The organism is Ignavibacteriales bacterium, assembly GCA_015709675.1.
Classification (GTDB): Bacteria; Bacteroidota; Ignavibacteria; order Ignavibacteriales; family Ignavibacteriaceae; genus H2-BAC3.
Map to the genome: position 1 here is coordinate 1,730,144 of CP054182.1, position 230,686 is coordinate 1,960,829.

The 230,686-nt window shown below is 45.1% G+C and carries 180 protein-coding genes and 1 other RNA gene (2 of these 181 cut by a window edge); 113 read left to right on the forward strand and 68 right to left on the reverse strand.

Features of this window, described 5'->3' with window-relative positions:
* From dnaE to rplS, 31 genes are all read left to right on the forward strand, one after another.
* On the forward strand, positions 1–1,454 hold the 3' end of the coding sequence (gene dnaE / locus HRU80_06390) for a DNA polymerase III subunit alpha (protein QOJ28522.1). Its footprint begins 2,023 nt before the window's first position; 1,454 of the gene's 3,477 nt are visible here — the last part of the coding sequence; its start codon lies off the left edge, out of view; the stop codon is at positions 1,452–1,454.
* A gap of 86 nt (positions 1,455–1,540) precedes the next feature.
* Positions 1,541–2,368 (forward strand): SDR family oxidoreductase, encoded by an 828-nt coding sequence (locus tag HRU80_06395; GenBank protein QOJ28523.1) that lies wholly within the window; start codon positions 1,541–1,543, stop codon positions 2,366–2,368.
* 24 nt (positions 2,369–2,392) lie between these two features.
* A complete protein-coding gene (gene trxA, locus HRU80_06400) occupies positions 2,393–2,716 on the forward strand; it encodes a thioredoxin (GenBank protein ID QOJ28524.1) in 324 nt (107 codons plus the stop codon).
* Positions 2,717–2,796: 80 nt separating this feature from the next.
* Positions 2,797–4,380: a phosphoglycerate dehydrogenase gene (locus tag HRU80_06405; GenBank protein ID QOJ28525.1), complete on the forward strand. Its 1,584-nt coding sequence runs from the start codon at positions 2,797–2,799 to the stop codon at positions 4,378–4,380.
* Positions 4,381–4,567: 187 nt separating this feature from the next.
* Positions 4,568–6,367 carry a T9SS type A sorting domain-containing protein gene (locus HRU80_06410; protein ID QOJ28526.1) on the forward strand — a complete coding sequence of 600 codons (1,800 nt, stop codon included), beginning with the start codon at positions 4,568–4,570 and terminating at the stop codon, positions 6,365–6,367.
* Positions 6,368–6,515: 148 nt separating this feature from the next.
* Positions 6,516–9,371, forward strand: a complete 2,856-nt coding sequence (locus tag HRU80_06415) for a carboxypeptidase-like regulatory domain-containing protein (GenBank protein ID QOJ28527.1) — start codon at positions 6,516–6,518, stop codon at positions 9,369–9,371.
* A gap of 20 nt (positions 9,372–9,391) precedes the next feature.
* A complete protein-coding gene (locus tag HRU80_06420; GenBank protein QOJ28528.1) occupies positions 9,392–12,901 on the forward strand; it encodes a hypothetical protein in 3,510 nt (1,169 codons plus the stop codon).
* Positions 12,902–12,956: 55 nt separating this feature from the next.
* Positions 12,957–13,967: a PorV/PorQ family protein gene (locus HRU80_06425; GenBank protein QOJ28529.1), complete on the forward strand. Its 1,011-nt coding sequence runs from the start codon at positions 12,957–12,959 to the stop codon at positions 13,965–13,967.
* Positions 13,968–14,212: 245 nt separating this feature from the next.
* A complete protein-coding gene (locus HRU80_06430; GenBank protein QOJ28530.1) occupies positions 14,213–17,716 on the forward strand; it encodes a hypothetical protein in 3,504 nt (1,167 codons plus the stop codon).
* Between the two features lie 278 nt (positions 17,717–17,994).
* A complete protein-coding gene (locus HRU80_06435; protein ID QOJ28531.1) occupies positions 17,995–21,483 on the forward strand; it encodes a hypothetical protein in 3,489 nt (1,162 codons plus the stop codon).
* Positions 21,484–21,645: 162 nt separating this feature from the next.
* Entirely contained in the window at positions 21,646–25,131 is a 3,486-nt protein-coding gene (locus tag HRU80_06440) for a hypothetical protein (protein QOJ28532.1), read from the forward strand.
* Positions 25,132–25,369: 238 nt separating this feature from the next.
* Positions 25,370–26,749, forward strand: coding sequence for a GWxTD domain-containing protein (locus HRU80_06445; GenBank protein ID QOJ28533.1), 1,380 nt, complete (start codon positions 25,370–25,372; stop codon positions 26,747–26,749).
* A gap of 4 nt (positions 26,750–26,753) precedes the next feature.
* Positions 26,754–27,623 carry a lysophospholipid acyltransferase family protein gene (locus HRU80_06450; protein ID QOJ28534.1) on the forward strand — a complete coding sequence of 290 codons (870 nt, stop codon included), beginning with the start codon at positions 26,754–26,756 and terminating at the stop codon, positions 27,621–27,623.
* Entirely contained in the window at positions 27,611–28,642 is a 1,032-nt protein-coding gene (locus tag HRU80_06455) for a glycosyltransferase family 9 protein (GenBank protein ID QOJ28535.1), read from the forward strand. The genes HRU80_06450 and HRU80_06455 overlap by 13 nt, the downstream gene beginning before the upstream one ends.
* Positions 28,639–29,292: a threonylcarbamoyl-AMP synthase gene (locus HRU80_06460; GenBank protein ID QOJ28536.1), complete on the forward strand. Its 654-nt coding sequence runs from the start codon at positions 28,639–28,641 to the stop codon at positions 29,290–29,292. The genes HRU80_06455 and HRU80_06460 overlap by 4 nt, the downstream gene beginning before the upstream one ends.
* Positions 29,289–30,116 carry a M23 family metallopeptidase gene (locus tag HRU80_06465; GenBank protein QOJ28537.1) on the forward strand — a complete coding sequence of 276 codons (828 nt, stop codon included), beginning with the start codon at positions 29,289–29,291 and terminating at the stop codon, positions 30,114–30,116. Before HRU80_06460 ends, HRU80_06465 begins: the two co-directional genes overlap by 4 nt.
* A gap of 10 nt (positions 30,117–30,126) precedes the next feature.
* Positions 30,127–30,504 carry a polymer-forming cytoskeletal protein gene (locus tag HRU80_06470; protein QOJ28538.1) on the forward strand — a complete coding sequence of 126 codons (378 nt, stop codon included), beginning with the start codon at positions 30,127–30,129 and terminating at the stop codon, positions 30,502–30,504.
* Positions 30,485–30,736 carry an AtpZ/AtpI family protein gene (locus HRU80_06475; protein ID QOJ28539.1) on the forward strand — a complete coding sequence of 84 codons (252 nt, stop codon included), beginning with the start codon at positions 30,485–30,487 and terminating at the stop codon, positions 30,734–30,736. The genes HRU80_06470 and HRU80_06475 overlap by 20 nt, the downstream gene beginning before the upstream one ends.
* Complete coding sequence (locus HRU80_06480; GenBank protein QOJ28540.1) at positions 30,711–31,100, forward strand: hypothetical protein; 390 nt, start codon at positions 30,711–30,713, stop codon at positions 31,098–31,100. The genes HRU80_06475 and HRU80_06480 overlap by 26 nt, the downstream gene beginning before the upstream one ends.
* Positions 31,101–31,105: 5 nt before the next feature.
* Positions 31,106–31,957 carry a F0F1 ATP synthase subunit A gene (gene atpB, locus HRU80_06485; GenBank protein QOJ28541.1) on the forward strand — a complete coding sequence of 284 codons (852 nt, stop codon included), beginning with the start codon at positions 31,106–31,108 and terminating at the stop codon, positions 31,955–31,957.
* Positions 31,958–32,001: 44 nt separating this feature from the next.
* On the forward strand, positions 32,002–32,220 hold the full coding sequence (gene atpE / locus HRU80_06490) for an ATP synthase F0 subunit C (protein ID QOJ28542.1): 219 nt from the start codon (positions 32,002–32,004) through the stop codon (positions 32,218–32,220).
* A 69-nt stretch (positions 32,221–32,289) separates the two neighbouring features.
* On the forward strand, positions 32,290–32,832 hold the full coding sequence (gene atpF, locus HRU80_06495; protein QOJ28543.1) for a F0F1 ATP synthase subunit B: 543 nt from the start codon (positions 32,290–32,292) through the stop codon (positions 32,830–32,832).
* 2 nt (positions 32,833–32,834) lie between these two features.
* Complete coding sequence (gene atpH / locus HRU80_06500; protein QOJ28544.1) at positions 32,835–33,389, forward strand: ATP synthase F1 subunit delta; 555 nt, start codon at positions 32,835–32,837, stop codon at positions 33,387–33,389.
* A 24-nt stretch (positions 33,390–33,413) separates the two neighbouring features.
* Positions 33,414–34,964, forward strand: a complete 1,551-nt coding sequence (locus HRU80_06505; GenBank protein QOJ28545.1) for a F0F1 ATP synthase subunit alpha — start codon at positions 33,414–33,416, stop codon at positions 34,962–34,964.
* Between the two features lie 11 nt (positions 34,965–34,975).
* Positions 34,976–35,848 (forward strand): ATP synthase F1 subunit gamma, encoded by an 873-nt coding sequence (atpG, locus tag HRU80_06510; protein QOJ28546.1) that lies wholly within the window; start codon positions 34,976–34,978, stop codon positions 35,846–35,848.
* Between the two features lie 15 nt (positions 35,849–35,863).
* Positions 35,864–37,192, forward strand: a complete 1,329-nt coding sequence (gene ffh, locus HRU80_06515; GenBank protein QOJ28547.1) for a signal recognition particle protein — start codon at positions 35,864–35,866, stop codon at positions 37,190–37,192.
* 26 nt (positions 37,193–37,218) lie between these two features.
* Entirely contained in the window at positions 37,219–37,605 is a 387-nt protein-coding gene (rpsP, locus tag HRU80_06520; GenBank protein QOJ28548.1) for a 30S ribosomal protein S16, read from the forward strand.
* A gap of 110 nt (positions 37,606–37,715) precedes the next feature.
* A complete protein-coding gene (locus tag HRU80_06525) occupies positions 37,716–37,949 on the forward strand; it encodes a KH domain-containing protein (GenBank protein QOJ28549.1) in 234 nt (77 codons plus the stop codon).
* 13 nt (positions 37,950–37,962) lie between these two features.
* Positions 37,963–38,463, forward strand: a complete 501-nt coding sequence (gene rimM, locus HRU80_06530; protein QOJ28550.1) for a 16S rRNA processing protein RimM — start codon at positions 37,963–37,965, stop codon at positions 38,461–38,463.
* On the forward strand, positions 38,453–39,133 hold the full coding sequence (gene trmD, locus HRU80_06535; protein QOJ28551.1) for a tRNA (guanosine(37)-N1)-methyltransferase TrmD: 681 nt from the start codon (positions 38,453–38,455) through the stop codon (positions 39,131–39,133). The genes rimM and trmD overlap by 11 nt, the downstream gene beginning before the upstream one ends.
* A 14-nt stretch (positions 39,134–39,147) precedes the next feature.
* Positions 39,148–39,492: a 50S ribosomal protein L19 gene (gene rplS, locus HRU80_06540; GenBank protein QOJ28552.1), complete on the forward strand. Its 345-nt coding sequence runs from the start codon at positions 39,148–39,150 to the stop codon at positions 39,490–39,492.
* A gap of 211 nt (positions 39,493–39,703) precedes the next feature.
* On the opposite strand, the gene HRU80_06545 is transcribed toward rplS, so the two are convergent.
* Entirely contained in the window at positions 39,704–40,021 is a 318-nt protein-coding gene (locus HRU80_06545; GenBank protein QOJ28553.1) for a hypothetical protein, read from the reverse strand.
* 95 nt (positions 40,022–40,116) lie between these two features.
* A complete protein-coding gene (locus tag HRU80_06550; protein ID QOJ28554.1) occupies positions 40,117–40,704 on the reverse strand; it encodes a YceI family protein in 588 nt (195 codons plus the stop codon).
* A gap of 136 nt (positions 40,705–40,840) precedes the next feature.
* Between HRU80_06550 and HRU80_06555 the strand changes: the two genes are divergently transcribed.
* Positions 40,841–41,602: a hypothetical protein gene (locus HRU80_06555; protein ID QOJ28555.1), complete on the forward strand. Its 762-nt coding sequence runs from the start codon at positions 40,841–40,843 to the stop codon at positions 41,600–41,602.
* 178 nt (positions 41,603–41,780) lie between these two features.
* On the opposite strand, the gene HRU80_06560 is transcribed toward HRU80_06555, so the two are convergent.
* The 4 genes from HRU80_06560 to HRU80_06575 are packed head-to-tail and all read right to left on the reverse strand — an operon-like array spanning position 41,781 to position 46,080.
* Complete coding sequence (locus HRU80_06560; protein ID QOJ28556.1) at positions 41,781–42,971, reverse strand: phosphoglycerate dehydrogenase; 1,191 nt, start codon at positions 42,969–42,971, stop codon at positions 41,781–41,783.
* Between the two features lie 13 nt (positions 42,972–42,984).
* Positions 42,985–44,643 (reverse strand): urocanate hydratase, encoded by a 1,659-nt coding sequence (gene hutU, locus HRU80_06565; protein ID QOJ28557.1) that lies wholly within the window; start codon positions 44,641–44,643, stop codon positions 42,985–42,987.
* Between the two features lie 5 nt (positions 44,644–44,648).
* A complete protein-coding gene (locus HRU80_06570; protein ID QOJ28558.1) occupies positions 44,649–44,987 on the reverse strand; it encodes a hypothetical protein in 339 nt (112 codons plus the stop codon).
* Positions 44,988–44,994: 7 nt separating this feature from the next.
* Complete coding sequence (locus tag HRU80_06575) at positions 44,995–46,080, reverse strand: adenosine deaminase (protein QOJ28559.1); 1,086 nt, start codon at positions 46,078–46,080, stop codon at positions 44,995–44,997.
* A 206-nt stretch (positions 46,081–46,286) separates the two neighbouring features.
* On the opposite strand from HRU80_06575, the gene HRU80_06580 reads away from it, so the two are divergent.
* From HRU80_06580 to HRU80_06595, 4 genes are all read left to right on the forward strand, one after another.
* Positions 46,287–47,453 carry a tetratricopeptide repeat protein gene (locus HRU80_06580; GenBank protein ID QOJ28560.1) on the forward strand — a complete coding sequence of 389 codons (1,167 nt, stop codon included), beginning with the start codon at positions 46,287–46,289 and terminating at the stop codon, positions 47,451–47,453.
* Positions 47,454–47,465: 12 nt separating this feature from the next.
* Positions 47,466–47,792 carry a DUF3467 domain-containing protein gene (locus HRU80_06585; protein ID QOJ28561.1) on the forward strand — a complete coding sequence of 109 codons (327 nt, stop codon included), beginning with the start codon at positions 47,466–47,468 and terminating at the stop codon, positions 47,790–47,792.
* Positions 47,793–47,942: 150 nt separating this feature from the next.
* Positions 47,943–50,024, forward strand: coding sequence for a hypothetical protein (locus HRU80_06590; protein ID QOJ28562.1), 2,082 nt, complete (start codon positions 47,943–47,945; stop codon positions 50,022–50,024).
* Between the two features lie 16 nt (positions 50,025–50,040).
* Positions 50,041–51,480, forward strand: a complete 1,440-nt coding sequence (locus HRU80_06595) for a hypothetical protein (GenBank protein ID QOJ28563.1) — start codon at positions 50,041–50,043, stop codon at positions 51,478–51,480.
* 246 nt (positions 51,481–51,726) lie between these two features.
* Here the strand turns inward: HRU80_06595 and HRU80_06600 are convergent, their stop codons facing one another.
* Complete coding sequence (locus HRU80_06600) at positions 51,727–52,809, reverse strand: YjgP/YjgQ family permease (protein QOJ28564.1); 1,083 nt, start codon at positions 52,807–52,809, stop codon at positions 51,727–51,729.
* Positions 52,796–54,163, reverse strand: coding sequence for a YjgP/YjgQ family permease (locus tag HRU80_06605; GenBank protein QOJ30477.1), 1,368 nt, complete (start codon positions 54,161–54,163; stop codon positions 52,796–52,798). The genes HRU80_06600 and HRU80_06605 overlap by 14 nt, the downstream gene beginning before the upstream one ends.
* A 273-nt stretch (positions 54,164–54,436) precedes the next feature.
* Between HRU80_06605 and HRU80_06610 the strand changes: the two genes are divergently transcribed.
* From HRU80_06610 to ssrA, 5 genes are all read left to right on the forward strand, one after another.
* Positions 54,437–55,798, forward strand: coding sequence for a dipeptidase (locus HRU80_06610; GenBank protein ID QOJ28565.1), 1,362 nt, complete (start codon positions 54,437–54,439; stop codon positions 55,796–55,798).
* Positions 55,799–55,836: 38 nt separating this feature from the next.
* Complete coding sequence (locus HRU80_06615; protein QOJ28566.1) at positions 55,837–56,694, forward strand: hypothetical protein; 858 nt, start codon at positions 55,837–55,839, stop codon at positions 56,692–56,694.
* 13 nt (positions 56,695–56,707) lie between these two features.
* Positions 56,708–57,790: a hypothetical protein gene (locus HRU80_06620; protein QOJ28567.1), complete on the forward strand. Its 1,083-nt coding sequence runs from the start codon at positions 56,708–56,710 to the stop codon at positions 57,788–57,790.
* Entirely contained in the window at positions 57,790–58,338 is a 549-nt protein-coding gene (locus HRU80_06625) for a cob(I)yrinic acid a,c-diamide adenosyltransferase (protein QOJ28568.1), read from the forward strand. The genes HRU80_06620 and HRU80_06625 overlap by 1 nt, the downstream gene beginning before the upstream one ends.
* Before the next feature lie 2 nt (positions 58,339–58,340).
* Positions 58,341–58,693: a transfer-messenger RNA gene (gene ssrA / locus HRU80_06630) on the forward strand.
* A 504-nt stretch (positions 58,694–59,197) separates the two neighbouring features.
* On the opposite strand, the gene HRU80_06635 is transcribed toward ssrA, so the two are convergent.
* Positions 59,198–60,553 carry an MHS family MFS transporter gene (locus tag HRU80_06635; GenBank protein QOJ28569.1) on the reverse strand — a complete coding sequence of 452 codons (1,356 nt, stop codon included), beginning with the start codon at positions 60,551–60,553 and terminating at the stop codon, positions 59,198–59,200.
* 117 nt (positions 60,554–60,670) lie between these two features.
* Positions 60,671–62,962, reverse strand: coding sequence for a tetratricopeptide repeat protein (locus tag HRU80_06640; protein QOJ28570.1), 2,292 nt, complete (start codon positions 62,960–62,962; stop codon positions 60,671–60,673).
* Between the two features lie 317 nt (positions 62,963–63,279).
* Between HRU80_06640 and HRU80_06645 the strand changes: the two genes are divergently transcribed.
* The 11 genes from HRU80_06645 to HRU80_06695 all read left to right on the forward strand — a co-directional run bounded on the left by HRU80_06645 (position 63,280) and on the right by HRU80_06695 (position 77,212).
* The gene (locus HRU80_06645; protein QOJ28571.1) at positions 63,280–64,152 is read left to right on the forward strand and encodes a diaminopimelate epimerase; all 873 of its coding nucleotides are present in this window, start codon (positions 63,280–63,282) and stop codon (positions 64,150–64,152) included.
* 14 nt (positions 64,153–64,166) lie between these two features.
* Complete coding sequence (locus tag HRU80_06650; GenBank protein ID QOJ28572.1) at positions 64,167–64,463, forward strand: hypothetical protein; 297 nt, start codon at positions 64,167–64,169, stop codon at positions 64,461–64,463.
* A 111-nt stretch (positions 64,464–64,574) separates the two neighbouring features.
* Entirely contained in the window at positions 64,575–65,453 is an 879-nt protein-coding gene (locus HRU80_06655; protein ID QOJ28573.1) for a hypothetical protein, read from the forward strand.
* A gap of 13 nt (positions 65,454–65,466) precedes the next feature.
* Positions 65,467–66,060, forward strand: a complete 594-nt coding sequence (locus HRU80_06660; protein QOJ28574.1) for a tetratricopeptide repeat protein — start codon at positions 65,467–65,469, stop codon at positions 66,058–66,060.
* Entirely contained in the window at positions 66,060–67,391 is a 1,332-nt protein-coding gene (locus HRU80_06665; GenBank protein QOJ28575.1) for an NAD(P)-binding domain-containing protein, read from the forward strand. The genes HRU80_06660 and HRU80_06665 overlap by 1 nt, the downstream gene beginning before the upstream one ends.
* A gap of 137 nt (positions 67,392–67,528) precedes the next feature.
* A complete protein-coding gene (locus tag HRU80_06670; protein QOJ30478.1) occupies positions 67,529–69,052 on the forward strand; it encodes a cytochrome C in 1,524 nt (507 codons plus the stop codon).
* A complete protein-coding gene (locus HRU80_06675) occupies positions 69,031–71,850 on the forward strand; it encodes a hypothetical protein (protein ID QOJ28576.1) in 2,820 nt (939 codons plus the stop codon). The genes HRU80_06670 and HRU80_06675 overlap by 22 nt, the downstream gene beginning before the upstream one ends.
* Positions 71,850–73,475, forward strand: a complete 1,626-nt coding sequence (locus tag HRU80_06680) for a hypothetical protein (GenBank protein ID QOJ28577.1) — start codon at positions 71,850–71,852, stop codon at positions 73,473–73,475. Before HRU80_06675 ends, HRU80_06680 begins: the two co-directional genes overlap by 1 nt.
* A gap of 95 nt (positions 73,476–73,570) precedes the next feature.
* Positions 73,571–74,617, forward strand: a complete 1,047-nt coding sequence (locus HRU80_06685; protein ID QOJ28578.1) for a CehA/McbA family metallohydrolase — start codon at positions 73,571–73,573, stop codon at positions 74,615–74,617.
* Positions 74,618–74,642: 25 nt separating this feature from the next.
* Entirely contained in the window at positions 74,643–75,332 is a 690-nt protein-coding gene (locus HRU80_06690) for a tetratricopeptide repeat protein (GenBank protein QOJ28579.1), read from the forward strand.
* Positions 75,333–75,361: 29 nt separating this feature from the next.
* Complete coding sequence (locus HRU80_06695) at positions 75,362–77,212, forward strand: VCBS repeat-containing protein (protein ID QOJ28580.1); 1,851 nt, start codon at positions 75,362–75,364, stop codon at positions 77,210–77,212.
* A 410-nt stretch (positions 77,213–77,622) separates the two neighbouring features.
* On the opposite strand, the gene frr is transcribed toward HRU80_06695, so the two are convergent.
* From frr to rplM, 6 genes are all read right to left on the reverse strand, one after another.
* The gene (gene frr / locus HRU80_06700; protein ID QOJ30479.1) at positions 77,623–78,180 is read right to left on the reverse strand and encodes a ribosome recycling factor; all 558 of its coding nucleotides are present in this window, start codon (positions 78,178–78,180) and stop codon (positions 77,623–77,625) included.
* 36 nt (positions 78,181–78,216) lie between these two features.
* Positions 78,217–78,933 carry a UMP kinase gene (locus HRU80_06705; protein QOJ28581.1) on the reverse strand — a complete coding sequence of 239 codons (717 nt, stop codon included), beginning with the start codon at positions 78,931–78,933 and terminating at the stop codon, positions 78,217–78,219.
* 65 nt (positions 78,934–78,998) lie between these two features.
* A complete protein-coding gene (tsf, locus tag HRU80_06710; GenBank protein QOJ28582.1) occupies positions 78,999–79,859 on the reverse strand; it encodes a translation elongation factor Ts in 861 nt (286 codons plus the stop codon).
* On the reverse strand, positions 79,856–80,638 hold the full coding sequence (rpsB, locus tag HRU80_06715; GenBank protein ID QOJ28583.1) for a 30S ribosomal protein S2: 783 nt from the start codon (positions 80,636–80,638) through the stop codon (positions 79,856–79,858). Before rpsB ends, tsf begins: the two co-directional genes overlap by 4 nt.
* A 159-nt stretch (positions 80,639–80,797) precedes the next feature.
* Complete coding sequence (gene rpsI, locus HRU80_06720; GenBank protein ID QOJ28584.1) at positions 80,798–81,184, reverse strand: 30S ribosomal protein S9; 387 nt, start codon at positions 81,182–81,184, stop codon at positions 80,798–80,800.
* Positions 81,185–81,196: 12 nt separating this feature from the next.
* Positions 81,197–81,622, reverse strand: a complete 426-nt coding sequence (rplM, locus tag HRU80_06725; protein ID QOJ28585.1) for a 50S ribosomal protein L13 — start codon at positions 81,620–81,622, stop codon at positions 81,197–81,199.
* A 320-nt stretch (positions 81,623–81,942) separates the two neighbouring features.
* Here rplM and HRU80_06730 point away from each other — a divergent pair, with 320 nt between their 5' ends.
* Positions 81,943–83,016 (forward strand): DUF1624 domain-containing protein, encoded by a 1,074-nt coding sequence (locus tag HRU80_06730; protein ID QOJ28586.1) that lies wholly within the window; start codon positions 81,943–81,945, stop codon positions 83,014–83,016.
* On the opposite strand, the gene HRU80_06735 is transcribed toward HRU80_06730, so the two are convergent.
* Positions 82,991–83,749 (reverse strand): hypothetical protein, encoded by a 759-nt coding sequence (locus HRU80_06735; protein ID QOJ28587.1) that lies wholly within the window; start codon positions 83,747–83,749, stop codon positions 82,991–82,993. The two genes, HRU80_06730 and HRU80_06735, sit on opposite strands and share 26 nt — an antisense overlap.
* A gap of 166 nt (positions 83,750–83,915) precedes the next feature.
* Here HRU80_06735 and HRU80_06740 point away from each other — a divergent pair, with 166 nt between their 5' ends.
* Both HRU80_06740 and HRU80_06745 read left to right on the forward strand, forming a co-directional pair.
* Entirely contained in the window at positions 83,916–84,959 is a 1,044-nt protein-coding gene (locus tag HRU80_06740) for a deoxyhypusine synthase (GenBank protein ID QOJ28588.1), read from the forward strand.
* Positions 84,960–85,345: 386 nt separating this feature from the next.
* Positions 85,346–86,035, forward strand: coding sequence for a hypothetical protein (locus HRU80_06745; protein ID QOJ28589.1), 690 nt, complete (start codon positions 85,346–85,348; stop codon positions 86,033–86,035).
* Positions 86,036–86,230: 195 nt separating this feature from the next.
* Here HRU80_06745 and HRU80_06750 read toward each other — a convergent pair whose 3' ends face one another.
* The 8 genes from HRU80_06750 to HRU80_06785 form a co-directional block, all read right to left on the reverse strand.
* Entirely contained in the window at positions 86,231–87,295 is a 1,065-nt protein-coding gene (locus HRU80_06750) for a hypothetical protein (GenBank protein ID QOJ28590.1), read from the reverse strand.
* Between the two features lie 74 nt (positions 87,296–87,369).
* Positions 87,370–88,923: an FAD-binding protein gene (locus HRU80_06755; GenBank protein ID QOJ28591.1), complete on the reverse strand. Its 1,554-nt coding sequence runs from the start codon at positions 88,921–88,923 to the stop codon at positions 87,370–87,372.
* 18 nt (positions 88,924–88,941) lie between these two features.
* A complete protein-coding gene (locus HRU80_06760) occupies positions 88,942–89,733 on the reverse strand; it encodes an SDR family oxidoreductase (protein QOJ28592.1) in 792 nt (263 codons plus the stop codon).
* A 1-nt stretch (position 89,734) separates the two neighbouring features.
* Positions 89,735–90,328: a MarC family protein gene (locus tag HRU80_06765; GenBank protein QOJ28593.1), complete on the reverse strand. Its 594-nt coding sequence runs from the start codon at positions 90,326–90,328 to the stop codon at positions 89,735–89,737.
* A 589-nt stretch (positions 90,329–90,917) separates the two neighbouring features.
* Entirely contained in the window at positions 90,918–92,255 is a 1,338-nt protein-coding gene (locus HRU80_06770; protein ID QOJ28594.1) for a sodium:alanine symporter family protein, read from the reverse strand.
* 201 nt (positions 92,256–92,456) lie between these two features.
* Positions 92,457–93,662: an acetate kinase gene (locus HRU80_06775; protein ID QOJ28595.1), complete on the reverse strand. Its 1,206-nt coding sequence runs from the start codon at positions 93,660–93,662 to the stop codon at positions 92,457–92,459.
* A gap of 13 nt (positions 93,663–93,675) precedes the next feature.
* On the reverse strand, positions 93,676–94,611 hold the full coding sequence (locus HRU80_06780; protein QOJ28596.1) for a 3-hydroxybutyryl-CoA dehydrogenase: 936 nt from the start codon (positions 94,609–94,611) through the stop codon (positions 93,676–93,678).
* Between the two features lie 136 nt (positions 94,612–94,747).
* Positions 94,748–96,070, reverse strand: a complete 1,323-nt coding sequence (locus HRU80_06785; GenBank protein ID QOJ28597.1) for an MFS transporter — start codon at positions 96,068–96,070, stop codon at positions 94,748–94,750.
* A gap of 168 nt (positions 96,071–96,238) precedes the next feature.
* Here HRU80_06785 and HRU80_06790 point away from each other — a divergent pair, with 168 nt between their 5' ends.
* The 11 genes from HRU80_06790 to HRU80_06840 all read left to right on the forward strand — a co-directional run bounded on the left by HRU80_06790 (position 96,239) and on the right by HRU80_06840 (position 109,835).
* Positions 96,239–96,937, forward strand: a complete 699-nt coding sequence (locus HRU80_06790) for a hypothetical protein (protein QOJ28598.1) — start codon at positions 96,239–96,241, stop codon at positions 96,935–96,937.
* A gap of 489 nt (positions 96,938–97,426) precedes the next feature.
* Positions 97,427–100,024: a DNA mismatch repair protein MutS gene (gene mutS / locus HRU80_06795; protein QOJ30480.1), complete on the forward strand. Its 2,598-nt coding sequence runs from the start codon at positions 97,427–97,429 to the stop codon at positions 100,022–100,024.
* Positions 100,025–100,032: 8 nt separating this feature from the next.
* Positions 100,033–100,659 carry a DUF1684 domain-containing protein gene (locus HRU80_06800; GenBank protein ID QOJ28599.1) on the forward strand — a complete coding sequence of 209 codons (627 nt, stop codon included), beginning with the start codon at positions 100,033–100,035 and terminating at the stop codon, positions 100,657–100,659.
* Positions 100,660–100,674: 15 nt separating this feature from the next.
* The gene (aroF, locus tag HRU80_06805; GenBank protein QOJ28600.1) at positions 100,675–101,688 is read left to right on the forward strand and encodes a 3-deoxy-7-phosphoheptulonate synthase; all 1,014 of its coding nucleotides are present in this window, start codon (positions 100,675–100,677) and stop codon (positions 101,686–101,688) included.
* Between the two features lie 152 nt (positions 101,689–101,840).
* The gene (locus HRU80_06810; GenBank protein QOJ28601.1) at positions 101,841–103,109 is read left to right on the forward strand and encodes a toxin-antitoxin system YwqK family antitoxin; all 1,269 of its coding nucleotides are present in this window, start codon (positions 101,841–101,843) and stop codon (positions 103,107–103,109) included.
* A gap of 23 nt (positions 103,110–103,132) precedes the next feature.
* Positions 103,133–104,047: a toxin-antitoxin system YwqK family antitoxin gene (locus HRU80_06815; GenBank protein QOJ28602.1), complete on the forward strand. Its 915-nt coding sequence runs from the start codon at positions 103,133–103,135 to the stop codon at positions 104,045–104,047.
* Positions 104,037–104,924 carry a carbon-nitrogen hydrolase gene (locus HRU80_06820; protein QOJ28603.1) on the forward strand — a complete coding sequence of 296 codons (888 nt, stop codon included), beginning with the start codon at positions 104,037–104,039 and terminating at the stop codon, positions 104,922–104,924. Before HRU80_06815 ends, HRU80_06820 begins: the two co-directional genes overlap by 11 nt.
* A 3-nt stretch (positions 104,925–104,927) precedes the next feature.
* Positions 104,928–105,959 (forward strand): agmatine deiminase family protein, encoded by a 1,032-nt coding sequence (locus HRU80_06825; protein ID QOJ28604.1) that lies wholly within the window; start codon positions 104,928–104,930, stop codon positions 105,957–105,959.
* 40 nt (positions 105,960–105,999) lie between these two features.
* Positions 106,000–107,772 carry an ABC transporter ATP-binding protein gene (locus tag HRU80_06830; GenBank protein ID QOJ28605.1) on the forward strand — a complete coding sequence of 591 codons (1,773 nt, stop codon included), beginning with the start codon at positions 106,000–106,002 and terminating at the stop codon, positions 107,770–107,772.
* A gap of 5 nt (positions 107,773–107,777) precedes the next feature.
* On the forward strand, positions 107,778–109,265 hold the full coding sequence (locus HRU80_06835; protein ID QOJ28606.1) for a sel1 repeat family protein: 1,488 nt from the start codon (positions 107,778–107,780) through the stop codon (positions 109,263–109,265).
* Positions 109,266–109,370: 105 nt separating this feature from the next.
* The gene (locus tag HRU80_06840; GenBank protein ID QOJ28607.1) at positions 109,371–109,835 is read left to right on the forward strand and encodes a DUF1801 domain-containing protein; all 465 of its coding nucleotides are present in this window, start codon (positions 109,371–109,373) and stop codon (positions 109,833–109,835) included.
* 337 nt (positions 109,836–110,172) lie between these two features.
* On the opposite strand, the gene HRU80_06845 is transcribed toward HRU80_06840, so the two are convergent.
* The 10 genes from HRU80_06845 to HRU80_06890 form a co-directional block, all read right to left on the reverse strand.
* Entirely contained in the window at positions 110,173–110,655 is a 483-nt protein-coding gene (locus tag HRU80_06845; protein ID QOJ28608.1) for a dCMP deaminase, read from the reverse strand.
* 76 nt (positions 110,656–110,731) lie between these two features.
* Positions 110,732–111,064: a 4Fe-4S dicluster domain-containing protein gene (locus tag HRU80_06850; GenBank protein ID QOJ28609.1), complete on the reverse strand. Its 333-nt coding sequence runs from the start codon at positions 111,062–111,064 to the stop codon at positions 110,732–110,734.
* Between the two features lie 118 nt (positions 111,065–111,182).
* Positions 111,183–111,905 (reverse strand): TPM domain-containing protein, encoded by a 723-nt coding sequence (locus tag HRU80_06855; GenBank protein QOJ28610.1) that lies wholly within the window; start codon positions 111,903–111,905, stop codon positions 111,183–111,185.
* On the reverse strand, positions 111,902–112,498 hold the full coding sequence (locus HRU80_06860; GenBank protein QOJ28611.1) for a LemA family protein: 597 nt from the start codon (positions 112,496–112,498) through the stop codon (positions 111,902–111,904). The genes HRU80_06855 and HRU80_06860 overlap by 4 nt, the downstream gene beginning before the upstream one ends.
* Before the next feature lie 64 nt (positions 112,499–112,562).
* Positions 112,563–113,924, reverse strand: coding sequence for a PFL family protein (locus HRU80_06865; GenBank protein ID QOJ28612.1), 1,362 nt, complete (start codon positions 113,922–113,924; stop codon positions 112,563–112,565).
* A 29-nt stretch (positions 113,925–113,953) separates the two neighbouring features.
* Positions 113,954–114,379, reverse strand: coding sequence for an ACT domain-containing protein (locus HRU80_06870; GenBank protein ID QOJ28613.1), 426 nt, complete (start codon positions 114,377–114,379; stop codon positions 113,954–113,956).
* On the reverse strand, positions 114,373–115,209 hold the full coding sequence (locus HRU80_06875; protein ID QOJ28614.1) for a hypothetical protein: 837 nt from the start codon (positions 115,207–115,209) through the stop codon (positions 114,373–114,375). The genes HRU80_06870 and HRU80_06875 overlap by 7 nt, the downstream gene beginning before the upstream one ends.
* The gene (locus tag HRU80_06880) at positions 115,197–116,003 is read right to left on the reverse strand and encodes a hypothetical protein (protein ID QOJ28615.1); all 807 of its coding nucleotides are present in this window, start codon (positions 116,001–116,003) and stop codon (positions 115,197–115,199) included. The genes HRU80_06875 and HRU80_06880 overlap by 13 nt, the downstream gene beginning before the upstream one ends.
* A gap of 38 nt (positions 116,004–116,041) precedes the next feature.
* Positions 116,042–116,593 (reverse strand): membrane protein insertion efficiency factor YidD, encoded by a 552-nt coding sequence (gene yidD / locus HRU80_06885; protein ID QOJ28616.1) that lies wholly within the window; start codon positions 116,591–116,593, stop codon positions 116,042–116,044.
* A gap of 37 nt (positions 116,594–116,630) precedes the next feature.
* Positions 116,631–117,776 (reverse strand): acyl-CoA dehydrogenase, encoded by a 1,146-nt coding sequence (locus HRU80_06890; protein ID QOJ28617.1) that lies wholly within the window; start codon positions 117,774–117,776, stop codon positions 116,631–116,633.
* Positions 117,777–117,970: 194 nt separating this feature from the next.
* On the opposite strand from HRU80_06890, the gene rlmN reads away from it, so the two are divergent.
* Both rlmN and HRU80_06900 read left to right on the forward strand, forming a co-directional pair.
* A complete protein-coding gene (gene rlmN / locus HRU80_06895; GenBank protein ID QOJ30481.1) occupies positions 117,971–119,005 on the forward strand; it encodes a 23S rRNA (adenine(2503)-C(2))-methyltransferase RlmN in 1,035 nt (344 codons plus the stop codon).
* Complete coding sequence (locus HRU80_06900; protein ID QOJ28618.1) at positions 119,005–119,556, forward strand: RNA methyltransferase; 552 nt, start codon at positions 119,005–119,007, stop codon at positions 119,554–119,556. Before rlmN ends, HRU80_06900 begins: the two co-directional genes overlap by 1 nt.
* A gap of 554 nt (positions 119,557–120,110) precedes the next feature.
* On the opposite strand, the gene HRU80_06905 is transcribed toward HRU80_06900, so the two are convergent.
* The 8 genes from HRU80_06905 to secA form a co-directional block, all read right to left on the reverse strand.
* Positions 120,111–121,169 carry an IS110 family transposase gene (locus HRU80_06905; protein QOJ28619.1) on the reverse strand — a complete coding sequence of 353 codons (1,059 nt, stop codon included), beginning with the start codon at positions 121,167–121,169 and terminating at the stop codon, positions 120,111–120,113.
* A 254-nt stretch (positions 121,170–121,423) separates the two neighbouring features.
* Positions 121,424–122,020, reverse strand: a complete 597-nt coding sequence (locus HRU80_06910) for a mobile mystery protein B (GenBank protein ID QOJ28620.1) — start codon at positions 122,018–122,020, stop codon at positions 121,424–121,426.
* Positions 122,011–122,469, reverse strand: coding sequence for a mobile mystery protein A (locus HRU80_06915; GenBank protein ID QOJ28621.1), 459 nt, complete (start codon positions 122,467–122,469; stop codon positions 122,011–122,013). The genes HRU80_06910 and HRU80_06915 overlap by 10 nt, the downstream gene beginning before the upstream one ends.
* 141 nt (positions 122,470–122,610) lie before the next feature.
* A complete protein-coding gene (locus tag HRU80_06920; GenBank protein QOJ28622.1) occupies positions 122,611–123,288 on the reverse strand; it encodes an ATP-binding protein in 678 nt (225 codons plus the stop codon).
* The gene (mtgA, locus tag HRU80_06925; protein ID QOJ28623.1) at positions 123,285–124,010 is read right to left on the reverse strand and encodes a monofunctional biosynthetic peptidoglycan transglycosylase; all 726 of its coding nucleotides are present in this window, start codon (positions 124,008–124,010) and stop codon (positions 123,285–123,287) included. Before mtgA ends, HRU80_06920 begins: the two co-directional genes overlap by 4 nt.
* Positions 124,011–124,019: 9 nt before the next feature.
* A complete protein-coding gene (locus HRU80_06930; protein ID QOJ28624.1) occupies positions 124,020–126,227 on the reverse strand; it encodes a tetratricopeptide repeat protein in 2,208 nt (735 codons plus the stop codon).
* A 72-nt stretch (positions 126,228–126,299) separates the two neighbouring features.
* Complete coding sequence (locus HRU80_06935) at positions 126,300–126,638, reverse strand: P-II family nitrogen regulator (GenBank protein ID QOJ28625.1); 339 nt, start codon at positions 126,636–126,638, stop codon at positions 126,300–126,302.
* A gap of 35 nt (positions 126,639–126,673) precedes the next feature.
* On the reverse strand, positions 126,674–129,724 hold the full coding sequence (gene secA, locus HRU80_06940; GenBank protein QOJ28626.1) for a preprotein translocase subunit SecA: 3,051 nt from the start codon (positions 129,722–129,724) through the stop codon (positions 126,674–126,676).
* A 225-nt stretch (positions 129,725–129,949) separates the two neighbouring features.
* Between secA and HRU80_06945 the strand changes: the two genes are divergently transcribed.
* From HRU80_06945 to HRU80_06975, 7 genes are all read left to right on the forward strand, one after another.
* A complete protein-coding gene (locus tag HRU80_06945) occupies positions 129,950–131,443 on the forward strand; it encodes a glycine--tRNA ligase (GenBank protein ID QOJ28627.1) in 1,494 nt (497 codons plus the stop codon).
* Positions 131,444–131,497: 54 nt separating this feature from the next.
* Positions 131,498–132,634 (forward strand): hypothetical protein, encoded by a 1,137-nt coding sequence (locus HRU80_06950; protein ID QOJ30482.1) that lies wholly within the window; start codon positions 131,498–131,500, stop codon positions 132,632–132,634.
* Between the two features lie 534 nt (positions 132,635–133,168).
* A complete protein-coding gene (locus HRU80_06955; protein ID QOJ28628.1) occupies positions 133,169–140,461 on the forward strand; it encodes a PAS domain S-box protein in 7,293 nt (2,430 codons plus the stop codon).
* Positions 140,439–141,791, forward strand: coding sequence for a hypothetical protein (locus HRU80_06960; protein ID QOJ28629.1), 1,353 nt, complete (start codon positions 140,439–140,441; stop codon positions 141,789–141,791). Before HRU80_06955 ends, HRU80_06960 begins: the two co-directional genes overlap by 23 nt.
* Positions 141,792–141,794: 3 nt before the next feature.
* The gene (locus HRU80_06965) at positions 141,795–142,223 is read left to right on the forward strand and encodes a response regulator (protein ID QOJ28630.1); all 429 of its coding nucleotides are present in this window, start codon (positions 141,795–141,797) and stop codon (positions 142,221–142,223) included.
* A gap of 4 nt (positions 142,224–142,227) precedes the next feature.
* The gene (locus HRU80_06970) at positions 142,228–143,250 is read left to right on the forward strand and encodes a PAS domain S-box protein (GenBank protein QOJ28631.1); all 1,023 of its coding nucleotides are present in this window, start codon (positions 142,228–142,230) and stop codon (positions 143,248–143,250) included.
* On the forward strand, positions 143,240–143,641 hold the full coding sequence (locus HRU80_06975) for a response regulator (GenBank protein ID QOJ28632.1): 402 nt from the start codon (positions 143,240–143,242) through the stop codon (positions 143,639–143,641). Before HRU80_06970 ends, HRU80_06975 begins: the two co-directional genes overlap by 11 nt.
* A gap of 293 nt (positions 143,642–143,934) precedes the next feature.
* Here HRU80_06975 and HRU80_06980 read toward each other — a convergent pair whose 3' ends face one another.
* Together HRU80_06980 and prmA are read right to left on the reverse strand one after the other, a co-directional pair.
* Positions 143,935–144,294 carry an endonuclease domain-containing protein gene (locus HRU80_06980; protein QOJ28633.1) on the reverse strand — a complete coding sequence of 120 codons (360 nt, stop codon included), beginning with the start codon at positions 144,292–144,294 and terminating at the stop codon, positions 143,935–143,937.
* A 119-nt stretch (positions 144,295–144,413) separates the two neighbouring features.
* Complete coding sequence (prmA, locus tag HRU80_06985) at positions 144,414–145,262, reverse strand: 50S ribosomal protein L11 methyltransferase (GenBank protein ID QOJ28634.1); 849 nt, start codon at positions 145,260–145,262, stop codon at positions 144,414–144,416.
* 267 nt (positions 145,263–145,529) lie between these two features.
* Here prmA and HRU80_06990 point away from each other — a divergent pair, with 267 nt between their 5' ends.
* From HRU80_06990 to HRU80_07025, 8 genes are read left to right on the forward strand one after another with little or no spacing between them, the layout of a single operon-like run.
* The gene (locus tag HRU80_06990) at positions 145,530–148,526 is read left to right on the forward strand and encodes a TonB-dependent receptor (protein ID QOJ28635.1); all 2,997 of its coding nucleotides are present in this window, start codon (positions 145,530–145,532) and stop codon (positions 148,524–148,526) included.
* A 5-nt stretch (positions 148,527–148,531) separates the two neighbouring features.
* The gene (locus HRU80_06995) at positions 148,532–150,616 is read left to right on the forward strand and encodes a hypothetical protein (GenBank protein ID QOJ28636.1); all 2,085 of its coding nucleotides are present in this window, start codon (positions 148,532–148,534) and stop codon (positions 150,614–150,616) included.
* Positions 150,613–151,551, forward strand: a complete 939-nt coding sequence (locus HRU80_07000; GenBank protein ID QOJ28637.1) for a PorV/PorQ family protein — start codon at positions 150,613–150,615, stop codon at positions 151,549–151,551. The genes HRU80_06995 and HRU80_07000 overlap by 4 nt, the downstream gene beginning before the upstream one ends.
* An 8-nt stretch (positions 151,552–151,559) precedes the next feature.
* Positions 151,560–152,282, forward strand: coding sequence for a hypothetical protein (locus HRU80_07005; GenBank protein ID QOJ28638.1), 723 nt, complete (start codon positions 151,560–151,562; stop codon positions 152,280–152,282).
* 18 nt (positions 152,283–152,300) lie between these two features.
* The gene (locus tag HRU80_07010; protein ID QOJ28639.1) at positions 152,301–153,014 is read left to right on the forward strand and encodes a hypothetical protein; all 714 of its coding nucleotides are present in this window, start codon (positions 152,301–152,303) and stop codon (positions 153,012–153,014) included.
* Positions 153,015–153,043: 29 nt separating this feature from the next.
* Positions 153,044–154,165, forward strand: a complete 1,122-nt coding sequence (locus tag HRU80_07015; protein QOJ30483.1) for a family 10 glycosylhydrolase — start codon at positions 153,044–153,046, stop codon at positions 154,163–154,165.
* 6 nt (positions 154,166–154,171) lie between these two features.
* Entirely contained in the window at positions 154,172–156,046 is a 1,875-nt protein-coding gene (locus HRU80_07020; GenBank protein ID QOJ28640.1) for a family 10 glycosylhydrolase, read from the forward strand.
* Positions 156,047–156,097: 51 nt separating this feature from the next.
* Positions 156,098–157,111, forward strand: a complete 1,014-nt coding sequence (locus HRU80_07025) for a potassium channel protein (GenBank protein QOJ28641.1) — start codon at positions 156,098–156,100, stop codon at positions 157,109–157,111.
* Here the strand turns inward: HRU80_07025 and HRU80_07030 are convergent, their stop codons facing one another.
* A complete protein-coding gene (locus HRU80_07030; GenBank protein QOJ28642.1) occupies positions 157,112–157,726 on the reverse strand; it encodes a DedA family protein in 615 nt (204 codons plus the stop codon). It abuts the gene before it with no gap.
* Between the two features lie 427 nt (positions 157,727–158,153).
* On the opposite strand from HRU80_07030, the gene HRU80_07035 reads away from it, so the two are divergent.
* The 4 genes from HRU80_07035 to rsgA all read left to right on the forward strand — a co-directional run bounded on the left by HRU80_07035 (position 158,154) and on the right by rsgA (position 162,334).
* Positions 158,154–159,338: a hypothetical protein gene (locus HRU80_07035; GenBank protein ID QOJ28643.1), complete on the forward strand. Its 1,185-nt coding sequence runs from the start codon at positions 158,154–158,156 to the stop codon at positions 159,336–159,338.
* Between the two features lie 2 nt (positions 159,339–159,340).
* Positions 159,341–159,853: a hypothetical protein gene (locus HRU80_07040; protein ID QOJ28644.1), complete on the forward strand. Its 513-nt coding sequence runs from the start codon at positions 159,341–159,343 to the stop codon at positions 159,851–159,853.
* A 5-nt stretch (positions 159,854–159,858) separates the two neighbouring features.
* Positions 159,859–161,280 carry a hypothetical protein gene (locus HRU80_07045; GenBank protein QOJ28645.1) on the forward strand — a complete coding sequence of 474 codons (1,422 nt, stop codon included), beginning with the start codon at positions 159,859–159,861 and terminating at the stop codon, positions 161,278–161,280.
* Between the two features lie 124 nt (positions 161,281–161,404).
* Entirely contained in the window at positions 161,405–162,334 is a 930-nt protein-coding gene (rsgA, locus tag HRU80_07050) for a ribosome small subunit-dependent GTPase A (protein QOJ30484.1), read from the forward strand.
* Positions 162,335–162,733: 399 nt separating this feature from the next.
* Here rsgA and HRU80_07055 read toward each other — a convergent pair whose 3' ends face one another.
* The 7 genes from HRU80_07055 to HRU80_07085 form a co-directional block, all read right to left on the reverse strand.
* Positions 162,734–163,264 (reverse strand): archemetzincin, encoded by a 531-nt coding sequence (locus HRU80_07055; protein QOJ28646.1) that lies wholly within the window; start codon positions 163,262–163,264, stop codon positions 162,734–162,736.
* A gap of 14 nt (positions 163,265–163,278) precedes the next feature.
* Positions 163,279–164,631 (reverse strand): sigma-54-dependent Fis family transcriptional regulator, encoded by a 1,353-nt coding sequence (locus HRU80_07060; protein QOJ28647.1) that lies wholly within the window; start codon positions 164,629–164,631, stop codon positions 163,279–163,281.
* Positions 164,628–166,232, reverse strand: coding sequence for a HAMP domain-containing protein (locus HRU80_07065; protein QOJ28648.1), 1,605 nt, complete (start codon positions 166,230–166,232; stop codon positions 164,628–164,630). Before HRU80_07065 ends, HRU80_07060 begins: the two co-directional genes overlap by 4 nt.
* 88 nt (positions 166,233–166,320) lie before the next feature.
* On the reverse strand, positions 166,321–167,004 hold the full coding sequence (locus tag HRU80_07070; protein ID QOJ28649.1) for a hypothetical protein: 684 nt from the start codon (positions 167,002–167,004) through the stop codon (positions 166,321–166,323).
* Between the two features lie 31 nt (positions 167,005–167,035).
* Positions 167,036–168,154: a Ni/Fe-hydrogenase cytochrome b subunit gene (hybB, locus tag HRU80_07075; GenBank protein QOJ28650.1), complete on the reverse strand. Its 1,119-nt coding sequence runs from the start codon at positions 168,152–168,154 to the stop codon at positions 167,036–167,038.
* Entirely contained in the window at positions 168,151–168,918 is a 768-nt protein-coding gene (locus HRU80_07080) for a 4Fe-4S dicluster domain-containing protein (protein QOJ28651.1), read from the reverse strand. Before HRU80_07080 ends, hybB begins: the two co-directional genes overlap by 4 nt.
* An 11-nt stretch (positions 168,919–168,929) precedes the next feature.
* Complete coding sequence (locus HRU80_07085) at positions 168,930–169,583, reverse strand: hypothetical protein (protein ID QOJ28652.1); 654 nt, start codon at positions 169,581–169,583, stop codon at positions 168,930–168,932.
* A gap of 351 nt (positions 169,584–169,934) precedes the next feature.
* On the opposite strand from HRU80_07085, the gene HRU80_07090 reads away from it, so the two are divergent.
* Together HRU80_07090 and menD are read left to right on the forward strand one after the other, a co-directional pair.
* Positions 169,935–171,278 (forward strand): chorismate-binding protein, encoded by a 1,344-nt coding sequence (locus tag HRU80_07090; protein ID QOJ28653.1) that lies wholly within the window; start codon positions 169,935–169,937, stop codon positions 171,276–171,278.
* Positions 171,262–173,001: a 2-succinyl-5-enolpyruvyl-6-hydroxy-3-cyclohexene-1-carboxylic-acid synthase gene (gene menD / locus HRU80_07095; protein ID QOJ28654.1), complete on the forward strand. Its 1,740-nt coding sequence runs from the start codon at positions 171,262–171,264 to the stop codon at positions 172,999–173,001. Before HRU80_07090 ends, menD begins: the two co-directional genes overlap by 17 nt.
* 873 nt (positions 173,002–173,874) lie before the next feature.
* Here the strand turns inward: menD and HRU80_07100 are convergent.
* On the reverse strand, positions 173,875–176,301 hold the full coding sequence (locus tag HRU80_07100) for an OmpA family protein (GenBank protein QOJ28655.1): 2,427 nt from the start codon (positions 176,299–176,301) through the stop codon (positions 173,875–173,877).
* A gap of 117 nt (positions 176,302–176,418) precedes the next feature.
* Positions 176,419–177,567 carry a DUF5009 domain-containing protein gene (locus HRU80_07105; GenBank protein ID QOJ28656.1) on the reverse strand — a complete coding sequence of 383 codons (1,149 nt, stop codon included), beginning with the start codon at positions 177,565–177,567 and terminating at the stop codon, positions 176,419–176,421.
* Between the two features lie 183 nt (positions 177,568–177,750).
* Between HRU80_07105 and HRU80_07110 the strand changes: the two genes are divergently transcribed.
* Positions 177,751–179,340 (forward strand): acetaldehyde dehydrogenase (acetylating), encoded by a 1,590-nt coding sequence (locus tag HRU80_07110; protein QOJ28657.1) that lies wholly within the window; start codon positions 177,751–177,753, stop codon positions 179,338–179,340.
* A 1,363-nt stretch (positions 179,341–180,703) separates the two neighbouring features.
* On the opposite strand, the gene HRU80_07115 is transcribed toward HRU80_07110, so the two are convergent.
* The 4 genes from HRU80_07115 to HRU80_07130 form a co-directional block, all read right to left on the reverse strand.
* Positions 180,704–181,255: a transposase gene (locus HRU80_07115; protein QOJ28658.1), complete on the reverse strand. Its 552-nt coding sequence runs from the start codon at positions 181,253–181,255 to the stop codon at positions 180,704–180,706.
* A gap of 470 nt (positions 181,256–181,725) precedes the next feature.
* Complete coding sequence (locus HRU80_07120) at positions 181,726–183,195, reverse strand: aminotransferase class V-fold PLP-dependent enzyme (protein QOJ28659.1); 1,470 nt, start codon at positions 183,193–183,195, stop codon at positions 181,726–181,728.
* Between the two features lie 127 nt (positions 183,196–183,322).
* On the reverse strand, positions 183,323–184,819 hold the full coding sequence (locus HRU80_07125) for a NapC/NirT family cytochrome c (GenBank protein QOJ28660.1): 1,497 nt from the start codon (positions 184,817–184,819) through the stop codon (positions 183,323–183,325).
* 12 nt (positions 184,820–184,831) lie between these two features.
* Positions 184,832–187,036, reverse strand: a complete 2,205-nt coding sequence (locus tag HRU80_07130; protein ID QOJ28661.1) for a cytochrome b/b6 domain-containing protein — start codon at positions 187,034–187,036, stop codon at positions 184,832–184,834.
* Between the two features lie 471 nt (positions 187,037–187,507).
* Here HRU80_07130 and HRU80_07135 point away from each other — a divergent pair, with 471 nt between their 5' ends.
* Genes HRU80_07135 through HRU80_07155 form a run of 5 tightly spaced genes read left to right on the forward strand, consistent with a single transcriptional unit; the run spans position 187,508 to position 198,195 of the window.
* Complete coding sequence (locus tag HRU80_07135) at positions 187,508–188,434, forward strand: hypothetical protein (GenBank protein QOJ28662.1); 927 nt, start codon at positions 187,508–187,510, stop codon at positions 188,432–188,434.
* Between the two features lie 28 nt (positions 188,435–188,462).
* Positions 188,463–190,346: an MFS transporter gene (locus HRU80_07140; protein QOJ28663.1), complete on the forward strand. Its 1,884-nt coding sequence runs from the start codon at positions 188,463–188,465 to the stop codon at positions 190,344–190,346.
* A 23-nt stretch (positions 190,347–190,369) separates the two neighbouring features.
* Positions 190,370–193,240 carry a serine hydrolase gene (locus HRU80_07145; protein ID QOJ28664.1) on the forward strand — a complete coding sequence of 957 codons (2,871 nt, stop codon included), beginning with the start codon at positions 190,370–190,372 and terminating at the stop codon, positions 193,238–193,240.
* 1 nt (position 193,241) lies between these two features.
* Entirely contained in the window at positions 193,242–194,849 is a 1,608-nt protein-coding gene (locus HRU80_07150; protein QOJ28665.1) for a hypothetical protein, read from the forward strand.
* 4 nt (positions 194,850–194,853) lie between these two features.
* Positions 194,854–198,195: a response regulator gene (locus HRU80_07155; GenBank protein ID QOJ28666.1), complete on the forward strand. Its 3,342-nt coding sequence runs from the start codon at positions 194,854–194,856 to the stop codon at positions 198,193–198,195.
* A 12-nt stretch (positions 198,196–198,207) separates the two neighbouring features.
* Here the strand turns inward: HRU80_07155 and HRU80_07160 are convergent, their stop codons facing one another.
* The 4 genes from HRU80_07160 to HRU80_07175 are packed head-to-tail and all read right to left on the reverse strand — an operon-like array spanning position 198,208 to position 201,638.
* Positions 198,208–198,927 (reverse strand): hypothetical protein, encoded by a 720-nt coding sequence (locus tag HRU80_07160; protein ID QOJ28667.1) that lies wholly within the window; start codon positions 198,925–198,927, stop codon positions 198,208–198,210.
* Complete coding sequence (locus HRU80_07165; GenBank protein QOJ28668.1) at positions 198,927–199,763, reverse strand: ABC transporter permease subunit; 837 nt, start codon at positions 199,761–199,763, stop codon at positions 198,927–198,929. The genes HRU80_07160 and HRU80_07165 overlap by 1 nt, the downstream gene beginning before the upstream one ends.
* On the reverse strand, positions 199,760–200,683 hold the full coding sequence (locus HRU80_07170; GenBank protein QOJ28669.1) for an ABC transporter ATP-binding protein: 924 nt from the start codon (positions 200,681–200,683) through the stop codon (positions 199,760–199,762). The genes HRU80_07165 and HRU80_07170 overlap by 4 nt, the downstream gene beginning before the upstream one ends.
* 58 nt (positions 200,684–200,741) lie before the next feature.
* On the reverse strand, positions 200,742–201,638 hold the full coding sequence (locus HRU80_07175; GenBank protein QOJ28670.1) for a DUF1207 domain-containing protein: 897 nt from the start codon (positions 201,636–201,638) through the stop codon (positions 200,742–200,744).
* Between the two features lie 73 nt (positions 201,639–201,711).
* On the opposite strand from HRU80_07175, the gene metG reads away from it, so the two are divergent.
* The 6 genes from metG (at position 201,712) to HRU80_07205 (ending at position 211,241) form a co-directional block, all read left to right on the forward strand.
* A complete protein-coding gene (gene metG / locus HRU80_07180) occupies positions 201,712–203,754 on the forward strand; it encodes a methionine--tRNA ligase (protein ID QOJ28671.1) in 2,043 nt (680 codons plus the stop codon).
* A gap of 11 nt (positions 203,755–203,765) precedes the next feature.
* The gene (locus tag HRU80_07185) at positions 203,766–205,787 is read left to right on the forward strand and encodes a S8 family serine peptidase (protein QOJ28672.1); all 2,022 of its coding nucleotides are present in this window, start codon (positions 203,766–203,768) and stop codon (positions 205,785–205,787) included.
* 395 nt (positions 205,788–206,182) lie between these two features.
* A complete protein-coding gene (locus HRU80_07190) occupies positions 206,183–208,168 on the forward strand; it encodes a peptidylprolyl isomerase (protein ID QOJ28673.1) in 1,986 nt (661 codons plus the stop codon).
* Positions 208,137–208,961, forward strand: coding sequence for a hypothetical protein (locus HRU80_07195; GenBank protein QOJ28674.1), 825 nt, complete (start codon positions 208,137–208,139; stop codon positions 208,959–208,961). Before HRU80_07190 ends, HRU80_07195 begins: the two co-directional genes overlap by 32 nt.
* 7 nt (positions 208,962–208,968) lie before the next feature.
* Positions 208,969–210,240 carry a peptidylprolyl isomerase gene (locus HRU80_07200; GenBank protein ID QOJ28675.1) on the forward strand — a complete coding sequence of 424 codons (1,272 nt, stop codon included), beginning with the start codon at positions 208,969–208,971 and terminating at the stop codon, positions 210,238–210,240.
* Positions 210,240–211,241, forward strand: coding sequence for a MoxR family ATPase (locus HRU80_07205; protein ID QOJ28676.1), 1,002 nt, complete (start codon positions 210,240–210,242; stop codon positions 211,239–211,241). Before HRU80_07200 ends, HRU80_07205 begins: the two co-directional genes overlap by 1 nt.
* A gap of 211 nt (positions 211,242–211,452) precedes the next feature.
* Here the strand turns inward: HRU80_07205 and HRU80_07210 are convergent, their stop codons facing one another.
* The 4 genes from HRU80_07210 to ppk1 form a co-directional block, all read right to left on the reverse strand.
* Positions 211,453–212,505: an AI-2E family transporter gene (locus tag HRU80_07210; protein ID QOJ28677.1), complete on the reverse strand. Its 1,053-nt coding sequence runs from the start codon at positions 212,503–212,505 to the stop codon at positions 211,453–211,455.
* A 26-nt stretch (positions 212,506–212,531) separates the two neighbouring features.
* The gene (locus HRU80_07215) at positions 212,532–212,759 is read right to left on the reverse strand and encodes a NifU family protein (GenBank protein QOJ28678.1); all 228 of its coding nucleotides are present in this window, start codon (positions 212,757–212,759) and stop codon (positions 212,532–212,534) included.
* The gene (gene apbC / locus HRU80_07220; protein ID QOJ28679.1) at positions 212,756–213,850 is read right to left on the reverse strand and encodes an iron-sulfur cluster carrier protein ApbC; all 1,095 of its coding nucleotides are present in this window, start codon (positions 213,848–213,850) and stop codon (positions 212,756–212,758) included. Before apbC ends, HRU80_07215 begins: the two co-directional genes overlap by 4 nt.
* 468 nt (positions 213,851–214,318) lie before the next feature.
* The gene (gene ppk1 / locus HRU80_07225; protein QOJ28680.1) at positions 214,319–216,472 is read right to left on the reverse strand and encodes a polyphosphate kinase 1; all 2,154 of its coding nucleotides are present in this window, start codon (positions 216,470–216,472) and stop codon (positions 214,319–214,321) included.
* Positions 216,473–216,850: 378 nt separating this feature from the next.
* Here ppk1 and HRU80_07230 point away from each other — a divergent pair, with 378 nt between their 5' ends.
* From HRU80_07230 to HRU80_07285, 12 genes are all read left to right on the forward strand, one after another.
* Entirely contained in the window at positions 216,851–218,074 is a 1,224-nt protein-coding gene (locus tag HRU80_07230) for a Re/Si-specific NAD(P)(+) transhydrogenase subunit alpha (protein ID QOJ28681.1), read from the forward strand.
* 3 nt (positions 218,075–218,077) lie between these two features.
* Entirely contained in the window at positions 218,078–218,371 is a 294-nt protein-coding gene (locus HRU80_07235) for an NAD(P) transhydrogenase subunit alpha (protein QOJ28682.1), read from the forward strand.
* Positions 218,368–219,759, forward strand: a complete 1,392-nt coding sequence (locus HRU80_07240) for an NAD(P)(+) transhydrogenase (Re/Si-specific) subunit beta (protein ID QOJ28683.1) — start codon at positions 218,368–218,370, stop codon at positions 219,757–219,759. Before HRU80_07235 ends, HRU80_07240 begins: the two co-directional genes overlap by 4 nt.
* On the forward strand, positions 219,760–220,485 hold the full coding sequence (locus HRU80_07245; GenBank protein QOJ28684.1) for a hypothetical protein: 726 nt from the start codon (positions 219,760–219,762) through the stop codon (positions 220,483–220,485). It begins immediately after the preceding gene.
* A 12-nt stretch (positions 220,486–220,497) separates the two neighbouring features.
* Positions 220,498–220,737 carry a hypothetical protein gene (locus HRU80_07250; GenBank protein ID QOJ28685.1) on the forward strand — a complete coding sequence of 80 codons (240 nt, stop codon included), beginning with the start codon at positions 220,498–220,500 and terminating at the stop codon, positions 220,735–220,737.
* 4 nt (positions 220,738–220,741) lie between these two features.
* Positions 220,742–221,749, forward strand: a complete 1,008-nt coding sequence (locus HRU80_07255; GenBank protein ID QOJ28686.1) for a Gfo/Idh/MocA family oxidoreductase — start codon at positions 220,742–220,744, stop codon at positions 221,747–221,749.
* Entirely contained in the window at positions 221,746–222,375 is a 630-nt protein-coding gene (locus HRU80_07260; GenBank protein QOJ28687.1) for a hypothetical protein, read from the forward strand. The genes HRU80_07255 and HRU80_07260 overlap by 4 nt, the downstream gene beginning before the upstream one ends.
* A 96-nt stretch (positions 222,376–222,471) precedes the next feature.
* Complete coding sequence (locus HRU80_07265) at positions 222,472–223,437, forward strand: ROK family protein (GenBank protein QOJ28688.1); 966 nt, start codon at positions 222,472–222,474, stop codon at positions 223,435–223,437.
* A 663-nt stretch (positions 223,438–224,100) separates the two neighbouring features.
* Complete coding sequence (locus HRU80_07270) at positions 224,101–226,626, forward strand: LPS-assembly protein LptD (protein QOJ30485.1); 2,526 nt, start codon at positions 224,101–224,103, stop codon at positions 226,624–226,626.
* Positions 226,627–226,660: 34 nt separating this feature from the next.
* Positions 226,661–227,098: an NYN domain-containing protein gene (locus HRU80_07275; protein ID QOJ28689.1), complete on the forward strand. Its 438-nt coding sequence runs from the start codon at positions 226,661–226,663 to the stop codon at positions 227,096–227,098.
* Positions 227,099–227,114: 16 nt separating this feature from the next.
* Positions 227,115–228,827, forward strand: coding sequence for a T9SS type A sorting domain-containing protein (locus tag HRU80_07280; GenBank protein ID QOJ28690.1), 1,713 nt, complete (start codon positions 227,115–227,117; stop codon positions 228,825–228,827).
* Positions 228,824–229,246: an acyl-CoA thioesterase gene (locus tag HRU80_07285; GenBank protein ID QOJ28691.1), complete on the forward strand. Its 423-nt coding sequence runs from the start codon at positions 228,824–228,826 to the stop codon at positions 229,244–229,246. The genes HRU80_07280 and HRU80_07285 overlap by 4 nt, the downstream gene beginning before the upstream one ends.
* A gap of 313 nt (positions 229,247–229,559) precedes the next feature.
* Here the strand turns inward: HRU80_07285 and HRU80_07290 are convergent, their stop codons facing one another.
* On the reverse strand, positions 229,560–230,686 hold the 3' portion of the coding sequence (locus tag HRU80_07290) for a long-chain fatty acid--CoA ligase (protein ID QOJ28692.1). The gene runs 259 nt beyond the window's last position; only the last 1,127 of its 1,386 coding nucleotides appear in the window; its start codon lies beyond the right edge, outside the window — the gene reads right to left on this strand; it ends in the stop codon at positions 229,560–229,562.

The window sequence follows — 230,686 nt, forward strand, 5'->3', positions numbered from 1 at the left end:
AAACCTATGGGATTATCGTCTATCAGGAACAGGTAATACAAATTGCAAACGTGATTGCCGGTATGTCTCTTGCTGATGCAGATCTTCTCCGCCGCGCCATGGGTAAAAAAGATCTGGAAACCATGAAAAAGCAGGAGGAGAAATTCATTAAGGGAGCGGTCGAGAATAACGTTCCTGCTCATTCCGCCCGTGAAATTTTTGCCAACATAGACAAGTTCGCAAACTATGGATTTAATAAGAGCCATGCGGTGGCTTATTCCGTTGTGGCGTATCAGACCGCGTATCTGAAAGCGAACTATACAGCGGAATTCCTGGCTTCAAACCTTTCTCACGAAATGAAGAATAAGGATAAAATAGCCATCTTCCTCGAAGAGTGCAGAAAGCTTCATATTGATGTGCTTCCTCCGGATGTAAATAATCCGTCGGTATCATTCACTCTGGAAGAGGGGAGCATCCGTTTTGGTCTTTCAGCGGTGAGAAATGTGGGGGTTAATGTGGTTGAAGAAATTATCCGCACGAGAAAAAAAATCGGAAGAAAATTCACTTCACTGTTCGACTTTACTTCCAGTGTAAATACCCGTACCGTAAATAAACGTGCTATGGAAGGGCTTGTTCTTGCCGGAGCGTTTGACAGTATCCATCCCAACCGGAAAGCGCTTTTTGAAAGTATTGAAACCGCGCTTGATTATGGCGGCAGGGCGCAGGAGTATCTGGAAAAAATCACCGACAGTCTCTTTGGTGCTTCTGAGGATATGATGCAGATCAGCGAACCTGAACTCAGATTTACCGAAGACTGGTCTGAAGCAGAACGCCTCCGTCAGGAGCGAGAAATGCTCGGCTTTTATCTGACAGGTCACCCGCTGCGCAAATATGAGCTTGAGGCAAACTCCTTCTCAACCATCCGCCTAGGTGAAGCCGGAGAAATGGCTGATGAGGATGCCGGCGGCCTTGAACGGGTGGTCGGTGTTGTAACCGAGGTAAATGTAAAACTTGATAAAAAGGGGAACAAGATGGCATTTCTGACAATAAATGACCTCACCGGGGCCTGCGAGTGCATGATGTTTTCTTCAGTATATGAAAAATGCGGTGAAATGCTTGAGCCGGAAAAAGTATTCCTGTTTCAGGGTTACACAGAAAAAGCAGGGGACAATCTGAAACTCCGGCTGGAAAACGTAATCCCGGTTGAGGCTTCCCGTGATATGCTTACGAAGTATATTGAAATAATTATTGACCGGGATAATCATACGCCGGAAATAATTTCAGAACTGGAGCCGGTGCTTAAAAAGCACAAAGGCAATCTGCCCGTGCACATCCGGCTGCTCTCCTCCGGCGAGTATGATGATCAGAAATTCAGGCTCAGGAGCATCACCGTCTCAAATAATCCGGGAACCATAGAAGAAATCACACGGCTGGTCGGTGAAAATTTTGTGAAGCTGGCGGTTTCTAAAATATAGATTCCTTTTAATTCAAATTGTAAGATTACGTACATTTTTGTATAATTTGATGTTGACCGAAAAAAAAATGGAAGGTTACTAATACTATGGCTGACACCAAAAAGTGGGCATTAGTCCTTGGTGCATCCTCTGGATTTGGCGAGGCGACCGCTATTCAGATGGCAAAAGAAGGATTTAACGTTGCCGGCGTTCATCTTGACCGGGCTGCAACAATGCCTAATGTCGAGAGGATAAAATCCGAAATTGAAAAACAGGGTGTTAAAGCTCTGTTCTTTAACGCGAATGCAGCCGATGAGGCAAAACGTAAAGAAATTCTTGACACGCTGGAAAATTTGCCCGAAGGGAAAGCAGAAGTTTTTATGCTGCTTCACTCTCTGGCATTTGGCGCGCTTAAACCATTTGTTGATTTTAACAGTGAAACACCCCTCACTAAAGCACAAATGGAAATGACGCTCGACGTGATGGCACATTCTCTGGTTTACTGGACTCAGGACCTTTTCTACCGCAAGATGCTTGCCCGCAAAGCAAGGATTTTTGCCATGACAAGTTCAGGCAGTCACATTGCTATTCCCTCCTATGGCGCCGTTTCTGCTGCAAAAGCAGCTCTCGAATCTCACTGCCGCCAGCTTGCCATGGAGCTCGGTGATCTGGAAGTTGCAGTCAGCCCCATCATGGCTGGTGTAACCGATACCCCGGCTTTGCGCAAAATTCCGGGAAATACCCCGATGATCAATGTGGCGCAGAGAAAAAATCCGCGCAACCGGCTTACCACCCCTGAGGATATCGCAAAAGTGATAGCCCTTTTATGCAAGGATGGAGGCGAATGGGTTTCCGGAGGTCTTATTCATGCAGACGGCGGCGAGGATGTGGTCAATTTTAACGGTCAGCGTGCTGACGGTTCTAATTTAATTTGATTAATATACAAAACAGGATATATAATGAAAGCTCTCGAAGCTACTGATGCTAATTTTGAAACAGAAGTTCTGAAATCCGATCTCCCCGTGCTGGTTGATTTCTGGGCTGTCTGGTGCGGACCCTGCAAGATGATTGCTCCGGTTGTGGAGGAAATTGCCGGTGAATACTCGGGCAAACTGAAAGTTGCCAAAGTTGATGTTGATGAAAACCCGATGAGCGGCCAGAAATATGGTGTCCGCAGCATTCCCACGCTTCTGCTGTTCAAACAGGGAAAAGTGGTTGAGACCATCATCGGTGCGATGCCAAAACCGAAACTGCTTGACCGCATCAAACCGCATCTGGTCTGAGCAATATATACAATAGTTAATAGAGGAAAGACGGCGCACCCCTCCCGGTGCGCCGTCATAGTTTACACAGGTAGTGAAAAATGAAAAAAATAATCATAACTGACAATGTTGATAAAAAAGCCGTAGCGCTCCTTAAGGATGCCGCCTTTGAAGTGAATTACACCCCCGGCATGAAGCCGGAGGATATATATAAAGTGATAGGGGAGTATCACGGCATGATTGTGCGCAGTGATACAAAGGTAAATGCCGAGATGATTTCACACATGCAGAGTATGGAAGTAATCGGGCGTGCCGGAACCGGCGTTGATAATATAGATTCAGCCGCGGCGACCCGCAAGGGAATCATTGTGATGAATACTCCCGGGGGCAATACCATTTCCACCGCGGAGCATGCATTTTCGATGATGATGTCCCTCTGCCGTAATATCCCGCAGGCGGATGCATCGGTAAAAAGCGGCAAATGGGACAGGAAATCCTATAAAGGCACTGAGGTGCACGGTAAAACGCTCGGTGTGGTGGGGCTTGGTAAAATCGGCCGAGAAGTTGCGCTCCGTGCGCAGGCATTCGGCATGCAGATTATCGGGTATGATCCGCTCCTCAGCAGTGATCTTGCCGTTAAAATGAACGTTGAACTGACCACGCTCGATGATATATATAAACGCTCTGACATCATTACCGTTCATGTTCCTCTTGACGCAACAACCAAAGACCTGCTCAGAAAAGAAACATTTGCAAAGTGCAAGGACGGAGTTAAAATAATCAACTGCGCCCGCGGAGGAATTGTGAATGAGGATGATCTGCTGGAGGCGCTAAATTCCGGAAAAGTATCCGGCGCTGCCATGGATGTATTCGTAAAAGAGCCGCCTGACTTCTCCCATCCGCTGCTGAAGCATCCAAAGTTTGTGAGCACGCCCCATCTCGGAGCATCCACCGATGAAGCGCAGGAAAAAGTAGCGATTCAGATAGCTGAACAAATCATAGACCTTTTCAAGAAAAAAATAGTTTACGGAGCGGTGAATGCAGCCGCGGTTGAGGCTGCCGGCAAGCCGGAGCTCGCGCCGTATATAAAACTGGCGGAAAGCATGGGGGCCCTGCAGTCCCAGCTTCTTACTTCACAGGTGAAATCACTTCGTGTGAATCTTTTTGGCGACCTGCTCAATAATTCTGTTTCCCTCATGACCGCTGCTGTGCTGAAAGGATTTTTAAAGAACAGAATTCCCGAGCCGGTTAATTATATTAACGCAGGCTATTTTGCAAAAGAAATGGGTCTGCAGATCGAGGAAGTGAAATCCTCTGAACATCCTGATTATATTAATCTGATTTCGGTAGAATGCACCACCTCACAGGACAAGAGGAAGCTCGACGGAGTGGTATTTGGCAATAACGAAATACGCATCGTCAACATAGATGAGTTTCATCTTGAGCTGAATCCGGAAGGTGATATGTTGTTTTATACCAACCTGGATAAGCCGGGAATGCTGGCAAAAGTAGGCGCAATTCTCGCTGAAAATGACATCAATATTGCCGGACTTTCACTCGGCCGGTTTGGTATCGGGAAGGAGGCACTGACCGTAATTAACCTGGATTCGGGCATGGAAAAAGTGGTTTTAGACAAAATATCTTCCATAGACGGCGTTTCTAAGGTATTTTCGGTCAAAATCTGAGATATTTGTCAAAAATTGTCTTGACAAAATGTTATTTTTTCGTTAAATCACTAAGCAATTTGTTTGAATTTCGGAAAAAATGAGAGCACGGGTTAAAATCCTGCAATTTTCAGGTAAGATTTTAACAAGTGAAAAAGTTTTTCATTTTCATCAATCAATAATCACTAATCAATAAAGGAGAGCATACATGCTTAAGAGAGCCTTTACAATATTCGCAGCAGTAGCGGTTTTCGCATCTGTCAGCTTCGCCCAGTCAGGCGCGGTTAAAGATGTTAAAAAAGTTCAGCTGCAAAACGAACATTACCAGGCACCTCAGGTTGTTACAGATAATGTACTTCCTTCAGTGTTCCCGGTAAATACACCAGCAGTTGGTGACACCATTGGTACCACTAACTATGACTATTTCACCAATAGCGTTGTTAGAAATCAGGTGTTCTTCAACCCGGCAGACGGCAAAGTTCACTTCGCAGTCATGCTGAGACAGCCAGGATCAAAGAGAGTAATTCATTACATCTATCCTGATGGCGCTGTTTATGCTAAAATGGTTCCTTTCGATTCAGTTGCTGCAGCTTCCGGCTGGCCTGATATCAGCGTTAAAAACGTTGGTTCAGATCTCGGTACAGTAGCAGTTGTAGGTCACACACCTTCAAAGCTTGGTATCTCTGACGGTGCTTCACCGTTTCTGGTAACCCAGTTCAATTCATCAACTGACCCGTCAGTTGCATGGGGCGGAGAAAACATTTTCCTCGCTGCTTCAGGCAACAGAACCCAGTTCCAGTTCTACAAGAGCGAAGACCTCGGTTCAACCTTCACCAACTGGGATTCTATCTCCAGCTACCACCCGACACCAATCTGGTGGGTTGAAAACGGCGGCGTTGAAGTTGGTATTGCTACCAGCCCTGACAACAACTACATTGCTTACTACGGTACTAATGCAGGTCAGGCAGGCGGCGGAGCTCACGTTTATAACCCGGTTTCAGCTGACTCAGCAGACAACTTCTGGGCAATTTACTCAACCAACGGCGGAACAAGCTTCACCGGTATGAGAATTGCAGCAGACGGTGTTATCGGTTTAGTAGCTAACAGACCTGGTTATGCTCCTTTATTTGAAAACTTCGGTCATGTTGATATGGCTGTTGCAAATAACGGTGTATGGCACGCAGTAGCTAACGGTTACGGTCTTACCTTTGACGGAACCGGAACTGCTACCGGCAACATGTTCCCGCTTATTTACTGGAACTCAACAACAAACGCATGGACCGCTATCTCTGATATCGCTATTGACAGCATCCAGGCAATCGGTGATCTTTATCCGACCAACTCAATCGGTCAGGCATATCCTTCAGTATCAGTTTCACCTGACGGTCAGGTTGTTTACGCAATCTGGACAGGTCCTGAATTCACCGGTGTTCCTTCAGCAGCTACTCTTGATACCGCTGAAGCAGTTTACTGGAGAGATCTCTATCATGCATTCTCAACCGACGGCGGTTCTAACTGGACCTACGGTGGTGTTCTGCAGGGTAAAAACAGCAAATCAGAAGCTTTCGGTCATGCTGCTCAGTGGCTTGAAGATGCAGGCGACAAATATGTTGCTCACATCGTTTATCTCGAAGATCAGTCACCGACTGTTTCTCTGTTCGCTGGTGTAGGCACACAGGATCCTCTCGTGTACAAGACCTTCGATCTGCCAAAACCTGTTTCAGTTGAAGACGGAACCACTCCGTTCGGATTCACCCTGAATCAGAACTATCCGAATCCGTTCAACCCTTCAACCCAGATTACATTCAACCTCGCTCAGGCAGGCAATGTATCACTGAAGGTATTTGACGTTCTCGGAAGAGAAGTAGCTACCCTCGTTAACAGCGAATTAGCTTCAGGCGCACATACAGTTACTTTTGATGCATCAGATCTCGCTTCCGGCTTATATGTTTACAGACTCGATGCTGGAAACATGACCGCCACACGCAAAATGATGCTCATGAAGTAATTTTATTCAGAGACTCTGAATTAGTTCATTTTATTTCAAACGGATCTCTGAATAAGGGATCCGTTTTTTTATTTTGAACCAAACTATTTATATATTCCGCAGGAGAAAAAATTTACTCTTGTCTAACAATTAACTGAGTGGAGAAGAAATGAAAGTTTCGTTTTCAAAGATCTTTTCAATCTTCCTGTTCTTAACCTTCTCCGTTGTTTACGCACAGTCAGGTGTGGGTAAACTGGTCGGAAAAGTTATTGACGCAGGAACCAAGGAACCCCTGATCGGGGCCAACGTTCTGATCGTCGGAAGTGCACAGGGTGCTGCTACCGATGTTGAAGGACGTTACTTTATTCTTAACGTAACCCCCGGTACCTATGAAGTTAAGGTGAGTTACGTTGGTTATGGTCCAAAGACCATTCAGGATGTCCGTATTGTTGCGAACATCACTTACGAACTCAATGTTGAGCTGAGCACTGATTTTACTCTGCCCACCATTGAAGTCAGCTCAAAGAAGTTCTTTGAGGAAAAATCAACCAATACAACCAAAGTTCTCGATGCTGATCAGATCAGCAAACTTCCCGTAAAGGGCGTTGAGAAACTGGCTGGTCTCCAGTCCGGTGTTGTTATTCAGGAAGGTTCAGGCGGCGCTGACGGTAATGCTACCATTAACGTACGCGGCGGCCGCGGCGGCGAAGTTTTGTACATCGTTGACGGTGTGCCTCAGAATGACATTCTTTTCGGCGGAAACTCTGCACAGGTTTCCAACAACGCAATTGACCAGCTCTCTTTCCAGATCGGTGGTTACGAGGCAAAATATGGTCAGGCACAGTCAGGTATCGTGAACGTTACTACCAAATCAGGAAGCGCTAAATATTCCTTCTTTGGTGATGTTCTTTCTTCATCGTTCACTGATGATTACGGATACAATCTGTATTCCGCAAATATCGGCGGTCCGATTATTCCGGGTAATGCAAACCACACAATCTTTCTTTCAGGTGAAAGAGGATGGTTTGGCGATGCTAATCCGAGAGCTATTCCTCTTGAGATTCCGACGATGAATATCAACACGAATGTGCTCCCGAATAACTCCTCAAGCGTCTGGAGATTCAGCGGAAGAACGCTGCATAACTTCCAGCCGTTCTCACTGCGTCTTGGTGCAAATATTAACACCAGAACCAGCAGAGGATATACCCATACCTATGCAAAAAACAATGCTGAGCATAATCCTCTGACCGAGAATGAAAACTATTCATTCAGCGGACGCTTCAGCCATAACGTAAGCAACTCCATGTTTTACAATGTAAACATCGGATACAAAATTCAGAATCAGGAATCAGGCGACGGTGTATGGTTCGATAATATCGAAGCTTATGGCGATACCACTGCCAACAAACCATGGGTAAGACCTGGTGTACGTCTTATTCAGGGTACCCGTGTAAGTCTTGATCCGGTTCAGTTATTCTTTGATAAAGGACGTGTTTCTAACTCCTATACCAAACTGAACAATGACAATCTTACCTTAGATGTTGATTTCACCAATCAGGTGAGCAACCACCTCCTCGAAATCGGAGGCGGTGTTCAGCTTCACACCCTCAGATACTGGGCAATTGCTCCTGTTGGTGTTGCTATTGACAATACTACCAAAACCCTTAAGGAAAGAATTGCTCTTCAGAGACCTTTCTATTTTGGTTATGATATTCTTGGTAATGTTTCGGATGCGGATGAAACCACCATTTACGGAACTGATTCATATACTACCAGCTCAGCTCCGAGAAATCCGATGATTGCGTATTTCTATATGCAGGACAGATTTGAATTAAGCGACCTCGTGCTGAATCTTGGTGTCCGCTGGGATTACTTTGATTCACAGGCAGATGTTGTAAAAGACGAACTGCTTCCTTATGCAGGCGGATCAAATCCTGATGCATTTGATGACGGTGACTTTAAAATTAAGGATGCTGAAAGCTATATCTCACCAAGAATTGGTATCGGTTTCCCTGTAACTGCCAGCACGGTTTTCCATGCACAGTTCGGTAAGTTCATCCAGCAGCCAAGACTGATTGACGTATTCACCTCTGTGAACTCACTCGACGGTCTGGTTACCGATGGTAACTTCGGCGTTAATACCGGTAATGTTCAGAGTGAAATTACCACCCAGTATGAAATTGGTTTCAGACAGGTGCTTGGAAATAATGACGGCGCACTTAACCTGACCGCTTTCTACAAGAATACCAAGGGTCTCGTTAATGACGAAACCAGATTCTTCTACCGCTCTATTGGCGGACAGAGAGACCGTTATTACGGCCCTGCAAATTCTGACTTCGGTACCATTAAGGGTCTTGCACTCTCACTGACCGTAAGCAGAATGGATTATTTCTCCTTCAACGTTGAATATACCTATTCACTGGCTGAAGGAACCGGATCATCAACCGGTTCATCAACCACTGCTGCATTCAGAAATAACAACGGTGAAACCCCGAAGGTTATTGCACCGCTCGATTTCGATCAGAGACATACCGGTGTTGTGAATGTTGATTTCTCCGTACCAAAAGGAGAACTTGGATTCTTTGAAAGAACTTCTGCAAACTTCCTGGTTTCCTTCAACAGCGGACGTCCTTATACCCCGCTTGAGAAGCAGAATATTACTCCGGGCGGCGGATCAAACCTTGGTGATACCAAAGGTTATGTTAACTCCGCTTATGGTCCTGGCAGCTTCAGAGTTGACTTCAAACTTGAAAAATCGTTTGAATTCGGCGGAGCAGTTCTTACTCCGTATCTCTGGATTGAAAACCTGTTTGATGCAGACAACGTAGTAAATGTCTATCGTTCAACCGGAAGTCCTACCACGACCGGCTATCTGACCACTGCTGAAGGTAAAGCTGTTGCTGCTTCAAGAGGTCAGGAATATGTTGACGATTACATTGCGCTTGAAAGAGACCCCAATAATTTTGGTATTCCAAGACTTATTAAGCTTGGATTCAGAGTTAATTTTGCAAATATTAACTTCTAAGAAAAAGGAAGCGTTAAACAATGATAAAGATTAATCAATTCAGATCAACGGCGGCAAGAGTACTCCTCTTGCTGGCCGTTATCTTTGCAGTCGGTGCCTATAGCGGTGACGGCGTAAAAAGAACCGGCAACTCGCTCTATAAGAGTTCTGCCGAGTTCTTTGTATTTAATATCAACAACCTCAACATACCCGTTGATAACAAAGGCGTTATCGCTGACGTAGATCCGGGTACCGGTGCAGGCGGTTTCTATGATGGTAAAGTATTCCTCTTCTCAGGCGGATTCTTTATGTCAGGAATAACCAACGGTACCATGTGGGCAAACGGTGTTCTTTCAGCTTCAAGAATTGAAGATTACCAGCCGGGTCCGGTTGGTTCTTCAAGAACTGATCCAAAGAACAAGATGTATGTTGTTACCGCGCAGGACGAAGTATTTGGTCCGGCATGGCAGGAATGGAAAACCGCAGTTTCCATCGGCGCTGACTTCTATGACGGCGATGGTGACGGTGCCTATAATCCGGTTGACCTGAACGGCAACGGTAAATGGGACAGCAACGAAGACCGTCCTGACCTTATCGGTGATGTAACTGCATGGACCGTATATAATGACGGTGTTGCAAAATCCCTTAGAAGATTTACCGACGTTGAACCCCAGGGTATTGAAATCAGACAGACTGTGTTTGCTTTCGCTTCCAAGGGTGTTGTTGGTAACATGCTCTTCATCCGTTACAGAATCGTTAACCGCGGTACTGTAGCAGACAAAATTGACTCTGTTTATTTCTCCGTGGCTGCTGACCCTGATCTCGGTGATTATACCGATGACCTGGTAGGCTGCGATACCACCCTTTCAGCCGGTTATGTATATAACGGCGGTCCTGACGGACAGTTCGGTGCTAACTGCCCGACCTTCCTTATGGACTTCTTCCAGGGTCCGGTTGTATATATCCCGGGCGAAACCTTTGTTGACGCGAATGGTAACGGTGAGTTTGACGCAGGTGAAACCCCTCTTACCGAAGCTCACAACGTCCGCGGCGTGGTAATGGGCATTGACACCATTCCTGGTGCAAAGAATATGCCTCTTACTTCATTTACACAGTATATGCAGAGCCACCCGACCCACGGTGACCCGAACACCCGTTTCGAGCTCCGTAATTATCTTCTGGGCGGTGTGTCAAAAGACGGTGTACCTCTTGATCCATGTACCTGGGCATTCGGTAACGGTCCGGCAAATGCAGGTGTCTGCGCTACCTGGGATCCTCATTTCATGTATTCAGGCAAGCCAGAAGATGGTACCGGCTGGTTAAACACCACCCCGATTGACCAGAGACAGATGTCAAATACCGGCCCGTTTGTTCTGAAAAAAGATCAGCCGATTGACATCGTTGCAGCCTATGTTGTTGGCCGCCATCCTTCACTTTCTGTTCAGTCTGTCAGAACCGCAAAGGAATATGATCAGATTGCTCAGTTAGTATTTGATTCTAACTTCCCTTCACCTCCGGCTCCTCCGCCAGCAGTGTATGATGTTAAAACCGGAAACGGCTTTATTGATCTTACCTGGCAGACCGCTCCTCAGGTGAATTACAGAGCTATTGATACCGTTCTTGATATTGACCGCAGACTGCAGGGTTACTATGTAACCGCTTTCCGCACCAATAGCAAAGCGGATATGATTGGCGGTACGGTTAACTCAACCCGTTTAGTAACATATGAGATGGATAATATTATCCATGGCATTCAGCAGAAAAAATCAAACGGCGCTATTGAGACCTATCTCGAAAGACCATCTGCAGAATATCTGCTTGATTCAGCACTCTATTCAAAACCTGATGAAGGCCGTATTCGTTTACGTGTTACTCAGGATCCTTTTACCGGAGTTCCTCTCGTGAAAGGTAAAGAGTATTATTTTGCTCTCACTACCTTTACTCTTAACCACAAAGTGATTAAGAATAAAGCAACCGGTACCTACGGTCCGGCTGGTGACTATATTGACGAAACCAATGGTGCAGTTGATGAATACGAAACTGCAATTATAAGAGTTGTCTACGGCACTGATTTGTTTGCTCCGGCTTCGGATATCGGACAGAGCAAAAAGGCAGCAGGTTTTGCCGGAACAGGCGGAGTTAAATTCCTCCCTGTTAATAACAGCGAACTGACCGGTGACACTTATACGGTTTCATTCAAGGCTGATACCACCACAATTCCATATTCAGCCTCCTATTCGCTTACTAATAACAGAACAGGTACTGTTCTGATCTCTGATTCAAAGGCATATAACTTTGACTCAACCAACTATGCTGGTAAACTTACTGAAGGATTCGTTCTGAAAGTAAAAGATGTAGCTCCAACGGTTGCTCCTGATACCCGGCAGACTTACACCCCGGCAGCAAACAAGTGGTTTGTTGACCTCAACCTGTTAACTGCAAGTCTCGGTGCTGTATATAGCGGAAGAGATATCGCAGGAGTAGGCGGAAGTGCAACTCTTGGTAACAGACAATCCACCATCACCAAGGCAAACCGCCTGCGTGCAATTGAAGTGCGCTTCGGTCAGCCTGGTAAAGCATACCGCTACATGAACGGATTTGTTGGTACTTCAGCTCTTTCAAGAAGAAACAGCTTCAAGTATGCAGCAGGCCTTAACGGCACAGACGTACTCCCAAGCCGCGGCGGCGCAATGGGCCAGTTCGGTGTGGGCTTTGTAGATGTACCGTTCCAGGTATGGGTAAAGGATTCAGTTTATGGTGAGGAAAGACAGCTTGCAGTAGGCTTTGTTGAGAAATCAGCAAACCTGCCAGGCGGAAATCCTGACGGTAACTGGTTCCCTGGTACCGATGTAACCCAGTCACTGGAAGCGATCATCGTTTTTGATGCAAACTATGATGCATCAGGCAGCCAGATCGAATATACCGGCGGTGTATTCGGAAGCGACAGTGCATGGGCAGATATCCGCGGATATCAGTTCCCTGCAAGTGCAACCACAGTAACTGATGAACAGAAGCGTATTGCAGCCTCACCGCTGTTTAACGCGATGTATGTAATCAGTCTGAGTGCACTGACAGCGACCAGTACGTTTACTGCAGGAGACGTATTCAGAGTACCGGTAGGCACCTATCCGTACACTGATGCAGACAGCTATACATTCTCAACCAAACAGGGCGGAGCACTCACTGATGCTGAACAGAAAGATCTGTTCAACAAGGTTAATGTATATCCGAACCCGCTGTTTGCGTTCAACCCTGAAACCAGTTATAATTCACAGGCTTATTCAGATGATCCGTTTGTGACCTTCACAAACCTTCCTGAAGAAGTTACAGTGAAAATCTTCACGGTATCAGGCGCTCTGGTAAGAACCCTTACGCAGGCAGACAAACTTGACGGTGTTGGTTCACCGTTCCTGCGCTGGGATCTTGAGAACGAAAATGGTCTGAGAGTTGCATCAGGAATGTACCTTGCTATCGTATCTTCACCCGGATTCGGAGAAAAGATACTGAAGTTTGGTGTTATTTTACCACAGAAGCAATTACAGAGATATTAAAAAAACGGGCGGGTTAACCACCCGCCTCTTATTAACCTAATAGGAGTTTGATAAAATGAAAAAAGTTCTCATAATCTTTCTTATGGCATCCTTGGCCTGGGCCGGTGATGTTTCCAGAAAAGGAACTACCGGTGCTGATCAGCTCCTGATACCGGTTGGAGCGAGAAGTATTGCTACTGGCGGTGCATTCTTGTCCAATACGACAGGCGTTGAAGCTATTTATTTCAATCCGGCAGGTCTTGACCTTGCCAACAGCTCTGAGGCAATGTTCTCCTATATGTCTTATCTCGCTGATATGAATATCACCTACTTTGCAGCAGGTGCTAATTTTGGCGAGCTCGGAAGTATAGGAATTTCCTATAAAGGTCTCGATTTTGGTGACATTCCTGTTACCACAATTGATGCACCGGACGGAAACGGAGCTACCTATTCCCCGGCTTTCTTTACCGTAGGTCTTACCTATGCAAAGAAAGTTACAGACCGCGTTGCAATTGGTGTGAATGCAAAAATGATCCACGAAGGAATCATGAACACCTCAGCCAATGGTTTCGCAGTTGATTTCGGTGTTCAGTACCGCTTCCCTCAGAATCTTTCTATGGGCGTTACGGTAAAGAATATCGGAAGCAACATGAAGTATGACGGACAGGATCTTCAGGTAAAAACGGTGATTCCGGGATCAAACCCGAATTCAGCGTTCGGTTCTTATGCTCCTGTTACCGAAGAATTCCAGCTCCCGAGCTACTTCGAAATGAGCTTAGCGTATGATTACAGATTCAACGAAGCCAACAACATTCTGTTCGGATCATCATTCAGAAACAACAATGCCGGTGAAGATAACATCGTCTTCGGTATGGAATATGATTTCAGCAAAATGTTCTTCGTTCGTGCTGGTTATGACATGCTTCTCCAGAACACAGACCAGTCAATCTATGGTCTGGCTATGGGCGCAGGCGTGAACTATAACTTCACAGACGGCATCACCATGAGTCTTGATTACGCTTACCGGGATGTTCAGGATTTCCCGACCCCGAACCATATCTTCACTCTGAAGCTTGGTCTCCAGTAATCGTTCCTAATTGATTGATGAGGCGCCCGGTTTAATCACCGGGCGCCTTTTTTTATGGACTGCACACGAACAAGCAGTCTTTCGGCCACGTCCTGATTCCCGCGCTAAGATTCAATGGTTTCATTTTGCTATCTCCTTTACTGACTTCCGAATATTTGTTTTTCAAACTGCTTCTTCCTATTTTTTAACATACCGACATAAGAATTTCTCCTTTTTATTCCAGTTTTCCAATTTCCGGAGGGAATATGAAAAAAAATATCTGGCTGAAGCCAGTTCTTAGCCGTGTCACTCTGTTTTCACTCGCCCTGCTGCTCACAGGCGCTTATTACGGTGATGGCGGCAAACGGCACAATCTGCAAAAAGCTACCGCTCTGAACTCCTACCTTATTGATATTAATAATCTTGTACTTCCGGTAAATAACCGCGGAATTCTTGCGGACCAGAATATTGGCAATATCTCCGGCGGTATATATGACAGTCTTGTGGTGCTTTTTTCGGGCGGGTTTTTCCTTTCAGGTGAATCGAACGGGGCTGACTGGGCAAACGGTGTGATGTCTGCCTCCAGAATTGAGGACTACCGGGAAGGTCCTGTCGGCTCAAATCAGAATGATCCGCGCAACCGGCTGTATATACTCAGCAGCCAGGACCGTGCATTCAGTGAATCATGGCAGAACTGGAAAGAGGCAGTTGCGCTTGGAGCTGATTATTACGATGGCAACGGTGATAACCGTTATGACCCGGTTGATCTGAACGGAGACGGAAAATGGAATCCGGATGAGGACCGCCCTGATCTGATTGGCGACCTTACCGTCTGGTGCGTGTATAATGATGGGGTGCCAAAAAACCTGCGCCGCTTTAACAATATTAACCCGCAGGGGATTGAAATTCATCAGAGTGTTTTTGGCTTTGCCTCACGCGGAACCATCGGGAATATGCTTTTTGTCCGTTACCGCCTTATTAACAGAGGAACGGTCGCGGAGAGGATTGACTCAGTCTATTTTTCAGCAGTTACCGATCCTGACATAGGTGATTATACTGATGATCTGGTCGGCTGCGATACCTTGCTCTCAGCAGGATTTGCGTATAACCGTACGCCTGACGGTCAGTATGGAGTTAATGCTCCTGCGTTCCTGAATGACTTTTTTCAGGGGCCGGTTGTATATATTCCCGGTGAAACCTTTATTGACGCAGACGGAAACGGTCTTTTTGATTTAGGTGAAACGCCCCTTACTGAGGCATATAATGTGCGCGGATTTTATAAGGGTATAGACACTATTCCGGGGGCAAAAAATCTTCCGCTGACATCCTTTACTCAGTATATTTCAAGCCACCCGACAATAGGTGATCCCAGTTTTTACCATGAGCTGATTAACTATCAGAAAGGAGGACGTTACAGAGACGGAACCCCCATTGACCCCTGCCGTTGGTTTTTTAGTAATGGTCCTTCTGATTCCGCTAACTGCGGAACCTGGGATCCGAAATTCATGTATTCAGGCGACCCATTAACCTATTCAGGATGGCTTAATACTTCTCCGGTTGATCAGCGTATGATGCTTAATACAGGACCGTTTGTCCTGAGAGCAAATGAACCGGTGGATATTGTGGTAGGATATGTTGTCGGCAGATCATCATTGAGTAGTATTGAAAGCCTGAGGGAAGTAAAAAAGAATGACATCGTAGCGCAGTATTTGTTCGACCTGAATTTTCCCACACCGCCTCAGCCGCCCGATGTTGCCGTTGACGTAAGAACCGGTGACGGATTCATTGACCTTACCTGGAATACAGCTGATTTTATAAACTTCCGCGCGGTTGATACCATTCTTGATATAGACAGAAGAGTGCAGGGTTTTTATATTACCGGCTACCGGACAAACAACAGAGCGCAGGAAACAGGGGGAATAGTAAATGCAAAACTCCTTGGCAGTTACGGAGTTAAAAATCAGATACATACAATTTTCCAGAAACAGAGCAATGGCGCAATTACTACCTATTTTGAACGGCCCGCTGAGCAGTTCCTCCTGGATACTCTTATATACGGCAATCCCGCTGAAGGAAGAATCCGCGTAAGGATTACGGAAGATCCTTTTACGGGAATACCTCTGGTAAAGGGAAAGGAATATTATTTCTCTGTTACTTCCTTTACCCTTAATCACCGGGTAATAAAAAACCGGGCAACAAATACCTACGGGCCGGAAGGAGATTATATTGATGACAGGAATATCGCTATAGATGAATTTGATAACGCGATAGTCCGTGTTGTTTACGGAACTGATATGTATTCTCCCGCTGCTGATATCGGGCAGGGAAAGCGTGCCGCGGGTTTTGCAGGCACCGGCGGTGTGAAATTTCTGACGGTTGATAACAGCGGGCTGACCGGAGATTCCTATACGGTTGAATTTAAAGGCGATACAGCCACTCTGCCATACTCTGCCTCTTACTCACTTAAAAATAACAGAACTGGCGCATACCTGATTACCGGTTCAAAATCTTATAACTTTGATACCACTAACTATGCGGGCAAAGTAACCGAAGGATTTATCCTGAAAGTAAAAGATGTAGCTCCAACGGTATCAACTGATGCTCAGCAGACTTACACCCCGGCAGCAAACAAGTGGTTTGTTGACCTCAACCTGTTAACTGCAAGTCTCGGTGCTGTATATAGCGGAAGAGATATCGCAGGGGTAGGCGGAAGTGCAACTCTTGGTAACAGACAATCTACCATCACCAAGGCAAACCACCTGCGTGCAATCGAAGTACGCTTCGGTCAGCCTGGCAAAGCATACCGCTACATGAACGGATTTGTTGGTACCTCAGCTCTTTCAAGAAGAAACAGCTTCAAGTATGCAGCAGGTCTTAACGGCACAGACGTACTCCCAAGCCGCGGCGGCGCAATGGGCCAGTTCGGTGTGGGCTTTGTAGATGTACCGTTCCAGGTATGGGTAAAGGATTCAGTTTATGGTGAGGAAAGACAGCTTGCAGTGGGCTTTGTTGAGAAATCAGCAAACCTGCCTGGCGGAAATCCTGACGGTAACTGGTTCCCTGGTACCGATGTAACCCAGTCACTGGAAGCGATCATCGTTTTTGATGCAAACTATGATGCATCAGGCAGCCAGATCGAATATACCGGCGGTGTATTCGGAAGCGACAGTGCATGGGCAGATATCCGCGGATATCAGTTCCCTGCAAGTGCAACCACAGTAACTGATGAACAGAAGCGTATTGCAGCCTCACCGCTGTTTAACGCGATGTATGTAATAAGTCTGAGTGCACTGACAGCGACCAGTACATTTACTGCAGGAGACGTATTCAGAGTACCGGTAGGCACCTATCCGTACACTGATGCAGACAGCTATACATTCTCAACCAAACAGGGCGGAGCACTCACTGATGCTGAACAGAAAGATCTGTTCAACAAGGTTAATGTATATCCGAACCCGCTGTTTGCGTATAATCCTGCTACGAGTTACGACCGTACACTCTCGCCGGATGATCCGTATGTTACATTCACCAATCTTCCGGCTGATGTAACCATCAGGATATATACAGTATCAGGAGCGCTGATCCGCACACTCACTGAAGCTGACAAGACCGACGGACCATCTTCCCCCTTCCTCCGCTGGGATCTGAAGAATGAAAGCAGGCGCAGAGTTGCTTCTGGAATGTATATGGCAATAGTCTCATCCCCCGGCTTCGGAGAGAAAATACTGAAGTTGGGTATCGTACAGCCGATGAAACAAATAACAAGGTAATTATGATGTATGAATTATGAAGTATGAATTATGAAGTATGAATTATGAAGTATGAATTATGAAGTACGAAGTATGAATTAAAGGGGATTGCTTCTGGTCATCAGTCTCTCATTCCTTGTGCTGCCGGCAGTTCTTGCTGTCGTTGTGGTCCTTGCTGTCCTTTGAGTTGTGCTGCGGTCAGGTCTTTTGACTTAATCTGTAAAAATGCTTATTTTAACCTAACACAAATTTCGGACTTCCCGGTTGGGGGTTGTCCTCACTTTTTTTCCGGAGGGAAAATGAATGGTTTCCATGTTCATCGACCGGTATTTTTGCTCGTTCTGCTCTTTAGTTTTCTGCTGTTTTTAACCGGAGCTTTTTCCGGTGACGGCGGGGGAAAACGAAGTCCTCAGAAATCCTCTGCCCTTAACGGTTTTCTCATTAACATCAATAATATCCGTCTCCCATTAGACAATCAGGGAGTCCTTGGTGACTTTGACCCTGGTACCGGAGCCGGCGGGTTTTACGACGGTAAGATATTCCTCTTTTCCGGCGGACTCATCCTCACCGGATATACAAATAGTACACTTTGGGCTAATGGAGTTTTTAGCGCCTCACGTATGCAGGACTATCAGCCGGGACCGGTCGGCTCTGATCAGAATGATCCGCGCAATAAAGTCTATGTTGTCCGCAGTATGGATATTCCATTTGGTGACTCATGGCAGGAATGGAAAAACGCTGTGGCACTGGGAGCTGATTTTTATGACGGAGACGGGGATGGTATATATAATCCCTCTGATCTGAATTATGACGGCAAATGGAACAGCAACGAAGACCGCCCCGACCTGATCGGCGACCTAACAGCATGGTGCGTGTATAATGACGGTGTACCGAGAGCATTACGGCGTCTGACATCAGTCAGCCCCCAGGGAATCGAGATTCATCAGACCGTCTTCGGATTTGCTTCGCGTGAGAATATCGGCAATATGCTTTTTGTCCGTTACCGCCTTATTAACAAGGGTACTGTGGCCGATCTGCTTGATTCTGTGTATTTTTCTGTCATTACCGACCCGGATCTTGGTGACTACATGGATGATCTGCTGGGCTGCGATACTACCCTGGATGCCGGATATGTTTATAACGCAACCGCTGATGCACTATATGGAGTAAATGCTCCGGTATTTCTTGCAAGCCTGCTTCAGGGGCCGGCTGTATATATTCCGGGAGTTACATTTACTGATTCCAATGGCAACGGAATATTTGACAGTGGAGAATCGCCCCTTACAGAAGCATACAATGTGAAAGGTTTGGTTAAGGGAATCGACACTCTTAGAGGTGCAAAAAATCTCCCGATGACCTCTTTTATGCAAATGATGCAGTTGTGGGGTGGTGATCCCGGAGGAATGTTCGTTTGGGATTACCGGAATTGGCAGAAGGGTTTGCACTATTCCGGAGCACCGTTTGATCCTTGTACATGGTCGTTTGGCACGGGTACGAACGATCCTGACTGCATTAACTGGAATCCGAAGTATCTTTATTCCGGTGATCCTGTAGCAGGAAACGGGTGGAGAAATAAAACGCCAATTGATCAGAGGAAAATGATTACGACCGGTACTTTCCCTCTCCATAAAAATCAGCCAGTTGATATAGTTGCCGCATATATTGTGGGAAGATCGCCGGTGAGCAGTCTTCTGAGCGTGAATACAGCAAAGGAACTTGCAAAGGCAGCCAGGAGTGTGTTTAATAAAAATTTTGAAGGTCCTGCAAAACCTGATGAGCTTTCTGTTGATGTCCGCACAGGTAACGGCTTCATTGACCTGACCTGGAATACTTCCCCTTTAGTTACTTACCGCTCCTTAGATACGATACTTGGCATTGACCGGCGCGTGCAAGGATTTTATGTAACGGCCTACAGGACCAATTCTGAAGCGGCACTGATTCCCGGCGTGGTAAATGCAAAAATTATTTCCTCCTATGCCGTGAATAACTTTATTCATGATATATATCAGACGCAGCAAAATGGCGGGCTGGATATGCGGTTCAAAAGACCTGAAGCCGAATATCTTCTTGACAGTGCACTTCACGCAGATCCCGCTCAGGGGCGCATCCGACTGAGAATATCCGCGGATCCTTTCGACGGAATTCCCCTCATTAAAGGAAAGGAATACTTTTTTGCTCTTACTACCTATACGCTTAATCACAAGAGTATAGTAAACAAACAGACAACTACCTATGGCCCTCCCGGCGATTATCTTGATGCAACCGGCGCGGCAATTGACGAATACAGCACATCAATTATCCGCGTAGTTTATGACACTGATCTTTATGAACCTGCCCCGGATATCGGCAAAGGAAACAAAACTTCCGGCTTTGCAACTCAGGGAAATGTTGCTTATCTGGTGGTTAATGATGAAGAACTGACCGGCGACAGTTACACGGTTGAGTTTAAAAGTGATACAAGCCTGTATCATTACTCGGCTTCTTATTCACTAAAGAACAACAGAACCGGCCAGTACCTGATTACTGATTCAAAGTTCTATAACTATGATACAAACAACTATGCTGGAAAAATAATCGAAGGGTTTGTTCTTAAAGTTAAGCCGGTGGTGCCTGCCCCATCAAACGAAACACAGCAAAAATATATACCTGCATTAAATACATGGTTCACCGACCTGAACGTGACCAACGCGAGCCTGGGCGCAGTCTATGCCGGGGATGATATCCACTGGTGGGGGAGTGCAATTTTCGGAAGCAGGCAATCAACCATTACAAAAGCAAACCGTTTGCGGGCGGTAGAAGTGCGCTTCGGGCTGCCAGGCAAGGCATACCGGTATATGAACGGATTTGTTGGAAATAATGCCCTCGCAAGAAGAAATGTTTACCGGTATGCTGCTGGAATACAGCCCATCGACACCTTATCCTCACGAGGCGGATCAATGGGTAAGTATGGCATTGGTTATGTTGATGTGCCGTTTCAGGTATGGGTTAAGGATTCAGTCTATGGTGAAGAGCGTCAGCTGGCGGTTGGATTCGTTGAAAAGACGGCAAAATTTTTTGGCGGAAATCCGGATGGCAATTGGTACCCGGGTGTTGATGTTTTATTGTCTTTAGAAGCAATCATTGTCTTTGATGCTGATTATGACCCGTCAGGCAGCCAGATAGTATATACCGGCGGAGTGTTCGGAACGGATAGTGCATGGGCAGATCTCATGGGATATCAATTCCCTCCGGGTGCTACAACAGTAACCGATGAGCAGAAGCGCATTGCTGCCTCACCGCTGTTTAATGCGATGTATGTTATAGGACTGAGTGCACTTACTCCGACGAGTACCTTTACTCCCGGAGATATCTTCAGAGTGCCGGTCGCGGTGTATCCTTATACCGATGATGATGTATATACCTTTTCCACAAGAAAAGGAGGAGACCTGACCTTTGAAGAGAAGAAGGAACTGTTTGAAAAGGTTAATGTATTCCCGAATCCGTTTTTCGCCAATAATACCAGATTCAGCTATGAGAATCCTAAAACGGCGGAGGAGTCGTTTGTAACGTTTACCAATCTTCCTGAAACAGTTACCATAAAGATATACACTGTTTCAGGGGCTTTGATAAAAACTCTTACGGAGAGTGATAAAATGGATGGCGCTTCATCACCCTTCCTGCGTTGGGATCTTAAGAACCAGAGCGGCAACCGTGTTGCTTCAGGCATGTATCTGGCGATCGTGACAGCACCCGGCTACGGAGAAAAACTGCTGAAATTGGGAATTATTCAGCAGGCAGGTTCAAAGTGATGATATTCCCGGGATCCGGAGCATGATCTCCTTAAAGGTGCCTGGACATCGTGGTTGTTGTCCTCGCCATTCTTGAACAAAAGGCTTAAATAAATTTTGTAAAATATCCGATTCAGAACCGTCCGTAGCAGGTATGCTCTGAATAAATTCCCTGGAGGAAGAATGAAAAAAATATCATATCACAGGCAGGCAGTTATCAGATTACTGCTGCTCTGCAGTCTGCTCATTTTAACCGGAAGTTATCAGGTAGACAGCGGTAAGAATGGAATTCTCAGGGTAACTTCAGAAGCGTTGAGTTATGTAATAAAAATAAACAACATAACACTTCCGCTGGATAATAACGGGGGGATTGGCGATGTGAGGTCGTTCAGCGGAGCGTACTATGACGGTAAAAGATTTCTTTTCTCAGGCGGATTTTATCTTTCAGGTCTATCAGATGGAGAGATGTGGGGCAATGGTTATTTCACAGCCGCACGTGTTCAGGATTATCTTCCCGGACCTGTTGGTTCAGACCCTAAGGATCCTAAGAACAGATTATATGTTATCACAAGCTTGGATCTCCCATTTGGTGATGCCTGGCAGCTCTGGAGGGATGCAGTATCGCTTGGCGCTGATTTTTACGATGGCAACGGTGACGGGAAATATGAGCCGGTTGATCTGAACGGCAACGGCAGGTGGGACACGGATGAAGACAGGCCCGATATTATCGGTGATATAACCGCCTGGTGCGTAACTAATGACGCAGTAATACCAGGGCTTCGCAGGTTTACTGATGTTTCCCCCCGTGGTATTGAAATTCAGCAGACCGTTTTTGGTTTCGCTGCCCGGAATGAACTGGATGATATTTTATATATACGCTACCGGATTATCAATAAAGGTACCTTTGCTCCCCGTTTTGATTCTGTCTATTTCAGTCTTGGGCTTGAGCCGGAAGTCGGAACGTATTACAATGATCTGACCGGATCAGATACGCTGCTTTCGGGGGCATACGCCTATGACAACGGCCCTGATCCTGATTATGGAAATAATTCTCCGACATTCTTTGCGGGATTTGTTCAGGGTCCGCCGGCATATATTCCAGGGGAAACATTTATTGACGCAAATAATAACGGAGTTTATGATATTGGTGAGAACTCACTTTCCTCGGCAGTGAACTTTAAGGGGGGAATTATGAAAACAGATACATTGCCCGGAGCCAAAAATTTATTAATGACATCATTTACTACAACTAATAATTACCATAACTATGGCATGATGCCCAATACCCGGCATGAACTGAGATATTATCAGACCGGAGGTTTGCGGAAGGATGGCAATCAGGTTATTCCATGCACATGGTGGGAGGGCAATGGCAGCCAAAAACCGGATGAATGCGGTTTGTGGAATCCAAAGTTCTTACACTCGGGTGATCCGGTAGCAGGCACAGGATGGATAAACACCTATCAGATTGATCAGACAATGATGGTTACAACAGGCACGTTTACTCTTCATAAAGACCAGCCGGTGGATATAGTTGCAGCGTATGTGGTAGGAAGATCTCCTGTAAGCAGTCTCCTGAGCGTGAACGCAGCAAAAAAGATTGCGGGATTTGCGAAGAACCTGTGGGAAAATCAGCGTTCAGATAATACCAGGCCTGATGATATTACTGTGGACGTCCGTACCGGAGACGGATTTATTGATCTTACCTGGAATACTGCCGGTCTGGTTAATTATCAGGGAATTGATTCGGTCTTTGACAAAAACAAAAAACTTCATGCATTTTTTGTTACCGGTCTTCGTACTAACAATGTTGCAGCATCAATCAGCGGTGCAGCAAATGCAAAGGAACTGGCACGGTATGCTGTTAAAAACAACATTCATGCATTACTGCAAAAGCAGTCACATGGCGGTTTTATAACATATTTCGAACGCCCCTCAGAAGAATTTCTGCTTGATACTCTTATATATAGTAAACCGGATGAGGGGAGAATTCGGCTGCGCATAACCGAGGACCCGTTTACCTCATCACCCCTTATTAAAGGGAAGGAGTACTATTTTACTATTACTTCCATTCTGCTTGATCATAACCGGATATATAATCAGGCGACAGGAACTTACGGTCCGGCGGGGGATTATATTGACACGATGCGAAATGCGGTTTCAGAGTATCAATCGTCCATCATCAGGGTGGTTTACGGCTCTGATTTGTATGAACCTGCTGCCCTCACCGGTCAAAGCAGCCGTTCATCAGGATTCGCCGGAACCGGAGGAGTAAAATTCCTCACGGTTAATAGCAACGAACTTACTGGTGACACTTATACGGTTGAATTCAAAAGCGATACCACTACCGCTCCTTACTCAGCTTCTTACTCACTCAGGAATAACAGAACCGGTGAGTATCTGATCAGCGACTCTAAATCCTATAACTTTGATACAACAGACTATTCAGGAAAACTAACCGAGGGTTTTCTTCTGAAAGTAAAAAATGTTACGCCGTTGGTTGCAAATGTAACTCAGCAGACATATACCCCAGCGGAGAATAAATGGTTTAAAAATCTTGATCTGACCCATAATAATCATGGCGCCGAATATTGCGGAAAGGATATCACAGGAATAGACGGCAGCGGAATGTTTGGTAACAAGCAATCAACCATCATGAAAGCAAACCTCCTCCGGGCGATTGAAGTCCGGTTTGGTCAGCCGGGTAAGGCATACCGTTATATGAATGGATTTGTGGGCACTTCTGCAAACTCAAGAAGAAATACATACCGGTATGCGGCAGGAATCCGCCCGATAGATACCCTTTCCTCCCGCGGCGGTGCTATGGGTAAGTATGGAATTGGTTATGTTGATGTGCCATTTCAGGTATGGGTAAAGGATTCCGTTTATGGTGAGGAAAGACAGCTTGCAGCCGGCTTTGTTGAAAAATCAACAACCTGGTTTGGCGGTAATCCCGATGGCAGCTGGTTTCCGGGAACAGATGTAACCTCATCATTGGAAGCAATCATTGTCTTTGATGCTGATTATGACCCTGCAGGCAGTCAGATTGAATATACCGGAGGAGTGTTCGGAACGGACAGTGCATGGGCAGACCTCCGGGGATATCAATTCCCTCCAGGTGCTGCAACAGTCACCGATGAGCAGAAGCGCATTGCTGCCTCACCGCTGTTTAATGCGATGTATGTTATAGGACTGAGTGCACTTACTCCAACGAGTACCTTTACTCCCGGAGATATCTTCAGAGTGCCGGTCGCGGTGTATCCCTATACCGATGATGATGTATATACCTTTTCAACAAGAAAAGGAGGAGACCTGACTCTTGAGGAAAAGAAGGAATTATTCGAAAAAGTGAATGTATTCCCGAATCCGTTTTTTGCCAATAATACCAGATTCAGCCATGAGAATCCCAGAACGGCGGAAGAATCGTTTGTAACATTTACCAATCTTCCTGAAACAGTTACCATAAAGATATATACTCTTTCCGGCTCTCTGATAAGAACTCTGACAGAAGGTGATAAACAGGATGGCGCTTCATCCCCCTTCCTGCGCTGGGATCTGAAGAACCAGAGCGGCAGCCGTATTGCTTCAGGCATGTATCTGGCAATCGTGACAGCCCCTGGCTATGGAGAAAAACTGCTGAAATTGGGGATCATCCAGCAGAAAAAATGAAAATTGCAGGAAATTAAACTTCAGTGAGATAATTCAAATGTCAGAAAACTAACGGACCCTAAAGTGTCCTTATTGTCGTGGCTGTCCTTATTGTCCTTGCTTCTCATAATTGCCTGCTCCCTGAAATTGATCCTCCCCGGCGGCTGCCCGGCTGCCGGGGAATTTTCTCCTGCACCCCCCTTTGTGCTCAATCAGCAATATTTTTCTCCGTAAATTTGAAAAAACAGTACAGAGATTTATGAAAAACGTGTTACTTCTGCTGATCTTTCTTTGCACTGTGCCGCTTTCTGCCCAGAACGGTACGTTCAGAATAGATTTTGATTACGCCCGGTTTTATTACAGCGATTCAGCCGGATACCTTGAAATTTACTACTCTTTCATGCAGGCGGGGCTTACCCGTGAAATGCAGGATACCTCCGTGGTCATTCGAGGGTTTCTCGATATTAAAATTACCGGTATTACCGATAAGGAATTTGAATTCTCAAAGGAATACCAGTTCAGGAATGCCTACGCCAAAGCTGATTCCGCCTCCATTTCCGGCTCCCTGATGGGAGTTTTGGGATATGTGCTTCCCTTCGGAGAGTATAAATTATCGCTCGGCGCCCGCGATGCCACTAATGCTGAATTTAAGGCCTCCTATGAGTATGAAGTTCATATTCATCCGCTGCCTGAAAACCTTTTTACCATCAGTGATATCCAGCTCGCCTCTAATATCAAGAAAGGGGAGGATGAAAGTTCCCTCTTTTATAAGAACACCTATGAGGTGACCCCGAATCCGACCCTGCTTTTTGGTGAGTCACTGCCGGTTCTTTATTACTACACGGAGTTTTATAATCTTGATAAAAATGTACAGTCTGATGTTCTGAAAATTGAGCAGAATATCATCAATGCGAAAGACCAGTTCGTGTACCGCAAATCAAAATATACCCGCAGATCGAACCCCTCCATTGTAGAGGCAGGCGCCATTAATATTTATAAATATCCCTCAGGGGCATATACCCTGGTGCTGAGTATCTCTGATACGGTTTCGAACAATAAGGCGCTGGTTCAGAAGCGGTTCTTTATTTATAATCCGTCGGTGATTGATACTTCATCACAATACAGCGCTGATCTGGATTTTTATTCCTCTGAATTCAGCGGGATGAGTGATGAAGAGGTTGAGATGTCATTCAAATATGTAAGATATATTTGCGGCAAGGATGAACTGAGCCGCTGGCAGAGTCTTACAACCGTGGATGCAAAAAAGAATTTCCTCTATAATTTCTGGAAATCACGCGACAATATCCCCGAGACTCCTGAAAATGAGTACAAAAAAGAATATTACCGCCGCATTAATTACGCCAATGATCATTATAAATCATTCCAGAAAAAAGGGTGGGAAACTGACCGGGGAAGAATTCATCTGAGCTATGGCGAACCGAGTGAAATTGAGCGGTTCCCCAATCAGGTGGATACCAAACCCTATGAAGTCTGGACCTATCATAATATTGAAGGAGGCGTGATATTTGTGTTCGGTGATCTTACCGGGTATGCTGATTATACGCTCCTTCACTCAACACATCGCGGAGAACTCCGGGATGAAAACTGGCTCAGAAGAATTCAGTCCCTGAATAAGTAAGCTCATGAAAAACCGGCTGGAATATATACTATTCCGCTCCCTCAGCCGCCTTTTCTGCTTTGCGGGTCTGGGCTTTGCAAGAAAGTTTTCGCATGTGATTGCTTTGCTTTTTTACTATGTGATTCCCATCCGGAAATCCGTGGTGAAAAAGAACCTGGCAATTGCGTTTCCCGATGCATCACCGGAGGAAAGGGAGAGGATTGCGTTCGGCTCGTACAAAAGTTTTGCCCGGTCGCTTGTTGAGATTCTTATGATGCCTGAACTGACAGAGGAATCAGTAAAAAAACTGGTTGCATCCGATTCGGTCGGCATGATCAGACAGAAGTTTGAAGAGGGGAAAGGTGTAATCCTGCTCACGGCACACTACGGCAACTGGGAGTATTCCGCTCTCGCGATTGGCATATATACAGGAATTCCTCTCTATGTGGTTACCAAAAGCCAGCGAAATCCTTTCGTGAATGACTGGATGAACCGCTATCGTGCAAAATTCGGAAATGTTATTGTGCCGCTTGGTGCCTCCATAAAACTTGTCTTCAAACAGTTGTACGATAAAAAAGTAATTGCCATGGTAGCCGATCAGCGCGGTCCCTCTGACGGAATCAAAATGGATTTTATGGGGAGGGAGACCAGAGTCTATGCCGGCCCCGCTTCCCTTTCCATTAAGACAGGAGCGCCAATCCTGATGGGCTTTATCGAAAGGCAGCCCGATGATTCATACCGGATGGAGTTTCAGGAAATTTCAAAAGAAGGTCTGCCTGAAAATTTTGATGCAGCTACTGCCGAACTGACCCGGCGGCATATTTCCATTCTTGAAGATCAGCTCCGTAAAAAACCGGAAGACTGGCTCTGGATGCACAACCGGTGGAAATACTGAAAAAAAGAATTCTTGTAATTCAGACAGCTTTTTTAGGGGATTGTCTTCTTACGGTACCTTTTTTACTCCGTCTCCGGATTCAGAATCCGGAAGCAGAGATATCACTCGTTACTTCAGCCAAAACCGGTCAGGTTTTTTCTTCCTTAAAGTGCATTGACGCGCTTTATATTCTTGATAAAAGAGGAAAACATAAATCCCTGCTGAGAACGATCGAATTCGCTGAAGAGATTTCCCGGATTCCGTTTGACCGGCTTTATTCGCTTCACCGGTCATTCCGGACGACGTTGTTTTCATTTTTTGTGAAAGCCGAGGAAAAACTGGGATTTGAAAATGCTTCGCTTTCGTTTTTGTATAATCTGAGAGTGCCCTATAAAACCCATGTACACGAAATTGACCGCAATCTCGCCTTTTTAGGAGAAGAGGGTTTTGAACTGGACCAGACTCCGGAAGAGTTTTTTTCATTTACCGGGGAGCAGGAAACGAAGGTCCGGGACCAGATTGCCAGTATTGGCGCGGAGGATGGAAAACTGATTGCCATTGCTCCCGGCTCCGTCTGGGAGACAAAACGCTATCCCGCGGAGTATTTCAGGGAAATTGCATCCGTTCTGGTTAACCGGGGCTGCAAAATAGCCATTATCGGGGGAGTGGAGGAGTCTGAACTGGCAGAGCGCATTTTATCGGGGGCTCAGAGTCAAAATATCTTTAATTTGTGCGGCGTTTTTAACATTTTAGAGAGCATTCTTTTTCTAAAGAAAGCAAGAATGCTTCTTTGCAACGACAGCGCGCCGGTTCACCTGGGCTTTCTGGCAGGAACACCGGTGCTTGAGATTTACTGTTCCACTGTGCCTGATTTCGGGTTTTATCCATATGGGAAAAACTCAGGATATATATCGGCGGCACTCACCTGCAAGCCGTGCGGCATTCACGGCCACAGGGCATGCCCGGTCGGCACGTTTGATTGTGCCGTAAGAGTAACACCGCAGATGGTGCTTGACAGGATTGATAAAGAATTTCTATGACTGAAAAATTACAGACAAAATCTATAAATATTGACGAGACTCCCGCGGAGGGAATAGAGCAGGCAGTCCGTGTGTTTTACGAAGGGGGAATTTTTATATATCCCACTGATACGATCTATGGCATCGGAGGAAATCCCTTTAACAATGAAGCCATGGAGAGGATAACCATCCTGAAAAAGCGGGATGAAAAAAAGCATTATATCATGCTTGTCGGGAGTATTGAAACACTGCTCCGGTATGTTGATCTGAAAACCGAACAGCATATGGATTTTCTGAACAGTCTCTGGCCAAATCCCATTTCTGTTATTCTCCGGCTGAATAAAAACACCAGGAATCTCTGGGGGCAGGAAGATGCCGCGTTCAGAATTCCGAATCACAATTTTTGCAGAAAACTTCTTAACACACTGAACACCCCCCTTATCTCCACCAGTGTAAATAAAAGCGGTGAACCCCCGCTGAATGATTATTCACAGATCAGGGGGGGCTTTTCTGAACATACTGATTTGTTTCTTTACAGCACAGGTATTCAGCTTAATCAGAGTTCAACCCTCATCCGGCTTACCGGAACGCATCCGGAACTGCTGCGTGAAGGAAAGGTGCCGTTCAGCGATATCCTCAGCAAATTTGAACTGGCAGGTTATCAGACATGACTAAGCTGTTTAAATTTCTAAAGGAATTCTGGGCACGCAACCGCTTTTCGGTTATGATTGTGCCCCGAGGTTCAGGAGGATTCATCAGGCCGCACAGTTTCAGCATGCTTGCTGTTTCTTCAGTTCTTGTTGTATATACAGCACTTATCCTGCTGGTTACCTATTTTCTTATCGTGAAAACCCCGGTGAAGGATTATGTGTTTGTTGATCCGCTCGGCTTTACCCGGGATGAGATTAAAGAGATAACCACGCTGAACAGCCGGGTGAACTCGCTGGTAAAGGAAGTTGATGAACTGAAACAGATTAACCAGAATCTCCGTAATGCGATTCTGCGGGCTGATTCCAACGCGCTCCGATCCGTTGATTATAATGATCTCAGAAAGAAAACCGGGGGAAATCTTTTATATATCGTAACGCATCTGCTGCGCTCGGCCGGTTTCATCGCAGCGGATGACCCTGCCTTCAGGCGTCCCTCTGACGGAATAACCACGGATGAGTTTAAATCGGAATCGGGACATTTTGGCATGGACTTTTCCGTTAAAGAGGGGACACCGGTTTTTGCCTCGGCAAACGGCTACGTGGTTTTTTCAGGATATACCGTTGATGACGGTTATATGATTATCCTCGCGCACCGGAATAATTTTATCACGGTATATAAACACTGCTCGGTACTGATAAAAAGACCCCGCGATAAAGTCTATCAGGGGGAGGTTATTGCTCTCAGCGGCAACTCAGGCCGGCTGAGTTACGGACCTCATCTGCATTTTGAATTATGGAAAGACGGATCAGCCCAGGATCCCCGTCACTACTTACTTACAAACTAAAAGGAGAAGAGTGAAAAACGATAAAAAAGGTGAGTCAGATTCAGGCGTAAGTATCATCAGCGTCGGGGTTGAAATAACCGGCGATATCACAACCAGGGGAAGCGTCCGTGTTGACGGCAAGGTGCAGGGGAAGATTAAATCTGACGGCAATATTACTATTGGTGAGCGGGGGGAAGTTCATGGCGATATTCACGCGATGAATATCACTATTAACGGCAAGGTAACCGGTTCAATCCATTCTCAGGAGAAACTGCACCTGGAGTCAAACGCTGCCGTTGCAGGAGATGTGTTCACCAGCAAACTGGTAATTGAAGAAGGAGCCCGCTTCCTTGGTAAAAGCTCTATGAACCAGAATAAGGAAAATCCGGATGCCCGTCAAGACTTCTGAGGGATGGCGTGAGGCAGGGCCGTATCTAAGTCTTGGCGTACAGCTTGCGGCAACCGTCCTCCTCCTTCTGTGGGGCGGGAAGTGGCTTGATGAAAAGTATGGCACTGAGCCCTACTGGACCCTGGCAGGGGCATTTCTCGGAATTACTGTTGGGCTTTATAATCTGATTAAAACCGTGAATCACCTGGAAAAAATGCAGAAAAAGAATGATAAGTCGTCAGAAAATCGTTAAAATCTTCCTTTGGATCAGTATTCCCATCCTGCTTGTGGCTATGGCTGCCTACCGGCTCGGATGGATATCTGCAGACCTGCACAGTTCAATTTTAACCGCCCATCTGCTCAATTCTCTCCTCTTTTTTCTGGGGCACTGGCTTAACCGGAAGGGGCTGATGAAGTCAGACAAACTCTTCCTAATCTTTGTTTTCGGGGGGCAGATTGCCCGGATGCTCCTGGCACTGGTGCTCATCATTTTAAGTCTCAATTTGTTGAATATGAGTCAGAAAAACTTTATCTTAGTGTTCTTTTTATTTTATTTTCTGTTTCTGTCTCTGGAAATCTATTACTTAAGCAAAATTAAGAATTTTACAAGACCTTAAACATTATGTCGGAAAACACAGCACTCGCCGTAACTGATACCCTCGCACAGGTGAAAGACACTGTTGCGCAGGCTGGGAAGGAAAGCGACTGGATTATGCATCATATCCTGAACGGAAAGGAACTTGACTTCCTACCGTTTGGTATTATCCATCTTCCTGAACTTAACTTCTTCGGATACGATCTCCTGACCAAGCACTCAGTTTTTATGGTGCTTATTGCCGCGGTACTGATATTCCTTCTGATTAAGACAGCTAAAAGTTATAAAAAGTCCCTCGTTCCCAAAGGAATGACCAATTTCTTTGAAGTACTCATTCTTTTTGTACGTGATGAGATAGCAAAACCGACAATCGGCAAAGGCTATGAAAAGTTTGTCCCGTACCTGTTAACAGCGTTCTTTTTTATTTTGTTTTCGAATTTCTTCGGACTGATTCCGTTTTCGACCACCATCACAAGCAATATCACGGTAACGGCTACCCTGGCAATTATGTCATTTTTCATGATCCAGATCGGCGGTATCCGCAAGAATGGTGCATTTGGATACTTTAAGGGGCTGATACCCCATGGTATCCCCATACCGCTCCTCGTGATCATGATTCCGGTTGAGATTCTTGGTCTTTTTACCAAGCCGTTCGCGCTGGCTCTTCGTCTTTTTGCAAATATGACCGCAGGTCATATCGTTATTTACGCCTTGTTCAGTCTGATCTTTATTTCTAAATCCTGGGGACTGGCAGGTTTTTCATTTGCACTCGCGCTCTTTGTATTCTTCCTAGAAATACTGGTAGCGCTTCTGCAGGCATACATTTTCACAATGCTGTCATCGCTGTTTATCGGCATGGCGGTTCATCAGGATCATTAATCAACAAAGTCAACATAAATAATTAATTTCTCGGAGGAATAGTAATGAATTTAGCAGCATTAGCAGCAGGTATCGGTGCCGGTTTAGTAATCGTAGGCGGCGCTTTCGGTATTGGTAAGCTCGCAGCAGCAGCCATGGAAGCAAGCGGCAGACAGCCAGAAGCAGCCGGTGCAATCCGTACCTCAATGATCATCGCAGCAGCGCTGATCGAAGGTATTGCGCTCTTTGCTCTCGTGATTTGCTTCCAGTTAGCCGGAAAATAAATTAAAGAATTTTTAAGGCAGTCCGGAACGGTTCCGGACTGCCGTTTAATTTTTTAATTCCGGAGATTTATGGTTGCATTCATTTTAACAGCGTTTTACAGAGCCGGCGGCGGTGAAAGCGGCGGACTGCTTGACCTGAATCCAGGTCTTGCTTTCTGGACGGTACTCACCTTCCTCACGGTTCTTTTCATTCTTAAAAAGTTCGCCTGGACCCCGATCCTTACCGCACTGAATGAAAGAGAAAAATCCATTAAAGATTCTCTCGAAGCCGCTGAAAATGCCAAGAAGGACACCCAGAAGCTTACTGAAGAAAACCGTTCCATCATTGCCAAAGCAAATGATGAAGCACAGAAAATTATTAACAGTGCGCGCGAGTTCTCGGAAGAGCTGAAGAAAAGTGAAACTGAAGCATTGAAAGCAGAACTGGAAAAGGAAAAAACTGCGGCTTTCGCTGAAATTGAGCGGAAGAAACAGGAATCAATTGAGGCAATTAAAGATCAGGTTGCCGAGCTTTCCATTCAGATAGCCGAAAAGCTGATTCGCAAAAACCTTGACAAGGATGCCCAGAAAGAACTGATTTCTAAATCACTGAACGAAATTAAAAGTAACTGATTATGGCACTGAACAGAGTCGCGGATAAATACGCTGCAACTTTTCTGAGTTTACTCTCTGAAAAGTCTGCGGATGCTGCCGTCGGCGAGGATATGCAGTATATAGCTGAATCGCTTAAACAGGTTTCTCAGCTCAGAAGAATTATGGATAACCCCACGATTAATCCTGAACTGAAGGGAAAACTGATAATCGCGATTTTTGGCGGAAAAATATCCGAACATACTGTAGCCGCGGTTAACTTTCTTGTTTCCAAAAGAAGAATCGAACTGATAGGAGCGGTTGCGCAATCCTATGTCAGACTCCGCGACGTCAAGCTCGGCAGGATAGCAGTAAAAGTTTCCTCCGTGGTGCCTCTCAGCGATGACCAGAAAGAGGAAGTCAGAAAGTTTCTTGAGCAGAAGTTCAGCAAAACAGTAACCATGACCAATGAATTAGATGAAAATCTTCTCGGCGGGTTTATTGCTGAAATCGGAGATACGGTGATTGACGCCTCTCTGAAAAACAAACTGCGCAATGTGAAAAGTAAATTGTTAAACAGTACAATTCCACTTAACTGAATTTAGAGTACAAAGGATTTTAATATGGTAGAAGTAAGACCGGATGAAATAATTTCAATACTGCGCCAGCAGATTACCGGCTTTAAGGATCAGGCAGATATATACGATGTCGGAACCGTGCTTCAGGTGGGTGACGGTATCGCCCGTGTTTTCGGACTCTCGCAGGTAATGGCAGGCGAGCTGGTTGAGTTCCCGAATGATGTGTTTGGCATGGTGCTTAACCTTGAAGAGGACAGCATCGGATGCGTGCTTTTCGGAGAATCAACACTGGTAAAAGAAGGCGATAAAGTCCGCAGAACCGGAAAAGTTGCATCTATGCCTGTGGGCGATTCAATGCTCGGCCGCGTTATCAATCCGCTTGGTGTTCCTGTTGACGGTAAAGGTCCTATTCATACCGACAAGACTCTCCCCATTGAAAGAAAAGCGCTCGGCGTTCTTCAGAGACAGCCGGTTAAAGAACCGCTGCAGACCGGTATTGCCGCTATTGACGCAATGATCCCTATCGGAAGAGGCCAGAGAGAACTTATTATTGGTGACAGACAGACCGGTAAAACCGCTGTTGCCATTGACACAATTATTAATCAGAAATATACTCACACTGAAGAAGCAAAGAAGAACGGCATCAATCCGGTATTCTGCGTTTATGTAGCTGTGGGTCAGAAAAGATCAACCGTTGCGCAGGTTATTGCAAAACTGCAGGAACATGGAGCAATGGATTATACAACCGTTATTACGGCATCAGCATCTGAACCTGCTCCGCTTCAGTTCATTGCTCCATACTCAGGCGCAACACTTGGCGAGCACTTCAGAGATACAGGCCGCCATTCGCTGGTTATCTATGATGATCTTACCAAACAGGCAGCTGCGTACCGCGAACTTTCGCTTCTCCTGAGAAGACCTCCGGGAAGAGAAGCATATCCGGGTGACGTGTTCTATCTGCACAGCCGTCTGCTTGAAAGAGCTTCAAAACTGAATGATGAACTGGGAGGCGGTAGTCTTACTGCGCTTCCGATTATTGAAACACAGCAGGGTGACGTTTCTGCGTATATTCCGACGAACGTTATCTCGATTACAGACGGACAGATATATCTGGAATCAAACCTGTTTAACGCAGGTATCCGTCCTGCTATCAACGTTGGTATATCAGTTTCCCGTGTGGGCGGTAACGCACAGATTAAAGCAATGAAAAAAGTTGCAGGAAGCCTGAAACTTGACCTTGCACAGTACCGTGAACTTGAAGCATTCGCGAAGTTCGGTTCTGACCTTGACGTATCTACCCAGAAAACACTTGCACGCGGCGCAAGACTGGTTGAACTGCTAAAACAGGGACAGTATGCTCCGATCGCTGTTGAAAAGCAGGTTGTAAGCGTTTATCTCGGAACCAACGGATTCCTTGATACCGTGAATGTAGCTGATGTAAAAAGATTCGAAAAAGAATTTGAAGAATTCGCCGTGCTGAAATATCCTGATATCTATAAGAGCATCCGGGAATCAAAAGCAATGAGTGATGACACCATCGCGATGATTAAAAAAGCTGTAGCTGAATTCAGCCAGACATTTAAGAAGAGCAACTAAGAAGCTGTTTCATGGCAACGTTAAGAGATATACGGAACAGGATTAAAGGCGTTCAGAGCACGCAGAAGATAACCAAGGCAATGAAGATGGTTGCCGCGGCTAAACTTCGCAGGGCTCAGGATGCAATCATTAATGCCCGTCCGTTCACCAGAAAACTCAGCGAGATGCTTAAGCATCTGGTAACTGAACATGACCGTGAAACAAACCCGTTCCTCAATCAGAGGGAGGTTAAAAATGTTCTGGTTGTGGTCGTCAGTGCTGAGAGAGGCCTTTGCGGCGCTTTTAATACAAATATTATCAAAGAAGCATCTTCTTTGTATGCTTCTTTGAAGAAAGACGGCAAAGAACCTTCACTTTACTGTGTAGGTAAAAAAGGTTATGACTTCTTCAGAAAAAGAAATTATACGATGACCGGCTATAAAACCGGAGTTTTTAACGGTCTGAAATATGACTCTGCCCTGCAGTTATCCAAGCTTTTTATTGAAGGATACCTGAACGGCCAGTTTGACCAGATTATCGTCGTATATAATGAATTTAAATCAGTCGTTTCACAGAGAGTGGTTCGCGAAACCTATCTGCCTGTGCCGGTGATTGAGGCATCACAGAAGGGAATTCACGAAGAAGTGGATTTCATCTATGAGCCGGGCCAGAAAGATATTTTTGAAAGGCTGCTTGCAATCAATCTGAAGGCACAGTTCTGGAGAATTCTCCTTGAGTCAAACGCGTCCGAATTCGGATCACGAATGACTGCTATGGAAAACGCTACCAACAATGCGCGCGATCTGATTAAATCTCTGAAATTAACTTATAATAAAGAGAGACAGGCGGCAATCACCAAGGAAATCCTTGAAATTGTCTCCGGCGCGAATGCACTTAAGGGCTGATAATACTCAACCCTGATGTTTGAAGAACTCTCTCAAAAGTTAGATAAAGCCCTAAAGAAAATCACCGGACAGGGCAAGATTACCGAAGCAAATGTTTCGGATACCGTCCGTGAGATAAGGCGTATCCTGCTTGATGCGGACGTTAACTTTAAGGTAACAAAAGAGTTTATTGAGCGGGTAACCGCTAAAGCCATGGGTACTGAAGTGCTTACTTCTATTACCCCGGCTCAGCTTATCACAAAAATTATTTATGATGAGCTGGTTGAACTTCTTGGAAGCGAGAATGCTGATATTAAGCTGAACTCTTCCGGAGTAACCGTCATAATGCTGGTAGGGCTGCAGGGCTCGGGTAAAACCACCTTCGCGGGTAAACTTGCCAGGAAGATGACCAAACTCGGAAGAAAGCCTCTTCTCGCCGCGGCCGATATATACAGGCCTGCGGCAATAGAGCAGCTGAAGATTCTCGGTTACTCTATTTCTGTTCCGGTATTTTCACTTGAGGTGAAGGATGCCCGGAAAATAGCCGAAGATGCACTTGCTTACGCAAAGAGCAACGGTCATGATACTCTTATTATTGATACTGCAGGACGTCTGCACATCGATAATGAGTTGATGGCTGAAGTCGTTGATATCAGGAATCTTGTGGAGCCTCACGAGGTTCTTTTTGTTGTTGATTCCATGACCGGTCAGGATGCCGTGAATTCCGCGAAAGCATTCAATGACCAGGTTGGTTTTGACGGAATGGTTCTTACAAAACTTGATGGTGACTCACGAGGCGGCTGTGCCCTTTCTATAAGGGCTGTTGTCGGTAAACCGATTAAGTTTATCTCCAACGGAGAAAAACTTGATGCGGTTGATAATTTTTATCCCGACCGGCTTGCATCGCGCATTCTTGGAAAAGGAGATGTGATCTCCCTCGTTGAGAAAGCCCAGCAGCATTTTGAAGAAATTGATACTGAAAAACTTGAAGCTAAACTGAGGAAGAATCAGTTTGATTTTGATGACTTCTTAAGCCAGATTAAGCTGCTTAAAAAACTCGGGCCGGTTTCTTCACTGATGTCCATGATACCGGGCATGAGCAATATGAAGAACGCGAAAGTTGACGAGAAGGCGTTTATAAGAATTGAAGCAATTATCAATTCCATGACGCCTCATGAAAGAAGTACGCCAAAAGTACTGAACGGAAGCAGAAGAAAAAGAATTGCCCGCGGAAGCGGAACAACACTGCAGGACGTAAACCGCCTGCTGAAACAGTTTCAGGAAATGCAGACAATGATCAGCAGACTGAACAGATCGGGTTTCAATCCGAAAGGAATGCTCCCGAAGAATTTTAAATTAAACTAAATATATACTAATTGGAGGCATAACACTTGGCAGTAAAGCTAAGATTACGCAGGATGGGTAAAAAGAGACAGCCATATTATAAGCTGGTTGCCGCTGATTCCCGTTCACCCCGCGATGGAAAGTTTCTTGAGGCGGTTGGCATCTATAATCCGATGACACAGCCCCATCAGCTTGAGATCAGCGAGGAAGCAGCAATTAAATGGCTGCAAAACGGAGCACAGCCCACAGACACAGTAAAAAGTTTGCTGAGTCAGAAGGGCATTATGCTTAAATATGATTTATTAAAACGCGGATTAGCTCCTGAAGCTATCGAAGCAGAAGTTGCAAGCTGGCAGAAACTGAAAGAAACTGCTGCAGCTAACAAGACCGCAAAAAAAGCAAAGAAAAAATCCAAAGGTACTGAAGGAGCGTAGGTTGCAGCTCCTGAAATTAAACCGGAAGTAAACAGCTTCTTTTCTTCTTACACTCCGGTGCGGCGTGTACCTTCAACATCGAGCACCTAACCAAATACGGAGGACGGACCATGAAAGAATTCATTGAGTTCATTGCGAAGAACATTGTTGATGATCCCTCACAAGTTCATGTTGAGGAATTACAGAAGGAGGATGGTACGACCATCCTGAGGCTTAAAGTGGCTCAGGGTGAGACCGGAAAAGTCATCGGCAAGGGTGGTAAAACTGCACAGGCAATCAGGCTTCTGCTTGCTGCTGCAGGCCGTAAGGACGGAAAAAAGGTTAATTTCGAGATACTTGACTGACAACCAGCAGAATATGTTCAGGATAGCTAAAGTATCCGCTGCTGATGAAAAACGAGGATACTTTCTTCTTGAACTGTTCACTGATTTCCCTGAAAAACTGCTTTCGGTTAAAGAAATTTCCGTTCAGATTCAGGGAAAGATGAAAATACTGACAATTGAAGATGCTGTCCTGAGAAATCAGCAGTGTCTTATACGATTTAAGGGTATTGACCCGGTTGCTGATAAGCCGCTTTTACTGCATGCAGAGTTGTTTCTGCCTGATGAAATGCTCGAAAAACTTTCCGATCATGAATGGTATATCCATGACCTGATCGGCAGTGAGGTATATAAAAACGGCGAATTATTCGGCAGTATTGAGGATGTCCTCAGTCTGAAATCAAACGACGTCTGGCAGATAAGAAAAACCGACGGGAGTGAATATCTGCTTCCGGCACTGAAGGAATTGATATCTGAATTCAGACCGCATGAAAAAAAACTGATTCTGAAAGACGGAGAGGAGTTTTATGAGGATTGATATACTCTCTGCCGTTCCGGATCTGATGCACAGCCCGCTTAATACGAGCATCATCAAGCGGGGCCGGGACAAAGGACTTGTTACCATTGAGGTGCACAATATCAGGGATTATGCCCATGATAAACACCGGATGATAGATGACAGGCCATTTGGGGGGCAGCCGGGTATGCTGCTTAAGCCCGAACCGCTCTTTGAAGCAATTGAAACTTTGAATCAACGGTATCAGTATGATACCATGATATTCACTTCTCCGCGGGGAAAGATATTTGATCAGAAAGATGCAAACCGCCTCTCTTTGAAACAGAATATACTTTTTGTTGCGGGACACTACAAGGGTATTGATCAGCGTGTTGTTGATACCTTTGCTCAGGAAGAATTCTCTATAGGCAAATTTGTGCTGAGCGGAGGAGAACTCCCCGCTTTACTGCTTGTGGATGCAATTGTTCGTCTTATTCCCGGAGTACTGGGAGACAGCGAGTCAGCATTAAATGATTCGTTTATGGATGGTGAAGCCATTGAAGCACCGGCCTACACGCGTCCCGCTGAATTCAGAGGGATGAAGATTCCCGATGTTTTGCTTACGGGCAATCACGGCAAAATTAAGGAATGGCAAAAAGAACAGTCGGTTATTCAGACCGAGATATGGAAGAAAAACAATAATATTTTTTAGTGGAGTTAAGCACTATGTTCAGCATAAATAATCTGTTAGAAACTGAAAATCGTACTGATTATCCGGATTTTCATCCCGGAGACCATGTTAAGGTTTATGTAAAAATTATCGAAGGCGATAAGGAAAGAGAACAGCCCTTTGAAGGTGATGTAATCAGCATCAGAGGCAGCAAGGAAAACAAAACCTTTATCGTAAGAAAAATTTCCAATGGTGTCGGCGTTGAAAGAATTTTCCCTTTCAACTCACCAAAGATCACCAAGATTGAGCTCCTGAAGCGCGGTGATGTCCGCAGAGCAAAACTGTTCTACCTCAGAAAACTCTCAGGTAAAGCAGCTAGAATTAAAACCAAGAAAAGCTAAAAGCTTTTAAGAGTTTTTCTATTATGAGCCGGCCTGCTCAGAAGTAGTGCCGGCTTTTTTTGTTTTAAAATTTTACTGAAGCAGGCGAGCTTTGTGCAACGTTGCCAGGGCCGAGAGAACCGGGATTTGAGTTATAAGGGGAAAGGACTCTACAGGAAAACACCTGTACTTCATGATGAAGCAGTCAGTTATGGTAAATGTAAGTACTGTTTCAGTTTTGTTCGATTGCGGTCAGTGTTTTGTCAACAAGAACAATAACACGCACTGTTCCTGTAATGGTCACTTTTTCACCCGGAGAGGGGAGAGGTGATTTGGTAATCACCGGAATCTGTCCGGTTTTATCTGAGATCAGATAATATGAGATCACTTCAAGATCAAAAACTTCGGTCACGCTGCCGCTGACAGTAACCCGGTGATTGGTATACTGCCGGATATTTTCGTGGATTTCCCCAATGTCTGTTTCAGAACTGCATCCGGAAAAGATCAGACTGAATATTCCGGCAATGTATATTTTCCTGAAGTATGCCACAGGGTAAAGAGTATATTAATGAAAATTCTTTCCTGAAGATAATAAAAAAGGGATTCCCTTTTTCAAGAGAATCCCTTTTATAAGGAGGGAAAAGTTTACTTCTTCTGTACTAACTGTGCGTTAATTGCGATGTTAACGGTTTTATCTACCACAGATCCGCCAAGCTCAGTGAGAGCATTCCATTTCAGACCGTAATCAAAGCGGTCAACCGCTCCTGAAACTTTGTAGCCTGCTTTGGTATTTCCGTAAGGATCTTTTACTGACCCGAGATAATTTACATCAAGAGTAACTTCTCTAGTTACATCTCTCATGGTCAGATTACCGGTAACCTTAAATTTCTTGTCGCCAGCTTTGGTAATCTTAGTGCTTTTGAAAGCGATTTTCGGGAATTTTTCAGCATTAAAGAAATCATCACTTTTCAGGTGATTATCTCTCATGGTATTGTCAGTGTTGATAGTATTTACATCAATTGAAAACTCAATTGTTGCGCCTTCCAGATCGCCGTCTTTCTTAGTAACTACTTTTCCTTCATAACCTGAGAAAAAGCCGTCAACTTCAGAAATCATCAGGTGGGTCACGGTAAACTTAACATTTGAGTGAGATTTGTCGAATGACCATTCGGTCTGGGCATTCAGTGAAAAAGTGAAAAGAAGAGCAAAAAGTCCTGATAAGAACTGTTTCATGGGAACCTCCTTGTGTTAATGATTATTAATAAAAAACTCTGATACAAATATATGTAGCTACATTTAATATCACAACATATAATTAGGTCAAAAAAATGTCCCTAATTCTTAAATTAGGGTAACAAAAGAAAAATTTATGCGCTTACTACTACCAGATAACATCTACTTCAGGGCTTTAGTTTCAGTTTTACCTCAGGAAAAAGGTATTACTGCCGGATTTCTGCCCTCTGCATCTATCATCTCAGCTATTACTTCCGGGGAAGCGGATGTGGCATTTCTTCCGTCCCTTTACCTGACAAATGATGAGTCCCTGAGAATTTCATCAAAAATAGGTCTTTCTTTTGAGGGACTGGGGAGCACCTCATACCTGGTGCTGCATGAAGTACCTGAGGAGGGAAGACCTGATATCAGCATTACCGGTGATCATTCAGCCCAGGAGGCACTCATGGCTAAAATGCTGATGAATGAGCTTTACACCATCGAGCCGAAGTTCCACATTAAAACTCCGGAAGATGCATTGCATGATAAAAATATCATTTTAGCAGGGGACCTGGCATTTATTTCTGGAAAGTACAGGGAAGCATTATCTTTCGCTGAAGAGGTGGTTGAGATGGGTGATCTTCCTTACCTGAATTTTGTTCTTTGCGCAAAAGACAGCGGAAAGGGGAAGCAGGCGGAGAAAATTATTCTTGAGGCGGTTGACAAATTTTACGATGCACTTGAAGGGGAAGAGCTTTTCGGACTGGATCCTGAAAGCAGACAATTCGTCAGGGAAAATATGCAGAATACCATCCTTGATATTGATGAGGCGGATCTTGAAGGGCTGAATAATCTCCTCAGAATGTTATTCTATGAGGGACTGGCTGACGATATACGGGAACTGAAGTTTTTTGAGTGATAGCACTCAGGTTCAACTCTTACTTGCTCTCAGAAATTGCAGGGAAAGTCCAAGATCTGTGGACTATTACGCAATAATAAAGTGTCGGATGATGACTAATGGTAATTTCTCAGGTTAATAAAAGCTCAAAAAAAAGGAGAGCATTTCTGCTCTCCTTTTCATTTAGAGATGGGGAAAATCAGATCGCAACATGCGAGACACTGAGTACGTTTGGATTTTCTTTAATTCGTTCGAGTGAGTCATGAGGCACGGCTGATTTCAGCTTCATGGTGCAGCAGGCAGCTATTCCTCCGTCAAAGATGATGTTTTCAACTTCTTCAACATTGATTTCGGTTTCGCGGATTACTGCGAGGATTGCTGCAAGTACTCCCGGCCGGTCATAGTGTTTTACTACCAGCTGATAACTTGCATCGGTAATCTTAGCGCGGTTGACCCAGTGAGCAATCATGCCGCTATGGACAAATTCTCTGATGATGCGCACGGTTTCAGCAGCAACGGCATTCTGTGCCTGTTCGGTTGATGCTCCGATATGATGGGTGACATAAACACCGGGGATATTCTGCAGTGGTGATGTAACCGGTCCATCTTTTGCTTCAGGTTCACCTTTAAATACGTCAACTGCAACACGGATACCTTTTTCTTTGATAGCTTCAATCATTGCAGCTTCATCAATAATATCCTGACGGCTGGTGTTAATCAGTAAAGCGCCTTTTTTCATATAGCTGAACATCTCTTTGTTAAAGAGACCTTTTGTCTGTGGTGTTGCGGGAAGATGTATGCTTACCACATCGCAGATGGGGAGTATCTGATCCATTTCAGAAAAATCTTTAATGGCAACACCTTCAATGCGTGATATATCCTTGCCATAGACATTCATGCCGAAAGCAAGTGCACGTTTGGAAAGTTCTTTTCCGATAGCGCCGACACCGATAACGGCGAGATTTTTACCGTAAAGGCCTTCTGCTTTTGAGTATTCACCCTTATTCCACTTACCTGCTCTGAAGTCTATAACATTGTCAGGAATGCGGCGGTCGAGTGAGATGATAAGCCCCATTGCCAGTTCAGCAACAGCAATGGAATTCATACCCGGGCAGTTTGCAACATATACGCCTTTTTTGTTTGCAGCAGCTATGTTGATGTTATTAACACCGGCGCCTGCTCTGATAATCAGGTTAAGCTGCTTGCCGCTCTCAATGGTTTCAGCGCTGACAACCGTTGAGCGGACAACCAGGATGTCAATATCCCCGATAACGCCGGGAAGATCTTTTTCCCCCAGTTTCGGGCTGTAAACAACATCCAGGTCAAGTGATTTCATTTCTTCGATATATATGTCGGGGAACTTATCCGCGACGAGTACTTTAATAGCCATGGTCGTATCCTTTTTATTTGTTAAGCATTGGAACTTGTACGTTGTGCTCAATTGCTGTTTTTACTGCAATATCATAGCCGGCATCAACATGTCTTATGACTCCCATTCCGGGGTCGGAAGTCAGAACCCTTTGCAAACGTTTTGCGGCAGCTTCAGATCCGTCCGCAACGATGACCATACCCGCATGAATGGAATTGCCAATACCCACTCCTCCGCCATGATGCACCGATACCCAGCTTGCCCCGCCAACAGCGTTTATCATAGCATTAAGAATCGGCCAGTCCGCTATTGCATCACTGCCGTCTTTCATCGCTTCGGTTTCGCGGTAAGGGGAGGCCACGGACCCGCAGTCAAGATGATCGCGTCCGATAACAATCGGGGCTTTTACTTTTCCTTTTGCTACCAGATCATTGAACACCTGTCCGATAAGGGCACGTTCACCGTAACCAAGCCAGCAGATGCGGGCGGGGAGCCCCTGGAAGTGAACTTTTTCCCGAGCCATTTTCAGCCAGTTGTGCAGATGAGTGTTTTCAGGGAGTGCCTTCATAACTGCTTCGTCTGTGATATATATATCCTCCGGATCTCCCGAGAGAGCTACCCAGCGGAAGGGACCTTTCCCTTCACAGAAAAGGGGACGTATGTATTCGGGAATAAAGCCGGGTATATCAAATGCATTCAGAACCCCCTCTTTTTTGGCTTCAGTGCGGATGTTATTTCCGTAGTCAAATGCTATTGCCCCTGCCTTTTGGAAATCCAGCATCGCCTGGACATGCACGGCGATGGTTTTGCCCGCAAGTTCTATATATTTCTTCGGATCGGAAGACCGCATCACGGCTGCATCCTCAAGTGACATCCCCATTGGCACGTAACCGTTAAGAGTATCATGAGCGGAAGTCTGGTCGGTAATAATATCGGGCCTGAATCCGCGTTTGAGCAGTTCGGGCAGAAGTTCTCCCGCATTGCCGGTTAAGCCGACAGAGAGTGCTTCCCCTTTATTTTTTGCATCAGTTACCAGATGTACGGCCTGGTCAACAGATTCCGCGATCACATCAAGGTATCCGGTGTCTATTCTCTTCTGCAGACGTGAACGGTCAACATCAATACCCAGGAATGCAGCACCGCACATAGTGGCAGCGAGCGGTTGAGCGCCACCCATGCCGCCGATTCCGGCCGTAAGGAGGATTTTTCCTTTAAGAGATCCGCCAAAATATCTTTTTGCGCATTCAGCAAAGGTTTCATACGTACCCTGAAGGATTCCCTGAGTGCCGATATATATCCAGCTTCCCGCGGTCATCTGGCCATACATGATAAGTCCGTTATCTTCCAGTTCCCTGAATTTTTCCCAGGAAGCCCAGGCTGGCACCAGCATGGAGTTGGAGATCAGCACACGCGGCGCATCCGGATGGCTTCTGAAGATACCAACCGGCTTACCGGACTGCACTAAAAGGGTTTCATCCTCTTCAAGAGACTGAAGGGATTTGATGATTGCGTAATAGCTTTCAGGATTCCTTGCGGCTTTTCCCTTGCCGCCATAAACGATCAGATCAGAGGGACGTTCTGCAACATCCGGGTCAAGATTATTCATCAGCATTCTCATTGCTGCTTCCTGAATCCATCCTTTGCAGCTTAATGAGGTGCCTTTAGCAGCCCTTATTTCGGGCAGTGTTTTCATATTCATTACTGATTCTTAAAATGAGTATCGTATATAAGTGAGTATTGTGTAATCATGGATTTATAAAGCCATTTCTTCCAGAACCATCCTTTAGTGCTCTGCTCTCTAAGAAACTTCAGGTTAAGCTCCATATTATAACGCAGACGGGTGAATTCATCCTTGGTCAGTTTCACGGTTTCTTCACCGGAATTCAGTTTGTCCAGAATAGAGTTAAAAGCTTTCTCCTCAGCGAACAGTTTCTGGTTTCCCGTAACCTGCTTAAGCAGCTGTTTAACGAAGGTAGTCAGAATTTTTCTTTCGTTCTTGGAAAAATCGAAATTATAATTTCTCAGATTAAATTTCATAGATCCTTTAAAATGTTAATGAAGTGAGTTTTTCCCGCATCTTCTGATATCCGGGTTTAATGATATTATATATATAATAAAGCCGCTCTTCATGATGGCAAAAAGCGGATTTCATAGCATTGATGGTAAGTTTTTCGATATCGTCCAGATTAATGCCGAAGGTTTCAACCGCGGTCAGGAATTCCTTTGTCATGGTCGTGTTGCCCATCAGACGGTCATCGGTATTGATGGTCAGGCGGAATTTTGATTTATAAAGCACGCCAAACGGATGGTTTTCAATTTTATCAACAGCACCGGTAAAGACATTTGAGAGTAGACATACTTCAATCGGAATCCGTTTGTCCAGAACATACTGTGCCAGATCACCCATTCCTGTAACTTTACCTTCTGCATCAAAACTGAAATCCTCAATCAGACGGGTTCCGTGCCCTATGCGGTGAGCACCGCACCACTGAATAGCCTGCCAGATGGACTCCTTGCCAAATGCCTCGCCTGCGTGGATGGTAATATTAAAATTCTGCCGCTGAATAAACTGGAATGCTTCAATATGTTTCTTTGGGGGGTATCCGCCTTCTTCACCGGCAAGGTCAAATCCCACGACTCCCTGGTCCCGGTAGTTCACAGCCAGTTCGGCGATTTCGAGGGAATCTTTCATATTTCTCATGCCGCAAAGAATCAGGCCGTAACCAACACCAAAATCCCGTTTTCCCTTTTCCAGCCCCTCAAGCACTGCTTTTACCACATCGTCATGGTAGAGCCCTTTTTCGGTATGGAGAACCGGTGCAAAGCGGGTCTCAACATAGCAGACATTTTCCTGAGCCATATCTTCCATCATCTCATAAGCCACCCGCGTGAGTCCCTCCCTGGTCTGCATCACGCCGCAGGTATGTTCAAATCCTTGCAGAAACTCAACCAAATTCCCCTTATTTGCTCCGCGGTGGAACCACTCAGCCAGTTCACCCGGGTCGCTGGTTGGCAGCTTTTTATATTTGAGGTCGCGGGCTAAATCAATAACTGTCTGAGGTCTGAGCCCCCCGTCAAGGTGGTCGTGGAGAAGCACTTTTGGCACTTCCCTGATAATTTCGGTCTTCAAGAAAAAATCCTTTTTTTCATAGTAAATTTACCGCTGAAAGGATGAATTACAATCAGAATTGCCGGGTAATTGCGAAAAGAAAAGAGTCAGACGGGGAAGTGTTTTCCGGAATTATTTAAGAATAGAACAGAGTCCCAAATAGCACGTAAATTATTCCTATATTTAGGGTAGAAATAAAATCATGTTCAATCTGTAAAGGAATCTTAATGCAAAAATACCGTTATATTCTCCTGGGTCTGCTGGCCGCAGGAATGCTTGTAACAGGCTTTCAGTGTTCGTCCGCTGATATTACCAGCGCAAAACTCTACATCCAGCAGAAAAACACTGAAAAAGCAATTGAATCATTAAACAGGGAAATCTCCAAAAATCCAAAAAGTGATGAGGGGTATTTCCTTCTTGGTGTTCTTTATGCTGAAAAAGAAGAATTTGACAAAATGCTGGAAAATTTTACCAAATCTCTTGATATCAGCAAAAAATTTGAGAAAGATATCAAATCCCAGAAACTTGCTACCTGGGGAAGTCTTTTTAACAAAGGGGTGGCATTTTACCAGAAAGCAGGTAAAACCGAGGATACTGATTCAGGCATGACCTACTATCAGAAATCGGCAGACTCATTTGAAATGGCTACCCGCATTCAGCCTGATTCTCCCAATACCTATAAATATCTTGCTTATGTATATCTGAGCATGGGCAGATATGATGAGGCAATCTCACCGCTGAATACACTGATCAAACTTGACGACTCTCCGGAAGGCTACCGCTTTATTGGTGAGATCTATTATGATCAGGGTCAGAAGATGAAGGATAAATTTGAAACTTCCAAGGATCCGGCAGACCAGGCTGAATCACAGAAGAAATTTGAGCAGGCTGTTGAAATTCTGGAAAAAGGAAAAGCCAAATATCCGAATGATCCTGAAATTCTTCTTTACCTCTCTAATTCATATATAGCCGCAGGAAAAACTGACATTGCGCTCAGCGCATTCAAAGAGGGTGTGGAAAAAGAACCTTCCAACAAACTCTACCGTTACAACTACGGTGTTCTGCTGCTTGGCGTGGATGATTTTGAAGGTGCTGCTGCACAGTTCCAGAAGGCGCTGGAAATTGATCCTGAGTATATAAATGCTGATTATAACCTTGCTATTACCTACGTAAAGTGGGGTACCAAACTGGCAAAAGACGCTGAAACCGCAGGAAAGGAAGATCCTGAAGTAAAGGTTAAATACAGCCTTTCACTTCCTTATTTTGAGAAATATCTTGCCGTTAAACCGGATGATGCCTCAGCGTGGGAACTGCTTGGAAAAGTATATTCAGTGCTTGGAAGACTTGAAGATGCAACCAAAGCATTTGAAAAAGCAGACGCTAACAGAAAGTAAAGAAAGTAATTCATGAGCCAGAATAATGTTCCGCCTCCTCAGCAGATTAACATCCAGCTTGATGAAAAAGAAGCTGAAGGCATTTATTCGAATTTTGCGATTATCACCCATTCACCTGCTGAATTCGTAATAGATTTCACCAGGATTGTACCGGGTGTTCCCAAGGCAAAAGTATTTTCAAGGATTATTACCACACCGCAGCATGCCAAAATGTTCATGCGCGCGCTTAAGGATAATCTTGAAAAATATGAAAGCCGTTTCGGCGAAATAAAAGTCGACGGTCCTCAGGAGCAGGGTTTTGGTTTTATGCCCTATCCCGAAAAAGGAAAAATTAATTAAAGTAATAATGGCAAGGGCATGATGCAGCTCACAAATCTGCATCTGCCCTTGTTATATATCACTTACCGTAAATGAGCTGATGTATCACACACTGTCAGAATTACAAGAGAACTACATTACCATCCAAAGTGAAAAATTTCCGGAGGAAAGATGCGATTAGTCAGAAATTTTAATGAATTTCTGCGGATTATCAAGCCGGGAGCTGCTTTTGCACTCCTGATACTGATACTGCAGGGATGCGAGGTTAAAAACCCGATTATGCCGAGCTGGGACGTTGATTTGACGGTTCCGGTTGTGGACAGGGAGTTTAACCTGCAGTCTGTAATTGATAAAGATTCATCGGTGCTTCGCGCTTATGATGATCCATCACGGCTTGGCCTGCTGTATTATGGTGAAGTAAGTGATATCAGCCCGATAGTGGTCGGGGATAAACTGAGAATGTCTCCCATAGGCCTTTCAACAGGATTTACAATTGGAGCCATCAAAGTTAATCAGCCGGCTCCGGTTTCGGTATCAATTCCTGTAAGTGAATTTGTACCGGGCGCCACGGGAGGTCAGCCATTTCTATTTCCTCCGGTAGCCTCACAGTCGGTGAGCAAAAGTCTCCCCCCGATTGATGCATTTGAAGAGGCGGTTTTTGAATCAGGTAATCTTGAACTCCATTTTGATAACAATAATGGTGTAACCATTACAATCAATAGTGTTACATTTAAGAATACCGCTACCGGCGCTGTTATTCCTCAGCTCACATCAAACACTCCGCTGAATATTCCTCAGGGGCAGCGCGGCACCAAGGTATTCCCCCTTGCAGGCGCGGTTGTTCCTAAGGGGATGACAATTGATATCGTTCTTTCTTCCCCAGGTTCGGGCGGTAATGTTATTACACTGCCTGCTAATGCCGGAACTGCTGTTGAGGCTCAGTTCACTAATTTCTCACTGTCTCAGGTAACTGCACCGCTGCCGGCACAGGATCCTGTTTCTTTTGACAGTACTTTTGTACTTGATGACTCATCATCATTTGCAGAGATCGTCATAGATCAGGGACAGTTGAACCTCACTCTCAGCAATACTCTTGATGTCGGAGTAATTGCAAGTCTTACTATTAACAATTTACGTAAGCCGGATAATACTCCGTTTACCGCAAGTCCAACACTGGGCAGAGTTGGCTCCGGTTCCGAAACACAGACGGTCACCGTATCAGATCTTCACGACTGGAGAATCGTAAGCGGAAGCGGAGGTTCAACCCTTACCAACCGGCTGAGTTTTTCTGTTACGGTTAATACGATACCTTCAGCGGATCCGAGAACGATCAGGACAACGGATAATATTTCTGTTGATGTAACCATGTCAGAGCTTGTTCTCAAATCAATAAACGGAAGATTTAAACCTACTCCGCTTGATTTTGCCGCAACAAGCATCCCGATTAAACTGGGAACCTTCACATCATTTAATGCTTCACAGCTGGTCTTTGAGAAGTTCGGTCTTGTTCTTAATATCAATTCAACCACAACTGAAGAACTCGGTTTTTCCGGTACGATTACCGGTAAAAACAGTTCACGCACACAGGTGGTAAATATTCCGTATACTGTTATTCATCAGAATGCAAATACGATAACACTGAGCGATCAGGAACTGCGTGATTTTATTAATGCTTTTGCAAGCGCGCCTCCTGATTCAATTATACTTAAATATAACGCGATTCTGAATCCGGACTATAAAGTAGGCGCTATTGCCGCTACTGACTCTCTCTATGGTAATTCTGACATTGAAGTGCCTATTAAACTCGGTATAGGCGGAGGTCAGTTTACTGATACCAGCGAAGTAAATATTGACGAAAGCAACAGAGAAAATCTTGATAACCTGCTTTCAGCTTCAATAAGCATGAGTATTGAAAATGGCCTGCCGTTGGGCATCTCCGTTGTGAGTGATTTCTACGATGAAAATGGCAACCTCCTTTTCAGATTCCCGCCAAACAGAGCTCCGAATCCGGCAACGCTGAACGTGCTGGGCGGTCTTGTGGATGTTAATGGAAAAGTTACCACACCCCGTTCGAACACCTTTACTCTGCAGGTTAATCAGGATGAATTTTCCAAACTGACGCTTGCAAAGAAAATTGTTTCTACGGTGAGCATAAATACTACCGGTGTGAATGCACTGCCGGTACAGTTCCGGACCAATGACAAGATCAAGCTCAAAGGGTTCGGTTTAGTTCAATACAGAGTAAAGCCATAAGGAAAGGAGGAAAATCATGAAAACATATATTAAATTTATTACTGCAGTACTTTTCCTCATCCTCGGGGCTGATATATATGCTCAGGGTTCAGGAAGCGTGGGTTTAACCGATGCATGGACAACTTCCACCGCTAAAACCTACACCATCCTTTCACGCGGACTTTACGCAATCGGAAAAAATCCCGCAAACCTGGCTCTCCCCGGTACGGGAACAGTTGAATTCTCAACACACTTTCCGGTGCCTAACATGAGTCTTCGTGTGGGAACTGATTTTGCCAATCTGGATGAGTACAACTATTTCATCGGAGGCATGGATTCAAGCGGCACACAGGTAAGCCGTCTGCTTGATGCTGCTGACAAACAGAGATTCCACGACCTGTTTGTTGACGGCGGCAGAATTCTGATGAGTACTTCATTTAATCATCTCGGCTTTGTGATGAACCTTGGTGAAAAGATCGGTACCTTCGGATTTGCCGTGAATGATTTTGTGGATTTCAAATTCAAGATTCCGGTTGGTCTGGTTGATCTGCTTCTTCTGGGAAACCCGCAGGGAAGCGTGATTGATATTAACGATCTTGAAGCACAGGCATCCTACACAAGAGAGTATTCGTTTAACTATGCCCGAGACCTCGGTAACTTTAAACCAAAGTTTATACAGAAACTTACCGCGGGTGTTGGTGTTAAATTAGTCCACACCTATGCATATATGGGAATCCAGGAAGTTGATACCCGCATTGAAACAACAGGGCCAACCATTGAGGGATACGGCAAGATAAAAACATATCTTGGCTTCTCCCCGGACTTTGGCATGGAGTATGACTTTGATTCTACCAGTACCGGTGCTGAAAACAGTATGGGACCGTTTCCTACTCCGGCAGGATCAGCTCTCGGATTTGATCTTGGCCTGAGCGCTATCGTAAATGACCGCTTGTCTGTTGGTATTGCGATTACCGATATCGGCAGCATGACCTTTGACGAGAAACCGGTTGAATATTCTGGCAACTCGGATATATATATAACCGATATCACCAGCCAGGAGCAGAGAGATTCTCTCACTGAAAAACTGCGCGGTGAAGGTAAATATATCAGTTCGTTTGAAAAGGACCTGCCGACCGCACTCCGTGTCGGTGTTGCATACTATGTTTATAAGTCAGGAGTTGACGACCGTTATTTCCTGCTCGGGCTTGACTATAATCAGGGTTTTAACGATGAACCAAGAAACAGCACCAAACCGAGAATTTCCCTCGGCGGTGAATGGAATGCAACTTCATGGCTGCCATTTCTCCGCGGCGGATTCTCCTTCGGCGGTGATGATGAATTTATCTGGTCAGTAGGCGCCGGATTCTCGATCGGACCGGTTGAAATGAATGCGTCTATTCCTGACCTGCAGTATATATTCACTCCCGGCAAGGTTGAGCGTATTGCATTTGCCGTTGGCGGCCGGTGGAAATTCTAAATCTGAAGTATGAAATGTGAGTTTTCACTTTTCACTCTTAACCTTTAACTAAAAAAGCCCCGGTTAGCAGCCGGGGCTTTTTGTTTTAAGACTTAGTTTCCCCTTCTTTTTAAACGCAAAGTAAACGGAGTTTAATACAAAGTTTAAGACCATTCACCCCCAGCATCGCGCAATGAAGTACTTAAACACAGAGTGTGCAATGATCTTTCAATTCATACTTCATAATTCACAATTCATAATTCTTTATCACTGTTTTAAACGTGTCAGGTTTAACAGTGATGCTGCCAGGAAGATGAAATTAACCATCCATGCGGTCATTATCGGGTCAAGGGAGCCGTTTTTACCAAAGGCCTGTATGATCTTCATCATAACCAGATAGATGAATGTAATAAGAATATTTATTCCGATCTGAAGCGCAACCCCGCCTTTCCGTTTATTCGCGGAAAAGGGAAGCCCGAAGAGTACTATGATGAGGGATGTAAATGCAAATGAATAGCGGGAGTAATATTCAATTTCAATTTTTCTTACATCATTGCCCGCACGAATCTGATCTGCTATAAACTGCTGCAGTTCACCAAGATTCATCTCCTCAGGTTTTAACTGTTTGGAAGCAAGATCTGCCGGCTTAAAGTTAAGATCGCTCAGAGGAAAAGAGTCCAGTCTTGTGGTTGTGTAGACGGAATCAGTAAAGGTTCTTTTGTAGCCGATAGGCATTACCCAGTTTCCGCTCAGAGTGTCATAAAACATTCTGCCGGCATCAAAGCGCTGATTTACTATGGTCAGGTCATTCTCATCAAAATCCTGAATGCTTACTCTCAGTGCGTTATTGTTTGGTTCATCAAAATATGAGATCGAAACAATTCTGGTCGGGCTGTCCTGAAAAAAGATATTACTCCCCGCGAATGAATAACCCTTGTTGAGGTAATTCATCTCGATGTTAATTTTTCTTTTATTGGCAAGGGGTACAATATATCCGCTGAAGTAAACAGCCATCACACTGATAAAAAAGCAGACAATCAGAATAGGGAGCATATATCTGAACATACTTACTCCCCCTGCTTTGATGGCGGTCAGTTCATTCAGGTTTGCCATCTTTCCCGTTGTAAAGAGTGCCGCGAATAAAACCGAAACCGGAAGCATCAGTTTGATGATTTCCGGAATGAACATGATATAATATTCAAAGATGATGCTGCTGATGACGTTATTGTCAATAAAGTCATCCAGATTTTCCATCAGGTCAATCACCACAAACAGCGAGGTGAACGCGAGCAGTCCGAAGAATACCGTCTGACCAAACTGCTTTAATAAATAGCGGTCAAGTATTTTCATCGGTCTCCTCTGAGCGCCATTTTTTCGGAATGAGCTTTTTCAGGAAAGTGAAATCAAGGTTAATGGTTTCTTTTGCAGTCTTATTCGTCAGAATAATGCCGAGCACGCCCATCAGAACATTGGCAGACCACATTCCCCAGAGAGGGGAGACTATTCCCCGGTCAGCGAGTTTTTCACCGCCGATAAGGAATGCCCAATAAATCAGAAAAAAGAAAAGACTGATGCTTGCAGCCATTCCGAAGCCCCCTTTGCGGGTCATGATACCGAGCGGGCTGCCGAGCATGATAAAAATTATGCATGCAACCGGGATAGAATATTTCTTATGAATTTCAACAAGATATTTATCCGCTTCCCCCTGCATCATGTCAACCCTCATCGAAGAAGAGATAATAAGGTTTTTCTGTGCCTGAAGGCGGGTGATCATGTTTCTGAAGTCTGGCGGAGCTGATTCATCGGCTTTGAACGGCTTGCGTTTTTCAAGACTGTCCCCGATAAAATATCTGTTAACATCGGTCATAAATAAAGCAAAGTAGGAATTCCTGAGAGCCATGATGCTGTCCACCCGGAGCCACATATCGGCCGCGCTGAGTTCTCTGTCACCGCGGTGGCTGCCAATTCCCGATGATTGAATTGAAAACTGATCAGCATTCATGGTAATCTTGTGACGGTTAAAAAGCAACTTCCGGTAAAGGCCGTTTTCCTTCTGGTCGGTTTCGTGAATTTCCCCATTATTCAAATCCATGATAAGTTTGCTCATATCGGCAGTAAAATAGAGTTTCCCTGATTCTGCAGTCACAATGTTAATTTTTGAGGGGTCTGAATAATCGTAGAGAGTAATCTGGCTCATTCTGCCTGTAGTGCGGTCAATATCACGCACCAGAATGGCGGTATTATTTACTTCCTGTGAAAAAATGCCCGGTTCTATTGAAAGTGTAGGTTTTTTCTGTGAAATCTCAAACATCAGAATTTTTGCCTGATGGTTGGCGTCGGGCAGTACATCGTTATTAAATGAGATTAAAAGTCCGGCAACCACAATCGAAGCAGCGAAAGGCCCGGCCATCATTGTGTAAAGGCTGACCCCGGAGGATTTCATTACGGTGATTTCATTATTCTGGGACATCGACCCAAAAGCCATCAGAGTTGCCACCAATACTGCCATGGGGATTACCAGAACCACCATCCAGGCGAGGTTATAGGCGATCAGCTCAAAAATTACGATAAAATCCAGTCCTTTGCCGACTAATTTATCCGCGGCTTTCATCAGGAATTGCAGCAGAAAAATTCCCATCAGCGTTGCTGCTGAAAAGATGAACGGGGTCGCGTGATTTTTGAGGATGTAAAGAAAAATTAACATAGAAATCAAATATACAAATCCCGCGCTTCAGGCTGAAAAAGGGAGTCAATTCGGAGGGTAATCTCCCGATTTCAGGCGTCTATTTATACAGATTAGCGTAAATTTGCAGATGACTCCCCAGGAAATTCTGTGTCAGCCAGATGCCCCCGGAGGCATTGAGGTGATACAGAGATCGGAAGTCAGCCGTTTTGTAAAAAGCAGAAAAATTACTCCTCCCGGAAATTTCCGGAAGCATGATGTTACATTAATTAAATGAAGAAGGGTTGAAGACAAATGTCGCAGAAACAATTCATCGCAGAAAATAAGGACAGATTCATCAGTGAACTCTCAGAACTGCTGAGAATTCCAAGCATAAGCACACTTGCTGAAAACAAGGCAGACATGATCCGTACTGCTGAGTTCATCAAACAGCGGCTTCATGATGCAGGTATTAAAGATGTTACCATTTATGAAACCCCCGGCCACCCGATTGTCTATGCTGAATGGCTCGGCGCTCCAGGAAAACCGACCGTGCTGGTTTACGGGCACTATGATGTTCAGCCTGTTGACCCGGTTGATCTCTGGAGCACACCTCCGTTTGAACCGGTTATAAAAGACGGAAAGATTTATGCCCGTGGCGCGACCGATGACAAGGGGCAGATGTATATGCACATTAAAAGCGCTGAAACCTGGCTCAAAACAACTGGTACGCTTCCGGTAAATATTAAATTCCTCATTGAAGGTGAAGAAGAAATCGGCAGCCCGAGCCTTGAACCGTTTATTAATGCTCATAAAGATTTACTGAAATGTGATTCTGTTCTGATTTCAGATACATCACTCTTTGCGCCGGGTGTTCCGACACTGACTTACGGTCTCCGCGGCCTCTGCTATATGGAAGTAGAAGTAACCGGCCCGAATCGTGATCTTCATTCAGGCACCTATGGCGGCGCGGTTCCTAATCCGGTGAATATACTTGCCGGTATGATTGCAAAACTGCATGATAAAAAAGGAAAAGTAACCATCCCCGGGTTTTACGATGAAGTGGTTAAACTGACAAAGAAGGAACGCGATAATTTCGCGAAACTTCCTTTCAGTGAAAAGAAATATGCCGCTGCAATCGGCGTAAAACAACTTCAGGGAGAAGAAGGATTCTCAACATTTGAAAGAACCTGGGCACGTCCTACACTTGACTGCAACGGTATATTCGGCGGATTCACCGGACAGGGTGCCAAGACGATTATCCCCTCAAAGGCAACGGCAAAAATCAGCATGCGTCTGGTTGCAAACCAGTCTCCAAAGAAAATCAGCAAGCTGTTTGAAAAGTATATAAAAGAGATAGCCCCTAAATCAGTATCGGTAAAAGTGACCGATCTTCACGGCGGTGATGCTGCTCTTACCCCTCTGGACAGCAAAGCATCAATTGCGGCTTCAAAAGCGATGGAACGCGCTTTCGGCAAAAAGACCGTATATATGAGAGAAGGCGGGAGCATACCCATTGTGGCAGCGTTCCAGAGAATACTTAAAGCTCCGACCGTTCTGATGGGCATGGGCCTTAATACCGAAAATCTTCATTCCCCGAATGAACATTTTAATCTGAACCACTTCCTGCTTGGTATTGAGAGTTCAGCATATTTCTTTGACGAGTTCTCAAAGTAACTATTTGCAGTGCTGAAAATGAAGGTGATGGTGCGGTGATGAATATCAGACAACAGATAGTATTATGGACGGTTTTCTTTACACTTATCTTCCTGCAGGGCTGTGACTGGTTCCAGGACAAGCCGGAGAAGATAAGTGAAGGTGAAACTGTGGCGGATAATCAAAGCGCCGATATGAGCATTCAGGAGTTCGTAATCCGTGAAAAAATGAAAAATGCACCCAGCAGATTCGCGGGGGACACCCTGGACCTTGCTCTTTATGTAATCAAGAATTATCCCCCGGGCAGCTATCTGGCTGATCTTGATAATATCAGCACCAACTTCGCTAAAAAGGGAGCAGTTATATACTTCACCGAAAAAGGGAAGAAGTATGTTTTTGCGCTTATCGTGAAATCCATGGAAGGCGGCAAACTTATTGAAATTGATAATTTTACCGGATACAATTCCAGTTTTGTTGATTACGATTCAACCAATTTGGGAACCGCCTTCTTTTATCTGACGCTGTTTTCCTATGACAGCAGCGATTTCACGATGATATGGGAGGAAATTATTCCGCAAAGCGGCGGGCTGATGAATTTTACGTACAGTACCTGGGGTCCGTTAAAGATTCCCTTCGTGAATGTTCATTTCTTCAGCGCGCCTCAGCTTTCTAATGATGAGTATAAGTTTTTTCTTGTCAGAGGACTTGAGAATAAACCACACCTGCTGAATGTCTATGAAGGGCATATCAGGCGCAGAAGGGTTGCTGATATCAATCAAGACAGCATTCCTGATTATTATGAGTGGCGGGTGTTTTACACCGATTCTTCCAGAACATTTCTTGATTCCGTGGGTTTTATCTGGAAAGATACAGTCTATGTGAACACAAGAAATCCCCGCATGACCAGAAAATATTAGTATATAAAAAGGTATGAAACAAAAAGAAATCGCAGAGATTATACAGGAAACATTCGGTCTTCAGCCAGTGTTTGACGGAGAGCGGGTCCGCTGGTATGAGGATACCATAAAAGAGTATGAGGCGCTCCACTCGGGAGTGGGCATGCGCTTTATGCCTCAGATATATATACTCAAACTCAGCGGAGCTGATGCTCCTGATTTCCTGCACCGCATAACCACCAATAGCATTAAGGATCTTGCTGTTGGCCAGACCCGCAAGACAATCTTCACCACCGATAAGGGAAGAATACTTGACTCGGTATTGCTGCTCAGACAGGAAAATCATCTGCTGCTGTTCGGCGCGATGGCCAAAAAAGATATCGTTTCAGCATGGATATCAAGATATATCATTATGGATGATGTTCATATTGAAGATATGACGGATAAACTGAGTCTGCTTGAAATAAGCGGAGGACAGCTTTCTTCATTCGCCACACTGTTGCTTGGTGCAGGATTCAGCACGCATCAGCCGGATACGCTGCAAAAATATGATAATGTTTTTGAAGGGCTCTCGGTCATGTTCCGCAAAAGCAGGGATGGCAGGGAATCGGTGCTTCTGTTGTTTGATCACGCGCTTCTGGCAGATATTCTTGCTCATCTTCAGGCAATTAAGGTATTATTTGATTTCTCCTTCATCGGCTATGATGCTGCTGAACTCTACCGGATTGAGCAGGGTATTCCTGAATCAGGCGAACTGTCGGATGATTTTAATCCGCATGAAGTAGGGCTCATTCATGAAGTAAGCTTTACCAAGGGGTGCTACATTGGCCAAGAGGTAATTGCCCGGCTTGACACCTATGACAAGGTTCAGAAATCTCTTACCGGTGTGGTAATGGAAAATTCAGTAGCTTTGACCACCCCCGCCACAGTAATAGATGAAGATAATAAGGAAGTGGGTAAAATAACTTCTGTGGTTAAGGATCTAAAATCAGGTTATAAAGGTTTAGCGGTAATAAGGAAAGCATATCTTTCCGGAGATAAAGATCTCTTTATTCTGACAGACGGCAAGAAACACCCTGTCAGGATTCATGCATTACCATTCAGAAAGCTTGTTTAATGAAAATTTACACAAAAACAGGGGATAATGGCCAGACCGGCCTTTTTGGCGGAGGCAGGGTCAGCAAAAATTCAGAACGTATTGAAGCATACGGGACTGTGGATGAACTTAATTCTGTTCTTGGACTGATTCAGACCGAATCCAGTGACGAAAAATCAGGGGCTATAATCAGTTTTTTGCAGAATCAGCTTTTTAACGTCGGGTCTGATCTGGCAACTCCACTGGATTATCAGTCACCCCACTTTACGATTCCCAGAATCGGTGATAGCCAGATCGAGGAAGCGGAACGGATGATTGATGAACTTGAGCAGGAGCTTGAGCCGCTGAAGAATTTTATCCTTCCCGGGGGAGGTAAGGCTGCCGCATATGCTCACCTTGCGCGGACGGTCTGCCGAAGGGCTGAGAGGCGGATTGTTACCCTTTCTGAGCATGAAGATATCAACCGGAAAATCGTTATTTTTGTAAACAGGGTTTCAGATCTTTTGTTCGTTCTGGCCCGGTATCTCAACAAACTCGAAAAGAGAACTGATATTCCCTGGAAAAAATAAAGGGGGGTGAAATTGGTTTCGACGGGGTTAATGAGGCTTAAAAACGCATACCGTGTTCTCCGTAGACACGTTAAACGACGGGAAAAATGTAATTGACAACAATTACGCTTTAGCTGCCTAATTTAACTTAGGTGCCGTTCCCCCCACTTATGTCCGGCGGGGTGGGATGGAGCGACGATTAGCCGGAATAGCGGATCCGAGCATCCTGGTAGGTGAAGCGAAATAAACACAGGAGATATTTGACGGAATCCTGTCTTTCGGAGCCCGGCAGATGTACTTAAAAGAGAGACTACGTATGTAGTGGGTTTAAGTGTCTTAATTTCGGACGCGGGTTCGACTCCCGCCACCTCCACAAGTGTAAGGCCGGTATATATATGCCGGCCTTTTTTGTTTTGCTATTCAGTTAAAAATATATCCCCATCAAATTTTGTACAGACAGATGACGATCTGTCTTTTCAATGTACAATGTACAATTAACAATGTACGCATCCTCAGGAAGCTATATAATCCGTACAGACAAATGACAATCTGTTAATGAATTATGAAGTATCAATTATGAAGTATGAATGTCATTTCCCAAACTTCGTACAGACAGATGACAATCTGTCTATTTAATGTACAATGTACAATTAACAATGTACGCCTCCACGGGAAGCCATATAATCTGTACAGCCAGATGACAACCTGTCTCTCGCCGAAAAGTTATTTGCCGTACCTCTGGTGCTGGTCAACCAATATTCCATTTTGCACTTCACGGCAAAGCGAAAGGTTTACCGGCCTTTATTCTTCTTTGTAACACTCATGATTCTTCCGATGCGCCAGTCTTGAATTCACAATTCACCATTCACAATTCACCATTCTAAAGATGCGTATCATCCAGTTCAATGTGTCTTGTCTCGGGGATAAAGAAATACCCGACGATAAATGAAATAGCGGCAATCGCAATTGGATACCAGAGTCCGGCAAGATGGTTGCCGGTTGTTTCAATCATCGTAAGCCCGATGATGGGTACCAGTCCGCCGATAACACCGTTGCCAATGTGATAGGGGAGTGACATGGATGTATATCTGATTTTAGTCGGGAAAAGTTCCACCAGGAATGCCGCAATAGGGCCATAGACCATGGTAACATAGATTACCTGAATAAACACCAGAAAGGCCAGCATCCAGGGGTTATAATCCGGTCCCGGCTGGAAGTGCTCCATGATGGTATATATAGGTATATAGGTAAGTGCGGCTGCAAGCATACCTCCAAGGATAATCGGCTTTCTGCCAACCCGGTCTGAAAGCCAGCCGGTAACAATGAACAGAGGCGAGGCCAGCAGAAGCGCTCCCCCGACTATCATGTTGGAATCCACAAGCGGTACGTTAAAGATTTTCTGCAGATAGAAAAGCGCGTAAAACTGTCCGGTATACCAGACAACTCCCTGCCCCATAGTAGCACCGAACAGAGCAAGCATCACCATCCGCAGATTTTCCTTATTTGCGAAACTTTCCTTAAGAGGATTTTTGGAGATCTTTCCCTCTTTCTTCAGTTTGTTAAAAAGGGGAGACTCCTTTAGTGAGACACGTATATACAGCGAAACGGCCACAAGAAGGATGGAAATCAGAAATGGAATTCTCCAGCCGTATTCCGCGAAGGCTTCTTCACCGGTTATCTGCCGTGTAACCAGAATAACGCCGAGTGACATAAATAGCCCTGCTGTGGCGGTTATCTGAATAAAACTTGTGTAATAGCCGCGTTTTCCTGTCGGTGCATGTTCAGCGATATAGGTTGCCGCACCGCCATACTCCCCGCCGAGAGCAAGGCCCTGCAGTATTCTGAGAACGATAAGAATAATGCCTGCTGCCGGCCCTATGGTCTCACTCGTGGGTAAAACTCCCACAGCAAATGTACATAAACCCATGAGACTCATGGTGATAAGAAAGGTATATTTCCTGCCGATGAGGTCTCCGATTCTTCCGAAGAAGAGAGCCCCGAATGGGCGCACGATAAAACCGACAGCAAAAGCAGCCAGCCATGCAATGATATCCCCTAAGGCAGTGCCGGTCTGATAAAACTTGCCTGCTAATACGGTTGCCAGGCTGCCGAATATATAAAAGTCATACCACTCAATCATCGTCCCGACTGATGAGGCGGTTATTACTTTGGTGAGGGATTCAGGTTTTTCGAATTCATAGAATTCATTCTGGCTGGTACCAAGATTCTGATCCATCCGTGTGAGTCTCCTGTATGGTTGAAGCAAAAAAAGAATCTGCGAAAGTTACATACGCGGAGAGTGGAATTACAAAAGGAAAATTTTCCTTACAGAGAGCTGTTTGAGGCGGAGTGCTTAAATGGCCGGTAAAGTAATAGTGAAACTTGAACCCTCACCCTCAACACTCTCACCGGAAATCTCGCCGCCGAGTTTGTGAATCAGTTCTTTGGTAAGCTGAAAACCAAGACCTGTGCCTTTTTCTCTGTTTGTGCCTTCAGTAGAATGTGAATCAAGGGTGTCAAACATCATTTTAAGCCGTTCAGGTTCAATACCAACGCCTGTATCCTTAACCGTTATTAAGGCCTTCTGATTATCTTCAGAGAGAGTTGCAATAATGCTGATGGTTCCCCCTGGTTCGGTGAATTTAATGGCGTTGGTAAGAAGATTCAGGAGAATATTAGAAAGCATCTGTCTGTCCGTGTAGAGACGGATAGTACCGGTTACCGAAGAAGAAATTTTGATATTTTTACTTACGGCCTGAATAGCAGCCAGTTCCTTTACTGATCCTATTACATCGGCTGCAAGGATATTTTCAGGATTGATGGTGATCCGGTTTGTCTGTACGCGTGACCAGGTAAGAAGATTTTTTGTAAGCTCGAGCAGATTTTTTGAAGCTCTGCTGATATCAGAAGCAAAGTTCTTTATCTCCTGTCTGCTGAGTTTGTCTATATCGCTGACCAGGATATCTGAATTACCCAGAAGCGCCTGGAACGGGCTGGTGAGGTCATGCGAAATGATGGAAAAGAGTTTATCTTTTGTTCTGTTTGTCTCTGCAAGAGCGCTGTTCTGATGGGCAAGTTCCTCATTAAGCCGCTTCAGTTCTTCCCGCTGATTGCGGACGGCTTCATCGGCCTTCTGATTCTTCTTGTATAAAATATATATCCAGATAAATGATCCCAGAACCAGCAGAACAATGGTAATCAGAAAATTTCTGATAAGATTGGCATTGCGCAGGTTGGCTTCGGCAACTTCTTTTTCGGTTTTAAGCAGCAGATTTTCCTTTTCAATGGACTGAATTTCATACTGAATCTGCCAGTTAACCATTGAGTAATTAAGCCGTTCCACGGACTGGCTGTCCCTCAGCGCGGTATATGCAGCAAGCGCCCGGTATGCATTGGTATAATCCCCCGTCTTGCTGTAAATTTCAGAATACAGGTAATTCAGGTCGGTTCTGAGCTGCAGTGTATTATTACTGCCGGCGTTTTTTTCAGCCAGCTTCACATAGCGGAGTGCTTCAGTGAAATCAGCCATTTCCATATGCAGCTTTGCCAGGTTGTGATACGATGCTGACATGGAAAATTTATCATCAATGATATCTGCGGTATCAAGCGCGGCATGAAAAAACTTTTCCGCCTGTTGAAGATTGCCAAGTCCCTGATGTGCTCTGCCTACATAATTAAGCGAATTCGCAACCGAATTGTGTTCCTTAAATGAATTATAGAGATACACCGCGTGAGAAGCGTAAACCAGGGCGCTGTCATAATTTCTTATGCTCAGGTAATAATCCGCAAGATTAAAGTTGGAATAGGCTTCGCCAAATATATATGATTCCCTTTTTGAGTCCTCCAGAGCGCGCATGAAGTGTTCCTGCGCTTTTGGGAAATTGCTGAGTTTAAGGAAAATCAGGCCGATATTATTGGTTGTGATGATCATGCCGCGGGTATCATTAACCATTTTACGGAGCTCATAGGATTCTGAGTAAGCTTCAAATGCCTTTTCAAATATTCCCATTCTCCAGTAAACCACGCCTATATTATTCAGCGCCATTGCCATGCTGCGTTTAAGACCGAGTTTCTTACGGATTTCATAAGCATCACGGAAAAGCTGCAGAGCAGGAAGATTATCACCCCTTCTCCAGTAAATAAGCCCTATGCTTGCAAGTTCAATGGATGCTCCTCTTTCCTCGCCAAACCGCATAAGAATGCCGTATGACTCCTGATGCAGGCGGATTGCTTCCTCAATTCTTCCTTCTTTTTCTATCAGGTCAGCCAGACTGCTGATAACATACGCATAGGTCACGGAATCCTTTCCGCTTTTTGCGTCAGCCATGGCAATATTAAGCGTTCTGGTGCTCTCACTGTATTTTTGCTCGTTGAAGTAACACAGAGCCAGTTCAAGCCCGGCTTTTGCCTTTCCGGAGAAATTGCCGGATGAGGTGAAAATTGCCAGCGCCTCACGGGCATACGAATACGATAGTGAGAGATCTTTTGTGCGGATTTCTGAAGAGAGGATGAGGAGGGTATTGGCTTTTTTCTCCCCTGACTGCTTCTCTGCCTCCTGTCGCAGACTGTCAATAGACGGAGAATCCTGCCCCAAAACCAGTGAGGAACAAAGCAGAATAAGAAATAAATATGTTAATCTAATCACAAAGAATCGGGAACCCTGTCAGAATTCGGTAATTATTTACTATAACTTACAATAACAAATTGTAGATTCAAAAGGAAAAACTTTCTGAAACCTGCTGCTAACAGCCTATGGAATAACCTTTATTACACTCTGATAATTCCGGAAAGAAGGTGCAAAATATCTCTCCCCGGGAGAAATTAAACTTTGAGAATTTTTTCGAAAAGGTGCAGATTCTCATGAATTCTTTATGAAAACATCAGGATTTGGGCTCAAAATTACTAAAAAAACCAAATATTTTTATTGAAATCCTACTACTATTGAAGTAAATTACACAGTCTATGAAAAATTATTCTTTTAACAAAATGAACGGAGCCGGGAACGACTTCCTCATTTTTGATAAGAGACTAAATCCAGGACTGGCATTTACGCAGAAGAGTATCGCGTCTCTGTGTGACCGGCGCAAAGGAATCGGGGCAGATGGGCTTATGATCTATGAGCCCTCTGAAGACGGCACATTCGGGCTGGAGTTTTTTAACTCTGACGGCCTGCGCGGAAGCCTCTGCGGCAATGGTGCCCGGTGCGCTTTGGAGTTTCACCGGCAGTATTATTGGAAACAGGATGACCCTGTCCGGTTCCGTTTTAACGGAAAAGAATACAGCGGTAAGATAATTCGGGAGGGGCTTATCCGGTTTCACCTTGCACCACCTGAAAAAGTAAAGCTTGGTTTTAAGGTAAAAGCAGGGGGGCAGATGATTACGGCAAATTATGCTGACACCGGTTCGCCGCATGTTGTTGTTGAAACTGAGCAGATTCTGCGGAATCCGGCGAGACCTTCAGACGGAGCGTTCGCTTATCCTGATGAACTCGATGTGGTTCTACTCGGACGTGAAATACGTCATCTGAAAGAGTTCAGTCCGGGGGGTGTTAATGTGAATTTCATCAGTTACCGTAACGGGCTGATATATATACGTACATTTGAACGGGGAGTGGAAGATGAAACGCTTGCCTGCGGTACCGGTTCAGTGGCATCGGCGCTGGTGGTTCATCTTTTGCACGGGGCCGCTTCACCTCTTACTCTGAGAACCAGGGGCGGTGACAGTCTTGAAGCGGGTTTTGAAAAATCTGAAAACGGCAGTTTTCACGCAGTATATCTGCAGGGCCCGGCTGAGGTAAATTTTACCGGCCTGGTCAGCGAAAAGTTTTTTATATAATATCTGAGGAAACAATGGCAAAGGTGCTTTTTACAGTCGAATATGAAATCAGCGCGGAGAACAGGGAGTCCTACCTCTCCTCGATCAGGGAACTGAAAACTCTGATGAAGGCAGAAGGTCTCGAAAGTTATTCCGTTTACGAAGTTCGCGGAAAAGCAAACAATTTTCAGGAGCAGTTCGTTTTTACCTCGGAAGAGTCATACGACAATTATGATGACGCCGATGATGACCGGATTAATATCCTCCTTTCAAAAATTGAACAGCTCAAAAAACAGGGTACCACCCGTTATAATACAACCGTAGAGATCTGATTTCTCTTCAAATAATTGAGGACCGGTTGTTTTCGCTTAATCGCGGCTGAAAACACCGGTCTTTTTTATTTGCGTGAAATCAGCACCAAGTCCATCCAGTGAATCTGCTGCATGAATAAAACCCTTCATAGAATTTATATAGCATCTTTTTTTGTTGCGGGAATTGCCTCACTCATCCTGCTTATTTGGTATGGTTATGATTATTACCGGCTTCCCCTCACTGAACGCCCGTTTTCTCCTGATCACTCATCGCTTAAGCCGAGCGGCGTAGTGGGGCATGGACTGGGGATAATCGGAACTCTTATGATGGCACTCGGAGTATCAACGTATATGATCAGGAAAAGGGTTCGCTATTTCTATTCCTGGGGTTATCTGAAGCACTGGTTGGAGTTTCATATTTTTCTTTGTACCGTGGGCCCCATTTTTGTACTTTTTCATACCGCATTTAAATTCGGAGGTATCGTTGCCGTCAGTTTCTGGAGCATGACCGCCGTGGTGCTGAGCGGCTTTGCCGGAAGATATATATACGTGCAGATTCCGCGCTCAATCAGAGGAAATGAACTCTCGCTCGGAGAGATTGATGAGTACCGCCGCAAACTTGATGCCGATATTGAATCTACGCTATCAGGAAGCAATAATCTCGCATCCCGGCTGAAACTTCTTTTTGAAGGCGGCAGGGAAGGTTCCGCCGGTATCTGGTCAAGTCTTCTTCAGCCGGTAAAAGATTATTTTTTTATGAAGCGTCAGCTGAAGGAGTTAAAAGCGGAATTGCAGCATGTTACAGGTATCTCTCCTGCGGGAGGAAAAGAGCTCATCAGAACGGTAAAGCAGCGGTTTCAGCTTGAAAGAAGAAATCTTATCCTTAAACAGATGCAGCGGCTTTTCAGATACTGGCATATTTTTCATCTTCCGTTCGCGATTACGATGTTCGTTATTATGGTTATCCATGTGGCTGTTACCATCGCATTCGGATATAAATGGATTTTTTAAGAAAGGAAACACCATGAAGTTCAAAACAGCTTATCTCTATCCGCTGCTGATGCTTGTGCTCGGCGCGGGCGTTGTTCTCTACACTCAGCTTACCGGAGAAGAAAAGAATACTCCGGTAACACAATCCGGTATGCCCCAGGATGATATACACAGCGCGCTTCCTCCCTCGGGAGATGCACCCTCAAAAGCAAATGTTAATGAAAACTACCTCAATATGGTTAAAGAACTGAAGGCGAAGATTGAGGCAAATCCTGCCGATACTCTGAGCATGAGGGAGCTGGCAGAACTTTATTACGCGGGGCACAAGGTTGAAGAAGCATTCGCTCTCTATAATGCGATTCTTGAAAAGAATCCCAAAAGAACGGATATATTATTCGAGCTGACACAGTATTATTATGATAAGCAGAATTACGCAGAGGCCGAAAAGGTAACGCAGCGGATACTCTCTTATGACAAGAATAATTTCAGAGCAATGTATAACCTCGGCGCGCTGATGGTGGCAAAAGGAGATAAAGAAGGGGGCAAGAAACAATGGCAGATGATTATTGAGAAATTTCCCGGTACTGAAGCGGCAAAACTGGCTGCGGAGAATCTCGGTAAAATCTGATGGAAGTTTTCCTTGAGGAGCTTGGGGCCTATCTGTTTGCCCTGCTGCTGATAGGGGGAGTACTCTTTTTCTATATACGCCGGCTCAGAAGCGTAAACAGGGAAACCGCCTCAAAAATCCTCAAGGCAAAAGAAACAGGACTATACGAACCGGTATCTCTTCACCCGTATGTGGATCATGATACCTGCATCGGAACCAGTGCATGCATTGATGCCTGTCCGGAGAAGGATATACTGGGGTTTTCCAGAGGGAAAGCGGTTACCGTTAATGCAAGCAGATGCGTGGGACATGGCGCTTGTTTTCATGCTTGTCCGGTGCAGGCAATCTCACTGCTGATTGGCACCGAAAAAAGGGGAGTTGAACTTCCGCATGTAAGCCAGGAATTCGAGACGAATATACCGATGCTATATATTGCGGGCGAACTCGGAGGCATGGGGCTGATTAAAAATGCCATCGAACAGGGGAAGCAGGCGATAGATTATCTCGCGAAGAAACTAAAAAAAGACCATCACACTGATGCAGATGTTATCATCGTTGGGGCAGGGCCTGCCGGCATTGGTGCTTCCCTTAATGCGGTAAAACACGGGCTCCGGTATCTGACGCTTGAGCAGGATACCATCGGGGGTACGGTATCAAGTTTCCCCCGTGCAAAACTTGTCATGACCTCTCCAATGGAACTTCCGCTTCTCGGTAAAGTAAAGTTCACAGAAACTTCTAAAACCGAACTGATATCTCTCTGGAAAGAACTCATCAGCAAATTCAGCATTAACATTCATGAGCAGGAAAAAGTTGAAGAAATAAAAAAGATTGATGATATTTTTCATGTCCGTACCAATAAACAGCAGTACCGTTCTTCGGCTGTGCTCTTAGCCATCGGCAGAAGGGGAACACCCCGCAAGATGGGTGTTCCGGGTGAGGAGCTCGAAAAGGTCTATTACCGTCTGCTTGAACCGGAACTGATACATGATCAGGATATTCTGGTGGTTGGCGGAGGGGACTCAGCTATTGAATCTGCTCTTCTTCTGGCAGACGAAGGAAACCGCGTTTCGCTTTCCTACCGCTCAGAATCATTCAGCCGGCTGAAACCTCAAAACGCTGAAAAAATTAAAAAAGCTTCTGAGACGGGCGCAGTTAAACTTCTGATGAATTCATCAGTAACAGAAATCACAAAGGATGCAGCCACCCTTAAAGATAACGGAACTGGCACGGCCGAACAGATCAAAAATGACCTGGTCTATGTATTTATCGGCGGTGAACTTCCGACTGCTTTCTTAGAGAAAATTGGTGTGCAGATCACAAAAAAATTCGGTGAGGCAATTTTAAAGCACTAATTGTGTCCCTTTTCTTCCTATTTTAGCACTTCTTTAGAAAACACTCATTAACCATTACGTTTCCGGACAGAAACATTAGCACAGGTTTCGTTACATTTTTTATTTTTCTTCTGTCTGCTTTTTTACTGACGGGCAGAATTGACGCTCAGATTTCACCTGGTGAACTCACAAAGGCTCACGCGGGTCTCGAAGGAATAAGCAACTGCACCAAATGCCACGTTCTTGGTGAACAGGTGTATAATTCCAAATGTCTGGACTGCCATACCGAGGTGAAATCTCTCATTAACGCAGGCAGGGGTTATCATGCCTCCTCTGAAGTAAAAGGTAAAAACTGCTGGAACTGCCACAGTGAGCATCATGGCAGGGAGTTTCAGATAGTGCGCTTTGATGAAAAGAAATTTAACCATGATCTCACCGGGTTCAAACTAACCGGGACACACAGCAAAGCAGAATGCAGTGACTGTCATAAAAGGGAGTATATATCTGATTCCAAACTAAAAAACCGGAAGAAAACCTTTCTGGGGCTCAGTCGGAACTGCGTTTCATGTCATACGGATGCACATCAGGGAACGCTTGGCAAAGAGTGCCAGCAATGTCATACCACCACTGCATTTAAACCTGCTGAACTCTTCGACCACAATGAGTCGTCATTTAAGCTCACCGGAAAGCATCTTTCCGTTGAATGCAGCCACTGTCATAAGACGGAAACCAGAAACGGAAAACCTTTCCAGAAATTCAAGGGGCTTGCGTTTACAAACTGCTCTCCGTGTCATTCAGATCCCCATCAGGGAAGGTTCGGCGCTGACTGCCAGAAATGCCACACTACAGCTGATTTCCGCCAGGTAAAAACGGGCAGCTTTGACCACAATAAAACAAGATTTCCTCTACTTGGCAAACATCAGGCAGTTTCCTGCAACGATTGTCACAGCGGCGGTATATCCTCCAAACCGGAGTTTGCCTACTGCACCAGCTGCCATAAAGATGCTCACAACGGACAGTTTACCATTGACGGCAAGCTAAAGGATTGTGCTGCCTGCCACTCCGTTAACGGATATACACCCTCTCTTTTTACTCTTGAGCAGCATGCAGAAACATTCACGCTTACCGGCGCCCATTTATCGGTTCCCTGTTTCAGCTGTCATAAGAAGGAAGAGCAGTGGGTCTTTAAGCCCCTTGGAAAGGATTGCTGGGGCTGCCATGAGAATGTTCACGGCAATGAAATCAGTCCGCAATACGGAGGATCTGCTTCCTGTCAGAACTGCCATTCAACACATCACTGGCAATTGGTCTCGTTTGATCATTCCTCAACAGGATTTCTGCTTAAAGGAAAACATAGTAAAGCCCGATGCATGGACTGCCACAGCAGTAAAGATACCGTAAACAAGCACAGATTTGCATCACTTAACGGAGACTGCACGCAGTGCCATCAGGATATACATCGCGGTCAGTTTGCCGGCAGGGGTCCTGCTTCATGTGAAAACTGCCATGGGTTTGACTACTGGAAACCGGCTCTGTTCAACCATAACACCACCCGCTTCTCGCTTGAAGGGGCTCATGCAAAGGTGCCATGCAGTGAGTGCCATAAAACGATAACGGACGGGGATGTCTCGTATATACAATATAAACTTCAGGATTTCAAGTGCGCGGCCTGTCACAAATAATTGCTTTACTGCTTCTTTTGATTACGGCAACTGCTGCCCAGTCACCCCACGGTGCGGGGCTGAAGGCAGACTGTGCTGACTGCCACACTTCGGCTTCGTGGAATAAACTTCTTAATCCCATGAAGTTTGATCATGGAAGCACTTCCTTTCCTCTATCAGGACAGCACACTGCCGCTGACTGCAGACAGTGCCACACTACTCTGGTTTTTGAAGCAGCCGCAACGGACTGCTTTACCTGTCATAAAGATGTTCACAGCAATACAGTTGGCAATGACTGCATGCAGTGCCATACACCGCAAACCTGGCTGGTTACCGATGTGAAAAGCCTGCATGAGAAAACCCGTTTTCCACTGCTCGGCGCTCATCAGGATGCTGACTGCGGGCAGTGCCACACCGGCTATGTAAACCTTCATTTTGAAGTGATGCAGGCAGAGTGCTTCACCTGTCATAAGCAGGATTATCTTTCCGCGAATAATCCCAATCACGCATCATCAGGATTTTCAACCGACTGCACCGAATGCCACTCCGTTGCTGACCGTTCATGGAAAGGGGGAAGTTTTACGCATGACTTCTTCCCGCTGCTCGGAGGCCATAATCTGCCAAGCTGTTTTTCCTGCCATAACGGCGGACAATTTACAGGGCTGAGCGCGGACTGCAAATCCTGCCACCTTGATGATTATACAGCTACGGTAAACCCGAATCACACTTCGTCGGGTTTCAGCACAGACTGTAAAAGCTGCCACAATATATACGGCTGGCAGCCCGCCGCGTTTGACCACAATCAGACGGATTTCCCGTTAACGGGCAGGCATATATCCGTAAACTGCAGCAGCTGCCACACTTCCGGCTACGCAAATACGCCGGCTGACTGCAACAGCTGTCATAATGATGATTACCTGAATACATCAAATCCGAATCACGTTGCTGCAGGTTTCCCGATTGACTGCACGCAGTGCCACACCACAAACGGCTGGCAGCCGGCTGAGTTTGATCATGACGGACTCTATTTCCCTATATATAGCGGCAAGCACCGCAACGAATGGGCAAGCTGCTCTGACTGCCATACTCAGCCGTCCAACTATACCGTCTTTAGCTGCACTACCTGTCATGAACATAACCGCTCTGACATGGATCAGGAGCATCAGGGAATTCAGGGATATATCTATTCCAGCGATGCATGCCTGAGCTGCCATCCGGATGGTGAATCTGACGGAGCATTTAATCATGCTATATCACTATTCCCTCTGACAGGCGCTCATTCGACCGCAGACTGCTCAGGGTGCCACACGGCCGGATACACACAGCCGGTGAGCACATCATGCCAGCAGTGCCATCAGACTAAACTTCAGAACGTATTTAACCCTGATCATCAGGCAGCGGGGCTTACTGCTGAGTGCTCTGACTGTCATACAACTTCCCTCTGGAAGCCATCACTCTATGACCATGCGGTAACCGGTTTTACCTTAACAGGCGCTCATACCTCTGAGGATTGCAATTCCTGTCATGCGGCAGGATATACAAACGCGGTATCGGAATGCAACTCCTGTCATCTGGCGGATTTTAACGCGGCTTCAGACCCCAATCATATTGCAGCTAATTTCCCTCAGCAGTGTGAAACCTGCCATAGTACCGTTGCATGGACCCCCGCTTCATTTGACCATGATGCTGAATATTTTCCCATATACTCCGGTGAGCATAACGGGGAGTGGAATAATTGTTCGGACTGCCACACGAATTCATCAAATTACGCAGTATTCAGCTGTATCGGGTGTCATGAACACAACCGGCAGGAGATGGACAGTGAGCATCAGGGAGTGAGCGGTTATGTATATATAAGCAGCGAGTGTTTTGCCTGCCATCCGGACGGGAAATCTGACGGAGCTTTTAATCATGCGGTTTCTAATTTCCCCCTCACGGGCACTCATACGGTTATTACCTGTAATCAGTGTCATGCATCAGGTTACGCGGCAACCCCCACGGACTGCAACTCATGTCATAACACCGACTATACCGGAGCACTGAATCCTGATCATCAGAGCGCGGGTATACCATCTTCATGTGAGACCTGCCATGATGCGAATGCCTGGATTCCATCTTCTTTCAGCCATGCATCAACACAGTTTGCGCTTACCGGCGCACACATCGGAAGGCAGTGTTCAGACTGTCACACTGGTTCTTTAACTGCCGCTTCAGGCCAATGTATATCATGCCATCAGACGGATTTCAGCGCTTCCTCAAATCCTGATCATGAGGTGCTTGCGCTCTCATCAGACTGCCAGACCTGTCATACAACAAACGCCGGCTGGTCACCCGCGCAGTTCCCTGATCATGACAATTATTTTCAGCTTCTGGGCAGGCATGCGCAAATCAGAAATAACTGCTCGGACTGTCACAACGGAAATTATGCTCAGACACCTAACACCTGCTACGGCTGTCATCAGAGTGATTTCACCAGCGCGCAGAATCCGAATCATACCAGCGCCGGTTTCCCTCATGAGTGTGAAACATGCCATTCTCAGACTGCCTGGGAGCCTTCCACGTTTAACCACGATACGCAATATTTCCCGATATATAGCGGCAAGCACCGCAACGAGTGGACACAATGTTCGCAGTGCCATCAGAACGGAAGTAACTTTGCCATCTTCACCTGCATCAGCTGCCATGAGCATAATCAGGCGGATATGGATGATGAACATGAGGGTGTGAACAATTATCAGTATAATAGCGCAGCATGCCTGAGCTGCCATCCTGACGGTGAAGATCTTCTGCGGCTCCCGGAAACGAAAAAGGTGCACTGATGAGGAAAGTTATTCCGCTGAACAAATTCCTTTTTTTATTATGTATTGTCCCGTTTCTGCTGCAAACTTCTTTTGCGCAGACTCCTGAATGGCGCCAGGGCAAGGTTACCTATGTAACTTCACAGAACATTTATACGGAATTCAGCAATACAGAAGGTATTTCGGCGGGAGATACACTCTTCAGCCGCAACGGCAGTATATATACTCCTGCAGTTATCGTACAGTTTATTTCAACCCGCTCCGTGGCGGGGCCTTCCTTATCAGGGAGCCGGATAACAGCGGGGGATCTTCTCTTTGCGAAGGTACTTGTTGATGTTGTTGCTGATACCACAACTGCTGAGCCGGATACGACAGTTAAAACCGAGCAGGAGGCAGGTGTGATTAAAACAAAACCGCCGGTGCAGGATGTAAAAATCACACGCTCCGTTCTTAAGGGGAGAGCAGCCGTTCAGTCATCAACAACGCTTGTAAACACAGGAACCGCTGATGACCAGCAGCGATGGAGATACACACTCTCGCTCACCTCTCAGGATGCGTATATACAAGGTCTTACGCTTGGCACCCATCTTAACTATGCCTACAGTGTAAAAGAATGGCAGCGCATCAGCAATGCTCCGCTGAACCGGCTGATACCCTATGATCTCTATGCATCCTATGAGTCGGAAGAATATGGCAGATTTACCGCCGGAAGAAAAATCAGTAAGTGGTATCCTTCTCTCGGTGCAATAGACGGTGTGCAGTTTGAAAGCGGTAGTGATGCACTGCGTTATGGTGCCTTTGCAGGAGCAAGACCTTCAGCCATGCAGTATGGTTTTGACTTTAAACTGTTTCAGGGAGGCGTATTTGTCAGCCGCAGCGATACCATAGGCAAGGGGACTATGGAGAATACCATTTCTTTCATTCATCAGACGAACAGTTTTAACACCGACAGGCAGTTCGTTTCGCTGCTACATTATAGTCAGTTCTTCCGATGGCTGTCATTCTTTGCCTCTGCAGAAGCAGATTTTTACAGACAAGTTCCAGGGCAGTCAGGCGGTACTCCCGAACTCACAACACTTTATATACAGGCGCGGATGCGGATTACAAAAGAACTTCAGGCAGGAGTTTCTTATGACGCACGGCGAAATCCGGTGTATTACTTTACTTTCAGAAATCTGATTGACAGCAGTTTTTCCAATCCTCTCCGGGAAGGAACACGGATTCAGCTGAATTACCGTCCGCTTCCGTATCTCACTATGAATGCTACAGCCGGCTTCCGTTTCAGGCAGGGGGATGGCAAGACCTCGGTTAACTTTTCCGTTTACGGAGGATTATCAAAACTTCCATTTGTAAGGGGCAGTATGGTTTACTCTTTCGCCCGGAGCGAGGCATCATACTCAGTTTCCGATAATCACTCCCTGCTCTACAGGGATGAGGTTGGTCAGGATATTTCCTGGTCAGCCGGGGTAAGGATGTATTCCTACTCCTATGGCTCAGGCAGGCTGAAATTACGGCAGAATATGATTCATTCTGACCTGAACTGGATGTTTATGGAAAAAACGTTCCTCACCCTGAGCATTGAAGAAACCGTAAGTAAATCCCTTACCTCAGGCAGAATCTATCTGGATCTGACCCGCAGATTTTAGCTCCCACCTGTAATCGGGGGTTGTTCGAGGTCACTTTGCCGGATTATTACATTGGCTCTAAGACGGATTTTGATTAAGTTTGCAACAGCATGAATATGTATGAATACACCGGTTCAATCCATATGCACTCCGTTTACTCAGACGGATCAGGGGAAGTGCCGGAGATTGTCCGTTTTGCTCAAGAACTGAATCTTGACTTCATAATGCTCACCGATCATAACACTCTCAGAGCCAAAGATGAAGGATTTGAGGGGTTTTACGGTGATACTGCCCTTATTGTGGGATATGAAATAAACGATAAGGAAAACCGGAATCACTACCTTGCATTCGGGGTTGATAAGACTATTTCCACACGAGTACCCGCAAAAGATTATGTCAGAATGATCAAAGAATCAGGCGGAATCGGCTTCCTGGCACATCCCCATGAAAAGAGAAACGCCCAGAAGGAATATCCCCCATATCCCTGGACTGAATGGGATACCGAAGATTTCACCGGAATGGAAATCTGGAACCATATGTCTGAATGGATGGAAAATCTGACGGAAGAAAACAAGTATCACTCCTTTGTGCACCCCCTTAAAACCATCAAAATGCCCCCTCAGGAAACGCTTGAAACCTGGGACCGGCTCAGCCAGAAAAGGCGGGTGGTAGGCATAGGCGGCATTGACGCTCACGCCCATAAAGTGAATCTTCTGGGGCTTATGGAGGTGGAAGTTTTTCCCTATAAAGTATTGTTCAAGTCCATCAGAACCCATATTTTACTGGGTGAAAAATTCGATTTTAGCGTAAAAGAGCAGTTTCCTCTTTTCAGAGATGCCCTTCTGAATGCGTTAAAAAACGGCAGAACTTTTTTCGCAAATCACTATTTGGGGGATGCAACAGGGTTCAGATTCGCGATAGTATCGGGCGGCACTGTTTATTATATGGGAGATGAGTTCCGGCTTGTTAAAGAAGCGGAGATTAAAATTTCCGTCCCCGGTTCGCAAAAAAGCAGTGTCAGAATAATCCGGAACGGTGAGCTCTTCTCGAGCAGTGAAGAAGGAGAGCTGAATGAAGTTATTACCCTGCCAGGCGCATACCGTGCTGAAGTTCTACGAGGAAATCGCGGCTGGATTTTTTCAAATCACATAAGAGTTTTATAAAATAATTTAATTTAGACAGGATACAATGCTGAGGAAAAAGAAAGATTTCGCGCAGAAAAAAGAAATCAAACCAAGTTCAATGACCGCCCGTTATTACGAAATGGCCGACTGGTTTGAAAAATCAAGAAAAGAAGTTGTGATGGCATCACTCATCGTGGTGGTTGCCGTGGCAGCGTATTTTCTGGTCGGATACTACAGAGGGCTTGATAACGAAAAAGCGAGCCTTGATCTTGCAAAGGTAATGGCAATTTACGATAGCGGCTCCTATATTGAAGCCATTGACGGCCGCCCTACCGAAAATGTAAAAGGACTCAAATCACTGGTTGATACTTACGCAGGAACTGAGAATGGCGAAACAGCACGGATATATCTGGCAAACAGCTATTATGCACTTGGTAAATATCCCGAAGCTAAAGAGCAGTATGATGCATACTCCGGCTCCAATGAACTTCTCCAGGCAACAGCTCTGGCCGGTCTGGCAGCATGTTATGAAGCTGAGAACAATCCGGCAGAAGCTGCAGGGTATTATATGAAAGCTTCCAATGTTTCCGATGATATGGTGTTTAAGCCAAAATATCTCCTTTATGCCGGTATCAATTATCTTGAAGCAGGCGATACCGAGGAAGCAAAAAAACTCTTTAAACTTGTAAAGAAAGATTATAGCAAATCTGCATTTGTTCGGGATATTGACCGATATCTTGCACAAGTGCAATAAATCTCTAACACTAATCAACGGAGGACCGTGTGAAAAAACTATACTTATCCGTTGCCTTTGTACTGGCATTCTTTTTCACTGCTGAAGCGCAGCTGAATGTTAATGCAACCGGCAACCTTTTCGGCGTCGGCACCGGATTGCCTGACTCCTTAAGGCCATACAGCACTGATAAAGGTGCAAGAACCGTTCACTATGCAGGTGACCTGGATGGTGACTCAAAAATAGAGTTTATTGGTACTGACTATACCAATGGCGGACGCGTCCATGTCTGGGAACTGAGTGCTTCAAACACTCTGGAACTGGTATGGTCATCAGCAAGAAGATCAGGCATCAGCTCAGGATCTACACCCCGCTGGGTGAGAACCGGTGATCTTGACGGCGACGGCAACAAAGAAATTATTTTCCCGCTCACAAGCGGTACAGCTGACTTTGAAATTCATGTTTATGAATATCAGGGTTTAGGCGATAACAATTACGGCACAGAACCTGCATTCATCCTTCCTGCAAATTATTTTGCCGCGCAGGGTGTTGGCAACTTCAGAACAAACCGCGAAGTTGGTACTGTTGCTGATTTTGACGGTGACGGTCTTGATGAACTTATCATGTCCAACCGTGACCATGGTGTATATATCCTCGGTGTATTCGGTTCATTCCCCGGATTCGCAAGCTGGCAGCTTGAAGGCGGAGATCCTGCAGTTGTCACCGCGAATAGCAAAGTATTCAGTGTGTCTCACTGGGAATCACAGCTTGCTGATGTAGCAGGTAATGACAAACCTATTATTGTTAATATGCACTGGAACTTCATGGGCTTCTGGGGCATCAAGCCAAGAGGAACTGATTCTTACAGCTATCCTGATACCGGTGTTGTTGGTTTCTATTCAGAAGTTACACGCGGAACCTTAGGCGACCACGTTGGTTATATGGGCTTTACCGTAGCTGACGTTGATGGTGATGGCAGTGATGAAATTGGCGCTGTTCTTTACGGCGGTGACTCACTTACCTACGGACTTGGTCTTCTTAACTTCTCAGCTCAGGATACCGGTCTCTATATATTCGACCCTTCAAAGTTCGGTGTAATTTCACCTAATGGCTGGACAGCAGGCGGAGCCACAGCAGGTTCCTTCTGGGGTATCGGCTCAGGTGACTTTAACGGAAACGGTAAAACCGAAATTCTGCTCGGCGGTACCAATGAATATAACATTGTTGCAGTTGAATACAACGGTTCAGGCAGCCTTCTTGATCCGGCAAACTATACCAACACTGTTTATTATGACGGACAGAAACCAAGAATCTGGGCATTCGTTGATATCTATGATTCAGTCGGAACCATTGTTGACACCGTATTTACTGAAAGCCCTTTCATTTCAAAATTCACCAAAGCATTTGATTCAGACGGCGACGGTGCTCTTGAAATTGCTGCTGCTTACCAGAGTATCTATGATTCAACAACCATCAGAAACTATGTCTGGAATGCAGGCACTTCAACTTATGACCTGACTACCACAACAAAGGTCAACAATGAAAGAAAAATCAATCTCATTCACTTCGAAGCAACCAGCACCGGTCTCGAACTGAAAGAACTTGATTTCATTTCTCCTGATGACTATGTTCTGGCTCAGAACTTCCCGAATCCGTTCAACCCATCAACCATGCTGAGATTCTCTCTGCCGGTTGACAAACAGATCTCACTGAAGATTTATGATATGCTCGGAAACGAAGTAAAGACCCTCATTAATAATGAATTCCTTGCAAAGGGTTCGTATGAAATGAACTGGGATGGTACTTCAAACGCCGGTGCCAAGGTTGCCAGCGGTAACTATGTTGCTGAACTTCAGTTCGGTAACTTCACAAAGACCATTAAAATGCAGATGCTGAAATAAGCATCAGCACATAACTGATCTTAAAAGACCCTCTCTGGTAGAAATATCAGGGAGGGTTTTTTATTTTAATTAGGAATTAGTAGTGAGCAATTAGTAATATGCGGGAATATATATTAGCTGAAAACTATTGAATGAGGATGATTCTGCTCGCATATTAAACACTTAGACGTAAAGTAGAATCACTCAATAAAGCCGAAGTATCAAATCAATAGCCCGCTGTCCCAAGTGTCCCCATTGTCCCAATCAAAGACCGCAAAGAGGAGATCTAACGCAAAGTGAACAACGTAATCGCAGAGTTTGTATACTGGTTTAAAAACAAAAACCCCGCCATTTACAGCGGGGTTTGATAAAATTTAAAAGCTGAATTACTCTATCAATTAATAATTCATACTTCACAATTCATAATTGAACTAAACTTCCATCACTTCTTTTTCTTTGTGCGCCAGAACTTCATCAACCTGTTTGGTGTGATCATCGGTCATTTTCTGAATGCGCTGTTCGGCATGTTTCAGATCATCTTCAGGAAGTTTTTCATCTTTTTGTTTCTTCTTCAGATGTTCGTTAGCATCGCGTCTGATATTACGGACGGCAATTTTGCTTTCTTCACCAAACTTTTTAACCAGTTTAACCAGTTCTTTTCTTCTTTCCTGGGTGAGCGGGGGAACGGGAATTTTGATATTGGTGCCGTCACTCATGGGGTTAAATCCAAGATTTGCTTCACGGATTGCTTTGTCTATGGCTTGGACCATGGATTTGTCCCACGGGGTTACAGCGAGAGTATGAGCATCCAGAACGGTTACATTCGCCGCCTGTTTAAGGGGTGAAATGGTACCGTAATAGTCCACTTTAATGGTATCCAGCAGGGCAGTGGTTGCTTTGCCGGTTCTGATTTTGGCTAATTCACTGCGAAGAGCTTCAAGGGATTTGTCCATCTTGCTCTTTGCGTCTTTGATAATTTGTTCCATTATTTCCTCAAAATGAATAGTACAAAAATAAGACCCGCATCAGTCCTGAACAACAGTTCCGACTTTTTCGCCGGTAACCAATGCCAGAAGATTGCCTGGTTTATCCATATTAAAGACTACCATGGGGAGCTTATTTTCCTGGCAGAGGGAAACTGCTGTCAGATCCATTACTTTCAGGTTTTTCTGCAGAATATCCAGATAGGTTATTTCGTCATACTTAACTGCAGAGGCATTTTTTTCAGGATCTGAGTCGAAGATGCCGTCAACTCTGGTTCCTTTAATTATAATATCAGCTTCAATTTCAACCGCGCGCAGTGATGCAGCGGTATCGGTACTGAAATACGGGTGCCCGGTTCCGGCTCCGAAGATGACCACTCTGTTTTTCTCAAGGTGGCGGATTGCCCTGCGGCGGATATACGGCTCTGCAATTTCCTGCATATCAATGGCGCTCATCAGGCGGGTATATACACCCTTCCGTTCTATGGCATTCTGGAGCGCGAGTGAGTTAATCATGGTTGCAAGCATACCCATCTGATCACCGGTAACTCTTTCAATGCCCTGATCGGTTGCACTCAGTCCGCGGAAGATATTGCCGCCGCCGATAACAATGCCAAGCTGCACGCCAACGCTGTGTACTTTTTTTACTTCATCAGCAAAAAACTCCAGTACATTCGCGTCAATGCCGAATCCTTTGGAACCCATGAGGGATTCACCGCTGAGTTTGAGTAATATCCGTTTGTATTTTAAAGAGCTCATGTTTTTACCCTGTCTTCTGATAAAAAAAAAGGTCTTAGAGGAATCTAAGACCTTATATAGTGAAATTATTCTTTCGGATCGCTGAGGTTATATCTCACAAAGGAGTTAATCTTAACAGCGGTAACTTCTGCTTTATTGAACTCATCAAGCAGGTCTTTAATCTGCTTCGAATTCTCTGAGAAGTAGGACTGTTCGTAGAGACAAACTTCCTGGAAATATTTATTCAGGCGGCCCTGTGCGATCTTCTCGAGCAGGTTTTCAGGTTTCTTTTCCTGACGGGCCATATCCTTATAAATTTCCATTTCATGAGCGATCACTTTCGGATCAACTTCTTCGCGGTAAACCACGGAAGGAGTCATTGCGGCAACCTGAATAGCAATGTTGCGTCCGAGTGTGGTGAAAGCGGCAACTTTACCGGCGGCTACATTGTCATAGCTGATTAAAACACCGAGGCGTGAGCCATAGTGTATATAATCAATAACGCATCCGGTTTTGTTTTCAACATATTTCAGGCGGGAGATGATGGTTCTCTCTCCAACTTTGCCTGCAACTGCTGAAAGTTCGCCTTCAAGTTCCGGAACTTTAGCCATAAGGTCTTCCGGAGATGCAGCTTTAACTGCGAATGCTTTTTCAACCACATATTCAGCAAACTTTTTGAAGTCTTCAGATTTTGCAACGAAGTCGGTTTCGCAGTTCACTTCAACCATCACGGCTGCTGTGCTGTCAGCGGAAACTTTTGCTATTACAATACCTTCGTTGGCGGTTTTGTCAGCTCTCTTAAGAGCGACTGCAGCGCCTTTTTTACGGAGTATATCAATTGCTTTTTCTTCGTCACCGCCTGATTCCATCAGGGCTTTTTTACAATCCATCATGCCCGCGCCGGTTTTATTGCGCAGGTCATTAACCATGCTTGCAGTTATATTCATGCTTTTTCAGTATCCTTTTTCTGTTCTTTACGGGGAGGTCTGCCTTCTTTAGCAACTCTCTCTGTTTCAGCGGCTGCTTCGGCTTTTACCTCTTTAGATTTCATGTTGCCTTCAATAATAGCGTCGGCAATCACCTTGGTAATCAGTTCGATGGTTTTTACTGCATCATCGTTTGCAGGGATAACGTAGTCAACGGTATCCGGATCACAGTTGGTATCAACAATCGCGAAAACCGGGATGTTGAGTTTCTTAGCTTCCTGAACCGCAATAGCTTCTTTCTTGATATCAACAACAAAGAGAGCATTTGGAAGGCGAGGCATGGTTTCCATACCTTCGAATACGTTTCTGAGCTTAGCTTTTTCACGGGAAAGGAAGAGACGCTCTTTCTTGGTTCTCATTTCAAAGGTGCCGTCTGACTCCTGTTTTTCGATACCCTGAAGGCGTTTAATGCTTTTCTTAATGGTAGCAAAGTTGGTAAGCATACCTCCGAGCCATCTTTCGGTGACCCAGTTCATTTCGCAGCGGCGTGCTTCGGTTTCGAGGATGTTTTTGGCCTGTTTCTTGGTTCCTACGAAAAGAATCCTGTTGCCCTGAGCAACGAAATCGGAAATTGCCTGAGCAACTTCGTCAACGAGTACCTGGGTTTTCTTGAGGTCAATGATGTGAATCCCGTTCTTCTCCATGAAGATATAGGGCTTCATTTTGGGGTTCCAGCGGCGTGTAAGATGACCGAAATGTGCTCCGGCTTCAACCAACTGAAGTAAATCGAGTTTTGGCATAGTATTGTTTCCTGTTATTCTTCTACTTTTCTCAACTTTACCTTGGAGCGGCTTTCCGGAAGATGAGAAACCCCCGTTTTACCGGGGGATTTCCAAATTCACTGCCCGCACAGGCGGTAAATCAAAAAGTATGATTGATGATTTAAGTGAGTTAAAAAACTATCTCTTAGAGAACTGGAATCTCTTTCGAGCTTTCGGACGTCCGTATTTCTTACGCTCAACCATTCTGGGGTCACGGGTAAGCATACCGTGTGGCTTAATCTGAGTGCGTGCTTCAGGCATTTCAGCTACTAAAGCTCTTGCAATAGCAAGACGCATAGCCTGGCTCTGTCCGGTAAGACCGCCGCCGGTTATGTTGGCCTGCAGGTCATATTTCCCTGTCTCACCGGTAAGGGTGAGGGGATTAAGAATATCTGAGCGATGAACTTCCTGTGTGAAGTATTTCTCAAATTCTCTGCCGTTAACGGTGATTTTGCCTGTTCCCGGCTTCATAATGAGGCGGGCAACTGAGGTCTTTCTTCTTCCGATAAATATCTTTTCTACCATAATCTTTTTCCGTTAGAAACTTAAATTCTCAGGTTTCTGAGCTGCATGCGGGTGCTCTGGTCCTTTGTAGACCTTCAGCTTTTTAATAAGTTTGTCGCCCAGGCGGTTCTTTGGGAGCATACCGCGGACTGCCATGTGGATCAGTCTTTCAGGGTTTTTGTCACGAACTTCGGTGACGGTTTTTCTTTTTAATCCGCCCGGATAGCCAGAATAGTGGAAATACTCTTTCTGGGTGGCTCTTTTACCGGTCAGAACGATCTGTTCGGCATTAATGACAACCACAAAATCACCGGTATCCATATTCGGCGTAAAAACAGCTTTTTCCTTACCGCGGATTACACGGGCAACTTTGGTGGCAAGACGGCCTAATACCTTATCTTTTGCATCAACAACAAACCACTGCTGAGCGGCCTCTTCCGGTTTAATAAACCTGGTCATTTTTTCCTGTTTCACAGTTTTCTCCTAATGAGCATAATTATTTTTATCAAAGATTACTAAATTACCGCAAACTTGGGAAAATGTCAAACTTTTTTTCTGGATTTTATTTCCTCGAGGAGAAAACCGATCCCGGATGAGATTTTAGAAAATTCCAGCCAACGGTGAATGATGTAATTAAACCTTTTATCGCCCGGATTGTCTTTACAAGGTATGTACATCCGGTTAAAATGCCCAGGCCAGGCGGGTTTTTCTTCCTTCCTTACCTGGGGCAGTTCCGGTGCAGCGTGTCTTTTCCGGACTTTTCCCCGTAGATTGCAATAATGAAATCTCTTACACTTCTTTTCAAAGCCGACCTTGAAGGCAGAAATCTTACCGCAGATCTGATAAAAGGAATTGCGGTCGTTTTGATGTTTGCTGTCCACCTCTCCGAACTGATTGCCGAGTCATCTTTCTATACAAGCCAGGCAGTCACTCAGACTCTGTTTGTTCTCAGACCCCGCGGAGCCCCGCTTTTTATGGCGGTTATGGGCTACTTTCTTGGGGGAAGAAAAAGACCACTCTCCACTGGCATAAAAAGGGGATTGGCTCTTATTCTTAGCGGCATTTTACTCAACATTTCTTTGAATGCTTCATTGCTTTATAAGATTGTAGCCGGTGAATCGTTTCTTAATCCCTGGCACTTTATCCTTGGTGCGGACATTCTTCCGCTTGCGGGACTCAGTGTCATGGTTATTGCTTTGTTCAGGCATTATGCAAAAGATAATCTCTGGCTCGGCGCGGCAGTACTGATGCTGGTTGTCCTGATAAATGAACTTCTGCCGAGAGGTGTGCAGTATGAATCTGAAGTTTTCCGCTATTTTATGGTCTTTATTTTCAGCAATGATTACTGGTCGTACTTTCCGCTCTTCCCTTGGCTAGTTTATCCTTTTGCCGGATATCTTTTCCGGATTGCGGAACCCCGGCTGCAGATTTCTCCTCTGATGATTAAACTCCTGCCGTTTCTTCTTCTGCTGCTTTTTCTGGCAGGCGCGGGTCTCGTATATAACGACATTGCCCAGCTCAAACTGTGGTACCATCACCGGTGGAATGTTGTCATTTGGAACTTTCTCTTTTTCGCAGGATATATACCGCTTATACACCTTATTGCAGCTTTTTTTAAAGAAAACGGACTTCTGCTGTGGATTAGCTGGTTAGGTAAATATGTGACGGTAGCTTATGTAGTACAGTGGATTATTATCGGGAATGCCGGCACCTATTTTTATAAATCAGTTCCGGCGGAGTGGCTTGTTCTCTGGTTTGCAGGAGTTTCTCTTGCAGTAACCGGTTTCATTTTTGTGTATAAAATCTTTAGGAACAGAAAGGCAGGAACTAAAAAAGACTCCGCCCGAACTTAAAGGACTTCAGCATTGAGAAGAACACTGGTTTGTAATCCAGAAAATTCTTCATGCCGTTAATGCGGAGCGTGAGGGAATAATCCTCATCCGTCTCGGTTCTCATATATACGACGAATGAAACCTGTCCTTCCATTTCTTTCGGATCTCCAAAATACGCAGTGTAATTTCCGTTTGGGACAGCCATGTTGTATTTGTAACGGGAAGGGTAGAAAAGATGTTTTTTCTTTACTTCAAGAATTACGTATGGAGTATAAGCCGGATTGTGCGTTCCTCCGATAAAGGTAACAGCATCAAGTTTGCTTTTTACATTGTTGTCCTGATAGGTCCACCCCATTGGAAAGCGGATCCGCACGTTCAGAGTGGATTCAGTATAAACCTGCTGAAGACTATTGGTATCAGCCCCGGCAATTGAAGAGGCAAAAGAACTCTGTGGGGTGGAGTTGGTCTGGGTATTCTGACCGCTTTCGCCTCCGGTTTCGGCAGGCTCTTCAGACTCGCCTGTTACCGTTTCCTCCTGCTGAATGGTTTCCTGATTTGCGTTTTGTTCCTGAAACGTTTCCTCCTGATATGGGAGGTTTACGGTTACATAAGCGGTGCCAGCCGGGGGATTAGTTGAGATAACGTTCATCATCAGGGCTGAAACCAGTACCAGCAGGCCATGGAACCCTAAGGAAAGCAGGTAGCTTAATCCAATCCGGTTTTTTTCAGCCGGGGGGGCAGTCACCTGATTCATGCTCTGTCACTCTCACGCATTAATACACATACCATCGTCAATTTTACTCTGTCTCTCTTTTTTAATACATTTGGAACCGGAATCCCCCTGATTTCTTATACAATACCCCTGCCGGAAGGTTCCGGAGTCAAAAATTTAGCGTAATTTAATTTAAGGAGATACCTGCATGAAAACAAAAGCAGATTACCTGAAAGAAGTAATTGAACATATTGATATTAAAAAGCATGATGTGACCGGGCTGGTTGATTCGATGGAGAAAATGGCATTCCAGGCAAGGAATCTCTACCGCGGTGCCAAAATCTATGAGATGATGGTTAATGACAAGGAAAGTGCAGTAATCCTTACCCTGGCGGGAAGTCTGTTTTCGGCCGGTCTGAAAAAAGTAGTTTATGACATGATCCAGAATAACATGGTTGACGCTATTGTTTCTACCGGTGCAATCATGGTTGACCAGGACTTTTTCGAGGCACTCGGATTCAAGCACTATATGGGCACACAGTTTGTTGATGACAACGAAATGCGCGATCTGATGATTGACCGTATTTACGATACCTATATTGATGAAGAAGAACTGAGAATCTGCGACGAAACCACAGGAAAGATTTTTGACAGTCTCGAGCCTCGTCCGTACTCCTCACGTGAACTTCTGTGGGAATTCGGAAAATACCTGGATGAAAACGGCGGGCCGAAGGTTGATGATTCCGTTATATATGCCGCGTATAAAAAGAATGTGCCGATTTTTGTTCCTGCATTCTCTGACTGCTCTGCCGGATTCGGATTCGTTCTGCACCAGACAAAAAATCCGGATAAGCATGTATCACTTGATGCAGCAAAGGATTTCCTTGAACTGACAAAAATTAAACTCGCAAGCAAAGAAACCGGCATCTTCATGATCGGCGGCGGAGTTCCGAAGAATTTCACACAGGATATCGTCGTAGCTGCCGACCTTCTCGGTGAAGAAGCTGCCATGCATAAATACGCAGTTCAGATAACCGTAGCGGACGAGCGTGACGGTGCACTCAGCGGCTCCACTCTTAAAGAAGCAAGCTCATGGGGCAAAGTATCAACTACCTACGAGCAGATGGTATTTGCTGAGGCAACCATTGCCATGCCGCTGATTGTGGGCTATGTATATCACAAAGGCGCCTGGAAGAGCCGTGAAGCAAAAGAATTCACCAAACTCTATCAGCAGGAAAAAGCACTAGCTTAATTGTGAATGGTAAATTATGAATTATGAACTTGGGGAGTGGATAGTTCAATAGATGTATTAAGACCGGCCCGAAGTGCCGGTCTTTTTTTTTTTAAGTTACTGATTAGTTTAATTTTTTGTAAAAATGTAAAGTATTCCTTGACAATTTCTATATAAAATAAACTGAAGCCAGCCTAACACAGTCATTTAGGATGGTGCAACATATCCTAGCAATTAACTGATTTTTCCCTATTTTTCTAACGGAAATCGCCATTTTTACATATTTCTGTTTACAAAAATTGATAACTTTTCCGACAATTTTCCTCATGAAACACCCCTTCCCCCGCTTTCTGTTTTTTATTGCATTTGTTCTGTTCGCACCCATTTGTCTGCCTCAGTCCCCGGCGGTGAAGGATCTTCTTCAATCGCTTAAACCTGTTGAAGAAATGTTTGCGGCAACCGGGATGAGAATCATGAAAGTCCAGCCCCGGGAAGCGGATAAACTGTTTGACGAATTCATCAGCTCCGGCAGTCTTGATCTGGGTGGTCTGGATTTTTATGAACTTATCGGTAACGAGGATGAATTAAAGGAATATTTGTTAAAGATTTTTTCGATAAAGTTTGAGGAGGGGATGGGGTTCATTGAACTTAACTATCAGTATCTTCTCAATATTTGGGGTGAGTATTTGTCGGAAGAGTACCGGGAATATTTTATACTGGCAACGGAAGAGTTCATGTACGATGCTGCCTTTATGGTTTCTCATGATGAAGTTGCCGCCAAAATAGTTGGACGGGAAGTATACTGTGTGAAATATCGGGGGACCATCTATGCTCAGCAAATGGAGGAAATATATAAAATACTGCTCTACTTTTATCTGGGAGGGATTGATAACTCTCCTGTTTTTGATTATGACACGGAAATTCTTACTGAAGAAGCAAAACTCAGTTTTGAAAACACCATCCGCAGTTATCCCGGTACCGAAATTGCTACGGTTACAAAGCGGTATTATGAGGCATTGCTTAAAAACAATTTTAAGCGCTCGAAATTGTCAGATCAGATAATAGAACCATATGCGCCAAAATACGGGGAGTGGTGAAAGAGTTCTGAGATTTTTCTGATTATCTCAAATTATTGAGGTAGGTTTACCAATCTGCAACCCCTCCGGGATCGGGTTGGGGTGATTTTGATCTACGTTAGCCCGTTACACACTGTCTACAGACGTGAAATACGTAGAGACGATGCATGCATCGTCTCTTCAAATGTGTGCAAAGGTTTCTTGTATATATAATAATTAACTATACATCAGCCTGTTTATCAGCAGACAGACAATATCAATCTTATCGTTAAACTGCAGGAGATGTTTGGCGCCGCTGCTGATGAGGATTTTTACGCCATTTTCATATACTTCAAATCCGGAGATGTTTTCGTATTCAATGAACATGCCGTTATGCTCTCCCTGAAAGTATATCTTGCTGTTTGAAAAATAGAGTGTGCCTTTTTCTATCAGAATGAAATTGCCGATGCGGACATCGCTCAGTCCGGTTTTCCGTACGGTAGATTCCAGCAGTTTGTTCAGCCGTCTTCTCATGGTGAACCGGTTCAGTGCTTCGCTTTCATCTTTCTTTTCTTCCTCATACCAGAGCACATCAGAAATCATGTAATGGCACTCTTCATCAGGATTGAAGGGTATCTGCCCGAGAACAACAGGTAGCTGTCCGTTTTCAATCAGCCAGTAAATTCGGTAGCGCTCAAGAAGCTCGCGGGTTCTTTTGTCCTGATATATATCAATATTGAGGCTTTCCGCTATACGGGTGAGTTCAGCTTCCTCTTCATCGGTAAGGCGTTCATCTTCGAGTGCTTCTTCAATTTTTTTGTTCAGGAAATCCCGTGTTGCCGTGTCATACAGCTTTTCGGCAGTATCACTGTCCAGCACCAGATCACGCCGCAGTTTCATAAGGAATGATGCCTCATCTGAGGTGATAACGCCATCCTCCAGCACGGTATGCAGTTCGGCCATATATATACTTGAGACCAGTTCGGAGGTAAGTGCTTTTACGGTTTTGTCTGAAAGGAGGAATACTTTTTTAAGCTGCTGCAGATTTTTAATTTCATCATGGCTCAGTTTTTTATCAACGAGGCAGTATTCCAGGTACTGGCGGTAAACGGAAGTCAGTTTTTCAAAAATAGCGCTCTGTGATACATCAGGTTTGCAGCGGTTGGTAATAGCTTCGATATCAATCTGGCTTAGCTGGAAAGGTGAAGGAACAGCGGCTAGCAGGTTATTGATTTCTGTTACTACGCCGGAGGCGGAAAGTCGGCCGCTTTCATTTTGTTCCTGTATTTTGAACGGTTCCATGAGGCAATCTCCTGTTCAATGAAAATCTTTACGTTCATTGAGAAAATACGGAAAAAGATTACGCCAACTTATTCTTATGAAAAATATTTTTGGAAAAGAGCCATGGCTGTGCGTTCGCCGTCAATGGCAGCGGAGATGATGCCCCCGGCGTACCCGCAGCCTTCCCCGGCCGGGTAGAGCCCCTGATGGGAGGTGCTCTCAAGAGTTTCCTTATCCCGGAGAACGGTAACAGGGGATGAGGTACGGGATTCCGGTGCACAGATAACCGCTTCCTCTGAGATAAATCCGCTAAGCTTTTTATCCGCCATCCTGAGAGCAGATTGTAACGCGGAGGTGATTTCCTCCGTGAAAATCTCCGCCAGAGGAACGGATTTGAATCCCGGGATGTAAGAGGCTGGCGGCAGGGAATTTGAAGTAATGCCGTTCAGGAAATCTGTAACTCTTTGAGCCGGGGCCTGCTGTGTCCCCGTTGTTGAAAAAGCCCTCTGCTCTATAAACTGCTGGAAGTCCATTCCGGCAAAAATGCCTCCGAAGCCCTGCTGTTCAAAATCCCGCTGATCCACAGTTACCACAAAACCGGAATTCGCGAATTTCGAGTCCCGGCGGGACATTGACATACCGTTTACCACAATCTCACCCGGACTGGTCGCCGCCGGAACGATGATTCCTCCGGGACACATGCAAAATGAGAACGCGCCTTTCCCCTCAGCCTGGCAGGTTATGGAATATGAAGCCGCAGGCAGCAGCGGTATATATTTGGAATTGTGATACTGTTTCCGGTTTATCATTTCCTGGGGATGCTCAATCCGCACGCCAAGAGCATAGGGTTTGCTTTCAAGGGCGAAATTTCTCCGCTCAAGCATACGGAAAACATCACGCGCGGAGTGTCCCGGCGCAAGGATAATCTGATTAAACACAAAATCCGTACTGCCGTTCACCTGCAGCCCGCTAATCCGGTTATGCTCCGTATATATATCGGTAACACGTGATCCGAAATGAATCTCACCGCCGCACTCAAGGATGGTATTCCGTATTGCTTCGATTACTTTAGGCAGTTTGTTGGAACCGATGTGGGGATGGGCGTCAATCAGAATATCAGGATGAGCCCCATGATGCACCAGCAGTGATAGAATCCGCTTAATATCTCCCCGTTTGGTTGAGCGTGTATAAAGTTTGCCGTCGCTATAGGTGCCCGCCCCTCCTTCACCAAAGCAATAATTGGAGTCCGGGTTAACGGTATCGAACTGCTGAATGGCTCTCAGATCGCGTCTGCGGTCCCGGACATTCTTCCCCCGTTCAAAGATGACGGGTGTGACGCCGAGTTCAATCAGTTTTAGTGCGGCAAACAATCCCGCCGGACCTGAACCAACGATTGCCGCGCGCTTTGATGCATCCGAGGGAGTAAAATTGAACTGATACGGGCTTCCGGAGGGAAGTTCGTTTGTATATACACTGGCCTGTATCCGGTAAACCGGATCGCGGCTGCGTCCGTCAATGGATCTCCGTTCCGGCACCACGGCGGTAATCTCGCCCCTGTTCAGTTTCAGTTTACGGGCTGCCTGTATATATAATTCTTCCTTATCTCCGGCTTTATCGGGAGTGAGGACAATTTCGCAGGAATAGATCACTTGTGCATATTCAGATAATCAGAGAAGGGACTTTGTATAGCCGCCGTCAATCTGTATGGTATTGCCGTTGATATATCCGGCAAGGGGTGAAGCCAGAAAACAGGCAAGCGCTGCAGGCTCTTCCGGCTCTGCCATGCGTCCTGCGGGGATATTGCGCGTCATCTCTCTGATAATGTCATCGGGGGAGTTTCCCGTAAGTGTTGCCTTGCTTTGTGAAAGATCTTTGATTCGTTCGGTCAGTGTATATCCCGGAGCGATATTATTAATAGTCAGACCATCAGCGGCGAACTCATTACTGAGCGATTTTGCCAGTCCAGTCAGTCCTGCTCTTAGAGCGTTTGAGACCACAAGGTTATCAATAGGCTGGCGGACTGTTACCGAGGTGATGTTTATTATCCGTCCCCACTTTCTCTCCCTCATCGGCGGAATAAGCAGACGGCATATGGCAATCACACTGAAGAGAATCTGATTAGCACCTGACTCCCATTGTTTATCCGTTATCTCAAGGAAGTTGCCCGGCTGTGGACCGCCGCAATTGTTCACCAGAATATCTATATGTCCGAATTCTTTAAAAATTTTTTCGGTAACTCCGGCCGCTTGTGAGGGAATATTCAGATCCATCACGGCAGTGTAAGGGGTCTGTCCGGTGCGGGATTTACATTCATCTGAAAATTTCTGCAGATTTTCTTTATTTGAAGATGTAACTGCAATGCGGCATCCTTCAGCAGCGAGCGCAAGAGCAGCTGCTTTCCCGATTCCCTTGGAACCGGCTGTAATTAATGCGGTTTTGTTTTTTAACAGTAAATCCATGTTACGCGCCTCCTCTGGCTATAATATTCGAAACTCCTACCCGTATCATCATAACCGCAATGGCGGCAAGAAATACTGACGCGATTTTTGCGAATGCCTTTGTGCCTTCTTCCCCGGCAATTTTAATGATGAGATTTGAGTAACGGAGCACCAGAAATACTATCAGAAAATTAAGTACCATGGATACGATTGTCGGGACAAAGCCATAATTGTCAATGAGTATCATAATGGTAGTGAGTGCTGCCGGCCCGATTATCAGCGGGATACCAAGCGGAACAATGCCGACTTTGGTACCCGGACGGCGGCGGGATTCATTGGAAAACATAATGTCATTCACCGAGAGTATCAGCAGAATGATTCCGCCGGCTATGCGGAAATCATCTATAGTGATGCCCATAAAGTTCAGGACAATCTTTCCTGCCACCAGGAAGAGTATGCCGATGATAAATGCAGTCATCACTGACTGAAGAATCAGCTTACGTTTATCCTGCTGGCTCAGGTCACTGGTAATGCCAAGAAAAATGGGTACCGTGCCGATAATATCAATGGCAACAAAGAGGGGGATGAATGATAAAAGGAATATTTCTAACGACATAAACTTGCAAAAATGATTGTGCAAATTTAAGAAAGAAAGCGCAGAATCATGAATCGGGGCTGATTCCGGCAGGCTGGAAGTGCCGCCAGGCAGGGTAAAAGGTTCCTGCAGATGCTTGTTAAGGATGTTGAATGATGAGAAGAAACTCTCTGCGTCTCAGCGTCTTTGCGCGAGGAAAGTCTTGAGGCGAATCCCGGAATGTTTCCCGCAGATTTCGCTGATTAACGCAGAGTTAATTGCATGATAACAAGAAACTCTCTGCGTCTTAGCGTCTTTGCGTGAGGGAAGTCTTGAGGCGAATTCGGGAATGTTTCCCGCAGATTTCGCTGATTAACGCAGAGTTTAACGAATGATGACAAGAAACTCTCTGCGTCTTAACGTCTTCGCGCGATGGAAGTCTTGAGGCGAATCCCTGAATGTATCCCGCAGATTTCGCTTATTAACGCAGAGGATATTGGATTATAAGCAGAAACTCATTGCGTCTTAGCGTGAGCTGAGGTCTGAGGCAGCCGGAATTACCTGTGCTCAAAAACAAAAAAAAGGGCTGCATACCAGGAGGTAAACAGCCCAAATATATATAAACTAAATATTACATATCATCAAGTTTCCCCTCCCACAGGTATTTCTTTGTTTCAGCCACAATCACTCCTGAGAGCAGCAGCAATGCTGTCAGATTGGGGATAGCCATCAGTGCATTTGTGATATCCGCGAAGGTCCAGACCACAGGCAGTGAGAGCAGAGAGCCGACCAATACAAAGATTACCCAGAGAATCCGGTAGGGTTTTACGGCTTTAGAACCAGCTAAATACTCAATCGCTTTTTCTCCATAATAAGACCAGCCTATGATGGTAGAGAATACAAAAGTGAGCAAGCCAATAGTAAGGACAATTGAACCGATGACGGGAATTTCTTCAAAAGCAGCATGCGTAAGTTCTGCACCGCGAAGTCCGTTTGCCCACTCTCCTGAATTGACTACAACCACTCCGGTGATTAAACATACAACCACGGTATCCCAGAAAGTGCCGGTTGATGAGACCAGTGCCTGGCGGACTGGATTTTTAGTTTGTGCGGCTGCAGCTACGATTGGGGCGCTGCCAAGTCCTGATTCATTAGAGAAGAGTCCCCTTGCTATTCCCATTCTTATGGCCTCCTTCATAGTAGCTCCAAGGAAACCTCCTGTTACGGCTGTTCCGCTGAATGCTCCTTCAAAGATAAGACTGAGTGCATGAGGAATTTCCTGATAGTTCATTGCAAGAAGAACAAAGCAGCCCAGTACATAAAAGATAGCCATAAAGGGAACCAGTTTTTCACACCATTTCGCGATTGATTTTATACCGCCTATGATTACAACTCCGGTTAATGTTGCAAGAAAAATACCGGTTATATACGGAGGAATATTCATGGAAGTTTTTGCAAGTTCGGAGATGGAATTTGCCTGCACCATGTTCCCAATACCGAATGCGGTAACAGCAGTCAGGGCAGCAAAAATAATGCCCAGCCATTTCATATTTAGACCTCTCTCGAGTACATACATCGGGCCTCCGGCAAAGGATCCATCCTCTTTTGTGGTGCGGTATTTAACTGCAAGAAGCGCTTCGGAATACTTGGTCGCGATACCAAAAACACCGGTCAGCCACATCCAGAATACCGCCCCGGGACCTCCGGCTGCGATGGCAGTTGATACCCCCACAATGTTTCCGGTTCCGATGGTTGCCGCAAGAGCCGTAGTGAGTGCGCCGAATTGTGAAACATCACCGCTCCCTTCCTTCGACCTGCCGAGTGATAACTTAATGCCGGTCCATATATACCGCTGAATCAGTTTGAGCCGGAAGGTGAGAAAAACATGGGTGCCGAAGAGCAGAATAAGCATTGGCACACCCCACACAACGCTGTTGATTTCATTAAGAATGTTTTCAATAAACTCCATGCGGAATCCTTTTTATGTGCTGATGATGTGTTTCACTCTGGCATGGCACAGAAACCGTGACAGAAGTTCGAAAATTAGGATAAATTTATCAGGTAAAAAAGAAGTATCGGAAGAAAAACTGAAGGGCCGGCAGGCGGGTAAGTCGTCAGCCGTATATATTAGTCTGCCGCCGGAGGAGTGCTCCGGCGGCAGGGGAAAATGTTATTCCGCGGATTTCATCCTGGAGACGATATCGGCTGTGTCGAGAGCTATGACCAGTTCCTCATTCGTGGGGATTCTCAGAATCCTTGCCCGTGAGCCGTCAGCAGAAAGATCAATTTCTTTATTGGCGTTTTTAACGGGGTCAAGTTTCAATCCAAGGAACTCAAGATCAGCGCAGACTGCTTCGCGCACTTCTGCTGAATTCTCTCCGATACCACCGGTCAGCACAAATGCATCAAGCCCTCCCATTGCCGCTGCATAGGCTCCGATATATTTTTTAATGCGGTAACAGAAAAGATCAAAGGCAATCTTAGCCCTTTTGGTGCCTTCCTTCATACTGGAAACCACCTCACGCATATCACTTGCCTCACCGCTGATGCCGATCAAGCCGCTGTGTTTATTCAGCAGCGTATTGGCCTCAGAAAGAGAAAGTCCTTCTTTACCCATAATATACAGGATGACTGAAGGATCTACGTCACCGCTTCTGGTACCCATAAGCAGGCCTTCAAGCGGGGTGAAACCCATGGTGGTGTCAATAGACTCCCCATATTTTACTGCTGCCATGGAGCAGCCATTGCCAAGATGCGCGGTTACTATTTTCAGCTCACTCTGCGGTTTGCCGAGCATTTGTGCGGCAATTTCAGCCACATAGCGGTGTGATGTGCCGTGAAAACCGTATTTACGGATTTTATACTTACGGTAAAGTTCATAGGGTATGCCGTAGAGAAATGCTTCCGGCTTCATGTGCGCGTGAAATGAGGTATCAAACACGCCGCACTGAGGTGCTTCGGGAATGATTCGCTTTACCGCCTGAATACCTTTGATATTCGGGGGATTATGCAGCGGTGCAAGATCAATATTATCCTGAAGTACTTTTATCACTTCGTCGGTTATATATACCGACCCGCTGAATGCCTCGCCTCCGTGAACAACGCGGTGCCCCACGGCCTGAATGTCATCCTTATCATCCAGCACACCGTGATTTTTGCTGAGCAGCACTGCCAGCACATATTCAATGGCAACTGCATGATCAAGGATTTCACTGACCAGGCGGATTGAATCTCCGTCAGACCGTGTATGAGAAAGAACTGCATCAGTCATTCCGATGCGTTCAACAGCGCCCTTCGCAAGGGCATGGTGTGTGGCAGTATCAATAAACTGATATTTAATTGACGAACTGCCGCAGTTAAGAACCAGAACTTTCATTACTATTAAACTTTCAATTTGAGTGAACTATTTTGCCGTCATCATCATACTTGTAAAAACCTTCACCGGTTTTTTTGCCGAGTTTCATTTCGCGCACCAGTTTCCTCAGAATGGGGCAGGCGCGGTATCTCGGTTCGCCGAGGGTTTTCCAGAGTGTATCCATCCAGGCAAGCACTTCATCCAGCCCCATCATGTCAGCCATTTCAAGGGGGCCATACTGAAAGTTATAGCCAAGTTTCATTGCGGTATCAATATCTTTTGCCGAGGCAATTCCCTCAAGAAGGATATACATGGCTTCATTGAGGAGGGGAACAATGGCACGGGTGGTTACAAACCCCGGATATTCATAAACCTCTACTGCGGTTTTACCGATTCTCTTTGCAAAGTCACGGATGGTTTTTACGGTATAGTTTGAGGTTTTCAGACCTTTAACCAGTTCTACAAGGGGAACCTTGGGAACAGGATTCAGGAAGTGCATCCCGATGATTTTTTCCGGTCGTGAGGTTTCTTCCGCAAGTTTTGAAAGACTGAGCGTTGAAGTATTAGAAACGAAGATGGTTTCAGCTTTTGCTATTTTGTCAATCTTGCTGAAAATCTCTGCCTTCAGATCATAATCTTCGTCAACCGCTTCAATGATTACATCAGCATCAGCCAGGTCATTATAATCAACTGACCAGCGTATACGGCTCATGATAGCTTTTTTCTCTGACTGGGTCATTGCCCATCGTTTAATTTCCCGGTCAATAGAATCACCCAGCACTTCACTAGCGCGCAGAACGGTTTCTTCTGTTTTTTCAATGATAAGAACATCAAGCCCTGAAGCAGCAATAGTCTGGGCAATACCCTGCCCCATCAGTCCGCCGCCGATAATGGCAGCATGATTGATGATTTCCGTATCGCTTACACGGCTTTTCTTAATTAAATCTTCAAAATTAAATTTTTCTTCCATTCCAAATCCGAATTAAATACATATCATAATGTGCAAAAACCGTACCGCAAAAGAATCTGTTAAAAGGCTTCTAAAGCGGAAAAGTGTGATTGCTGATTCCTAAAACTGAAAAACAGCCGGAAATCCCCCTTTTTGATTACTTCTCTTGGCCGTGTGTTCCGTAACCGTAATATTTACCATAAAGAACCAGAGCCAGAGCAGAAACCAGACCGATTCCGGCGAAGATGACCCAGATCATATAAGCGCTGTCATAAGCAGTCAGTGCCTGTTCAGCAGTAAGCGTTGCGGGATCGGGACAATACATCGTGAGCAGATATCCCGATATACCAAACCCAAGAAGAGAAGCCAGGAATGAATGCAGATGACCGAAGCCAAGGTAAAGTCCTTCTTCTCCTTTTGGTGCCTGCAGAGAAAAGAACTCCAGATAACGGGGGCTGATGAAGCACTCTGCCAGTGCCTGAAATACGATACCGATGATCATCATAACAGTAACCGGATGCGCGGTGAAAAACCCTAGGATATTTATTAGATTTCCGGTAATTCCGGTCAGCCAGGGGCTTGCCGCCATAATCAGGGCAGATACCGGCATGATGAACATTCCCACGGTCATGGTGCTGAGCGCTGTGTATTTCTTCATAATTTTATTTACCACAATCACGAACGTCACAACCACCAGCGGGTTCACGTTTGCTATCCACTCCGGAGAGGCCGACTGTCCAACTAGGCGGATAACGTACTTCGGCATGGTTGCGTAAAGCTGATGGAAGATAATCCAGAAACCGGTTATTATAAGTATCAGCATCACTAGCCGGGTATTCTTAACCACCCTGAGCATTCCGTCCACTATTTCTTTTACGGATTTTTTATCGCTGCCGGAATCAACCCCCTTATAATAAAAGTACACTGCAATAAGCGCAATAAAACAGAGAGCCGCTGAATAATAATTAACCGCTTCAAGACCCAGCTCAAGCCGGATAGGATATGCAAAGGTTTTACCGAGGAAAGAGCCAACATTCACCATTGCATAAAATATTGAATAACCTCGTGCACGGTTTGCTGTATCGGTGGTTACAGCAACCGTTCCGGTTATGACCGATTTAATGAAGGAGCCCCCGAACATAACCAGTACCAATGAAGGAATGACGATTGCCTTATAAGGAAACAGCCCGAGAGAAAAATAACCAACTGCCAGCAGCGCAAAAGCCAGAAGCAGCGCCTTACGAAATCCTATTTTATCTGCATAGGCACCTGCAAAAGGAGGCAGGAAGTAAAGGCCTGCCGAGAACACTCCTCCTATCCAGGCAGCCCAGATGTCATTGAACCCGACGACATCGGTAAGGTAGAGGGTGATTCCGATAAAAATGGCGTAATAGGCAGAGCGTTCGAAGAGTTCAACAATATTTGCCGTCCAGAAGGAGGCGGGGAATTTAGTTTTTTCAGTTGCGGCAGTAGATGACATAACTTTCTAAAAATGGTAAAACATTCGGTTAAAATACCTATTTTACGGTAATATTCGGGAGGTTTAGAGGAAGTCTTTCTCCGGGGTCTGAACAAATTTGAATTTTTAACGGGCAGGGTGATGCCTGTTCGCGAATAATGCTTTATTAATCTTCTTGTGCAGGAAAACATGATTGATTTACGGAAGGATTATAATTCCCTCGGCGGAATGCTCGCCGATCTTGAGTTCGATAAAACGAGCTGGTTTATTGCCATTCATAACCTCATGCCGGTCATCGGAGTGCTCTTCTTTGGGTTTGACGCGATGAACATTGTATTTATATATATAACAGAAACGGTTATCATCGGGCTGCTGAATGTACCGAAGATTCTTCTTGCGCAGAAGAATCCGAATAATACCGCGGAATCGGCGCCTCCCGGCTCAATCGGGGGGAGAATATTTGTCACGGTATTTTTTTTGGTGCATTACAATATGTTTAATTTCGGGCAGATTCAGATTATCCTGCCGGCGCTCAGCTCATCCGCGGAGGGTATAGAAGGATTTATAAGCTACATCATTGAAAATGAGTTCATGCATTATGCTGTGCTGTCCATTGTGGTGACGCATACCGTGAGTCTCTGGTTTGATTATATCCAGCCGGGAGTGTATAAGGAAGCCAGTCCAGTACTGATGATGTTTATTCCATACCCAAGGATATTCATCCAGCAGTTTGTTGCCATATTCGGATCATTTTTGCTGCTGGCATTCGGCGCGCCTGTTCTGATGCTGGCATTGCTGCAGTTCCTGAAAATCGCAGTTGAGATTTTTACCCACCAGGTGCTGAAGAATGCTTCAAACAGGACGATGCTCTTTACACCTGCTGAGTGATCTTTGCATTTTTTTGGGGGGCTTGGCAGAAAAATTTTGCAGTAAATCCACGAGTGTGAGTGGTGGTTAATATGAATTTCGGCCAATGTACCACTCCTCCGTAGTCGGGAAGAGGGGTGAAGGCTTATGCGAATTTCTACCAATGTTCGACTCCTCCGGAGTCGGGAAGGGGGTGAGGGCTTATGCGAAGTTCTATCAATGTACGACTCCTCCGGAGTAGGGAAGGGGTGAAGGCTTATACGGAGTTCTACCAATGTACGACTCCTCCGGAGTTGGGAAGGGGGTGAAGGCTAATGCGAAGTTCTACCAATGTTCGACTCCTCCGGAGTAGGGAGGTTTATGCGAATTTCTGCCAGTATTCGACTCCTCAGGAGCAGGGCGTAAATTCATACTTCATGATTCATACTTCATACTTCAATTGAATTTGACCCATTTTAAAGGTACATTTGAGGTTTGTTTTAATGTAAGTCTATGAGTTCGACCCCTTTAATGCTTCAGTATCATAAGATCAAGGAGTCTCACCCTGACGCAGTTTTACTCTTCAGGATTGGTGACTTCTATGAGACTTTTGACGAGGATGCCAAAACCGCATCCCGTGTGCTGGGTATTACTCTGACCAGGCGGTCGAACGGAGCTGCCGGGGATGTTCCTCTAGCAGGTTTTCCGCATCATGCACTTGATACCTATCTGCCAAAGTTGGTCCGTGCCGGTCTCAGGGTTGCCATCTGCGAGCAGATGGAGGACCCCAAACAGGCTAAAGGTATTGTGAAAAGAGAAGTAACCGAAATGGTAACTCCCGGAGTTGCTTTCTCAGAAAAACTGCTCGATCACAAAAAAAATAATTACCTGCTTGCGGTGATGGTCAGCGGTGATATTGCCGGACTTTCCTTTTGCGATATCTCCACCGGGGAATATTATGCCTATGAAGTTCACAGGCAGGTTTTGCGCGATCAGATTGAACTGATCTCACCGGCTGAAATCCTCGCCCGCAAGGGGGATATTGAGATGATCAAATCACTCTATGCAGAAAGTGAAATCCCGGCCCGTTTTACCAAAATTGATGACTGGGTATACAATCAGGATTATGCATCGGAGCAGCTGCTGCTCCAATTTAAGACCGTGAGTCTTAAGGGCTTCGGCATTGAACACCTTACTGCCGGCCTCTCCGCGTCCGGAGTAATTATCCATTACCTCCGTGAGACGCAGAAGGCCAATCCCTCACATCTGAACAAGGTGCTTCTCTATAATCCATCTGATTATATGCAGCTTGACCGCTCAACCAAGAGAAACCTTGAGATTATCTATTCCATGCAGGATGGCAGCAGGGAAGGTACTCTGATCTCTATACTTGATAAAACGGAAACGCCTATGGGAGCCCGTCTTCTTAAAAGATGGGTAAGCGCCCCTTTGAGAAAACTTGAACCTATTTTGCAACGGCAAAATATTATTGAAGGATTTTACCATCAGAAAGAATTGCGCCTGGCAATCAGGGAAGACCTGAAGGAGATTGGCGATCTTGAACGTCTGACGTCAAAAATCTGCACCGGCAGAGCGACTCCGCGTGATCTTACTGCACTGAAGAACTCACTGGAGAAACTGCCCCATATAGCAGGCCGGCTGCTGCAGTCATCTGACAAGGCGATCTCTGCCATGAGCACGTCAATTCATGATTTAAAAGAACTTGCCAAAAAAATTGAAACCACACTGACCGATAATCCCCCTGCATCCATAGGCGAAGGCGGATATATACGCGCGGGATTCAGCCCGGAACTTGATGAACTGCGCGATCTTTCCTTCCACGGAAAGGACTGGATTGCCCGCCTGCAGAAAGATGAACGGGAACGCACCGGCATCGGCTCGCTTAAAGTAAGCTATAATAAGGTGTTTGGTTATTATATCGAAATCAGCAACGCCAATAAAGATAAGGTTCCCGCAGATTATATACGGAAACAAACATTAGTCAGCTCAGAGAGGTATATAACACCGGAACTGAAGGAATATGAGGATAAAATCCTTACCGCTGACGAAAAAATTGCCGAACTTGAGTATCAGCTGTTTAATGAACTCCGGATTGCCGCCGCATCATACTCAGAGAAAATTCAGTCAAACGCACAGGCAGTTGCCCGGATTGACTGCTATCTCTCCTTTGCTGAATGTGCAGAAGCATATAATTATGTGAAGCCGGAACTTGATGAAAGCGGCGTGCTTGAAATTGTTGAAGGGCGGCATCCGGTGGTTGAACGAATTCTGAAACCGGGAGAAAAATTCACGCCGAACTCCTGCCATCTGAATAATGAAGATGCACAGATAATCCTGCTAACCGGGCCGAACATGGCGGGTAAGTCAGTCTATCTAAGGCAGACCGGGTTAATTGTACTTCTGGCACAAATTGGTTCGTTTGTTCCGGCTAAAAAGGCACGGCTGGGAATAATTGACCGCATCTTTACCAGAGTCGGGGCATCGGATAATATATCAGCCGGTGAGAGTACTTTCCTTGTAGAGATGCAGGAAGCGGCAAATATTCTGAATAACGCAACCGCGCAGAGTCTTATACTTCTTGATGAGATAGGCAGGGGTACAAGCACTTTCGACGGATTGAGTATTGCCTGGGCAATAACTGAATACATTCATGAGAATAGTGAAATTGCGGCTAAGACGCTGTTTGCCACTCACTACCATGAAATAAATGAAATGGCAGAACTCTTTCCTCGTATAAAGAATTATAAGGTTGAAGTAATAGAACACGGAGACCGGGTAATATTCCTGCATAAGGTAAGTCCTGGCCAGGCAGACCATAGTTATGGCATTCAGGTAGCTCAGATGGCAGGCCTGCCGCGCTATGTGACCACCCGCGCCAAAGAAATACTTGCGAATCTTGAATCAAAAGAACTTACCCCGCATCTTGAAAAGAAGGAGCGCATCCGCAAAGCCGCAGAGCATCAGCATGACCTGCAGATGAGTCTTTTTGAGGTGAAGGATGACCGTCTGAGGAAGCGGATTGATGATCTGGAGATAAATTCTCTTACTCCGCTTGATGCACTTAATGAACTCTATGAGCTGAAAAAAAGTTTGAAAGAAAAAGAATGAACCTTTTTATGAAATCAGTAAAACTGATTAAATGGCCGGTTGTTCTGCTCCTGCTTTCTTTTACAGCAGGATGCGGTGACAAATATTCGGAAGAAGATAAAGCATACATTATGGAGATTGAACAGCACCGGACGAATAAGGATGCCGAGATGAAATCATCCCCGGGCTCTCCATTTGTGCAGGATACGGCAGCCCACTGGGCTCCTCTGAAATATTATCCGGTTGACCCGGCTTTTAAGTTTTATTCGGTCCTGAATGTTTATGAACAGCAGGATACGGTTGTTATTTTGGGTACCAAAGGAGAAGAAAGAAAATATCTTCGTTACGGATATTTTACCTGGAACTTCAGGAATAAAGAGTACCGGATGAATGTTTATAAAGGGAGATCACGCACCGGAGTTGAATATGCATCTCTCTGGTTCACTGATGAAACTACGGGGAACGAAACTTACGGCGTAGGGAGATATATAGATCTTGAACTGAATCCTGATGCAAATCATGAGTACACGATAGATTTTAATCTTGCCTATAATCCGTATTGTGCATACAGCAGCAGGTATTCCTGCGCTATTCCTCACAAAGAGGATTATCTTCCTCTTGCCATAGAGGCAGGGGAAAAGAAATTTCATGATTAGACAACGGAGTATGAATTGGTTGTAGTTCTCGAAAAGAACGCTACACAAGAGCAATTAGAAAATGTAATAAAACACCTTGAAGATTACGGCTTCGCGGTGCATAAATCCACCGGTGAAGAACAGATCGTGCTTGGTGCAATAGGTGTCCGTCCGGATTTTGATACCCGCAAAGTAAAACTGCTTGATGGTGTTTCAGAAGTTTACCGGATTACTGAACCCTTTAAACTTGCCAGCCGTGCTTTCCAGAAAGAAAACACGCTGATCAAAGTGAAGAATGTTGTATTAGGCGGCAGGGATGTCGTTGTGATGGCAGGCCCCTGTTCCATCGAAAGTGAAGAACAGATATTCAAACTTGCCGAGATAGTATCAAAAAATGGAGGAAAAATTTTACGCGGCGGAGCTTTTAAGCCGCGCTCATCACCCTATTCATTTCAGGGGCTTGGCGAGACCGGTCTTGAACTGATGCGCAAGGCGGCAGATGCTCATAACTTAGTAATGGTCACTGAAATTCTTGAACCGGCGCAGATTTCACTTATTGGCAAATATACCGATATCTTTCAGGTCGGAGCAAGGAATATGCAGAACTTTTCTCTTCTGAAGGAACTTGGCAAGGTTGGCAAGCCGGTACTGCTTAAACGAGGACTTTCAGGCACCATCGAAGAACTGCTCATGTCTGCCGAGTATATACTCTCAGGAGGCAATAAAGAAGTAATCCTTTGTGAGCGGGGCATACGCACCTTCGAAACCTATACACGCAACACCTTTGATCTCTCGGCCATACCGGTGGTACAGAAGAGAAGCCATCTGCCAATAATAGCTGATCCTTCACATGCTGTAGGGCTGCGTGATAAGGTGATTCCGCTTGCGCGTGCTGCAGTGGCTGCCGGCGCTGATGGTCTTATGGTTGAGGTGCATCATGAACCGGAAAAGGCGCTCTCAGACGGACCGCAGGCGCTCCTTCCTTCACAGTTCGCTGAACTGATGAGTCAGATAAGGAAAATTGCTGAAGTAATTGGCCGTACCATTTAAGAGCGGTACCGTTAACCTGTGCTTTTTGTGCCCTGTTTTCCCGCAGGGCATCTCGTATTTTCAGACGTCCAAAGTAATTGCGGACCATTCCCTCATCAACGGAGATTTTTTCAATATATAAACTGTTTTTTTTCATTTCAGTATTCTGCCTTATGCTCTCAGCTCAGGAGACGGAGATCAGGAAAACGTATCATCCCAACGGCATGATTCAGTCCCAGGGGGAGTATCTTGACGGTAAGCTGCATGGTTCTTATCTTGAGTTTTTCCCAAGCGGCCGTCTCTGGAAAGAGTGGCAGTTCAGTCAGGGGCTCGAGGACGGCCCATCCTACTGGTATTTTGAAAACGGGCTTTTAAGCATTGCCTGGAATTATGTTCAGGGGAGAAAGGAAGGCATCTCAAAATGGTATTATGAGACCGGGGAACTCTGGGCTGAACAGACATATCTTATGGGAGTGCTGGATGGTATCACCAAAACCTACTACAAATCCGGCGAACTGCAGGGGGAGTGGTATTTTGTTAACGGACTTCTTGAAGGTGTTTCTGTTACCTATTTCCAGAAAGGGGGAAAAGAAGTTGAGCGAAATTTTTTCCGCGGAAGAATGAACGGCAGGGCGCTGGTATATCATGAGAACGGAAGAGTTGCCATTGAGGCATATTATCTGAATGACCGTCTTGAGGGGGAAGCGTATTTTTATGATTCCGGCGGTGATATCCGCGTGAAAGATTTATACCGGAGCGGAGAAATATCGGAACGTATCCGTTACGATGCATTCGGAAAAAAACTTGATTTCGAAAAATATGAGAGAGCTTTCAGTTTTGACGGAGTCCTGCAAAGTGAGTTTTTTTACCGAAACGGGAAGAAAGAGAATCTCGGCAAGAACTATAATCAGGCAGGATTTCTTACAGAGGAGTGGTCCTATAAAAATGATACCCTGAGCGGAACTTCAAACTTTTATCAGGAGGGGTATCTGATTCGCAGTACTGATTACCGCGGAGGAATGAAGCAGGGAATGGAAAAAGAATTTTTCCCTGACGGCGGACTCAAAAGTGAAGTCTATTATGAGCAGGGAAAAAAACACGGCATTATGTTCACCTTCTATCCATCAGGCGGGTTCGAGTATGTATATACGTACCGTGATGATGAGATTGAGGGGGAAGTGAAGAAATATTATGAGTCCGGCATGATGGAGTATCAATATTTCGTGAAGGGGGGGCTGATTGAAGGCATCAAAACCGAGTTCCATACTAACGGACGAATTAAAAAAGAAGAAACTTATATAAACGGCCGTCTGAACGGATTCATTAAGGAATATTTCAGAAACGGCGCTCTTAAACGTGAAGATTATTACAGAGACGATCAGCTTGCCACAAGCAAATTTTATGATGAAGACGGCAATCTGATCTCCTCTTACGGCTATTAATAATGTAACGTCGAAAGGAAACTATGAAGAATACACTGCTGATACTGATGATGATGCTTATTGCTCCCGTGCTGCTGCCGCAGAACGGTGAAGTAAAAGAAAAATATGATGACGGCGTATTAAAAAAGGTCAGTAATTTTAAAGACGGAAAACTCCATGGTGAGGTACGCACCTATTATCCGACGGGAGTGCTTATGCAGTCCGAAACCTATGAGAACGGAACTCTAAACGGACCGAAATACGGATTTACGGAATCTGGGATATTACGGGAGTATTATAATTATTCGGAGGGCAGGTTTCATGGTGAATACCGGGGCTATTATGAAGACGGCGCTCTCCGCGAAAAAGGTAGTTACGCATACGGAACGCTGGAAGGGGAATTCAGAAATTATTATGACTCAGGCGAACTGCAGACCATTACCATGATTAAAGCAGGCAAGAAAGAGGGACTTGCCACCGGTTTCTTTAAAAGCGGGGCTGTGCAGGTTGTTGCAAACTACTTCTGGAATCTGCAGGAGGATACAACCATCTGGTACTATGAAAGCGGACAGATTAAAGGTATATATAACTATACCAAAGGCAATATTCACGGAACTGCAATTGAATATTTTGAAAACGGAAAAATCAGTTCGGAGAAAGAGTATAATCAGGGGCGCGCGAACGGAGTTCATAAAGTTTATAATGAGCAGGGACTGCTTCTCTCCGAAATCACCTATCAGCGCGGGCTGAAGGAGGGGCTCTCCGTTACCTATTATGATAACGGAAAGCAATGGACGGTGCAGAATTATAAAAGGGATGCGTTAGACGGAGAATCAAAAATTTTCCGGAAGGACGGTACTCTCTGGTACCTGGAGGTGTTCAGCAAAGGAAAACCTGTCAGCAGTACAGAATATGACGAAAAAGGAAAACAAAAAGAAGTAAAGCAATATGAGCAGTAAAAAATATACTATCGGTCTCATTCAGATGCAGGTTTCACCTCTTCCTGAAGAGAACATGAAAAAGGGGGAACATTTTGTACGGGAAGCAGCAGCTAAAGGCGCACAGGTCATCTGTCTGCCGGAGCTTTACCGTTCGCAGTATTTCTGCCAGAAGGAAGATATTGAACTCTTTGATTTTGCTGAAACCATTCCGGGACCTTCAACGGAACTCTTTGGCAAACTTGCTTCAGAACTTGGTGTGAGCATTGTGGTACCCCTTTTTGAGAAGAGGGGAATCGGGCTCTATCACAATAGTCTGGTGGTTATGGACTCAGACGGCAGCAGCGCGGGTATATACAGAAAGATGCACATCCCCGATGACCCTGCTTATTATGAAAAGTTTTACTTCACGCCCGGAGATCTTGGCTTTAAGTCATTTGATACAAAATTCGGAAAAGTGGGAACCCTTATCTGCTGGGATCAGTGGTATCCTGAAGGTGCACGTCTTACAGCGCTGACAGGTGCTACGGTGCTATTCTATCCGACAGCAATCGGGTGGCATCCTTATGAAAAGGAAGAGCACGGCCAAATACAGCGCGACGCATGGATGACCGTGCAGCGCGGTCATGCGGTTGCAAATGGTATTTATGTGGCTGGTGTGAACCGGGTAGGTTTTGAGCAGCCGGTCAAGGAACAGGCAGGAATTCAGTTCTGGGGTTCAAGTTTTGTCGCTGATCCTCAGGGACATATCATTGCTCAGGCATCAGACGATAAAGAAGAAATTCTCCTCGCGGAAGTTGATCCTGCACATATGGAATATATACGCCGTAACTGGCCTTTCCTGCGTGACAGAAGAATTGATGCCTATGGTGAAATAACAAAACGCTACAGAGATTAACCCATGAAAAAAAGAATTCCCGCCGAGTGGGAGCAGCACGAATCAACCCTCATTGCATGGCCTCATAATAAAGCTGACTGGCCCGGCAAGTTCACACCGATTACCTGGGTATATGCTGATATAACCGCAAAACTTTCTTATTCGGAAAAAGTACGCATTGTGGTTCAGGATCAGAAGCAGAAAGAACAGGTTCAGAAGGCGCTCTCAAAAGTTGAGTATGATTCGGATAATGTGGTCTTTCATGTTATTCCGACAGACAGAAGCTGGATGAGGGACTCGGCACCAATCTGGATTAAAGAAGGTAACACACCAGTGCCTCTGCTCTTCAGATTTAATGCATGGGCAAAGTATGATAACTATAAGCAGGATGAAAAACTTGGTACAAAGCTTCTCAGCCAGATGAAGGTGAAAGGAAGAAAAGCCGAATCACTTAAAAAACATGTCGTACTTGAAGGAGGAGCCATAGATTATAATGGCAGCGGGCTTCTTCTTACCACGGAAGAATGTCTGCTTGATCCGTTGCAGCAGGTTCGCAATCCCGGCTGGGGTAAAAAAGAATATGAACAGATGTTTGCGGAACAGCTTGGCATTAAAAAAGTAATATGGCTGGACAAGGGAATTGCAGGTGATGATACACACGGACATGTGGATGATCTTGCCAGATTTGTTAATGAGAACACTATTCTGCTCTGTTCTGAATCAGACAGCAGTGATGAGAACTATGATCTGCTGCAGGAAAATATGGAGCGGTTAAAAGGTGAAAAGAATCTTAAGGGAGAATCATTCGAAATTATCCCCCTCCCGATGCCTGATCCGGTAGTGTTTGACGGCATGAGACTCCCTGCAAGTTACGCAAATTTCTATATCGGCAATCAAACGGTCATAGTTCCCACGTTTAATGACGCAAAAGATTATATCGCGCTTGGAATTCTGCGTGAATGTTTCCCTGACAGAAAAGTAGTTGGCATCCATTCCCTTGATTTAGTGTGGGGACTGGGAACACTGCATTGCCTGACCCATGAAATACCCGCCTGATGATATCAGGATTTTCAGATCATACTAAAGGAGAAATGCCGTGAGCATCCTCTATTCGTATCTGAAGCAGTACTGGAAGTTAGTGCTGCTTGCCCTTTCGCTTGCTGCCGTAAATCAGGTATTTTCAATGCTTGATCCGCTGATCTTCAGATATGTAATAGATAACTATGCCACCAAATACAGCCAGTACAGCGAATCTGAATTTTTCAGAGGTGTCCTTCTTCTGCTTTCTGCCGCGGTTGGCGTTGCGTTTGTTTCGCGAGTGGCAAAAAATTTTCAGGACTATTACGTCAATACTATCACGCAGCGTCTTGGCGCGCAGATATATTCAGATGGGCTGAAGCACTCCCTTGAACTCCCCTATCAGCGGTTTGAAGATCAGAGAAGCGGTGAAACACTGGGCGTCCTGCAGAAAGTCCGCACTGATGTTGAGCGGCTGATTTCAGCATTCATCAATGTCATCTTCACCACAGTCGTGGGGCTGATTTTTGTTCTGATATACTGCTTTACTATCCATTGGGCTATTGCACCAATCTTTTTTACTGCTGCCCCCATCATTGCCTGGATCAGTTCTGTACTGAGTAAAAAGATTAAGAAACTCCAGAAAACCATTGTCGGTGAGACTACCGCGCTTGCGGGCTCTACTACCGAATCGCTGCGCAATATTGAACTGGTAAAAAGTCTGGGGTTATCAGGGCAGGAGATTAACCGGCTTAACTCTACCACGAAGAAAATTCTGGGGCTTGAGCTTAAAAAGGTTAAATATATCCGAAGTCTGAGCTTTATTCAGGGAACCATGGTCAACTTTCTCAGGACGACCATACTTTTCCTGATGCTCTATCTGATATTTATCCAGCAGATTACCGTAGGAGAATTTTTCTCCCTGTTTATCTACTCATTTTTCATTTTCGGCCCGCTGCAGGAGCTCGGCAATATCATTAATATATACCGTGAAGCAGAGGTTTCCATACAGAATTTTAAGAAGATTATGGAAATACCGGTTGACCGCAAGCCGGAAAAACCGGTTATAATTGAAGAGCTTAAAACCCTGGAGTTTGAAAATGTCAGTTTCCGCCATGCATCAGCACAGCAGCACGCGGTAAAGAATATATCCTTCAGCATGAAGGCAGGGGATACCACCGCTTTTGTAGGTCCTTCAGGCGCCGGAAAGAGCACTCTGGTAAAACTTCTGCTCGGTCTCTATCAGCCCCAGGAGGGAAGAATACTTTATAACGGCAGAGGTCATGATGAAATTGATCTGGATGCCATGAGGGAGCATATAGGATTTGTGGCTCAGGACACCCAACTTTTTTCGGGCACAATAAAGGAAAACCTTCTGTTTGTAAAACCTGATGCAACAGATCAGGAGTGTCTTGATGCACTGTACGGCGCAGCATGTCACGGACTGCTTGCCCGTGCTGAGAAAGGGCTTGATACCACAATAGGTGAGGGGGGCGTGAAAGTCTCAGGAGGTGAAAAACAGAGGCTTTCAATTGCCCGGGCTCTTCTGCGTAAACCGTATCTGATGATCTTTGATGAGGCAACATCATCTCTTGACTCCCTGACAGAGGAAGAAATTACCGCTACGCTGCGGGATATATCAGCACGGAGAGACTGCATCACCATCATGATAGCGCACCGTCTCTCAACGATTATTCATGCTGATAAGATCATCGTCCTCGAAAAAGGAGAGGTTGCGGAATCAGGCAGGCATGAAGATCTGCTCAAAACAACAGGCCTCTATTATGCACTCTGGAGGCAGCAGATTGGCGAAAGAAGCGCCCTCCTGCCGAAAACCATACATTCTTCTTAAGCGTTATGATGCTTCTGAGGGCTGCCGCGCTGTTCATCCTTCTCTTTCCGATGTATATATACGGACAGGGGGGGAGTCTTGCGTTTAAGCGAAATCAGCCCGTTGAGATTTACCGTACCTACTATCCGGTTGATTTTTCACCGCAGATATTTGAGTCATTTATCCTGGTCAGAAAAGCCAATGACGGAGATCCCCTCGCCCAGCATGAACTGGGTCTTCGGTATCTGACCGGAAACGGATTTGAACCTGATACGGCGAAGGCCTTTGTCTGGGTAAAACGATCTGCTGAACAGAAGTACCCCCTTGCGGCATATAATCTTGGCATATTTTATATGAACGGGCTGGGCACTGAATGGAATCCATATCTTGCGTTTGAGAATTTTCTCTATGCCGCAGGCAAAGACATCCCTGAGGCACAGTTCGCCGCGGGGGTAATATATACGGAAGATCTGGTTGTGCGCCGTGACCTCATGAAGGCTAAATTCTGGTTTGAAAAAGCCGTGAAAAACGGAAATCCGAATGCTCCGAAAGCCCTTCTTGCGGTGGAGAAAGATATCGCCGCGGGGAAAACAGACAAAAAACGTGATGAAATTGAACCCTCCAATCCCATCAGTAAAAATGTAACGCTGCAGTATATCAACTTTACCGATACCACGGTTACATTGCCGCCTGACTCTCTGCTCCTTGCTGACTTTTATGAAGAACTCTTCAGGACGGCGTTTTCTTATAAAAACCTTACCGTAAGAGATTCTGTTTTAAGTGATTCCGCGGCGGAAAACATCCTCAGTTTTGAGAAAGAGTTTGACCGTTATGCCTTCCCCGAGGGACTGCTTTTGGCAGGGAGGATATATCAGCTTCGCTCCCGAACAGGGGCTCCCTCACTTGCCGCCCTCTATTATTATATACGGGCTCTTAAAGAGGGTTCTCCCTATGCCGGAATCTTCCTCTGGAAACTTATCAGTGATCACCGCTTCTTTAACAGGTTATATGCGGAGATCAATAAAGGGTCTGCAGAGGCGGAGTATGTCCTTGGCACACTGCGGCTGCTCCGGCTTGAGTTTGGCCTGACTGAAAAGGACGCGGTAACACTGATTGAACGCTCAGCCGGCAAGAACTTCATCCCGTCAATGATTGAAGCCGGTAATATGTATTTTAACGGCTCAAGTGTAAAGAGGGACACTGACAAAGCATTCCAGTACTGGCAGTCGGCTGCTGAACTCGGTGCGTATCAGGCAGTACCGCGGCAGTTTATTGCATCTGTTGCCATGGGGAGAGAGTATAACGGCAGTTATTCAGCGCTTATGGAAAATCTTAACAGCGGGTATGCGCAGGGTTCACTGCTTGCTGAGACGGTTATCGGATATTTCTATGAAAAGGGGATATTGGTGAGAGAGAATAAATCTGAAGCATACCGCTATTACCGGAATGCTGCCTCCCGGGGGAGCAATCTGGCTTATGCATTGCTCAAAAGCCTATACGCAAAACCGGAATAACCAATCATCAATTTTGAAATCTGGAGTATGAATTATAAATTTACTGCTGAGATGTGGTAAAAGGTTTTAATTCAGCAAATTATTCAGAAACAGAAGGCAGGACAGATGAAAGCACCAGGAAATACCGTAAAAGAAATTCTGGCTAACATTCCGGAAGAGAGAGCAGAGGCATTTAACAAACTGCATGAAGTTATTGTTAAAAACCTGCCAAAGGGATTTGAACCGGGGATGAGTTATGGCGGGCTGGGGTATGTTGTCCCTCATTCGTTGTATCCTGTCGGCTACCATTGCAAGCCAAGTGAACCGCTGCCTTTTGCGGGTATTGCCTCACAAAAGAATTCCATCAATTTTTATCACATGGGAATCTACGCAGATCCTGATCTGCTGAAATGGTTTGTTGATGAATATCCTAAACACTGCAAACAGAAATTAGATATGGGTAAAAGCTGCATCCGGTTCAAGAAGATGGATGATATACCTTATAAACTCATTGGAGAATTAATGAAGAAAATGAGTGTGAAGGATTGGGTAACAATGTATGAGAAAAATTATAAGAAAAAGGGGAAATAGAATATTGTTTGTATTGAGTGCTATGCCGGTTTGGTGAGAAGTTCAGCACTGTAAATACACGCCGCGGCGTATATCTACGAAGACCTTGCGACGAAAAACTCTTTTACAAGATACCGGTGGAATTACAAATTGGTAAAAAGCTAACAGGTCATCCGCGCTGCGGGTTTGAATAATTGGGGTTTGATGGTTTCCTATTAATAGGTCACCCGCGCTGCGGGTTCGATGTCTGACATTATATACAAAATGATGATTCCGGAGGAATCACAAAATGGTAGAAAAGCGATAAGGCCCCCAATCTTTCCTGATTCCAGAGGAATCACAAATTGAATGCAGCCCGTTAAAACTTCTTCGCTGAGCTAAAGCTGTCCAGATCATAGGAGATTCTGGTATCAGGCATGGGGAGACGCCTGATCTTCACATTTGCCTTGCTGAAAAACTCCTCTGCCATGGTGTTATGGTAATCAGAAAAAATCACTACTTCAATAATTCCGGCAGTAATTAATGCTTTTGCACAGTTGGTGCAGGGCATATTGGTAACATAGGCAACTGCATTCTTTGTACTTACGCCGTTTGCAGAACATTGCAGAATGGCATTCATTTCAGCATGAATTGTCCTGATGCAGTGCCCTTCGTGAATCATACAGCCCACATCCTCGCAGTGTGCGTCACCGGGAATTGAACCGTTGTAGCCGGTGCTGAGGATTTGTTTGTTTCGTACCAGGACGCAGCCGCAATGCATACGGGGGCAGGTTGCACGTTCGGAAACGAGCATGGCTACTTTGAGAAAATATTCATCCCAACTGGGTCTGTGCTGATTCATAGTGATAGAGTTTCAGATGATGGAAAAACAAAAAAGCCGTTTGTAGCAAACGGCTTTCCTGCAATGAATTATATTCTTATCTGCCGAGAGAATCTAAATGATCTTTACGGGCAAGCAGTGTATCCTTATCCTCAACATGTTTTGGATCAGGTACGCAGCAATCAACCGGGCAGACAGCAGCACACTGTGGTTCGTCGTGGAATCCGACGCACTCGGTGCATTTGTCAGGGACGATATAATAAAAGTCGCTGGAGAAAAATCCTTCAGCGCCGGAAGGAGCTGCATCCCCATCGCCGTAGCTTTTGCCGGCGAGTTCCCATTCGCGTCCGCCTTCGTAGATGGCAGTATTGGGGCATTCAGGTTCGCATGCACCGCAGTTGATGCATTCTTCAGTTATCATGATAGCCATAGTAGTTTCCTTTTTATCAAGTTGTCGTAAAGAGTTTCAATAATCTCATTTCAATATAATTTTAAGCATGATTCAGGTTCAAGAGAATAAAGCGGTTTGTCATCTTTTTTGGGATGAATCACCAGCTTCCGCTGGCTCCGCCTCCTCCGAAACCGCCCCCGCCGCCACTGAATCCGCCAAAACCGCCTCCGCCCCCTCCTCCGCCAAAGGAGCCGCCGCTAAAACCTCCGAAGCCTCCGACGTAAATGCCTCTTCTTCTGCGTCCTCCCCCGGTTAAAAGACTAATTAAAATAAATAGAATAAAGAAGATTATTCTCCCAATCGGGAATTCATCGTCTTCATTTTTAACGGATTTTACGTCATATTCGCCGGCGATAGCACGGATAATAGAATTAATACCAATTTTAATGCCACCGTAATAGTCCCCCTGCTTGAGATAAGGAACCACCTCCCGCCTTATAATGTAACTCGCCGTAGCATCCGGGAGTGCACCCTCAAGACCATAGCCCACTTCAATGCGGAGCAGCCGGTCTTTTTTGACTATAACGAAGAGCACTCCGTTATCATTACCTTTTGTGCCGATTTTATTCTTCTCGGCAGTCTGGAAAGCAAAATCTTCAATCGGGTATCCGTCCAGAGACGTCATCATGAAAACCACCACCTGGTTGGATGTGGAATCAAAATGAGTTTTAACTATTCCGGTCAGTTCATTGATTTCCTGCGGGGAAAGCGTTGATGTGTGGTCGGTAACCCATTTATCAATTAATGGGAATTCAACCTGAGCCCGTAGGAACGGGCTCAGGAGAATGAAAAGAACAATCAGCCGTGTTGGTTGTATCAAAACTCAACTTTCGGAGCGTTTTCGCTTCCGGGGGCTGACTGGAAATACTGCTTGTCACGGAAACCCATCAGTCCTGCAATAAGGACAACAGGGAAACGTTTAACAGCCGTATTATACAGTTTTACTACATCGTTATATTTATTTCTGGCAACGGTAATCCGGTTTTCGGTACCTTCAAGCTGTGCCTGAAGCTGCTGGAAACTTTCATTAGCTTTCAGATCAGGGTAATTTTCAACCGTGACCAAAAGCCGTGAAATAGCACTTCCGAGCTCACTCTGCGCCTGCTGGAAGCGGGCGAAGCTCTGAGGATCATCAAGCACTTCCTTTGTTACGGTCATCTGGCTGACTTTAGCGCGTGCTTCAGTAACTGTTGTCAGAACTTCTTTCTCGAAATCCGCGTATCCTTTTACAGTATTGACCAGATTGGGAATCAGATCAGCACGCCTCTGATACTGATTTTCAACCTGACCCCAGGCATTATTTACCTCTTCATTCAATGCTACGAACGAATTGTATGAGGAGATTCCCCACATGAAGCCCATAACCAACAGTACGACGAAGACGATTCCGCCAATAATGAACCATTTTTTCATCTTCTTAACTCCTTGTGATTAAATGAATAAAATACTTATATATACACACAACAGACCGTGAGGGTCAGTTTGTCAGGCTTCGCGAAGGGGCGGGTATCCGGCCGCCTCTGGTTACAAAGCCTGAAGAATTCAGAGTGCTGACAGGCATTATCGGGGCTCTGCCGAGCAGGCCTCCGTAATCAACGTAATCACCCACGCCTTTTCCTTCGGCAGGGATGATTCTGACAGCGGTTGTTTTGTCATTAATGATGCCTATTGCTGCTTCATCCGCGATGATTCCTGCGATGGTTGTTGCCGGAGTAGAACCGGGAACAGCTACCATATCCAGTCCGACAGAGCAGACAGCAGTCATGGCTTCAAGCTTTTCAATACTGAGATGTCCTTTTTCAACCGCGCGGATCATTCCCTGATCTTCGCTCACAGGAATAAAGGCACCGCTCATACCGCCGACGGATGAACTTGCCATCAGACCTGCTTTTTTAACACAGTCATTCAGCATTGCAAGCGCGGCAGTTGTTCCGGGGGCACCAACATCCTCGACACCCATGGCGATTAATATATCAGCAATGCTGTCTCCCTCTGCAGGGGTAGGAGCAAGTGATATATCCACGATGCCAAAGGGGATGCCGTGTTTTTCAGCCACTTTTCTTCCGAGCAGTTCGCCTGCACGGGTAATCTTGAAAATTGTTTTTTTAATGGTTTCGGCAAGATCCTGGAATCCTGAACCTGCGCATGCTTTCACAGCATCAAGTACCACACCCGGACCGCTAATGCCCACATTAAGTGTTACTTCCGGCTCGGTAACTCCGTGAAACGCGCCCGCAACAAAAGGATTATCTTCAACTGCATTACAAAATACTACCAGTTTAGCGCAGCCAACTGAATCAGCATCTGCGGTTCTAGATGCTGTTTCCTTTATTGCTTCCGCCATCATCATAACAGCATCCATATTTATACCGGCTTTGGTTGAACCGATATTAACACTGGAACAGACTTTTTTAGTTGCGGAGAGGGCAAGCGGAATGGATTTGATAAGAGCAAGATCGCCTTTGGTAAAACCCTTTTGCACGAGTGCTGAGTAACCGGCTATATAGTCAATCCCGATTTCAGCTGCCGCGCGGTCAAGAGCAACGGCAATCTCTACTGCCTCATCGCTACCGAAACCGTCGCAGAGCAATGCAACCGGAGTTACTGAAACACGTTTATTTGCAATTGAGATGCCATAGGTGCGTTCAACATCAGATGCAAGCGCAACATGTCTTGATCCGAGCATTGTTATTTTATCGTAAACTTTTCCGCAGACCACCTTGCTATTGCGGTCGGCGCAATCCCTGAGACTTATTCCCATCGTGACGGTGCGGATATCAAAATGCTCCACCTCAGTCATTTTGATGGTTTCTAATATTTCTTCAAACTCGTAATTCAACCGTTAACCTGTGAGTGCAATTTCTGTAATTAAATACGGTGCATATATCTGAAAACATCCTCATGCTGCAGATATATCTTCACCTTAAGACGGGTGCCAAGTTCAGATAGTTCATCCTGAATTGTTTTAAAATCCTTTGATGAAGCTGAAAAATCAATTACCATAATCATGGTGAAAAATTCCTGCATGATTTTCTGGGAGAGGTCAAGGATATCACAACCGCTGTTTCCCAGCAGAGAGGATACTGCTCCGACAATACCGGGAGAATTGACACCAAAGGAGGTGAGAATTGCTCTCTGGGATGAACCGGCGGAACTTGTATGACCATTCCGGGGCAGCGGTGAATTCTGCAGTTTTTGAGAAATATATTTTTTTACCTCTTCCGGGTTGGCTTTTTCACCGAGAGCAGAGATTGCCTCTACTGCCCACTCCCGTATCTGTTCTTCATTTACCATTCGGGTTTTAATCCGTTATAATTATTCTGATAAAAGGACAAAATGCTGTTTTTTATCCGGGTATTATGATTTTGCCCGAAAATTTCAGCATTTTCCAAATTTCCATTATAAAACCGGAAAAATAGGAAATTTCCGGTCATGATGCCATCAAATATTCGGTCTGCCGTAAAAGCAGTTGCTGCCGTGTAGCCCCATAGCCCGCACCAGAAGAGAGAAAGAAGCCCGGATGAGTATTCACCGAGGTAAATCTGCGGTAATCCCGGCAGAAATGCTGAAATGATTTTCATTACCTCAGGATTGACCAGATCCGCTTCACCGAGCCGGCAAAGTGCAGCAAGGGAGTCACCGGGGGAGAGGGAGTCCAGTATCGCAGCAGCGGATGCAAGGTTTCCCGCAAAAAGCCCGGCAATGCCGTTCCAGTAACGAATTTCATCCCGGCGCTCAGGGGATCGCGCAGACGCCAGGTTCAGGATTTTTTGCGCCGTTGCCGGAGATCCTTTCAGGATTTCATTCTTTGCGTGCTCTATGAGGGCCGCTGCCTCATCACGCGTATTTTGGGCTGAATTCCTTGCGTTGAGAAAATAAGGGGACGCCAGACGATAGAAACCTCCTTTTTTGTATGCAGCCGCAATCATCAGGTTCGCTTCATGATGCAATGCCGAATCTGGCGCAAAAAAGAGATACCGTTTAAGTTCGGTAATAGCATGGAAATACTCTGCTCTGGTATATAGTTCTTTCCCTTTCCGGAAAAGTCCGCTCGCATCCACGCCGGTCTGAGAAAATGTATTCACCTGACAGAGAAGCATCAAAACTGCAATTACGGATCGCATGGCAGCTCCAGACTGAAACCAAGGAACCAGTTATTACGGATGATGAAATCACCGGTTTCAGACTTTAGATCAAAAAGGGTTTTTTCATTCCTGAGTTTTGCTGAAATGAATGAGCCGTATATATTTCCGAAATAAAAACCCGCACCGGCTGCGCCGAGGATATACCCGCGCGTTGTGTGATCATGTTCGAAACTTGTCCATGCCAGATAGCCAAATAGTGAGGTCAGAATAAATGCGGTAACGCCGTCTCCGGTTTCACCGGTGTAGATTTTCCCTGAGCCGGGGACGATCATTGAGAGCAGCCCTGCCAGATAAGGTGATTTCAGAGAAACATTTTCGTGACGCTCTCGTAAACCGGTAAGTTCCTGCTTTGCTTGCTCACCCAGACCTGAAGGAAGTTCCGGCTTTATGCTATTGATAAAGAAATTGCTTTCTTTTATAACTGAGGAGGCCGGATGGGTGCTTAGAGTGCTGAGCAGTTCAATTCTTGCGGCGAGTTCAGGCGGCGGGAGTTTCCGGTCAAACCTTGATATATATAATCCGTAGAGAAAAGCGGAGCCGGCGGATTTTAGTTCTTCGGTGGTGAGTGACTCCACAGAAGCGGTAATCTGATCAATGTTGCCGGAACGCCACTGGGAGAGTATCCATTTAAGAAGCGCGAGTGAGTCGCTGCTGCTTTTGAATGCTTCCTGGTATTCAAGCCCGGCACGGAAGAAGTCCCCCGAACAATAGAGATGATCAGCGAACCGGATACGTGCTTCAGGGGTGTAAAAAGAGGAATCCTGACCTGACATACTGACAGTTAACAGAATCAGGGAGAAAAGCAGCGGTTTTATTTCTTCTTCTCCATCAGGTATATATATTCAGGGAACCAGGGGTTTGCATTGCCGCTGCCGTCAAGCAGATAAACGTAATGCGGATCAAAGTATTTTCCCTTCGTAATAAGGGGATAATGCTCTCTTCTGTTAACCACATTTGCATCCCTGGTAAATCGGTCAAAAAAGAGGATAGTACCTGTAATGAGCCCTGTTTCCTTTATACCGTGCATCAGGAATGAAGAACAGGAGGGGTGGAAAGGGCACTTGTTTCCGTCCGGCTCTGATATGGCAAACCAGTAGGTGTATATCAGAGGTATGGTCAGATAATCAGAAAGCGCATTGAACTGAAGATTATATTCCTTTCCGGTCGGTTTCAGTTCACTTTGGTAAACGGGATCTTTTGCGGACCAGACGGAGGTTTCTTCCTCCTGAAGATTCTGAGGGAAGGTGAGCGGAGCAAGGCCGATACATAAAAGAAAAATCAGAATATAAGATTTCCGTAAATGCCGATAAGGCGGGACCGGGGAAATAATCACTGAAGCCATGATTCGCTGAATGATATTCATTCCGCCTGCCTTATCTGCATTCCGGTATATACGGTAATCAGTTGCCGGAAAGAAGGGTTCGCGCTATGACGATCTTCTGTATTTCTGATGTTCCTTCATAGATTTCGGTAATCTTTGCGTCACGCAGATAGCGCTCAACAAGATATTCACGGACGTAGCCGTAACCGCCGTGAACCTGAATAGCCTCAAGAGCATTTTCCACCGCTATCTTTGAAGCATAGAGTTTCGCCATCGCGGCTTCTTTAGTGTAATTTTTGCCTGCATCCTTTAATGCCGCAGCCTGAAGGGTGAGCATTTTGGCGGCTTCGAACTTTACTGCCATATCAGCTATCTTAAACTGAATTGCCTGATGGTTTGCAATTTCGGTGCCGAATGCTTTACGCTGCTTTGCATAGTTCTTTGCCGCATCAAGCGAAGCGAGAGCTATTCCAAGCGCCTGAGAAGCAATACCGATTCTTCCGCCGTTAAGAGTGTTCATTGCAAAGTTAAATCCTTTGCCCTCTTCCCAGACGATATTTTCTTTTGGTACCCGGCAATTGGTAAAGGTGAGCGAGCAGGTGTCAGAACTGCGGATGCCGAGTTTATCTTCTTTTTTTGCAGATTCAAAACCGGGTGTGCCTCTTTCAACGAGGAAGCAGGTAATGCCTTTGTGGGCTTTTTCACGGTCGGTCTGTGTCATCACGAGGGTATAATCAGCAGTGGTCCCGTTGGTAATCCAGTTTTTAATACCGTTGATGATATAATGGTCGCCGTCTTTTTCCGCAACGGTGTGCTGATTAGTTGCATCACTGCCGGCTTCTGGTTCAGAGAGGGCGAACGCACCCAGCTTTTCACCTGAGGCAAGTTTGGTCAGGTAGTTCGTTTTAAGATATTCACTGCCGTATTTTTCCAGACCCCAGCAGACCAATGAATTATTTACTGACATAATAACACCCACGCTGGCATCTACCTTGCTGATTTCGGTCATAGCAAGAACGTAGCTGATGGTATCCATGCCTGCTCCGCCATAATCAGGGGAGACCATCATACCCATAAAGCCCTGTTCTCCGAGCTTTTTGATGATTTCGTAGGGGAATTCGGCATTAATATCACGCTCAACAGCGGAGGGGGCTATTTCAGCTTCGGCAAACTCTTTTGCGGTCTGCTGAATCATTAACTGATCTTCGGTCAATTCAAAATTCATAGTGTAATCCTTCTTAGAGGTAAAAGTTGACAGTGCAGGAAATAATTACCCTGGCCCTGAAGGGGGAAGTCAGGCATTATTTCCTTAATTTTAGTGCCTGAAAATAAACTTTTATCCTCTTTTAACCAATAAACGAATCAGTAAACTTAACACGAATGACAGAACCGGCAGCAGACTCAGCACAGAAAAAAACGGTGCTTAAAGGACTCAACCATCATGAACTTAAGACCTGGTTCAGGGAGCAGGGGGAGGCCGCCTTCAGAGGCGATCAGGTTTTTAACTGGATGTATAACCACCGTGTTCTGGAATTTGACCATATGGTCAACCTTCCGAAAAGTCTTCGCCACAAACTGGAGGAGACCGCAGAAATGCAGACCCTTACTGAGCATCATTCGGTGATTTCCCCTGAATCCGCAACAAAGAAATTTTTATTCAAGACCAGTGAGGGGAATATTATTGAATCAGTAATCATTCCCGAGGAAAAACGGGTGACCCTTTGTGTCAGCACCCAGGTTGGCTGTCCGCTTGACTGCAAATTCTGCGCAACCGGGCTGATGGGGTATAAAAAAAATCTGACCGCGGGTGAGATATTTGACCAGTATCTGATGGCTCAGCGCGGTTATGACCGGGAGATTACCAACATTGTATATATGGGAATGGGGGAGCCGCTTCTGAATTATAAAAATACGGTGAAGAGTCTGGAGATATTCGGGTCAGAACTTACCACGGGAATCAGTCTGAGGAAAATAACGGTATCAACTTCTGGTATACCTGCAAAGATAAGGGAACTTGCCGATACCGGCATGAAAGTTAAACTTGCATTTTCACTCCACTCCTGCTTTGAAGGAATGCGCAGTAAAATTATGCCTATCAATGATAAATACTCCCTGCATGAAAATCTGGATGCACTGGAATATTACGCTGAAAAAACCAATACCCGCATCACCTACGAATATGTGATGCTCAAAGGAATAAATGACCGGAAGGAAGATCTGCACGCGCTGATTAAACTGGTGAAAAAAATTCCTTCAAAGGTGAATATTATTCCTTTTAATTCCCTTGCGCATATGAATCCGGATGGGCTTTCCGCCGAACTTGAACCGACTTCTGAGAGGGATATTCAGATCTTTGCTGACAAATTGCGGGATAATAATATCACCGTGATGCTAAGAAATACACAGGGTAAAGATATCGCTGCCGCATGCGGACAGCTTGCCGTTAAGTTCTGATGATCAGAAAACTCACTCATGATGAGATTTCTGTAAACCGGCTGAAACCGGATACCCTGGCTGAAGCAAAACGGATGCCTGTTGTGGTTATCGTGGATAGTGTGCGGAGTATGTATAATACCGGCTCGATGTTCAGGACCTCAGACGGAGCAATGATTGAAAAACTGGTCCTGTGCGGATATACCCCGACTCCTGAAAAGAAAGAAGTACTTAAAACCGCCCTGGGCTCAACTGAAAGCGTTGCCTGGGAATATATTAAGGATGCAGCCGAAGCAGTGAGAAAATATAAGGCACTCGGCTACACCGCTGCTGCCCTTGAACTGACAGATACACCGACCAATTATACCTCTCTCACAAAAAACAACTTTCCTTTGGTTTTGGTTGTGGGGAATGAGATTACAGGAGTCTCTCAGCAGGTTCTGGATGAGTGCGACATTGCGCTTGAGATTCCGCAGTATGGGATTAAGCAGTCACTTAATGTGGCTGTTGCGTATGGTGTGGCAGTGTTTGAGCTGCGAAGGGTATTTGATCAATGTACAATGAACAATTAACAATGTACATCCAGGATATATCAATATCTGATACCTGAATCGTACAGACAGATGATAATCTGTCTCATGATCCGGAATTTTTTAACACAAAGGAAAGAAAGTTTACCGCAGAGCTCGCAAAGAAAATACCACCCCGATGGCCCGTCTATAGAAAAGAAAGTCAAGAGAAAACAGTAATCCTGTAAAGAATTTTACAAAATTCAGTCTCTGACTTGGGGTTTCACAAGCCACGTTCTTGAAAATGCCAACCAAAATGTACCAACTCAGAGTTTCCCCCTTGGGTTCATGGGTTCTTCAACTGCTTTCTTTATTCGCTTTTACTTTATAAGTTTTTCTATGCGTCTATTTGAGCCATGCCAATGTTTCAGGCTGCTACGATAAATTCCAGAATTAAACCGGAAGAGGATTAATCGCGGATATGTGCTATAAAGAAATTATTCTTTTGCAACGGGCCATTGTGAATGCTCTCTTCCTTAATACTCTAGTAAGCGTGTTTACTGTCTCCATGAGAATGTTCTTTGCCGGTAAACAGAATGGTATCTAATTGGATATGTTTACTTCTTGGATTTCACCTTTGTTTTTTTACTGATAAATGGTTTTTCTGTTTTGAGAATGCCAAAAGTAACCCTTGCAACATACCGTGCTACAGCATTCCTTGCATTGTGCTGGCTTACACCTCTTTTTAGCAGATCCTTGTAAAGAGCCGATAATTCATTCTCACCGTTAATGCAAGTTGAAGCAGCAACCTTAAATGCCTGTTTGAGGATTCTGCTGTATCGACCTTTCCTGTGCCCGTAAGTCTTTCCTCCGCTCTGTTTAACGTGAGTAACCAATCCGGAGTAGGCAAGAAATTTTCCAACACTGTCGAAGCGTTTAACATCTATAACCGTTCCGAGGATGGTTACTGCACCAATTATACCGATACCAGGTATGCTCATCAGGTTTTTCAGAGTTTTGTTTTTCTTACACAGCCCGGTGAAGAGAACTTCAAAATCCTTCTTCTGCTTCTCATACTGCTGAATATCTTCTTCCAGTTGGTTGAGGATAAACTTTGTACTTTCTTTCTCTGCTTTAGAAAGATTCCGGGTTTTCCGGGAAAGTCCGTCCTGCCCAAGAAATGCTGTTTTCTGATTCTGGAGCCTTACCCCTCGTTTTATCAGATCACTGTAAGCGCTGATATATTTTCGCAACTCAAATTCTTCTTTCTTTGCATGGTAAGTTTCCTTGAGCATGCCGTTATAAAGCAAGGTGCTGAGTTTTTGAGCATCAATAGGATCAGTCTTTGGCCCCTGGGTTAACAGTCGGTTCTGATAAGGATCACAGATAACCACTTTTGCAGCGTAATCGTACAAATTGACAAAGAGCCAGTGAGCCGGAGAGCTTTCCTCTAAGGCAATAATGGTTTTACCGGACAGACTCTTGAGCAGTTGCTGAAGCTGCTTCAGAGAGCTTGGGTGCTCGGTTACCCGGATACGGTTCTGATAGGGTGCTCTTATCATTGCAATTGCCATGGTGCTTTGCGACCAGTCAACGGCAAGATAATTATCGTATCCTGCATATTTGTTGACCACTGAATAACTTTTGCCGGTCAGTTGTTTTTTTATAAGTTTCATGAGCGGTTTCCTTAGTTTAATGAGATGTCAACTGTTATGGTGAATAAAATTCACTTTTACTACACCTTAAATTAAGTGAAACCGCTTTTCTAATTTATCGCGGATATTAAACAGATGCAAAAGCAGCGCGGATTTTCGCTGGTTGGAAATGAATGAAGCTTTACCATAATAAGCTCCCGAAACTTTTCTATTTTCTGCTTAAACCCCACCGTCCTCAGTGTCCCCACCATCCCCGGAAATGCAGCTTTCTTTCACTAAGACCTTGCGAATTTAATCAGAGGTGTGATATCTTCTCTGTCTGCCGACCTGAGAGCATCAAGATATACTGTTCGTGCGGTTCCTTGTGCGATCAAATCTTTCGCTCCCCAGGAAAATACCGGTTCATCGTATATCTTGTTGATGATTATATCTGCCATGAGCCGGCTGTGCCTGCCGTTTCCATTCGGAAAACAATGTATAGAAACCAGGCGATGTTTGAATCTGACCGCTGTTTCATCGGGAGTGAATGTCTTATGCTCATACCAGAATTTGACATCATCAAGCAGTTTGCGCATTTCCGTTGCAATCTGCCACTTATCCACCCCGATGTTTTTATTTGTTTCACGGTATGATCCGGCCCAATTCCAAACTTCTCCATACATCCTCCTGTGCAGTTCCCGGGTGAATGCCTCGCTAAAAACATGATCAGGCCTGAATGAACGATTTAAGGACCAAAGCATTGCCTGCATGATATTTCTATGTTCAAACTCATCAAGCTCGCCTCTTGTTGAAATTGAAGGGATTAACAAACCCTCTTTCTCATCCTCATCAAGCGGAGTCTGACCATGAAGGGTGTTGAAATCTAATCCCATAGCGCTTTTGGCAATTCCCGTTTAATCTGTTCCGAACTTTCACGTATAGCATTTTGCATTTGCTCAGATGAAATACCCTGTCCCTCAAGCTGCATAGTTACAGAAGTCCGCTGAACAATTTCAAGGGCAAGTTCCTTAGATCGCCGGTCAATCAGATCATTAATTGAGTTATCAATGGGAATAAATCCGTAGACCAGTTCCATGTTAAGAGCTTTGGCGGCTTCCCGGAGAGTCCTGATGCTTACGGACCCTTCACTCTCTCTGGCTTCCATATCCACCACCCCCTGACGTGTAATGGCGAGTTTCTTGCCAAGCTGACTGGCACTCATCCCAAGTGCATTGCGGATTGCATGAATCCATCCTTTTTCTGGAAAATTCACTTTTCTCAGCACAGATAATGTCTGCAATTTCTGATTAAGGTGCTGAATTTGAATTGATCTTTTATTCATTTTGAGTACGCGTAAAAATATAGCCAAAATGTAAAGTAATAACTTGACAAAAGCAAGTTAAAAAGACAAGTGATAGCTTGTCAAATATTATAAGAAAAGCAAGTTATAGCTTGTCAAATATCCTGGATTCTGGGTTGGCTTTTAAATTTTCTTAAAACCCTCGCTAAGCCGGTCGGTGAAAAATTCTTCGCCGTTATCCTTGGTGTGGATAACCAACAGCCCGGCACGGACCATTTTGACCAGTGTGCGGGAAGCACGGCGGTGGGAGATATTGCATTTTTCGCTGAAGGACTGTACGGAGATGTAGGCATTTTTACTGAGAAGATCAAATGCCTTTTTTTCAAGATCCCCGATGGTGTATTTGATAAGCGGCTTGCCGGAAATTTCAGCTCTCATGATGCGGAGCATTTCCTTGCTGGCGGGTATGCTCTTATCCTCAACCCGGATATATACCTGTGCAGTCAGTATATCTAGTTCATCTTTATAATCGGTAATACGGTGAGGTTTAAACGGGGACTCTTCAATTTCCGCAACGACCAGTTCTTTGCCGTCTATTTCAAAATAATGGATTTCATGGGCAATGGGAGGGGTGCAGTATTTTTCTGCTGCTTCGGTGATCATGCTGCTTTCACTCTTTTCGCTTTCGACACCGATGACACGTTTATTGTCATCCACCCCGAATATCATATAGCCCCCTTTTGTGTTGGCAAAGGCAATCATCTCTTTGGCGATTTTTTCAGGGCTGGAAAATTTCTGCTTGAACTCTATATAGAGATTCTCCCCCTCCTCTATCATATCAAGAAGGTCAATCCGTCTCATTTCTCCGGAAAGAGAACAACTGAATTATATCTGCCCCTGATAATGCCTGCCCTGCGGGTGACATACCGGGAGTTTTCATTCGGCTTGTAGCGCAGGGGAGCAGGTATTACCGCTGCCATTCTTGATGCCTGATTTACATTCAGATTTGCTGCATCTGTGTCAAAATAGATATTGGCCGCTTTCTCTGCACCGAAGATACCGTCGCCCCATTCAATAATGTTGACGTAGTTTTTCATGATGCCTTGTTTGGAGACTTCCTTTTCCATCCTTGCAGTTACCATCAGCTCTTTTACTTTTCTGATAACGCTTCTGTTTGTGGTGAAGTAGGCATTTTTTGCAAGCTGCATGGTTATGGTGCTTCCGCCGCGTTTCCGTTTGGAGCTGCGTTTGTTTCCTTTCATCGAAAGCTCAAGCTGATTCCAGTCAATGCCGCGGTGGACAAAGAACGCGTCATCTTCCATTGCGATAATGGATTTAAGGAGAACAGGACTTATATCAGCAAGCGAAGTTCTGCTTTGAGAAGGATAATAGAGGAGAAAGTTTTCAGCCGCACGCTGATCCATGAGAGAGGAAATCCGGATGGTATGGAAATCGAGGAACGGCACCTGAAATACCGGAATGGCTGAATAGAAAATAAGAAGCAGATAGAGCAGGATAGTTTTGATCCTGTGTTTTTTATAATACTCCCTTAGCCGGTCCCAGCATTCAGTAAGTTCAAACATCGGATGTGATCAGCCGCTCAGACGACAGAGTAACCGGAAAGACGGATAATTATAGCGGGTACCGACCGGAGAATTTAACTGAAGCTGCCACTGATTGCTCCGGTATATAAAGGCCTGTTCCCCGGTCTTCTTTTCAGGATCTTCACCGCTTTCTTCTTCCTTTTTCTCCTCATCCTGCTCTTCTTTCATTTCTTCAGGAGCGGCTTCCGGTTTTTGGGGAGTAATCACTGAGTCCTTTTTAACAGGTTCTTTCAGGCGGTTGAGTGAATCCTGCACCTGCTGGCGTATCCGTTCCTTTTCGCTGCGGACAAACTGAACGGCCGGTGTTACTTTCTGTGCATACGGTGACGCCGGATATTTCGCGATGAGCGAATCATAGACCGTCAGAGCTGAATCGGGTTTTTTCATTTCCCGTTCGAGGATAAATCCGTATGTATATAATGATTTGGAAGCCAGCGGAGATTCCGGATACGTGCTGAAAATCTTATAAAGCTGCTGAAGGGCATCCTGATACTTGCCCCCGAGAAAATGTTCCTCAGCGGCAACATAGATCTCTTTTGCAGGATCAAAATCAAAATCAATAACCGGCTTGCCGATCTTCGGGGCTATGATGTTAATGATTTTGTCCTCAGTAAAGGTGCTGTATATATAACGGTAGATACTGTCCGCTGAAATTGAATCACCATCCACCAGATGGCAGCCGGCCAGGGCATAAAGAACCTGCGGAGCATAGGGGTTTTTCGGGTATTCGTCAAGAATCTGGCGGTAATAGTAAAACGCGGAATCTATGATGTTAAAGTCGTTAAAAAAGAGATTGCCAAGATCAAATGCTGACCGGGCTGCAACCACCATCAGTGAGTCACCCGAGAGGATTGGTCTGACAGGGGGGATACCCTGTTTCTGGCCGGGTTTAACGGTCACCGGTTTAACGGGCTCATTTAATTCAGGTTCAATCGTTCTCTCCCGTTCTCGCGGCTGTGTTGTAGTGGGATTAACGTTTGGATCAGTAGTCTCAGTCTCTGCAGTTGAGTCTGCTGAGGCATAAAAGGCGATTGAGTCCGTTACAAATGCCGCGGAATCGGTGGCGTAGAGAAAGTTCCTCTGATTAAGTCGGTGATTGTTTCTTAGTGTTATATATTTATTAAAAAGATCAGCTTTAAACCGGATGAGAGGGAGATATTCCACAGTGGCAGTTGAACTGAGTGCCTTGCTGTAATAAACGGCGGCGCTGTCATAATTTGCTAAGCTGTTTTCGTAGAGGTACCCTATTTCATAACGGATATTGCCGAGCTGAACTGATTGTGCATAAGCGGTATCAGCTTCATAAAAAACGGCCAGAGCCCGTTCTTTCTGTCCGAGCTCCGAGTAGGTTTTACCCATCTCAAGATCTATATAATCATATTTATCCGAGTATTTAACTTCACCGCGCAATTCAAGAAGTGCACGGAGGGCATCTGTAGGGCGGTCAAGATTTCTGAGGGCTGCGGCATAGCGGATAAGAGAGTTAATTTCGAACTCATAAACCGGTTCAAAGTCGAGCACCCGCTTATACGAATCGGCTGAATTGGTAAAATCTCCGCGCTGGAAATAGATATCACCCATCTTGTAAAGCACTTCAGCATTAAGAACGTCATCTTCCGAGAACTTTACGAGTTCATTGGCTGCCTTAAATGCTTCATCATAGTTTTCAATGGAGATAAGGTACTTTAACTCTTCAAAATTGGCTGCTGCAAGTATTTCGTCTTCTGTTTCAGGGTCTGCTTTAAGTCCGTTGAGCAGATCAAGCGCCTGTGTATAATTTTTTTGCTGCATCTGTGTTTTAGCCAGCCAGAGTTTCGCTTCAGGAATCAGGTCGGATGATTCACCCATCGCGATCAGTTCCTCAAACTTTCTCATTGCCTTAATATATACCTTCTGATAATAGAAGGATTTTCCTATCATCAGAAGTGCATCATCAACAAATGAACTTTGAGCATCAAACTGGAGGATGCGTGAGCATTTTTCAATTACCTTGGTCAGACTGGTATTGGCTGAGGAAGGAATCTGCGGTTCAAGCAGAGCAAGGTTGTCTTTCTTCTGCTCTTTGATAACGGTTTCCGCCTGCTCAAATGCCAGGCTTGCGTTATAATAGAGATTAAAATATGCCGTAAAATCATACCAGACTGAACAGCCGGGCACGGCCAGCAGAAGAACAAAAAGGACTAAGGATTTTTTCAAATTTCTCTGAATTCCGGAAATAAAAGGTTTAAAATAAAAGAACCCTCATGAGCAGGAAAGGTAATAAAGCGGTTACAGAGCTCCGGTACCTGATTCTTCCGTGCGGATTCTGATTACATCCTGCACATCGTAGATGAAGATTTTTCCGTCTCCAACCTGGCCTGTTTTAGCATGTTTCAGGATTGCATCCACGGCTTTTTCAAGAAGCTCATCAGCAACCACAACCTCAATTTTTATTTTTGGCACAAACTCAATCCGGTATTCACTGCCGCGATAGGTTTCCTTGTGTCCCTTCTGCCTGCCGTAACCGCGGACTTCGGTAATAGTGAGCCCCTTGATTCCGTTTTCAAGGAGCCCTTCTTTCACTTCATCAAGTTTGAACGGGCGGATGATCGCTTCAATTTTTTTCATTGATACTCCTGAAATTCTTCTGACTTAAACCGGAGTTATTTGCCGTGACAAGCTTTATACTTTTTACCGCTTCCGCAGGGGCAGGGGTCGTTTCTGCCGACCCGTTCTTCAACGCGAACCGGCTGATTGCTCCGCTGTGCTGCCGCAGCACCAGGACCACGTTCCATTTCGAAAGCGCTCTTTGATTCAAGAAGCTGCTTACGCGCCTGTGATGTTCTTCTTGCACGCTCTCTCTCTTCAACCTCGGATGGCATCTGAGGGAAGAATTTGAAGCAGAATGACACAACCTCATTTCTAATTTTGGTATTCAGTTCAAGGAACATTTCGAAGGCTTCATTCTTATATTCAACAAGCGGATCCTTCTGGGCATAGGCACGGAGTCCGATACCTTCCTTCAGGTCATCCATATCGCGCAGATGTTCTTTCCAGCGTGTATCTGTTACCGTGAGGAAAGCGTAGCGCTCGATGCGCGCCATATTATCGGCACCAAGGGTTTCTTCCTTGCGGGCGTAAAAATCTCTGGATGCTTTGCTGAGAGCGTCTATATATCCTGCTTTACCGAGTTTCTGGAAATCTTCAGGAGTAATTTTCACGTCAATGAGCATATTCTGAACGAATTCCTGACGAATGAGTTCAAGATCACCATTATCAGCATGTTTGTTTACTAACTCGTCAATATACTCATCGAGCATTTCAAAGACCTGATCTTTAAGCCGTTCACCCTCAAGTGCCCGTTTTCTTCTCTGATAGACAATGCTTCTCTGCTGATTCATCACGTTGTCATATTCAAGCAGACGTTTTCTGATCGCGAAGTTATTCTCTTCAACACGCTTCTGTGCTCGTTCAACCGATTTGGTAATCCATGGATGCTGGATGACTTCACCTTCATCCATCTTCATCCTCTCCATTACGGAAGCCATTTTATCGCTTCCGAAGAGGCGCATCAGATCATCCTCGAGTGAAAGATAAAATTTGGAAGTACCCGGATCACCCTGTCTTCCTGAACGGCCGCGCAGCTGGCGGTCAATACGGCGGGACTCATGACGCTCTGTGCCAAGTATATATAAACCTCCGCGGTCTTTCACACCGGCACCAAGTTTAATATCGGTTCCGCGGCCCGCCATGTTGGTCGCGATGGTTACCGCCCCTACCTGTCCGGCACTGGTAACAATCTCTGCTTCCCGCTGATGCTGCTTCGCGTTAAGTACATTATGGGGAATATTTTTGCGCTTAAGCATTCTGCTCAGTGTTTCCGAAACTTCAACTGAGGTAGTACCAACCAGAACCGGTCTTCCCTCCTTACGGAGTTCTTCAACATGCTCTATGATGGCGTTATATTTTTCACGCTTTGTTTTATATATCGCGTCATCAAGGTCTTCGCGGGTTACCGGGCGGTTGGTAGGGATGACCACTACTTCAAGCTTATATATCTCAAAAAATTCACCTTCCTCAGTTTCCGCGGTACCGGTCATGCCTGCCAGTTTTTTATACATGCGGAAGTAGTTCTGCAGGGTGATGGTAGCTAAGGTTTGTGTGTCCTTTTCTACATGGACATTCTCTTTTGCTTCTATTGCCTGGTGCAAGCCGTCTGAATAGCGTCTTCCGGGGAGCACACGGCCGGTGAATTCATCCACAATGGCAATCTTGCCTTCATCGGTAACTACATATTCATCATCACGGTCATAAAGTGTATATGCCCGCAGGAGCTGATGCACGGTGTGGATGCTGTCGCTGCGCTGTCCGTACTGCGCGTAAAGTGCTTCTTTCTTTTTTGCTTTTTCTTCTTCGGAAAGGGAATGATCGTTTTCCAGTTTCGCGAACTCAGTACCGAGATCGGTCATAACGAAGAATTCTTTTCCTTCGCGTGTTGCCTTGCTCAGTTCTTCCCGCCCTTTCTCAGTAAGATCAATGGTGTGATTTTTTTCATCAATAACGAAATAGAGTTCGTCATCAATGATATACATATTCTTTCCTTTTTCGCGGAGGAACTCCAGTTCAACTTCCTGCTGAAGTTTCTTATAATGGGGCTCAGAAAGCATTCTGACCAGCTGACGGTTTTTTGGGAGTCCGCGGTACGCTCTCAGCAGCAGTTTACCGGCTTCATACTCTGAATCTTTGTCGTCTTTGGAAAGAAGATCTTCGGCTTCCTTAACCAGTTTTGCGACAAGGTTGGACTGCAGCCGGACAAGTTTTTCTACCCCGGGCTTAAACTCATTAAACTTATGATCATCAACATCAACCTGGCCTGAGATAATGAGAGGGGTACGGGCCTCGTCAATAAGAACGGAGTCAACTTCATCCACTATTGCGTAGTTATGAATACGCTGCACCAGAAATTCGGAATCAATTGCCATGTTATCGCGGAGGTAATCAAAACCGAATTCGTTATTGGTTCCGTATATAATATCACAGTTATACTGCATTTTCCTTCTGTCAGGAGGCATATTTGAGGTGATGCATCCGACAGTGAGACCGTGGAATTCAAAAATTTTACCCATCCACTGGGAGTCACGCTGAGCCAGGTAATCGTTTACAGTTACAAGGTGTACACCTCGTCCGGTCAGAGCGTTAAGGTAAAGAGGGAGAGTAGCTACAAGAGTTTTACCTTCACCGGTTGCCATTTCCGCAATTTTACCCTGATGAAGCACAACGCCGCCCATGAGCTGAACATCGTAGGGAACCATCTCCCAGGGGAGTTTATGTCCCATCACATCCCATGCGGTACCGACTAATTTTTTACAGGTGGCCTTTACGACAGCGTACGCTTCTGGAAGCAGTTCATCGAGAACTTCTTCATAGAGCTCATCAAGCTGTTTATTCAGTTCATCCAGCTGGCTGTGGGCATCCTCCCGGTCAAACTCCTCATTAGATCTGAGACGTGCGTGCATATCCTCAATTTGGCCGCGGAGCTCAGCGGTTCTTTCGCCGATGATATTCTTAAATTCCTGGGTTTTGGCTCTCAGTTCATCATCAGAGAGCTGTGAAATGGATTCATAATGAGCATTAATTTCATCCACGAGGGGCTGAAGAAGCTGAACGTCTTTAGACTTTTTATCGCCGAAAATCTTCTTGAGAAACTGGATCATTCCTTAGGGGCCTTGTTATTAAATTCTATTTATTGGCAAACTACAAATATAAGAAGCAAAAGGATACCCTCTCCGTCAAAAATCAGTCCGTCAGAACTCATTCAGAAAGGATAATTCCAAAATTTCATCCAAAAGGAGGGGAAATGCACCGCTTCTTCAGGGTCTTAGACGCTCCGACTTTCTTATATTTGCAGGATTATTGAAAAAAAGTAAGGAAATTCCGGGATGTCGCAGAAAAATGCGAATGACACATTAGAAAAAATCGTCTCTTTAGCCAAACGCAAAGGTTTTGTTTTCCAATCCAGCGAAATTTACGGCGGTCTGAACGGCTGCTGGGATTACGGTCCATTGGGAGTTGAGCTCCTAAAAAACCTGAAAGAGGAGTGGTGGAAATTTATGACCTACCGGGACGATGTTGAGGGGCTTGATGCTTCTATTCTGATGCATCCCCGAGTCTGGGAGGCCTCAGGGCATGTGGCAAACTTTACGGACCCGATGATAGACTGCAAGCAGTGCAAAGCCCGGTTCCGTTTGGACCATCTCTCAGAGAATATTCCGGTAAAAAAGAGAAAGAAAGTTCTTGAAACCGTGCTTGAAAGGCTGCCTGAGGCATATAAAGCAGAAGCTGAAGCCGTGGTGAAAGATAAGTCAGAAGAGCAGGATGGCACGGCTCTTCTTGAAAAGATTTTTGAAGATAAATCTGCCGCGGAAATAGTCATCAGTGAACTTACCTGTCCGCAGTGCGGAAACAAAGGCACCTTTACTTTGCCCCGGCTTTTTAATCTGATGTTTAAAACTTTCATCGGGCCGGTTGAAGACAGCGGTGCTGCTGTATATCTCCGTCCCGAAACCGCACAGGGAATATTCGTAAATTTCCTGAATGTGCAGAATGCTTCACGTCAGAAAGTGCCTTTCGGTATTGCTCAGATAGGCAAGGCATTCCGGAATGAAATTAACACCAAGTATTTTCTTTTCAGAACCCGTGAGTTCGAACAGATGGAAATGCAGTTCTTTGTAAATCCTAACAAGGACAAAGAATGGTATGACTACTGGAAGGCAGAGCGTCTTCAGTGGTATATAAACCTTGGTATGAGCAGGGAAAATCTCCGCTACCACGATCATCCTGCGAACAAACTTGCGCATTACGCCAAAGAAGCAACAGATATTGAATTTAAGTTCCCGTTTGGCTGGGGTGAGATTGAAGGCATTCATAACCGGACGAATTTTGACCTGAGCCGCCATAAAGAATATTCAGGAAAATCACTTGAGTATTTTGATGATGAGAGCAAGGAAAAGTATACTCCGTTCATTATTGAGACATCAGCAGGTGCAAGCCGCGGATTTATGGCATTTCTCATCAACGCATATAATGAAGAAGTGGTAAACGGCGAGCAGAGAGTGGTGCTCAGATTCCATCAGCGTCTGGCTCCTATTAAGGCAGCTATACTCCCGCTGGTTAACAAGGACGGTATGCCTGAGATCGCCCGCAAGATTGAATCAGATATACGCCGCAACTTTAAGGTATTTTATGATGATAAGGGGGCAGTCGGCCGCCGTTACAGAAGAATGGATGAAGCGGGAACCCCCTATTGCATCACCATAGACACGCAGACTACCGAAGACGGCAGTGTGACTGTGCGTGAGAGGGATTCCATGCAGCAGGAGCGGATTGACGCTTCACGGCTGAATGAATATCTGGCCGGAAGACTGTTAAGCTGAAACTAATACCAGTAACCAGAAGTATAAAGAAGTAAAGCCCCGGAGAAGATGATTATGATTAAACGGTATATCTTTCTGTTCCTTCTGCTGACCTCCTCAGGATTCAGCCAGGATGCTAAGTTTGATTCCCTCGTGACCGGAGGAATCATGCAGATATATAATATACAGTTTCAGGAAGCTGAAGTTACTTTCAGAAAAGTAATAGCCGACTATCCGGAGCATCCCGCCGGCAGGTTTTTCCTTGCGATGATTGACTGGTGGAAGATTCTTCTTGACCTTGATACCGAGATTTATGATGAGGGCTTCTACGAAAAGCTGGAAGATGTCATCTATTTCTGTGATGATGTCCTTGACCGGGATGAAAACAATGTTGATGCGCTCTTCTTTAAGGGAGGAGCAATTGGTTTCCGGGGACGGCTCCGCTCGCTGCGTGAAAGCTGGCTGAAGGCTGCTGATGACGGCCGTGAAGCGCTTCCGATTGTGCAGCGCGCGTCCAAGCTGAATCCCGCCAACAAAGATGTGCAGCTTGGATTTGGTATATATAACTACCTTGCCGCGGTCATACCCGACCGTTATCCGATTCTTAAACCTGTAATGCTTTTCTTTCCTTCAGGCAATAAAGAGCTGGGTTTGAGGCAGCTTAATGAAACGGCGGATTTCGGAAAATACGCAAAGTTCGAGGCAATTTATTTTTTGATGACTCTGCATTATCAGTTTGAAAATGACTCCTATAAAGCGGATGAATACGCAAACCGGCTGATATCCATGTTCCCGGAGAATCCGGTCTTTCTGAGATGGAAGGGAAGAATCTTAGTGAGAAAAGGGGAAGGTGAAAAGTATTTCGAGATTTTCAAAAGAGTGTATGAAGGGGCAAATGACTCGCTTCCCGGCTATAATACCCGCGCAAAAAGAGAAGCGGCATATTATGCAGGTTTATATAAGCGGAATATCTCGCAGCCCGATTCAGCACTTGTTTACTTTGAAGAGTGCGAACGGCTTTCACGCCAGCTTGATAAAAAAGAGCCGTCCGGATTCCTGATAAATACGGTATTATATCTTGGCATGATGAACGATGCGGTCGGCAACCGGGATAAGGCAGTCGAATATTATAACGAAACACTCCGGATGAAGGAATACGGTTCCTCACATCAGTTTGCGAGACAGTATTTAAAAGAGCCTTACAGGTATTAATTAACGTGCAAGGCACGATGAACATTATTGCCTGATAGATTTACGTTTGTTAAGCAAGGCTGAGTGCCGCTGAATCTGAATGGGGGATTCACATGTTTCCTTTCGAGAATATCACCCGATATTTGACACTTCTGCAGAGAGGGGATTCTGCAGAAGTCATCAAACTAATCTGTTTATTTGATTTAATTATTCACATTGACAGATTCCTGATTTATTGCTATTTTTTCCCGATCATAATGTAAAAAGTCGGTTTTCCGATACACTGAAACATTGCCTGAGAGGGGATGATTTTATCCCTAAGCCTGGAACAGAGAATACTTTAACCCGGGCTGTTAAGATGAGTGAGTTAAACCGGTAGAATTGGCATTCCTTCTCTTGAAACTGAGATATGAATAACTATATTACCTGTTGAAAAATTCAACATTTTCAGGCCCTGACCGGTCAAAATGGTGAAACCCAGATTCCGGTTCACGGCGCACATGAACAACATATTGTGTATTCAATACTTTTTTGATTTAATTCAATATGTTATAAATGAAAACTCACGTCCAAGGCAGACGGAAAAACGGTATCTCCTCTGCAAAAGCTGAGGACCAGAAAATCAGGGTGTTTCAATACACCTCCCCGGCCGATTCAGTAAGGGAATTATTAGACTCTTTACCGCATTTTTCCCCGGCTTCTGATCAGGCAATTCTGCTTATATGCAGGAAGCAGTTAGTTACTGATTTACCCGGGCAACTTCCTTCAGGAATCAAACTGGGTGTGGATGCTGAAATACTTTCCGGGGCAACTGTTTATATTATTAAAGACTCTGACGGGTTTCAGGTCAGGGAAGGGAAACTTAGACTCACTTCAAAATCCACTTCCGAAAAGAATTCAAGATCATCACCGGAAAAACTCAGTAAAAGGGCAGAAACTCCTGCATTCTTCTCAGAGCTATCCAAATTTATACTCTATGAAAGTAGTGACTGGCTTCTGCTCGGTTCTGACCGACGGATAGAGTTTGCAGCTTCTTCAGCGGCAAAACTTCTCGGCTCTCCGGCAGAAAGTTTTTTGCACAAAGAAATAGAATCACTCTTTCAGAAACAGGCAGTCTCATCACTCAGACAATGTATTAAGGGAAGCATAACATCGGGGAGAAAAACCAGGGGAATATTCCCTCTGAAGAATACATCTGAATCAAAGGAAGCCAAATATCTTGAATGTGTATTTCAGCGATTCTCAGCCGGCTTCAATGACAGTAAATTAATCGTAACTCTCCGGGACAGCACTAAAGAAAAGATCGCAGAAAAAACTTACGAAGAGACACTGATAAAACTGAGGGAAAGAGTAAAAGAACAATCCTGTCTATACAGTATATCCTCTCTCGCCACGCAGAATCTGACAACCGGAGAACTTCTCAGTTCGGTTGTCTGTCTGATTCCTTCGGCGTTTTATTACCCAGAACGGACGTTTGCCCGGATACGGCTCGGCGGACAGGAGTATACATCAGAAAACGGCCCGGCAGCAGGCAAACACTTCAGGACAGAAAAAATTCTTGATGATAAAAAGCGGCTCTCCATTGAAATATATCTCAGGCAGGATAAATCCCCGAAAGAAAAAATTGATTTTCTTCCTGAAGAAAAGAAACTCATCGAATCAATAGCCTCAACTCTGGCTCTTATTCTGAATCAGCTGTTCACGGCACAGCAGATGATTGAAAACCGGGACAGACTTACCAGTGTAATTGAAACTGAACCGGCATGCGTAAAAATCGTCTCGGCAAACGGTAAGCTCATCCACATGAATAACTCCGGTCTGAAGATGATTCAGGCAGAAAAAGCCGGTAAAAAATTATTCGGGACAGATGTATCTGCTCTTATTCTTGAAGAGGATAGACATATATACCGCAGCCTGCACAAAAACGCGCTGCGGGGACAGAAAGGTGAAGCGCGTTTCAGAGTTAAAGGACTTCGCGGTAAGATAGTCTGGATGGAGAGCAGCTCTGTTCCTCTCAGGGATGCACAAAACAGAATAACTTCCGTTCTGAGCGTGACGAGGGATATTACTGAACAGGTAAAGTCAGAAATAGAAATCAGGCTGCTGAATAAGGAACTGGAACTTCTTCTTCAGTCAAGCGGTGAAGGACTCTTCGGAATCAATCTTGAAGGCAATTGTACATTTATTAACGATGCTGCTTTACGTCTTCTTGGTTATAAGAGAAAAGACTGTATCGGCAAAAATATGCACCAGCTGATTCATCATCACCGGATTGACGGCTCGTTATATCCGGAAGAAGAATGTCCGATATATCATGAAAATATCGGAAGCATCCGGACGGAACATACTGATGAAGTATTCTGGAAAGCGGACGGAAGTCCTGTGCCTGTGAGATTCTTTTCGAATCCGATTATTGATGAAGGCAAAGTAACCGGAGTTACTGTTACTTTTAACGATATCTCGGAACAGAAGCGGAAAGAACTTGAAATAATCACCATAAAGAATAACACCGAAGCTTTAATTAACAGCACGGACGATCTGATCTGGTCAGTTGATAAAAACCACAAACTGATTGCGTGTAATGCTGCATTCCGGCAGCTGATAAGCAGAGTATCATCCGACGACATTAAACCTGGTGATCCGGTACTAAAGAAAATGGGATGCACGCCGGCAGAAAAGAAAATCTGGACAGGTTACCTGGAGGAAGTCTTCCGGGGCAAAGGTGTTGCGGTAGCCGCTGAAAAGGTAATCAGCAGGGATGATGCAATCCGTTCCCTGAACATGAATCCGATATACAGTCCTTCGGGAAAAATTTTTGGTGCGGCCTGTTACAGCAAAAACCTGACGGAGGATATCAGGCGTGAAGAGATGCTCGAAAAAACCAGAAATTCCCTCAAAAGAGTTTTTGATCAGTCAATTGATGTGATTTGCACAGTGAATGAAGAGGGCTGTTTTGAACTGGTCAGCAGCGCTTCAGAACAGGTTCTGGGATATCTTCCTCAAGAACTTAGCGGAAAACATTATTCTCAATTTGTGCATCCGGCTGATCTGAAGAGGACTGATGCAATTGTTAAAAAGATAATTTCCGGAAAAATCATCAGGAATTTCGAAAACAGATATATCCGGAAGGATGGTTCTGAGATTCTTGTTAACTGGTCAGCAGCATGGGATGAAGATGATAAACTGATGTATTGCGTTGCACGGGATGGTACTGAGGTGAGAGAAGCTCAGGAGAAAATACTTCTGAGTGAAAGCCGGTTCCGGAATCTGGTGCAGGAAGCAACGGATTTACTTGCTATCCTTACTCCTGACGGAATCTATCAGTATGTCAGCCCGACAACCATAAAACTGCTTGGCTGGACACCTGAGGACTTCATCGGAAAAAATGCGTTCGAGTTCATTCATGAGGATGATAAAGAACGGACGTTGAATCAGTTTAAGAAACTTTCCGGTTCAAGAAAGCTGAAGTTTGAACCGTTCAGGTTTAAGCATAAAGACGGTTCATGGAGATGGATTGAAACGACGGCGACAAATCTTCTTGATGAACCCTCAGTCATGGGTATAGTGGCGAACTCACGGGATGTGACTGATGAGGTGATTTACCGGGAGGAACTTAAAAAGTCGGAAGAAAAGTACCGTATGCTTTTCCGTAGCAGTCCGTTTCCGAAATGGCTTTATGATATCGAGACTTTCCAGATGCTGGACGTAAATGAAACAGCGCTCAGGCATTACGGGTACAGCAGGGAAGAATTTCTTAACCTTACGATTCTTGATATTCGTCCTGATTCTGAGGTTTCCAAAGTTATTGAAGCACACAGGAATTTATCGGATAAACCCGGCAGGATTGATTTCGGACAGTTTGTCCATAAGAAAAAAGATGGTACACTTATTCAGGTTACCGTTACCGGGCACAGGATTGAATATAATAACCGTAACTGCATTATGGTGGTAATCATGGATACCACCGAAATTGAACGCACAATTAAACTGCTCAAGGAAAAAGAGCAGCAGCTGCGGTTTGCACAGAAAATGGCAAAGCTGGGATATTGGAGTATCTCCGTTGCTGACGGAAAAATAACCTGGTCAGATGACGTTTATGATATATGGGGTTTGGATAAAAACACGTTCGAGCCCACAATTGAAAATGTCATGGAACTGATACCTGAGGGAAGCAGAACAAAAGGTATGCTGGAGTATTATCAGTTTTTTAACAGCGGGGAGCCATTAGATACGGTGCACAGAATAATAATGAAGGATGGTTCCGTTAAATGGCTCCGGCAGATTGGTGTGCATCTGACGGATAACGACGGAAATCCTCTTGCGATCGCGGGAACCGTGCAGGATATAACTGAGCAAAAACTGAATGAACTGCACCTTGCGGAAATCAATGAACGGTATATTCATGTTACAAAGGCAACTTCTGACGCAATATGGGACTGGAATCTTCTGACAAATAAAATATTCTGGGGTGAGGGTTTTCATACCATATTCGGCTATGACTCTGAAAACGCCGAGCAGGATTTTTCCTCATGGAACAGCCGTGTTTATCCTGATGACATAGAGCCGGTATCCAAAAGCCTACACGATGTTATTGAGGGAAGTGGATATATATGGGTGGAAGAATACCGATTTCTGAAAGCAGACGGTACTGTTGCTTTTGTGTTGGACAAGGGGATTGTCATCAGGGATGCAGACGGCAAGGCTGTGAGGATGGTAGGAGCCATGCAGGATATCACCAAACAGAAACTTGAGATGCAGCATCTGCGGCTTCTTGAGTCTGTAATTACCAATGCCAATGACAGTGTGATGATTACCGAAGCTACATCTTCGGGCAAAGAGGGGAGAAAAATATTATATGTTAATAAGTCTTTCTCCAGGATGACCGGCTACTCTGCTCAGGAAATAATCGGTAAAACTCCTGCAATATTTCATGGCCCGAAAACCGATAAAAAGATAGTCAGCCAAATTTCGGAGAAACTCAGGAGATTTGAACCGGGTGAATTTACTCTGATTAATTATAAAAAAAGCGGAGAGGAATACTGGCTTAATCTTTCACTCAGTCCGGTTTCTGATGAAAAGGGAAACTTTACCCACTGGATTGCAATTGAAAGGGATGTGACTGAAAGAAGAGATGAAGAACTTCAGAAATGGATATTTGCTGAGATAAGCGGACAGTTCGGCAAGGAAAAAAATCTGAAGAACTCCATCCACTCCGTTCTTGAATTATTTGTGAGGCATACCGGGCTTACATTTGCCGAGGTCTGGCTGCTGCATTCCGATAAAAAGAAGATGATCCTTACTTCTCAATATTCTGATGACGCAAAGATCGAAATTGAGTTTTTCAGGCCGAATACCATTAAATCACTTTCGTATGGAGAAGGACTTCCCGGCAGAGTATGGGCAAGCGGGGTTATTGAATACTGGGAAAATCCTGATTCAATCAGGGAATTCCCAAGATTTGAATTTGCGATGAATGCAGGGATAAAAAACATTTTCGGTATTCCGCTGATTGCCAATAATGAAGTAATAGGGGTGTTTCTTGCGGGAATTCCGAATGTACCTGAGCGAAAACATTTCTTCGCGAACATCTTTTCCAATCTGACGGTGCATCTCGGAACTGAAATAAAAAGAAAGCAGCTTGAAGAAGATCTCAGACAGATTTTTGACACCGCGCCTGATATTATCTGTATTGCCAACGGAAACGGATTTTTTACCAAAATTAACCCGGCAGCATGTGAATTACTCGGATATACGGAGCACGAGTTATTGTCAATTCCTCTCTTTAACTTTGTGCACAAGGATGATCTCACCAAAACAGCGGAAACGCTGCAGGGGCTTATTGACGGTGAACCGGTAATTTATTTTGAGAACAGATATATAACAAAATCCGGATCGGTGAAATGGCTCGCCTGGACGGCCGCTCCCGCTTCTGAATCCGATCTGGTTTTTGCAGTGGCAAAGGATATCACCGATAAAAAGAATCTTGAAGGAAGTTTTGAAAAAGCCATGAAACTGGCAAGGATGGGGAGCTGGGAGTATGATATACCTTCTGATAAACTGTACTGGTCCCAGATTACAAAAGAGATTCACGAGGTGCCTGAAAAATTTGAACCTGATATCGCTTCGGCAACAGGATTTTACCCGGAAGGAGAAGACCGTGACAAAATAATCAGATCCATGAGGATTGCACGGGAGAAAGGCGAACCGTGGGATATTGAACTCCGCATTGTAACAGCCAAAGGAAAAGAAAAATGGGTAAGAACCATTGGGGAGGCAGAATTTGCAGGCAGTCAGTGTATAAGACTTTACGGAAGTTTTCAGGATATAGATGCAAGAAAACGTGCTGAACGGGATTTCCAGAAAACACTCATTGAGAAAAATGAAATTCTTGAGAGTATTGAAGATGCATTCTTTGCGGTTGACCGTAACTGGAAGATTACCTACTGGAACCGTATGGCTGAAAAAGTACTCGGAAAAACCAAGGAGCGGGTTCTTGGCAGAAATCTATGGGCTGAGTACTATGACGCGATAGGAACGCCATTCTATAGTAATTATCATGACGCGATGAATGAAAACAAGCCGCGGCATTTTGAGGCGTATTATGAGCAGCTTGATGCCTGGTTTTCTGTTTCAGTTTTCCCTTCAGAGCGTGGTCTTTCTGTATATTTTAAGGATATTACTGAAAAGAAAAAAGCAGAAGAGGAGATACGGCTCAGTAATGAACGCTACAGGATGGTTACCGCGGCAACAAACGATGCTATCTGGGATTGGGATATAAAAAACAAAAAGGTCTTCTGGGGTGAAGGTTTTGAACGGATCTTCGGGCTGAATCTGAAATTGATCCCTGATACCATTTCAGGAAGGAAAAACTTTACACATCAGGAAGACTGGGATGATCTGGATCTGGAAATTGACCGGGCGATAGCCAATCCTGAAGTTTTGCATTGGGATTATGAATACAGAATACAAAAGAGCAGCCGTACGTTCGCGTTTGTCTATGACCGGGCGATTATTATCCGTGATGAAAACGGTGAAGCAGTAAGGATGGTTGGCGCTGTGCAGGATCTGACTGAGCGTAAAAAGTATGAAGAATCTCTCAAAATGCTGAATGAAAATCTTGAGCAGTATGCCAGAGAGCTTTCCATTTCCAATAAAGAGCTTGAACAATTTGCTTATGTGGCTTCACATGATCTTCAGGAACCGCTCAGAATGATAACCAGTTTTCTTTCACAAATCGAAAAGAAATATTCACCTATCATTGATGAAAGGGGTAAAACTTATATAAAATTTGCCGTGGACGGAGCAAAACGAATGCGTCAGATAATTCTCGAACTGCTTGACTTCTCCCGCGTTGGCAGAACGGAAGAAAAACTTGAGGAGTTCTCGGTTTCTGAAGTTATTGATGAGATACGAGCACTTTACAAGAAAAGCATAGAAGATAAGAATGCGCGTATTGAGTATGGAAATCTTCCGTTTATCGTTGCGTACAAAACCCCTGTCCGGCAGGTGCTGCAAAACTTAATTAGCAATTCACTCAAGTACAGCAAAAAAGATGTACCGCCTGAAATCACAGTTACCGTTGAGGAAATGGATATACACTGGCAGATTTCAGTTGCCGATAATGGCATTGGCATTGACCCTGAGTACTTTGAAAAGATATTCATCATTTTTCAGAGACTGCACAGCAAAGATGAATATTCCGGAACCGGAATGGGGCTTGCCATCTCCAAAAAGATTGTCGAAAATCTGGGAGGGAAAATCTGGCTTAACTCTGAGGAGGGGAAAGGTGCTGTATTTTATTTTACTCTGAGAAAGCAAAATAAAAATGAAATTCTGGAACAGCTATAAATACACTGTTATAAAGAATTGCACTGAATCGGTAACGGAAGAATACACCAACCGGTATTGGGGTAATGTGCTGTTCAGTAATCTGATTCTTTATCTTCTTCCGTTCAGCATCATTGCTATCATACCCGGTGTTATTTTCAGTTTTCTCACGGGATTTATTATGATGGGAATAATTGACTGCCTTATTCTGATTTTTCTGATTCACCTCGCTTTGTATCCGGGATTCTCAGTTGAAACCAGAAAAAATCTTCTCATATTATGCTGTTACTTTGCTTCAGCAGTTTTGATACTGATGATTGGCGTTCGCGGACCCGGTCTGACCTATCTGGTGATTACCACAGTAATCTTTGTCCTGATTTTTCCTGGAAAGAATGCTTATCTGCCTTCCTGGGTGAATACGATAATAATTGCCGCTATGACAGGACTGATTCTTCTGGGTGAATTCAAATGGGATTATCAGGAAGTTCCGGAAGCAGGGCACTGGATTGCGGTAGCATCAAATAATATATTTCTGAGCTTTGCACTTTCAGCGTTTGTACCGAAAATATTTCTGGGCATTCAGAACGCGATAGACAATCAGCTGCGGCTTAAATCGCAATTAGAGGAAAAAGAACGGTCACTCTCCTTAGCACTTGCTGAAGTGGAATCAAAAAACCAGGAGATAGCGGAGTTTGCAGTTATCGCTTCACACGATCTGAAAGAACCTCTCAGAACCGCGGTATCGTTATCGGAATTAATCATAAAAAAGTATTCTGCAAATCTTGAACAGCAGATTATCAAATTGCTAAATCTAATTATTTCCAGCGCGCGCAGAGGTATTTCGCTTACTGAAGATTTACTGGATTATTCCAGAATCTACCGTGAAAGCGGTGAAAGCACTCTGATAGATACCAATAAACTGGTACATGAAGTAGTCCGTCATTTTAAAACTACCGGGGAAAGTCGGGATATTCAATTTACCATATCTGATCTGCCCCATGTATACGGAAGGGAAAATGCACTGCACAGGATGTTCTATAATCTGATTGGCAATAGTATTAAATATGCCCGGCCTGATGTCAGACCGGAAATCAGCATTTCTGCGCGTGATACCGGTGCTGCAATTGAGTTTTCAGTTTCGGATAACGGTATTGGCATAGAAAAAGAGCATCTTGGTGATATTTTTCGTATATTTAAAAGATTACACACACGTGAGGAAATAGATGGGACTGGTGTAGGACTCGCTGCATGCAAAAAGATTGCTGAACAGCATGGTGGTGCTATCTGGGCGGAGTCTCAGCGCGGATGCGGTACGGTTTTTTATTTTACCATAGCAAAAAAGAAGGAATAAGAAATGCAGCCAAAAAATATACTTCTGGTTGAGGATAACGAAGGAGATATTCTTTTGACTCTCGAAGGCCTGCAGGAATCCAATAAAGATCATAAGGTTGAAGTAGTTAAAGACGGCAAGGCGGCCATAGATTATTTAAACCGGATCGGAGAATATGCAAACGCAAATTCCCCGGATCTTATCCTGCTCGATATCAATCTTCCGAAAAAAACCGGAATTGAAGTTCTTAAATATATAAAAACTTCAGAGGTATTAAAGCATATACCGGTTATCATGCTTACGACCTCTTCTTCCACTAATGATATTAGACAGGCATATCTGAATTATTCCAATTGTTATATCACAAAACCGGTTGAAGCAGATGATTTTATAAAAGCGGTCAATGAGATTGATAATTTCTGGACAGGACTGGTAAGTCTGAAACCTGTATAGCAAAATGATTAAGGATCCCAAAAAATACAACATTCTTATCGTTGAAGATAATCCGGGAGATTATGTTCTGATTGAGGATTATCTGCACGAACTGATGATGAAACCGGAACTTATCCATGTATCAAATTTTTCTGAGGTAAAAAAGCTTACCAGCGAGGAAAAACCACGCGTTGATGTTGTGCTGCTTGACCTTACCTTGCCGGATAAACACGGGGAAAATCTGATAACCGAAATGCTTGCTCTCTGCGGAGATGCACCGGTTATTGTCCTCACGGGATATTCTGATTTTTCTTTCAGTATAAAGTCACTCAATCTGGGAGCAGCAGACTACCTCTTAAAGGACGAACTTTCCGCTTCAACCTTATATAAAAGTATCGTTTACACCATTGAGCGCAAGCGTTTTCTTATTGATCTGGAAGCCTCGGAAAAAAAATACAGAGACCTCTTTCATCTGAGCCCTACCCCAATGTGGTTCTATGATATTGTGACGCTGCGGTTTCTGGATGTAAATCAGGCGGCGGTACAGCATTATGGTTACAGCAGGGAAGAGTTTCTCTCCATGACCATCAAAGATATCCGTCCTCCGGCAGATGTGGCAAAACTTGAAGCTGTGCTTTCTGACAGAAGTGTTAAGATAACCTATCAGAATATCTTCCGGCACACAAAGAAGAACGGCGAAATTATTCATGTTGATATCTATGGTGCGGCAGTGGAGTTTGGTGACACTCATGCCCGTGTAATTGCCGCGAATGACATAACTGACAGAATTAATTATATATCAGCCATCGAAAAGCAGAATGAAAAGCTCAGAGAAATTGCCTGGCAGCAGTCTCATATCGCCCGTGCACCGTTAGCCCGCCTGATGGCTTTAACGGCGCTGCTCAGGGAAGAATTTGTATCTGATGAAGATGGGAAAATGGTTTTGCAGGGAGTATTAAACTCCGCATTTGAACTGGACGATATCATAAAGGATATTGCGGCTAAATCTGCCGCAATAAACATTGAAAGGCCTGAAAATGAAGTTTGAAGTGATGCTTGTGGATGATGATGATATGGTGCTGTTTGTCATATCAAGATATATAAGAAAGTCAGGGCTCTCCCTGAACCCGTTAAACTTCAGGAACGGGCAGGAGGCATTAGATTATATAACTGCACATCAGGATCCGGGAATGAATTTTATAGTCCTGCTGGATATAAATATGCCGGTCATGAACGGCTGGCAGTTTCTTGAAGCGGTTAAAGATCATGAAGTTGCACAAAGAATCCGGGTTGCCATGGTTACTTCATCGGTTGATTTCGAAGACGCAGACCGGGCCAAAACATTTCCGATGGTGGTATCGTATCTCATTAAGCCGGTTGATACTGATATGCTTGCATCATTAAAGAAGGTCCCGCAGCTTCAAGAGTTTTATAACTGAGTATATAAACCTCACCCCCTGCCCCTCTCCTTGGGAAGGAGAGGGGAGTGTGGAAAATGAATATGAAAATCCCTCTCCTTGGGAAGGAAAAGGGAGTAAGAATCTGTATTTAGAAGTCTGCCTCCTGTTTAAGGAGAAGGGTTCAGGATGAGGTTGATCCTGGCGGCTGGGGCTAAGAAATAAACGGATTGGTTGTATGTATACAAACCTCACCCCCTGCCCCTCTCCTTGGTAAGGAGAGGGGAGCATAGAATTTCACTTTAAAAGTCCCTCTCCTTTTTGAGGAGAGGGATTTAGGGTGAGGTTTCTTGCTCCGTTAAAAGCGATTGTATTTTATCCTCCACTGCCTTCATTACCTTATCCATATCATTCATAATCTCCTCATTCTTTATCCGCAAAAATCTGATACCGTATGCTTCTATGTGCTTCTGTCTTTCGGCATCGTATTTCTTCTGATCTTCCTTTTCATGTATTCCTCCGTCAATTTCAATGGCAAGTTTCAGGGAGGGGCAATAGAAGTCAATGACGTAAGAATCCACTGAATACTGTCTGCGGAATTTCTGCCCCTTGGTATTCCTGCTCCGCAGGAAAATCCACATTAGCTTTTCGAACTCTGTTGTTTTAACCCGCAGGTCACGTCTCCGGTCTTTCATCTCTATTTTGTTAAAATGCAGCGTCAATAATAACCATCCTTCTTATAAAAGTAAACATGCTAAATCATCTGCACAATTCAAAAGACCCGGAACTAATATATATTACTAACTCCTGATTACTAATTCCTTCTGAGCGCTATCATTCTCCACTCCTGCAATTCTGTTACCTCAAGCCGGGTTAAGCCGAGCCGGGTGTAGAGATCGGTAACTTCTTCAACATCATCGCCGAGCAGACCGGAGAGGAGCAGTATGCCTCCGGGTCTGATACGTGAGGTGAGTCCGTCAGCGATTTGCACCAGGATATTTTTCTGGATATTGGCAAGTATCAGATCGAATTCCGTCTGCGGAATGTCGTCCAGTTCGCAGGTACGTATTTCTACTTTGTCTGAAACATCATTAAGGCGGCAGTTCTCTATTCCGTTATCGTAACACCAGTCATCGTTATCGAAAGCAATTGCAGAGGCGGCACCAAGTTTCACTGCACCGATGGCCAGGATACCTGAGCCGGTTCCGGCATCAAGGACTTTCTCTCCGCCCCGGATGTATTTTTTGAGAGCCAGAAGCATCAATTTTGTAGTCTGATGTTCTCCCGTACCGAAGGACATTTTGGGGTCAATGGTCAGGATCAGTTCATTTCCCTCGGGCGTGTATTCCTTAAATGTTGGTTTAATGACCATATCATCGGAAACCCGTATTACGGAGATGTTCTTTTCCCACTCTTCATTCCAGTTGCGGTTTGCAAATACCTGGGTCATCACCTGGTAATCATTAAGCTGTCCTGCGGTTTTCAGTTCCTCAAGAGCTTTTTCAACGGATTCTTTGCCGGGATCCTGCTCTGCGTCGAAGTAGAGCCGGAGTCCGGAATCCACTTCTTCAATGCCGGCCGGTTCCAGTTCCCACAGATACGCAGAGATAATTTCAAGATTTTCTGCATCGGGGAGTATGGTATAGACTGTTATGTTTTTCACTATCTTTTCTTTCATTTTACTCTGCAAATATACAATCGTTTACATCCTTCTGGTCAGGATTGGCTGGTGAAACAGCGGGCGAAAAAGTACCTTAAGTGAATAAAATCAGGGTTTATCTGTCTGTTTCAATTTTTTATTTGACGGCTTCTCCTTAAATTTCAAAGGATTATTCATACAAACATCTTACAGACTGTCATGTGCCTGAAATCTGCTGTCCTTCGAAAAATATCCGTGCTAATTCTTTTATTTATATTTCTTCCCGGCATATTGTTTGCCCAAAAGGGTAAAATTTCCGGTAAAGTGACGGATGCCCGGACAGGTGAAGAATTAATCGGGGTAAACATTCTTGTTGTCGGAACCAATATCGGGGCTGCTTCTGATGTCAGCGGCCGGTATTCGATAATAAACGTAACTCCCGGAATCGTGGAATTAAGTGCGAGTCTCCTCGGCTACGGAAAAGTTACCGTGAGCGATGTGGAAGTGTTTGTTGACAGAACAACAACCGTCAATATTAAGCTTTCTGAGGAAACCATCCAGATTGAGCAGGTGGTAGTAAAGGCGGAAAAGCCAAAAATTATAAAAGACCAGACCTCCACCAGCTCTTCCCTGAGCGAGGCGCAGATTAAAACGGCACCTGTTGAAGGACTGAGAGGACAGCTCGACCTTAACGCTGGTTTCCAGAAGACTGCTACAGGAAACTATACCGTCCGCGGTTCAGGCTCGTATGAAGTGAATTTTCAGGTGAACGGCGTAGAGCAGGTAAATACCTCAACCGGAGGACCGGCAGGAACCCCAGGTACTGAAAAAGCTGACAACTCCTGGAAGTATGACGTTAACCCGCTGGGTGTTTCGCAGATGCAGCTTATAACCGGAGGATTTTCAGCTGAATACGGCAATGCACAGGCAGGTGTGGTAAAAGTTGTGTTAAAAGAGGGTACACCAAAACTGAGCGGTGAGTTCAGAGTGGAATACCGTCCCGCCGGGCAGTATCACTTCGGTGAATATCTGTACGATCAGAATAATTACGAATGGACAAAATGGGGCAATTTTGATAACTGGTGGGCAAAACGAAATGAAGAAAGCTTTATCCGTGAAATCGGCATACTTGACAAAGTGGGAAGCAATGACCGTTATAACTGGCTTTATGACCGGCTTAAATCAGGAGGGGCAACTGCATCTGACTCAGCCGCATGGAATGAAGTACTTGACAGGGAAATCCGCTGGGCACACGGCCTCTGGGTAAAAAACCATTCACCCGCCGATGATAATCCGCTCGGTGTTTACGATTACCGTCAGCAGGCATACACCCGTTATCTCATCGGATTCGGCGGACCGCTGGGCAAGGAAATGAACTCTCTCAAATTTTACTTCTCCGGTGAATACCGGAAAAATCCGACAAGGCTTCCCACACCGGAACGGAATCTTGTCTACCAGAACTATATATTAAATCTGACTTATACACCCATCCGCGATCATAAGTTCAAACTGATGACCTCTTATCAGAACTATACCGGCGGCATCTGGTCAGGTTCTGATGATATCCGCTGGGCGGGTATTGCGTTTGTCCCCTCCGGCTCATCAACAAAATATCTGGTAACGGTTGACCCCGTCAGAACCGAGCAGACCGTTTCGCAGAGTTTTAACTATGTATATACCATTTCTAATTCATCATTCTTAGAAGCAACACTTACCAATCAGAATGACTCCTACACACTGCCATATAAATATCTGGTTGGCAATACTCAGGAAGTTGACAGATTGGACAGTCTTGGTGATACCCGCGGTGCAGTACTCCGTGACGGCTCCTGGTATGAGTCGGCACTCTTCCGCCGTCCGTTTAATCTGAGTACGAATTATTATCAGGACTCCCGCAATAACATTCTGAATTTTTCATTCGATTATACCAATCAGATCAGCCAGGCACATCTGCTTAAGACAGGGATACGATTTGCGTATTATGATCTTTTTAATCACGCAGTCAACTCGAGTTTTACCGCCAACACGTATCTTATCCGCAGCGGTTACGCGGAATATTACCAGGCTTATCCGATCAATGCAGCGTTTTATATACAGGATAAGATGGAGTTTGAGGGAATGGTTGCCAATCTGGGACTGCGGGGAGATATATACAATTTCCAGGAAGAGGTTCCGGCAGACCGGTTTAATATCTTTTATCAGGGAAAAGGAGGTCCTGGCAAACCGGATCAGCCCTATGGCAATCCTGAAACAGTACCTTCAGAAACCAAGTTTATCCTGATGCCCAGAATAGGCGTTTCATTCCCGATTGGCGAGAATACCGCCTTCAGAATCCAGTACGGACATTTTGCTTCAATGCCTATCTTTACGCAGGCGCTCTCACAAAGAACTGACCAGGGCTGGCTGGTGCGAGGCAATCCTAATCTTGACTTTAAGAAGAGCATCAATTTTGAGTTCGGTCTGCAGCAGATTCTTGACGATGCACAGCGCCTTGATGCAGTACTCTATTACAACGACCGTGTCAGCCAGATAGGCACACAGCGTTATGCATCATTCACGGGAAGTCTTGGACCGCAGGGAGGTGTAAGAGGATATACAACTGACGATATACCGCTCTATCCTTACACGACCTATGATAACAATGCATTTGGCGCTTCAGTAGGTGTTGAGTTTTCCATAGAAAAAATCAATGTTGAGAACTGGAGATATAAGGTAAGCTATTCCCTCTCACAGACCACCGACGGCAACTACGGCTCTGAATTTATTTACCCGGATAATACCCGTGCTGAGCAGAGAAACTTCACCGGTGAATTCCTCAGTTCAAGCGACCGGACGCATTCCCTTCGTGCTATTGTTCAGTATGTGCTCCGGAATGAAGAGGGGCTGCGTATGTTCGGATTTAAACCGTTCCAGAACTCGACATTCAGCCTTACCTATTCAGCACAGTCAGGTCTTCCTTTCACGTATATCACCACGTTCGATCTTTCAGATATACGGAATAACAGAAGATACCCGCTTGAATCGGTATTTGATTTCAGTTTTAACAAAGATATCTATTTTGGCGGAACCAGAATACTGCTTGGCATGAGAGTGATGAACCTTTTCAATAACAGATGGCTTACACCGCTTTCAGGAACTGACCTGAACTTCTGGGTAGAAAAAGGAATTACCATGGACAATCCGGCTGATAAATCGGAAATTGAACTTACGAGCTACCGGATTGCAGCATTTAAGACATATAAGAATATACCCCGTCAGGTATTCTTCTCATTAGGAATCGGGTTCTAAAGATTATGAAACAAAGACTCATTATACTTATCGCAATACTTACCGGATTACTGTCCGCTGATATATACGCTCAGATAGAGACTCCGGCACTCAGTTTTAACCGCGGCAAACTCTGGCAGAGCGTATTCAACGGAAAAAGCGGCCCCAGTTTTAATAACTGGAGAAGAATCGGTATCGGACTTGACTGGCCGGGCTTTGAGCCAAGCTGGATAAACGAAAACATAGGAGGCGCTCCCTCCTATATGCTTACCGGCGGTCTGATTGTCGGTGCTAAACGTACTGCTGACTCGGTTCTGGTTGTTGAAGACTGGTCAATCTCCGGAGCAACTATTTCCTCCGAAACAGGCGCGAAATATCTTCTTACAAAGCATAACTTCAAGTATAAAAACGGAGATAACTACTGGCTGGTTTCAAGTCCGCTTGAAGGAGAAGAGGTGATTGAAACTTCATGGGAATATAATAAACTCTACACCGATGAGTTTGGCATTACCCGCCAGTTACCGGTGAGAGTTACCCGCTCGAGCCATCAGTGGAGCGGATCAGCGCGGAATGAAAATTATGTTATTCATGAATATGTGATAAAAAATATATCGCCTGAGCTGAAATCTCACTTTTCCGCGCTTGGTGATACCCTCAGAGTGGCAACAATTGCGGATACTCTGCTTGAGTTTTACGCAATGTTTAACTATGCACTGCATGCAAACTCCCGCTCATGGACGGTACTTTTCCCCCAGGAAACTCCTGGCGCACGCAATACCTGGTTTTTCTATGACGCGGCAAGACGCATGATCTGGGGAAGAGCTGCTGATTATCTGAGAACAAGCAAGATAGAACCTGATTTTGGTTTCTCAAACTCACAGGGACGTATTACCAACGGCAATCCATCAGGTGAGTGGCTTGCCCCCGGATATGTTGGTCTGCGATTGCTTTACTCATCACGGAATTCCTCCAATCAGACAACCACGGTCAGGTCATACGGGTTTTCAGCCGCCGATGACGCATTTGACTTTGGCGGACCTCTCTCAAATAAAAATACTGAAGAAGCCCAGTATGAACTGATTAAAAACCTTTCTTCAGCACAGAATTATGTTCAGCTTCCAACTGATACCGTATATATGCGCCGCTCAAGAATGTGGTCAATGATGAATCTGGGCCCGTGGGATATACTGCCCGGGGACTCAATTGTGATTGCTGTTGCCGAACTGGTTGACGGCGCGAGCTATAATTCAGCGCTTGATCCTTCTGCCTCAAGCATAATAGGAGCAGGAGGTCTGCGGCTGTTCCAGAATTCTGCTGATAAAGCCAAGTTCACGTATGATCAGAAGGTTAAGGGAAACGGATTTAATCATCCGGATCCTCCTCCTGCTCCCGCCTTTACAGTTGATTTCTATAAAGGGAGAGAAGGATTTGTGGCCAACGAAATCATCTGGAATAATTCGAAGGAATCGGTTCCTGATCCCGATGATGGCACTCCAGATCTGGCAGGATACAGAGTGTACCGTTCGGATTACCTGCCGATCGGTCCCTGGGATTCAGTGGGAACCGTTCTCAAAGGCGATCCGGCTGTATACAACGCAGCTACCGGTGAATACCGCTTTATTGATTCAACCGTTGATATCGGCTCTTCTTATTATTATGCCCTCACGGCTTTTGACAACGGAAGGCCTTCATGGAATATTGACCCGACGGCACGATTCACCGAAACCGGAAGCACCGGTGCGGTTCCGGCTCTCGAGTCATCAATCTACGCCAATAAGAAGATTGTGAAATTCACTGCTACGCTTCCTCCGCTTCAGACTCTGGATAAGGTGCTGGTTGTGCCGAACCCGTTTGTTATCGGCGCGGGGTCATCGCTGCCGGGTGAAAGCGATCAGCTGCAGTTTGTGAATATCCCTAATCCCTGCACCATCAGAATATATACGGTGAGAGGTGATCTGGTAAAAACCATTGAAGTGCCTGAAGGTACCGGCGCGGTGGTCTCCTGGGATCAGGTGACTGATTACCGTCTCTTCATAGAAAGCGGGGTATATATTTATCATATAGATTCCCCGGTGGGTACAAAAACCGGAAAGTTTGCGGTGGTAAGATGAAAAACATACTCTCTTTTATACTTATTATACTTTTGACAGTACCTGCAGTTCCGCAGGAGTTCAAGAAAAACGCGACATCAGGATTTACCTTTCTCACTATACCGGTAACGGCAAGAACAGCGGGACTGAGCGAGGCATCCATAGCCCTCAGTGATAACGGAAGCAATTCGGTATTCGTTAATCCGGCAGGACTAGGATTCTCTGAAACTGCTCACTCCCTTGCGCTTTCCTATTCTTCATACATCGCGGATATTAACCATTACGCATTCAGCTACGCGTTTAACTCTGATATCGGTGTGATTGCCGTGGGTATGATGCAGATGGATTTCGGCGATATGTCCCGTACGGTAAAATCGTCAGGCCAGAAATTCTTTGAAGAAACCGGAAAGTTTGGTGCATCAGGCACGGCAATCTTTGCAGGTTATTCACGCCGGCTTACTGATAAGTTTGCTTTTGGCCTTGCGGTTAAATATGTCAAAGAGTCCATTGATATTTATTCAGCGGATAACTTCCTGCTTGACGGCGGTGTTCTCTATTTCACGGGACTTTCCAGTCTGAGAATAGCAGCCACAATCAACAACTTTGGTACAGATTCCAAATATATCAATGATCCCTTCAAAATGCCTTCTTCAATCAGACTTGGGGCAGCTTCTGAAGTATACGGCTCAATGGAGTCTGATCTGCGTGTAACTCTTATAGCCGAAGCAGTTCATCCGAATGACGGGGATGAACGCCTGAACACCGGATTTGAGATCGGATATAATAAAATGTTTTTCCTCCGGGGGGGATACAAGTTCTTCTATGATGAGGAAACTTATTCGGTGGGGATCGGGTTTAACTCTGATTTCTCTCAGACCATTTCGGCAGATTTTTCCTATGCTGATTACGGACGGCTTGGGGGCACTCTCCGCTTTTCATTGCAGTACGGATTGTGAGGTATAAAATGAAAAAAACTCTTTTACTCGCAATTGCTTGTTTTATGCTTGCCGAAACAGTTCACGCCCAGGTTACTTCAATATCATTTTATTCTGACTATTCAGCTGGGCTTTCAAAAAGAATTAAGGTAACTGAGGCAGATGCTGTCGGCGGCGGACTGATACTGAAGTATAATGTGATGGACTGGTTCAGTCTTAATCTTACGGCAGGATATACACTCTACAGTGTTTCTCAGGATTCAGCACTGCAGAAGTGGAACTGGGATTTCTGGGAAATCCGGTACCGGAACCGTGTTGCGGCTGACCTGGCTGAAAACCCCGGTTCAGCAGCATCATTAGTTCCTGTTCAGAAAATGGATATACTTCCGGTACTTCTTTCTTTCAGCAGGGAGTTTGAACTGACGGATAATCTTAAGATTTCACCGGAAATTGGCGGAGGAGTATATTTTTATACCAGAAGGATGTATCTTGCTGAATCCTGGCAGAGGCGTTTTGATTCATACGGGCTTACCTATGAATACAGCTACCGCAACTTTGCCACGAATAAATACGGCAATCCGGCGGTTATTTTTGCCGGAGCCGGTGTGAGATATATTATCACTGAAGGATTTTCACTTGAAGGAAGCGTTAAGTATCAGCAGATTCTTAAGACGGAGGGGTCAATGGGCTACAATGAGTTTATTTTTGAAAATGCCCTGAGCACCGGCCTGGCGCTTGTTTTCAGTTATTAATAAATGAAAAGCAGAAGCATGAAGCGGATTTTATATATACTTATAACAGCGGTCACACTTTTTACTGCTGATACTTATGCACAAAAGATTCAGTTCATCGCGGGAGCGGAAGGTTCACTCTTCATTCCGGCAGGATCTCTTGCAGACCGGTTCAAGCCGGGCATGGGGTTCAGTCTCCGGTTTGGTCAGGAAACTTCCCCCGGATGGTACTGGTTTGGTGCGTTTGAATATATCAACTTTGGAACGGAAAATGAGGAAAAGCTTTCCGTAAAACGTAACCTGAACGTCGCGGGAGTTCCCCAGACGGTTCAGGTTCCGACTCCCGGTATTGATATGTATCTGACTGCGTACGGTTTATCCGCGAACGCAAAGTCAAATCTGGCGGATTTCGGATTTTTAACGGCGGATATCGAATTCGGATTCGGTGTTTACCGCTGGGAAGGATTCCGCGGCAGTTTCAGGGATTCAATTTATTACGACACTACCGGGACCGGTGTGAAATCAGGTATTGAATATATATCAATTGCCGAAATAAAACAGCTCGACTGGAGCGGAGGAGTGAATGTAGGAATCGGCATAACCATTCCGGTAATCAGTCCCGTTGATTTTTATTTAGGAGCCCACTATAAAATGATTATTGGTGAACTCTGGCCGGCTCTTGTGCTTGACATGGAAAATGTAAGTGTCTTTCAGATGTATCAGATAACAGCAGGAATACGAGGTTCATTTTGACAAACAGGGTGCTTTTAGTTTTAACAACAATATTTCTTTTTTCCTTCGGATGTCAGGCAGGCAGAATATCATCAGGTGAGGGAAAAAATGAAGCAGTCCGCGGGGTATGGCTGACAAATGTGGACAGCGATGTGCTCACATCACGCGAAAAAATCCGCGAAGCAGTCGCGCTCTGCAAAGCAAACGGCATCAATACCATATTTATGGTTACCTGGAATAAAGCGGTAACCATGCATCCGAGTAAGGTAATGCTCGAGCATTTTGGCGTTGAGCAGGATACTCTCTACTGGGGACGCGACCCGCTTGCTGAAATGATCGAAGAGGCCCATAAAGAAAATATCAAAGTGTTCGCCTGGTTCGAGTTTGGCTTTTCAACCTCATATAATCTGGACGGCGGACACATTATTGCAAAGAAACCGGAATGGGCTGCACTTGATTCAGACGGCAATCTTGTAAAAAAGAATAATTTTGAATGGATGAACGGTTTTCATCCAGATGTTCAGAAATTTGCTATTGATCTGGTAACCGAAGTTGTCCGCAATTATAACGTTGACGGCATTCAGGGGGATGACCGTCTTCCCGCCATGCCTTCTGAGTCAGGATACGATCCTTACACTGTTGCATTATATAAAAAGCAACATAATGGTCAGGAACCTCCTGCCGATTACGCCGATCCTGCGTGGATTGAATGGCGCTGCAATCTGCTTACTGATTTTATGGGCAGAATGTATAAAGCGGTTAAAGAAATTAAAAAAGATGTGATTGTTTCTGTTTCTCCTTCAATTCATCCTTTTGCCAAAGAAGAATATCTTCAGGACTGGACAACCTGGATGCGCAAAGGATATGTTGAACTGGTGAATCCGCAGCTTTACCGCTATAACATAAATGCCTATCAGAAACTCCTTGATGACTTATATAGCGGACAGATAGACAAGAAAGACCTCCACCGCTTCTATCCCGGTATTCTGGTTAAGCTTGGCAAGTACTATCCTTCGGAAGAGTTTCTTTTGCAGATGATAGAGGCAAACCGCAAGGCAGGCCTCAAGGGAGAAGTATTCTTCTTCTATGAAGCTCTGAAGCGTTATCCGGGACTCTTTAAGGAGAAAATATATACTGATGATGTTGAATTTCCCGATTTATTGCACAGGTAAGGTAATTTGAGAAAAGCCCTTTGGATTATTTGTTTTCTTCCTATTCTGCTCACTGCACAGCAAAAGACTGAGTTCCGTGCTGTCTGGATAACCAATGTTGACAGTTATGTTTTGTTCAGCGATAAGAACATAACCGATGCCGTGAACTATCTGGCTGAACGCGGATTTAACGTGATTTTTCCCGTTGTCTGGAATAAAGGATATACGCTGTATCCCAGCCAGATTATGCAGGAAAAGTTTAACGTGCCCATCTGGCAAACCTTTGCCGGAAGGGATCTGCTGAAGAAACTGATTATCGAGGCACACCGGGTTGGCATCGAAGTAATACCCTGGTTTGAATTTGGCTTTTCTTCATCATACTCTCTTAACGGAGGGCATATTATTAACAAATATCCCTCATGGGCAGGCAGGAAAAATGACGGAAGTCTGCTGGTAAAAAACGGCTTCGACTGGATGGCAGGTACCAATCCAGAGGTGCAGGATTTTATGATAAGCATCATTACCGAAGTGCTTGATAATTATGATGTTGACGGTGTTCAGGGGGATGACCGCCTTCCTGCAATGCCGGTTGAAGGGGGATATGATTCAACAACCGTTGCCATATATAAATCAGAAAACGGAGGCGCCAATCCTCCGGCGAATTTCTGGGATGCTTCCTGGAAGCGCTGGCGCGCAAATAAACTGAATAATTTTTTCAGGAGAATGAAAGACTCCGTGAAAGTGCGCGGTGAGCATCTGATTGTTTCCGCGGCGCCATCCAATTATCCCTGGGGTTATGATGAATATCTGCAGGACAGCAAAACCTGGGTTGACTCCGGCATCGTCGAGAATTTTATACCGCAGCTTTACCGCTACGATTATACATCATACGCAAATGAGCTGATTAATGCCTCAAACCTTGTGCCTGCATCAAAGAAACATATTTTCTTCCCTGGCATGCTTACCAAAGCAGGAAGTTATATAATTTCCCCATCGTTCTTTATTCAGTCGATGAACCTGAACAGAACACGCGGCATGAAAGGGGAGTGTTTCTTCTTTTACGAATCATTCCCAGCCAATAACAGTCTGCTTGGTGATACACTGCGCACGTTATATTACAATGAACCTGCTCTGGTGCCCTACCGCAACGGTAATGTTTTCCGTCCTGCAGCCCGGATTATTAACGAAGATGATGAATTAAATACCCAAAGGCAGGGGAACTGGCAGCGTGTTCCGGTACAGGGCTTCAATCCGCAGATATACTGGACCAATGACACCGCTGATGCATGGTTCGATTATTATATTGAAGCGAAAGCCGCGGCGTGGTATGATATCTATGTATATAATGTTCCGAATTTTGCGTTTACACAGTTTGCCAAATATACAATTTATGATACCAACGGAGAACAGACCGTTATTTTTAATCAGCAGAATTCCGCAAACGCAACGTGGGTAAAAATCGGAGAGGCATATCTGAACCCCGGACGGTCGCGGGTGCTGCGTGTTGATAATACACAGATGGAGCCGGGCAAGTATCTGCTGGCTGATGCAACCATGATGATGGTAAACCGGAAAAAATCGCCCGATGCAGTTTTCACCTCTGTTGAGGATGAATCACCCGGGATAAAGCAAATACCCGGCTCATTTCAGGTGTATGATGCATACCCTAATCCGTTTAACCCGGCAACCAATATCCGTTTTTCACTTCCGCATGCAGGACTCGTAAAAGCTGAATTATTCAATTCACTTGGACAGCGTATTTCAGTTCTTACTGAAGATTTCCATGAAGCCGGTGAGCATACACTCAGAGTTGACGTACCTGACTTGACATCAGGAGTTTATTTTGTAAATTTCACAGGTAAAGATTTTCAGAAATCCGTAAAAGTATTGCTGCTTAAATAGAAAGGAACTTTTGGACCTTCTGAAGGGGCAGAGAGTAAGTTGAAAAGCCAGATGAATCTCTTCACGAAACGGCTTATCCTCTCGCTGCTTCTCCTTATCCTTCTCGGTTTAGGGGGAACCCTCGGATATTACATAATATCCGAAGGGGAGGCATCGCTTACTGACTGCTTTTATATGACGGCTATTACCGTCACGACCATTGGTTACGGAGAAATTATCCCTCTTGATAGCAGCCCCGGAGGAAGAATTTTTACCGTAATACTTGCCCTCTTTGGCGTTGGCTCTTTTACCTATATAGTTACCAACCTTACTGCACTCCTTATTGACAGAGATGTTTTTCTTTCCTATTCAAAGAAGCGGACACTCAAAATGATTTCAAAACTGAACAAACATTTTATCATCTGCGGTACCGGAGATATAGGGCTGCAGATTGCAAAGGAACTTAAAGCAACTGACCGTCCCTTTGTGCTTATTGATAAAGATATCCATAAAACAAATCATCTGATAGATATAAAAGATTTTATCACTCTGGAGGGAGATGCAACTGAAGATAATATACTTATCAGCGCGGGTATCGAAAAGGCGAAAGGAATTTTTGCGGTAACCGGTGACGATAATTATAATCTGGTGATTACCTTTACCGCAAGGCAGCTTCACCCGGAAATCCGGATTATTTCCAAAGTAAGGGATATTCAGCAGATCGAAAAAATAAAAAGGGCCGGGGCTGACTCAGTTATATCTCCCTACATGATTGGAGGCCTTCGGATAGTATCTGAAATGGTGCGTCCTGCAGTGGTAAGTTTTCTGGATAGCATGATGCGGGATAAAAATGCCAATCTACGGGTTGAGGAAATTGACCTTACTCCGGTAAGCAAAGGGAAAACCCTTGAGGAGATGGATCTTTACTCCCGTGAAGATATTCTGCTGCTTGCTCTGAGAAAAGACGGCGAGATACAATTCAACCCTCCGAGAGCCACCGCTCTCGAAGGGAATGAAATTCTTATTCTTATGGTATCACCCTCCGGCAGGAAAGAACTGAAGGAGAGGTTCGGTCTGGCTACCTGATTACAGCAGGAATTTAATTACTACGAACCCGCCGATCAGCAGTACCGTAAACGCTATTGCCAGCCAGTCAAAATATTTATCAATAAAGTTCTTAATGTGCTCGCCGTATTTCCAGAGGAGAAATGCTACCAGGAAAAACCGTGCGCCTCTTGAAAGTATTGAAGCGAAGATGAACATGGGGAGATTTACGTTAAAGGCACCTGAAGCAACGGTAAACACTTTATAGGGAATAGGAGTAAAACCGGCCGTGAAAATAATCCAGAAATCATACAGCTTGTAAAGCGCTTCAATTTCGAAGAATAATTTTTCAGTAAAGCCGGGGACATTATTAAAGAAAAACATTGCAAGCCAGGTAAACTCCATATCCAGATTCCACCAGGCAAAATGGCCGATGGCATAACCAAACATGCCTCCCAGGACTGAGCCGATGGTACAGGTAAGCGCAAATTTAAAGGCTTTTGTCCTGACGCTCAGCACAAGTGCAATCAGTAACGCATCCGGCGGAATGGGGAAAAAGGAAGATTCTGCAAATGCGAGAAGGAAAAGGGCTATGGGTCCGTAGGGTGTCTGTGCCCAGTGCAGCACCCAGTCATAGAGTTTTCTGACTATTTTCATGCGTAATTATCGTAAACAAAATGCCAAAATTACCGCAATGGAGGTGCATAAACAATGGAAATCAACGTGTGTACAGATTTAACAGCTTGCACGGATTAAACTGACGATTTTTTTTGGAACAAGCCGCGGCTTGCCCTACACCTTTTTGCAACGATCTGCATGGATGAATACAAATAATGATCGCAGATTAAGCGGATAACATGGATTATTGATCGCAGGTTAAATTTACCCTCTCTGGAGAAGTTACGGTCTGTCCGGAACGGTCGAGATCCGTGCATTATAAATCGTACATTGTACATTAAAATGTACACTGCCGGTTTCAGAATTAGACACTATTTTAGGAGTGAGCTTTATTTTTCTTTATAATAAAGGATTTTTCAGGCACAATTTTTGCTCGATACCCTTTAGTACAATGGAGCCAAGAGTCATGAAAACATATATTTATCTGCTGGTTTTACCGCTGCTTTTTACCGGCTGCTACACGCAGCTTGCTGTTGAAGAAAGCGATGATTACACCTACTCCCGGAACACTTACGAACCGGAGCGGTATGGTGATGAGGAGTCCTATGTGGAATCCGACACGGTTTATGATGATGAGACCACCATTGTAAACAATTATTATTTTGACGGAAATTTTGGGTCATACCGCCGGTATTTCGGAGGGTATTACCCTTCGTCCACCATTATCATTGGCTACCACTATTCACCTGTCTGGTATTTCCACAGCGGGTGGAGCTATTTCTGGTGGGATCCCTGGTACCCGACCTTCTGCGGATTTGACTGGTATCCGGGGCTATACTCGTATTGGGGTCCGCATTACTACTACCCATACTGGGCTTATAACTATAGCTCCTACAATTATTACGGCTACAGCGATGGATACCGCTACAGAACCGATGATCTTGCGCGGCTCCGCAATAATGACGGTCTGAGGAACAGTTATACTTCCCGTGATGGTTTTAAGGGGAGAAGAAACAACAGCGTGGATGTTGATGTTACCAGAGACCGGAATGCCTTTGATACAGGACGCCGTGACAGGGATACCCGTGATGGTATTACTACCCGTGACCGCAGCCGTGATGTAAGAAATAATGATACCTGGAATAATACCCGCGATGACCGCCGTACCGATCTGAATGAAAATAAACGGCGCCGTGATGAGGAAACTAAAATCCGCCGTGACTATAAGGATAATGAGCGGAAATCAGATATCAAGGATAAAAAACGTGATTCCCGTGATAACGAAAACAACAGGAAGTCACCGACGGTTAACCCCCGGAAGCGAGAAAACAATAATGAGAATAACACCAACCGTAACAATAATGTAACGCCTGAACGGAAGCGCGAAAACAATAATGAGAGCAACCGCAGGAATAACTCAGTAAATACTGAACGGAAGCGTGAAAATAACCGTAATGACGGCACGATCAATAAAGAACGGAATTCATCGCGGAATGACAACAGGAGCTCAAACCGCTCCTATTCACCTCCTTCACGGAATAATGATAACAGCAGCCGCTCATCTTCTGGCAACAGATCCGGCGGCGGAAATAACAGCAGATCATCTGGCGGCGGAAGCAGCCGTGATGATAATTCATCAAGGAGAAGATAATTTTGAAATCACTGATTGTATATATCGCGTTTTTACTGCTTATACCATTCACCGGATGCTACACGGTTCTTCTGACGACGGAGAACACCTACGAGGAAGAACTGATACGCCTTGAGTCAGGTGATGAAGCGGAGGAAATGAGTTACGAAGACGGCTGGATATATGCTCCCCGCGTAGAGGAGCAGGCAACCTGGTTTGACTATTACAACCTTCCCTGGTGGTATGTGAATCCAATGGTTTCGAAAGATATTAATCCCAATCGCATTGATGGCGGTACTTTTGACCGTCTGCGTGAGACCGGTGGCGGCAGCGGCGGCGGGGGCGGTGCTACACGATCCAGCAACGGAGGCGGCAATTCTACTTCCGGCAACACATCCCGTGAAACTGAAAAGAAAAATGTTAACGCTGATGAGGGGAATCAGAACAATAACAATTCATCCAACCGCAGCAGCGGGGGAGACAAGAAAAACCTGCGCAACGATGACGGAAACCGTACAACTCCTAAACGAAGATAATGATCATGAAAAAAAATATATATCTGATACTCATATTGCTTTTTGCCGGAAATCAGATTTCTGCACAGGGGCTCAGTGACGGGCTCCGCCTTTCAGCATTCGGCACCAATTCAGGTGTCCGTGCACTCGGCATGGGCAACAGCTATACAGCCCTTAGTGATGACGGTACCGGTATGTTTTATAATCCGGCCGGCATAGGTCTGGTAAAAAAACTTGAATTCACCGGTAACCTGGACTATTTCAGCTATAATAACGATGTTACATTCCTCGGCAATAAAAGCAAGTATAATAACAGTGCGACCAATCTGAGCAGTCTTTCATTTATTTTTCCTTTCCCTACGCTCAGGGGAAGCTTTGTGGTAGGGGCAGGTTACAGCACATCTCATTTATATACCGGAGGACTCAGCTTTGACGGCTTTAACCCAGGTTCATCTCTGATTGCTGACCTTGCCATTGACACGGATGTGCCTTATGATCTCTTTATGACAGATGAGGACGGCAATACCATCCTTAACAGCAATCTGAATCAAAGCGGCAATACTCTGGAGTCAGGTTCACTGGAAAATTATGCTTTCACTGCCGGCGTGGAAGTATATAAAGATATTTTTGTTGGCGGCACTCTTAATATATCTTCAGGTACCTATAAGAATTCCCGCGATTTTTATGAGGATGATACCCGGGGGTTCTATGATACAACTATCGTAGCTCCGGGTTATACCTTCACCCGTGACTTTGAAACCTTCTTTCTGAACCGCACCCTTGACTGGGAGATGCAGGGATGGGATTTCAAACTCGGCGTGCTTTATCAGATTAACAAGATGGCTCGTTTCGGGCTTAAGATCCAGTTCCCGAAATATTATACGGTTAAGGAGAAGTTTTACGCAAGCGGCTACTCAGACTGGGGTAACGGCACACGTCGTACTCTTGATGAAGCTGACTATGAATTTAGTACCGAATATGATATAACCACACCTTTTGAGTTTTCCGTGGGGGGAGCGGTCAATCTGACCGGGCTGATTCTTTCCGGTGAAGTGACCCTTACTGATTATACTCAGATGGAATTCAGCAATGGTATTGGTATTTCTGAGGCCGAACTGGTGAATATAAACAAAAGGGCAAAGGAACTCCTGACTGCGGTTATGAACTATAATGTCGGGGCCGAGTACCTGATACCCACAACCAACTTCCGTATCCGGGGCGGTTACTTTGTGCAAAAATCCCCTTATGACGGTGATGATGCTGCCTATGACCGGAAATATGTTACCCTTGGCGGCGGATTCCTTGTAGATGGTATCATTTCACTTGACCTGGCATTTGTAAGAGGGTTTTATGACAATTTCGGAGACAATTACGGCAGTAATCTCTCCCGAACCCAGCAGAGTATTACCACAAACCGCCTGATGCTATCATTCGGCTACCGTTTTTGATGGAATAATATTTTAAGGAAAAGGGACAGTCAGGATATGGCTGTCCTTTTTTATTTTTGTATATCTGAAAATAATCCAAAGGTGAGCCGTCAAAGCCAGAGTCTATAAAATTGAAAGCAAGGATATCTATGTAAAACCTGAAGGGGGGGAGGATTTTATCAGATGCAGCCTTCGCGGAAAATTCAAGATTGAAAACCGGCTGAAAAAGGATAAAATGTTTATCCTTGATGTGATTGCAGTTGGGGATTATGTTTCCATAAGTATGGAAAAGGACGGTACCGGGGTTATTGAGGAAATTCTGACCAGAGATAACTACCTTTCCCGCAAAGCACCCAAACTGAAAGGGGGCTCTTACCGCGGGGAACGCTTCGAGCAGATTATTGCTGCCAATATCACTCAGGTGATTGTGGTGTTTTCAACCGTTTCGCCCTCCTTTAATAACCGTTCCCTTGACCGCTTTCTGGTTGCCGCTGAAAGTTCTCAGATTAAGCCAATGATCGTCATTAACAAAATGGATCTGTTGTTCCCTGAAGAGCGCAGAGTGTTTGAGGAAATCAGGGATATATACACAGACCTGAATTACCCGGTTTTTCTTACTTCGGCAGTAACCAATGAGGGGATTCCCGAGCTGCGGGAACAGCTTGAGAGTGAATGTTCGTTTGTCTGGGGACACTCCGGAGTCGGCAAGTCATCACTCTTTAACGTATTGTATCCCGGATTAAACTTCCAGACCGGGGAAGTAAGTAATTTTTCGAATAAAGGAATTCACACCACGGTAACGGTCAGTCTGCACGATGTTAATACGTCAACACAGATCATTGACTCCCCCGGAATCCGGGAGATAGATCCTTACGGCATCACCAAAGAGGATTTATGTCATTATTTCAGGGAGTTTGAACCATACTTCGGCCAGTGCCGGTTTACCCGGTGCACCCACACACACGAACCTGACTGCGCAATCCGTGACGCGGTTGAATCAGGCGAAATCACCGCCGACCGGTATGAGAGCTATACCAATATATATCAGACTATGGAAGAAGATTTGTATTTTTGAATTTCATAAACAACGAAATCCCCGCGGGAAAATGGAAATGTCTTTGGTAGAGACGATGCAAATGCCACGAGGATTTTAAATAACACGATTTAATGCAATTGCGTCGTCTCAGGGGCGAATATGGGAGGGATTTGTAATATTGACATTCCGATATATTTGATTTTCAATAATAATGATGTTTGAATCTGGCATTCATGAGACACTGCAATCGCCGTAAGGGATTTTCCAATTATCTATGTCTGATGCGGCGATTGCAATGTCTCTACGAAAATAATCCGTCGTAGAGACGTCGCAAATGCCACGAGGATTTTTTATTAACAAGAATTATTGCATTTGCGGCGTCTCAGGGAAGAATATGGGAGGGATCGTCTCAGGGAAAACAGAAAAGAGGTGTATGGTTCAGCAGAGATGATGTCTTATTGATGACCTGCACTTCTTGCAGTAAAACCCTCCGCGCAGATCAACTTCTTCGATGATGGAGGATGAATGCATCACGCATTCCCAATCCTTGCAGTGCAATAACCCGAAATTGTGCCCCAGTTCATGCAGGACTTCTTTCTGCAGCCGCTGTTCGTAAAGATCCCGGTTTGCCTCACCGCTGTAAAGCTCCTCATGCAGCCGGAAAGATGAGACGATGGCAAGGTTTCCGTGAAGCTGTGCCTCGCCAAAAACATAACTGAGCACCGGGGTGGCAAGATCAACACCGGTCAGGATAAGCTTCTTTTCGCGGGAGTCTTTTGAATGGTTCAGATATTTCAGCAGGATTTTGGATGATATATACTGCCCACGTTCCGGTGAAAATGCATCACTGATATCCGGCTGAAAGTCAGAGATATGCACACCTCCCCTGAAGGTATCCATCAGAATCATTTCAACCTTGAGCACTGACCTCCGGTCAGGGAACTGCAGGGGGAAGAGCCGGAAACTCACCTTCTTCCTTCAGTTCAGCGCGGTTTTTCTAAATGATAACGGTTAAGTTTATTATAGAGCGTAACACGGTCTATGCCGAGAACTTTTGATGTTTTTGAGATGTTCCACCGGTTCTCATTCAGCACTTTCATGATATGCTTTTTCTCAACCGATGCCATACTCTTGTCATCTTCGTCCATATTCAGATCTTCTTCTCTCAGGTGGAAGGGGAGATCTTCGAAGGTGATTTCATCAGTTTTTGAAATAACCACAGCGCGTTCAATCGCGTTTTCAAGCTCACGCACGTTCCCCGGCCATGTATAATTCTTGAGGAACAGAAGTGCTTCCTCTGAAATCTTTTTCTTCCGCTTGTTCATGGAATTACAGAAGCGTTCAAGGAAGTAATAGGCAAGTTGTTCCACATCATCAGTACGTTCACGGAGCGGCGGTATAAATACGGTAAAAACGTTCAGGCGGTAATACAGATCCTCACGGAATTTTCCTTCCTTTACGCAGTTTTCAAGAGGCTCATTGGTAGCGGCTATTACTCTGAAGTCACTGGTAATCAGTTCATTGCCGCCTACACGGGTGAACTGTTTTGTCTCAATCACTCGGAGCAGTTCTATCTGCATCTTTGGGCTGATGGTGCCTATTTCGTCAAGGAAGATGGTGCCCTCATGTGCCATTTCAAACTTCCCTTTGCGGCGGAACTGCGCACCGGTAAATGCTCCTTTTTCATGGCCGAAGAGTTCGCTTTCCAGCAGGGACTCTGCCAACGCTCCGCAATTCACGGTGATGATGGGGAAGTATTTCCGTTTACTGTTAAGATGAATCGCCTTGGCAACAAGTTCTTTCCCTGTTCCGCTTTCACCACGGATGAGAACCGTAGTATCTGTGGGTGCAACGGTTTTAATCAGTTCATATATCTTCTGCATCTGAAGACTGTCACCCACCAGGTTATCCGGCCGCAGCACAACATCAATGTTGTCCTTGAGCACTTCATTTTCGCGCAGCAGCTTTTTTTGATCTACTGCCCGTTTAACCACATGAGACAGCTCATCCGGATCAACCGGTTTGGTTATATAATCATAAGCACCGGCCTTAAGAGCTTTAATGGCAGTTGGCACCGAGGCAAATGCGGTTATGAGTATTATAATTGCAGAAGGATCTTCCGCCTTCAGTTTCTCAAGAAGTTCAAGTCCGCTGATGCCCGGCATTTTAATATCCGCAAGGATCAGGTCATACTTGCCTTTCTCAAATTTCTTTAAAGCAGTTTCTCCGTCCTCTGCAGTTTCGACGTCATAATCATCCTCAATGAACCACTGCTTGAGTGATTCACGGACAATCTGTTCATCGTCAACGATCAGAATTCTGGGCTGTATAGTCATGATAGTTCCACCGGTAAAATGATTTCAATAGTTGTTCCGTTAACAGAAGTTTCCTTCACTGATATAGTACCCCCGTGACTGGTAATAATGCCGTAGACAACGGCAAGTCCGAGCCCGGTTCCTTTTTGTTCCTTTTTGGTCGAGTAGAACGGCTCAAATATATAGGGGAGGTCTTTATCCTCAATTCCTTTACCCTGGTCAGTGATGGATATATAGAGTTTTCCGTGAGAAAATGCTGTGGTAATCGTTATGCTGCCTCCCGGCCCCATTGCTTCCACGGCATTCATCAGAAGAGCCACAAGCGCCTGTTCAATTTTCTGCGGGTCACAGGTTACCTGAGGCAAAGAGGGAGCATAATTCCGAATAATGGCTATTTTATTAATCTGAAAATGATGATTAATAAGCAGCAGCGCTTTTTCTATCAAATGCGTGATATCTGCCGGCTGCCGGACTTCCTCCTGCTGGCGGCTGAAAAGCAGAAGGTCTTTCACTATTCTACCGCAGCGGGCTGATTCATCTCCTATTACTTCCAGGAAGGAGATAATCTCTTTATGTTCATCTTTGCTCTGCTTTTCAAGCTTTTTCTTGATAACTCTTGCGTAGGTGAGTATTCCCTCAAGAGGGTTATTCAGTTCATGCGCCACGGTAGCTGAGAGCTTTCCGAGAGAGGCAAGCTTTTCAATCTGTGTAATCTGCTCATATATCTTTTTAAGCTCGGCATTTTTCTGCTCAACTTTTTCATTAAGTGTTTCAGACCACTCATGCAGTTCCATGTAAGCAGTATTAAGCTTTTCGGTCATCTGGTCAAATTCACCCGAAACTGTTCCGAACTCATCATTTGAAGAGAGATTGATTTTATAATTTAAATTTCCTTGGCTGACCTGCTTGATTCCTTCTACCAGTTTATGTATCGGCCTGTTTATATACTGCATGATAAAAAGGAAGGTGAGGCCTGAAAGCAATATGGTAATTACCAGAGCGCTGTAGATAATATTCTTATTATTCTCGGCAATGGTCTGGTTCATCATTTCAGTCGGGACTATCACATCCACCACACCGAGCAGACTTCTGTCCTTCTCATGCGCGTGGCACTCAGCCGTGTAGCAGTCCTTCTCATTATTTATAGGATGAATCAAACCAAGCATCTGCCGGCCGTCCTCAGAGGTGAAAAGCCGGATAAGCTGATCGGATGGAAGCGCGCTTACAATTTCTCCGTTGGGGAGGTGGCACACGATGCATGCTTCTGCATTGGGATCAGCCATTTTGCCGATTTCTGATGAATCGGTGGAAAAGACAATCTCACCGTTTTTGTTGTAGATTCGTATCCGGTCAACACCGGGCTGCTGCCCGATGGTATTTATTATTTGATGGACATCCTCTTTCCTGTTAAGGAGCATTCCGTACCGGGTTGAGCCGACAACTATTTCGCTCAGCTCATAGCTATTTCTGCTCAGAGAAACGGACAGATTCTCCCTGAGCTGGGAGGTTGTAAACCACGTGTAGGCGGTCAGGAACAGGATGAGTGTTCCTGATATTAATAAAATAAGTTTAACGCTAAGGCGATGCAATGTTACTGCACTATTGTTACTGCGTGTTACCAATAATTGTGCCGAATAAATCAATCAAAATGATTGATTTTTCAACAATTTTAGGGGTTTTTCAGGAGTGCCGAGTCTAAAAACTGAGAAACTAAACTGCCTCTGCGCCCAGAATAGCAGCTGTCCGGATGAAATCTTCTGAACCCATGAGCTCATACGAGTACTGGAAAGCGGGCTGCATCGGATTTGCGTCTGTTTCCTTAGCCATTGCGCCAAGCCGGTTCAGGAATTCACCAACAATGTGCATCTTCTGCGAGAGGTATTCTTTCTTGGAAAGAAGGAGATCGTGAGTCAGTTCAGGGACTTCTGCAACAAGCTGCCACTGATTTTCAACAGCGGAGTCTTCCTCGGGGGTAAAGAGGATATTATGCGCGGGAAGTGGAATCCTGAATCTGTATTCAGGGGAGGTAAGCAGAAAGTATGGGGAAGTCTGCAGCTTCCCCGCACTTTGCAATACGGAAAGATTGAAGTTCAAAAACAGAAGGCGCATCAGATCACTCAGACCGGCCAGATATGAGTTGGAAATTATGTGTCTGAGGACCACATGATTCTTCAGATATAAACAACTTTCAGAGAAGAACAGATTCCTTAAAAAAGTACGGGTCAGTTCCAAAGTTGTCAGGTGTCCGTTATCATGATATTCATCGCCGCTGACTTTGCTTTTTAAGGCCAGCTCAATCGGGCAATCTTTGCACCGGAAATTGCGTTCACACAGCCGAAAACTGATAACACCGCAGTCTGACCAGAGACAGGATTTTACGGTTTGAGTTTTCATGACGCACCTTCTGTTTTTATTTACTTACTGATTAATGGTGTGCAGAAAATACCGGGAAGTTCTTTACTGCAAACTTAAACGTCATCATCCCAAGCACTACAATCATCAGAGTTATTGATATTTCGCCGATTGACGGGAAATAATTTGTACCGGTATATACTGATATTGAGGTAACACCGACGTTCATTCTGTTCATCAGGAATCCCATAATCACAAAGGTGATTCCTGTGTACAGATAAGTCCGGTTTCTTCTGCGATGTTTGCTCAGCAGAATGGCTGCCGGAATTATCACGCCGACCAGCATTTCAGCCAGGAACATATTTGCGAGGAAATCTCCCGCGAGGATATACGAGATATTGCCATTAATGCTCAGTTCGGTTATTTTCATGACAAAGTAAATGCCAAGTGTTGAAACGCTTATAAGACCGCAGGTTGAAAGCAGCGGTAATTCGAGTTCTTTTCCGAAAGCACGTGAACTCAGATACGATTCAAAAACCACCATGGCAAATCCGGTTGCGATGGCTGTCAGGTAGAAATATACCGGCAGCATCGGGGTGTACCATAACGGATGCATCTTTTGCGGAACGATAAGAAAGAGTGATCCTAATGACGACTGATGCAGCGTTGAAAGAATTACTCCGAGTATCATTACCGGAAGCGCTATCTTGTTCAGTATTTTCTGAAGCGTATGAAGATTATATCTCTCAACAATCACCGGACTGAATTCAAGAAACAGCACGGTTGTATAGAGCATAACGCACCAGGCCACTTCAAACATCACTGAGCGGGGGTTCCACATGATAATTGCATGCCAGATATTCCAGGGTTTGCCGAGGTCAACCATGAGCGCAACTACTACCAGAACATAACCCAGAAATGCCGTCAGTATTGCAGGTCTTGTGAGCGGTTTAAAGCGTTCGATATTAAAGATATGGGTGACCGCACAGATGGTGAATCCGCCTGCGGCAAGCCCTACTCCGCATAGTATATCAAACCCGATCCAAAGTCCCCACGGAGATACATCCGAGAGGTTTGCAATTGCTCCGATACCCTGCGTGAAGCGGATATAAGTGTAATAGAGACCAGTGATGATAATAAGCCCACCGACTATTCTCCAGAACGTAAACAGAGATAATATCTTAGTTTTCATTTTGAGTCTCCTTCACCGATATGGTTCTTTTCTTTTGCTATCTGATTTTTTCTCTTGGTCAGCCAGTACATTCCGGTAAGGAATACGCTTCCGGCTCCTACTACTGCCGGTATTTTATCCAGTGCCTGCTGGGTAAGCTGCGGCAGAGGACTATTCGGCAGGTTGGTTGCCAATCCGAGCTGATCAAAGGAAACAGGTGAAAGTATAAGAACATTGGTTCCGCCGGCTTCAGTCATACCGTATACTTCAGGATAATATTTATCGGGGTTTTCTTCGATTCTTCTCTTGGCTTCAATCTTGAGTTCTTCAAGATCTCCAAAAAGCGTTGCACCGGTCGGGCAAGCTTCAGCACACGCGGTCTGTTCGCCGTTCTTTACGCGGTCGTAACACATAGTGCATTTATGGATGACAGGTGTATTGCTGAACCATTCGTAACGGGGGATATGGTGCGGGCAGGCCTGCATACAATAGCGGCATCCCATGCACTTATCACCGTCGTAAACAACCGGTCCTTCAGGGGTTTTAACAATTGCGGCGATCGGGCAGACCGATGCACATGCAGGATCACTGCAGTGCATGCACATTCTGCGCATATAATCACCGTCATGATCCTCAAGAACCGTGTAGGTATGCTGTGAAAGATGATCGGTCAGGAAATCTTCTTTTGGCTCTTTTAATCCATTTTTCACTTTGCATGCAGAATAGCACTCGCCGCAGCCAACACATTCTGTAACATCAAAGAGTAATCCATATTGAGTTGCCATTTTCGTATTCCTCACATTTTAAGGAAGTCGTTTTCGAATGATCTGAGGTCTTCTTCACTGAGCTGACCGGCTACACCTTCCATGATGTTTCCGCCGTCCATCATCGTGAGACCGAGTTCAGGATGACCGTTAAAGCTGAATGAGAGGAAGTCCTTAAATCTTGAGAATTCAGTTTTCAGCCATTTTGCTGCCTTTTCGGGACGGATGACAGAGCTGAATGAAGAGATTGCGTTATCGGGAACCAGCATTACTGCCCAGTTTTTGTCATAAATATCATCGTGCACGGGGCCTTCGATATTATTTACGTTCTGAACGGTACCGTCAACGGGTGATTTCAGTATCAGGCTCTTGCCTTTATTAAAGCTCAGCTTCATAATAGGGTCGCCCTTCTTCACGATATCGCCGGCATTCTTGAGGGCGTGCATTTTTACTCTGCCAAGTGACTTTGCCAGGAATTCATCTATGCCAAGATAAACGCCTTCCTTAGCTTCTCTTAACCAGAGGTGATTTTTTGCTACCGAGTAGTTAGCGGGGATAACAAGTGTTGATTTGTCGAATACCTCTTCCGAAGCAATCGCGGGGTGCACTTTCTGTTGTCTCCTGAGAATCAGGAAATCTGCAAGAATGAAGAGTGCGAAAGTTAATATTACTAAGATAGTGACCATTTTTGTTTCTCCTAAGAAGTTGTTTGCCCTATATTATGCATAAAGCGTACCAAAGAAGGCCGAAATAAAACAAGTTCATAAACCCTTATAAATCAATGGGTTACGAATGAACTTTTTTCACCTCTTGAAATGTTCTACAGTTGTGTGTAAATAAATTCTACACCCCATTTTGAGGAAATTTCAATAATGTGGGTTTTTGAACATTATTGAGGGTTTTCGACTGTTGAGTTTATTTACAGCCCATTGATGAAAATTTATACAGGTTTTTAAGGCATTTATGGCCAAAGAAGTAACTGCCTTTTGTATCAGTTTTGCAAGCTCGGTATATTTAATGATTGTTTTTTTTACTTTATGACATTCACAAGAGACGAAGCCTACACCGGCAGTCAGGCCGGCCAAATCAGAAATAAGCTGAAAGAGATTCTCAGCAGGACGGAATTCCGTATCATCCGCAGTATTTTTGCCGGGGCGGATTATCTGTCACTGCCCGGTATGGATAAAGAGAATGATTTCATTTACCGTGATGCTGCTTCAGGGAGTGTAATTACTGCTTCAGGCAGAACGGTAACCCTGCGGAATTTTAATCCGGAGGAGCTTGCTGATATTTTTGCCTCTCTCACGTCAGATATTTTGCCCCCTGAGATGCGGTCTCTTCCGCTCTTTCTCGGTATAAGCAGCTTTGATGATGCCTCAGGTGATCCCTTCTGGAAAGAACTCCCCTGGTCTGAGTGGTATATACCCGCATATCTGAAAATCCGTACTGAACATGAGCTTACGGAAGTGCATATTACCCTTCAGGCGGAATATGGCGGTACTGATCAGGAAGTTTTTGCTGAGTTCATCAATCCGCTTCCTTCAGAGCAAATGTTTTTTCCCGAAAAGGAGCTGGCTGAGTGGTCGGAAAAAGTTGAATTTATAAAAGATCAGATTGTTCACGGAAGTGTTTCTAAGGTAGTTCTTGCAAGAAGAATTACGGGACTGCTCCCTCAGCCCTCCGCGCCTGAAGAGGTTTTTACGGAGATGATGACCGAAAATCCTCATGATACCGGATATTTTTACCGCTGCATGGATGCTGTGTTTATGGGCGCAACTCCGGAAAAACTTCTTTCCGTAAAGGATGGCCAGATATATACCGAAGCCATTGCGGGGAGCATCAAACGGAACGGTATTTATAATGAACAGGAGATGTCTGAAGTGCTGAGCACTTCGGAGAAGGATCTTGATGAACATATTCTGGTACGTGATTTTCTGCTGGATAATCTGCGCGCCTTCTCCAGTGAAATTCAGTATGATAAAACCCCGACCATAAAGAAACTCAGAAATCTTTTTCATCTGAAAACGATGATTGCCGGCAGTATGAAATCCCCCGGGCTTTCATCAGCACTGCGCCTGGTAAGCAGAATTTTCCCCACTCCGGCAGTCTGCGGTACCCCGAAAGAAAAAGCTGCTGAGATTATCCGTGAAATTGAGGCGGCTCCGCGCGGTTATTATGCAGGTATCATGGGGTATTTTACTCTTAACGGTAACTGTGACTTTGCGGTTACCATCAGATCTATTCTGCTGCGAGGTAATGTGTTCGCAGCTTATGCCGGATGCGGAATCGTAAAGAACTCAGATCCGGTATTGGAGTTTGAAGAAAGCACGGTGAAGCTGAAAACAGCCACCGCGCATCTGCTGTATGCAAATCAATCGTAATATTTTTTTTTCTGAAGCCCTGATTAGTTTCCTGGCTTCAAAAAAAATCAGGCATGCAGTCCTTTCTCCCGGCTCAAGAAACACTCCCCTTACTTTTGCCGCTGCCGGCAATAAAAAGATTTCAACATATTCTTTAATAGATGAACGGGCTGCAGGTTTTTTTGCCTCCGGTCTTGCACGCAGCACAAAAAAACCGGTTATCCTGATCTGCACCTCAGGAACTGCCGCGGCGGAGTATCTGCCGGCAGTTATTGAATCATTCTTTCAGAAAATACCCCTTATCGTTATAACCGCTGACCGGCCTGCTAAACTACGTGGAACAGGAGCCAATCAGACGATTTATCAGAACAATATATACGGAGATCATGTCATTAAGGCATGGGATGTTCCACAGCCGGAGCCTGATCAGCGCTATGCAAGAAAATGGTCCGGAGTTTTGGGTGAACTTTCTGATTTGATTGACCGGGGGCTTAACGGGCCGGTGCATCTGAATCTTCAGTTTGATAAACCATTTGAACCGGATGCTTTTACGGATAATCTCGCTGCAGCAGAAATACGTATGCTGAAAAAATCACTGCGGATTACCAGCAAGTCAGGAAAAAAGCTTCCTCCTGCCTATAAAATGTCTTCTGAACTGAATAAGAAAATTACCTCTGTATTCCATTTTGTAATTTTCTGCGGTCCGGATGCGGTAAAAAGCAAAGAAGATTCAGCATATATCGGCCGGCTGGCTGATGCATTTGGAGCACCGGTTTTGTGTGATGCATTCTCCGGCATCAGCAAGCAGCATCAGAGCAGGCATACATTTCATTCATTTCATTTATATGCCGGAAATCTTATAAGTGAAATAAAACCTGATATCATCTTTCAGTTTGGAAATCTTCCTGTTTCAAAAGCGGGGGAGGAAATTCTTTCGATGAAAGGTGTTACAAGAGTTGTTGTCAACAGGGAAGGGGAGAAGAGGGGAGATTACGGTAACACGGCAATTGTCTGCACGGCTGATATAGCGTCATTTGCTAAAGAGACCATCAGAGCAGCAAAGAATAAGAAATTCTCTGATACAAGTTATTATGAACGGATACATGCACTTGAGCAGGCGGCGGAAGAAGCCAAACGTCACAGTCTGGAGAGTATTCTGTTTACTGAAGCGGAAATCATTAAAACCGTTGCTGAAAACTGCACTTCCCGCAATCTGCTGATGATTGGGAACTCAATGCCCCCAAGGGATCTGGATTATATATCCGGTCTTATCAGAGGCAGTTTGAACCTGTTTCATAACCGCGGGGCAAGTGGTATTGACGGGATTATTGCATCCGCCGCGGGGATAGCAGCCGGAAGTGTATCAAGAACGTTTCTGATAATCGGGGATGTATCATTCTTTTATGACCTTACCTCACTGCAGATTATTAAACAAAACAATCTGAATCTGACCATTGTGCTTCTGAACAACGGAGGAGGAAAGATCTTTGAGATGCTGCCGGTTAAAAGATTCCCAGAGATGATTCGGCAGTATTATCATACACCGGCAGGAGTAAATTACCGTAAACTGATTTCCGCTTTTGATATCCGTTATGACAATCCGAAATCAGTTAGCGAACTTACAGAAGTCTTGGGCAGGAGAATTACGGGATGCAATGTGATTGAGTGTAAGACTTCGATTAAAGATACCATCCGCCTGAGAAAAGCAGCGGAAGAAAAGTTTTCTTCGAATCTTATAGTGTAAGGGATTAACAAATAATCTATGACCGCGTTGCGGTCAGGGGGGCGTTATGGGGATCTGATGTTTCTACCAATCTATGACCACTCTGTGGTCATAGGGAAATTTGAACCCGGAGGGTTCACAGCTTGGTAGAGCCGATTGCCCGCCCACAACCAGATTGAACCCGGAGGGTTCACAGCTTGGTAGAACCGATTGCCCACCCACAACCCACCCGAATCCGGAGGATTCGTAAATTGAACGTGCAATGATGTTATATATCGGTTGAATTTTTTAAATCTATGACCGCTCTGCGGTCAGGGCGGTGTTATGGGAATCTGATGTTTCTACCAATATATGACCACTCTGTGGTCAGGAGGAAATTGAACCCGGAGGGTTCACAGCTTGGTAGAGCCGATTGCCCCCCAACAACCCACCCGAATCCGGAGAGTTCGCAAATTGAAGGTGCAATGATGTTATATATCGATTGAAATATCGATTCGGGTTTAGGAGGTGGGAATGAATGTCGTCTTCTATTAACGGGTCACCCGCGCTGCGGGTTCAGGAATTGATCATTTTCGTTGTTTGCTATTAACGGGTCGCCGCTACGCGGCTCATTCCTTTGGGGTGATGATGGCTGTTATTAATATGTCATCGCTACGCGGCTGCTGCGGGATTTGCTTTAGCGGAAGTTATTAATATGTCGCCCTGACTCGTCGGGGTTGTGGGATGACTGTGATTTTGAATGTTATTAATATATCGCGGCAGTGAGGTTCAGTAAAATTCTTCATTTTTCATTGTCCATTGTCCATTATCCATTCTTCCTTTCCTATTCCTAATTAAAAAAAATGCCGTCCCGGAAAAAACCGGAACGGCATTTTTTGTTTAAGCTAATAAAGCTTAGAAGGTAACTCCGAGACGGAATCCCATGTAATCTATAACATCACCTGAGTTGATGAACAGACCACCCTGGAACATGCCCCAGCGGGCATTCACTCCGAGACGGAGATAAGATGCGTTCTCAATAGTGTCGGATTTAAGTCCTTCAATATTATAAGCCACATCGTAACCGAGTGTGAATCCGGCAAGCTCATGCTTGTAACGGAGCCCTACCGGTATATCCATATAGAGGGCAGCATCGTCAATGTTTGAGTATTTCCAGACATTGGCATCAATACCATAAAGGAGGCTGATATCATGTCCAAACCAGTCATAGAAACTCCAGAAATAGTTGAGGCCAAATCCGCCGCCCCAGTCTACGTTATCTGGTACACCAAAATAATAGTGGAGGAAGAATTCATCTCCTTCACCCATATCAAAGTGAATACCTGCTCCGGTAAAGCCGCTGTTATCAGCGTTTAGTCCGAAGTTCAGCAGATGAGCGGAGAAGCCGCCAAGAATTTCATTGGAAGGACCGAAATCAATGTCATCCCAGTTGGTTTTGGTTGATTTCTTGTAAAGCGGTTTGTCGGCGAAGAAATATGCTTCGTTGGTACAAGGGCTTCCTGAGGGGAGTCCGCCGATATCAGCAGCATAACGGAGAGCTGCAAGTATATCAAACTTTGCATCTTCTTTTTTCTGTTCTTTGGTTGGTTCTTCAGTAACCACTTCACCGCCTTCTTTTTCAGGGATGATCTGGGTTACTTTTACTTCAACACGTCTGTTCTGTGCTTTTCCTTCCGGAGTGCTGTTGTCAGCAATCGGGAATTTTTCGCCGTAGCCAACTGCATTGATGCGGTCGGACGGAACTCCTTTGTTTACAAGATACTGTTTTACAGAGTTAACACGGTCCTGAGAAAGCTTTTCATTTGCTTCGTCACTTCCGTCGCTGTCAGTATGTCCGCCGAGCTCAATAACGATTGCGCTTCTGGTGAGAATGTCAAACAGTTTATCGAGTTCTACGCGTGATTCATCTTTCAGAGTTGCTTTGCCTGAATCAAAATAGATATTCTTCAGCTCGAACTTAAGACCAACCTGGATCTTCTGAAGAGTGAAGTCTTTTCTTCCTGCCTCATCCTTTACACCCTTCAGATTCAGTTCTGATGATGTATAAAGGAATCCTCTCATATCAATACTGATGAAGTATTCAATTCCGTAGGGGAGCGTGGTGCTATAGTTGCCGTCAAAACTGCTGCTGGTTGCAGTAGCAATTTCTTTTCCGGTTGCTTTGTCAAAGAAGTGAATGATAGCCGGAACAGGTTTGCCGTCTTCATCTGAAACTTTACCATAGATGGTATATACCTTTTCAGGTCTCATATCATCAGGCAGTTCGAAGTAATAGATATCGGTTTCGCCCTGGTGACCGTCACCTGCTTCTTTTACGTAATAAGCAACATCACCGGAAGCGGGGATTGAAAAGTCAATTTCATCACCCGGGGTGTTGATATATTTACCGAGGTTAACGGGCTTTGACCACTCAGTCCAGCCGTCACCGGTTCTCTTTGAGTAGAAAAGATCAAGACCTCCGAGACCGCCATGGCCGTTTGAAGCAAAGTAGAGAGTCTTTCCGTCTGCAGCCAGGAAGGGATAATACTCATTCTGTGAGGTATTGATGGTTCTTCCGAGATTAAGGGGCTTGGTCCATCCGTTTTCGGTGAGCTGGCTGACGTATATATCAGAAGCACCGACGATGTCAGAGCGTCCTGAGGCAACAAAAAGAAGGGTCTTTCCGTCAGGGCCGAGGTTTGCCTGTGTTTCCCACTTGCTGGAGTTGATGCTTCCGCCAAGGTTACAGGGGATGGTCCAGCGTTCGCCTTTCTTTACGATATAGAAAAGGTCACCGCCGCCGAAGCTTCCTTCGTAGTTGCCGAATGCGATAGCATAGCTTTCGTCATAGGCAATTGCGAGTATATCTTCGTGAGTTTCGGTATTAAACTGCGGGCCAAAGTTATATGCTTTGCCCCAGCTTCCGTCACTCTGCTTCTTTGATACCCATGTATCTTCGCCGCCATAACCGCCTGGTCTGTCATAACCGGTGAAGTAGAGGGTTTTTCCGTCAGGTGAAACTCTAGGAAAGTATTCGCCTGAGGCTGAGTTGACGTTGCTGCCAAGATTTGCAATCTTCACAGGCTTGTCATCTCTCAGGAGCAAGTCAATTACATCCTGATAATATGCCTTGTCGGCATTGGGGTCTGCATCGAGGTAATCGCGGTATGCCTGTGCGGCTTCCTCGAACTTTTGCTGCTTAATCAGAACAGTTGCCATATCAAGATACAAAGAGGCAGCCTTCACGGTAGCATCGGATTTATCTCCGCGGCCGGAAGTGCCCTTGGCCTCAATGGCGCTGATCAGAATAAACGGCAGAAGAAAAAACAAGAACTTCTTCATTGTGTCTCCGTTTGTTGTTATGTGTTTATTAGTTATCAGTAATTATCGTTTGGACTAATACACAAAATCGTAAAAGTGTAACCCTTATTATACCACACTGCCATCAATATGTTTCCGCTATATCTTTATAAAGATTTTCTTAGCGTAAAAAATCCACATAATGCCGAGCCAGAGCAGCACATAAAAGAGTGCAAAGGCAAAAGATGCATTAATGGGGGGGAAGTATGGCGTAAAAAAGGATTCATAGATATAGCCTTTCAGCGTGATAACCTCGCCGGGAACTTTTTCCCAGCGGATGATGGACATCATGCGGGCCATAATTCCTGAAAGAAAGAATACGGTTATCGCGTTTGAACCATAAACCAGAAACGGCTTGATCCAGAACGTATAACCTTTCATGTCAATCAGCCAGTAGCACATCGCGAAGAAGTGCAGTGCCAGGCCTGTTGTATATAATACGTATGAACTTGTCCAGATGTTTTTATTCATTGGGAACGCCAGATCCCAGAATAAACCAAGGACTACAGAAAAATTTGCAAATACGAAAATCCAGATAACCTTGGTCATCTTGTCATTATCGGAAAGGAGCCAGTATCCAAGAAAAATTCCGCTGAGAGTGGTGGCTATTGCAGGAATTGTTGAAAGGATGCCTTCAGGGTCCCACACTTTTGTTGCTGACCAGAGATGCCCCTGCAGCAGAAGGTTGTCTATATATGCCGCAAGGTTGGTAGTTGGTTCAAGATTCGCGTAGCCAACACCGGGCACGGGAATCAGTGTCATCAATGCCCAGTATAGCAAAAGGAAAAATGCGGCTATACCTACCTGCGTTTTAAGTGATGTTTTCAGGAACAACAGCGCTGCAATCAGATAGACCACGCCAATTCGCTGAAGCACTCCGGGAATTCTTATCTTTGAGGGATCAAGCCACTCACCGGTGTTAAAATTGTAAAAGGGGAAAGTTGCCAGGATGATTCCGAGTCCGAATAAAATTAACGCTCTTCGGATAATCTGTATTATGAGCTGTTTTTGAGAGTCTCCGCGTTCTTTTCTTTTCTTCATGGAGTAGGTGATGGCAACACCAACGATAAAAAGGAAGAAGGGGAAAATCAGGTCGGTAGGAGTACAACCGTGCCAAGGCGCATGCTTCAGCGGCGGATAAATGGTGCTCCAGGTACCAGGGTTATTTACAAGCACCATCCCTGCTATGGTTATTCCCCTGAACACGTCGAGCGAAACCAAGCGCTCTGTCTTAACTGGTTCATTCATAGGGGCGTAATTTAGCACAAACAATGCAAAAAACAACAAATTAAAAGGATTTCCGTAAATAAAAAATATAATCGGTGAACGATAAAAATGAATGAAATCAAGCACTAGGGATTTCTTGAATTTTGCCGTAATTCGGAATATATTTGAAACATTGAATAACATTATTAACTCGCGCAGACGACCATGACACTTCAGGATAATGATCTCCTTTCCGTTCAGGAAGCCCGGAACTTAGCCCTCGCGGCAAAAGAGGCTCAAAAAGAGTATAAACACTTCACACAGGAGCAGGTTGACCGCATCGTTAAAGCCATGGCGGATGCGGGATACGCACAGGCGGAGCGGCTCGCAAAACTGGCTGCTGAGGAGAGCGGATTCGGAAAATGGCAGGATAAGGTCATCAAGAATCAGTTCGGCACCCGGAATGTGTATGAGTCAATTAAAGACCTGAAAACAGTCGGTGTGATCGAATCACTGCATGGCGGTAAGCTGCTTAAAATAGCAGAGCCAATGGGGGTTGTTGCGGCACTGGTACCTTCGACCAACCCGACCTCCACGGCAATGTTTAAGATCCTTATATCCCTGAAGGCCCGCAATTCCGTAGTTATCTCTCCTCATCCCAAGACGGCAAAGTGCACTTTTGATGCCGCTATGGTTCTTTGTGACGCTGCCGAAAAAGCCGGGGCCCCCAGAGGATTGATTCAATGTATGAAGAATCCGACCCTGGAGGGAACCAGTGAATTAATGAAGAACAAAAATATCGCCGTAATTCTTGCCACCGGAAGCAACCCGATGGTCAGAGCAGCATACAGTTCAGGAAAGCCTGCTTACGGAGTAGGGGCCGGAAACGTGCCTGCATTTATTGAAAAATCTGCCAATTACAAAAAGGCGGTTGCGGATATTCTATACGGTACAACTTTTGATAATGGCACGCTCTGTTCATCTGAACAGGCAATCGTATGTGACAGAACCATCCGCGAACAGGTAATTAAAGAATGTAAAGAGCAGGGGGGATATTTTGTTAATGCTGAAGAGAAAAAAAAGCTTTCGGGTTATATACTGAAGGATAAAGGGCTCAACGCAGATATTGTTGGAAAGCCCGCACCATGGATTGCGCAGCACGCAGGATTTAACGTCCCCGAAAATACCCGGGTCCTTATCGCGGAGTGCAGTGAAGTGGGTAAGCACGAACCACTTTCCGTGGAAAAACTTTCACCCATACTTGCCTTTTATACCGTTGACGGCTGGCTTGAAGGATGCCACAAGTGCATTGATTTGCTGCAATTCGGCGGTATTGGACACACGATGGTAATCCATTCCAATGATTCGGATATCATCATGAAATTTGCTCTTGAGAAACCTGCATTCAGGATTCTGGTTAATACCGTTTCCTCTGTAGGGGCAGTCGGATATACAACTGCACTGATGCCCTCAATGACGCTCGGTCCCGGAACCTGGGGAGGTTCAATCATATCAGAAAATGTTACCGCAAAACATCTGCTGAATTACAAACATCTGGCATTTGAGGTGAATCCTGTAAATCCTGGGCAGACGCTTACATCAATTGGAAGCAGCAGTGCGGTATCATCGTCAGTACCAAAGAGTTTTATTGATGAAATAGAAGACCGACTGAGGGCCCGTGCCGGCAACAAACCTGTGCAACAGGATTACAGCATTCCGGAGAAAAAGGAAACCAAACCCGCGGCAAACAAAGCATACGGAGAAGGAATCTCAGAAGAAGAAATTCAGAAGATCATCAAGGGGTTTAAGGTTTAGCAAGATTTCCGGGGACAGAACACCCGTGCAAAGAGGCCAAGACATAAAGGGGGAGTATGAAAATTTTTTGTAGAGACGTTGCAATCGCCGCCGTGAACATATATCGGTTGCAAAATTTTAACGGCGATTGCAGCGTCTCAGACCCATCAAAGGCAAACCGTGAAGATTACAATATCTCAGACCCGTCAAAGGCAAACCTTCGTGCGGGTTCACAAATCGTCCCACATATTCGCCCATGAGACGCCGCAAATGCAAAACATCCATGAAAATAAAACATCCGGTTAGCATTTGCGACGTCTTTACAAAGGACACATCCGGTTTTTCGTAGAGACGTTGCAATCGCCGCCGTGAATATATATCGGTTGCGGAATTCTCACGGCGATTGCAGCGTCTCAGACCCGTCAAAGGCAAACCGCGATGTTCCAGCGTCTCAGACCCGTCAAAGGAAAACCGCGAAGATTACATCACACAAAACCCGCCACATGTTTTGCCCTGAGACGCCGCAAATGCAAAACATCCATGTAAATAAAACATCCGGTTAGCATTTGCGACGTCTTTACAAAGGACACGTCCGATTTTTTGTAGAGACGTTGCAATCGCCGCCACGGATATATACAGGCCTCCGAATTTTCACGGCGATTGCAGCGTCTCAGACCCGTCAAAGGCAAACCGCGATGTTGCAGCATCTCAGACCCGTCAAAGGAAAATCGTGAAGATTGCAGCGTCTCAGACCCGTCAAAGGCAAACCGCGATGTTGCAGCGTCTCAGACCCGTCAAAAGGAAACCGCGAAAATCGTATCACCAAAACCCGTCACATATTTGCCCCTGAGACGCCGCAAATGCAAAACATCCATGTAAATAAAACATCCGGTTAGCATTTGCGACGTCTTTACAAAGGACACATCCGGTTTTTCGTAGAGACGTTGCAATCGCCGCCGTGAATATATATCGGTCGCGGAATTTGTACGGCGATTGCAGCATCTCAGACCCGTCAAAGGCAAACCTTGAAGATTACATCATCTCAGACCCGTCAAATGCAAACCACGAAGATTACATCATCTCAAACCCGTCAAAGGCAAACCGCGAAAATCGTATAACCCAAAACCCATCTCATATTCGCCCCTGAGACGCCGCAAATGCAAAACATCTACATAAATAAAACATCCGGTTAGCATTTGCGACGTCTCAGACCCGTCAAAGGCAAACCGCGATGTTGCATCATCTCAGACCCGTCAAAGGGAAACCGCGAAAATCGTATGACCCAATTACCGCCACATGTTCTTCCCTGAGACACCGCAAATGCAGGAGATCATGGTGAATAAAACATTCGGTTAGCATTTGCGACGTCTCTACAAAAAATTCGTTACCGAGGGGAATCGATTTCCCATTTCAACGGATTCATCCTGATGTATTCTCTTGCCGCGAACAATCCGTTTTCATCACGAATTATTCTGTCATAAAAGCGTTCCTGCCACTTGAATTGTTTGTTGATTTTTCTTGCCTTACGGGTGACCATGGATTTAAATGTGCCTACAACCCTTGCCAGAGGACCTGCCTTCAATGCTATTTCTGACATTTTTTCTGAGGAATATCCGGGATTGGGTTCAAAAACCTGATTGTCTATGATGACTTCCTCGCCGGGTGTTTGATTAATCATGATTATACCATGAAAATGATCCGGCATTATTACAAAATCATCAATTGAGATATAGGAAAAAAAGCCCGGCAACCTCTCCCAGGTCTCTTTCAAAACTTCACCGCAGGCGAGTAATTTAACCTCTCCGTTTATAATTTCGGAAAAGAACCTTTCCCGGTTATAGGTGTTTGTTGTTATGAAGTAAATGCCATTACCATAATTCCACCAATTGGCTCTGGCGGAGGTGATCCGGTAAAGATTTAAAAATTTATCTGACATAAGTCATTCATTACCAATATTCATTTTCTCTAAGATGTCAATTGATGAATACTTAGCATTTCGTGAAGAAAATAATTCTCGTTCTTCCCTGAGATGCCGCAAATGCAATAATCCCGTCACACAAAAACATCCGGTTAGCATTTGCGACGTCTTTACAAAGGACACGTCCGATTTTTTGTAGAGACGTTGCAATCGCCGCCGTGAATATATATCGGTCGCGGAATTTGCACGGCGATTGCAGCGTCTCAAACCCGTCAAATGCAAACCACGAAGATTACATCATCTCAGACCCGTCAAAGGCAAACCGCGAAGATCGTATAACCCAAAACCCGTCACATATTCGCCCCTGAGACGCCGCAAATGCAGGGGATCAACGTAAACAAAACATCTGGTTAGCATTTGCATCCTATCTGCACAAATATCTCCGAATGCGGCCCATTAAATTTTCAACTCCCCCTTTTAATGCTCAATTATATTTCGAACATCGTGGTTATCGCCGCGAACTCATGCCCCTTAAAATCTTTGTGGAAAAATTCGTTGCATTCTTTTTTGTATATATAATCTGCTGAATATTCATCCGCGTGGTCAATAATATCGCGGAGCGCATCGGCAATGTAATAGACCTCATCATCGGTCATGGTGGGGTGGAGAGAAATACGGACCCATCCCGGTTTTTCGGAGAGATCGCCCTGGTCAATTTTATCCGTAATCCGCTTTGATCGGCTCGGGTCAACGTGCAGCAGATAATGTCCGTAGGTTCCTGCACAGGAACAGCCGCCGCGGGACTGTATCCCAAACCGGTCATTCAGCAATTTTACCGCAAGATTATAATGCATGTCTTCTATATAAAACGAAAGTGCGCCAAGCCGGTGGCGGTAATTATCCGCAAGCAAATGCAGTTTTGGAATGTTGTCAAATTCCCTCACAATGATATCTACCAGTTCCTCTTCACGCTGCAGCATATATTTGCTTTGCATCTCCTCTTTTAGTTTAATGGCGAGCGCTGCCTTAATAGTCTGCAGAAAAGGGGGAGTGCCGCCATCTTCACGGGCTTCTATATCATTCACAAATTTGTGTTCACCCCAGGGGTTGGTCCAGTCAACCGTCCCGCCGCCGGGGTTATCCGGTATCCGGTTGTGATACAGGTGGGAGGTGAAAATCAGAACGCCGGGAGTACCCGGTCCCCCGAGGAATTTATGCGGTGAAAAGAATATAGCATCAAGCCGTTCATCGGGATCTTTGGGGTGCATATTAATATCAACATAAGGTGCTGAACAGGCAAAATCCACAAAGCAATAGCCGCCGTTCTGATGCATTATTTTAGATAGCTGATGATACGGGGTTTGTATCCCCGTAACGTTTGATGCTGCCGTGAACGAGCCAATCTTCAGCCGTCTGTTTTTATACTTCTGCAGTTCAATTTCAAGATTATCGGGATTAATGCCGCCATCTTCATCAGGGGGAATCACCACCACATCGGCAATAGTCTCATGCCAGGATGTCTGGTTTGAATGATGCTCCATGTGGGTTACAAATACCACCGGCCGCATCGTTTCATCAAGCAAAATGTTATCATAAAACTGCTCGGGCAGGCGCAGTCCGAGAATCCGGATAAACTTATTAACCGGGCCGGTCATGCCAGATCCGTTACAGATAAGTACATCTCCTTCGCCGGCATTCACATGCTTTTTGATAATCCTTTTTGCTTCAGCGTAGGATTTTGTCATAAAGGTGCCGGTCACGCTCGATTCAGAATGGGTATTCGCAACCCAGGGGCCAAAATCGCGGATCATTTTTTCTTCGATCGGAGCATAAAGCCGGCCGCTGGCTATCCAGTCCGCGTAAAGTATTTTCTTTTCTCCATAGGGAGACTGAAAACTATTATCTATACCGATAATATTTTTTCTGAATTTTGAAAAATGCTGCTGAAGATCAGTCATCAAGTAATCCGTATTTAATTAAGCGAAGTTAGCAAAGGGGAGTGAATCTGAAAAACAGATTTGAGGCAGGGGGCAAAAATAAAAAAAGGCCTCCAGCGAGGGAGGCCTTTTGATCAGAAGCATATTCTTAATTTTTCTGATACACTCCGTGGCAGTCAGGGCACTGGTTGTATTCAATTCCCTGATTCAGATTTGAGGGATGGATGAAATCCATGCCGTCGAGCGAAACCATTTCCTTTTCATTGGCAATTTTCTGTCCTATGATGGTATGGCAGACATTGCAGTCAGAAGAAATTTTTCTGCCGTCCGCGGAGGTATGTTTATCATCATGGCAGCGGAAGCATCCTTCATAATACATATGCCCGAGATTATTGGGATATTTTTTCCAGCTGACCTTCATGGTCGGGAAGTAGTTGTTGGAATAAATTTCCTGAATTGCCTTAATGGATTTAGCAAGATCGGCCTGGCGGGTTTTCATCACATCCGGATAAGAGGCGCTGTAGAAATTGCTGATATACAGGTCGATTTTCTTTACTGCTTCTTCGGTTGTGTAATAGTCTTTTTCGAGCACATCCATTGCAATACTCTTTATGTAGGGGAGGGTTGGATCAATCCGTCCGGAGGACATATAGCGGTTAAGCATTTTATCAGGCTGATTATATATATGAGCAGGGCGGTTGTGGCAGTCAATGCAGTCAAAGCGGCGGAGCTCTTTATCCGGGGGAGTGAATCCGGCTTTTTCCTTCGTTGTATATACCACTTCTTTGCCTTCCTTGTCTATTACCTTAATCCAGGGAATGGATTGGCGGCTTTCATCATCGGTGTAGTAAAAGATGTCGTTTGCGATGTTCATGTGATAATGAATGCCGTTTGAAGTGCCTGAGGTTGCAGTTCCGCCCCCGACTTTCATAAGCATGGTGAGGGAGTGCAGAGTGTTTGCTTCATCGGTCAGATAGTAATTGCCGGATACTTTCTTCTCACTGAAGAAATGAGCCGGCCAGTGGCACTGCTCGCAGGTATGCTGAGCAGGGCGCAGATTCTTGATAGGTGTTTCAATCGGACGCGAGTATTTATTGAAAGCAACTGAATAGAGCTGATAGGCACCGGAAATCTTTGACTGTACAAACCAGTCAGCTCCAGGGCCGATGTGACACTTAGCGCACCCGACACGGCTGTGTGCAGAGTTAAGATACGCTGTATATTCAGGATGCATCACTTCATGGCACATGGTTCCGCAAAACTCATCTGAGTCGGTGTATTCGTATGCCTTAAAGCTGCCGAATGCTGAAAAAACAAGCAAAAGAACCGTAACAACGGTAATCATGGAAACCGCGGTACGGTGTTTGGGATCATTCAGATCAACTACCGGCATTCTTCTTTCCTTGGCAAGACCCCGCTTTTTAAGCGAGTGTTCGCGCCAAAGTGCAACAGCTACCAGCAGCAGTCCGCATATCATAATAGCCGGAAGGATGATGAAGGCGATTATGCCCATATAGGGTTTTGTCTCATGAGCAAAAAACTCAAGCGTCATGAGGAAGAGGATAAGCCCGAAGGATATCCCTGCAACAGCGAACCCCAGAAGAGCCAGCGGCGAATAAAACGCCTGCGGTAATTTACCTTTCATGACCGATACTCCTTACTGTTTGTTTTCTTCGTTGTTTTCTTCCGGGTCAATGATATCATCTTCGCCGAATTCTTTTTCTTTAAGTTTATCCTTAATTCTCTGCAGTTCAAGCGGATGCTCTTCAGCCATCTCTTCTTCGGTGATGGTACCCTTCCACCATGCAAGACTCATCGGATACACATCAGGATTGAACATCACAAAGTAGAAATGCCATACCACAATTGCCAGGAACGCAAGCCAGGCCTCATAATAGTGTATGGTGCGTGCGATATCCCATCCGAGTTTGGTAAAGAGATTCATAAAGGTATTGTCGAACCACATAATTACACCGGTAACCGTCATGACGATGGTACCCCAGATCAGTGCCCAGTATTCAGCTTTTTCAACATAGCTGAACCGGTCAAGAAGCGGTTTATCCTTCTGCAGGCCCAGGTTATACTTAAAGACGCCGATAGCATCTTTTGCATCCTGAAGACGGGGGAGAAGATCGCGGATAAGCTGCTTGCCCCGGGGCACAAACAGGATGTAATATATATGGTAGAGTGAGACCAGAGTCATCACCACTGCTGCAATACGGTGAATCAGACTGCGCAGTTCAAATGCGTTTTCACTGATATTCCGGATGGAAACAACCCACCAAGCATTCGGGAAGCGGAGCATAAATCCTGTGATAACCAGCAGAATGAAGCTCACGGCAAGCGTTATATGCTGTATCCGTTCATTCTTTGACATTCTGAGATACAGTGCGTGGCTGTGCTTTTCATGAGGAATAAGCCCGCGCTGCTTCATCTTTTTAATCTTGGACTTCTTAATAAAGTCAATAATATTATGGAAGAACATGCCGCCAATGGTGCCGACGATCATCAGGATATATCCGAACGCGATGTAATAGAGAATCGGTTCTTCTTCCTTTTCCAGAGTAACGTGAATTTTTCCAACGGTGAAATTCTCGTTAGCGCCCGGATGGCATGATCCGCAGGTGGCAACCAGATTCGATTTGTGAATTGTTGAAGTCGGGTCGGATGATGATTTAATATTGTGCACGCCATGGCATGATGCGCAGTTGGCAACAGATGCCGAACCGCCTTCAAGAGCCAGTCCGTGATATGTATCCTGAAAGGTTGCAAACCGGTTGGCTGATATGCCATATTTATCAGAAAGCTTAACCGAGTTATGGCATGGAGCGCAAACCTGGGCAGAAACATTCTGAAACGCAACCGGCGCCTTGGGGTCTTTGGTATCTAATATATTATGTTCGCCGTGACAATCGGTGCAGACTGGTGCATCCACATTTCCCTTTGCAACTGCAAGACCGTGAGAACTTTCATTAAACTCTTTAAGAATATCTTCATGACATTTTCCGCAGGTTTCCGGAATGTTTTTCTTTGCAACCGGAGAAGTTGGGTCTGTACCCTTGTTAATATCATGCGCGCCATGGCAGTCCACGCATCCTGCTGCCTTGGCATTCCCTTTCATGAGGGCTTTTCCGTGAACACTGTTATCATATGCTTTAATGAATGCCTGGCTGGTGCTGAACTGGCTTCTTACCTCAGGGGCATCAAGGTGACAGCTCAGGCAGAGTTTTTCTTCAGCGCGTTTTGTGGCAAGAGTATCACCGTTCATTGAGCTCAGGGTAATCGGAGTTGCATGGCAGGACTGGCAGTCGTTAAATGCTTTCACACCTTTTTCAATGGAGCGGTAATGGGCTGAGTGTTTGAATTCTGCATCCTGCTCAGCATGGCATTTTACGCAGCTCAGATCGCCTGAAGCACCTGCCTTTTTAACTCTCTGCACTTCATGAGTACCGTGGCATCCTTTACAGTCGTATGCTTTTCCGGTGCCTTTGCCTCCGGATTTAACCATAAAGGGGTGGAACAGGTGCTTTACGGGAGCATTTTTATGGCAGGAGATGCAGTTAACCGGCTGGATGTTTTCTTTATGCGGAACTTCGTCCGGGTCAAAACCGGTATGGCAGGCCACGCATTCCAGTTTGCCGTGCACTGATGAGTTAATTTTTTTCTCATCGGCAAAAAGGGAAATTTCCTTTCCTTTTTTCTCCATGGTCATGGTGTCGTCAGAGTGGCAGGTCAGGCAGTCTTCTTTAGTCTGGGCTAAGGATTGGACGGACATCAGACTAAACAAAACAGCAATAAAGAGGCTAATCCGGCAGAAGTTCAAATATGAAGTTCCAGAGTATTTTTTTGAGTTCAAGGTCATTGTATTACCAAAATCGGGAATATTTTTCTATAAATGATGAATCTTTGAACAATTTCCGCTCTAACTGTTGAAAAAACGAGCAAAATTGCAATCCTTAAACGATCATCAGGAATTTTACCAATACTTCACAAAAGTAGTGCCAAACTTTAATCCGGAGCTTTTTACGCTATTTTAAAGGAGAAACGGCGGATTATTAGGGATATTTCGTATTTTTAAGGAATTATAAAATCCCTTTGTTCAGCAAAAATTTGCATTGATGGAATAATGAAGATGAATTCTGATTGGAACCCGGGTAAGGGCGATTACAAGAGAAGCACAGGAAATACCAACACCTCTATAGCAGAGAGGGAGAAGGCAGCCCTGAGAAAAAAGACCGTACTCTTTTTTGTGCTTTTCTTCATTTTTTTGGGAGCAACATTGCTGGGTAATTATTTATTCTGCAACACACATAAAATTATTCAATAATACTCTATGAATTATATCATCGGGATAGACGGCGGGGGCACAAAAACCCATTGTGTTCTTGCCGCAAGAGATAAATCACCCGTTTTTGAATGTTACGGGGGACCGGCTAACTTCCTTATGCTCGGAACGGAAACAGTCTCTGCAACCCTGCTTGAGCTTGTGCAGCAGTGCCTTGATGCTCAGAAAATCGGGTTTCATCAGATTGATGCCGTGCTGCTTGGAGCAACCGGCGCGGGGAGAAGATCAGATGCTGAAACACTTGAACGGGATTTTCTCTCATTCATTCAGCAGAAGAATATCCGGATACGAAACTTTTCCGTTGAAAGCGATGCGCGCATTGCCCTTGAGGGAGCATTTTCCGGGCGTGAGGGTTGTATCCTTATAGCAGGTACCGGCTCAATCCTCTTCGGAAAGGACAACAAAGACCGTATATACAGAGTCGGCGGTTTCGGAAGATTTATCGGCGATGAAGGCAGCGGATATATGCTTGGTAAACGGGGGCTGATGGCCGCGGCTAAAAACTTTGACGGCAGAGGGCCTGATACGCTGCTGCTGAATCTTCTTTCACAGGAATTCAAAATATCCTCCCCGGAGGACCTGATTACAAGGATATACCGCGAGAACTTTGACATCGCTTCGTTTGCTCCGCTGGTGATTAAAGCCGCGGAACAGGGGGATCATCAGGCGCTGAAGATTGTTGAAGAAGAGATTGATGAACTTATCCTGCATATTAAAGCTATAAGAAAAAAGATTATTGTCGCTACTTTGCATGTTTCTTTCATCGGGGGACTTATAGCAAATGATACGTTTTACTCCCGTACCTTCAGGGAGAAAATTACCAAGACCATGGCTGATGTGAGAGTGATTGATGCTGAGAACAGCCCTGCTTATGGCGCAGTATTAATGGCTGCAAAAAAACTTTCAGGCAATTAACCATCATAAAATTGTAAAAGAAAACTCTATGGCTTCTGAAAAGGCAACAAAACGTAATCCCTGGGCTTGGGTACCCTCTCTCTACTTCGCTGAAGGAATTCCCTATATCGTGGTTATGACTCTTTCGGTAATTATGTATAAGCGGCTCGGTGTCTCCAACACTGAGATTGCCTTATATACAAGCTGGCTGTATCTGCCCTGGGTGATTAAACCGCTGTGGAGTCCTCTGGTTGATCTTACACGTACCAAACGTTTCTGGACTGTTATCATGCAGCTGTTTATCGGAGCAGGTCTTGCGGGCATTGCGCTTACCATTCCGGCTGATGATTATATACGCTACACCATGGCATTCTTCTGGCTGCTTGCGTTCAGTTCCGCCACGCATGATATTGCCGCGGACGGATTTTATATGATTGCTCTTCCTGAACATGAACAGGCGCTATATGTGGGCATCAGAAGCACTTTTTACCGTGTTGCAAGCATTACGGGCCAGGGACTGCTGGTTATTCTTGCCGGTACTCTTGAAAGTTCAACCGGGCTTCCTCCGGCTGAGTTCTCATTTAGGGCCGTTAAAGGGGATCAGGCAAATGTCCGCTTCCTGGATGATTCCGTGCAGTTCAGAAGTGTTGCTGCCGGTGATCTGCAGATTCTTGTCTCTGATGCAAAAACTTCTATATCTCTGGTTCAGACCCCAAAAGAAACAACAGACAGCCTCATCGGTGCGGTTAAGGAATATAATCTTTCCAACGGTTTTTATGGCACACAGGCCGTACCCGCGCCTGCTGCTGCTGCTGAAGAAGAGGAAGGCTGGTATCAGACGTATATCAGCAAACCGTACAGTGAGTATATCGTCACTCCGCTTGAGGATTTCCTCCGCACCAATTTTGGTGATGAAGCTAAACAGACTGCGCGTGTGCTGAAAGCCGGCAACGTGGGAATTGTATATATCCGGCTGAGTGAAGCCCCCGGTCGTGAGACGGTGGTCAATATCTCAAAAAGCGGCGGAGATAATAACTTCACGATGCTTGAAGGGGCGCGCATTGTATTCACCGACAGCAACTGGAATATTCCTGCCGCTGTCGCAGTACAGACCGATCCGAAGCTCAATTTTGAATCAGCGGCAACATTTCAGGCAGTATCAGGCAATATTCCTCTGGCCTGGAGCATTACTTTTTATATCATTGCCGGACTGTTCCTCCTCTTTTTTATCTGGCATAAATTTATTCTTCCTTATCCGGTGACCGATAAAGCAGCGGTGAGCGGCGGGAATATTTTCAAAGAGTTTTTCAGAACGTTTGCTCTCTTCTTTAAGAAGGAAAAGATTGGACTGATACTTGGCTTCCTCCTCTTATTCCGTTTTGCTGAAGCCCAGCTTGTTAAACTTGCTTCTCCTTTTCTGCTGGACACAAAGGAAGTCGGCGGGCTTGGCCTGACCACTGCTGAAGTGGGATTTGTTTATGGTACTGTGGGTATTCTTTTTCTGACTCTCGGCGGAATTCTTGGCGGTATCGCGGCTTCCAAAAAAGGACTGAAATACTGGCTGATGATTATGGTCGTTTCGATTAATGTACCGGACCTTCTATATGTATATATGGCTTATGCACAGCCGGAAAATTTTCTGATAATTAATATCTGTGTGGCCATTGAGCAGTTTGGCTATGGTTTCGGCTTTACCGCGTATATGCTCTTCCTGATATATGTAAGTGAGGGAGAACATAAAACGGCACATTATGCCATCGGCACAGGGTTTATGGCTCTGGGCATGATGATTCCCGGTATGTTCAGCGGATGGCTTCAGGAACTTATCGGCTATCAGAATTTCTTTGTGTGGGTGATGATTGCAACCATTCCAGGCTTCATTATTGCAAAATATCTTCCTGTTAGTCCGACATTTGGCATGAAGAAAGAGTAGCACCCGGTCCGATGAAACGCATAATGTTATTTTTATTTCTGGCGGTAATTGTCTCATTTCTTCTGACTGCTTCGGTTTCGTATAACCGGCATGATCCAAAGGGAGATGCAGCGTTTATACGCGACACTACGTTTATAAATCCGGGGAATTATCTCTTTTCACAGCCGGCAAGCAAGTGGGTAAATGAAACACTTGCTTCAATGACTCTGGAAGAGAAAGCCGGACAACTGGTCTTCCCCAACGCAAACGGATTGGATGCTTCCGACACATCAGCGTCATATATACGCCTGAAACGTCTGGTTGAGGAGTATAAAGTAGGCGGTTTTGTTTTTTTCAGAAGTAAACTTCCGGAAAAAACCCTGCTGGTAAATAAACTTCAGAGACTTTCCAAACTCCCGCTTCTGATGGCTGCTGATTTCGAACACGGAGTGGGAATGAGGATAGCCGAAGGCACGGACTTTCCCAGTCTGATGGCGCTTGGTGCCGCTGATGACAGCCTGCTTGCCTATGAGATGGGTGCCATTATCGGCAGGGAGTCAAGACGGATAGGCATCCATCAGAATTATGCTCCCGTTGTTGATGTTAATAATAATCCTGATAATCCTATTATAAACACCCGTTCACCCGGAGAAGACCCTGTGATGGTCTCCCGGATTGCCGCTGCTCTGATGAAGGGGATGCAGGATGCAAAGCTGGTTGCCACTATTAAACATTTCCCCGGTCATGGAAACACTTCGCAGGATTCACATAACGAAACCGCGATTATTTCCTCCTCCAAGTCGGAATTTAATTCTACTGAACTGTATCCTTTTCGCCGGCTGATTGATGACGGAGCGCTTTCCGTAATGGTTGGGCATATACGGATTCCTGAAGTTTATGCATCTGGTCTTCCTGCAACGCTCTCGCCTGAAATCACCACTGACCTTCTGAAGAAAGATTTGCATTTTAAGGGGCTCGTGGTAACAGATGCAATGAATATGCATGCCATCAGCAAGGTTTACCCTGATAGTCTCTCCTCACTTATGGCTATAAACGCAGGGAATGATTTAATTCTTTTTCCTGCTAATCCTGAATCAGTAATTACTGCAATTGCTAATAGTGTGCGGGCAGGACTTATCTCCGAGGAGCGCATTGATGCCTCGGTAAGAAAACTGCTCACCATAAAAGAATGGGCAGGGCTTTCTGAGAACCGGCTCATTGATGATGAGGATATCCTTCATTCGGTTAAAAGCGGTTACGCTGAGAAAATTGCATTTCAGATAGCAAAAAAATCCATTACGCTTGCAAGAGACAAAAAGAATAACATCCCTCTTAAAACAGCCAAAAAGAAGGAATATATTCATCTGATCGTTACCGAAAATCCTGGTGATAACGGTGCATATTTTGACAGTCTTCTTGTCTCAGCATATCCCGGTACGGAGACGGTCAGACTTAACAAACGTACAACAAACCGCGAACTGAAAAAAATGATCGCGGAGCTGAAGAAGCATAAAACGATAATCATTTCCGTTTATAACAGTATTTCATCTTTCAAGGGTACACGGTCATTTGATCCCCGCATTGAAAAGATGTCGCGGAAGATTAATGCTCTTAATAAAAATAAGATACTTCTGTCGCATGCTGATCCGTATATCACGGATCTTTTCCCTTCAGCCGGCACGTATATGCTCAACTATGGAAGTTCCGCTGTATCGGAATTAGCCCTCTTCAAAGCGCTGGCCGGAGAAAATCAGATAACCGGAAAACTTCCGGTTACTATCCCTTCTGCAAAACTCAGAAAAGGGGACGGGCTAACCAGGAAATCCGTTCGCATTGAATATATCGCTTCCGAAGATACGATGTTTAACGGAGCAGACAGGCTCATTCAGCAGGGAATACAGGATTCCGTTGCTCCCGGTATGACCGCCCTGGTGATTAAAGACGGAGATATCGTCTATAAAAGAACCGCCGGCACATTCACGTATGATCCTTCCTCAACGCCGGTTACTGACAGCAGTATCTATGATCTGGCCTCTGTTTCAAAGGTCATCGGTACAACCACGGCAGTCATGATTTGTGTTGACAGAAAACTTTTTTCCCTTGATGACAAGGTGGTTAAATATCTTCCGCAGTTCGGAGCAAAAGGGAAAAAGAATATCACTATCCGTAATCTCCTGGTACATAACAGCGGACTTCCGGCGTTTAAAAAATATTATCAACTCGTGAAGAACGGCAATGAACTGCTCAAGGATATTTATAATTCTGAGCTGATATATAAGACCGGCGAAAAAATGGTCTATTCCGATCTTGGTATGATCACCATGCAGAAGATCATTGAAAAGGTCACCGGAAAGCGGCTCGATAAATTTCTTCATGCAGAAGTTTTCAGCAAACTGGGGATGAAGAGCACCATGTATGCACCCCCGGCTTCACTGAAACACCGGATGGTTCCCACAGAACTTGATAATTACTGGCGGAACCGGCTGCTCATTGGGGAGGTTCATGATGAAGCGGCGTCCATGCTTGGCGGAATTGCAGGTCATGCCGGTCTTTTTTCAACTGCTGGTGATCTCGCGGTTTTTCTGCAGATGCTACAGCAGGGAGGAGAGTATGACGGCAGAAGATATATCAAAAATGAAACCGTTGCCCTCTTTATTAAAAGGCAGTCAGATCAGAGTACGCGGGCCCTGGGATGGGATACACCGGATGAAAAGTACCCCTCTGCAGGTAAGTTCTTTTCAAAATCCTCCTACGGACATACCGGATATACTGGTACATCTGTCTGGACCGACCCGGAAAAGAATGTTATTGTAATACTGCTAACCAACCGTGTGCACCCTACAAGGGTAAATTCAAAACTGATGCGCTTCCGGCCTGAGTTTCATGATGAAATCATGAGGGCACTGGGGTACTGACATGGTATCATATAAAAAGATTTTTCCCCTGAAGGCCGGGCAGAGAACGGCTGTTGAAAGTCTGATGGCAAAAATGACTCTGCACCAGAAGATTGGTCAGATGATCTGTCCTGGTTCAGTCGGAGTTTTTCAGTCTTCTGAAAGTGCCGCATACAGAAAAATCACTTATCTGATAAAGAACTTGGGTATCGGGGGTATTGTGCTCTTCAGGGGTGATATATATGCCTATTACGAACTGATAGAAGAGCTGCAAAGCATAAGCAGGATTCCCATTCTTTTTTCCGCGGATTTTGAACGGGGGCTGGCCATGCGGATTACCAATACCCTTTCATTCCCCCTGAATATGGCAATTGCTAAAACCGGTGATCCCTCACTTGCAGAGCGTATGGGCAAAGCTATTGCTCAGGAGTGCAGGGTGCTTGGCATATCAATGAATTTTGCTCCGGTTGTGGATCTTGCGGGAGAAAAAAAGAATCCGGTTATTAATACACGGGCTTACGGCCCGGACAAGGAAATTGTAGCTGCGTTTGCCGAAGCATTTATCAAAGGAGCTTCTTCGGAGCATATTCTCAACTCGGCAAAACACTTTCCCGGGCACGGATATACCACCATGGACAGCCACCGCGAACTTCCGCTGATTAACCGGACAAAAAAGAAACTGCTCTCGGATGATATATATCCTTTTCAGAGATGCATTAATGCCGGCGTGCAGAGTATTATGATGGGGCATCTTGAAGTTCCTGCTTTTGAATCACGTGAAGGATTGCCGGCTACCTTGTCCCGCTCCATCGTAACAGGACTGCTCAGAGATCAGCTTGGTTTTGACGGGCTGATTGTTTCTGACGCGATGAACATGAACGGTGTAACCAATTATTTTTCTGCCCGTGAGGCAGCAGTACTGGCCGTTAAAGCCGGCAACGATATGATTCTTCTGCCTCCGGATGAAGAAATTGCTTTTGATGCAGTTTTGCAGGCAGTTACCGATAAGGTTATTCCCTCAGAACAGATTGACCGGAGTGTAAGCAGAATACTCTATGCAAAAATGTGGTCCGGTTTATTCAGCCGGCAGAAAAGCTCCATTCATCAGGTAAAAAAGATTGTTTCTTCCGGAAAATCAGCCCGGCTTGCAAGAGAGATTGCCGATAAGTCTGTAACGCTCTCAAAAGGAGCGATGAAATATCTCCCCGCTAAGCGGAAAAGGCCTCTCTTCTGCATTACCGTGTCAGACAAGAGCCCTTCAGAGACGGAAATGTTTTTTTCCTCCACGCTAAAAAAAATTATGCCGGGCACGGAGAACATTTTTATCACACCGTTTGTGAATGAAGAGATGCTGACAAGAATTGCAGGATCACTTTCGCCTGATATACAGCCCGTGCTGCCGGTTTTTTACCGGGCAAGATCGTATCAGGGAAGGCTGGAACTGCCTCCCCACCTGCTCCGTTTCTTCGGGCTTGTTGAACAGCGCTTTCCGGACTGCATATATATCTTTTTCGGGAACCCTTTCCTGAGCGAACAGCTCGGCAGGGGAAAAAATACCATCCTTGCTTATGGCGATGTGCAAATCTCACAGACTGCCGTTATAGCCAGACTAACCGGAGTTGCTCTCTGAAATCATGAAAACCACTGGAAGTGAATCTGATCATTTGAAAAAATATACTGCAGTTAGCGGTAACCGGGGGCTGATTCTGATCGTTTCACTCGTCCTTATTTTTATTATCGTAAATGTCGTTATTGTATTTGATGCTAATCAGGATTTTTACGATTTCAGGGAAAACTCAGCAATTGTTAAAGTGGTACGCGATCTTGATTCTTCAATAAATTTTAATCATCGAGAAGTTTATACACGGCACGATTCGCTTACCCTTGCCGAGCAGGGGGAGCACTTCCTTGCACTTGCAAAGCAGTATGAATATGCAGCTGACCTGATCAGCAACATGAATGCCTATGAAAGATTTGGCTTTGATACGGGCCGTATTACCCCTGATATTGATTCAATGAAACGGTATGCGCTGGCACTGTCTGATTTCTCATCATCAGAAAATGCACAGTCGTTATTATATTACCTGCGGTATTTTGATCACAGGATTCTTGACGCCTTTCACGATTTAGACCGGACCATACGGAGCACACAGCGGGAAAAAGCTGCCAGGCTGAATTATTACTATTTGCAGCTGCTGGCAGTTTCATCCTCGGCATGTCTGCTTGCGGTGATTCTGATATTCTTATATACCCGCGTGCGCCGGAATCTGGCAGAACGCCTACGTATGCAGGAAGAGCTGAATGCTGAAAAGAATAAGTACCGCAATCTTGCCGAGAGCATGGATGATGCTGTGCTTATTACCGACAAAGAGGGAATTGTTGTATTTGCAAACAGTGCCGTAGAGAAGGTGACAGGATATACGCCGGCTGAACTGACGGGAAGAGTCTCCTATAAAACCCTGACTGACTCAGTAACCTGGTCATCATCTGAATCCCGGCTGAACGACAGACTTGCAGGGCGGAGTGAAGAGTTTTTCAGCAGGATTATCCGAAAAGACGGAACTCCTCTCCGCGTTTATATTAAAGGCTCTCCTTTCAGAGATCATAACGGAGTGGTAATCGGTTCAATAGGCGTCATATCCGATCTGAGTGATCAGCTCCGAATGGAACGCGAGGCAACCATACACAGGGAAAACCTTATCGGAGTTATTGAAAACAGCACAGATTTTATCTGGGCGTTTGATCAGGAGCTCAGACTTACCGTCTATAATTCCGCGTTTAAGAGGGAATTTAAAAATCTGTTTCATGCCGAGACAGAGACCGGCATGCAGATTCTTGATTATGTCGGTGAGGTGCAAAAGCGGGCCTGGCAGAGGATCTGCAGAAAGGCACTTAAAGGAGAGAGAGTGCGGTTTGATCAGAAGTATGAAATAGACGGCGAACAAAGAGTTTATTCCGTTGCGCTTAATCCTCTTAAGGATCAGGAGGGGATGATTTCAGGAATAGCATGTTTTATGAGTGATATTACCTCACGCGTAAAAAATGAAGAGGAACTCCGTGCTGCAATGATTACCGCTGAGGAGGCAACCCGGTTAAAAACCGAGTTCCTTGCCAATATGAGCCATGAAATAAGAACCCCTCTTAACGGAATTCTGGGAATGGCAAATTTGCTGATTGATACCGAGCTTAATGAATATCAGCGTCTGTATGCCAATTCCATAAAGGAGTCAGGGAGCTCTCTGCTGGGTATTCTTAATGATATCCTTGATATATCGAAAGTTGAAGCGGGCAAAATTGAAATCTTTACAGAAGAGTTTGACCTGCCTAATCTGGTGGAAGCGCTGGCGGAGATTTATTCAGTTCAGGCAGAAAGCAAGAACATCTCATTTTATATAGAATCCTCTCTTTCCGTCCCTCAGAGAATCCGCTGTGACCGGCTCCGGCTGAACCAGATTCTTTCCAATATCCTTAACAACGCGTTTAAGTTTACCGAAACAGGATATGTTAATCTAGCCGTGAGAGCAGAAATCACGGATGAACTTTCCGGAATCATGCATTTTACCGTTGAAGATACGGGACCGGGTATGAATGATGATACTCTCGCTTCAATATTCACTGAGTATGCACAGGCAAATGCTGCCGTGGTCCGTAAGTTCGGAGGTACGGGACTTGGACTAAGTATATCAAAGAAACTTGCTGAATTAATGGGGGGAACGATTACAGTTGTCTCAGAACCGGGCAGGGGAAGCAGTTTCATGATTTCACTGCCGTTTACGCTCAGCCAGAAATATATACCGCCTTCACTTCCGCAGCAGAACGGGCGGGTGCTGGTGGTTACCAATGAGAATAAAGGCGGAGATATTATCGCAGGTCTTCTTTCTGCCATCGGATATACACCCGTCGTGGTTTTTAATGCCGCCAACGCCTTAGTGAGGTTAACGCGGGCTGCACAGGATGGTTCTGATTTTGAATTTATTCTCTGTAACTATACGCTGCCGGGTTATGATGGATTCTCTCTTCTAAAGCAGATTAAAGAAAATTACCCCAGGCATCCGGCTCTCTTTATCCTCATCGGCAGAAAAAAATTAGCGCCGCTGAAATCAAAAATAACCGCCGCAGGGATTATGCCCCTTGCCAAACCCTTCTGTATGCGTTCTCTTATGCAGATGCTTGAGGTACTTCATCCTGCCGAAAGGAAACAGCAGGTCAGAACAGTAGCGGAGAATATACGCCGGCTGAAGATCCTTATTGCTGATGATAACCGGATTAACAGAACTGTGCTTACAGGATTCCTGCAAAAACTCGGCCACGATGTAACCGAAACTTCGGACGGGCAGGAGGCTCTTTCAGCATATATGAGCGATACTTTTGATATGATTATGCTTGACTGCCAGATGCCGGTTCTGGACGGCTATCAGGTCAGCAGAAGAATAAGGGAGTCAGAGGGTGAGAGCGGAAAACGGATTCCGGTTATTGGTGTTACCGCAAACAGCGGGCATGATGAAAAAGAACGGTGTCTTGCTGCCGGAATGGATGACTTTTTAGTAAAACCCTTTGAAATTTCCGACCTGCGGAGAACTGTTGAACTGAATACCGTTCAAAGCCAGGTTGAGGAATACAGTGACAGCGGCTTCGAAATTAATAATCCACAGATTACTTCTCTCAGAGAGTCTCTTGATAATGAAACGGTTGATGAACTCCTGGAACTTTTCCTGAATGATTTCCAGAACTACCTCGGTTCACTTTCGGTACGGATAGAAGCAGGAAACTTTAACGGACTTTCAGCCGAATCCCACACCATTAAATCCGGCTGCGCAAACATCGGCGCTGAAAAGCTGCGGAAACTGGTTGATAAACTTGAGCAGGAAAGTGATAAATCATCAAGATCCGAGATCCGCGCGCTGTTTAACAAACTTGCTGATGAATATATCTACGTCAAGCAGAAGATTAAGAATTATATAACCCTTAACGGGTGAGAGATAAGCAGTTTATTTCTGCTTTTTTTCTTCTTCCTTAAATACTGAATCACTCAGATCGCTGTTAACCTTATAATCTTTATAGGTCACTTTTACACTTCCTTTGGTCAGTTTGTTCTTCTTATCTTTTTTCTTCTCCCCGTCTTTCGGAGCATCACCGGTAAATCCGCGCGGAATGTTCAGACTTGATACGTCAAAATTAAACTCCATGGAAGAGGGAAGAGGAAATTTCTTAAGAAATGCTTCATCATAGGTGAACCTGATCGCAAATGTTCCGGAATTCTTGGTCGTTGATTCAATCTTTCTGATGATTGACTGCTCGGTATCAACCCATACCGTGGAGAGAATCACGTTTGAAGAATCTCCAAGGGGAATAACCTTCAGCCGGGCAAGTTTAATGCCGTCAACAGTTTCTTCCTTTTCATATATGGATGTGTAATTATCCTTCAGAAGGGATGCCGGGGATATGTTAAACCCTTCTCTCGGGAGGAGGGCAAAGCCGTCTGACTTAATCTTCATCTTGTTAGGCTGTTTGAAATAAAGTTTTCCGGTCACTTTAGGGGTTTTAAGAAACTCAATATCAATATCAACCGTAATGTCAGCGGAATAATCCTTGACAGTGTTATATCGGTCCTTTACTTTTTCCAGAATCTTTTGTGCATCCTGTGATTGAAGCGGGAGAATTGAAAAGAGTAAAACAAAAAGTAACAGGGTTGTTTTAAAAGTACGCATCAGCTTTGTATATCCTTCTTTTTGAAGATATAAAGGGTGATAAGGAAAAATGCGGCAATATGCCCGAGCATTACTGAAATTGCTGTGCCAAGTTCCGAATAGTCAACCGGCTCGGTGAAGAATATCCGCCATTTGTGCAGATATGCCGTAAACAGATAAGGCCGGATGAAAGCAAAGAACTCAAGATTAATGCTCTGTAAAATGAGAAACACAATAATGATCGCAAGTGTAGCTACAATCGGCCCGATTGCATTCTCAACCAGCGAAGAGAACATGAAGCCGAGTGCGGTCACCACACTCATACTCAGGGCGGCATAACCATAGGCAAGCATAAAGCGCCAGACAATATCATCCTTTGCAAAAATGGTTATGGTTTCACTTATCACAATCAGTTCTCCCGTTCCGAAGATAATGATGCTCAGGCCGAGACTTATAAGCGCAAGCCACAAGAGAATGATATTTGTGTAAATGATTCCTGCCAGAAATTTAGATACAATTACTTTAGTACGTGAGACAGGTCTTGTGAGCAGCATTCTGTAAGTACCTGCTGTGGCCTCACCCGCGAGCAAATCACCGGCAACCAGAGTAATAAGAAACGGAATCTGTAACAGGAGTGCATTCAGGACAAGATTTCCGATGAGATATCCGTTAAGGAAATTCCCCACGAACACGAAATTCTGCTGAAGGTTCTGTGTCAGGAAATCCAGATACTGCTGCCCGCGAAGCATCAGATCTATCTGAATAACAGGCACCAGCACACCTATGGCAATGAACCCTATATATGAGCGCCACTTGCTGAAAATTTTAAATAGTTCGATACGGAGCAGTGTCATCATTTTGCTGATACCTCCGTAAGTTTTAAGAAATACTCCTCAAGGGATTTCCTCGGACTGATTTCAGAAACCGCCAGACCGTTTTCAATAAATGCTTTGTTAATCGGGGCTATATCCTCCTTGCTGCTTCTGAGCAGGATTTTATCGATTGTTATCGAATCAATCGGTACTGAGGGAAACTTATCCCGTAAAATATTTTCTGCTTTCACTACATCATCCACTTCAAAAACAACATTAAGATGAGTGGCGTCAAGAAGATCCTGAACCGCTCCTTCAATCACGGTAGTCCCTTTATTCAGGATAACCATACGGTTGGCAACTAATTCCACTTCATAAAGAATATGCGATGAAAGGAAAATGGTTTTCTTTTTATCACGGCTGAGGTGGATGATTAAATCACGGATTTCTTTCATCCCCTGAGGGTCAAGCCCTGTAGTGGGTTCATCAAGGATAATCAGGTCAGGATCATGCAGGAGTGCCTGAGCGATGCCGAGCCTCTGCTTCATTCCGTGTGAATAGGTTTTTACTTTGCTTTTGTATCTTTTTTCCAGCCCGACCAGTTCCAGGATTTCCATGATTCTCTTTTTAGATGTATCACAGCCGGATATACTGCCGAGTATTTCAAGGTTACGGTAAGCTGAGAGATAGCCGTAAAAATCCGGCTTCTCAACAATGGCTCCGATTCTTCTGAGAATCTCGTTCCGGTGTGTTTCGAGCGGAAGACCAAACAGCTTTATTGTTCCGCGGGTTGGTCTGATGAGGGAAAGAAGCATCCGGATTGTTGTGCTTTTACCGGCTCCGTTAGGGCCGAGGAATCCGAATACATCCCCCTTATATACATTTAAGGTGAGGTTATTCACCGCGGTCAGCTCTTTAAATTCTTTGCTGAGCCCGCTTACTTCAATTATTTTTTCGTTATCCAAGTTCTGATTTTGCCTTTACTGCTTATCTAAACCTTCCGGATAACTGATTAGTTCAGTTTTATCCGGGGAAATCTACCGTGAATCCAATGCCTAACCGGCTGACCCGCTGAGCATAATATTCACTAAAAACATCGTTTCCGGTAAAATAGGAGAGGTAAAAGAGGACTCCTTTTTCGCTCCATCTGCCAAACTTAACCCCCGCCTGCGCCTGGGTTGAAAGAGTGTATTTTGGCAATCCGGTAATATTGGTATTCAAAATCAGAAAAAAATTAACCGGCTGGTTCATGAATGTGCCAAACAGTTCCGGATGATGATATTCGGCTCCTGCGATAAATGAAGCTCTTTTCAGTTCATCAGGTCTCCTGAGCACAGAATAGCTTCCGCCGCCGTAATAGCGCACCTGAGCCGGGGAATAATCTATAACAGGGGCATAAATAACTTCTGCAAAATCGCGGGTGTAGGGAATCGGGAGCCGGTTTTCCTTCCACCAGAGCGTGCTCATATCAAAAGCGCCATCCACAAGGTGCGCGCTGTTATGAATGTACCGGAAGCGCCAGTAGTCGGTGTTTTTGCCGCGAGGTATCCGGTAAGTCACATTTCCTCCGAAAAAGCCGTCAATTGCATCAATCTGAAGCCTGTATCCCTTATAGCTGGTTGAGTAGGCATAAGCCATGAATTCCGCCCCGGCTGAAATAAAGCCCTCTCCTCCAAAAGGCTTGTGATAACCCAGAATGTCAATCGAGTTTCCCATATCCACTTTGAGATTAGAGGTGGCAAAGTAATAAAGCACCCCCATCTTTGCTTCCTGAGCGTTTCCTCTGAGCGGAAGAAAATTCAGTCCTTCGGGGAGCAGCACCCAGCCTTTTTCAGGAGTCTGGGCCTCTGTCCGGAAGAATGAGAGAGCCAGGAGTAATAGTAGTACACTTTTTAACGGAACCGGGGGGAGTAATGTCATATAGCGGCGGAAAATCCTGTCCTGATTTCTGGTTATATTTAAAATTTGGAATTCGAAAATTACGGAATTACGCTTGAACGGTGAAAAAATACTGGTAACTGCCGCTCTTCCTTATGCCAACGGAAAAATACACCTTGGGCATCTGGGGGGGGCATACCTTCCTGCTGATATATTTGTACGCTACAAACGCCTTACAGGGGCAGATGTCCTTTTTATCTGCGGCTCTGATGAACATGGCGTGCCCATCACTATTACAGCCGATAAAGAAGGCGTTAAGCCGAAAGTTATTATTGACCGTTTTCATTACGCCAACAAAGAAGCATTTGAAAAATTCGGGATGGATTTTGATATCTACTCCCGCACCAGCATCGAAAAACATCATCAGGTCGCAAAAGAGTTTTTTCTGGAGTATCATAAAAACGGACTTCTGAGTGAACGCAAAACCCAGCAGTTCTATGATGAAAAAGCCGGGATGTTCCTTCCTGACCGCTATGTTGAAGGAGTCTGCCCCAACTGCGGCTACGAAAGTGCCAGAAGCGATGAATGTGAAAATTGCGGCGCTTTGTATGACCCCAATACTCTGATTAATCCTGTTTCAAAGATAACCGGTGAACGTCCGGTGCTGAAGGAAACATCTCACTGGTATTTCCCTCTGGAAAAGTTTCAGGAGCGGCTGGAGTCATATATAAAAGAATCAGACGAAAAATACGGCTGGAAAGAAAATGTTCTCCAATATTGCCGGGGATGGCTCAAAGGCGGACTGAGGGAAAGAGCATATACACGCGATCTGGACTGGGGTGTGGCAGTTCCCCTTGAAAACTCCCAGGGCAAAGTGCTTTACGTTTGGTTTGAAGCCGTGCTGGGTTATATCTCTGCCACCATGCAGCTATCAGAAGACCGAGGCACTCCTGATCTCTGGAAAGAATACTGGCAGAATCCGGACACCAAATACACTGCCTTTATAGGAAAGGATAATGTAGTCTTTCACACCATCATCTTCCCCGCGATGCTGATGGCATGGAATGATGTCCACTCGGATAAATATATACTGCCGGCGAACGTTCCAGCGAACGAGTTCTTGAATTACGAATCAAAAAAGTTTTCAAAGAGCCGCGGATGGGGAGTTGAACTTGAAGAATTCCTCGCTGATTTCAGCGCCGACTCACTTCGCTATGCGCTTGCCCTTTCGCTGCCTGAAGCACGTGATACTGATTTCCTCTGGAAGGATTTCCAGGCACGGCATAATAACGAACTTTCTGATATACTCGGGAATCTGGTTAACAGAACCCTCACCTTCATTCATAAAAACTTTGAAGGTAAACTTCCCGCGCCGGGTGAACTGAATGATCGTGACAGGGAAATCCTTGCCGTTGCCGCCGGTTACCCTCAGAAGATTTCTGACCTTATAGAGCGTTACCGGCTAAAAGATGCAGCGCTTGAGATGATGAATCTGGCCCGGATTACGAATAAATATTTCAATGATTCGGAACCCTGGAAAACGGTAAAGTCTGATAGAACCGCCTGCGGTACAACGCTCTTTGTCAGTTCAAAACTTATTCTCACCATAGCCGAGATTTTCAGTCCTGTTATACCGGAAATTGCCAAACGGATTTTTGAATTCTATAGCGCAAAACCGGTCGTCTGGTCTGCCTGCGGAGATTTCCCCCTTGAGCCAGGTCTTGAACTGAAAACCCCGGAAATTTTATTTAAGAAGATTGAGGACTCCCAGTTGGATAAATATCTCAGCCAGCTAACTCCAAAAGATGAAACACCGGCACTGCCGGAAGATCCTGAAATCACCATTGATGATTTCAGCAAGGTTAAACTGAGAACCGCAAAAGTGCTTGAGGCGGAAAATGTGCCCAAGAGTGAAAAACTTCTTAAACTGCAGGTAGAGGTGGGGGGAGTTAAACGACAGATTGTTTCCGGGATTGCAAAATATTACAAACCGGAAGAACTCATTGGTAAAAGCGTGGTGATTGTTGCTAATCTGAAGCCGGCCAAACTGATGGGACTTGAATCACGGGGGATGATTCTTGCTGTTGAAAATGAGGAGGGAAAACTCGATGTTGTGGAGACAGCTAAAAATATTAAATCAGGTACCATCGTAAAATAAAGGATCCGGAAATGAAGAACAGATTTTGGATTGTTCTTTCAGTCATACTGCTCACCTCTGCACTTGCCGCGCAGCAGGGAAGCGAAAAACTAACCCCCGGCATGAAAGCCCGTATTGCTGATAACAGCCCCGGCACAAGCCATCTTGTCTGGATTTATTTTACTGATAAAGGAGATATATCCGTCTTTAAGCAGGGGGACTATACTCCTGTTTCCCCGAAATCTCTTGAACGGAGAAAAAAAGTAACCGCGCCAGGCACGCTTCCTTATGATGAAAGCGATCTGCCGGTGAATTCACTCTATATAAGCCGTCTTGAGCAGAGCGGAATTCAGATTAAGCATATCAGCCGCTGGTTTAACGCGGTATCCGCTTATGCCACTGCCGCTCAGCTTCAGTATATACAATCGCTTCCGTTTGTGAAACTTGCGGATCCTGTAGCTCTTCTGAAAAAACCAGCACGCATCCAGGAAGATGAACCCGTTTCATTATTGAAACAGCCGGATGGAGTGTATGTGTTCAATTACGGCAATTCATTCGCTCAGCTGAACCAGATAAAAGTTCCGGAAGTGCACAACCTCGGCATCACCGGCCAGGGTGTTACCATCGCGGTTATGGATGCCGGTTTTAACCGTCTGTCGCACGAATCATTTAATACGATGAATATCATTGCCAAATGGGACTTCGTAAACAATGACCCCGGCGTCGGGGACTCAACGGATATGGGCTACGGCGGACACGGCACACAGACGCTCTCAACCATCGGCGGATTTAAGGAGGGACAGCTGATCGGTCCGGCATTCTCATCAGCATATATACTGGCGAAAACTGAAAACACCGACTCCGAAACTCCTATAGAGGAAGATAACTGGATAGCCGCTGCCGAATGGGCTGACAGTATCGGTGCGGACGTCTTCTCCACGTCGCTTGGGTATATCGGTTTTGATGCACCTTACCCTTCATACACCTGGCAGAGTATGGACGGCAACACAGCGCGCATTACCATAGGTGCAGATCTTGCAGTTAAAAAAGGAATTGTAGTGCTGAACAGTGCCGGCAATGAAGGATTTCATTCAACACAGAATACACTTGGTGCTCCTTCAGACGGAGACAGTGTTATAGCAGTCGGAGCAGTCGGAAGCACAGGCAACCGCTCCTCTTTCAGCAGTGTTGGCAACACCGTTGACGGACGCACCAAACCGGATATCATGGCCAGAGGAAGTTCGGTAACCGTGGCTTCTACATCTTCAAATACCGGATATACAACTTCAAGCGGCACATCGTTTAGCTGCCCTCTGGCAGCAGGTGTTGCTGCGCTGGTGCTCTCAGCGAACCCTACGCTCACCCCGATGCAGGTACGTGATGCTCTCAGAAATACTGCATCCAACGCTGCTGCGCCTAACCGTGAAATGGGTTGGGGTATAGTGAATGCTCTCTCCGCAATATCCTATTTTGTTACTCCGGTTGAAGGCTGGAGCATGCGAGCTTCATATATATCAGGCCGGCTGAACCTGGAATGGCAGACCACATCAGAAAGTAATAACTATGGTTTTGAACCGGAGTATTCGTTTGACCGTCTGAACTGGCAGTCCGCAGGATTTGTTGAGGGTGCCGGAACGACCATGCAGGCGAGAGTTTATAATTTTTCCATTCTGCTGAACACCACAGCATCAAAAATCTTTGTAAGAATAAAGCAGATTGATCTTGGCGGCTCATTCCGCTATATGAACGAAATAGAGATTGATAATATCCTTCCGGCTGAGTTTGCTCTGCTCCAGAATTATCCGAATCCGTTTAATCCCTCAACCCGGATGAAGGCGGATATTCCAGAGGCGGGAAACCTGAATATTGAGATCTATACCGTGACAGGTGAACGTGCAATGGTTCTCTTTAACGGAGCAGTTGCCCCGGGACAGTTCTCAGCTGACTTTACCCCTGCCGACCTTCCCGCAGGCATCTATCTCGCAAGAGCGGTATTTCAGGGAGTCTCAGGCCAAAAGGTAAGTCAGACAACAAAAATGACGTACTTAAAATAGACAGCTTTCGCTACAAAATTGAGGGAGGAGAATTTTCAAAAATTCTCCTCCCTTTTTTTATTTGTTGCGTCCTGCTGGGTCAAAATCTGAGATCCTGTTCTTAGAAGCCATTTTGTGACGATCCAGGACTTCCCCTGCGATTTTTTCATCATCTGGTGTCAGCCCCGGGGGGAGTAATAATGGATGCCCTTTTAAATCCTCCTCCTGGGGATGAATCCGGATCCAAAATCCTTGTTTTTAAGCCAAAATCGCAGACTTTTACAATATTTTGTCCCCTCAGATTCATAATTCATACTTTATAATTCATAATTCTTTTGCATTGTTTTAATACCCCTTTTTGAGGCATATTTGAGTTTGTACTTTTTTAAGATTCACACATTTTGGAGAACCATACGATGCCCAAGTTAAAAAGATTCATTTTCCTCGTTTTGTCAGGAATCATCCTTTACGGCTGCTCCCCTGAACACTCGAAGATTGTCGTAGCGACATACGGTGATTCTCAGATAACCATGGCTGAATTCGAAAAAGCGTACGCCAAAAATTCCGGCGGTACCGATAAGGCAAAGGATGATTCCCTTGCCGCTTACAAAAACTTCCTCGATCTCTACGTTAACTTCAGCATGAAGCTGAAGGATGCCGGAAGAAGAGGGTATGATGCTGATAAGGAAATGCAGGCCGAACTGCTCGACTATAAAAAGAAAGTCGGCGTTACGTATATTCAGGAGAAGCTCCTGATTGAACCGAAACTGCTCGAGCTCTATAATATGAGAAAAACCGAGTATAAAGTCAGTCACATTATGATCCGTCCTGACAGCACCGGTGATGAAGCAGCCCGCAAAAAAGCTGAAGAAGTGATAGCAAAATACCGCGCAGGTCAGTCCTTTGAGACTCTTGCTGAAGAATATTCTGACGACACATATTCCAAAAAACAGGGAGGAGATATATATTATATCACCGCCGGAACCATCATCCCGGAGTTTGAAGATCCTGTGTATGAAACAAAAGTCGGCGAGATTTATCCCTCAGCAGTGAAAACCAAATATGGTTATCATATAATTAAAGTTACCGAGATTCGTGAGAGAATTCCGCAGGTTAAAGCAAGCCACATTATGGTTGATTTTTTTGATGCTGACGGCAATGCAGATTCAGCTGCAGCAAAAGCCAAAATTGACAGTATCTATCAGCTCGTGTTAAACGGTGCTGATTTTGCTGAACTGGCACGCCAGCACTCTGAAGATCAGGGAACTGCCCGCAACGGCGGTGATCTCGGATTCTTTGAAAGAAGAATGATGGTTAAAGAGTTTGATGAAACTGCTTTTAACCTTCTCCCGGGCCAGGTTTCAAATGTTGTTAAAACCGGTTACGGATACCACATTATTACGGTAACTGAACGCAAACCTTACCCCACATTTGAAGAGGATAAGGAAAATCTGAAACGCATTTACAAGAATACACGCTATGAGCGTGACTACAGCAAACTGATTGCTGACCTGAAAGTGAAATATAACTATACGGTTAATGAAGCGGTAGTCGACGAAGTTGCCAAAAAAGCAGACAGCACCCGCGTTAATGATGAATTCCGCAATGCTGACTGGCCGGAACTGAAAGCCAAGCCGATTCTCAGCTTCGGTACCATTCAGGTTTCTGTAAATGAATTCATGGAAACTCTTATGCCGCTGCCTGAGTTTGCCAACCGCCTGATCAACCGCCTTCTGATAGAAGAAGGGCTCAGAAAATTCAGCGGTGACCGTGTTATTGAAATTGATGCTCTTAATCTTGAGCAGACCAACAGTGATTTTGCCGATCTGATGGCTGACTATAAAAATGGTATATATATCTTTAAACTGCAGGATCAGGAAGTCTGGAGCAAGATCGAACTTGACAGCACCCGCCTTTATGCATTCTGGGAGAAATCACGCGATAAATACCGTTTTGAAAACCGTGTTGAGTTCGCTGAAATCTTTTCAAAGTCTGACTCGGTTATCAGCGTTTATCATCAGATGCTGAAGAACGGCGAGAACTTTGACTCGCTGGCGGCTAAGTTTACCGAACGCCCCGGTTTTAAGGAGAAAGCTGGCAGATTCCAGCTGCTGAACGTGAACTCATCACAGCAGTCAACTGAAGCCTGGAAGCTTTCTAATGAGGGCGAATTCAGTGCACCATTCCAGGTTACTGGCGGCTACTCGATTGTTAAGCTGATCAGAAAAGATCCTGCACGTGAAAAAACCTTTGAAGAAGCCCGTGCCGAAGTAAGCGGCGCTTTCCAGGAAGAAGAAAGCAAGCGTCTTGAGAGAAGTTATATTGAATCTCTTGAAAAAGATTTTAAACCGGTTAAACACTACGAAAAACTTGAATCTGCATTCAAAGGCAGTACTAACTAAGATAGCGGTTGCTTCTCTCCTTCTTTTCTCCCTTACCGGATGCGAAAAGAAAGAAGATGAAACCGGATATATCGCCCGGGTAAATGATTCGCGGCTGACAGAGTCTGAGCTGTCAGCCGTCATTGATACCTCCTCGGCAGGCAGGGCCGGCCGTGATGAATATATACGCTCATGGGTGGATGAGGAACTCCTGTTCCAGAAAGCGGAAAAAGCGGGTATAACAGGCGAGAAGGAATTTTCGCTGAAACTGAACAGGGCAAAGCGTCAGATGGCAGTGGCTATGTATCTGGAGAGTTACTTTGAGGATGCTTACCGGGAACCTTCGGAAGAAGAGCTCACGCTTTTTTACAGTTCGATGAAGGAAGCATTCCGGCTGAATAGCAGTGCCTATCTGTTTAACCGGGCAACCCTCAGTAATGAGGATGGGGCAGTGATGTTCAGGGAACGGCTGTTTAATGATTCCTGGGACCGCGTGGTAAAAACGTTCCCGAAACCTGCGTCAATTCTCTCTTCCCAGGTTGATGTTTTTGAGTATGATTTTGAAACATCGGACTTTCAGACCCAGAAATTTCTGGAAAATTTTTCTCCCGGTGAAATCAGCATGATTTTTTCAGCCCGTCCGGGGGAGTATACCATCCTTCAGCTAAAGGAAAAGTACCGGAGGAACGATGTGCCGCCGCTGAGCGTCATATCATCATTAGTTATAGAAATGTATAAAGATGCACAAAGAAAAATCCTTCTTAAAAAACTGATGGATGAACTTTACGCATCAGGTGATATTGAAATAAAATAAATTATCTATGAAAAAGTTACTGATTCTTCTCTTCCTCTCACTTGCAGCAAGTCTGCCGGCTCAGGATGTTATTGATAAAATTGTCGCTATTGTTGATAATGAAGTTATCCTCAAAAGCGAACTGGATTTCCAGGTTAATATGGTCGCAAATCAGCGCAAACTTGATCCCTCGAATCCAAATCTCCGTACACAGGTCCTGAATGCAATGATTGAGGAAAAGCTGTTGTATGCTCAGGCACTGCTTGATTCCATTGTGGTAAGCGAAGAAGAGGTTCGCCGCCAGATTGATTACCAGATTGAAACCATCATCTCGCAGGTTGGTTCAAAGGAAAAAGTTGAGCAGATGTATGGCATGACCATGGAAAAGATTCGCCGCGAAATCAGAGATAATGTCCGCAAGGAAATTCTGGTTAACCGGATGCAGGAAAAGAAGTTCGGCATGATCGAATCTTCCAGAAGAGAAGTTGAGGAGTTTTTTACAAAGTTCAAAGATAGTCTCGGGGTAATTCCGGAGAAGGTAAAACTCTCTCATATATTCCGCAATCCCCAGACCTCAGCCACTCTTAAACAGAAATACTTTGATCTGGCAAAAGCAATACTTGATTCCATCAAAGCCGGAGCGGATTTCTCCGAAATGGCGAAGAAATATTCTGAAGACCCCGGCAGTGCAGCAGCAGGCGGAGACCTTGGCTACGTAAAGCGCGGTGTGTTCTATCCTGAATTTGAATCAGCAGCTTTTGCACTTGAAGTAAACGAACTTTCTGATATTGTAGAATCACCAGTCGGATATCACATCATACAGCTTATGGACCGCCGCGGTGAATCTATAAGCACGCGCCACATCCTGATTAAGATTAAAGCGGACAGCGAGGCTGATCTTGATGCTATTGATTTTTTAACCTCTGTACGTGACAGTGTTCTCAAGGGACATGGTAAATTTTCCGATTTTGCCCGTAAGTATTCTGATGATCCTGAAACAAAAGATTTCGGCGGTGCATTAGGCACATTCTATATGGAGCAGCTTGATAAAAATCTTCTTGACATAGTAACCAAAACAAAAGAAGGTGACATCAGTTACCCGAAACGTATTAATGTCAGCCAGATTAACTACGGTTACCATATCGTCTGGATTGAGCAGAGGATTCCCCAGCATAAGCCCGATCTTGATATTGACTTCACCGATCTTAAAAAACTTTCTGATGAATATAAAAAGCAGCGTTTGTATGCTGAATTTGTGTCTGAACTGAAATCAAAAATCTTCTGGGAAATTAAAATCTGATGAACAGTAACCGCGGTGAGAGTATGCAGGATGATGTGAAACAGGCAGAGCGGCTTGCTGAGGCAGTCGCGTCCATAAAAAAAGAAATCGGAAAGGTTATCATAGGGCAGGAAGCGGTTATTGACCAGCTTCTTATCTCCATGCTCTGCAAAGGACATTGCCTGCTTGTAGGTGTTCCGGGACTGGCTAAAACTCTTCTCATTAAAACATTCTCGCAGGTCACAGATCTTAAATTCAACCGAATTCAGTTTACGCCTGACCTGATGCCTTCAGATATATGCGGAACGGAAATCATTGAAGAAGACCAGGTAAGCAAAAAAAGAAATTTCAGATTTATACCTGGTCCGCTTTTTGCCAATGTGATTCTCGCGGATGAAATTAACCGTACGCCTCCAAAGACGCAGTCAGCATTGCTTGAAGCAATGCAGGAGCACAGAATAACCGTTGCAGGGAAGACCTATACATTGGATGAGCCATTCTTTGTGCTCGCCACACAGAACCCCATTGAGCAGGAAGGCACCTATCCGCTTCCTGAGGCACAGCTTGACCGTTTTATGTTTAATCTCTGGCTTGATTACCCGGCCTATGAAGAAGAGAAGGAAATCGTACGAAGCACCACAGGCATGAGTGCTTCAGCGCCTTCTGTAGCAGTAAGCGGATCTGAGCTGATCGGATTTCAGGAACTGATAAGAAAAGTCCCCGTCGCTGATTCCGTGATTGATTATGCCGTAACCATGGTTGGCAGAACAAGACCACAGTCGGAGACTGCACCGCAGTATATAAAAGATTACGTCCGCTGGGGAGGCGGGCCAAGGGCTTCGCAGTATCTGATACTGGCAGCCAAGGCAAACGCCATCATCAATGGAAGATATACTCCTTCCGAGGATGATGTACGCTTCGCGATGAAACCCGTTCTGCGCCACAGAATCATCACCAATTTCACCGCCGAAGCAGATGGCGTTAATTCCACGGAAATCATCCAGAGATTAATCAGCGATTAGGAATCAACAGGCCCTCCGCATTCTTCCCTGAGAGCTCCCATGTTCTTACATGAGACGACGCAAATGCAAAACATTACGGCGAATAAAGCATTCAGTCAGCATTTGCATCGTCTCTGACGGTTTTCGAAAATTCATTTATTGATGTGATTGTTTCTGGAAGGATTCTTGAACTGTAGTTTCCCCGGGATATTGTGAATTTTAAATTCACACTTCATACTTCATAGTTCACCCTTGTTATCCTGTAATTCTTAAACCCGTTATATATTTCTACCATAAATGTTCTGATAACAGTAGCTGCGGGTACGGCAAGCAGCATGCCAAATATGCCGCCGCTCAGTCCCCCTGCAACAATCAGCGTTATAATGGCGACCGGATGCATGTTTACACTCTTTGAAAACACATATGGCTGCACAAAACCGTTGTCAACAACATAAATAATCGCAAGGACCAGCAGAATCTGCGGTGCATGTGACAGATCACCGAACTGTAATAGTGAAATAATCAATGCCGGAACGCCGCCGATAATCGGCCCGAAATATGGAACCAAATGCCCCAGTCCGGCTATAATGCCTAACGTTACATAATTGTTAATGCCAAGGAGGTAAAATCCCAGTCCGCAGGCAAACCCAACAAAAAGTGCATCAAGGAGCCAGCCGCGAACGTACCGGCTGAGCTGATATGATACTTTACGGCTTATATAAAAGGACATCTCGAAATATTTATTCGGCAGAATATCCAGAATATTTTTTATGATCTGATCTTTATCTTTAAGGAAGAAGAAGGTGGTGAAAGGAAGTATAACAAGAACTGCCAGGACTGAGAATACATTGGTGACAATACCCGCGAACTGATTAAAAATATTCTCAATAGTGTCACTGATGATAGTCTGCAGCCGGTTGGCGATAAAATCGCGCTCAAGAAAAGGGAATAGCTGATGAATGGTGTTTTCCAGACGGGAGAGTTCTGTCTCCACTGAAATTCCCTTGAGTGTGGTCATGAGCGCGCCTGATTGCTGCACCAGTGCCGGCACAAGCAGAGTGAGACCCGTATAAATCAGCAATGAAAGCCCGGTCAGGACGATAAATACTGATGTGGTGCGGGTCATTCGCTGCTTTTCGAAGATATTCACTATGGGATCCAGCACCAGTGCAATCAGCAGCGAAATGGCAAGAATCAGGAAGAGTTCAGAGAATATATAAACAAGCCCCGCGGCAAGTATACCCGCTGCTGAAAGTATAATCGTTTTACGGTACTGAGCCAGCATGGGTATCGGAATGTCCTTTGCTCTAATTACACTGCCTCAACGCGGCGGATGCCGGGTACTTCGCGTATTAATGCACGCTCAACACCGGCGCGCAATGTCATCTGAGACATGGGGCATGAACTGCATGCCCCGGTCAGTTTAACTTTTACGATTCCGTCGGGTGATATTGTTATTAATTCAACATCGCCTCCGTCCGCGTTCAGATAGGGGCGGACGGTTTCAAGGGCTTTTTTTACACGTTCTTCCAGGTTCATTCTTCTATGACGATCTCCATCTTCGGCTTCATGGCAGCGTCAATATTTCTGATGCTTATCTGAGCCGCAAGATTTTGTGCTATTGAAATGATGATTTTTGCATTTTCGGAATCCGGATGCTCAACCACGATCGGCTTGCCGTGATCCCCGCCCATCCTGATGCGCGGATCAATGGGGATTCCTCCCAGAAATGCGGTGCTGCTCTCTTCAGCTAATTTGCTTCCGCCGTCTGAACCGAATATATCATACTTCTTTCCGGTATCAGGGGCTATAAAATAACTCATGTTTTCGACGATTCCCATAATAGGTACATTTACGCGTTCAAACATCTTGAGCGCTTTGCGTGCGTCTGCGAGTGAGACATCCTGCGGTGTGGTTACGATAACCGCACCGGTAAGGGGGATGGTCTGGCAAAGGGTAAGCTGTATATCACCGGTACCGGGAGGCATATCAAAAATCAGATAATCCAGATCGCTCCACTCAACATCTGACATAAACTGTTTGACTGCTCCGCTTGCCATGGGACCGCGCCAGATAACCGGGGCATTATCATCAATCAGAAATCCGATGGACATCAGCTTTACGCCGAAATTTTCTATCGGGATCATCTTCATGGTATCTTTATCCTGATACACACGCGGCTTCTCCTTAATGCCGAGCATCAGGGGGATGCTGGGTCCGTATATATCAGCATCAATCAGCCCTACCGAAGCTCCGAGTTTTGCAAGCGAGGCTGCCAGATTAACAGCAACCGTGCTTTTACCCACACCTCCCTTACCGCTTGCTACGGCAATAGTATTTTTAACACCGGGGATAATAGAGGCACCAGAGGCCGGGGCTTTCCCGACAACCCGTGCGCCCATTTTTACATCAATTCCGTCTGCACCCGGGTGGTCTTTTTTAATTTCATTGATGCAGTCCTGCTGGATTTTATCCTTTAATGGACAAGCCGGGGTTGTTAATTCAATCTCAACATGGATGACATTGCGGACAATTTTGATATCTTTCACCATATTAAGGGTCACAAGGTCTTTTCTCAGATCCGGATCATCAACTCTTCTTAGTGAATTTCTTACGCTTTCAATAGTCATGGTTCTTAGTAATTATTTAGAAATAAACTCCAAAAATAAGCATTCTTGAATTATGAAGTATGAACTATGAAGTATGAATCAGGCAAAAATACAGACTGTAATGAGCAGCCCCAAAAGCTAAGTTCTTATTTTATAATGACTTAGCAAAAATCGTGTCAGGACAAACAGGTCATAATTCAGAGACTCACCCTTTTTCTTGTTTTCGTAATCTGGACTTCATCGTTTTTATTAAACTTCGAATTCAACAAAAAAACAATCATTCAGATGAAAATTTGAGATACTCACGAAAACTGATAATACCCGTATTTGAAAAAAATAAGATTTTGAGAATTTTTGGTGAAAACCGCCCATAACAAGAGCAGCTGAAGGCAGATTGTAGTACGAATCACTGGAAGCTAAGTCCTTATTTTATAATGACTTAGCGAAAAATCCTGTCAAATCTTATACTTCATACTTCATAATTCTGAATTACTTTTTTTTCTTCCTTTTTGCGCTTTTTCTCATGCTTTCGTTCATGAGCCATTCCTGGGAGTCCAGCGGCTTTTCATCCCCCTTGGGCAGCAAGCGGGTGTAGGTCATATTGCTGTCCAGAACCCGTGCTTTCATGTTATCATTGAGCATTACGAAAAGCACCTTGCTCTTAATGTATTTCTTGATTGAGGGGTCTTCAATTGGGAAAGCCAGTTCCACTCTGCCATCCAGATTTCTCTGCATCAGATCTGCGCTGCTCAGGTAAATCATCTCGTCACCATTATTGTGGATATAGTATATCCGGTGATGCTCAAGGAATCTGCCTACCACACTGATAACACGGATATTTTCTGACAAGCCGGGTACTCCCGGAACAAGACAGCAGATACCGCGGATAATCAGGTCTATTTTTACGCCTGCGCCGGATGCTTCATACAGAGCGCAGATAATAGCCGGGTCAACAAGCGCATTTGCTTTAAAGATAATGCGTGCTTCCCTTCCCTTTGAGGCATGGTCAATTTCAGTATAGATAAGGTCAAGAAGTTTATCCCGCAGACTGAAGGGGGCAACAAAAAGTTTTCTGAACTGGGTCTGCTTGGAATATCCCGTCAGGAAATTGAAGACCTCAGTTACATCCGAGCAGATATCCTTATCTGTTGTAAAATAACCCATATCCGTGTACATGCGCGAAGTGGTCGCGTTATAGTTTCCGGTTGCAAGATGAACATACCTTTTGATTCCTGACTGCTCACGTCTTACAACCAGGGTCATTTTTGCGTGCGTTTTAAGGCCGAGCAATCCGTAGACCACATGCGCGCCAACCTGCTCAAGTTCACGCGCCCACTTGATATTGTTTTCCTCATCAAACCGCGCCTTCAGTTCAACAAGAACCGCTACCTGTTTGCCTGCTTCGGCTGCTTCAATCAGCGCTCGTACCACGGGAGAGTTTGAGCCGACACGATAGAGCGTCTGCTTTATGGCGAGCACATCAGGATCTGCCGCGGCCTGTTTAATGAAATCAACCACAGGGGAAAATGAGTGATACGGATGATGAAGCAATACTTCATTTTTCTTAATCACCGCGAATATATCCGTCTCATCCTCAAAGTGCTTATGCTTCTGGCTGAAGAATGGCTTATTCTTAAGGTGAGGAAAGGGGAGATCATAGAGACTCATGATATCGCTCAGCGCCATAGCACCTGGCAGCAGATGAACACTTTCTCTGCCAATCTCCAGATTTTCAATCAGAAGATCAAGTATATCTTCGGGAATCTTGGACTCAACTTCAAGCCGCACAACCTGACCAAATTTCCGTTGTTTGATATTTTTTTCTACAAGGTTCAGCAGATCATCCGCTTCATCTTCAAGAATTTCTATATCAGTGTCACGTGTAACTCTGAAACGGTAAGCCCCTTCAATGGTCATGCCGGGGAAAAGTTTGTGCAGATTGCACTTAATCAGATCACCAAGCCAGACGAATCTGACCGGTCCTGAACGGGCAGCTGAGGATTCAAGTTTTTTATGAAGGATTTCATCCACCCGGTAAAGCCGGTTCATCCCTTTGCCGGCAGGAACTTTCACCCTTGCGAAATGCTCCTCCCCCTTGGGAGATTTGATTTTGATGGCGAAACTCAGACTCAGATTGGAGATATGCGGAAAAGGCCTTCCGGGATCGGTTGCAAGGGGTGTGAGAATTGGATAAATATATTTATCGAAGTGGTCATTCATTATTTCCACTTCTTCCTGAGTGAAGCCGTCATGCTGCCTGAGTTCATGGTTAAAGGCATGAATAACGATTCCTTCCTCAGCGAGGCGGTGGCGCAGTTCATTATTCCAGAGATCATTGGCCTGCATCAGCATTGGCTCAAGATTCCGCTCTATTGCTTCAATCTGCTGCATGGTATCCATACCGTCAATGGTCTCTTTCTGGCGCTTTTCCAGAATCTGTTCCTTAAGTCCGGAAACGCGGATCATGTAAAACTCATCCAGATTACTGAAAAAAATGGAAAGGAATTTCACCTTTTCCAGCAGCGGTGCATCCGGATTCAGGGCTTCTTCAAGCACCCGCCGGTTGAATTCCAGCCAGCTTAATTCACGGTTAAAGAAATTTGCCGGGGAGTTGTATTTCGCGATAAGTTCCTGAGTTTTCACGGTATTTGTTAATTTTTTAATCAGGTAAAATACAACAAAAGGGGATTATGAATTGTGCATTTCGCAGTATTGATGGGTCAAGGTAAGGTCGGAAAATTCGGGTAGACTTGGCTGTGTGCATACCATGCTCAACGGTCGCTAAGTTCGCAAAGAAAATTTTTGATTTCTTATCAGTACTGCCCTGACATCTGGAGGCGTTCCTAATGGCCTGATTTTCCCAGGCACCAGCCATTTTTCAGCGTCAAGGCTTCGGAATAAATTGCAAAATCCTGCGCAGTCCGGAGGATTTAAATTATTACTTGCAGAACTTTCCTCCTTTATTGAGAAATCGTTCAACTTTCATGAATAATTCCTCATTTATGGCGCAATTCATACTTCATGATTCATAATTCATTTTTGATTCTGTATTTTAATAGGTTATTTTATCATTATTTATGGAAGAAAACCGTGAAAATAGGTGTTCCGGTTGAACAATTTACGGGGGAAAACAGGGTGGCACTGGTCCCTGACGTTGTTAAAAAACTGGTGAAGGATGGTTTTTCCGTCCTTATCGAAAAAGGCGCCGGGGATCGTGCCTTCTACTCAGATTCAGACTATGTCGCAGCAGGAGCAAAGATTGCTCCCACTGCTGAAGAATTATACAGTTCATCAAATATTATCTTCAAAGTCCGTCAGCCTCTGACCCAGGCAGAAGGAAAAGATGAGGTATCTCTCCTGAAAAAGGATACGCTCCTTGTTAGTTTCCTTCAGCCGATGCAGAATACTGCCCTCATGCAGGAATTGGCCGCACGCGGGATAAACGCTATCTCTATGGATTTTATTCCACGTACCACCAAGGCTCAGCGGATGGATGCACTCAGTTCGCAGAATAACCTCGCCGGCTATAAAGCCGCTCTGACTGCTGCCAATCATTACGGAAGAATTTTTCCGATGCTTATGACCGCGGCTGCGACCATTACCGCGGCAAAGGTTCTGGTAATCGGAGCAGGCGTGGCAGGGCTGCAGGCACTCGGAACCGCACGCCGGCTTGGCGCTGTGGTTGAAGTGACAGACGTCCGTACTGCAGTGAAGGAGGAGGTACATTCTCTGGGAGGTAAGTTTATTGATATCCTCCCGGGCGCGAATTTACAGGATGAGCGCGGTTATGCACGGGAAGCCACACCGGAAGAACTGCAGATGCAGAAGGAAGCTCTTTTGCGGCATGTAAAAGGGAACGATATTATCATTTCAACCGCTGTGGTTCCAGGAAGAAAAGCGCCTGAGATCATTACGGAGGAGATGGTGAAAGAGATGAAAAACGGCTCCGTGATTGTTGATCTTGCTGCTGATTTCGGCGGAAACTGCACGCTCACAAAACCATCACAGACGATCACCGCACATGGGGTAACCATTATCGGGGAATCGAACTTCCCCTCGCAAATGGCACCTCAGGCAAGTGATCTCTACGCAAAGAATATATACGCACTCATTGAGTATATGAAAGGCAAACAGGAAACACTCACTGTTAACACGGAAGATGAAATCGTAAAAGAGTCCCTCATCACCTGGCAGGGCAGTGTATTCAACAGCCGTGTACTCAGTCTTATTTCAAAGAATGGTTAAGATATGGATTCATTTACCTTTTTAATGTTTATTTATGTGTTTGTGCTGGCGATCTTTACCGGTTTCGAACTCATCACTAAAGTACCGCCAAACCTTCACACACCGCTGATGTCCGGCTCCAATGCTATCTCAGGCATCACCATTGTTGGAGCGCTTATTGCTTCAGGGCTGGAGGATAATCAGGCAGCGCAGATTCTTGGTATGGTTGCTCTCATCTTCGCCACGACAAACGTGGTGGGAGGGTATCTGGTTACAGACAGAATGCTGAAGATGTTTAAGAAGAAGGAGAAGAAATGAATACTCCTCTCTTAATAAATATTGTCTACCTTATATCATCTGTGCTGTTTATATACGGCATCAAGAAACTCGGTTCACCCAAAACAGCACGGCAGGGCAACTTTCTTTCCGCGCTCGGAATGCTGCTTGCGGTTGCTTTTACTCTGCTTGATAAGCATATTTTCTCGTTTGAATATATCCTTGCAGGTCTTCTGATCGGTTCGGCAATAGGTGTTATTTTTGCCACAAAAGTGGAAATGACCGCTATGCCGCAGATGGTAGGTCTGCTGAACGGCTTTGGCGGCGCTGCTTCAGCGCTGGTTGGTCTTGCTGAGTATCTTAAGTTTGATGCCATCCCCGGTGATATATCAGCAAAAATCGCCATTACAATCGGCCTCTCAATCTTTATCGGTGCTGTTACCTTTACCGGTTCTCTTGTTGCTTACGGTAAACTGCAGGGCATTGTATCAGGTAACTCTGTGCAGTATCCCATGCAGCATCCCATTAACGGGCTGCTGATTGTGGGTGTGCTGGTAAGTATGATTTTTATGGTGCTTTATCCTCATGATAACACCTATGTCTGGCTGATACTTAATATATCTTTGATACTTGGAATTCTGCTGGTTATCCCGATAGGAGGCGCTGATATGCCTGTGGCTATATCACTGCTGAACTCCTATTCCGGACTGGCAGGCGCTGCTACAGGTTTTGTACTTGATAACAATATGCTAATCATTGCCGGTGCGCTGGTAGGGGCATCCGGTATCATCCTCACCAATATCATGTGCAAAGCGATGAACCGCTCGCTCATGAGCGTGGTGCTGGGCGGATTTGGCGCAACTTCATCAGGCCCCTCAAATGTTGCGAAAAAAGACGTGACGGTTAAATCGGTTGATTCCGAAGAAGCAGCTATGATCTTTGATTCAGCTTCATCGGTCATTATCGTTCCGGGATACGGAATGGCCGTTGCACAGGCACAGCATGCGGTAAAAGATCTGATGGATATACTCACGAAAAAAGGAATCACCGTCCGCTTCGCCATTCACCCGGTTGCAGGAAGAATGCCGGGACACATGAATATCCTTCTTGCGGAGTCTAATATTCCGTATGAGTATATGCTCGCGCTTGAAGATATAAACGAAGATTTCAGAAATACCGATGTCTCTCTGGTTATCGGGGCTAATGATGTGGTGAACCCGGCCGCCAGGCATGATACTTCTTCGCCGGTGTACGGTATGCCTATTCTGAATGTGGATTACGGCAAAACCACCATCATTATTAAGCGGTCTATGGCAGCAGGTTATGCCGGTATTGATAATGAGCTCTTTTATCTGCCGAATTCACTCATGTATTTCGGAGATGCCAAGGAAGCAGTTACAAAGCTTAATAACGCGCTTAAAGCATTATAATTGATTATCATGCTGCCGGATTTCCGTTATATATTCTTCTGCATGATCTTCTTTTTAGGGGAGATTACTGCCCAGGAAGAACCTAAGGATAAACCCTTCTGGGTTCTTGAAAACGGCATTATTCTCTTTTTTGACGTTAACGGATACGAAACTGATTCCTATACCTGCGGCGAGGCGTCCGTTTCAGAACTGGATCTGAATTCTGACGGATATGAGGAACTGATCGTAACACAGAAACGGAGAATGGGCGGTAATCTTTTTTATTCGCTTGTCCTTTTTGACGGCAGCCGGGTATTCAGTTTTGTGGATTCCATCTACTCCGGGCTTGTTGAACCGGAAGTTGATTATCATTCAGAACTGAACTCTTTTGTAATCATCAGCGGCAACCCGGCTATGGACAGCATTTTTCTTTCTAAAGGCGGGCGGGGGAGTTATAACCCTGTCCGCTATTTTGTCTACGACGGAGAGGGCATTCCTGATGTCAGTACAGATCTCTATGAGGATTACTCCCGCACTAATGAGATGCTGATAGAGATGCTCTCAGGGCAATATGGCGATGATTCGTATATTTGTGAGGCATCGGAAAAAGTCTTCGGGACGGTGCTGACCATTGTCCTGAATTTCCTTGCCTCTGAAGAGAAGGCCCTTGCACTGAAATATTTTGAAAAGTTTTACAACTGTCCCGACAAACAAATTATGATAACCAAATTACAAGAATTGAACTGAGGAGCTGTATTTATGCAAATGGACTGGACCAGTTATATCGGAAAAGTACTCAACATTACCATGCACGAAAATTACGGCATAGTGATGGAGCCGAAATCCAATACTCCCATTTATGAAATCGTTTTTAAAAGCGGTCAGCTGGTAGGTGCTTTTTCTGAAGGCCTGCTGCTTGAGACCACACGGGAAAATGAAACCGTAAGAATTTTCATTCCACACAACGCCATTAAGTGCGTGGAAATTTTCGGTCTATAACCATATGGCTGAAAAACTGAAAGTCGGTGTTATGGGAACCGGACACCTCGGCTCCCTTCATGCAAAAATGTTTGCATCAATGGAAATTGCCACTCTCGCGGGTATATATGACGCAAATGCTGACCGCGCTTCGCAGATTGCAGCGGAATACGGCTGCAGGGCCTGCTCCACTCCGGATGAGCTTTTTACCCTCTGCGATGCAATCTCGATAGCCACTCCGACCACAACTCATTTTGAAACAGCCTCTCTCTGCCTGAAAGCCGGTAAGGATATTTTTATCGAAAAACCGATAACTTCAGAGATTGCTGAAGCCGAAGAACTGGTCGCTCTTGCGGCAAAACTGAATAAAATTCTTCAGGTTGGTCATATTGAACGTTTTAACCCGGCGCTTTTGTCGCTGGAAAAGTATCTGCTCAATCCTCTGTTCATCCAGACTGACCGACTCGCTCAGTTTAATCCGCGCGGTACTGATGTGAATGTGGTGCTCGATCTGATGATTCATGATATTGATATCATCCTCAGTCTTGTTAAAAGCCCGGTGGCCAGGGTTGAAGCAAGCGGAGTGGGTGTGGTCTCCGACCTGATTGATATCGCGAACGCCCGCATTGAGTTTGAAAACGGCGCTGTGGCTAATGTAACTGCAAGCCGTATTTCACAAAAGAAGATGCGGAAGATGCGCATCTTTCAGAAGGATAACTATATATCACTGGATTTCACCACAGGAAACTCGGAAGTTTTCCGCATTACTGATGCTGAGGAAAAGATCGCAACAGGATATATCAGCTTTGGAGAAATAGGCGCGGGTGAAAAGAAAAAGAAAGTGATATACGAACAGCCGGAAGCCCGTGAAGTAAATGCTTTGAAATATGAACTTGAGCTGTTTGTCCGCTCGGTACAAACCCGGACCCGCCCGGTGGTCTCCGGCGAGGACGGACTCCGTGCTCTGCAGGTTGCCGCACTTATTAATGAAAAAATTACCGAGTCACTTAATAAAATCAGGATGTCGCAATGACAAGAAATCAGGTGGTGTATTCGTTTATTCTGCTTTTTATATCAGTCTCGGCGCTTCTGCTCCAATCCTGCTCGGTATATAAAACCCTTGCCAATATAGGACGTCTGCAGTATAAACTGAACGGTGCAGGGAACATTACTGTGGCAGGAATATCACTTTCAGGAAAGAACAGTGTATCAGATTTTAACGCCCGTGATATCCTCAGTTTCACCTCAGCGGTGGCGAAGGGAAATCTTCCCATCTCTTTCATCCTGAATGTTGATGCAAAAAACCCGAATACCGGAAGCGGCGGTTTCCCGCGTACTAATGCTTCGATTGAGGAGTTTCCTTTCCGGCTCGTGATTAATGGAACTGAAGTTTTACAGGGTGATATTGCAAGCTCGTTTACCGTTCCTGGTACCGGCGAAACCTCAGTTATTCCGCTGAGTATTTCATTTGATCTGGTTCAGACGTTCAAGAGCAAGAGTTATGAGTCACTTCTGAATATAGCGCTTTCACTCGCGGGAATCGGCTCAGGCAACTCTTCGGTTGAACTTTTTGCACAGCCCACTATCAGAACAGAATTCGGATCAATGACTGCACCTAACGAAATCCGCATCATTGACACACAGTTCTCAGACAGATAATTTTCAGTGTACAATGTTTAATGATCAATGTACAATTAGTAATTTACACTCTCAAGTAATTCATAACTCATACTTCATAATTCATAATTGTTTGATATGGCGACGAAAGAAACAGCAGCAGTAGGCGTAGATTTAGGCGGTACATCAGTTAAAGTTGGACTGGTTGACAGTAAAGGAAAGATTGTCAGAAAAGCGGTCCTTGATACCTTTGCGGAGGAGGGTCCTGACAGAGTTGTTAAACAGATTAAGAAATGTATATATGAGGTTCTGAAGCCGGGGGGATATAAGATTAAAGGCATAGGCATCGGAGCCCCCGGTGTGGTACAGCTGAAAGACGGTACCGTTGAGAATCCGCCGAACTTTCCCGGATGGACAAAGGTGAAACTCGGAAAAAAAATAACCGAGGAATTCAAGCATGCTGCTTTTGTGGATAATGATGCAAACGCTGCCGCAATCGGTGAACTTATCTTTGGTGCCGGTAAAAAATTTGATTCATTTATTATGATCACTCTCGGCACCGGAGTCGGCGGCGGTATTGTGCTTGATAAAAAGCTATTCCGCGGAAGCCATGGCTTTGCCGGAGAGATAGGCCATGGTTCCATTGATTATGCCGGACCACAATGCAAGTGCGGCTCTTACGGATGTATTGAAACCTATGCTGGAAATAATTACCTTACTGCAAGAGTTAAAGATGCTCTGTTGCAGCGTGAGGATAGTCTTATCACCCGCATCATGCGTGAAGAACAGATTCCCCTGACTCCCAAACTTATTTCCCGCGCAATGGAAGCCGGTGATGAGTTCGCGATTAGTGTTGTGGATGATCTTGGCAGAAAACTCGGCTATGCTTTTGCCAATGTTGCCAATATCCTTGATGTCTCCAATTTCGTGGTGGGCGGCGGGGTGGCCGGATTCGGAAAACGGCTCTTCACTGCAATGGAAGACGGAATGAAAGACCGGGTGGGTAAATCACTTAAGCCGCTGTGCAAAATAGTTCCTGCTAAATTAAAAAACGAGGCGGGAATCCTTGGCGCATCTGCGTTAGTCTATTACAAGTACAACTGATATATATTCTTAATCTGTCAGCAGCTTAGGCAAAAGTCTCTCGCGCATAGACTCAAAGAGCTTTATTCGTACAGACAGATGACAATCTTTCTTTAGCTAAGCAACATATTCTTCGCACATTGCACGCGGATTCTAAGAATGCTTCGCAGCACGGATTTTCGCTGATCGATACTATTGCAAACTGCAGTAAAAAATATTCATCCTTCATTATGGTTTGTGCAATGGTTTGCAGTCAGCCGCATTTATAACTCTCCCATGAGTGATATAATCTTTTTTGTTTTTATTATTCAGATTACCTGAATATGTATCAGGCAATTCGTGAACTCAGATTCGCGAACCTGAATTTATCAGTGTGGAAAGTCTGGCTGCGATTGGAGGGTAAACACCGGGCGGAAAGCTTTGGTTTTTTCAGACACACGATTGCTGTGATTTTTTTCTTACCGGCTGCCTCATGGTGTATCCGTCTGGTGACAGAGAGCATACGCATAATCTCATCCCTGCCAGTCTCACGGCAGATATGCAAATTCACACTTCCTCCCTCGTGATTCCTTTCGTAAATTGCACGTACAAATGAAGAAAATCTCAGAAAAAAGCACGAAATCCTCATTTTTTACCGGAAAGTGGCCGGTAATGAGTATCATTTTTGCCTGCGGAAAAAACTCTATGATTGTTTTCCCGGCTCTTTTGCTTTTTCTTTCACTTTCACTTCAGGCGCAGGATACCCCGCCGGTTCCCAAGGATGCCCCGGTTGTTACAGATACAGCCATTACCGGCCCTGCCCGGAGCGGGGTGGACTCAGTTATTTACACTTCCGCAAAGGATTCCCTCATCTTCTCTGTCTCGAAAAAAAATATGGATCTTTACGGCTCAGGTAATGTCCGCTATAAAGATACAGAACTGAGCGCGGGAAAGGTATTTATTGATTTTAACAAGAATGAAATTGAGGCGACCGGTGTAAAAACTGATACATCAGATGAGCTTTCTGAAAGTCCCGTTCTGAGTGACAAGGGGGAGGAATACCGCGGCTCACGTATGCGTTATAATTACAAAACCACAAAGGGCTTTATTACGTATGCAAAGACAAAAGAAGCTGAAACTTCTTACTCCGGTGCGCGAATAAAAAAGGTGACCAAGGATACCTACTTTGTTGAGAATGGTGTATACAGCACCTGTGATGCCGATGAGCCTCACTATTACTTCTTCGGCAGTGAAATGAAAGTAATCCAGAAAGAGCAGCTTGTGGGTAAATGGATTTGGCTGGCATTTAACAATGTGCCCTTTCCTATTCCGCTTCCGTTCGCTGTGGTTCCGCTTGAGTCGGGCAGGCGTTCAGGATTTCTGGCTCCGGCTTACGGAGAGCGCCAGGGTTTTGGTAAATATTTCTCCCGCTTCGGCTACTTCTGGGCGCTGAGTGACTACTCTGATGTTAATCTGACCGCTGATTATTATCTGAAAGGGGGATATACATTTAACAGCCGGTTCAGATATGCGGAGCGATACAGTTTTACAGGACAACTTGAGGCCAGTTATTCAAATCTCTTTTCAGGAGAGGAGACAGATCCTGATTTCACCCGTACAACCGAATATAAGGTAAGCTGGAATCATAACCAGACTATTGACCCGACCAGCCGTTTTGACGCCAATATGCAGTTTATGTCAGGAAGCTTCTACCGGCAGACAAGCGCTGACTATAACCAGCTTCTGACCAATGATATATACTCCAACGCATCCTATTCCAAGAGCTGGGAGGAGTGGGGAAGCAGTATGTCTGTCAACTATTCACGCCGCCAGAATCTTGAGTCGGGGGATATAAACGAAGTGCTTCCGTCTCTTTATTTCACCAAGTCACAGTTCTATCCGTTCCGCACCAGCAAACTGCAGTCAAACCAGAGCTGGTACGAAATGGTTGGCGTCAGCTACAGCGGTCAGTTTCAGAATAAGAGAGATAAAACAGACGGTGACCTGAGAATCCGCGGCGGTGTGCAGCACACCGCATCCATCGGCGCCTCGCCAAAGCTGGGATATATAAGCATCTCCCCCTCATTTAACTACCGGGAAGCTTGGTATAACAAGCAGATCGTGAAGACTGCTAAAGTCTCTGCTTTTTCCGGCAACGACACCGTGGTTACGGATGATGTAAATAAAATATCTATGGTACGGCTTTTCAGTCTTTCCGCGAACGCGACCACTAAACTTTACGGAGTATTTAACGCTAATCAGCTTGGTATAGCAGCGGTTCGCCACATTCTTCAGCCCTCAATCGGGGTGAGCTTTCAGCCAGATTTTTCCACTGACGGCTGGGGCTATTATGATCATTACACCCTGAGTGACGGAAGCCGGGTAAAGTATAATAAATATGAGCGTGAAATCTTTGGCGGAGCTTCTCAGGGGGAAAGCCGTCTTCTTACCATGCGTCTGGATAATCTCTTTGAAATGAAAACCATGGTTGATCCGACTGATACCACATCCAAAGAGAAAAAAATTCAGCTCCTTAACTTTGGTGCTGATCTTAATTATGATATGGCTGCGGACAGTCTCCGCTTTTCCGATTTGCGGCTGAGTTACCGCACGCAGGTTGGAGATATACTGAATATCAGCGGATTTTCCAGCTACACCTTTTACGACTTTGACCAGAACAAGGGAACAATAAACCGTTTTCTCGCTTCTGAGGGGCGCGGACTGATGCGGCTGAAATCTCTGAGTTTTTCCATCTCTACAACACTTTCAGGTGACCGGCTGAAACCGGAAACTCCCGCAGGGCAGCAAAATCAGGATGAGATTCCGGTTGAAGACCCGCTTTTCAGAGATAACAACGCGAACTACCGCGGTATATATGATGTGCCGGAAGCTGATTTCACCATACCGTGGAGTCTTTCTCTTAATTATAACTACAGTCTTTCAAAGCCGAGTCCTTCACTCAGCACCTCTTATTCAAACGTCAGCACAAATTTAAATTTTAATCTGACCAAGAACTGGAAGTTTATTCTGGTCGGCAGTTATGATTTTGACAAGAAACAGTTTGCCGCACCTCAGGTTACCGTAAGCCGTGATCTTCACTGCTGGATTATGAACTTCACCTGGAATCCGATTGGCAGCTACACCGGTTACCGCTTTGAAATTAAAGTGAAAGCATCACAGCTTCAGGATCTTAAAATTACCAAGACAGACCGCTTCTTCGGAGGAAGATAAACTGAAAACCTATCTGATAGACGGCAATAATCTGATGCTGAAAATAAAACGTACTGCATCACTCTGGAAGAACTCAAAGCAGGGAAGCCGGGAACTTCTGGTCGCGCTGCTTCTTGAGTCTCCGCAGCTCCGTAAGGCAAAAGTGAAAATCTTTTTTGACGGCATAGAAAACGGCCGTATATCCTCAGGCAGCATGTCTCTTCATTACTCAGGGGGTAAGCCCGCAGACTACTATATACGGAAGGAGATTGAGCAGATAAAGAATCCGAAGCTCGCATCTGTTATCTCTTCCGATCATGAAATTATTAACCTGGCTAAGGCATGTCTTTGCACCGTCATTACCAGCGAAGAGTTCAGCCGTTCACTTGAAAAAGAATCAGAAGACAGCGGTGAGGAGGCTAAAATAAACGCCCTCTCCCGCGAGAATGATGAGATATATCAGCTTCTTTCCCGAAAGAAAAAAACCGAATAACAACCGGAGTCCCAAAATGAATAAAATATTACTCATCACCCTCTTTGTTGCTGCAATAAGTTTTGCGCAGGAATACTCTGTCCATAAAGAACATTATCAGCAGTATGGCAGTCCCCATAAACTTCCGTCTGAGTTTGATTCACGCGGTAATGATATTATTCCTCTCCAGTTTGATAAAAGCCGGCAGACAAATACCGTAATCTTCGGTTATCTGCCTGACTGGGAATACGGCCCAAGCCGCCAGTATCTGCGCTATGACATATTAACCCATATCGGTGCATTTGATTTCACGGTGACGGCGACCGGTTCGATGGGAAATCCTTCAGGCTGGCCCTGGACCGATGTTATTAATACCGCTCATCAGAATGGCGTGAAGGTTATCCTTACCGCAGTAAACTTCGACGCGGATGATATACGTACCATTATGACCAACCCTACCGTTAAACAGACTTTCTTTAACAATGTAAAGACCAGAATTCAGCAGTATCAGCTTGATGGTGTAAATATAGATTTTGAAGGACTCTATTCAGCCGACCGGGGAACCGTGCTGAACACGTTCATGGCAGATCTGTCAGCTTTTCTTAAGTCCTCGATGCCAAACTGTGAAGTATCTTTTGCCGGACCGGCACTCACTTCAGGGTATAATTTGTCTGGTCTTGCTGCTTCATGCGATTATGTGTTTATCATGGGCTACGCATTCTGGGGAAGCTGGAGTACAACCTCAGGTGCATGTTCACCTTTGACCGGCGGATCAATTAATATTACAAATACCGTTACCACACAATATGGCTGGATGACAAATAATACTCCGCAGAAACTGATTCTGGGGATTCCCTATTACGGACTGAAATGGAAGACACAGACCGACCAGCCACATTCAGCAGTAGTGGATTATATATCTACAACCCGTTTTAAAACTGATGTGACCCTGGCGCAGACTTATGGCCGTTTGTGGGCATCAGACCAGCAGGTGCCCTGGTACCGATATCAGCAAAACAATGAATGGTATCAGGTGTGGTATGATGACGATTCAAGTCTCGGGCTGAAATATGCGCTCGCGCAGTCAAAAAATTATCTCGGTGTGGGAATGTGGGCGCTCGGTTATGACGGCGACAGACAGGAACTCTGGAATGAGCTTTACAATCGCTTTTACGCTACCGTGCCGGTTGAGCTTATTTCATTCACCCTGCAGCAGTTTGGTTCTTCGGTACTGCTGAACTGGAAAACCGCTACTGAAACCAATAACCGCTTATTTACCATTGAGCGCTCAGCGGTGAATCAGGATGCCGGTTATACGGTCATAGGAACCGTTGACGGTGCGGGTACAACCGTTTCTTCAAGGCATTATACCGTTACCGATAATCCCGGTACTTTCGGTAATTATATATACCGCATAACCCAGCATGATTTTGACGGCACATCGAGGGTAATCGGCACTGAAATGATCCGTCTTGTACCGGATAATCTGGAATATACTCTGAATGATGCCTATCCGAATCCATTTAATCCTTCGGTAAAAATTACCTACTCATTGCCGGAGAATGTCCGCGTACGGCTTTCGGTATATAATCAGCTTGGTGAAGAGGTATCGCGCCTCCGTGATGAGCAGATGGAAGCCGGGGAGTATGAAGAGTATTTCACTCCAACCGGACTTCCCGCCGGTGTTTATATTCTTACTATGCAGAGTCCGCTTGGTGCAGTTTCCAAAAAACTGGTTTACCTGAAATGACCAACGCTGCATCCTCAGTACAGTACTTTCATGAAAGCCGGCAGCTGGTCAGGTTTGAGGACTGTGACCCTGCAGGCATAATCTTTTTTGCCAATTATTTCCGCTATGCGCAGGGGGCAATAGCGGAGTATTTTAATGAGACAGGGGAGTTTACTCAGTTTTATGACGGTGCTGAGCTGGTTTATCCGGTAATTTCCACCGGAGCTGATTTTAAGAAAATGCTACGGCTGGGTGATATGCTGCAGATTTTTATCTCGGTATCACAAATGAAAGAGTCATCGTTTGAATTCCTGTTTGAGTTTTTTCATGAGGGGAATAAAACCGCGGAATTGAAAATCGCCCATGTTTGTATATCGAAGAAAACCGGGGCAAAGCAGAAGCTGCCTGAGTTTTTGAAAAAACTGGGTTCCGGAATTTAAAAGCAAAGTAAAAGAAGTTTCCTTAAAGGGAGCAGAAACTCGCGCAAAGGCGCTAAGACGCAAAGATTTCAATTTGTACAGACAGATGACAATCTAGCGAAACGGCAGATAAAGAACCTCGCGCAAAGGCGCTAAGACGCAAAGAATTCAAATCGTACAGACAGATGACAATCTGCCTTCAACTCCCAAACTCGTACTTCGCCAATTGGACGCGGATTTTACGGATGCTTCACAGCGCGGATTCTCGCTGATAAAACAAACTGCGGGCAAATAATCACCCGCAAAGATGCAAAGAAGATCTATGCGGGAAAGGTCAGCCGGTCATTCTGATTAGTTTAGCGGTATCGGTTTTTCCTAACGCGGTTTTGGGAAGTTCTTTCATAATCAGCCATTTTTTCGGAATCTTAAAGCCCGATAGTTTTTTCTTTAATGCAGCTGTCAGAAATTCTGAACTGATACCCTCTGCAGCAACAGCAGCACAGACCATCTCTCCCCAGTAGTCATCCCTGATGCCGAATACCTTAACTGCATTCACGGCGGGAATCTCTGCAAGTGCCTGCTCCACTTCACTCACGGAGACTTTTTTCCCTCCGGTAATGATGATAGAGTCTGCCCGCCGGGTGATATGAACAAATCCGTCAGAATCAATATATCCCATATCACTGGTGACATAGTATTGTTCTTTGCGGTATTCAAAAAAAGTATCCTTATCACCGTTTGTATATCCTTTGAATAGTCCGGGGGAACTGACAATGATTCTTCCTTCATTTCCCATGGGAAGAGTTTTTCGATTTTCATCAATCGCCAGAAACCGCACTCCGCGCAGAGGTTTAGTCCCAAGCCTCCTGGGATTTTTTACTTCTTCCGGCTGCACCGCTGAACAGAATGCCGCGGTTTCGCTTGAGCCGTAGATAATCTGCGTTGGGATTTTTCTTTTTCTCAGTTTAATGATAATGCGTTTTTCAACAGGCCCTCCGCCCAGCAGAAGGCATTTCACCTGTTTGAACACTTCCGGTGTTCTGAGCAGTTCAGAGCATTGAGCCGGAACGAGTGAAAGATGGGTTATCACTTTTTTTGTCAGCAGTTCCTTCAGATATCCGGCTCCTGATTTCCCGGCAATATATAAGCTGCTTCCGCTGAGCATCGCCCTGAAGAAAATCATAAAACCGCCGATGTGATAAAGAGGCAGACTCATCAGCCATTCAGAATTCTTTCCGGAATTCGTGAGCTTATTCTGTAAAGCTGCGGAAGCTGTGAGGGAACCGAATGTATGGATAATCCCTTTTGGCTTTCCGGTGCTGCCTGAGGTAAAGATAATAACAGCTTCCTTGGCGTTAGGTGGTGTAAACGGCTTTAGTTTTACTCCTGATGGTATTCCAGCGATTTCTTTTTTGTTCAAAAGCAGTTCAGGATATATTTTTGTTCCTTTTGCAAGCTGGC

Coding starts and splice junctions, on each gene's coding strand:
- HRU80_06435 (QOJ28531.1), top strand. CDS start 17,995: ATGAATGGTTTCCATGTTCATCGACCGGTATTTTTGCTCGTTCTGCTC.
- HRU80_06595 (QOJ28563.1), top strand. CDS start 50,041: ATGAAAACATATATTAAATTTATTACTGCAGTACTTTTCCTCATCCTC.
- HRU80_06525 (QOJ28549.1), top strand. CDS start 37,716: ATGAAAGAATTCATTGAGTTCATTGCGAAGAACATTGTTGATGATCCC.
- HRU80_06840 (QOJ28607.1), top strand. CDS start 109,371: ATGAAAGCACCAGGAAATACCGTAAAAGAAATTCTGGCTAACATTCCG.
- HRU80_07275 (QOJ28689.1), top strand. CDS start 226,661: ATGCTGAAAATAAAACGTACTGCATCACTCTGGAAGAACTCAAAGCAG.
- HRU80_06645 (QOJ28571.1), top strand. CDS start 63,280: ATGAAAAATTATTCTTTTAACAAAATGAACGGAGCCGGGAACGACTTC.
- HRU80_06430 (QOJ28530.1), top strand. CDS start 14,213: ATGAAAAAAAATATCTGGCTGAAGCCAGTTCTTAGCCGTGTCACTCTG.
- atpH (QOJ28544.1), top strand. CDS start 32,835: ATGGCACTGAACAGAGTCGCGGATAAATACGCTGCAACTTTTCTGAGT.
- HRU80_07120 (QOJ28659.1), bottom strand. CDS start 183,195: ATGACTGATCTTCAGCAGCATTTTTCAAAATTCAGAAAAAATATTATC.
- HRU80_06920 (QOJ28622.1), bottom strand. CDS start 123,288: ATGAGACGGATTGACCTTCTTGATATGATAGAGGAGGGGGAGAATCTC.
- HRU80_06735 (QOJ28587.1), bottom strand. CDS start 83,749: ATGAATCAGGTGACTGCCCCCCCGGCTGAAAAAAACCGGATTGGATTA.
- trmD (QOJ28551.1), top strand. CDS start 38,453: ATGAGGATTGATATACTCTCTGCCGTTCCGGATCTGATGCACAGCCCG.
- HRU80_06560 (QOJ28556.1), bottom strand. CDS start 42,971: ATGGCTATTAAAGTACTCGTCGCGGATAAGTTCCCCGACATATATATC.
- mtgA (QOJ28623.1), bottom strand. CDS start 124,010: ATGTTTGAACTTACTGAATGCTGGGACCGGCTAAGGGAGTATTATAAA.
- HRU80_06770 (QOJ28594.1), bottom strand. CDS start 92,255: ATGGAGTTTATTGAAAACATTCTTAATGAAATCAACAGCGTTGTGTGG.
- HRU80_06440 (QOJ28532.1), top strand. CDS start 21,646: ATGAAAAAAATATCATATCACAGGCAGGCAGTTATCAGATTACTGCTG.
- HRU80_06870 (QOJ28613.1), bottom strand. CDS start 114,379: ATGGTAAATGAAGAACAGATACGGGAGTGGGCAGTAGAGGCAATCTCT.
- HRU80_07080 (QOJ28651.1), bottom strand. CDS start 168,918: ATGGCAACTCAATATGGATTACTCTTTGATGTTACAGAATGTGTTGGC.
- HRU80_07280 (QOJ28690.1), top strand. CDS start 227,115: ATGAATAAAATATTACTCATCACCCTCTTTGTTGCTGCAATAAGTTTT.
- HRU80_07165 (QOJ28668.1), bottom strand. CDS start 199,763: ATGATGACACTGCTCCGTATCGAACTATTTAAAATTTTCAGCAAGTGG.
- HRU80_06955 (QOJ28628.1), top strand. CDS start 133,169: ATGAAAACTCACGTCCAAGGCAGACGGAAAAACGGTATCTCCTCTGCA.
- HRU80_07115 (QOJ28658.1), bottom strand. CDS start 181,255: ATGTCAGATAAATTTTTAAATCTTTACCGGATCACCTCCGCCAGAGCC.
- HRU80_06800 (QOJ28599.1), top strand. CDS start 100,033: ATGAAATCAGTAAAACTGATTAAATGGCCGGTTGTTCTGCTCCTGCTT.
- HRU80_07070 (QOJ28649.1), bottom strand. CDS start 167,004: ATGAAAACTCAAACCGTAAAATCCTGTCTCTGGTCAGACTGCGGTGTT.
- HRU80_06850 (QOJ28609.1), bottom strand. CDS start 111,064: ATGGCTATCATGATAACTGAAGAATGCATCAACTGCGGTGCATGCGAA.
- menD (QOJ28654.1), top strand. CDS start 171,262: ATGCAAATCAATCGTAATATTTTTTTTTCTGAAGCCCTGATTAGTTTC.
- HRU80_06690 (QOJ28579.1), top strand. CDS start 74,643: ATGCTGAGGAAAAAGAAAGATTTCGCGCAGAAAAAAGAAATCAAACCA.
- HRU80_06960 (QOJ28629.1), top strand. CDS start 140,439: ATGAAATTCTGGAACAGCTATAAATACACTGTTATAAAGAATTGCACT.
- HRU80_07210 (QOJ28677.1), bottom strand. CDS start 212,505: ATGCTGGCTCAGTACCGTAAAACGATTATACTTTCAGCAGCGGGTATA.
- HRU80_06590 (QOJ28562.1), top strand. CDS start 47,943: ATGCGATTAGTCAGAAATTTTAATGAATTTCTGCGGATTATCAAGCCG.
- HRU80_06680 (QOJ28577.1), top strand. CDS start 71,850: ATGAGGAAAGTTATTCCGCTGAACAAATTCCTTTTTTTATTATGTATT.
- apbC (QOJ28679.1), bottom strand. CDS start 213,850: ATGACTATTGAAAGCGTAAGAAATTCACTAAGAAGAGTTGATGATCCG.
- HRU80_07150 (QOJ28665.1), top strand. CDS start 193,242: ATGGTATCATATAAAAAGATTTTTCCCCTGAAGGCCGGGCAGAGAACG.
- HRU80_06410 (QOJ28526.1), top strand. CDS start 4,568: ATGCTTAAGAGAGCCTTTACAATATTCGCAGCAGTAGCGGTTTTCGCA.
- HRU80_07175 (QOJ28670.1), bottom strand. CDS start 201,638: ATGACATTACTCCCCCCGGTTCCGTTAAAAAGTGTACTACTATTACTC.
- HRU80_06935 (QOJ28625.1), bottom strand. CDS start 126,638: ATGAAAAAAATTGAAGCGATCATCCGCCCGTTCAAACTTGATGAAGTG.
- HRU80_06905 (QOJ28619.1), bottom strand. CDS start 121,169: ATGAAACTTATAAAAAAACAACTGACCGGCAAAAGTTATTCAGTGGTC.
- HRU80_06550 (QOJ28554.1), bottom strand. CDS start 40,704: ATGAAACAGTTCTTATCAGGACTTTTTGCTCTTCTTTTCACTTTTTCA.
- HRU80_07190 (QOJ28673.1), top strand. CDS start 206,183: ATGCCCAAGTTAAAAAGATTCATTTTCCTCGTTTTGTCAGGAATCATC.
- HRU80_06655 (QOJ28573.1), top strand. CDS start 64,575: ATGAATAAAACCCTTCATAGAATTTATATAGCATCTTTTTTTGTTGCG.
- HRU80_07240 (QOJ28683.1), top strand. CDS start 218,368: ATGAATACTCCTCTCTTAATAAATATTGTCTACCTTATATCATCTGTG.
- HRU80_06480 (QOJ28540.1), top strand. CDS start 30,711: ATGATAAGTCGTCAGAAAATCGTTAAAATCTTCCTTTGGATCAGTATT.
- HRU80_07260 (QOJ28687.1), top strand. CDS start 221,746: ATGACAAGAAATCAGGTGGTGTATTCGTTTATTCTGCTTTTTATATCA.
- HRU80_06915 (QOJ28621.1), bottom strand. CDS start 122,469: ATGAATAAAAGATCAATTCAAATTCAGCACCTTAATCAGAAATTGCAG.
- rplS (QOJ28552.1), top strand. CDS start 39,148: ATGTTCAGCATAAATAATCTGTTAGAAACTGAAAATCGTACTGATTAT.
- HRU80_06835 (QOJ28606.1), top strand. CDS start 107,778: ATGATGCTTCTGAGGGCTGCCGCGCTGTTCATCCTTCTCTTTCCGATG.
- HRU80_07035 (QOJ28643.1), top strand. CDS start 158,154: ATGAAAACATATATTTATCTGCTGGTTTTACCGCTGCTTTTTACCGGC.
- HRU80_06775 (QOJ28595.1), bottom strand. CDS start 93,662: ATGAAAGTTCTGGTTCTTAACTGCGGCAGTTCGTCAATTAAATATCAG.
- HRU80_07135 (QOJ28662.1), top strand. CDS start 187,508: ATGAATTATATCATCGGGATAGACGGCGGGGGCACAAAAACCCATTGT.
- rimM (QOJ28550.1), top strand. CDS start 37,963: ATGTTCAGGATAGCTAAAGTATCCGCTGCTGATGAAAAACGAGGATAC.
- HRU80_06660 (QOJ28574.1), top strand. CDS start 65,467: ATGAAGTTCAAAACAGCTTATCTCTATCCGCTGCTGATGCTTGTGCTC.
- HRU80_06950 (QOJ30482.1), top strand. CDS start 131,498: ATGATTAAACGGTATATCTTTCTGTTCCTTCTGCTGACCTCCTCAGGA.
- HRU80_06820 (QOJ28603.1), top strand. CDS start 104,037: ATGAGCAGTAAAAAATATACTATCGGTCTCATTCAGATGCAGGTTTCA.
- atpB (QOJ28541.1), top strand. CDS start 31,106: ATGTCGGAAAACACAGCACTCGCCGTAACTGATACCCTCGCACAGGTG.
- HRU80_06580 (QOJ28560.1), top strand. CDS start 46,287: ATGCAAAAATACCGTTATATTCTCCTGGGTCTGCTGGCCGCAGGAATG.
- HRU80_07125 (QOJ28660.1), bottom strand. CDS start 184,819: ATGAAAGGTAAATTACCGCAGGCGTTTTATTCGCCGCTGGCTCTTCTG.
- HRU80_06995 (QOJ28636.1), top strand. CDS start 148,532: ATGAAACAAAGACTCATTATACTTATCGCAATACTTACCGGATTACTG.
- HRU80_07030 (QOJ28642.1), bottom strand. CDS start 157,726: ATGAAAATAGTCAGAAAACTCTATGACTGGGTGCTGCACTGGGCACAG.
- HRU80_07255 (QOJ28686.1), top strand. CDS start 220,742: ATGGCTGAAAAACTGAAAGTCGGTGTTATGGGAACCGGACACCTCGGC.
- HRU80_06765 (QOJ28593.1), bottom strand. CDS start 90,328: ATGTCGTTAGAAATATTCCTTTTATCATTCATCCCCCTCTTTGTTGCC.
- HRU80_06505 (QOJ28545.1), top strand. CDS start 33,414: ATGGTAGAAGTAAGACCGGATGAAATAATTTCAATACTGCGCCAGCAG.
- hutU (QOJ28557.1), bottom strand. CDS start 44,643: ATGAAAACACTGCCCGAAATAAGGGCTGCTAAAGGCACCTCATTAAGC.
- HRU80_06845 (QOJ28608.1), bottom strand. CDS start 110,655: ATGAATCAGCACAGACCCAGTTGGGATGAATATTTTCTCAAAGTAGCC.
- HRU80_07045 (QOJ28645.1), top strand. CDS start 159,859: ATGAAAAAAAATATATATCTGATACTCATATTGCTTTTTGCCGGAAAT.
- HRU80_07155 (QOJ28666.1), top strand. CDS start 194,854: ATGAAAACCACTGGAAGTGAATCTGATCATTTGAAAAAATATACTGCA.
- HRU80_07005 (QOJ28638.1), top strand. CDS start 151,560: ATGAAAAAAACTCTTTTACTCGCAATTGCTTGTTTTATGCTTGCCGAA.
- yidD (QOJ28616.1), bottom strand. CDS start 116,593: ATGAATATCATTCAGCGAATCATGGCTTCAGTGATTATTTCCCCGGTC.
- HRU80_07235 (QOJ28682.1), top strand. CDS start 218,078: ATGGATTCATTTACCTTTTTAATGTTTATTTATGTGTTTGTGCTGGCG.
- HRU80_06705 (QOJ28581.1), bottom strand. CDS start 78,933: ATGAGCTCTTTAAAATACAAACGGATATTACTCAAACTCAGCGGTGAA.
- HRU80_07085 (QOJ28652.1), bottom strand. CDS start 169,583: ATGGTCACTATCTTAGTAATATTAACTTTCGCACTCTTCATTCTTGCA.
- HRU80_06600 (QOJ28564.1), bottom strand. CDS start 52,809: ATGAAAATACTTGACCGCTATTTATTAAAGCAGTTTGGTCAGACGGTA.
- HRU80_07285 (QOJ28691.1), top strand. CDS start 228,824: ATGACCAACGCTGCATCCTCAGTACAGTACTTTCATGAAAGCCGGCAG.
- HRU80_06970 (QOJ28631.1), top strand. CDS start 142,228: ATGATTAAGGATCCCAAAAAATACAACATTCTTATCGTTGAAGATAAT.
- HRU80_06875 (QOJ28614.1), bottom strand. CDS start 115,209: ATGCGATCCGTAATTGCAGTTTTGATGCTTCTCTGTCAGGTGAATACA.
- HRU80_06900 (QOJ28618.1), top strand. CDS start 119,005: ATGATCAGAAAACTCACTCATGATGAGATTTCTGTAAACCGGCTGAAA.
- HRU80_07010 (QOJ28639.1), top strand. CDS start 152,301: ATGAAGCGGATTTTATATATACTTATAACAGCGGTCACACTTTTTACT.
- HRU80_06825 (QOJ28604.1), top strand. CDS start 104,928: ATGAAAAAAAGAATTCCCGCCGAGTGGGAGCAGCACGAATCAACCCTC.
- HRU80_07205 (QOJ28676.1), top strand. CDS start 210,240: ATGAACAGTAACCGCGGTGAGAGTATGCAGGATGATGTGAAACAGGCA.
- HRU80_07265 (QOJ28688.1), top strand. CDS start 222,472: ATGGCGACGAAAGAAACAGCAGCAGTAGGCGTAGATTTAGGCGGTACA.
- rpsI (QOJ28584.1), bottom strand. CDS start 81,184: ATGGTAGAAAAGATATTTATCGGAAGAAGAAAGACCTCAGTTGCCCGC.
- atpF (QOJ28543.1), top strand. CDS start 32,290: ATGGTTGCATTCATTTTAACAGCGTTTTACAGAGCCGGCGGCGGTGAA.
- HRU80_06685 (QOJ28578.1), top strand. CDS start 73,571: ATGTATGAATACACCGGTTCAATCCATATGCACTCCGTTTACTCAGAC.
- HRU80_07130 (QOJ28661.1), bottom strand. CDS start 187,036: ATGACCTTGAACTCAAAAAAATACTCTGGAACTTCATATTTGAACTTC.
- HRU80_06635 (QOJ28569.1), bottom strand. CDS start 60,553: ATGGATCAGAATCTTGGTACCAGCCAGAATGAATTCTATGAATTCGAA.
- trxA (QOJ28524.1), top strand. CDS start 2,393: ATGAAAGCTCTCGAAGCTACTGATGCTAATTTTGAAACAGAAGTTCTG.
- ffh (QOJ28547.1), top strand. CDS start 35,864: ATGTTTGAAGAACTCTCTCAAAAGTTAGATAAAGCCCTAAAGAAAATC.
- rplM (QOJ28585.1), bottom strand. CDS start 81,622: ATGACCAGGTTTATTAAACCGGAAGAGGCCGCTCAGCAGTGGTTTGTT.
- HRU80_06740 (QOJ28588.1), top strand. CDS start 83,916: ATGAAAACAAAAGCAGATTACCTGAAAGAAGTAATTGAACATATTGAT.
- rpsB (QOJ28583.1), bottom strand. CDS start 80,638: ATGCCAAAACTCGATTTACTTCAGTTGGTTGAAGCCGGAGCACATTTC.
- HRU80_07090 (QOJ28653.1), top strand. CDS start 169,935: ATGACATTCACAAGAGACGAAGCCTACACCGGCAGTCAGGCCGGCCAA.
- HRU80_06625 (QOJ28568.1), top strand. CDS start 57,790: ATGAAAATTTACACAAAAACAGGGGATAATGGCCAGACCGGCCTTTTT.
- HRU80_07105 (QOJ28656.1), bottom strand. CDS start 177,567: ATGAATGAACCAGTTAAGACAGAGCGCTTGGTTTCGCTCGACGTGTTC.
- HRU80_06810 (QOJ28601.1), top strand. CDS start 101,841: ATGCTCTCAGCTCAGGAGACGGAGATCAGGAAAACGTATCATCCCAAC.
- HRU80_06610 (QOJ28565.1), top strand. CDS start 54,437: ATGTCGCAGAAACAATTCATCGCAGAAAATAAGGACAGATTCATCAGT.
- HRU80_06790 (QOJ28598.1), top strand. CDS start 96,239: ATGATTGATTTACGGAAGGATTATAATTCCCTCGGCGGAATGCTCGCC.
- HRU80_07185 (QOJ28672.1), top strand. CDS start 203,766: ATGAAGAACAGATTTTGGATTGTTCTTTCAGTCATACTGCTCACCTCT.
- HRU80_06420 (QOJ28528.1), top strand. CDS start 9,392: ATGATAAAGATTAATCAATTCAGATCAACGGCGGCAAGAGTACTCCTC.
- HRU80_06730 (QOJ28586.1), top strand. CDS start 81,943: ATGAAATCTCTTACACTTCTTTTCAAAGCCGACCTTGAAGGCAGAAAT.
- HRU80_07145 (QOJ28664.1), top strand. CDS start 190,370: ATGTTATTTTTATTTCTGGCGGTAATTGTCTCATTTCTTCTGACTGCT.
- HRU80_06585 (QOJ28561.1), top strand. CDS start 47,466: ATGAGCCAGAATAATGTTCCGCCTCCTCAGCAGATTAACATCCAGCTT.
- HRU80_06860 (QOJ28611.1), bottom strand. CDS start 112,498: ATGAAAAAATGGTTCATTATTGGCGGAATCGTCTTCGTCGTACTGTTG.
- HRU80_06965 (QOJ28630.1), top strand. CDS start 141,795: ATGCAGCCAAAAAATATACTTCTGGTTGAGGATAACGAAGGAGATATT.
- HRU80_06405 (QOJ28525.1), top strand. CDS start 2,797: ATGAAAAAAATAATCATAACTGACAATGTTGATAAAAAAGCCGTAGCG.
- atpG (QOJ28546.1), top strand. CDS start 34,976: ATGGCAACGTTAAGAGATATACGGAACAGGATTAAAGGCGTTCAGAGC.
- atpE (QOJ28542.1), top strand. CDS start 32,002: ATGAATTTAGCAGCATTAGCAGCAGGTATCGGTGCCGGTTTAGTAATC.
- HRU80_07270 (QOJ30485.1), top strand. CDS start 224,101: ATGATTGTTTTCCCGGCTCTTTTGCTTTTTCTTTCACTTTCACTTCAG.
- HRU80_06975 (QOJ28632.1), top strand. CDS start 143,240: ATGAAGTTTGAAGTGATGCTTGTGGATGATGATGATATGGTGCTGTTT.
- HRU80_07100 (QOJ28655.1), bottom strand. CDS start 176,301: ATGAAGAAGTTCTTGTTTTTTCTTCTGCCGTTTATTCTGATCAGCGCC.
- HRU80_06555 (QOJ28555.1), top strand. CDS start 40,841: ATGCGCTTACTACTACCAGATAACATCTACTTCAGGGCTTTAGTTTCA.
- HRU80_07230 (QOJ28681.1), top strand. CDS start 216,851: ATGATTCATAATTCATTTTTGATTCTGTATTTTAATAGGTTATTTTAT.
- HRU80_07200 (QOJ28675.1), top strand. CDS start 208,969: ATGAAAAAGTTACTGATTCTTCTCTTCCTCTCACTTGCAGCAAGTCTG.
- HRU80_06650 (QOJ28572.1), top strand. CDS start 64,167: ATGGCAAAGGTGCTTTTTACAGTCGAATATGAAATCAGCGCGGAGAAC.
- HRU80_07140 (QOJ28663.1), top strand. CDS start 188,463: ATGGCTTCTGAAAAGGCAACAAAACGTAATCCCTGGGCTTGGGTACCC.
- HRU80_06910 (QOJ28620.1), bottom strand. CDS start 122,020: ATGGGATTAGATTTCAACACCCTTCATGGTCAGACTCCGCTTGATGAG.
- HRU80_06760 (QOJ28592.1), bottom strand. CDS start 89,733: ATGGATTTACTGTTAAAAAACAAAACCGCATTAATTACAGCCGGTTCC.
- HRU80_06945 (QOJ28627.1), top strand. CDS start 129,950: ATGTCGCAGAAAAATGCGAATGACACATTAGAAAAAATCGTCTCTTTA.
- HRU80_07025 (QOJ28641.1), top strand. CDS start 156,098: ATGAATCTCTTCACGAAACGGCTTATCCTCTCGCTGCTTCTCCTTATC.
- mutS (QOJ30480.1), top strand. CDS start 97,427: ATGCTTCAGTATCATAAGATCAAGGAGTCTCACCCTGACGCAGTTTTA.
- HRU80_07110 (QOJ28657.1), top strand. CDS start 177,751: ATGACACTTCAGGATAATGATCTCCTTTCCGTTCAGGAAGCCCGGAAC.
- HRU80_07060 (QOJ28647.1), bottom strand. CDS start 164,631: ATGACTATACAGCCCAGAATTCTGATCGTTGACGATGAACAGATTGTC.
- HRU80_06980 (QOJ28633.1), bottom strand. CDS start 144,294: ATGAAAGACCGGAGACGTGACCTGCGGGTTAAAACAACAGAGTTCGAA.
- HRU80_06785 (QOJ28597.1), bottom strand. CDS start 96,070: ATGTCATCTACTGCCGCAACTGAAAAAACTAAATTCCCCGCCTCCTTC.
- HRU80_06425 (QOJ28529.1), top strand. CDS start 12,957: ATGAAAAAAGTTCTCATAATCTTTCTTATGGCATCCTTGGCCTGGGCC.
- HRU80_07000 (QOJ28637.1), top strand. CDS start 150,613: ATGAAAAACATACTCTCTTTTATACTTATTATACTTTTGACAGTACCT.
- HRU80_06475 (QOJ28539.1), top strand. CDS start 30,485: ATGCCCGTCAAGACTTCTGAGGGATGGCGTGAGGCAGGGCCGTATCTA.
- HRU80_06415 (QOJ28527.1), top strand. CDS start 6,516: ATGAAAGTTTCGTTTTCAAAGATCTTTTCAATCTTCCTGTTCTTAACC.
- secA (QOJ28626.1), bottom strand. CDS start 129,724: ATGATCCAGTTTCTCAAGAAGATTTTCGGCGATAAAAAGTCTAAAGAC.
- HRU80_07160 (QOJ28667.1), bottom strand. CDS start 198,927: ATGCGTACTTTTAAAACAACCCTGTTACTTTTTGTTTTACTCTTTTCA.
- HRU80_06460 (QOJ28536.1), top strand. CDS start 28,639: ATGACTGAAAAATTACAGACAAAATCTATAAATATTGACGAGACTCCC.
- HRU80_06445 (QOJ28533.1), top strand. CDS start 25,370: ATGAAAAACGTGTTACTTCTGCTGATCTTTCTTTGCACTGTGCCGCTT.
- HRU80_06880 (QOJ28615.1), bottom strand. CDS start 116,003: ATGTCAGGTCAGGATTCCTCTTTTTACACCCCTGAAGCACGTATCCGG.
- HRU80_07250 (QOJ28685.1), top strand. CDS start 220,498: ATGCAAATGGACTGGACCAGTTATATCGGAAAAGTACTCAACATTACC.
- HRU80_06570 (QOJ28558.1), bottom strand. CDS start 44,987: ATGAAATTTAATCTGAGAAATTATAATTTCGATTTTTCCAAGAACGAA.
- HRU80_06665 (QOJ28575.1), top strand. CDS start 66,060: ATGGAAGTTTTCCTTGAGGAGCTTGGGGCCTATCTGTTTGCCCTGCTG.
- HRU80_06815 (QOJ28602.1), top strand. CDS start 103,133: ATGAAGAATACACTGCTGATACTGATGATGATGCTTATTGCTCCCGTG.
- HRU80_07215 (QOJ28678.1), bottom strand. CDS start 212,759: ATGAACCTGGAAGAACGTGTAAAAAAAGCCCTTGAAACCGTCCGCCCC.
- HRU80_06605 (QOJ30477.1), bottom strand. CDS start 54,163: ATGTTAATTTTTCTTTACATCCTCAAAAATCACGCGACCCCGTTCATC.
- tsf (QOJ28582.1), bottom strand. CDS start 79,859: ATGAATATAACTGCAAGCATGGTTAATGACCTGCGCAATAAAACCGGC.
- HRU80_06780 (QOJ28596.1), bottom strand. CDS start 94,611: ATGGAAGAAAAATTTAATTTTGAAGATTTAATTAAGAAAAGCCGTGTA.
- HRU80_06890 (QOJ28617.1), bottom strand. CDS start 117,776: ATGAATTTTGAATTGACCGAAGATCAGTTAATGATTCAGCAGACCGCA.
- HRU80_06620 (QOJ28567.1), top strand. CDS start 56,708: ATGAAACAAAAAGAAATCGCAGAGATTATACAGGAAACATTCGGTCTT.
- HRU80_06750 (QOJ28590.1), bottom strand. CDS start 87,295: ATGGAACCGTTCAAAATACAGGAACAAAATGAAAGCGGCCGACTTTCC.
- HRU80_06615 (QOJ28566.1), top strand. CDS start 55,837: ATGAATATCAGACAACAGATAGTATTATGGACGGTTTTCTTTACACTT.
- HRU80_06465 (QOJ28537.1), top strand. CDS start 29,289: ATGACTAAGCTGTTTAAATTTCTAAAGGAATTCTGGGCACGCAACCGC.
- hybB (QOJ28650.1), bottom strand. CDS start 168,154: ATGAAAACTAAGATATTATCTCTGTTTACGTTCTGGAGAATAGTCGGT.
- HRU80_06395 (QOJ28523.1), top strand. CDS start 1,541: ATGGCTGACACCAAAAAGTGGGCATTAGTCCTTGGTGCATCCTCTGGA.
- HRU80_06450 (QOJ28534.1), top strand. CDS start 26,754: ATGAAAAACCGGCTGGAATATATACTATTCCGCTCCCTCAGCCGCCTT.